Here is a 223,545-nt window from a genome sequence, read left to right on the forward strand (position 1 = left end):
GACGGTCGTCCGGCGCCGCTCAGACGGGCCCGAGACATCTGAGCTTCAGAGGCGGCGCAGCTGCACGGGCTGACCATCGTTGGGAAACGGCAGTGAGTGGTAGTTCATCGGCACCTGGTAGTCGGCGTCGACGCTCCACTCGAATCGCTGCAGCAGGTGGTGCAGGACGCCGGACACCTCGCCGCCGGCGAAGAACAGGCCGAGACACTTGTGCACGCCGCCGCCGAACGGCTGCCACGCGTAGCGGTGCGACTTGTGCTCGAGGCGGGGTTCGGCGAACCGGTCGGGATCGAAGGTCTGCGGATCGGTCCAGTACTGCTCCATGTGGTGGCTGAAGTGCGGCGCGACGATCGCGTAGTGATCAGCGGGGATCCGCACCCCGAGCACCTCGGTCTCCTTGACGGTGCGGCGCGCCAGCACAGGCACCGGGGCGACGAGTCGCAGGCTCTCCTTCATCACGAGGTCGAAGGACGTCAGCTCGTCCAGCTCGCCCAGGGTGGGGGAGTCGCCGAGATGTGCGGACTCCTCGCGCAGCCGCTGCTGCCACTGCGGATGCTGGCCCAGGTACTGCATCATCGTCGACAACGTGATGGTCGAGGTGTCGTGCGCGGCCATCATCAAGAAGACCATGTGATTGATGACGTCGTCGTCGCTGAACCGCTCTCCCTCGTCGGTCTCGATGTGGCACAGGATCGAGAAGAGGTCGTCGGTCTGCTCGGCCCGCCGACTCGGCAGGTACTGGCGCAGGAAGTCGTCGAGGACCCTGCGCCCCTTGACGCCGCGACTCCATCGGGTGAAGGGCACGTCGGTGCGCACGATGCCGGTGGCTGCCTGCAGGCAGTCGATGAACGCACGGTTGATGCGGTCCATGTCCGCGGCCGACGTGTGCTCGGCGCCGCCCATGAACGTCTGGGCGGCGATGTCGAGGGTCAGCTGCTTGAGCGCCGGGTAGGCACGGAAGTCCGCTGACTCCTCCCAGGCGTCGATGCCGTGCCGGATCGTCGTCTGCATGCCTGCGGTGTAGCCCTCGAGCCGATCGCGGGTGAACGCCTGCTGCATGATCCGGCGGTGCAGGTGGTGCTCTGCGAAGTCCAGGAACATCAGACCGCGACCGAAGAACGGGCCGGCCGCCTCGACCCATCCGTCGCCACTGGCGAAGGCCTTGTCCCGGTTGACCAGGGCAGCCTCGCAGGCGTCCGGTCCGAGCAGCACCGCCCACGGCTTGCCGAGGAAGCCGATCTTGGACACCGGGCCGTGCTGGGCCCACTGGCGCTCGAACAGCGACTGGGGATCGCGGGCGTACGCCAAGGTGCTTCCGACCACCGGAAGGCCGGTACCGCCGGGCAGCTCCTGAGGTGTCATGACCAGAATCTTGTATCTGAAAGGGCGCTCTGTCAAGATCTTGTCATGACCGCCGAGGAGAGCCCGACCGCACGGGCCTATCGCGGAGTTGCCGCGGCCGACCGCCAGGCTCAGCGTCGCGCCAAGCTCCTCGACGCAACGCTCGACCTGTGGGGCGACCCGGCCCGTCCGCGCGTCACGATGACGGCGGTGTGCCAGCGCGCCGGTCTGACCGAGCGCTACTTCTACGAGTCCTTCACCCACCTCGACGATGCGCTGTTCGCCGTCCTGGAGCAGATCGCCGTCGAGATCGAGCACACCACGGTGGAGGCGTTGCACGCTGCAGGCGGAGACCCCACCGACCGGGTCGAGGCCTCGATCACAGCCTTCGTGCAGATCCTCACCGAGGACCCGCGCAAGGGACGGGCTGCCATCGTCGAGTCGGCGCACGTCGAGACCACTAGAGAGCCACGGGCCCTGCTGCTGCGACGGTTCGCCGAGCTGTCCGCCAGCGAGGCCAGGCGGCTCTACGGTGCACGATCGTGGGGTGAGGCCGAGGGAGTCCTGGTGGCGACGATGTTCGTGGGGGGCGTCGCACAGCTGGTGACGTCCTGGCTCGATGGCAGTCTGTCGGCGACTCCCGAGGAGATCGTCGAGGCCGCCGCACGGAACTTCACCCTGACGGCTCACCCGAGGACAGGGCAGTCCGACGTCAGGTCAGGTGACTGATCCGCACGTCCTCGTAGGCGAAGCGGTTGGGGAAGGGGAGCGGGGCTCGGGGCCTCGAGGTGCGGGTGACCGGGCCGGGATTGCTCGCGACCGTGTGGCAGTCGCGCTCGCACCAGTTGTTGCGTCGCACCAGACGGTCGTTGACGAACGACCCGAGGTACTGACCGCTGAGGTCGGCCACGTCGTTGTCGCCCCAGGCGCAGTGGCCGATCCAGTACCCGTCCAGGTCGAACAGGTAGGGGTCGTTCCACGTGCGCCGAAACGCGATCGTCTCACCGGCCATGTCGTACACGTACACGCTCATTGCCTCGCCTCCAGGGACGACGGTACGTAGTGTTGCTGAGCGTTCAGTGAATTTGGCGTCGGTGGCGACAAAGATAGTTCGAAATGACCACGCGCCCAGGATGGCTCTGCGCAGGGCCATTTCGCGGCGATCCCTGAAAATGTCTGCGGATCGGGCTTCGTGGGCCGTAGTCTCAGCAGGCGGGTCGTGCGAAATCTGCTTAACCTCGACACGCAACGGCCGCGGTGCCTGAGCGATCGTCCATCGGTGTGCACTCTGAATCTCGGGCGTTCACACCAACCCCTCACTGAAACGAGAACCCCCTCATCATGCCAAGAATCACTCCCTGGCGCCGGCTTCTTGCCGCGCCACTCACGTTTGCCCTGATCGCGGGTGGGGTCATGGCGGGCGCAGCGCCGGCCGTCGCAGCCTTCGACCCGGACGCAGGTCCGTTCGTCACGGCCACGCCGGACACGATCACGCCCGAGGCCCTCGCTGACACCGGCGTGCGCATCCAGGGCCAGACGTTCAACACCGGGGGCCCGCTCCAGAACCAGATCGTCACCGTCACCGCGCCGAGCGGCCTGACGGAGACGCGCAACCAGCGCACAACCGACGGCACCTTCGACATCACCTTCATCCCCACCGGCCCGACCGAGGTGGGCACCTACAGCGTCCGCAGCGCCGGGTTCGCTGGGCAGCCGAGCCTGTCCGTCGCGAACACGACCTTCCAGGTCACCGCGGTGCCCGAGGAGCCCGAGGCCCCGCCGGCCAGCGTCATGGTCGACCCCACGGTCATCTCGCCCGATGCTTTCCTCGAGGACGGCGTGCGGGCGACCGGGCGCACGTTCGACAACGGCGGGCCGATCAACCGGTCCGACCTTGAGTTGACGTCCCCGAGCGGTGCGACGGCGGACTACTTCGACCTCACGGGTGACGGCACCTTCAGCGTCACCATCAGGCCCAAGGACGACGTGCTCACCACGCCCCTAGAGACGGGCACCTGGACGCTGACCGCGACCAGCCTGCTGCGTCCGGAGTTCACCGCCACGACGACCTTCGAGGTGGCTGGCGATGAGAGTCCCCCACCGGCGTCCATCAGCGTGACCCCGAGGACCATCACCGGAGTCGACTTCGCTGCTGACGGCGTCCAGGCCTCCGGTCGCACCTTCGACTCCGGCTCTGAGGTCGGTATCGAGCGCTCCGATCTGGTCCTCACCGCCCCGAGCGGTGCGACGGCCGAGTACTTCGACCTGACCAGCGACGGCACCTTCAACGTCAACATCCAGCCCAAGGGCGACGTGGCCAGCAATCCGGTGGAGACCGGTACCTACACGCTGCAGGCCACGAGTCCTCAGGACCCGTCGTTCACGGCGTCGACCACCTTCCAGGTGATCGCTCCAGCCGCTCCGCCGGTCGACCGCGACCCCGAGGCGAATGCGACTCCTGAGTCGTTGACGCAGTCAGAGTTCCTGGCCGGCGGCGTGAACCTGACCGGGTTCACCGAGGACACCCCCGGTCCGCGGACGCGTCAGCGAATTCAGGTCACGACACCTGGCGGTGACGTGATCGAGTGTGCTGACTTCACTGGCGACGGCACGTACGACATCCAGGTGTACCCGTCGGACGCCCCCGATGAGGGCCCCGACGGTCAGCGGGTCTGCGATCTGTCGACCGGTGGCCTGGCCCTGCCGGGATCACCGGTCACGCCGGCCGATCTGATGCCGGTGCCGGTCGGTACCTACGAGGTCGTGTCGTTCGGCTTCATCCGCGAGGATGCGCGAGCCACGACCTCGTTCGAGGTCGTTGCTGACCCGGTGACCCCGGTGCCCCCGGGTGAGGACGACAACGATGACGATCAGGGCAATGACGATCAGGGTGATGTTGACCAGAACGTGGGTGGATCCAACGGCAACGGCGACAACGTCGCTGACAATGCCGGCAACGGAATCCTGCCCGACGCGGGCGGTGCTTCGCTGCTGATGCTGCTGGCCGGTCTCGCGCTGCTGGGCGCCGGCGGTGTGGTCGTCGCGGCCCGTCGCACGGCCCACGGGCGGCACCTCGGCTGATCCTGGCCGACAGCTCAACGCGCCGCCCTCTCGCCATGCGGGAGGGCGGCGCGCTGGCGTGCTGTCAGATCGTGGGCTCGACCCAGAAGTCGAGCGCGAGGTCCTCCTCGCGGCCGCCCTCGTTGAGATACACCGAGAAGTCGGTGACGCCCTCCGCCGCGAGGACCTCGTCGTCGATCAGGAACTGACCGGTGTACGTCGAGCTCGGCTGGGTGACAATGGCGTGGGCGGCGTCGGCCATGATCTGCGGCGTGCGGGAGTTCTGGGCCATGTCGCCGCCCAGAACGTTGCGCACCGCAGCAGTGTCGATGGCGGTGCGCGGCCACAGCGAGTTGGCGGCGATGCCGTACTCGCGCAGCTCCTCGCTCAGCCCCAGCGTCACCAGGCTCATCGCGTACTTGGCGATCGTGTAGGCGACGCCGGTGGTGCCGAACCACTTGGGATCCAAGGAGATGGGCGGTGACAGCGTGAGGATGTGGGCGTTGTCGGACAGCTTGAGGTGCTCGATGCACGCCTGAGACAACAGGAACGAGCCACGTCCGTTGATGTCGTTCATCAGGTCGTACTTCTTCATGGAGATGTCCTCGGTGCGGGACAGGTCGATGGCTGACGCGTTGTTGACGACGATGTCGATGCCGCCGAACTCGGCCGCGGTGCGGGCGACCGCCTCGGTCACGAAGTCATCGTCGCGGATGTCGCCGACCAGCGGCAGCGCGTGGCCGCCGGCAGCCTCGATGGCCGCAGCAGCGGTGTGGATGGTGCCGGGCAGGGCGGGGTGCGGCTCGGCGGTCTTGGCCAGCAGCGCGACGTTCGCACCGTCGGCAGCGGCGCGCGTCGCGATGGCCTCGCCGATCCCACGACTGCCGCCGGACATGATGATGGACTTTCCTGCAAGGGTCATGTCCTGACCTTAGGCACTGGCTGGGGCGGTCGCTACGCTCTGGACGTGACCCATGACGTGCAGATCGAGTCCACTGGCCACGTGCTCACCATCACGTGGACGGCACCGGACCGGCTCAACAGCCTGACCGAGCCCATGATCGCGGCGGCCGCCGAGGCGATCGAGACGGTCGGTGACGACGTGCGATGCATCGTCATCACGGGCACTGGTCGTGCCTTCGGGGCAGGCGCCGCGCTGGGTGATGACTTTGACGGGGGCGACACCCTCGCCGCCATCAACAGGCTGGTGCGGGCCATCACCGGTGCCACGGTGCCGGTCGTGGCCGGCGTCAACGGCCTTGCTGCGGGGGCCAGCGTCTCGGTGGCCCTGGCCGCCGACCTCGCGGTGGTCACGCGGTCGTCGTACTTCCTGCTCGCCTTCGTCAACATCGGGTTGATGCCGGACGGCGGCGCCACCGAGCTGGTCGCTGCCTCGATCGGGCGGGCCCGCGCCATGTCCATGGCCATGCTCGGCGAGCGTCTGACGGCCGGCGACGCCCTCGCCGCCGGTCTGGTGAGTCTCGTGGTCGACGACGACGCCTTCGACACCGAGCTGGCCCGGGTCGTCGATCGTGTCGCCACCGGCCCCACCGTGGCGCTCGGCCTGATGAAGCAGGCGATCAACGCCACCACCATCCGAACGATCGGCGAGGCGCTGGATCGCGAGACCGCAGGGCAGACCGCGCTGTTCGACACCCACGACTCCACCGAGGGTGGTGACGCGTTCACCCAGAAGCGCGCTGCGAAGTTCGAGGGCCGATGAGCGACATCGACGTCATCGAGCGGGTGCTGACGGCTCGGCGGTCGTGTCGCGGGTTCGGTGACGAGCAGGTCTCGCGCGCCGACATCGAGCGCCTCCTCTCCGCCGCGCAGCACACCGCCTCGTGGTGCAACACCCAGCCGTGGCAGGTCGTCGTCACCTCCGGCGAGGCCACCACCCGGCTCGCCGACGCCTTCATGTCCAGCGACGAGGGCTATGGCTCGGACATCGAGTTCCCCACCGACTACCGCGGCGAGTACGCGGACCGTCGGCGCGAGGTCGGCTGGCAGCTGTACGACGCCGTCGGCGTCACCAAGGGTGACCGGGAGGCCTCGGCACGTCAGGGAATGCGGAACTTCGAGTTCTTCGGCGCCCCGCACCTGGCCGTGATCCACGCGCCGGCCGAGCTCGGCACCTACGGGGTCCTCGACTGCGGTCTCTACGTCGACAGCTTTCTGCTGGCGGCCCAGGCCATGGGCCTGGGCACCTGTGCGCAGGCGGCCGTCGCCGGCCGTTCGCCTTTCCTGCACGAGTGGTTCGGCATCGCCGATGATCGTCTGATCGTGTGCGGCATCGCCTTCGGGCATCCCGACGCCGCCCACCCGTCGGCCCAGTTCATGTCGCGGCGAGCACCGATCACCGATGCCGTCAGCTTCGTGGATTGACGAGCCGCACGGCGTTCAGCCCACGTCCCCAGGCAGTTTCGCGCTGCGACACGCCGGGTGAGCAGCGTCGGGAAAAGAAACTTCCGAATCGACCCATCCACACTCCTCAGGGCGGCGAATGGCTGACGTGACCACAGAGACGGCAACACCTCAGACCGCAGGCCATGCGCCTCGCTGGGCCGGTGCGTTGTCCGGAATCTTGGCTGCGTCACTCGGATTGGCGCTCGGAACGCTGCTGGCCAAGCTCCTGACCGGTGTACCGACCCCCATCAACACGGTCGGCAATCGCGCGATCGACTTCGCGCCGCCGTTCCTCAAGGATTTCGCGATCGAGCAGTTCGGCACCGCCGACAAGGCGGTGCTCATCGGTGGCGTGGTCGCCACCCTGGCGATCGTGGCCCTGGTCGTCGGTGCCATCGGCGTCACAAAGCCCAAGGTTGCCCAGGTCGCCATGATCGTCCTCGGCGTTGTGGCCTTCGCTGCGGCACTGTTCGACCGCACGGCATCGGCGAACATCGTCATCACCGTGCTGCCCACCCTGCTGACCGGTGTCGTCGCGTTCGCCGCGATCACCTTCCTGCTGCGACGCATGGGAACGCTGAAGGGTGAGCCGGGTTCCACCGGAGGCTTCGAGCGTCGGGCGTTCCTCATCGGAGCCTTCGGCATCGCTGCCGTCGCCGCGATCGGCGGTGGCCTCACCCGCGTGTTCGGTGGAGCTGCTGCCCGTGAGTCGCGAGCCGCCATCACCCTGCCGGCCGCCGCGCAGACCGCCGACGCCATTCCGGCCGGCGCCCAGATCGACCTGAAGGGCATCAGCCCGTACATCACGCCCAACAAGGACTTCTACCGCATCGACACCGCGCTGAGCGTTCCCGATGTGCCCACCGACGGCTACGTCCTGCGCATCCATGGCATGGTCGACCGCGAGCTGAACCTGACCTACCAGGACCTGCTCGACATGCCGTTGGAGGAGCACCGTGTGACCCTCACCTGCGTGTCCAACGAGGTCGGCGGCCCGTACGTCGGCAACGCCACCTGGCTCGGCATCCGCACCAGCACGCTGCTGGAGATGGCCGGCGTGCAGTCCGGCGCCGACGCGGTCCTGTCCACCTCGGCCGACGGCTGGGACACAGGTACACCGCTCGAGGCCCTCACCGACGACCGCAGCTCGCTGGTGGCCGTCGGGATGAACGGTGAGCCGCTCCCACTCATCCACGGCTTCCCGGTGCGCATGGTGGTCCCCGGCCTGTACGGCTACGTGTCGGCCACCAAGTGGCTCGTCGACATCGAGGTCAGCCGGTTCCAGGACTTCACCGCCTACTGGACCTCGCGTGACTACACGGCCGAGGCGCCGATCAAGTTCTCCTCGCGCATCGACGTCCCCGCCTCGTTCGAGGCCCTCCCGATCGACAACGCCCGGGTGGGCGGCGTCGCCTGGGCCCAGACCGTCGGCATCGCCAAGGTCGAGGTCAAGATCGACGACGGTGGCTGGAACGAGGCCGAGCTCGGCGCCTCGGATACCGACGAGACCTGGCGCCAGTGGAGCTGGACGTGGGACGAAGCCACTGAAGGCCGCCACAACATCACCGTCCGCGCCACCACCAAGGACGGCGAGACACAGACTTCCGATCGGGCACCCATTCGCCCGAACGGGACGACCGGCTGGCACAGCGTCCAGTTCCGCGTCGAATGAGCACGATCCGCACGACTCAGCGCGAATCCCAACACAAGGAGAACCCCATGCGTACGACCACGAAGAGCTTCGCCGTCGCGGCGGTTGCCTCGCTGTCCCTGTTCACCGCTGCCTGCGGCTCGGACGACTCGACCGAGGCGCCGGCCGATGAAGCCACCTCCGCTGCTCCCGAAGAGGACACGGCCGACCCGGCCGCCGACCTCGTCGGACCCGGCTGCGCCGACTACGCCGAGGCCGTCCCGGACGGCGCCGGCTCGGTCTCGGGCATGTCCCAGGACCCGGTCGCCACGGCTGCCAGCAACAACCCGTTGCTGACGACCCTGACGGCTTCGGTCTCCGGTCAGCTCAACCCTGACGTCGACCTGGTCGACACCCTCAACGGTGGCGAGTTCACCGTGTTCGCGCCGGTCGACGACGCGTTCGCCAAGCTGCCCGAGGACACCGTCGCCACGCTCGGTACCCCCGAGGGCGCAGAGACGCTGTCCAGCGTCCTGACCTACCACGTCATCCCCGGCCAGATCGCTCCGGCCGACATCGATGGCACCTTCGAGACCGTCAACGGCGCTGACCTCACGGTCAGCGGTTCCGGCGACGAGATCGAGGTTGGCGACGGACAGGCTTCGGTCATCTGCGGCGGCGTCCAGACCGCCAACGCGACGGTGTACCTGATCGACAACGTGCTGATGCCGCCTGCGTGATCTTCACGCAGACATCACTCGTGCAGTGATCTGACCAGAGCCGGTCACCTCCTCGGAGGTGGCCGGCTCTTGGTCTGTCCGGGCCCGCCCACCTGATCGGCTAGCCTCGCCGGGTGGGAGCGATTCATCTGGTGCGGCACGGACAGGCCTCGTGGGGCAGCAACGACTACGACCAGCTGTCCGAGCTGGGGTACCAGCAGGGTGCAGCACTCGGCTCGTCCTGGGAGGCGGGCCAGTTCCGCCCCACCTCCTCGGTCTGCGGGTCCATGAAGCGGCATGCGCAGACCGCGGTCGCGGTGCTGGATGCGATCGATGGCGACCTCTACGACATCGACCCCGGGTGGAACGAGTACGACCATCTCGGCCTCGCGAACGTGCGCGATGCCGACGCGCGTCCCGTCGATGCCCGAGAGTTCCAGGCCACGCTCGATGCCCGGCTCGCCGAGTGGGTCGCGGGGACCATCGTTGGGCCGGAACCCTTCGCCGCCTTCAGGTCCCGAGTGCTGGACGCCCTCGACGCCGCGACCGAGCAGGCCGGATCGGGTCAGTCGGTGGCCGTGTTCACCTCCGGCGGGCCCATCGGCCTGGTGGCCTCGCACCTGCTCGCCGGTGACGACTCATTGTTCATCGCGATGAACCGGGTCGTCATCAATGCCAGCATCACCACGGTCATCGTGGGTCGCGGGGGTCGCCGCCTGCTCGCCTTCAACGAGCACACGCACGTCCCCACCGACATGCAGAGTTTTCGCTAGCGGTTTGGCTAGCGCCGGATCTCCCGCAGCGCTTCTGGCCCGAGCCCCGAGATGCTCGGGTACCCGTCGATCGACATCACCAGGTCGATCTCGGCGTGCAAACACCGCAGCACGTGCTCGATGCCCGCTTGCCCGCCGACGGCCAGGCCGTAGGCGTACGGGCGGCCGATGGCTACGGCACTGGCTCCCAACGCCATCGCGGTGACGACGTCGGGGCCGCTGCGGACGCCGGAGTCGAAGATGACGGGTGCGCCGTCAGCGGCCTCGACGACCTCGGGCAGGCACTGGAGGGCGGGGAGGCCGCCATTGGCCTGTCGGCCTCCGTGCGTCGAGCAGTAGATCCCGTTGACGCCGTGGTCGAGGGCGCGCCGCGTGTCCTCGGCCGAGCAGATGCCCTTGAGCAGCAGGGGCAGCTTCGTCAGGGACCGCAACCAGTCCAGGTCGTCCCACGACAGCCGCTTGTTGCCGAAGATCGTCGCCCAGTGGCCGGTTGCCGCAGCCGGGTCGTCCTCGGGGGAGCGGTCGAGCGCGGCTCGGAACACCGGATCGCTGAAGTAGTTGGCCAGACACAGTCCCTGCAGCTGGGGAAAGCTCGCGATCGTCAGGTCGCGGGGTCGCCACCCCAGGTTGAGGGTGTCGAGCGTGATGACGATGGCCTCGAAGCCAGCAGCCTCGGCGCGACGGACGAGGCTCTCGGTCAGCTCGCGGTCGTTCGGTGGATACAGCTGGAACCATCCGGGTGAGCCGTCGAGCGCGTTCGCGACGTCCTCCATCGGGTCCTGCGAGAGGGTCGACGCGATCATGGGGACCTGCAGGGAACGTGCCGCGGCTGCGGTGGTGAGATCGCCGTGCCCGGCCTCCTCGCAGATGCCCAGGACGCCGACCGGCGCGAGCATCACGGGTGTGTCGTAGGTGCGCCCGAACAGCTCGATGCCGAGATCGGGATCAGCGACCCCGGCCAGCATCTGGGGCATGAGGCCCCAGCGCTCGAACGCCTCGACATTGGCCCGTTGCGTGCGTTCGTTGCCCGCGCCGCCGGAGACGTACGACCAGATCGCCTCGGGCATCTGCGCCTGGGCCTGCCGTTCCAGCTCGGCGAACTCCATGGGCAGGTCGGGAACAGTGCCACCGAGCCCGTCGAGGTAGATTCCCAGCTGCCAGTCACCGTGGTGTCCCATGCGTCGATCCTCACACGGAAGCTCGGCACGGTTCGGATACCGGTAGTATCTGAATCATGAAGATCTCCTCCGGTTCGCGTGTCCTGGTCACCGGCGCCGCCTCGGGTCTCGGGCTGGCGCTCGTCGAACAGCTGGCAGGCCGCGGAGCCCGTGTGCTGGCCACCGACGTGCACGCCGACGCTCCGACCGACCTCGCCGCACTGGCTGGCGTCGCCTACCTGACGCTCGACGTCACCGATGACACGCACTGGGCGCGTGCTCGTGACTGGGTCGTCGAGGAGTGGGATGGTCTGGACTTCCTGTTCAACAACGCCGGAGTCGCGGCCGGTGGACGCATCGAGCTGACCGAGATGGACCAGTGGCAGTGGATCGTCGACATCAACCTGCTCGGCGTCGCCCGCGGCTGCCGCACGTTCGTGCCGATGCTCAAGGAGCAGGGCACCGGGCACATCGTGAACACGTCGTCGGCCGCCGGGCTGGTCCACCCGCCCCGGATGAGCGAGTACAACGCAGTCAAGGCCGCCGTCGTCGCTCTGAGCGAGACGCTGCTCCACGAGCTCAAGCCCTTCGGCGTGCAGGTCTCGGTCATCTGCCCGACCTTCTTCAAGACCAATCTCACCGCCTCGATGCGTGGCAAGGACGAGTCCGCCCAGGCCTCGGCCGCCAAGATGATCGACGGCTCGAGCCGCACGGCCGGGGACATCGCCGCGGTGGCCCTCGCGCAGGTCGAGAAGGGGACGCACATCATCCTCACCGACCGTGAAGGACGGATCGGCTACTTCGCCAAACGCTTCCTCCGTCCGGTCTACTACGGCCAGATGGCCAAGGCCGCCGTCCGGATGGGCCGGAAGGACTGACATGTCGGCTCGACGCAACGTCCTGATCACCGGGGCCAGCTCCGGGCTGGGGGCCGGCATGGCCCGCATCCTCGCGGCGAAGGGCCATCACCTCGCGCTGGCGGCACGCCGGGTGGACCGCCTCGAAGCCCTGCGCGACGAGCTGCTCGCGGCCCATCCCGACATCGAGATCTCGGTGCACGCCCTCGACGTCACCGACCACACCCAGGTGTTCGCGGTGTTCAAGGACGCCATCGGCGAGCTGGGCGGTCTCGACCGGGTCATCGTGAATGCCGGACTCGACCACGGCGGTCGGATCGGCACGGGTCGGTTCGAGGCCAATCGCGAGACCGCGATGACCAACTTCGTGGCGGCACTGGCGCAGTGCGAGGCCGCGATGGAGCACTTCTACGAGCGCAGCGCCGGCCACCTGGTGCTGATCTCGTCGATGGCCGCGATGCGCGGCATGCCGTCGGCAATGGCGACCTACGGAGCGACCAAGGCTGCGTTGGCCCATCTCGGCGAGAGCATCCGCGCGGACCTGATCGGCCGCCCCGGCCACGACATCGCGGTCACCACCCTGTACCCGGGCTACATCGCCTCGGAGATGAACGACGGGCCGCGCGAGGATGCCCGGTTGATGGTCGACACCGAGACCGGGTGCCGCGCCCTGGTCAAGGCCATCGAGCGCGAGGTCGTCGAGGCGGCGATCCCGAGCTGGCCGTGGGCGCCCATCGGGAAGGTCCTGAAGCACGCGCCGCTGGGCGTGGTTCGTCGCCTGGTGTGAGAAGCCCTAGGCTGGCCATCACAGCCGCGAGCCCTCGGAGGGACCTTGTCGAACATCCCGGACGCGCGCCCCACGGCTCCGCAGACCATCACCACGGCAGTCCTGCTGATGCGCATCGGTGCGGCGCTCAGCGCCGCGTCTGTCGTGCTCACCCTGGTGACGTTCGGGGCGTTCAAGGACGACATCGCCGCGCAGCTGAACGCCAGCAACAACACGGTGACGCAGGCCGAGATCGACACCGCCGTCGCCGTCGGGATCAGCTTCGTGCTGTTCATCGGCGTGGTCAGCGTGGTCCTGTGGCTGTGGATGGCGTGGAAGAACGCCCAGGGCCGGTCCTGGGCGCGCGCCGTGGCCTCCGTGCTCGGAGGCTTCAACGTGGTCTTCACGTTCTTCGGCTTCGTCGGGGGCCAGTACATGGGCCTGGTCCTGGTGCTGCAGACCGCAACCCTCGCGATCGCCATCGGCGCCCTGTTCCTGCTGTGGCGCCCCGCATCGACGACCTTCTACGAAGCCGTCGACGCGCACCGCACGACGGTGGTCTCGAGTTGATGGTTCCCCAGGTTACGTAGGAATGCCATCACCGCGCAGGGCAAATTTTCCTACGTACGTGATGGGAAACCCACATAACCTGGGGAACCATCACCTAGCCGAGCAGGTCGCGCAGGAGGTCGCCGACGTGGTCGGCCTCGACGAGGAAGCCGTCGTGGCCATGCGGTGAGGGGACCACGTGCAGCGGACCGGCGGTGGGGATCAGGTCGGCGAGCTCTTCTTGCTGGTACAGCGGATACAGCCGATCGGAGTCGATGCCGGCCACGGTCGTGTGGGCGGTGACGCGTCCGAGGGCGGCCTCGAGGCCCCCGCGACCCCGTCCGACGTCGTGGGAGTCCATCGCCGAGGTCAGCACGATGTAGGAGTTGGCATCGAAGCGGGACACGAGCTTGGCGCCGTGGTGCTGCAGGTAGGAGTCGACCGCCCAGCGTCCGTCGTCCTGGACGCGGCGTCCGAATCGCTGCGACAGCTCGGCCTCGCTGCGGTAGGCGATGTGCGCCACGCGACGGGCCAGATCCAGCCCGGTGAGGGGCCCGACGTCCTGATCGTAGTAGTGCCCGCCGGTGTAGTGAGGATCGCCGGCGATGGCCGCGACCTGGGTTCGCGACAGCGCAATCTGCTCGCCGGAGGCGTACGCCGAGGTCGCCAGCAGGAGCAGGCGCTCCACGCGGGCAGGGTGCTCGACGGCCCATTCCAGGGCACGCATGCCGCCGGCCGATCCACCGACCACCGCATGGAGTCGATCGATGCCCAGGCCGTCGAGCAGGGCTGCCTCTGCAGCGACCTGATCGCGCACGGTCAGAGCCGGGAAGTCGCCACCCCACGGGGTGCCGCCACCCTCTGAACCGGTCGGGCGTGGGCTGGCTGGTCCGGTCGATCCCTGGCAACCGCCCAGGATGTTCGGGGCGATCACGAAGAAGCGATCGGTGTCCATCGGGGCTCCGGGCCCGACCATCGGGTCCCACCAGCCCGGCGACGGGTGGCCGGGGCCGGTCGGTCCGGCCACGTGGCTGTCACCGGTCAGGGCGTGCAGGACGAGAACGGCGTTGCTGCCGCCGTCCGGCGTCGTGCGCAGCTCCCCCCAGGTCTCGTAAGCGATCTGGACGTCCGGAACCACGCTGCCGGACTCCAGGGCGACGTCCCCGACGTCGGCGAACTGCCGATGACCCGCGTGATCCCCCGTCCGCCACGCGCCGGTGACGAGCGAGGGATCCACTCGGGCAGTCGTGGTCACTTGGCCGCGCGCAGTCCCGCGTCGAGGTCGGCGAGGATGTCGTCGATGCCCTCGATACCGACGGCAAGGCGCACGAGTCCGGGCGTCACGCCGGCTGCGGCCTGCTCCTCAGGAGTGCCCTGGGAGTGGGTCGTGGACGCGGGGTGGATCGCGAGGCTGCGCACGTCTCCGATGTTGGCCACGTGGCTGAACAGGTCGAGAGCTTCGATGAACGCGCGGCCGGCCTCGATCCCGCCGGGAAGCTCGAACGTCAGCACGGCTCCCGATCCCTTCGGGACGTACTTGTCGGCCAGCTGCTTGTACGGGTTGCCGTCGAGGCTGGCCCAGGTGACCTTCGTGACGTCCTCGCGAGCCTCGAGCCACTCGGCGACGGCGCGAGTGTTCTCGACGTGACGCTCCATGCGCAGGCTGAGGGTCTCCAGCCCCTGCGCGATGAGGAAGGCATTGAAGGGGGCAGCGGCCGGCCCCATGTTGCGCAGGTACTGCACGCGCAGCTTGGCGATGTACGCCGCCGGTCCGAGCGCGTCGGCGAAGACCAGACCGTGATAGCTGGCGTCGGGCTGGGTGAAGCCGGGGAACTTGTCACCGTGCGCGGCGTAGTCAAAGGTTCCGCCGTCCACGACGACGCCGGCGATGCTGGTGCCGTGTCCCCCGATGTACTTGGTGGCCGAGTGCACCACGGTGTCGACGCCATGCTTCAGCGGATTGAGCAGGAAGGGAGTCGCGACGGTGTTGTCGACGATGAACGGGACGCCGACCTCCTTGGCGACCGCGGAGATGGTCTCGAGGTCGAGGACATCGCCCTTCGGGTTGCCGATGGTCTCGCCAAAGAACGCCTTGGTGTTCTCCTGGGCCGCGTCGCGCCAGGCGGCGGCGTCGTTGGGTTCGTCCACGAAGGTCACGGTGATGCCGAGCTTGGGGAAGGTGTGGCGCAGCAGGGCGTCGGTGCCGCCGTAGAGGCTGGCCGAGGCCACGATGTGGTCGCCGGCCTCGGCGACATTGGTCAGCGCACCCGTCGTGGCGGCCTGGCCGGAGGCGACGAGCAGGGCGCCCACGCCGCCCTCGAGCGCGGCGATGCGCTGCTCCACGGCGTCCTGCGTCGGGTTCATGATGCGCGTGTAGATGTTGCCGGGCTCGGCCAGGCTGAACAGGTCGGCAGCGTGCTGGGTGTCGCGGAACTGGTACGACGTCGTCTGATAGATCGGCAAAGCCCGGGCGCCCGTGGCGGGGTCCGGCGTCTGGCCGGCGTGGATCTGCTTGGTCTCGAAGGTCCAGTTGTCGCTCATGCGTGGCTCCCGGGTGAGGTGGATCGTCTGCGACGAGCCTGCCACCGTCTCACCGGATGACAAGTGCGTCTCATCATGTGGTCTTCGAGACGCGGTCTGAGGTCAGGAGGTCGGTGCGGTTCGGGCGTGCACGATGACGGTCGTCTCGAACTCGGTGCCGTTCCAGTCCCCGCACGTCATGAGCACCAGCCCGCTGGGGCCCGTGGTCTTGTAGACGTCGGCGGCGACGCTCGCGAAGTCGTCCACGGGGATCACGTCAGTCTGCACGACATCGAAGGCGCGCGATCCCTTCGTGCCCGAGACGATGATCTCGTCACCCTCGCCGATGTCGACCAGCCGGTCGAAGACGCCGTCGTCGTCGGAGGCGGTGTGACCCACGATGACGGCGTTGCCCTGGGCGCCCGGTTGTGACCCGTCGCGCCACCAGCCGGTCTCGTCGAGGGCGGTTGGCACCTCCTGCGCGTTGTTCGGCAGCGTGCCGACCGACGCGACAGGAGCATCGATGCGCAGTGACGCGATCTCGAGTCGGTCGGGAACGCCCACGGCTCCCGAGACCATCGCACGCGAGGACTCCGGGGCCGGGCTGGGCGCCGCGGTGGCGGCAGCAACTTCTGGCTGCGCCTCGTCGGACCGCAGAGTGACGAACACCGCCGCGGCCACGAGGGCCGCGGCGGCGATCGCTGCGAGGAGCTTCTTGTTCACTACCGGTCAGGCAGCGCGGTGCTGACGCAGCGCCAGCAGACCCGTGCCGATCAGGGCGGCAAGAGCGAGCACGCCGGTGGCGCCGGCGGTCGAGTCGTCACCTGCGCCGGCGGCCGGGGCCACCGTCGGGTGTGCGGTGTTACCAGCAGCCGGGGTGCAGTCCTGGTCGACATCGACGTAGCCTGCCTGGATCAGCTCGCCGTTCAGGTCCTCACCGTCGTTGGCGGTGAAGAAGACCCGGTCGCGCTCGGAGTCCACGGTGCGGGTCTCGCCGGCGGCGAGCGCGAACTCGTCGTCGGACTCGAAGTTCTCGTTGTCGCTGAAGATGCCGATGAAGACCGCGTTCTCGGTGGTGTTGGTGAACTCGACCGTCTTGCAGACGCTCTGCGTCTCGATGACCTCGGGGAAGCAGTCCTCGGACACGACGACCGGGAAGGTGGTCTGTGCGCCCTCGGGGAAGGCGAACCCCGCATTGGGGTTGACGCCGAAGGTCGTCTCGAAACCGCGGTTGTAGAAGTCCGCGAGATTGAGGGTTCCGGTCTGCTCGATGCTCGATCCGGAGTTGCCGAAGCCGACGCCGTAGTTGACGTTCTCGACGTCGGGCAGCGCCACGGTGCACGGGGTGGGGAAGGTGATCTGCGGGGCGGGGATCTCGGTCGGCGCGATGACGGTCACGGTGATCTCGTCGGACAGGTCGTCCTCCTGGCCATCCTCGAAAGCGTTGATTCCGAACGTGAAGGTGTCACCCACTTCCGCGTCATCGGGGACGTTGACAGTGACCGGCGCGCCGGGAAGGACGCCTTCCCAGTTGTCGACGGTTCCGGTGGCAGTACCGGTCGCCTCGACCTCGACCACACCGGCCGGGTCGGCGTCGGACGAGACGGTCCAGTCGATCTCGAGGCTCTGGCCAGCGAAGACCTCCTGGTCGTCGACGCTCCCGTCGATGGTGAACGAGTCGACCGTGGCGGCGCTCGCCGGGGAGGCGATGAAGAACACCGCCAGCAGGGCAAGAATGGGCAGCAGAACGATCCGGCGCACGAAGTGGTCCTCACGGTGATTGCGACAGCCGGGAGGACCGTCGACGCTGGAGGAAAAGTAGCACCCCGTGCGGGACCGCGTCCAAGGTTTGTGACAAGGGGGCCTGAGATGTCCGACGTCGAAGCCGTTCAGCTCATGGAGAAGGGCTGTGCGGTCGACTCGAGGACCGACAGCCACAGGTCGCCGTCGGGGGAGACGCTGTGCGATCCGGCCGTCACGATCGGGATGGGTACGTTGACGAAGCGGTGCCGGCGGCGGCCGACCACCATGTCGGTGCGCCCGGACATCGCCGCGTGCACCGCGATCTGCGCGAGCCGCGCGCAGTAGACCGAGTCGACCGGGTCGGCAGGCACCGAGCGGATCGCGTACCCGGGATTGAACGCGCGCATCGTCAGGGGCCGGCTGCCGGAGGCGAAATCTGCTGCGATGACGTCGCGCAGGTGGGTTGCGATGTCGCCCAGCACCCGGTTGCCGCTGGCGTCGGTGTCGGTGGTGTCGGCCAGCAGGCCCTGCCCGGCGCCCTCGGCCAGCACGATCACGGCGCTGCCCTTCTGCGCCACGCACCGTTTCAGTGCGGCCAGCAGTCCGTTCTCGCCGTCGAGGGAGAACTCGACCTCCGGAATCAGCACGAAGTCGGCGTCGTGATTGGCCAGGGCGGCGTAGCAGGCGATGAAGCCGGCGTGGCGGCCCATGACCTCGACGATGCCCACTCCGCCGATCGCCGCCTCGACCTCGACCCGCGCGGACTTGATGGACTGGGCTGCACGACCGAACGCCGTCGTGAACCCGAAGCTCTGCCCGATGTGCGGGATGTCGTTGTCGATGGTCTTGGGCACGCCGACGATCGCGATCCGTTCGTCACGGCGATCGATCTCGCCGACCAGGCGGTGGGCGCCGCGCATCGACCCGTCGCCGCCGATGACGAACAAGATGTCCACGTGGAGCTCGACGAGGCGGTCCACGATCACGGTGGGGTCCTGCGCTCCGCGTGACGATCCGAGGATCGTGCCGCCGCGCTCGTTGATGCGCGCGACCGACTCGGCGGTGAGCACCATCGGCTCGAGTCCTGAGTCGGGGACCAGGCCGGCGTAACCGTTGCGGAACCCCAGCACGTCGCGCACGCCGTAGTGCGTGTGCAGCTCGAGCACCAGACCGCGGATCACGTCGTTGAGGCCCGGGCACAGGCCGCCGCACGTGACGATTCCGACGCGGGTCGTCGCCGGGTCGAAGAACAACTCGGGCCTGGGCCCGCCAGTCTCGAACGTCGGGAGCTGCTCCAGCGGGACGCCGCGTGAAGCGATCAGCTCGAGGGTGTCGTCGTAGAGGATGCGATCGGCCGCACCGACGTAGTACTCGTTGGTCGCGCGGCCCTGCACGTAGGGGGCGAGCGGCGAGGGCAGCGTGGCCTCTCCGAGTGTCCTGACCTGGAGATCCGCGAGGGTGACCACGCGATCAGCCTAGGCGACGGGAAACACCAGACAGGTCGAGGTGGCCGTGGCCAGAAGCCGGCCCGACTCGTCCTTGATGTCGGCCTCGACGAAGGCGGCCCTGCTGCCCGGCTTGGTGACTCGTCCCTCGGCGACGACGCGGCCCGTGTCGGCCGTGATGCCCCGCAGGAAGCTGACGTTGAGGTCGAGTGACGTGTAGGCCACTCCAGCCGGCAGCGTGGTCTGCACCGCGCACCCGCACACCGAGTCCAGGAGGGTCGCGAAGAAGCCGCCGTGCACCGACCCGATCGGGTTGTAGTGCGACTCGTCGGGGACGGCCGACATCACGACGCGGCCGGCCTCGACGCTGACGACCTGCATGCCGATGTGGCTGGCGATCGGGGCCCCGGGCAGCGTGCCGTCGGCCATGGCCTGGAGGAACTCGAGGCCCGACATGGTCAGGGCCCGGGCTGCGGTGCCGTCGGGGTCGGTCCAGGTCACCGTGCGGCTGCGCTCGTTCGACATGACCACGACCCTAGACTCCAGTCATGAAGCTTGACATCACCGTTCGCGGATCGGCTGAACAGCGCTACCCGGCCGAGCGCGCGCTCGTGTCCATGGCGGTCGCTGTCGAGGACACCGACAAGGAACAGGTCTTCCGCGACGCCGTGGAGGTGCAGGAACCACTCGCGGCCCAGCTGCAGTCGCTGCACGACCGCAGCTCAATCACCGGGTGGTCGTGCGACCAGGTGCGCGTCTTCAGTCATCGCCCGTATGCGCCCGACGGCACGCGGCAGGCCCTGCAGCACGTGGCGCGGCTCGAGGTGCGCGCCGAGTTCGTCGACTTCGAACGCCTCAGCGGGTTCCTCGACCACTGGTCGGGCCGCGACGGAGTCGAGATCTCGCAGGTCAGCTGGGACGTCACGGCCAAGAATCGCCGTTCGTACGAGGCCGAGGTGCGCAAGAGCGCCGTCGACGACGCCGTGCAGAAGGCGCAGGTCTATGCCAACGCCGTGCGCAAGGGCAAGGTCACCCCGTTGCAGTTCGCCGACCCCGGCATGCTCGGTGGTGTCGAAGGAGCGCCCGAGCCCGCCCGCTTGATGCTGGCCCGTGATTCGGGGGGCGGTGGTCCTCAGCTGGATGTGACGCCGTCGGAGATCGTCATCGGGGTCGATGTCGACGCGCGCTTCGTCGCCGACTGACTCAGTTCCCAGCGGGCTCGCGAGCCTTCGCATACCGGCGGTATGATGGCGATATGTGGATCTCCGCCCTGATCGATCGAGTGGCCGCCCTGGTGGGAATCGGTCGTGGTCCTGCAGCCGGTGCGTCTGCGTCCGACGGGCCGCTGCCGCGCGGTTACCGAGGTCCCATGCGGGTCGCCTACGACAGTGCGGTCGTGCACGAGGCCACCAGCTGGAAGTCGCGGATCCTGCAGCGCACCGTGCGGTTGGTGTTCCAGCCGGTCCTGCGATTCGCGCCGGTCAGCGACCGCACGATCAATCTCATCCAGAGGGCCGATGCCCGCTCGGCCGCGCGCGGTCAGCACTCGCGGCACACCGAACCGGTGCGCTTCGAGCTCGGCGGGGTCACGGTCGAGTCGTTGACCCATCGGTACGGTCCCGACAGCGACATGACGATCCTGTACCTGCACGGCGGCGGCTTCTTCTCCTGCGGCATCGAGTCGCACCGCCGTGTGTGCGAGCGCCTCGCCCGCAAGACCGGCGCGACCGTGATCTCGGTCGAGTACGTCCAGCTGCCGCACGGCTCGGTGGCGGACTCGGTCGCCGATGCCGCCACGGCGTACGCGGCCCTGCTCGACATCAGCGCGCACCCCGACAAGATCGTCGTGGCCGGTGATTCCGCCGGCGGATACCTGACCATGAAGATCGCCGAGATCGCCACTCGCCGGGGGCTGCAGCCGCCGGCCGCCCTGCTCGGGTTCTCGCCGCTGCTCAGTCTGGACCCGGACCGCCTCGACAAGGACATCAAGCGTGTCGTTCGTCCACGGGACGCCTACCTGCCCCTGGGCAAGATCGCCAAGATCCGCTCGCGCTGGATGCCCGAGGGCGCCCGCATCGAGGGTGAGGTCTCGCCCCTCGACGCCGTCGACCTGATCGACTCGCCCACCTTCCTCGTCGCCGCCGAGGACGAGATCCTGCGCCCGGAGGTCGAGGCCATGGCCTTGGCACTGACGGCCCGCGGTGTCGAGGTCGAGACGCACCTGTGGCGCGGCCAGATCCACGCATTCCCGGTGCTGGCCAAGGTGCTGCCCGAGAGCGATCTCGCGCTGCAGCTGGCTGCGGACTTCGCCCGCCGCGCCGTCGGTGAGCTGGACAGCGTGCCGACCGTCGACCGCGACGCCCACGTCAAGGTCATCAGCGGCGAGGTGCCCGAGGACGTGGCGGGGTAGCCGCACACCACCGCTCCGAGGTCGGCCGCCTGACACACTGGCGCGATGAGCGAAACTTTCCGCGCCCTGGTCGTCGAGGACTCCGAGTCCGGGCAGACCGCCTCCTTCCGCGACCTGACCACCGGCGACCTGCCCGATCTTCCGGTGCTGGTCGAGGTCGAGTACTCCTCGCTGAACTACAAGGACGGCCTGAACGTCGCAAGCAAGCAGAAGATGGCGCGCACCACTCCACTGATCGCGGGCGCAGACCTGGCCGGGACCGTCGTCGAGAGCAGCGACCCCGCGTGGGCAGCCGGCGACCGCGTGGTGGTCAACGGCTGGGGCATGTCCGAGACGCAGTCCGGCGGCTACACCCGCTACCAGCGCGTCGATCCGTCGTGGCTGGTGCGCGTGCCCGATGCCTTCACGACCCAGCAGGCCATGGCCATCGGCACCGCGGGCTACACCTCGGCCCTGTGCCTTGACGCCCTCGACAAGTGGGGCCTGGCGGCGGGTTCGGACGTGCTGGTCACCGGCGCTGCGGGCGGCGTCGGCTCGATCGCGGTGGCGCTGGCCGCTGCGGCCGGGCACACCGTGATCGCCGCGACTGGTCGTCCCGAGACGCACGAGTACCTCGCCGCGCTGGGCGCCTCGTCGTTCGTCGAGCGCAGCGAGCTGCAGGGTGAGGGACGGCCCCTGGGCAAGGAGCGCTGGGACGCCGGGATCGACTCGGTCGGTGGCTCCACTCTGGTCAACGTGCTGGCCCAGACCCGACACGGCGGAGCGGTCGCGGCCTGTGGTCTCGTCGAGTCGCCCGGCATGCCGAACGCCACCGTGCTGCCGCACATCCTGCGCGGCATCGGCCTGCTCGGCGTCGACTCGGTCAATGCGCCGCAGGCGTTGCGCGAGGCCGCCTGGCAGCGGCTCGCCCGCGACCTGCAGACCGCGACGCTTGACTCCCTGTCAGTCGTCGAGCCGCTCTCGGAGGTCCCGCGCCTGGCCGCCGAGATCCTCGAGGGCACGGTCCGTGGTCGCATCGTCATTGACGTGAATGGCTAGTCATTGACGTGAATGGCTAGTCATTGACGTGAATGGCTAGTCATTGACGTGAGTCGCTAGTCATCACCGGTCGACGTCGACGACTCCGAAGTCCTGATCCAGCTCGACGGTGACGTCCTCGCCGTTCGGCAGGTCGATCTCGACCTCGTAGACGTGGTCGTCATCGGAGTCCGCGCCGGTGGCTTCGGTGACCGTTCCCTCGCCGACCTCGGCCAGGGCTGCGGCTGAGGCGTCCTCGAGCTCCTGGCCGGTCAGGGGGGTGTCGTCGGAGTCGTCATCGGAGTCGGAGTCGCCCGACGGGGTGTCGCTGGTGGACGGGGAGCTGCTGGACGACGACGTGCCGCCGACCTCGACGGGGTCGATGGTGTCGTTGTCGTCGTCGCTGCCACACGCGGAGAGGGTGAGGGCGGCGGCGAGGGCGACGGCGGCGAGGGTGCGGGGGGTGCGCATGGTGTGCTCCTGGATCGTGGGGGTCGTGCTCGATGACCTCATTCCATCGGGCCGGCATGAGGTGGGCGTGAGCCGATAATGAGGGGACTCTCACGTGGGAATCGTGCTCGAACTCGATACAATCAGGGTTGACTGTTTGTTCGTTCCGGTGCATGCTGTGCGGGTGACGATCCAGCCCGAGGTGCGCGAGCGCGTGCCCCAGACCGAGCGGACGCGAGCCATGCGTCGGCGGCTGCTCGAGGCGACCGTCGAGTCGCTGGTCGAGCTGGGCTGGTCCGGCACCACCACCACGGTGGTCAGCCAGCGCGCCGGCGTCAGCCGGGGAGCGCAGCTGCACCACTTCCCGACCAAGCAGGACCTCGTGGTGGCAGCGGTCGAGCACCTCAGTGAGCGTCGTCGCGATGGCATGGAGTCGATCGACCTGCCGACCCAGCGCCGCACCCGTGCGATCCTCGAGGTGCTGAGCGGCCAGTTCACCTCCCCGGTGTTCTTCGCGGCGCTCGAGCTGTGGGTCGCCGCCCGCACCGACGACGAGCTCCGCGCCGCCGTCGCCCCGCTGGAGCGTCGCCTCGGTCGCGAGACCCACGCATTCGCCGTGGAGCTGCTCGGCATCGACGAGACGATCGCTCAGAATCGGCAGCTCGTGCAGGCCACCCTCGACCTCCTGCGCGGCCTCGGCCTCGCTCACTCGCTCAGCGACGACACGGCCCGAAGCGCTGCGATCCTCGACGCCTGGGCGATCACCCTCGACCGCGAGCTGGAGCTGTGATGTCTGTCCTCGAGGAAGTACTGGCCGACCTGGGCGCGGAGAGCGAACAGCTCGACGGCTGGGTGTCCGAACTGCCGGATGGGGGCCCGACCGACGAGGGTTGGCGCACCGTCACGACGCCCGAGGGCTGGACGGTCGCCCACCAGGTCGCGCACCTGCACTGGACCGACAGCGCCTCGATCGCCGCCATCGCGGGCGGTACCGACTTCGAGACGATGCTCGCGACCGCCTCGACCGACCCCACCGGGTTCGTCGATGCCGAGGCCGAGCGGCTCGCGCAGACCCCGCCCGCCGAGCTGCTCACCGCCTGGCGCCGGGGTCGAGCCGACCTGGCCGAGGTGCTGCGTGAGGTTCCCGATGGTGTCAAGATCGCCTGGTTCGGCCCGCCCATGAGTCCCACCTCCATGGCGACGGCCCGGTTCATGGAGACCTGGGCGCACAGCCAGGACGTCGCCGAGGCGCTCGGTGTCGATGTGCCGCGCACCGATCGCGTGCGTCACGTGTGCCACCTCGGTGTCCGCACGCGGGGCTTCGCCTACCTGATGCGCGGGCTCGACGTGCCCGACGCAGAGATCCGCGTCGAGCTCGACTCGCCCGGCGGCGAGACCTGGACCTGGGGACCCGAGGACGCCCCCGACCGCGTCACCGGCGACGGGTGGGACTTCGCCCTGCTGGCCGCCCGTCGCCGTCACCGCGACGACGTCGACGTGCGCGCCTTCGGCGCCGCCGCCGACGAGTGGCTCGACCTCGCCCAGACCTTCGCCGGCCTGCCCGGCAACGACCCACTGCGCCTGGATGATCGGCCTGCCGGTCGGGGGCGGCGGAGCGACCGATGAGCGACGCGACCGGACCCGTGCGCATCGGCAACTGCTCGGGGTACTACGGCGACCGCCTGTCGGCGATGCGCGAGATGCTCGAGGCCACATCGCCGACCGGTGAGGGCCTGGACTACCTGACCGGCGACTACCTCGCTGAGCTGACCATGCTCATCCTCGGGCGGGATCGCCTGAAGGACGAGTCCCTCGGATACGCCAAGACGTATCTGCGCCAGATGGCCGACTGCATGGCGTTGGCCCACGAACGCGGGGTCAGGATCGTCACGAATGCCGGCGGACTGAACCCTGCCGGTCTCGCCTCCGCGCTGCGTGAGATCGCCGCCGACCAAGGCGTCGACGTCGCCATCGCGCACGTGGAGGGCGACGACGTCCGCGAGTCCGGCGACTTCACCGACGCCCTCACGGCCAACGCCTACCTGGGTGCCTTCGGCATCGCGGCCGCGCTCCAGGGGGGCGCCGACATCGTCGTCACCGGCCGCGTCACCGACGCCTCAGTCGTCGTCGGCCCGGCGATCGCGCACTTCGGCTGGAGCCGGGACGACCTGGATGCCCTCGCCGGCGCCGTCGTCGCGGGTCACGTGATCGAGTGCGGCACCCAGGCCACGGGTGGCAACTTCGCCGGTTTCGCAGCGTTGAAGACCTCTGGGCTCGACGTCGAGCGGCCGCTAGGCTTCCCGATCGCCGAGATCGCGGCCGATGGCACCACGGTGGTCACGAAGAATGCCGGGCACGGAGGGGCCGTCACCGTCGACACCGTCACCGCCCAGCTGCTCTACGAGATCCAGGGCCCCACGTATCTCAACCCCGACGTCTCGACCCACCTCGACACCATCGAGCTGAGCACCGACGGCCCCGACCGTGTGCGCATCAGCGGGGTGCGCGGATCGGCCCCGCCGGCCACCACCAAGGTGTGTCTCAATGCGCTCGGTGGCTTCCGCAACAGCGTCGAGTTCCTGCTCACCGGGCTCGACATCGAGGCCAAGGCCACCTGGGTCCGCGCACAGATGGACTCGGCACTGTCGGCACTGCCGCCCGCCGAGATCGTGTGGCGCCTCGACCGCTGCGACGTAGCCGACCCGCCGACCCAGGCGCAGGCCACCGCCTACCTGCACTGCCACGTGCGCAGCGACCAGCCCGATCCGGTCGGTCGGGCCTTCAGCGATGCCGCCGTGCAGATCGCCCTCGCGTCCTACCCCGGCTTCACGGTCTCGCGCCCGCCGGCAGCCGGCACCCCCTTCGGTGTCTACCGCGCCGCCTACCTGCCGCAGGTCGACGTCCCCCACGTCGTCGTGCACCACGACGGCCGCCGCGAGGACATCGCCCCTCCCTCGGTCACCGAACCCCCCGCGAATGGCGCAGATCCGGGCTCGCCGAGGCCCAGATCGACCCGATCCTCGCCACTCGCGGAGACGTCTGCGCCACTCGGAACGGTCGCGTACGCGCGGTCGGGGGACAAGGGCGGCAATGCCAACGTCGGAGTGTGGATCCCGGCCGGACATCCCGGGCGCGCGGACGCCGCGGCCTGGCTGCTGGACCTTCTGGACGTCGACACCGTGCGCACCCTGCTGCCCGAGGCGGCCGCTCTCGACATCGACGTCCACCCGCTGCCGAACCTCGCGGGCCTCAACATCGTGGTCCACGGACTGCTGGGCGAGGGAGTCGCATCGTCGACCCGACTCGATCCGCAGGCCAAGGCGCTCGGCGAGTGGCTGCGCGCCCGATTCGTACCGATTCCCGAGGAGCTCATGCCATGACCACCATGTGGGACACCCCCGAACGCACGGCGTTGCGCGACTCGGTGCACGCGTTCACGCGGGACCGCATCGTGCCGCACCTGCCGACCTGGGAGGACGACGGCGAGCTCCCCCGGGAGCTTCATGTCGACACCGCGAAGGCCGGGTACCTGGCCATCGGCTTCGACGAGGCCGTCGGTGGGGTCGGCGGCGACGTGATCGACACCTGCACCGTCACCGAGGCGATGCTCGCGGCAGGTGGATCCACCGGACTGCAGGCCAGCCTGTTCACGCACGCCATCTCGACGCCGCACATCATCGACTCGGGAAACACTGACCTGATCGATCGCTACGTCCGGCCCACCTTGGCCGGTGAGATGATCGGCTCGCTCGGCATCACCGAGCCCGGCGGCGGCTCCGACGTGGCCAATCTGCGCACCCGTGCGGTGCGCGATGGCGACCACTACGTCGTCAATGGTTCCAAGACCTTCATCACCTCGGGGGTGCGCGCCGACTTCGTGACCACCGCCGTGCGGACGGGCGATGCGGGACATGGCGGCATCAGCCTGCTGGTGATCGACAAGGACACTCCTGGCTTCACCGTCAGCCAGAAGCTGCGCAAGATGGGCTGGCACTGCTCGGACACTGCCGAGCTCGCCTTCGACGATGTGCGTGTCCCGGTCGAGAACCTCGTCGGTGAGGAGAACGGCGGCTTCTACCTGGTGATGCAGCAGTTCGTGGGCGAAAGACTCGGTCTGGCCGTGCAGTCCTACGGCACCGCCCAGCGCGCCCTCGACCTCGCCGTCGCGTACGCCCGCGAGCGCGAGACCTTCGGTCGTCCCCTGATCACTCGCCAGGTCATCCGGCACAAGCTGGTCGAGATGCACACCCGAACCGCTGCGGCCCGCGAGCTGACCCGCCGGGCGATCGAGCGTTCCCTCGACACCCCCAAGACCGATCCGTCGCTGATCCTCGACGCCGTCGTGGCCAAGAACGAGTCGGTCGCCTGTGTGGAGTGGGTCGTCAGCGAGGCCGTCCAGATCTTCGGCGGCATGGGATACATGCGCGAGTCCGAGATCGACCGGCACTACCGCGACGCCCGCATCCTGGGCATCGGCGGTGGCGCCACCGAGGTCATGAAGGACCTCGCGGCGAAGCTGTTGGGGTACTGAGATGCAGGCAAAGAACCATGGTGACGACCGGTGAGAGGGATGTCATGACCACCATCGATACAACCAGTGATACGTACACGACGAACCGAGAGGCGATGCTCGAGCGCGTCGCGGATCTTGCCGCCGAGCACGCCACGGCGCTGGCCGGCGGCGGTGAGCGCTACGTCGAGCGGCACCACGCACGCGGCAAGCTGACCGCGCGCGAACGCATCGAGCTGCTGATCGACCCCGACGCGTCGTTCCTCGAGCTGTCGAGCCTTGCCGCGTGGGGCACCGACTTCGCCGTCGGCGCCTCGATCATCACCGGCATCGGCGTGGTCGAGGGCGTCGAGTGCATGATCGTGGCCAACGACCCCACCGTGAAGGGCGGGTCGTCGAACCCCAGCACCCTGCGCAAGAGCCAGCGCGCCGCGCAGATCGCCGCCGAGAGCGGGCTGCCCACGATCAACCTGGTGGAGTCCGGCGGTGCTGACCTGCCGACGCAGAAGGACATCTTCATCCCCGGCGGCGGGATGTTCCGCTCCATCACCCGCGCCAGCGCGGACCGCCGACCCACCGTGGCGCTGGTGTTCGGCAACTCCACGGCCGGCGGCGCCTACGTCCCGGGCATGAGCGACTACGTCGTCATGGTCAAGGAGGGCGCCAAGGTGTTCCTCGGTGGCCCGCCCCTGGTCAAGATGGCGACCGGAGAGGAGTCCGACGACGAGTCCCTCGGCGGTGCCGAGATGCATGCCCGCACCTCAGGGCTGGCCGACTACCTGGCGGTGGACGAGCGCGACGCGATCCGACTGGGCCGCCAGATCGTCAGGCGACTGAACTGGCGCAAGACCGGCGCTCTTCCGGTGGCCGTCTACGCCGAGCCGCAGCACGACGTCGAGGAGCTGCTCGGCATCGTCCCGACCGACCTGAAGATCCCGTTCGATCCGCGCGACGTCATCGCGCGGCTGGTCGACGACAGCCAGTTCGACGAGTTCAAGCCGCTCTACGGATCGAGCCTCGTCACCGGCTTCGCCCAGCTGCACGGATATCCGATCGGCATCCTCGCCAACGCCCAAGGCGTCCTGTTCAGCGAGGAGGCGCAGAAGGCCGCGCAGTTCATCCAGCTGGCCAACCAGATCGACACGCCGCTGTTGTTCCTGCACAACACGACCGGCTACATGGTCGGCGCGGAGTACGAGCAGGGCGGCATCATCAAGCACGGCGCCCAGATGATCAACGCAGTCTCCAACTCGACGGTGCCGCACCTCTCGATCGTCATCGGCGCCTCGTACGGGGCCGGCCACTACGGCATGAGTGGTCGCGCCTACGACCCGCGCTTCATGTTCAGCTGGCCGAACGCGAAGTCGGCCGTGATGGGTCCGGCGCAGCTGGCCGGCGTCATCTCGATCGTGGCCCGCGCCGCCGCAGAGTCCAAGGGGCAGCCGTACGACGAGGACGGCGACACCGCGATGCGCGCCATGACCGAGCAGCAGATCGAGTCCGAGTCCTTGGCGTACTTCACGTCCGGGATGCTCTACGACGATGGCGTCATCGACCCGCGCGACACCCGGTCCATCCTGGGCATCTGCCTGTCCGCCATCCACACCCGACCGGTCGAGGGTGCCGAGGGGTACGGGGTGTTCAGACTTTGAGCCGCGCGGCGCGCGTCTCGTTCCTCGACGCCCAGCAGTTCGTTCCTCACCGCTGCCGTGCTTCGCACGGGCGCCTGCCGTCGCTCGCTTCGCTCGCTCGGCCCATGCTCACTTTCGAAGGAGGGTCTCGATGATCACGTCAGTGCTGGTGGCCAATCGCGGGGAGATCGCGCGGCGGGTGTTTCGCACGTGCCGGGACCTGGGTCTGTCGACCGTCGCGGTCCACTCCGACGCCGATGCCGACGCGCCGTTCGTGCGCGAGGCCGACCGTGCCGTACGACTCGCCGGCAACTCACCCGCCGACACCTACCTGCGCGGCGATCTGGTGATCGCCGCAGCGCAGAGGGCCGGCGCCGACGCGATCCACCCCGGCTACGGCTTCCTGTCCGAGAACGCCGGCTTCGCCCGACAGGTCATCGACGCGGGTCTGACGTGGATCGGGCCGAACCCCGACACGATCGACCAGATGGGCAGCAAGATCCGTGCCAAGGAGCTGATGGTGGCCGCAGGCGTGCCGATCCTGAGCGTCGACCCGACCTCGGCGAACCTGAGCGCCATTTTCGAGAAGTTTGGCCCTCTGCTGGTCAAGGCGTCCGCAGGAGGCGGCGGCCGTGGCATGCGCGTCGTCACCGATCCCGCCGATCTCGCCGCCGAGATGACCGCGGCCAGTGCCGAGGCTCGCTCCACCTTCGGCGACGAGACCGTGTTCGTCGAGCCGTACCTGCCGGGCGCCCGACACGTCGAGGTGCAGGTCATGGCCGACTCCCACGGCACCGTGTGGGTGGTCGGTGACCGTGACTGCTCGATCCAGCGCCGCCACCAGAAGGTGGTGGAGGAGGCGCCCGCGCCGAACCTTGCCGACGCCACGCGCACCGCGCTGCACGACGCGGCCCGGGCCGCCGCCATCGCGGTCGGATACCTGGGCGCCGGCACGGTGGAGTTCCTCGTCGATGATGATCGGTTTTTCTTCCTGGAGATGAACACCCGCCTGCAGGTCGAGCACCCCGTCACCGAGGAGGTGTTCGGCGTCGACCTGGTGGCCGCGCAGATCGCGGTCGCCGAGGGTGAGGAGCTCGGAGCGGAGCCGACCGGACCACGCGGCCACGCCGTCGAGGTGCGGCTCTACGCCGAGGATCCCGCCGACGACTGGGCTCCACAGACCGGCACGCTGCGGACCTTCGACGTGCCGCTGACCGCTGGCATCCGGGTCGACTCCGCCGTCGAGACCGGGTCGACCGTCGGGATCCACTACGACGCGATGGTGGCCAAGATCATCGCCCACGGCTCGGATCGTCGAGACGCGATCCGCCGGTTGTCAGCCGCGCTGCGCCGCTCCCGCATCCATGGCCTCACCGTCAACCGCGACCTGCTGCTGGCGATCCTGGCCGACGACGACTTCGTCGCCGAACGGCTCAGCACCGCTCTGCTGGACCAGCGTCTGGCCGAGTGGACAGCCCCAGCGGTCGACGATCGAGCCCTGCGCAAGGCGGCCCTCGCGGCAGCGCTCGCCGAGGCCGAGACCGCATCGACGCAGGCTCGGGTCCTGAGGCGGATCCCGCCGGCCTTCCGCAACGTGCCGAGCCAGCCGCGCGTGCGGACCTACGAGCCGCAGATCGCGGTCGAGTACTCCGGTGTCGGAGGACGACTGGTCCAGTCGCAGGTCGAGCGGCTCGCCACGGTCTCGACGTCGCCGAACCTCGTGGTGCTCGACGACGACGGGGTGATCGAACGCTTCGACGTCACTGTCGGGCACGCATCTGATTCGCCCGGGTCCGGCGCTGCCGTGGACGTCGACGGACCCGACGGGTCGTTCTCGTTCGTGCCGGTGCCAGATTTCGTCGACCCGGCCGATGTCGTGGCCGAGGGCTCGCTGCTCGCGCCGATGCCGGCCGCGGTGGTCGATGTCGCGGTCACCGAGGGCCAGACGGTCAGCAAGGGCGACGTCATCGTCGTGCTCGAGGCCATGAAGATGCAGCACACCATCACCGCGCCGACCGATGGAGTCGTCGCCCAGCTGGACGTCACTTCGGGCGCCCAGGTCGAATCGGGGGCGGTTCTTGCCGTCATCGACTCCGCAATCATCGAATGGGAAGAGGATCAGTCATGACCGACACCACCGTTGCCTTCACCGAGACGCGGGAGCGCCAGGAGCTGCGCAAGGCCGTCGCCGCGCTCGGCGCCAAGTACGGCCGCGACTACTTCGAGAAGGCCGCCGCCGAGGGCCGCAAGACCACCGAGCTGTGGGCCGAGGCCGGCAAGCTCGGCTACCTCGGCGTGGCCGTCCCCGAGGAGTTCGGCGGCGGTGGTGGCGACATCGGCGACCTCGCCGCAGTCTGTGAGGAGCTCGCAGCCGCCGGCAGCCCGCTGCTGCTGATGGTGGTCTCACCGGCGATCGTCGGCACGATCATCGCGCAGTACGGCACCGACGCGCAGAAGAAGTCGCTGCTGCCCGGCCTCGCCGACGGCACGTCGACCTTCGCCTTCTCCATCACCGAGCCGGACGCCGGGTCGAACTCGCACAAGATCACCACGACGGCCGCACGCGATGGCGACGACTGGGTGCTCAACGGCACCAAGTACTACATCTCGGGCGTCGACGAGGCCAGCCACGTGCTGGTGGTCTCGCGCACTGCCGATCAGAAGACCGGCAACCTCAAGCCGGCCCTGTTCCTGGTGCCCACGGACTCCGAGGGCTTCACCTACAACGAGATCGACATGGGCATCGTGTCCCCGGAGAAGCAGTTCACGCTGTTCTTCGACGACGTGCGCGTGCCCGCCGACGCCCTCATCGGCAGCGAGGACGCCGGCATCGAGCAGCTGTTCGCCGGTCTCAACCCCGAACGCATCATGGGCGCTTCGTTCGCGCTCGGCACGGCCCGTCTCGCGCTGGCCAAGGCTGCTGAGTACGCCAAGGAGCGGCAGGTCTGGAAGACCCCGATCGGCGCCCACCAGGCCATCGCGCACCCGCTGGCGCAGAGCTACATCGAGATCGAGATGGCTCGCCTGATGACCCAGAAGGCGGCCGCGCTATACGCCGCCGGCGACGTGATGGCTGCCGCCGAGGCGGCCAACATGGCCAAGTATGCCGCTGGCGAGGCCGTCTGCACCGCCGTCGACCGCGCCATCCAGACGCACGGCGGCAACGGCCTGGCCAACGAGTACGGTCTGGTCCAGATGCTGGCGGGCTCGCGCCTGTCGCGGATCGCTCCGGTGAGCCGCGAGATGGTGCTCAACTTCGTGGCCCAGTACTCGCTGGGTCTGCCCAAGTCTTATTGATAGCCGGCCCGCGCTCGTTCCTCGCGCTCACTCTGCGGCTCGCAGAGCTCACCGCAGACCGTCTGGCGGCCTCCGGCCGCCCATGGTCACCACCTGAACCCGAGAGGTCCCGCATGATTGAGTTGGTCCGTTTTTCCGTCGCCGACGGCGTCGGCACCATCACGCTGGACAGCGAGCGCAATCGCAATGCGCTGAGCAGGCAGCTGGTCACCGAGCTGACCGATCACCTGTCCGCGGCCGAGGACGATGAGGCGGTGCGGGTCGTGCTGATCAGGTCTGCGGGTCGGGTCTTCTGCTCCGGCGCCGATCTCGCCGAGGCGGCCGAGGGAGGCATGGAGACGGGAGCGAAGGCGCTGATCGACCTGCAGCGTCAGATCGCCGCCGCAGCGACCCCGGTGGTCGTCGAGCTGGGCGGGCCGGTGCGCGCCGGTGGGCTGGGCATCGTCGGTGCTGCCGACATCGTGGTGGCGGCGCAGTCGGTGACCTTTGCGCTCACCGAGGTGCGACTGGCACTGGCTCCCGCCGTGATCAGCGCGAGCCTCATCCCGCGGTTCTCCTCACGTGCTGCCGCCGACCTGTTCCTCACCGGTCGCACCTTCGACGCCTCCGAGGCGGCCGCCGCCGGCCTCATCACCCGGGTCGTGCCCGACGATGATCTCCAGACCGAGATCGACGCGGTGCTGGCCGACCTCGCGCTGGGACATCCGCAGGGACTGCGCGAGACCAAGCGGCTGCTCAACCACGATCTCGTGGCACGCATCGACGCCCTCGGGGACACCCTCGCTGCCCAGTCGGCCGAGCTCTTCGGCAGTGACGAGGCCCGGACCGCGATGCGCGCATTCCTCGAACGCCGCAAGGGCTGACCCGCTGGCGGAGCCGCGGTCAGCGCAGGCGAAGGGTCCGGCTGGTGGGGGCGCTGTGCTCGGCGCCGGGGTACTGGATCCGAACCCGCGCCACCAGCGGGTGACCGTCTGCGGCGGACGAGCCCAGCACGGTGATCTGGGTGCGGCCGTCGGTCAGCGGCAACGCCGTGCGGAAGTGCTCGGTGCTGACCGTGACCTCGCCGACCGCAGGCAGGCCTGTCGTCCGGTCGATGACGGCGATGTCGATGGTGGCCTGATCGTCGGCGACCGTGACGTCGGCATTGATGCCGACCCGCGCCGTGAGGGTCAGGTCGATGGTCGGAGCGCTGGTGTGGTCGTCGACGTGAAGTGCCGTGGCCCCAGCGGCAGCGACCGATCCGTACCAGCCCTCGCTGAAGTCGCCGTCGACGGCGTCGCGGGCGCCCACGCGGTAGGTGCCCGGCGGGAGGTCGGCGATGACGAACTCTCCGCGTCGGCCGGTGAGCGTCTCGGCCACGACGGTGTCGGTCTCGTCGATCACGCTCACGGTCATGCCGCGCAGACCCCGCAGGCGGGTGCTCCTGACACGTCCGCCGAGCGCGACCATCCGTTCGGCGTCCGCGTCGGCCGCAGGATTCGCCTGCACCTCTTCGGGCGCTTCGGCGGCGTCGCCGAGCTGGTCCCCGGGGCCCACCGGAGGGGGCGACATCGTGACACCTCGCCCGCGGCGGCGGCGCTGGCGCGGGCTGACGGTGGGCTCGGGGGCGGCCGTCGACTCGGGCTCGGCCACCGTGACCGGGGGCTCGCCCTGGCGGCCCAGGATCCTCCGGCGTCGCCGTTGCTTGGTGGGGCGGCGCGTCGAGACGGGCTCGCGTGCCCCGCCCTGGGGTGTCCCGCCCTCGGGCGTCCGGTCCTCGACGAAGGTCGCAGCCGTGGGGATGCCGGGGCCCGCGATGGGCACGCGTGGGGGTCCGCCGCGATCGCGGTCGGGCCCCGACCTGGAGGGGCGATAGATGACCGGGCTCATCTCAGGGTCACCTCCTGCCTCGAGCGAATGGTGATGCCCGGTCGACGAGACGGGACATCCTGATCAGATGACGGTATCGCCCCGCGGGGTTCGCCGCCCGGACCGGTGGAGAAATCGGTGTTCTGCGGCTCCCGAACCGCCGGGCATGTCGAGCCGTTGCGCACCCAGCACCTACACTGGTCCTTCCCCGAGCCGGTGCCTCACAGGCCCCTCACAGCGCGGCCTCGGGACGAAGGAGCACGGTGGTTTCGTCAGATGTCGAGCAGGCGGAGATCGCCGCTGAGCAGGCCTATGTCGACACGGTGCACGAGCGCCTCGAGGCCTCCGCGCAGGTGGCCCGTTCGTTGGTCACCGAAGGCATGTCGCGTGGCACCATCGGCAACGAGGGTGCCCTCGTCGAGCGCGACGCCATGGTGTTCCAGGCAACTCGTCGCCTGACGGCGCTGAACGCGGCCCACGACGGGCTGGTGTTCGGACGCCTGACGATGATCGACGGCGACTCGCGCTACATCGGACGCATCGGTGTGCGCGACGCGGAGCGCGAGATCCTGCTGGTCGACTGGCGCGCCCCGGCTGCCTCCCTGTTCTACCGGGCCACCGCCCAGGAGCCCGTCGGTGTGGTGCGACGTCGGGTGCTGCGATGCCGCGGAACCCAGGTGATCGGTGTCGAGGACGATCTGCTCGACGCCGACCACGCGCCCGAAGGGCTGGCGGTGATCGGTGAGGGTGCGCTGCTGGCCAGCCTCAGCCGGGCACGCGACGAGACGATGCACTCGGTCGTCGCCACGATCCAGAAGGAGCAGGACGAGGCCATCCGTGCCCCGATCCGCGGGGTGACCACGATCGGTGGTGGCCCGGGAACCGGCAAGACCGTCGTGGCCCTGCATCGTGCGGCGTTCCTGCTGTACTCGGACCGCCGCCGCTTCGAGTCCGGCGGGGTCCTCGTGCTCGGGCCGTCGGGCGTCTTCATGGACTACATCGAGCGGGTCCTGCCCAGCCTGGGCGAGACCAGCGTGACGCTGCGGTCCGTCGGAGCGCTGGTCGACGGAGTCCGGTCGGGGCACCACGACGAACCGGTCGCCGCCACCGCCAAGGGCTCGGCCCGCATGATCAAGCTGATGTCGCGCGCCGCCACGTCCGGCCCGCCCGGCGCGCCCACCCGATTCCGCTACTTCTACAACGACGACGTCCTCGAGCTCGACGAGGCGGCGCTCGAGCGCCTGCGTCGCCAGCTGCTGTCCGGCGGCACCCGCAACCGGGTCTACAGCCGCGTGCCGTCGGCCGTGGCCAGTGCCCTGTGGTCCCAGGCGGCCGGCGAGCGTGCCCTGGAGAAGGGTGAGGAGGCGTTCGCCGACCGGCTGGGGTCGGACGACCGGTTCGTCGACTTCGTCGAGCAGTGGTGGCCGATCGTCGACGCCGTCGAGGTGTGGCGTCAGCTGCCCCAGGTCCTGGAGCGGTTCGGCGGTGGTTTCAGCGCCGAGGAGAAGGCGGCTCTCGTCGCGTCGTGGGCCAGCGGTGAGGTGAGCATCGAGGACGTCCCGCTCATCGACGAGCTGCGGTACCTGATCGGCGAGGCCCCCACCGACGACGACGAGCGCGACGACGACCCCAAGCAGCTGATGAGCTTCGAGCGTCGGGAGCGTGAGGATCGTGACGGGCGGCAGCGCTCCAGCACGAGCATCGACGACGACGGGTACGCCCACGTGCTGGTCGACGAGGCCCAGGATCTTTCTCCGATGCAGTGGCGCATGGTCGGGCGCCGTGGTCGGTGGGCCAGCTGGACCATCGTGGGGGACCCGGCTCAGTCCTCGTGGCCGTACCCGGCCGAGGCCGCCTCGGCGCGAACCGCTGCGCTGGAGGGCAAGCCCGAGCACGTGTTCCGGCTCTCGACCAACTACCGCAACTCCGCCGAGATCTACGACCTCGCGGCGCGGGTCGCGCACCACGCCATCCCCGGTGCCGACCTGGCCGACGCGGTTCGGCGCTCCGGGTCGGAGCCTGAGCACCACGTCGTGGCGGCCGAGCAGGTCACGACGACGGTCATCGACGAGGTCGAGGCGATGCTGGGCGTCGTCGACGGGAGCATCGCCGTCGTGACGCCCCGGTCGCACCGGGGTGCGGTGGTCGACGCGCTCGCGGGCGTCGACCAGCGCGTGCGGGTGCTGGACGGGCTCGACACCAAGGGTCTGGAGTTCGACGCCGTGGTGGTCGTGGAGCCCGACACGATCGTTGCCGAGTCCGAGGCCGGGTGGCGCACCCTGTACGTCGTGCTGACCCGCGCCACGCAGCGTCTGAGCACGATCGGCGCGACCGACCGCTGGCGGCAGGCTCTGGAACCCGTCACGTGATCAAGCTGCTGGCCAAGGTGCTCGCGCTGGTCGTCCTGTCCCTCGCGGTGGCAGCGCCGGTCGCTGCGGTGACCTTCCTCGACAGCGAGCGGATCGTCCCGATCGGTGCTCACAGCACCACGGTGTCGCCGACGCTCGACGGGTTCGTGGAGTTCGACGCAGGACCCCTCGTGCCGCGGGTGCGCCTGCCGCTCGACGCGCCTGCCGGCATCGGCGTGCAGATTCGGGTCGGCGAGTCCGAGATCACCAACTTGGAGCAGCTCATCGCCCGTGACGCGGTGATCGCCAGCCAGCCCCAGGGCGAGATCGCCGCGCTGAGAGGTGCGATCGTCGACATGGCACGCGATGCGGCTCTGCGGGGACTCGGGGTCGCGCTGATCGTCGCGATCACGACGACGCTCGCCTGGCGAGCCGTCGGACCACGACGTCGCCGAGAGATCCGGCTGTCGGCGCGCCGGCCCGGTCTGACGCGCACCGCGACGGCTCTGGGTGTCGCGGTGGCCGTGGTCGGCGCCGTGTTCCTGGTGTCCCTGCCGGAGCGTCCGCGTCCCGACGACACCACCTGGGCCGGTGTGCGTGAGGTCTTTCCCGAGCTGCCGGACGGGGAGCTGCTCGGTGATCTGCAGGTCGCCGAGGGCGCATCGACCTCCGGCGGCCGTGCGCTGGTCGAAGGCGCGCTCACGACGTACCGGGAGTCGCTGGAGTTCTACGGCCAGCTGGCCGAGGCCGCGACCGAGATCGAGGTGCGTCAGCCCGAGGAGGGCCAGACGACCGCCCTGGTCGTCACCGACCGGCACGACAACATTGGCATGGATCCCGTGGCGCGTGCGGTGGCGGACCGGGCCGGCGCCTCCCTCCTGATCGATCTGGGCGACGACACGTCCACCGGCGGCGCCTGGGAGGAGTTCAGCCTCAACTCCCTGGCTCGTGAGTTCGAGGGATTCGACGTGGTGGCCGTGGCCGGCAACCACGACGCGGGCCCCTCGGTGGTGCAGCAGATGGACGACCTCGGGTTCACGGTGCTCGACGGCGAGGCCGAGACGGTCGGCGGCATCGACTTCATCGGCGCCAACGATCCGCGCAGCTCGGGGCTGACGGCCGGGTACAGCGGCGACGAACCGGACAACATCGCGACCATCAGGTCCCAAGATGATGCGTTGACCGCAGCAGCGTGCACCGGGGACCCCTCATCGGTCGCCGTCGTGCATAGCCACGCGTCGGCGCGAGATCTGACCGAGTCCGGATGCGTCGACCTGGTCCTGTCCGGTCACCTGCACCGGCAGGTGGGGCCCGAGGAGGTCGTGTCCCCCGAGGGCGCCGTGACGACGCGGTTGACCACCGCCTCGACGGGCGGGGCCGTCTACGCCTTCGCGCTCGGCAGCAAGCTGCGACGCGAGGCGCAGGTGACGATCGTGACCTTCGAGGACGGGCGCCCGGTGGGCCTGCAGCCGGTCAGCTTCATGCCTGGCGGCACCATCGAGGTCGCCGACTTCACGCCCGTGACGCTCGGTGATCGGGCGCGTCCCGATGCGGCCCGCATCGATCAAGAATGAGTCGGGCGTAGACCTCGGCGCAGCGCACCACGTCCTCGATGGCGACCGACTCGTCGATCGAGTGGGCCTGGCCGATCTCGCCGGGGCCGTACTGCAGCGTGGGGATGTCGGCGGCCGCGTACTGGCGCAGGTCGGAGCCGTACGGGGCCCCGGCCATGACCGTCGCGCCGGTTCCGGTGGCGGCCACGATGCCGCTGACCTGGTCGCCGAATGCGTCGCCGTCGGGCAAGTGCCCGGCCAGGAAGCGCCCGCCCGGCCAGGTGACGGTGGGCGGGTGGTCACGCAGCCACGGATGAGTGGCTGCCGCCCGGCCGACGGCCGCCTCGAAGGACGACTGGGCGTCGTCGAAGGACTCGCCGGGCATGACGCCGTACCGCCCCTCGGCGAACAACCGATCGGGCACGGTGCTGGCCCAGTCCCCGGCCTGGACGATGCCGACGCTGAGCGGCCACGGATCGGCGTCGAACGGGGCGGGTGGCTTGGCGTTGCGGCGGGCGCTGAAGTCCAGCAGGGCGCGGTGGACGTGGTCGAAGGCCAGGATCGCGCTGTGTCCGCGCTGTGGCATCGAGCCGTGGGTGGACTGACCGCCGACCTCGATCCGGAAGGTCAGGGAGCCGGAGTTGGCCGTGACGATGCGGCCACCGGTGGGTTCGGCGATGATGCACGCGTCGCCGGTGTGCCCGCGCAGCAGGGTCGCGAAGGAGCCGATGCCGCCGTCCTCCTCGCCGATCACGGTGTGCACGGCGAACGGCCGGGCCAGCTCGTGGTCGGCGACAGCGCGGGCCGCTGCGACGATCGCGGCCACCCCACCCTTCATGTCGCAGGCGCCCCGGCCGTACCAGCGGTCGTCCTGCTCGCGCACGTGCCAGGGATCGGAGTTGGTCCAGTCCTCGGGCTCCCCGGGAGGCACGACGTCGAGGTGCCCGTTGAGCACCAGGGCCGGCCGGCCGGGCCCGGAGACGCCGACGCAGCCCCAGGCCTCCTCGCGGTCGACCTCCTCACCGGGAAAGTCCGGTCGGGCGCGCAGCTCGTCGAGGTCGAGGCGCCAGTGATCGACCTCGAGCCCGACGCCCGCGAGGGTCGCCGCGGCCCATCGCTGGACCCACACCTCGGAGTCGGATCCGCCGGTGCTGGGGATGCTGACAAGCTGCGCGAGGTCGCGGCGGATCAGGTCGACGTCGATGTCCATGCGGCCAGTCTGGCAGCGGACTCGTGGTAGTCCATCACCCCGGTCGCCACCGCGATGACGAGGTCGTACGCGGCGTCGAACTCGGCCTCCACCCGCATCGAGTTGCGCTCGAGAAAGATGACCGTGGCGATCCACCCGAGCCTCTTGTTCCCGTCTATCAGGGGGTGGTTCCGCACCAGCGATTCGAGGAGGACCGCAGCCTTCTCGGTGAGCTCGGGGTAGGCATCATCGCCGAAGAGACTGGTGAGGGGCCGGTGCGCCGCAGAGTCGAGCAGGCCGAGATCGCGAACCGGCAGGAGGTGGTACTTCTCGGCAATCGTCAACAGGTCCTGAAGCGTCAGGTAGTCGATCATTCGGCGAGTCGGTCGAGCAACGGGCCATACCGTTGGACGACGTCGGCCGTCATGCGGCGAACCTCGTCGCGACGGACGTCAGCCTGAGCCTGCTCGACAATAGCGCGGGCAGCCGCCTCATTCTTGCTGATGCCTTGTGCCTGGGCCAAGATCACCAGGGCAGCATCCTGCTCGTCGGTCAGCCGCAGTGTCATGCTCATGTCTCCATGGTATCGCGGTGATACCACGCGGACAAGAGCGTCGTGACCCTGCGCTACGCTCCTGCCATGGTCGGCCGCTTCAGCACTCGCTCGTCACGATGAACCGGCCAACCGATCAGATCGCTGATCTGCTCACCCGACCCGCCTTCGCCCTGATCCGCGTCGGCGACGGTGACACCGTCACCCTGCTGGGCGGCGAGCGCCACGACGTGGAGAACCTGGCCGACATCGCGCTGTCGGACCGCGCCGACGGCCCCGGTTGGGACAGCCTCGTGCTGGTGCCGTTCGCGCAGGCACGTGAGCGGGGATTCCGGGCCCATCAGGACGGCACCCCGTTGTCGGTGATCACCGCCGAGATGTGCGTCGAGATCCCGTTGACCGACGTGCTGGACCACCTGCCCGAGGCGCCCGTCGAGTTCATCGACCGCGGCGGCTTCGAGACCTCCGACGCCGAGTACGCGGCCGTCGCCCGCCAGATCATCGATGAGGAGATCGGCACTGGCGAGGGAGCCAACCTCGTCATCGGCCGCACCTACCGGGCTCGGGTCGCCGACTGGGACCACGACAAGGCGCTGACGGTGTTCCGCCGCCTGCTGGAGCGCGAGCGTGGCGCCTTCTGGACCTTCTGCATCTTCACCGGTGACCGTTATCTCATCGGCGCCAGCCCGGAGCGCCACGTCAGCGTCGAGGCCGGCCAGGTGCGGATGAACCCCATCAGCGGCACCTTCCGCGTGCGCGGTCTCGAGACCCACGCGGCCCGCAAGGAGGCGTTGCTGGAGTTCCTCGCCGACGAGAAGGAGATCTACGAGCTCTTCATGGTCGTGGACGAAGAGCTCAAGATGATGTGTGACATCTGCCACGAGGGCGGCATGGTGCTGGGGCCGTACCTCAAGCCGATGACCCACCTGGTGCACACCGAGTACCTGCTGGCCGGCCGCACCGATCGCGACGTGCGGGCCGTGCTGCGCGACTCGATGTTCGCTGCCACCGTCACCGGTAGCCCGGTCGAGAACGCCTGCCGGCTGATCGAGCAGTACGAACCGGTGGGCCGCGGCTACTACGCCTCGATCGCGGCGCTGATCGGCCGCGACGGCCACGGGGCTCCCAAGGTCGATGCGCCCATCCTGATCCGCACCGCCGACATCGATCTCGACGGCAATATCGCGGTCACCGCCGGAGCGACCCTGGTGCGCGACTCCGACGCCGCGTACGAGACCGCCGAGACGTGGGCCAAGGCCAGCGGCATCCTCAGCGCCTTCGGACTGGTGGAGGGTGCCACCGTCCCGCCCGAGGGCTTCGACGCCGTGACCCGCGAGGACGAGGTGCTGATCGCCCTGGCGGAGCGCAACCGACGTCTCAGCCAGTTCTGGCTCAGCGACCAGTCCGGCGCTGCGCCGGTGCCGTCCCTGGTCGGCCAGCGCGCCGTGATCCTCGACGGCGAGGACGACTTCGTCAACATGCTGTCCCACGTGCTCGGGGTGCTGGGGATGAGCACCGACGTGGTGCGCCACGCCGCGTACGTCCCGGGCTCGCTCGAGGGCTATGACCTCGTGGTGGTGGGGCCGGGCCCCGGAGATCCTCGCGACGTCGACGACCCGAAGATGGCCGTCATGCACCAGGCGGTGCGCTCGCTGCTCGACACGGGGCAACCGTTCCTCGCGGTGTGCCTGGGTCACCAGACGCTGTGCCTGCAGCTGGGGCTCGACGTCGTGTTCAAGGACATCGTCTTCCAGGGCACGCAGAGCACCCTGCCGGTGCTCGATCGCACCGAGACGGTGGGCTTCTACAACACCTTCGTGGCCCGCGAGCCCGTCGCTGGGCTGCCGGACGGTGTGACGGTGCAGACCGATCCCGACACGGGCGACGTCCACCTCATCGCCGGCCCGCACTACCGCGGCGTGCAGTTCCACGCCGAGTCGATCCTGACGCGCGGCGGCTTCGGCATCCTGCGCGACCTGGTCACCGACCTCGTCGGCTAGTAGGCCCGCTGACGAGTCACGGAGAACGCGTGACGAGTCACGTAGGCCCGCCGACGAGTCACGGAGAACGCGTGACGAGTCAGTTCTTGAGCTGGCTGAGCGCCGACGGCTCGTGGGCCGCCTTGGCGCCGGTCTTCTCGCTCTCGACGACGAACTTGGGCCCGTCCTCCGACGCCTTCCACTGACGACCGTCGAGCTGGAAGTCCTTGGTCTTTCGCTCGACGATCCTTCCCTGGGTACGGCCCTGCGGCGAGTCCCAGCTGACGCGATCTCCGACCTTCATGTCTCCATCGTGCGACGAGAGGGGCGCTTGCGCACCTCGTCGCTCGGGGAGAAGGTGAGACATGGACTCGGCGATCTTCTGGCGTCGCACCGACCTGCCCGGGCTGGAGCGACTCGAGCTGCGCACGTCGGCCGACGGGGTGAGCGCGCAGTCGACAGTCGTGTGCGTCGAGGACGGCGGGTTCTGCCTCGAGCACCAGTGGCTGCTGGATGCCGACTGGAGCGTCCAGACGGTGGAGGTCCTCAAGCGAGGACCCGCCGGCGAGCAGCGCCTCGCGCTGCGGCGGACCCACCGCGGCTGGCTGGTGGACGGCGAGCCGCGCCCCGACCTCGACGGTGCCGAGGAGCCGGACCTGTCGGTCACGCCGCTGTGCAACACGTTCGCCATCCGGCGGCTCGATCCGTCCGCCGGCTCGGCGCTGACGCTCGACACCTGCCACCTCGACGCCGTCACCATGACCGTCGTGCGGTCCCGCCAGCGCTACGAACGGTTGGGCCCGCAGCGCGTCCGATATGTCGACCTCGGCACGGCTGCCGGCTTCGAGGCCGTCATCGATGTCGACGGCGACGACATCGTGGTCGAGTACGAGCACCTGTTCAGCCGGATCGACCCCGCATGAGATCGAGCTGCTGATCGGACCGGCGTCAGGGCTGCGGTTGACGAGCCGCTCGCGGACGCAGACGCGTGATCGCCACCCCGGCCAGGCACAGGGCACCACCCACGTAGGCCAGCGCGGCGGGGACCTCATCGAGCACGATCCACGAGATCGCGATGGTGATCACCGGCACCAGGTAGGTCGACGATGCGACCTGACCGGTGCTGAGCCGCTTGATGGCATACGCCCAGGTGGTGAATCCGATGGCCGTGGGAAACACGCCGAGGTAGACCAGCCAGACGATGTCGTCACCGGGAGCGTCGCCCAGCTCGCGCCACAGCGTGGGAGCGAACGGCAGGCACACGACCGCGCCCACCACGCACCCCAGCCACACCGCCGTCGAGGAGCTCAGCACGCTCAGCGTCGGCTTCTGCGCCACGGCCCCGACCGCGTAGCAGATCGCCGCGACCAGGCACAGGATCACTCCGGTCGTGCTCGCGGACTCCACTGCCGAGGAGTCGGACCGGGACGCGACCGCGATCAGCGCCACCCCCGCGAAGGCGACCGTCATGCCGATCACGAGGGGTCGGGGAAATCCTTCCCGGAACAGCACACCGGCCAGCACCGCGATCCCGATCGGCCCGATGTTGACGATCAGCGCGGTCGTCCCGGCGTCGAGATCGCGCTCGGCGGCGTTCAACGCGATGTTGTAGAGGCCGAACCAGGTGACGCCGTAGAGCACGACCAGGCCGAGCGTGCGTCCGTGCGGCATCGTGGACAGGCGCGGCCGGGCCACCAGGAGCAGCGCCACCGCGCCCACCTGCAGCCGGCCCAGGGTCAAGGCGCCCGGCGAGAAGCTGTCCGAGGCCGCGCGGATCCCGACGAACGCTGTCGCCCACAACGTCACCGTGACCAGCAGTGCTGGGACGGACAGATCTCGATCCTTCACCCATGGAATCTAGTGCGTCGGTGCCGCCGCAGGCGCGCGAGTTTCGGACGCACACGCCGAACATCCCGCCAACCTCGGGAAGGAGGTGCGGCGGGATGCTCGAGTCGGGGGGCGAGCGCGGGGCGTCAGCCGGCGTTGAGGTCCGAGCCGAGCTCGACGTCCACGTTCTGGGACTCGTTGTCGCGCAGCAAGGTGACCTCGACGCTCTCGCCGGGCTGGTACGCCCGGATCGAGGCGACCAGGGCGTCGGAGCTGGCGACGGGGTTTCCGTTGACGGCCGTGATGATGTCGCCCTCCTGCAGGCCCGCCTCGGCACCGGCGCTGCCCTCGGAGACCGCGTTGATCTCGGCCCCGATCCCGGTGATCTCGTCACCGGAGACGGCGGGACGGACCGTCACGCCGATCTGCGCGTGCTCGACCTCGTCGCCCGCGAGGATCTGCTGGCTGATGTTCTTGGCGAGGTCGACCGGGATCGCGAAGCCGAGGCCGATCGAGCCGCTCTGGCCGCCGCCACTGCTGCCCGCACGGATCGCCGAGTTGATGCCGATCACGTTGCCGTCGAGGTCGACCAGCGGTCCACCGGAGTTGCCGGGGTTGATCGCGGCGTCGGTCTGCACGGCCGGGAACACGGTCGGAGTCTGCGCGCCGGTGCCGTCCGAGGAGGTCACGGGCCGGTTCAGTGCCGACACGATGCCGGTCGTCACGGTGCTCTCCAGGCCAAAGGGCGAACCGATGGCCACGACGTCCTGGCCGACCTTGAGGTCGGCCGAGGAGCCGAGAGTCGCCGGCTGCAGGCCGGACTGGTTCTGCGCCTTGATGACCGCGACGTCGGTGACCGGGTCACGACCGACGATCTCAGCCTCGACATTGGTGCCGTCGCTGAACGCGACCGTCACGGTGCCGCCGTCGGCGGCCGGTGCGACGACGTGGTTGTTGGTCAGGATCTCGCCATCGCTGCTGATGATGATGCCGGTGCCCGAGCCGCTCTCCGAGCTGCCCTTGACGTTGACCTGGACGACCGACGGCAGCACCTTGGACGCGACCTGCTCGACCGCGCTGGCCGGCAGGTTGGTCTGGGTGGCCTGGTTGCCGCTGTCCAGCGAGCTGATGGGGGCCGATCCGTTGCCACCGCCGTTCTGGCCCTGCAGGTAGGAACCGCCGTAGCCGGCGGCACCCGCGAGGGCCGCGATGGCGACCGCGGCGATGAGGGTGCGCCCACGGCGCGGCCGTCGTGCGCTGGAGGTTGCTCCACCGTCACCGGATCCGCCGGTCCCGGACCCGGCAATTCCGGACCCAGCGGTGCCGAACGCGGCGGCACCGGTTGCTGTGTCGGACGGGACGAAGGGATCGGAGGGCGCCGAGCCCGAGGGCTGGCCGTACTCGCTGGCCGAGGCCGCAGCAGCTCCGGTCGACGCGGTGCCGAGATTCGTCGTCGGCTCGCGATCCCACTGCGACGTGTGCTCGGTGGGCTGTTCCGTCGTGGGTCGACCGGTGTCGATCTGCTCGGTCACGTCGTGATCGCGCAGCGGAGCCTCGTTGGTCGCCTCGGCGTACTCGTGGCCGGTCGGGTAGCTCGTGGCCGCAGGAGCGGGAGGCTGCTCCGAGCCCGACGGGCCAGCATCGGCCTCAGTCGGGCGCGCGTCCGACGACTCGTGGGCGTCATCGCGCTGGTCACGGGGCGTGTAGGGGCGATCGGCGAACGGATCGTTCGAATCAGTCATGACCCCAGTCTCTCGTGAATCGCTGAGCGCGCGCTGAGAGGTGGATGTGACGGACGGAAGAAAGGACCGGGCGGATCAGGTCGGCTCGGCCGAGGCTGCAGGCAGGGACAGCGTGAAGGTGGACCCCTCGCCGATGGCCGACTCGACGTCTGCGCGTCCTCCGTGACGCTCGGCGGCGCGCTTCACGATCGACAGCCCCAGACCCGATCCGGGCAGGGTTCGGGCCTCCTGGGACCGGTAGAACCGATCGAAGATGTGCGGCAGGTCGCCCGGGTCGATGCCCGGCCCCTCATCGGACACCGAGATCACGCCACCGGACAGGGCGACCTGGACCCTGCCTCCCGGTGGGCTCCACTTCACCGCGTTGTCGAGCAGGTTGGTGATGCCACGCTCGAGCAGCTGAGGTTCACCGACGACCATCCACGACTCGGCGGCGACCTCGACGACGACCTCGGACGTGCGCAGCCGGACCCGGGACACCGCGAGGTCCAGGACGTCGGCGAGGTCGAGCGGCTCGGGGTCGCGACGCACCGGCTCATCGCGGGCCAGCTCGACCAGATCGCCCACCAGGTTGGTCAGCTCCTCGACCTGGGCGCGGACGTCGCCCATGATCTCCCGGTGCTCGCTCTCGCTGAGGGAGCGCTGGCCCTGGGCCGTGGCCTGCCCCATCAGCTCGATGTTGGTGCGCAGGCTGGTCAGCGGGGTGCGCAGCTCATGACCGGCGTCCGCGATCAGCTGACGCTCACGGGTCTGGGCTGCATCGAGGGCCGCGAGCATCGCGTTGAACGACGTGCTCAGTCGGGCGAGCTCGTCGGTGCCGGAGACCGTGATCGGGGTCAGGTCGACGGTGCGGGCGACCCGTTCGGTGGCGGCGGTGAGCCGCCGCACGGGACGCAGCCCGTTGGCCGCGACGGCCCACCCGGCGAGTCCGGCTATCGCGACGCCCGCGGCGCTGGTCAGGAGCAGGATGATCTGGAGGCGGTCGAGGGCGGCCTCGATCGATTCCATCGACTGCGCGATGACCAGGGCTTCGCCCGGCCCCGACCGCACGGCCACGACCCGGTAGGGGGTGCCCTGCAGCGACGCGGTGCGCACCGACTCGCTCTTCTGGCCGAGGGCGACCTGGCGCTCGGGCAACCCGATGAACTGGACCGGGAAGTTGCTGATGGCCGGCGTGCCCAGCAGCACGCCGCGGCCGGTGCGCAGCACGATCACCTTGATGTCGGTCAGGGCGAGGGCAGCGGGGTCGACTCCACCGGCGAACAGAGTGCCGAGGTCGGCGGTGACGCCTGCCTCGGACCGACTCAGCATCGATTCGTCGAGGGAGCTCTCGAACTCAGACCGCACGGTCACGAAAATCGTGGCGCTGACCAGGGTGAGGGTGAGGGCCACGGCGGCCGTGGTCAGCACCGCGACGCGGATCGCCAGCGACATGCGGTTGGTGAAGCGCCGCAGGCCGCGCAGGACGAGGTCGCGGGCGCGCTGATAGGTGCGGGTCATCACGCCACTGATCCCCGAACGGGTCATCCCACCGGTCACGGGGGTGTTTCGCGCAGCACGTACCCGACGCCGCGCACCGTGTGGATCAGCCGGGTCTCACCCTCCGCCTCGAGCTTGCGTCGCACGTACCCGACGTAGACCTCCAGCGAGTTCGCGGTCGTGGGGAAGTCGAATCCCCAGACCTCCTCGAGGATGAACGTGCGCTCCAGCACCCGTTTGGGTCGCTGCATGAACAGCTCGAGCAGGGCGAACTCGGTGCGGGTCAGGGACAACGATCGCGCACCGCGCACGACGTCACGGGTGACCGGGTCGAGCGTGAGATCGGCGAACGACAGCGGCTCGTCGTCCTCGTCACCCGTGGGCACGAGGGCCGAGCGACGCAGCAGTGATCGCAGGCGGGCGAGCAGCTCCTCGAGCGCGAACGGCTTGGTCAGGTAGTCGTCGGCGCCAGCATCGAGACCATCGACGCGGTCCGAGACGGCGTCGCGGGCCGTGAGCACGATGATGGGCACGTCGTTGCCTGCCGTGCGCAGCGCGCGCGTGGCCTCGAGACCATCGAGCCGGGGCATCATCACGTCCATCACGATGGCGTCGGGCGTGACCTGGGGGACCATCGCCAACGCCTCTGCGCCGTCGGAGGCCAGATCGACCGTGTAGCCGTTGAACTCCAGAGAACGGCGCAGCGAGTCACGCACTGCTCGATCGTCGTCGACCACGAGGATTCGCATGGATGACAGTGTGCCGGTGATGTCTGAGGGATTGCTGAACCACCGCCCCGCCCGGGGTGTCGCCGTGCGGCGGTACGGCTGGTGCCGTCAGGCGTCGAGGGCGGATCGCGCCGCCGCAGCGGCACGCTCGCCGTAGCTGCCGCCGAACAGGACGGCGTGCACGAGCAACGGATGGAGCTGGTGCAGTCCGACACGTTCGCGCCACCCGTCGCTCAGCGGCGTGTGCTCGTCGTAGGCCTCCATGGCGCGTTGCAGGTGCGGCACCCCGAAGAGCGCGAGCAAGGCGAGGTCGGTCTCGCGATGCCCTCCGTGGGCCGCGGGATCGATCAGCCAGACCTGGGAGTCCGAACCCCACACGACGTTCCCGGACCACAGGTCTCCGTGCAGCCGCGCCGGCGGCTCGGACGGGCCGGCCAGGTCGGGAATGCGCTGCATGCAGCTGTCGATGATCTTGGCCTGGCTGGGCGTCAGTGCGCCACGGTCGACGGCTGCCCGCACGTAGGGCATGACCCGGCGGGACGCATAGAACTCCGGCCAGGTGGGCATCGGGCGATTCGGCAGGGGGGCCAGTCCGATGTATCCGTCCGTGGGGGCACCGAACTGTGGTGCGCCGGCGCGATGCGTGTCGGCCAGAGCGCGACCGAACTGCTCAGCGGCCTCAGGGGTGGGGCGGGTGGGCTCGATCCACTCCAGGATCAGGCAGTCGTCGGCGTCGGCCAGCACCTGGGGGATCCGGACGCCGTCAGCCTCGGCCAACCACCGCAGGCTCTCGGCCTCACGGGTGAAGAACCGCTCGGGAGCCTGGGGGCGGGTCTTGATCACGGCGCCGCGGCCGTCGGTGAGGCGCAGCCGGGTGACGGTGCAGATGTCGCCGCCAGCGACGGGGGTCGTGGACACGACGCCGACACCGAGCAGAGCTTCAGCCCGAGCGGCTGTTCCTGCCATGCGTGCCATGGGACCGAACGTACCGGTTCGTGGCGAGCCCGCGAAAAGCGTGCCGGCCGAACGAGCGTCAGCGGTGGCGTGCGGCGATCAGGTCGGGCAGCGCGGCAACCAGGCCGTCCGTGGTGCGTTCGATCATGGCGAGGACCTGCAGGAACCCGTCGGGCCCGCCGTGCCACGGGTCGGGGACCTCGAGGTCGGTGCCGTCGGCCCCACCGTTGGTCAGCTCGGGATCGAACTCGCGGAACATGCGGACCTGGTCCTGCTGGGCCACGGTGGGCGCGAGGGCGACCATGTCGGCGTGATTGCTGGCATCCATGGCCAGCAGCAGATCGTGCTCGGCGAACCAGTCGGCGGTGAAGGTGCGCGCCCGATGCCTCGACGGATCGTATCTGGCGTCACGCAGCGCCACGGCGGAGCGTGGATCCATCGGCTCGCCGCGATGCCAGCCGCCGGTACCGGCCGAGGCCACCTCGACGTTCGCGGAGAGCCCGGCCCGCTCGAGCCGGTCCTCCAGGATCACGTGAGCGGTCGGGGAGCGACAGATGTTGCCCAGGCAGACCAGGGCGACCTTGAACGGCTCGCTCATCGGCGGTCGCCGCCGACCACGGCGTTGACGATCGACTGGCTGATCGAGATCACGATCGAGGCCACGACGGCCCAGCCGAAGCTCGCGATCTCGAAGTCGAGACCGAAGAAGCCTGTCACCGCCTCGGTCAGCAGCAGCAGGAGCGCGTTGATCACCAGCAGGGCCAGCCCGAGCGTGAGGATGATGAACGGGATGGACAGCGTCTTGACGACGGGCGCCACGAAGCTGTTGATGATCGTGAAGACCAGACCGACAGCCAGGACGCCGAGCACCCGGTCCAGCGTGCTGGCGCTCGCGTCACCGATCTCCATGTTGGTGCCCAGCAGCCAGGCAGCGAAGGCGAGGGCCACGCTGCTGACCGCCCAGGTCGAGATAAAACGTTCCATCCGACCATTGTCCCCACGGTCCACCGGCCATCTAGGTCAGGGTGGCCGGGTCAGGGTGGGGGAAGCAGGTCGGGCTCGACGGTGCGCGCCGTCTGGGCCGTCACGATCCCGGCCAGCACCGCCAGCACCCCGACCACCTGCACCACGGTCAACGACTCGGCGAACCAGCCCCAGCCCAGCACGGTCGCGATCACCGGTTCGAGCATCGCGACCATCGTCACGACGGTCGCCGGGAGATGGCGCAGCGCCAGCAGCATCAGGAAGAACGGTGCGACCGTGCCCAGCACGACGACCACCGACACCGCCACCCATGGCGCGATCGCGAACGCGTCGAGACGGCCGAGCATGCTCGTCGTCCCTCCCAGCGACGGCGTCGTCCACACCGGTTGGACCATGTTCATGACCAGGGTGGCCACCAGGAACGCCCACACGATCACGTGGAGGGGATCTGCGTTCTCGCTCTGGTGCTCGCCGAGCAGGAAGTACGTCGCGAAGCAGACCGCTGCGGCCAGACCCATCGCGACGCCGAGCGCGTCTAGGGTCACGCCGTTCCAGACCTGGCCCACGACGGCCAGACCGCCGAGGGCCAGTGCAACGGCGACCCACATGCGCGGATGGACGCGCTCGTGTCGCACGAAACGCACCCAGAGCACGATCAGCACGGGGGCGAGATACTCCAGCAGCAGGGCGATCCCGAGTGGGAGCCGGGTGATGGCGATGTTGTACGTCAGCTGGAGCCCGGCGACTCCGACCAGACCCAGCGCGATGACGAGCAGCAGGGCTCGTCCCCGAGGCGGGCGCAGGGCCGAGGGTCGCAGAACCAGGGCGGCGAGGGCGAAGACCGAGGCCGCCGCGGTGATGCGCAACGTCGTGAACGTCTCGACGTCGATGTCGGCTCCGATCGCGACGCGGGAGACGCCGCCATTCAGCCCGAACAGGGCTGCTCCGGTGATGACCATCAGATAACCCAGACGCGGGATGCGAACGCGTACCTGCAGATCTGTCACCGGCTCATCGTCCCATCCGCAGATTCTGCCTCCGCCTCGTATGCTCACTGGCGTGACGACTCCGCGCGCTCGCCGCGCCCTCGACGGTCTCGGGGTGTTCTCGCCCCCGAAGCCGGCCTCGGTCGACGCGCTCGGCCTGGCGGCCAACGAGAACCCCTTCCCGCCGTTACCCGGCGTGGCCGAACGGGCCGCTGCTGCGCTGGGTCGCAGCAACCGCTACCCCGACGCGAACGCCATGGCCCTGCGCGAGTCGCTCGGGGTCCACCTGGGGATCCAGTCGCTCGCGGTGGAGCGGATTCGGGTGGGGGCGGGGTCGGGAGCCCTGCTGTCCTCGATCCTGCAGGCCTATGTCGAGGCCGGCGACGAGGTCGTGTTCGCGTGGCGGTCCTTCGAGGGGTATCCGATCGCGACGGCCCTCGCCGGTGGCACCGTCGTGAGCGTTCCGCTGCGCCGCAACGGCCGTCACGACCTCGACGCAATGGCTGATGCCCTCACCGACCGCACCAAGGTCGTGCTCGTCTGCACCCCGAACAACCCCACAGGGCCGGTGGTCACGGCCGCCGAGCTCGAGGACTTCCTGGACCGTGTGCCGACACGCGTGCTCGTGGTGCTCGACGAGGCCTATGTCGAATTCGTGCGCGACCCCTCGGCCGCACGAGGACTGGAGGCCATGGCCGGACGCCCCAACGTGGTCGTGCTGCGGACCTTCTCCAAGGCCTACGGCCTGGCCGGCCTGCGGATCGGTTACGCGATCGCACCTGAGGAGGTGGCGGACGCGATCGCCACGACCACGCAGCCGTTCGCGGTCAGTGACGTCGCGCAGGCCGCTGCCCTCGCCTCGCTGCAGGCTCGTGACGAGCTGCTCGGGCGCGTCGCGAGCGTGGTGGCCGAACGCGAGGCGATGCGCGACTCGTTGCTGGAACAGGGCTGGCCGATCCCGGAGGCGCAGGGAAACTTCTTGTGGCTCCCTCTGGGACGCGGGTCGGCGGACTTCGCGACCGCCTGCGCTCCGGTGATGGTGCGCGCCTTCGCCGGCGAAGGTGTTCGCGTGACGGTGGGTGATCCGGGTGTCAACGCCCGGGTGCTCGACGCCGTGGATCGCTGGAGTCGCCCCCGGCGCTGAGCGCGCGCGTGTGATTGGAGTCAGCGCAGCCGAACGGGTACGATCGTCGCAGGTGTGATGCCCGTCACGCCCATGTGGGACACCCGGATCCGCCACCCTTGGAATCGGTCCCGCATCCTTTGACTCCGGTTGCGGCGATCCCGCGAACCGGTGGATGAAAGAGGGACTGCATGCGTGCATCCGTTGACCACCCCGACGCTCCGATGATCCAGCTGCTGACGCCTCGCGGTGAGCGCGTCTCGCACCCCGACTACGCCTTCGATGGCGACCGGACGGCGATCGAGGCCTTGTATCGCGATCTCGTCCTGGCCCGTCGCATCGACACCGAGGCCTTCGCCCTGCAGCGGCACGGCGAGCTGGGCCTGTGGCCGCCGGCCCTGGGGCAGGAGGCTGCGCAGATCGGCTCCTCGCGCGCGCTGCGACCCCAGGACTTCGCGTTCCCCACGTACCGCGATCACGGTGTTGCCTACTGCCGCGGCGTGCCGCCGATCGATCTGCTCGGCGTGTTCCGGGGCACCGACCTCGGTGGCTGGGATCCGGCCGATCACGGCATCGCACTCCCGCAGATCATCATCGGTGCCCAGACCCTGCATGCGACGGGCTACGCGATGGGGCTGACCCTCGACCACTCCGTGGGAACTGGCGACCCGGAGCGCGACTCCGCCACCATCGCCTACTTCGGTGACGGTGCCACCAGCCAGGGCGACGTCAACGAGGCGCTCGACTGGGCCGCCGTCTACCACGCGCCTGTCGTGTTCTTCTGCGAGAACAACCAGTACGCCATCTCCGAGCCGCTCGAGCGACAGACCGTCGTGCCCATCGCGCGCCGCGCCGACGGATTCGGTCTGCCGGGCGTGCGGGTCGACGGCAACGACGTGCTCGCCGTGCACGCGGCCACCTCGGCCGCCCTGCAGCGTGCACGCACCGGGGAGGGCCCCACCCTGATCGAGGCCGTCACCTACCGCATGGGTCCGCACACCACGTCCGACGACCCCACCCGGTATCGCGACGGCGCCGAGACCGAGCAGTGGAAGGCCAAGGACCCGCTCGACCGGGTCCGGCTGCTGCTGGTCGCCGAGGGCACCGCCGAGTCGTTCTTCGACGATCTCGACGCCGAGGCTGAAGCTCTCGGTGCAGCCCTGCGCAAGGAGTGCGCAGCGCTGCCCGAGCCCGATCTCGCCCGCCTGTTCGAGAACGTGCACGCCGAGATGACCGACGAGCTGCGCGAGCAGCAGGCCGCCTACGTCGCCTGGCGGGACGCCTACGAGGGGAGTGACGCATGAGCCCCCAGAAGATGAGCATGGGCAAGGCGATCAACTCGGGTCTGCGTGCCTCCATGGACAAGAATCCCAAGGTCCTGGTGATGGGTGAGGACGTCGGCAGGCTCGGGGGCGTCTTCCGGGTCACCGACGGGCTGCAGAAGGATTTCGGCGAGGGGCGGGTGCTCGACACCCCGCTGGCCGAGTCCGGCATCGTCGGCACCGCTGTGGGCCTGACCTATCGGGGATTTTGGCCCGTCGTCGAGATCCAGTTCGACGGCTTCGTCTATCCGGCCTACGACCAGATCGTCAGCCAGGTCGCCCGCCTGCACTTCCGCAGCAGCGGTGCGGTGAAGATGCCGATGGTCATCCGCATCCCGTTCGGCGGTGGCATCGGTGCGGTCGAGCACCACTCGGACAGCCCGGAGGCGCAGTTCGCGCTGACCGCCGGGCTCAAGGTGGTGTCCTGCTCGAACCCGCACGACGCGTACTGGATGATCCAGCAGGCCATCGAGTCCGACGACCCGGTCGTGTTCATGGAGCCCAAGCGCCGGTACTGGGAGACCGGCGAGGTCGACCTGGAGTCCACGTCGATGCCGTTGCTGGCCTCGCAGGTCGTGCGCCCCGGCGCCGACGCCACGCTCATCGCCTACGGACCCATGGTCGAGACGTGCCGCCAGGCCGCCGAGGCCGCCCTCGCGGACGGACTCGACCTGGAGGTCATCGACCTCCGGACGCTGTCGCCGTTGGATCTCGCGCCGGTGTTCGAGTCGGTGCGGCGCACCGGCCACGCGGTCGTGGTGCACGAGGCGCAGCGCACCCTGGGCCTGGGCGCCGAGCTCGCCGCGCGCATCACCGAGGAGTGCTTCCACTCCCTCGAGGCGCCGGTGCAGCGCGTCACCGGATACGACATGCCCTACCCCCCGAGTCGGGTCGAGGACGACTTCCTGCCCGGCCTCGACCGCATCATCGACGCGGTCGAGCACGCCCGTTCGATCGGAGCCGTCTGATGCCGCACTACAAGCTCCCCGACGTGGGTGAGGGCCTCACCGAGGCCGAGATCGTGCAGTGGAAGGTCGCGATCGGCGACGTCGTGAAGGTCAACGACGTGCTGGTCGACATCGAGACCGCCAAGTCGGTCGTCGAGCTGCCCAGCCCGTTCGCCGGCGAGGTCACCGAGCTGCTGGTCGGCGAGGGCGACACCGTCACCGTCGGCACGCCCATCGTGGGGATCGGCACGGCCACGTCCTCGACCGAACCCGAGGACAGTCCCGATGCAGGAGCAGAGCAGAAGAAGGCTCCCGAGCGTCAGGCCATGCTGGTTGGCTACGGGCCGAGCAGCGAGGTGCCCACCCGTCGGCGTCGGCGCTCGTCGACCCCGGCCGTTCCGGCCGCTGACGTCGCGCCGGAACCGGCTCCGGAGGCACCGCTGGCTGCCGAGCCGCAGCAGGACCGCAAGGTGCTGGCTCGTCCGCCGGTGCGCATGCTTGCCAAGAACCTCGGTGTCGACCTGGCCGCCGTGCCGTGCGCGGGCGAGATCGTCACCCGCGCCGAGGTGGAGGCGTTTGCTCGCGAGGGTGTGCCTGCACCGCAGACTTCGGTGCCGGCGGCCGTCCCCGACGCGTCGGGCGACGTGCGGGTCCCGATCAAGGGAGTGCGCAAGATGACGGCCCAGGCCATGGTGGCCTCGGCGTTCACCGCGCCGCACGTCACCGAGTGGGTCACGATCGACGTCTCGGAGACCGTGCGCCTGGTCGAGCGACTGCGCGCTGACCGGGCCTTCGCCGACCTGAAGGTCTCGCCCACCGTCGTCATCGCCAAGGCGGTCTGCCTGGCCATGCGTCGCACGCCCGAGCTCAACTCGGCCTGGGACGAGGCGGCCCAGGAGATCGTGCTCAAGGGGTCGATCAACCTCGGCATCGCCGCAGCCACCGCTCGCGGTCTGGTCGTCCCCAACATCCGGAGCGCCGAGTCCCTGTCGATGCCACAGCTGGCAGCAGCCCTGACCGACCTCACCGACACCGCCCGGGCGGGCCGCACACAACCCGAGCAGATGTCCGGCGGCACGTTCACGATCACCAACGTGGGTGTGTTCGGTGTCGATGGGGGGACCCCGATCCTGAACCCCGGCGAGGCCGGCATCCTGTGTGTCGGCGCGATCAGTCGCCGGCCGTGGGTCGCCGAGGACGACACGATCGTGCCGCGGTGGGTCACCACGCTCGCACTGAGCTTCGACCACCGCCTGGTCGACGGTCAGCAGGGTTCAGCATTCCTCGCCGACGTGGCGCGGATCCTGTCCGACCCGGCAGCCGCGCTGTCGTTCTGATCCATGGACCCGGCGCTCGCGCCACCGTGCTGCTACGGGGGCGGGGGCGTCGGTTTCAGGCTCGTGAGACCGCGGGTGGACCGAAAGGTGATCACGGCCGAGGAGATCAGCAGCAGACCGCTGGCATGGAAGATCGCTCCCACCCCGCCCGTGATGCCACCGAGTCCTCCTGCCGCCACGGGAATGACGACCTGCCCGATGCGATTGCCGGCGAGACGGACCGACAGCGCGGCCGCGCGGTTGCGTTGATCGGCCACGAGGGTCACCCACGACATGGTCAAGGGCTGCCCGAGGCCCCAGAAGAAGCCCATGACGAGCATGGCCGACGTCAACACGGCCACGTGGGTGGCGAAGGGCAGCAGCAGCATGGGCAGACCTGACACGAACGTGGCCGAGACGAGCAGCCAGCGCTTGGGAAATCTGCGGAGCAGGGCGGGCATCGTGGCTCGGGAGATGACCGAGGTGACCGTGCGGGCGGTCAGGAGCAGGGTGACCGTGCCCACGCTCAGTCCCATCTCCTGGCCGAGCACCGGCAGGTAGGCCATCAGCAGGTCCATGCCCGTGAGCACCGTGAGGCTGGAGTACATGGCCGGCTTCATGCCGCGCGTACCCACGATCGCCCGGGTCGACTGCTGACCGTCGGCCGCGTCGGCTCGACTCACCCGCACCCGGCTGACCGGCGTGAACAGGAAGGCCAGGGGAAAGCTCAGGAGCGCGATGCCAGCCATGACGATCAGTGCGGGAGTCGTGGCCACCGGTCCGTCGGCCGCACCTTGATTGGTGGCGGTCGCGACGACACCGGCGATCGGAAAGCCGATCAGCTGACCGACCGAGACGCCCAGCGTCAGCTGACCGAAACGGCCGTCGACCTTCTCGGGCGGAGACCACATGGGGATCAGGCTCTGGCACGCGACCGTGTGCAACATCTGCCCCAGGCCGAGTACGGCGCTCGCGACGGCGAGCAGGGCCAGGTTCGGGCTGACCGCTGCGATCGCGACGGCCACGACCGTGAGCCCGAGGCCGAGGCGGACCGCCAGGACTCCGCGGCCCCGGTCCACCGCGCGGCCGATCTGCAGGGCCACGACGAGCGGCAGCACAGCGAATGCCGCCGTGATGAGGCCGACCGCCACGGCATCGCCGCCGAGCGCCAGGGCACGGTAGGAGATCAGGGTGCGGACACCGCTCAGCACGGCATGGGCCAGCATCGTGGCGAGCACCAGGCTCACGAACCACGGTGGGCGCCTCAGGCGAGGTCGGGTGCGACTCACGACGTCAGGAGGCAGACACGCCCGTTGCACGGGCATCGGGATCCGCCGTGCCGGTGGCGCTCAGCTCCTGGTCCGTCTGGCGCAGCTCCCACGCGTGCATCACGTGGGCCCGCATCGCCTCGCGAGCAGCCTCGCCGTCGCGGCGCTCGATGGCATCGAGGATCACGGTGTGCCCCTGGCTGAGGTCGGTGCTGAACTCGTTGACGCTCCACAGCGTGACCGAGGGCTTGAAGCGGGACCAGAGCGACCGGATGCTCTCGACCATGACGGTGGAGGTGCAGGCGAAGATGGAGAAGTGCAGCTCCTTGTTGAGCAAGGACAACGTCGCTGGATCCTCCCCGGCGGCGGTGGCCTCCTCCAGGCGCTCGTTGGCCTCGAGGATGCGCTGGCGGTCCTCGTCCGTCATCCGCTCGACGGCAATGGCGCACGCGAGGCCCTCCAGCTCGGCTCGCATGCGGTACAGATCGTGAGCCATCTCGGGGGTGAAGTCGCGCACGGTGGCGCCGCGGTGACTGGTGTACTCGATCGTCCCGTCGGCGGCGAGGATGCGCAGGGCCTCGCGGACCGGGGTGGGGCTGACGCCGTACCGCTTGGCGATCGCGGTCTGTCGCAGCTGGTCGCCGGCGTTGATGACTCCCTGATCCAGGTCGGCCTTGAGTCGTTCGAGCACGTAGGTGGTCCGGCTCTTGGGCAGCGCGTCCATCTCACTCATGCAATGGCCTCTTCTGGAGTTGGTCCGACAGGACAGATCCGCGCGCTCAGGATACACCACACTACTTTCGATAATCACGATACAAGATTCTATAGAATCTATTGACGCCTTCCGGATCCCATGATTGTGTGTGTCGTGCGTCACGGCCATCCGGCCTGAGTGACGCAGGCTCATCCGGCAGATCTTCAGGAGGACGACGTGACCCAGGCTCTGAATCGGTCGTCGAGGAGCGCGTCCGGCGCCGTCAGTCGGTACGCGGATCTCGATGACGACCGGCGCCTGCAGCTGTCGCATCTCGTCGTGGATGCCCTCGCCCTTGCCGCAGCCGGATCGGCCAATGCCGATGCGCAGCCCGTGCTCGACGGTCTCGCCGCCGTGGCGCCCGGGCAGGTGCCCGTGCCGTGGACGGCGCACCACCTGGCCCCGCCTCAGGCGGCCGCTGCGCTGTCGACCCTGATCCACGCCTGGGACTTCGACGACACCCACGACGAGGCCGTCGTTCACACCGCGACCGTGGTGGTGCCGGCCGTGCTCGCCGCGGCGCAGACGGCCGAGGTCTCGGGTGAGCGGGTGCTGGACGGTCTCGCGACCGGGGTGCACCTGTTCTCCCGGCTGGCGCGGCTCGTGGGCCCCCGCGTGGGCGTCATCCGGACCACCGGCCTCGGCGCGATCGCTGCCGCTGCCGCCGCCGGTGTGGTCTGGGGTCTCGAGGACGCCGAGCTGGACAGCGCGATGGCGCTGTGCCTGGGAGCAACCATGGCGCCGTCGAGCCGCCAGGCGGTGGTGGACGGATCGGTGGCCAAGAGGTTGCAGCCCGGGCTCGCAGCAGCGCACGGCATGACGGCCGCGAGCATGGCGCGCCACGGAGTGGCCGGGCCTGCGGGATGGCTCGACGGCACGTTCGGGATCCTTCCGGGCAGCGACCTGACCCTTCACGACCTGTTCGCCGCGCCGCACGAGGTCGACTTCGTGGCCCTCAAACCGTATCCGGCCTGCCGCTACACCCATGCTGCCCTGGCCGCGGCCGAAGAACTGCGGGCCCGCCACCCGGACCCGACATCGCTGAAGGCCGTGACAGCGCATCTGCCTGCCGGCGACGCCTACGCCCTCGTGGCGCGGTCCTGGAAGGACCGGGGCGCGCCACTCGTGGACGCCCAGTTCTCGCTGCCGTGGCAGCTGGCCGCCCTCTGGATCACCGGTCGATACGATCTCGCGACCCTGCGCGACGATCTCGGTCGCGCCGACATCGCCGAGATGGCTGCGCGAATCGTCGTTCACCAGGACCTGCCGGAGAGCACAGTGATGTCGGGCGCTCGCGTCGAGATCGAGACGGTCGAAGGCAACCTGGACGCGGCCGACGCGGCGATGCCAGGAGCTGGCGCGAACCGGCTGACTCGCAGTGCGCTGGATCGCAAGGTCGTGAGCTGTGTCGAGCTGGCCGGCGTCTCGGACCCGCGCGTGTCGAGCGACCGGCTCTGGCACTTCGTCGATCACCTGCCCGACCTCGCACCCGCAGACCTGGCCGAGACACTCCGCAGCGCCACCTCCCGATAACTCCCTGAGCCCACCCCACCCCCGTCGAACGCACGAATGAAGGAGCCTCTCTCCATGGATTTTGACCTCAACCCCGAACAGACCGCCCTGGTCGACTCGGTCTCCAAGCTCGCCGAGCGCGAGTTCGGTGCACGTGCCTACCAGCGCACCGAGTTCGCGTGGGACTCGCTGAAGACCCTGGCCGAGCACGACCTGACCGGCCTGACGCTCCCCGTCGAGGTGGGTGGTCAGGGCGCATCGCTGCTGGACGCCGTGCTGGTGATGATGGCGATCACCAAGGTGTGCCCGCACAGCGCCGATGCGTTCCAGGCGAGCAACTTCGGGGCGATCCGTCAGGTGGCCAAGTTCGGCTCCGACCACGTGAAGGAGGAGGTGCTGCCGTTGTTCCTCAACGGCGACGCCCTGGTGACGGCCGGTATGAGTGAGCCGGATGCCGGGAGTGCCCTGACGGACCTGCGCACCAGTGCTCGCATCGAGGGTGACGAGGTCGTCATCGACGGTCAGAAGTGCTGGAACTCCCACGGCCCCGACGCCACTCACTCCGTGGTCTGGTGCCGGTTCGGACCGAGCTCACGCGACATCGGCGCGGTCCTCGTGCCCTTCGACGCTCCCGGTGTCACGCGTGGCAAGCGCGAGCTGCACATGAGCGGCGAGTCGCACTGCCAGCTGTTCTTCGACGGCGCCCGAGTGCCCAGGGAGTACGTGCTGGCCGAGAAGGACGCCTTGAAGAACATGCTCTCGATCTTCGGGGTCGAGCGGATGGGCAATGCGTCGCGCGCCCTCGCCCTCGCCGAGTTCGCCTACGAGCAAGCAGTCGAGCACGCGAAGGTGCGCCAGGCCTTCGGCAAGGACCTGTGCGAGTTCCAGGGACTGCAGTGGAAGTTCGCCGACATGCGGGTGAAGCTGGACGCGTCCCGGCTGCTGATCCTGCGAGCGGTCGCCAACGCCGACGCGAACACGCCGGACTCGACCGAGGCAGCCATCGCCAAGGTGCACGCCAACCAGACGGCCTTCGACGTCGCCAACGAGGCCATGCAGATCTTCGGAGCATCGGGTTACAGCCAGGAGTTCCCGTTGGAGTACATCGTGCGTCGCACCCGAGGCTGGATGATCGCAGGCGGGTCGGCGGAGATCTTGAAGAACACCATCGCGGGCGCGATCTTCGGGCGCCGCTTCGACCAGCGTGCGGGGGCCTCGAAGTGACGACAAGCACCGACACCACCGCCGCCATGACCGGTTCGGACGCTCAGGGGGTCACCGACGCCCTGGTCGACTGGGTCGTCGCCAGTCAGTACAGGCCGCTCCCACCGGAGGTGCAGCACCACGTGCGTCGACTCCTGGTCGACTACATGGCCGCCGTGGTTCCCGGGTCCACGACCGACGTCGCTCGCGCCGTGGCCGGCCACGTTGCCAGCACCTACGGCACCACAGGGAACACCGCCACGGCCATCGGTCTGGGGCAGACGTCGGCCCCCGGTGCCGCACTGCTGAACGGCACGAGCGCGCACTCCCTGGAGGTCGACGACGGGTACACGCCGGGCAGCGTGCACCCCAGCAGCGTGTGCTTCCCGGCCGTGCTGGCTGCAGCCGAGGTCCGAGGCAGCGACACCGAGACCACCCTGGTGGCGCTCGCGGTCGCGCTGGAGACCGTCTCGCGCCTGGCCGCTGCCGGACATCCGACGACCTGGCGTAACCACTTCCACAACACGCCACTGGCCGGCGTGGTCGGCGCCGCCTGCGGCGTGGCCGTGCTGCATCGCCTCGATGCCGATCGGCTGCATGACGCCCTCGGCGTCGCGGCCTCTCACGCCGGTGGATTGTTCGCCTTCCTCGGCAAGAACGCCGAGGTCAAGCGGGTCCACCCGGGCAAGGCAGCACGCGACGCCATCGCCAGCGTGGAGCTCGCGGCGGCCGGCGTGACCGGCCCGCGATCGATCCTGGAGACGCCGCACGGCTACATCGACGCCTTCGCGGCCGACGGGTTCTCGACCGAGACCTTGCTGGACGGGCTGGGCGAACGCTGGGTGGTGCTGGACTCCTACGTCAAGCCCTACCCGTCCTGCCGTCACCTGCACGGCCCGATCGACGCCGTGCTGGCGTTGCGCGCCGAGCACGGCATCGCTGCCGACGACGTGGCCCGTGTCGACGTGGCGACGTACACCGTGGCGTCACATCACGCGAGCACCCTCGTCGACTCCCTGCTCGACGCCCAGATGAGCATCCCGTTCGCCGTGGCCACCGCACTGACGCACGACGAGGTCGGCCTGACCGAGTTCGGGCCCGCTGTCCGTTCCGACGAAAAGATTCGTGACCTGGTCAACCGGGTCCACGTCGTCGCCGACGAGCAGGCCGACGCCGACTACCCGGTGCTGCGGACAGCGGTCGTGACCGTCACCCTGACCGACGGTCGTGAGGTCGTCGAGCGGATCCCGGTTCCCTACGGAGAGCCGGGCAACCCGGTCACGGACGAGGAGATGAACGCCAAGTTCGTGCGACTGGCCGCACCCGTCGTCGGCGGCGGTGCGGCAGGCCGTCTGGCCGCACAGCTGTGGGCGTTCGAGTCGTTGGACGTCGTCGCGCGCGTCGACCAGGCCTGCCGGGGTGACGCATGACCCAGACGACGAACCACATAGGTTCTGCACTCGGCGCGCATCGGCCCGGCGTCGGCGAGGCACTGCTCTCGCCGCGTTCCGTCGCGATCATCGGTGCATCGGACGACCCGGCCAAGACCACGGCACGTCCGCTGCGCTTCCTGCGCGCGGCCGGGTTCGCCGGCGCGGTCTACCCCATCAACCCTCGGCGCGAGACCGTGCTGGGCGAGCGTGCCTGGGCGAACGTCGCCGCGCTGCCCGAGGTGCCCGACCACGTGTTCATCGTGGCTGACACGGCGCGCGTCGTCGATGCCGTTCGCGAGTGCGGAGAGGCCGGGGTCCCCCTCGTCACGGTCCTGTCCGGGGGATTCGGTGAGAGCGGTCCCGAGGGCGAAGGACGACTCGTCGAGCTCCTCGAAGTGGCTCGTCGTCATGGCATCCGCATCGTGGGCCCGAACAGCATCGGCGTGGTCAACCCCCGCAACGCCATGATGCTGACGGCCAACGCCGCCTTCGCGGAGGCCGACGTGCCGGTCGGACGGTCCTTCGTGGCCTCGCAGTCCGGCAGCGTCATCGGTGCCCTGATGACCCGCGCCAAGGCCCGCGGTCTGGGCTTCGCCGGTTTCGTCTCGGTTGGCTCGGGTGTCGACCTCACGTTGGGGGAGATCTGCGAGGCCACCTTGGACGATCCTGAGATCGGGTCCTACACCCTGTTCATGGAGTCGATGGACGACGCAGGTCCGCTCGCCCAGTTCGCGGCAGCCGCAGCGGAGCGCAACAAGCCGGTCACCGTGTACAAGCTGGGCCGGAGCGAGGCTGCCGCTGCGCTGACCGTGTCGCACACCGGCGCGCTCGCCGGTGAGGACGACGAGGCCGATGCCTTCTTCCGCGCCTGTGGTTTCGCCCGCGTCGACAACTTCGAGGCGCTGATCGAGGCTGACGCCCTGCAGCGCCGGTTGGGGCCACCTGCGGTGCCCCCGGCCGACCGGATCGCCGTGATCACCTCCACCGGTGGTGGGGCGGCCATCGTGGTCGACCAGCTCGAGACCCGCGGCGTGCGGGTGGCCCGTCCCAGCGAGGCTGTCTTCGGGCGGCTCGGGGAGCTGGGCCTGAACGTCGCCGAGAGCCTGATCATCGATCTCACGCTGGCCGGTACCCGACACGATCTGGTGCTGGGTGCCCTGGACGTGCTGCGTTCCAGCGGGGAGTTCGACCTGGTGCTCTTCGTGATCGGATCATCGGCCCGGTTGAACCCCGAGCTGGCGGTCCGAGCGATCGCCGAGGCGCCCAGTGGTGACGTCCCGGTGGTCGCCTGGGCCCTGCCCGACGCCCTGGACTCCTTGCGCCTGCTCGATGCTGCGGGCGTGCCCTCGTTCCGCACCGCCGAGGCGTGCGCCGAGGCGATCGCAGCAACGTTGGCGCGCCGCCCGATCGATCCGGCCGTGCTCGACTCGCGAATCGGCGAGGAAGTGGCCTCGGCTGGACGCACCCTCGACGAGGTGGCCTCTGCGGAGATCCTGCGAGGCCTCGGGGTCCAGTTCCCGGCGGCGACGACGTGCGACGTCGCGGGAGTCAGTCATGATCCGCCGCAGTACCCGGTCGTGGTCAAGGCGATCTCCGAGGAGCTGCCGCACAAGTCCGAAGCCGGAGCGGTCCAGCTCGGTATCCACGAGGACAGCCAGCTCGCCGATGCCATCAGCACCATCGTGCAGAACGTCTCGACCTACGCCCCGGACGTCACGGTCGAGCGGTTTCTCGTCCAGCAGATGGTCGTCGACTCCGTGGTGGAGGCGCTGGTCGGCTATCGGGTGAGTCCCTCGGTGGGGCCGGTCGTGGTCCTGGCCGCAGGGGGGATCTACACCGAGCTCTACGGTGACTCGTCGCTGCGGCTGGCACCGGTCACCCGCGCGACCGCGACCGAGATGGTGCAGGAGGTCACCGGTATGCGAGTGGCCGAGGGCATGCGCGGTGGACCCGTCGGGGATGTCGAGGCGCTGATCGACACGATCGTCACGATGTCGCAGCTGGCCGTCCGGCGACCGGACGTGCTCGAAGCAGAGATCAACCCCCTGGCCGTGCGCCCGCGCGGTCACGGTGTGGTGGCGCTGGACGCTCTGGTGCAGGTCGCGATCACCCCCCACGACGGCGCATCGACGTCGTCGTCCGAAGCACGAACCGAGAACACAACCGAGGTATCCCCATGGACGTGAAGATCAACAACTTGTCGCTCACCTACGGCGAGTTCGTGGCGGTCAAGAATCTGAGCCTGACCATCGAGCAGGGGGAGTCGTTGGTGCTGCTCGGCCAGTCCGGCTGTGGCAAGACGAGCACGATGCGATGCGTGGCAGGCCTGGAGGATCCGTCCGAAGGTTCGATCTCCATCGGCGACACCACCGTGTTCGACGCCGATGCCACGATCAACCTGGCGCCGAACAAGCGTCAGGTCGGCCTGGTGTTCCAGTCCTACGCGGTGTGGCCGCACATGACCGTCCTGGAGAATGTCTCCTTTCCGTTGCGGATGAAGAAGCGCCCCAAGAAGGAGGTGCGCACCAAGGCCCTGGAGACCCTGGACATGGTGGGACTGGCCCACCTCGCCGACAAGGGTGCGAGCCTGCTGTCCGGTGGGCAGATGCAGCGGGTGGCGCTCGCTCGAAGCCTGGCCATGGAACCCAACGTCATGCTGCTGGACGAACCCCTGTCGAACCTGGATGCCCGTCTGCGCGAGGACCTGCGGGTCGAGCTGCGCAGGTTGCAGCTGGAACTGGGGCTGACCTCGATCTACGTGACCCACGACCAGGGTGAGGCGCTGGCGCTGGCTGATCGCATCGCGATCATGCAGAACGGCCGGATCTCCCAGCTGTCGAATCCCCTGGAGACGTATCGCAACCCGGCATCGGCGTCCATCGCGGAGTTCCTCGGTGTCTCGAACATCTTCGCGGTCAGGCCGGGCGCATCGGGGTCCACCCGACTCACGCTGGCTGACCACGCGGTCGACGTCGCGGTGGCCGACCATGCACTCCCGCACACAGCAGACGATCTCAGCGTCTGCATCCGACCCGAGCACGTGCGGGTGAAGCGGCTCGCGCTGGGTGAGTCCGGCGCGGTCTCTGCAGCCAACGAGTGGCTCGGCACGGTTCAGGTCAGTGTGTTCCAGGGATCGTTCGCGCGGTGCAGCATCGCGCTCGATGCCGGTCCGGTCCTGGAGGTGCAGACCCAGGAGGTCGACGCCACGACCCTCCGCCAGCACGATCGTGTGCTCGTGCACGTCGACCCGCGCGACGTGCAGGTGCTGCCGCGGGAAGTCACCGAACCGGTGTCTGACGCCCAGGCGCCGACCAAGATCGGCGCGACGGATCGGGCGCACCGTGACCCGAGCGGACCGGCCGAGCCGGCCGGTGCACGTCGCGCCGACCCCGTGGCCGTGCCGGCCTCGAAGGAGGCCTGAGCGACATGGCGGTGATGGTCGAGCCTCCTCGTACCCCGAACTCTGCTGGGCCGCAGGAACCGAAGCCGAAACGGTCGAAGCCCACCCGCAGCCTGCGCCGACGGTGGCTGCCCAGCGGGTTGATGCTCGTGGTGCTGATCGTGCTGATCGTGATCCCCGCTGCCCTCGTGGTGCTGGCTGCGGTCAGCTCCGACGTCCCCCGGCCGGGCAACATCAACTTCGACCTCACCATCGAGAACTTCGGCATCTTCGGCGATCCGCAGACCCGCACGGCGTTCTTGAACTCGCTGATCATCGGTGTCGTGGCGACCCTCCTCGCCTGCACGATCGGTGCATCGTTGGCCTTCCTGGCGGCGCGCAGCGACATCCCGGTGCCGAAGTTCGTCTACCTGATCGGCCTGATGCCGATGTTCCTCCCGTCCTACGTGGGAGCGCTGGCGTGGTCGATCCTCGGTAGTCCCAACGCCGGTCTGCTGAACATCGCGCAGGACGATCTGGGCACGAACCTGCCGCTGAACCTGTACTCCATCCCGGGCCTGATCTTCGTCTTCGCGGTCTACTACTCGCCCTACACCTTCCTGCTCGTGCACGGGGCGATGTCGATGATGAGCCCGGATCTGGAGGAGGCGGCCCAGGTGCACGGCGCGGGCTCTCGCCGCATGCTCCGCCTCATCTCGTTCCCGCTGGCCACTCCGGCGCTGATCGGCTCGGCGATCTTGACCTTCACGCTGATCTTCGAGAACTTCCCGGTCGCGCAGGTGCTCGGCACCCCCGGCGGAGTCGACACCCTGCCCACCTTGATCTTCCGGCTGCTGAACACCACGCCGACCCGCGGCAACGAGAGCGCCGCGATCGCCGTGGTCCTGGTCGCGGTGGTGCTGCTGGCCACGTGGCTGCAGCAGCGTGCCCTGGCCAAGCGGGCCTTCACCACCATCACCGGCAAGGGGGTGCGGCAGAAGAAGGTGGCACTGGGGAAGGCGCGGATCCCGGTGCTTCTCGCCGTCCTGGCCTTCTTCACGATCTCCATCGTGCTGCCCGTGACCGCTCTCGTGGTGGTGTCGGGGCAGGCAAGTCCCTACCTGACGTCGCTGTCCCAGCTCACCCAGCCGGGCGGCCTGGACTTCGGCTCCTTCGGTGACGTGCTCGCCTCGGGAAGCTTCCGCGAGGCCGCCGCGAACAGCGTCCTGGTCAGTGTGATCGCCGCTTCGTTGGGCACGGCCCTGGCCTTCCTGTGTGGATACCTCGTGTATCGCACCAAGGTGTCCGGTCGATCCCTGGTGGAGGGCGTGTCCATGGTGCCGCTGGCCATCCCGGCCGTGGTGCTGGGCATGGGTCTGCTGTGGACCTGGCTGATCATGCCGATTCCGCTCTACGGCACCCTGGCGGTCCTCGTCGTGGCATTCCTGGCCGTGCAGTCGCCGCAGGGGTTCCGTGGTGTGGCGTCGTCGATCCAGGCCATGGATCGTGACCTCGAGGACTCCGCCGTGATGCTGGGGGCCAACCGCACCCGGGCCGTCACTACCGTGACGATTCCCCTGATGAAGGTCGGGCTGCTCTCGACCTTCCTGCTCCTGCTGATGCTCAGCATGCGTGAGCTGACGGTCCCGTTGTTCCTGTACACCTCCGACACCGAGATCCTCTCCATCGCGATCTACGACGCGTTCGAGAACGGCGGTGCGCTGCGAGAGGCGGCGGCGATGAGCGTCATCTACACCGCCTTCATGTTCGTGCTCGCCTACATCCCCCGCCGGTTGGCACGGCAGTGACGCAGGGCTTCCGCCCTGCGCCATCCCCCCCCCAAAGAAGGAGCTGTACCTGATGAATCGTCAACGCCGAGCCGCCATGGCGGCTGCAGTCACAGCAGGATCGATGTTTCTCGCTGCATGTGGAGGTGGTGCAGCATCCAGCGACGACAGCGCCGCGTCGATCACTGAGGAGATGCTGGCCATGCCGCAGATCGACGACTCCGACGGACTTGTCATCGACGGTGAGGAGGTGGCCGACGCCGAGCTGCTCGAGGCTGCCCGCAACGACACCGCGGTCTGGTTCACCGGATCCGGTTCGCAGAGCGCCGAGCTGACCGCCGCTCGGTTCGAGGAGGAGACCGGTGTCGAGATGGAGATGACACGGTTGCCGTCGGGCAAGCTCAACGAGCGTGTGCTCAGCGAGTCGGGCGCGGGACGGTTGTCGGCAGGAGTCGTGACCATCACCGACCCCGTGCTGGCCGAGGGCTTCGCCGACGGCGGCGTCTACGTGCCGTACACCGATGCCCCCACCTACGACACGCTCGCCGGTATGGAGAACGTGGTGTGGGACGACGGCGCCTACTTCACGGCGTACTACTCGGCCTACGCCTTCGCCTACAACGACCAGGCCGTGGAGGAGGCCGACGCACCGCAGACCTGGGAGGACCTGCTTGACCCCCAGTGGAAGGGCAAGATGGGAATCGTCAACGCGGGAGCCGGGGGCACCGTGCAGGGCCTGGCGGCCTTCCAGGAAGAAGTTCTGGGCGACTCCTACTGGGGCGGTCTGGCCGCGCAGGACCCTCGGATCTTCGACACGACATCAGTGCAGCTGGAGGCCCTTGCGCGAGGTGAGATCGAGGTGGTGACCGCGGGCTTCAACAGCACCTATGGATCCGAGCTGGGTGGAGCGCCCATCACCTTGGTGGTGCCCGAGAAGGGCATCTCGGGAACGTTCAACATGCAGGGGCTCACCACGACCGGAGCCGATAGTCCGGCGGCGAAGCTGTTCATGAACTGGACCTGGTCGCAGTCCGGACAGGAGTTCGCTGCCGCCCAGGGATTCGTCGGGGCCAGGACCGACATCGACCAGGCTGCGACGGGCCCGTACCAGCTGCCGAAGGCCAGCGACGAGTCGTTCGTGGTCTACACCCCTGAGGAAGCTGCCGAGGAGGGCGAGGACGTCGTCCGCCGCTGGAACGCGGAGTTCGGCTTCAGCGGGTAGACCCTGCCACCACGACGACGTGCCCGGCTCACACGAGCCGGGCACGTCGTCGTGACGCAGCGCGTTCAGTCCTGGTTGAGCAGGATCAGGGAGAACTTGCGGGCCACGCAGGCAGGCCGGTCGGACCCGTCGAGCTCGACGATGAAGTCGATGGGGACCAGGACGTCCGCGTCGCGGGGCTGGATCGTGTCGATCGTGGCGCGCAACCGCACCCGCGACCCCACCGGAACCGGGGTGGGGAACCGCACCCGGTCCAGGCCGTAGTTGAGACGGGCCGACCCCAGCTCGAACTGGTACAGGTCGGCCGCGAGCGAGGAGATCAGCGACAACGTCAGGTATCCGTGGGCGATGGTCCGCCCGTAGGGCCCTGTCGCGGCCCGCGCGGGGTCAACGTGGATCCACTGATGATCACCGGTCGCGCCGGCGAAGGAGTCGAATCTCTTCTGCTCGATGGTCAACCAGGGCCCCGGCCCGAGCTCGATGCCCTGGGCCGCCTCGAGGTCGGCGAGGGTGGAAACGACGAGTGGTCGCGTCGTCGCGCTCATGAGACGGCAACCCGCTCCACGACCGCTGCCAGGCCCTGCCCCCCACCGATGCACAAGGTGGCCAGACCGTACCGCTGCTCGCGTCGGCCGAGCTCGCGCACCAGGTTTCCGATCAGACGGGTGCCGGTGGCGCCGACCGGGTGTCCCAGCGAGATGCCCGAACCGTGCACGTTGACGCGTTGCATGTCCTCGGCGTCGAACTTCCATTCCCGGACCACCGCTAGGGCCTGGGCGGCGAAGGCCTCGTTGAGCTCGATGAGATCCATGTCCGACAGCTGCAGGCGGGCGCGTTCGAGAGCGAGCGCCGCCGCCGGCACCGGGCCGATGCCCATCGTGGCTGGTGGCACGCCGGAGACGGCCCACGACACGAGCCTGGCCAAGGGGCGAAGACCTAGCTGCTCGGCGCGTTCTGGGGAGGTCACGATGCACAGGGCCGCAGCGTCGTTCTGACCGCTGGAGTTGCCGGCCGTGACGGTGGCGGTGTCGTCCTGGCGGCCCATGATCGGCCGCAGCCGTGCCAACGACTCCAGGGTGGTCTCGCGACGAGGGTGCTCGTCGGTGTCGACGATGACGTCGGGTCCACGCCGGGTCGTGACCGTGACGGGGACGATCTCGTCGCCGAAGACGCCAGCGTCCTGTGCTGCGACCGCCCGCCGATGCGACTCCACGGCCAGCAGATCCTGGTCCTCGCGGGAGATGCGGTACTCGCGGCGCAGGTTCTCTGCCGTCTCGATCATCCCACCGGGAACGGGATAGTCCGGGCCGCCCGCAGTCGTCCGAGCCCGGGCGAGGGCATCGTGCATGGTCATGCCGGTTCGCCCTGCACCCCAGCGTGCGTCGGTGGTGTAGAAGGGCACGTTGCTCATCGACTCGGCCCCGCCAGCCACCACGAGCGACGCGGCGCCGGTCTGGACCATCATGGCGGCGTTGAGCACCGCCTGCAGGCCCGAGCCGCAGCGCCGATCCAGCTGCTGGCCGGGCACCTCGACGGGCAGTCCTGCCGTCAGGGACACCACCCGGCCGATGGCCGGCGCCTCGCTGTTCGGGTTGCAGTGGCCGAGGATGACGTCATCGACCGCACTCCCGACAAGGCCCGTGCGGGTCATGAGCTCTCGCAGCACCGTGACACCCAGGTCGACGGCCGTCTGCGAGGCCAGCGAACCGCCGTACCCGCCGATCGGGGTGCGGAGTGGTTCGCAGATCACGGCGTCGGGCATGAGTTCTCCTGGGATGTCGGGTCGGGTCAGGCGGTGAAGGTGAGTCGGGCATGCACGACGGGCTCGGCGGAGTCCGTCGACGTGGTTCGCACCTCGACGCCGCGAGCCTCCTCGTCGAGGACCAGGGCTGCGGCCTCGCCGCAGAAGAGGGGAGACGACCCTCGGTGCTCGATGGCACGGGGCGCGCCCCACCCACTGCGCCGGGCGACGTCGGCCAGAGCAGTGGCCAGGAGGGGACCGTGCACGACCAGACCGGGATAGCCCTCCACAGCCGTGGCGTAGGGCCAGTCGAGGTGGATGCGGTGCGGATTGGCCGTCAGGGCGCTGTAGCGCGCCAGCAGAGCGGGGTCGGTGGTCAAGGTCCACGAAGAGGTGGCGTCCGTCGGGGCAGTGAGCAGGTGCTGCTGCGGCTCGACCACCGTGACGGGCGGGGGTGCCCCGGGCGCCGGCCGACCGATGTAGACCAGGTTCTTGGTCTCCTCGAGCAGGAGATCACCTGAGGTGTCGTGCACCTGGATCGACAGGTCGATCGTCACGAGGCGCCCGCGGCGACCGTTCCGCTCGCGAGGGGTTCCGGCCGTGGTCGTGACGTCGACGGTGGACCCGATCGGGAGCGGGCCGATCGCGCTGATCTGCCCGCCGCCGAACATGCGGCGAGGCAGATCGATCTGGGGAATCAGACCGTGCCCGCGACGCTCGTGCCCGTCTCGTCCCAGGATGGCCGGATCCGGCCAGCGGGCCAGGGCGACCCAGTGCCAGGAGATCGGTAGCGGCGCACCGTCACGCAGGTCGACGTCATCGGCGCCGAGCAGCTGGGCCAGCGCGGCCACGGCCACGGGCTCGACGACCAGCCGGGTGGTCTCAGAGCGTGCGGGCTCGGTTGGAGCGCTCACATGAACCGGCCGCCGGTCACCTCGGCCACGGTGCCGGTCATGTAGGAGGAGAGGTCGGACGCGTAGAACAGCGCCACGTTCGCCACCTCGCCGACCTCACCCACGCGCTGCATCGGGATCTCGGCCATCTTGGCGTCCCAGGCCTTCTGCGGCATCGCCTCGGTCATGGCGGACCGGATGAGGCCCGGCTGGATCGCGTTGACCCGCACGCCGTGGTGGGCCATCTCCTTGGCTGCGGCCTTGGTCAGGCCGATGATCCCGGCCTTGGCTGCGGAGTAGTTGGTCTGCCCGACCATGCCGACCTTGCCGGACAACGAGCTGATGTTCACGACGGCACCGCTGCCGTGCTGGCGCATGTGCGCCGCAGCCAACCGGGTGCCGTTCCACGTGCCCTTGAGGTGCACGTCGACCACGAGATCGAAGTCGTCCTCGGTCATCGTCCGCATCGTGGCATCACGGGTGATCCCCGCATTGTTGACGAAGACGTCGAGCGAGCCGAAGGTCGAGATGGCCGCATCGATCAGGGTCTGGACCTCGTCGGCGGACGTGACGTCGCATCGCACGCCGATCGCGACCTCGTCGCCGCCGAGGTCGGACGCGCTGGCCCGGGCGCTGGCTGCATCCAGGTCTCCGAGCACGACACGGGCCCCGTGCTCGACGTACGTGCGGGCGATCGACAGTCCGATGCCTTGGGCACCTCCGGTGATCACCGCGACGCGGCCCTCCAGCAGCTGGTTCATCGGCGCTTCCTCTCAGGTGGTGTGACGGGGTCGGTGGGCAGGTTCGTGGCCGCCAGGACGCGTCGGGCGCGCTCGACCACGGGTCGGTCGACGAACTGGCCGTCGAGGACGGCGACCGCGGACCCGCTTGCTGCGTCGAGAACGCGGCGGGCCCAGGCGATGGTCGTCTCGTCGGGCGACAGCACCGCGCTGGCCAGCGACAGCTGGCGTGGGTGGATGCACAGCTTGCCGCCGAACCCCAGACGTGAGGCGTGCTCGACGTCGGCTCGCAGGGCCTCTTCGGAGCCGATGTCGACCGTGACGCCATCGACCGGTGGTGCCAGGTGGGCCGCAGCCGACGCGAGGACCAACGCGCTCCGGGTGCTGTGCAGGGCGTCGCGATGATCCGGGTCGACCCCCAGCTCGGCGGAGAGGTCGAGGTGGCCCAGTGCCAGGCGTGTGACGAGGGGTGTCGCGGCCAGGGAGGGCGCTGCCAGCACCCCGGCGGCGGTCTCGATGAGTGCGATGACCGTGCACGGGGCCAGCGCGATGATGGATTCAGGGGTGGTCGTCCTGGCCAGCATCACCGGGCAGCCGTGACGGCGCACGAGGTCACGATCGGCCGGGTGGTCCGGGGTGTCGGCAGCATTGATGCGCACCGCTGCGACCCCACCGCCTGTCAGGTAGGCGTCGACTGCCGATCTGGCACCGACCCGAGCAGCGGGGGCCACGGCATCCTCGAGGTCGATGATCATCAGATCGGCACCGCTGGCCGCGGCCTTGTCGAAGCGGTCGGGCCGGTCACCGGGCACGAACAGGAAGGTTCGTCCGCGGGCTGCCGCAGCGATCGGATCGTCGATCACGCAGCATCCACCGGGGAGGTCGAGGAGACCACACCCTGATCGTGGAGTCGACCGAGCTGCAGGGAGGTGAGCCCCAAGGTCTCGGTCAGCACCTGCTCGGTGTCAGCCCCGACCACGGGGGCAGCGAGCGGCTCGGCCGAGGGGTACGACCATCGCAAGGGAGTTCCGGTGGCGAGCATGGCGCCGATCCCCTGCTGATCGATCTCGCCGGCGACGGAGGTCGCGTCGGTGCGCGCGTCCTCGGCGGCCTGCCGCATGGTGCGGTACGGCGACCACAGCACGCGGGCGCGGTCCAGGTCTTCGCGCAGCTGCGACAGAGGTCGGGCGCCGAACCAGGGACGGAGGATCGATGCGATGGTCTCGCGCAGCTCGTAGCGCGCAGATTCGTTCCGGAGGTCCGTGCCCAGGGCCTTCTCCAGGGCGGCGAAGACCGCATTGGTGCCCGTGACGTCGCACAGCGCACGCCACTGCCCTTCGGTCAGTGCGATGATCATGATGCGTTGGTGGTCTGACGTGGCGAAGTCGGTGCCGAAGCTTCCGAAGACGTGATTGCCGTGGGGCCGGCGACTGCCGTCCTGCTCGGCCTCGGCGAGCCACCCGAGGGAACCCACGGTGGACAGGGCGACGTCGGACAGGGCGAGATCGATGCTCGCACCTTCGCCGGTGTGGGTGCGGCGGCTGACGGCAGCCAGCAGGCCCACGGCGGCGGTCGAGCCGGCGAGCAGATCCCACGCGGGCAGGACGTGGTTCACCGGGACGGCGGAGTCTGGGGGACCGGTCATGTCGGGAACACCGACGGCTGCGTTGACGGTGTAGTCGACGGCTGGTCTGCCGTCGGGGAAGCCCAGTAGATGCATGCTGATCGCATCGGGTCGGCGTGCGGCGAGATGGTCGTGGGTGACGCGGTGACGGCCGACGACGTTGTCGACGAAGATGCCGGCCCCGTCCCCGGGTTGAGTGCCCAGCTCGACGAGCAGCTCGTGTCCTTCGGGGGTGCGGTAGTCGATGGCGACAGACCGCTTGCCCTTGTTCAGGTTGGCCCAGTACAGGCTCGCGCCGCTGTCGGCCAGCGGCCAGCGCAGGTGATCGCTACCACCGCCGGGCAGGTCGACGCGGATGACCTCCGCTCCGAGCTGGGCGAGGGTCAGGCCGCACGAGGGCCCGGCCACGAAGGTCGCGCACTCGACGACGGTCAGGTGGTCCAGGGGCAGGGAATGGGTCACGTGAAGCGGGGTTCCCTTCGCTCGGTGAAGGCGGCACGGCCTTCTGTGGCGTCTCGACCGTGGCCGGCCAGCGACACGGCGACTCGTTCTGCTGCCAGGAAGTCGGCCAGGTCGGAGGCGTACGTCCGGGTGATGAGTGACTTGGTCACGGCATTGGACTCCCGTGGGCCCGAGGCCAGGCGCTGCGCTGCCTGGCAGGCATGCTCCGTCGCTGTGCCGGAGCCGACCAGCTGGCTCACGAGCCCGAGTTCATGGGCGGTCGACGCGGGGAGGGGGTCGCCGAGCAGCAGGTGCTGCGCTGCCCGATGGTGCCCGAGCAGGCGAGGCAGGTGAAAGGCCGTGCCGGCGTCTGCTGCCAGCCCACGTGCAGCGAAGGGGGCGGAGAAATAGGCATCGTCGGCCGCAACCACCAGGTCGCACGACAGCACGAGCCCCCAGGCGGCGCCGATGGCATACCCTTCCACGGCTGCGATCACGATCAGGTCCGAGCGGGTGATCTGATGGATCAGGTCGTGGATGCGACTCAGTCGTGCGGCCGGGCCGAACACCCCGTCCGATGTCGTGGGCATGGTGCCGACGTCGCCGCCGGAGGAGAAGTAGGCGTCGCCGCCGGTGAGGACGACCGCAGCGTCGCCGCGGTGCTCGGCGTCCGCGATCCCCGCTTCGAGCCGCTCGATCACCTCGTGGCTCAACGCGTTGCGTCGGTGCGGGCGCTGCAGCTCGAGCAGGGTGCACCCGGGGCGAACGGTGGTGAGAACGACCTCCTCATCCGCTGACTCCATAGACTATATAATCTAGAACCGCGAAAGCTCTGTCAACCCCCGGTGCACGGGGCAGGTGAGGCTAGAGCTGCTCGCCGGCCTCGACCCGCGCAGTGATGGTGTTGCCGGGCGGGGCGAGCGGGCACTGCCACTGATCGTCATAGCGACAGCTGGGGTGATAGGCGAAGTTGAGATCGAGCACGAGCGACTCCGCAGTCCCCCCCAACCAGGCACCCTTCGCGGTGTCGAGGAGGTAGCGACCACCCCCGTACGACGACTCGCCGCTGGTGCCGTCCTTGACCGGCACGAAGACGCCGCCGCCGTACTGGGCGAGCCACCACACGTCGAGCGTTCCGCCGATCGGCAGGGCGACCGTCCCGATGCGCCGCAGGTCCACGGTCCCGTCCGATCCGGCCGGGGCGCCCCGTTCCTCCGGGGTGGCTGGATCGATCCGAAGATCGAATCGCAGCGACGGGTCGTAGGGCCAATGGGTCAGCTCGAGATCGGATCGAGCCGCGACGGGGCTCTCTGGATGCCTGACGAACAGCTCGGTGCGCCCGTTGACCCACAGACGATGACCCTCGGCGGGATCGGGCGTGGCCCGCACCCGCGCGTACAGATCCGCCACACGGGTGCGCCAGTCGACGAGTGACAGCTGATGATTCACCGCCCCACGGTGCCACGGGCCAGCAGGTGATGCCGATCCTGTCGGGCACGGCAGGTCGCCTAGCCTGATCGGGTGACTTCTGCCAACGCCGTCCCGGGGCGGGCCTATGCCGTGTGGGGTGTGGCTCTCGCGGTGTACCTGCTGGCGGTGTTCCACCGCTCGTCGCTCGCGGTGGCTGGGCTGGTGGCGACCGACCGGTTCGACATCTCGGCGGCGCAGCTGGCGACCTTCACGACCCTGCAGCTGCTGGTGTATGCGGGGATGCAGATCCCCGTGGGTCTCCTGGTGGACCGCTTCGGGCCGCGCGGGGTGCTGATCGCCGGAGCGCTCACCCTCACGCTGGCCCAGACCGCGTTCGCGCTGGTCGACTCCTACCCGCTGGCACTGGTGGCGCGGGTCTTCGTGGGAATCGGCGACGCCATGACCTTCATCTGCGTCCTCAGACTGGTCAACTCCTGGTTCCCGGTGCGGCGAATCCCCGTGATCACCCAGCTGACCGGCGTGACCGGCCAGCTGGGGGCGGTGCTGGCTGCAGTGCCCATGACGATCGCCCTGCGCGAGCTCGGCTGGACCCCGGCCTACCTGCTGACCGCCTCGCTCGGCCTGGTGGTGACGGTCGGGCTGGTGCTCGTGGTGCGCGACGCACCCGCAGCCCGCACCATCCGCGGGGACGCGATGTCGTTGACCCGCATCCGCACGAGCCTCGGCGACTCGTGGCGACAGCCCGGCACCCGGCTCGGGTTCTGGATGCACTTCACCTCGCAGTTCAGTGCCACGACACTGGGCCTGCTCTGGGGCTACCCGTTCTTCGTGCGCGGCGAGGGGCTCTCGCCGGCCGCGGCGGGCACCCTGCTCAGCGTCATGGCACTCGCGCTGATGGGGGCCGGCCCCCTGCTGGGTCGGGTCGTGTCGCAGTATCCGTGGCACCGATCCAGCATGGTGATCAGCATCGTCTTGGCGATCGTCACGATGTGGAGCGTCGTGCTCCTGTGGCCCGGCAACGCGCCGCTTCCGGTGCTGGTGCTGCTGGTCGTCGTGGTGGGCATCGGTGGACCGGCCTCCATGATCGGTTTCGACCTGGCCCGCACGTCCAACCCGGTGCACCGGTTGGCCAGTGCGACCGCGATCGTCAACCAGGCCGGGTTCATCGCGAGCCTGCTGCTGGTGATCACGATCGGGCTCATCCTGGATTGGCGCACTCCCGGCGACAGCGCGGCCTACACGCCCTCGAGCTTCCGGTGGGCGATGTCGGCGCAGTACGTGCTCTGGGCCGTCGGCCTGACCCAGCTGTGGCGGTACCGCCGCCGGACTCGAGCCGCTCTGCTGGCCGAGAATCCCGACGCCCGCGCGGCGATGCGCCGACTGGGCTGAGCGTCGGTCAGACCGCGAAGGTGATCCCGGCGGCGGACTCGCTGGCGGCCCACAGGTTCTCAGCGAGCGCCGGGTCCACCGCCTGGCGTGAGGCAGATGCGGGACCCGGTGAGCCGCGCGAGCCGCCGAGCCCCTGCGGTCCGATGTACTCGCCGCCGCTCAGCGAGGGATCGGTCGCGGCCAGCACCAGGGGCGTCGCTCCGGCCGACGCCGACTGGGCGACGACCCGTGTCAGCTGGTGGATCGCGATCCCTGCCATCGGGTTGCGGCTCAGGCCCGAACCGGTGCGGGTGAGGTTGGTCGAGGCGATCCCGGGGTGCGCGCCCACGCTGACCACGTCGAGGCCGGCAGCCGTGACCCGCCGGTGCAGCTCCATCGCGAAGGACAGGTTCGCCAGCTTGGACTCGGCGTAGGAGGTCCAGCGAAAGTACCGGCGCGGCGAGCCCTGTGGCGTCAGCGACCTCAGGTCAATGCCGCCTGCCTGCAGGTGCGCCAGCGAGCTTACCGACACGATCCGGGCCTGGCCGGCGACGAGCGCGGGCCACAGACCAGCGGTCCAGGCGAAGTGCCCGAGGTGGTTGGTGCCGATCTGTAGCTCGAAGCCGTCGACGGTGGTGCGCCGCGGCGTGGCCATGATGCCGGCGTTGTTGACCAGGATGTCGATGCGATCGTGCTGCTCGACGACCTCGCGGGCGGCGCGCTTGGCGTCGGCGAGATCGGCCAGATCGAGCGAGACCACCTGGACGTCGGCTCCCGGCGCCTCCGCGATGATCCGGGCGACGGACTCCTCGGCCTTGGACGGGTTGCGTGCCGTGAGCAGCAGGCGCGCACCGTGGCGAGCCAGTTCGATCGACGTCGCCACGCCGAGTCCACCCGTTGCGCCAGTCACGACGGCCAGCCGTCCGGTCAGGTCGGGAACGTTCGCTGTGCTCCAGGTCATCGATGCCTCACGGAGTCACGGCCATGGCGTCGAGCACGGCGTGCGCCAGCGACTCGTCCCCGTCGATCTCGATGGTGAGGTCGTGGCGGGTCCGGCGCCCGGCGGCGAGCACCGTGAACGTCTCGGTGTCCATCCGCAGCGTGGTGACCGGGCCGGTTGCTTCTGACGGCTGGGCCGTGTCGAGCCGGTGGGCGCGACCGTCCTCGCCGACCACGACCGCCAGATCGACCGGGACCGGGCCCGTCACGTCCCAGCGGACGACGGTGCCGGCCGGAGGCCTGACCTGCTTGCCGAGCACGTAGGGCATCGCGAACGAGAACGTCATGGCCACGACCTGGGCTGCCGTGCCGTCGAACCCGCCGGGACGACCGAGCGCGCGCCGGATGTCCTGCTCGTGCACCCAGATGTCGACGCAGCGGTTGCGCAGCAGGGTGTCCCACGTCCAGTCGATGCCACCGGGTGTGACCGGGGCCGGGGTGTCGGGGTCGTCCGGCAGGTCCTCGAGCTGCTCGCTGCGCCGTGCGACGGCATGCCGGATCTCCGCGGACAGCTCGGCCAGGGTGAGACCGCGTCGTTCGGCCACACCGGCCTCGGTGTAGGTCGACGGCAGGCCTCCGGCGTCTGCGGCACCGGTGTCGGGGGTGTCTCGGATGCCGATCGACTCCAGGTGCGCGGTGTGGGCGACGACGTCCTGCACGGTCCAGCCGGGACAGTCGGTCGGGGTGCTGGCGTCGGCGGCGCCGAGGCCGTCGACGAGCTCGAGGACGGCGTCGACGGACTCGCGCCAGCCGGCGACGTAGGTGGACAGCATGCTCATGCGGGGCCTGACTCCTGGTCGGTCGAGGTGCGGGTGCGGCGGCAGTGGAAGGTCCAGATGCCCAGAGCGACCGCGGCGATCAGCCCGGTCGTCGCGATCGCCTGACCCCGCTCGCCCCGAGAGGCGAATCCGTCCACGACCGCGTAGGCGTAGCTCGCGCTGTCCGTGCGGTCGTCGGCTGGTGCGCAGGCGATCGCGAGCCCGTCCTGGCCCTCGGGCAGCAGGTTGATCAGCTGCCACCGACGTCCGTCGGTGTCGACCGCGATGTCGATGGCGGCCTCTTCGATCTCGATCGGTTCGCCGTCCTCGGGAGTGGCGGTGCAGGTGATGTCGAGGGTCGGCTGGTCGATGTCGGTGAAGACCGCGAGGCTCGAGCCGGCGGCATCCACCCGCTCGTCGGTGATGGTCACCGGTGTCGCCTCGCGAACGGTGTCCCAGGCCCCCGCTGCCACGACGGTGGCCAGCACCCAGCCGCCCAGCACCACGAGCACCGCCGCCAGATAGCCGAACGGGCTCGTCACCTTCACGGAGCAACTGTCCCACACGGCTGAGCGTCCGAGCCGACATCGAGGCGCGTGGAACTTGACTCGACGAGGTTGAATCACCACATGACTCTTGAACAGCGAACTCTCGGAACCGGTGACCACGCACTGAAGGTCTCAGCCCTCGGGCTGGGCTGCATGGGCATGTCGGAGTTCTACGGCACCGGCGACGAGGCGACGGCGATCGCCACGATCCATCGGGCGCTGGAGCTCGGCGTGACCTTCCTCGACACCGCCGACATGTACGGACCCTTCACCAACGAGCAGCTCGTGGGGAAGGCGCTGCAGGGGCGCCGCGACGGCGTCGTGCTGGCGACCAAGTTCGGCAACGAGCGACTGCCCGACGGCACCCGCCTGGGTGTCAACGGACGCCCCGAGTACGTGCACGCCGCGTGCGACGCCTCGCTGCAGCGACTCGGCGTCGACCACATCGACCTGTACTACCAGCACCGTGTGGACCAGAACGTGCCGATCGAGGAGACCGTCGGCGCGATGGCCGAGCTGGTCGAGGCTGGCAAGGTGACCCACCTGGGACTGTCCGAGGCCGCGCCAGACACGATCCGCCGGGCCCACGCGGTGCACCCCATCACGGCCCTGCAGACCGAGTACTCCCTGTTCACCCGCGATCTCGAGGTCGAGATCGTGCCCACCATCCGCGAGCTCGGCATCGGCCTGGTGCCCTACTCGCCGCTGGGTCGGGGACTGCTGACCGGTGCCATCACCTCCGAGTCGTCCTTGACCGAGGGTGATGCGCGCACCACGCCGTACTTCCCCCGGTTCCAGGGTGAGGCGCTCGACGCCAACCTCGTGCTGGTCGGCCGGATCCGCGAGATTGCGGACCAGCACGGCTGCACACCCGGTCAGCTGGCCCTGGCGTGGGTGCTGGCGCAGGGCGACGACGTCGTTCCGATCCCCGGCACCAAGCGGGTGGCGTACCTGGAGGAGAACGTGGCCGCGGCCGACGTGACGCTCACCGAGCAGGATCTGCAGGCGCTCGCCGAGGCCGTTCCTGCCGACGCGGTCAGGGGCGACCGCTACGGCGACTTCTCCTCGATCGACCGCTGAGAACGAGCGAGCCCCCGCAACCACACGGTTGCGGGGGCTTCGTCTGTTCGCCGATCGACTGCGCTCAGAACGCGGCTTCGTCCAGCTCCATGATCGATCCGTCGATGTTCTCGGCGATGGCTCGCTCGCCGGCCAGCATCGGCATCATCTGCCGGGTGAAGAACGAGGCCGCCGCGATCTTGCCCTCGTAGAAGGCCTGGTCGGCAGTCGAGACCTCGCCGCCGAGCTTGTCCAGCGCCACCTCGGCGCCGCGCAGCAGGAGCCACGCCACGACGACGTCGCCGAGCACGTAGACCAGGCGGGTCGTGTTGAGGCCCACCTTGTAGATGTTCGTGATGTCGCCGTTCTCGTCGGCGGGGTTGGCCGACATCAGATCGGCGAAGATCGCACCGATGATGGCCTGGGCGTCCCCCAGGCCCTGGGCCAGCAGCTCACGCTCGACCTTGAGGCGACCGTTGCCCGCATCGCTGGCGGCGAACTGCTCGATCTCCTGGGCGAGGTAGCCCAGCGCCTGCCCCTTGTCCTTGACGATCTTGCGGAAGAACAGGTCCTGGCCCTGGATGGCCGTCGTGCCCTCGTAGAGGGTGTCGATCTTGGCGTCGCGGACGTACTGCTCGATCGGGTAGTCCTGCAGGAAGCCCGACCCGCCGAAGGTCTGCAGCGTCTCGGTGCCGAGCACGACCCAGGACCGCTCTGAGCCGTACCCCTTGACCAGCGGCAGCAGCAGGTCGTTGATCGCCTCCGACAAGGTGGCGTCCTCCCCGCTGACCCCCTTCATGATGATGTCGTCCTGCCACGTGGTGGTGTACATCGCCAGGCTGCGCAGGCCCTCGGCGAACGCCTTCTGCGTCAGCAGCGAGCGGCGGACGTCGGGGTGGTGGGTGATGGTGACGCGCGGCGCGGTCTTGTCCGAGGCCTGCGTCAGGTCGGCGCCCTGCACGCGCTCCTTGGCGTACTCCAACGCGTTGAGGTAGCCGGTCGACAGGGTCGCGATGGCCTTGGCGCCCACCATCATGCGCGCGTTCTCGATGACGCGGAACATCTGGTTGATGCCGTCGTGCACCTCGCCGAGGAGCCAGCCGCGGGCCGGCTGTCCCTCGCCGGTGGAGGAGTCGCCGAAGGTGACCTCGCAGGTGCTGGAGACCTTGAGGCCCATCTTCTTCTCCACGTTGGTGACGTAGGCGCCGTTGCGCTCGCCGGTCAGCTCGCCGGTCTCGTGGTCGAAGTGGTGCTTGGGCACCAGGAAGAGGCTGAGCCCCTTGGTGCCGGGGCCACCGACGCCCTCGACGCCCTGCGGCCGGGCGAGGACGAGGTGCATGATGTTGTCGGCCATGTCGTGCTCGGCCGACGTGATGAAGCGCTTGACGCCCTCGATGTTCCAGGTGCCGTCCTCGTTGGGGAAGGCCTTGGTGCGGCCGGCGCCGACGTCGGACCCGGCGTCGGGCTCGGTCAGCACCATCGTGGCGCTCCAGTGACGGTCGATCATGTGCTGGGCGATCTGTCGGTCGCGCTCGTTGCCGTTCTCGAACACGATGCGGGCGAAGCCGGGGCCGGTGGCGAACATCCAGATGGCGGGGTTGGCGCCGAGGACGAACTCGGCCGATCCCCACACCAGGGATGCGGGTGCGCGCTGGCCACCGAGCTCTTCGGGCAGCTGGAGGCGCCACCACTCCGCGTTCATCCACGCGTCGTAGCTCTTCTTGAACTCAGGCGGCATCGTCACCGAGTGCTGGGCGGGGTCGTAGACCGGCGGGTTGCGGTCGGCGTCCTCGAAGGAGGCACCGAGGTCCTCGCGCGCCAGGCGCTCGATCTCGGACAGGATGCTGCGCGCGGTGTCGGCGTCGATCTCCTCGAACGGGCCCTTGCCCAGGATCTCGCCGCGGCCGAACAGCTCGAAGAAGTTGAACTCGACGTCACGCAGGTTGCTCTTGAAGTGGCTCATGCCAGGATCCTTCACGCAGAACGGGAATCAGGAACCGACCACTACTGGTCAGTAACTTAAGTATCCGCCCGGCTCGGGACAAAGACAAGCCAATTCGCCCGCAGGTGGTGTGGTTCGTGCCACGCGCGCGGCCAGGCCGGGGGAGCTCAGGCAGAGGGGTCAGGGCAGAAGGGACAGTGCCTGCTCGAAGTCCACGAGCGAGTCCAGGGCGATGTCGGCGCCGGCCGCGAGCAGGTCTGCGGTGCTGGTGCCGCCCGTGGCCACGCCGACCCCGATGATCCCTGCGGTGCGCGCGGCCACCATGTCGTGCGGGTGATCGCCGACGTACATCGTGGCGCCCTCGGCGCGCAGGACGTCGGCCTTGGCCTCGCACCAGTGCCCGCCGAAGACGCCGCCGGCGGCGAGGTCGAGGTGATCGACGTGCAGCTGGACGTTCGAGGTGTTCTTGGCCGAGATGATCAGGGAGCGGCCGCGTCGATTGACTGCGTCGATCGCTGCGCGGGCGCCCGGAAGTGCCTCGATCCGGGACACCGCGGTGTGGGGATAGATCTCGCGATAGCGCTGCGCCCACCGGTCGACCTGATCCTTCGGCATCCAGTGTGCGAGCTCGTGCTCGAGCGGGGGGCCGAGACGCGACGTGGCCAGGTCGATGTCGATCGCGTGCCCGGACTGCTCACTGATCGCCCGCATCGTGGCGGCGACGCCCGGCCGGGAGTCGATCAGGGTCATGTCCAGGTCGAAGCCGATGACGATCACGCGATCCACGCTAGCCGTGCCGGTGGGGTGGGGCGTCCGGACATGAGAACACCGGCCATCTCGGGGGGATGATGGCCGGTGTTGGTCTCAGTCTACGCAGACGATCAAGCCTGGCGTGTGGGAATCTGACGAAGTCCGTCGGTGAGGACCAGGCGGGTCGACTTCGCGACGCCAATCACGGTGATGGCTGCTACTGCGGTGCCGATGATGATCATGGGTGCCTCCTTCGGGCTGGGTGACGTGAGATAAGTGTCTGCTCTTCGAACTGTCAAGGACAAGCCAACATAAGTACACGCAATGTGTAGATTTGCTACATGGATGTACGCCGCCTCGGGCTTCTCAGGGAATTGTCGGAGCGGGGCACCGTCGGTGCGGTCGCCGATGCGATGCACATCACCCCGTCGGCGGTGTCCCAGCAGCTGAAAGTGTTGGAGTCCGAGGCCGGATACACGCTGATCGAGCCGGCGGGGCGAGGTGTGGCGCTGACCGTCGCGGGCCGTGCGCTGGCCCAGATGGCCACCGAGATGTCCGTGGCCATCTCCCGGGCCGAGGGTCAGTGGCGCGAGTACATGGAACGGCCCGGCGGCGAGGTGCGCGTCGCCACGTTCCAGACCGGGGGAGAGATGTTGCTGCCCGGGCTCTTCACCCGGATGGCCACAGTGCCCGAGGTCGAGCTGGTGATCTCCGACCTGATCGGCCAGCTCGTGGACTTCACCCAGCTGGTTCCCGATCACGACGTGGTGATCGCCGACTCGCCCACCACCTCGTCGTCGTGGATCGACCGCAACCTGCGCGTGGTGCCCCTGATGACCGAGCCGTTGGACGTCGCCCTGCCCGAGGACCATCCTCTGACGCGCAGGGCCAGCCTGTCGCCGAAGGACGTCGTGGGCGAGACGTGGATCGGCGTTCCGTCGGACGACCCGTTCGACCAGGTGCTGAGCCAGGTCGTCGCTGCGACCGGCGAGACGGTGCGGGTGACGCAACGCATCGCCGACAACGGGATCGTCGAGGCCCTCGTGGCCGCTGGGCACGGCATCGCGATCCTGCCGCGCTTCACGACTCGTGGTCGCGGCAACGGGTTGGTGACGCGGCCACTGGTCGGTATCCGAGCGCGCCGGGAGATCTCGGCACTGCTGCGGCCCGATCGCTTCGAGCGACCGTCCGTGCGCCTGGTGATCCAGGCGCTGCGCGACGAGGCCCGGGCTGTCGCCGACTCGCACCACTCGGTCTAGCCTCCGCAGGTCAGCACCATCACGGCGACATCGGGTCCGTCGTCGCCGATGGCATCGCGCAACCAGCCCGGGCGCACAGTTCCGATCGTGCGCCAACCCGTGCTCAGGTACAGCGCCATGGCACCCGGATGGACCGGCAGCACCTCGAGGCAGGGGTGCTGGTGGTTGCGCCGGGCATCGTCGACGACAGCGTGCAGCAGGCGCCTCCCGATGCCGAGACCGCGTGCCTCCCGCGCCACGAACAGTGCACCGACCCAGGTCAGGTCCGCGACCTTGCAACCGTGGGCCCGCGCGCAGGCGAGGTTGAGCTGCTCGTCCGCCCCCATCGCTCGGGCCTGATCGGTGCGGCAGGCATGCCCGACCGGCCGGCCGTGCAGCTCGGCGGTCCAGGCGCTCGACGCGTCGTGGGCGTGCAGGAACTCCTCGACCGGGAAGGGCAGGGGATCACGGAACGGATAACGCGTCTCGGCCTGCTGCGCCATCAGTGCGTCGGCCAGTGGTGGAAGATCCAGCACCACGCGCGGACGGATGGTCACGGCGTCAGCGACCGATTCGGGAGTCACCTGAAGCGCGCGGCGAACTCGCGGAACTGCGGATTCGCCATCGACTCGGCCTGGGCGCGGGCCTCGAAGGCCAGGCTCTCGGCGGCATCCGCGGTCGAGGCGAGACGAACGGACCTCTTGATGTCGGCCATCAGCTGGGGCTCGCGGGTCGACCAGGTCGTGGCGAGCTCGGTGGCACGCTGGAGGGTGTCGCCCGCGATCTCCTGGGCGATTCCGAGGCGCAGCGCATCATCGGCGTCGATGACCTCGCCGGCGAACAACGCGGCGGCCGTGTTCGCCGCGCCGATGCGCTGAGTCAGCATCCAGGTGCAACCACCCCCGGGGTGCAGGCCGATCTGGCTGAACGTCGGTCCGAATCCCGCTCGCGGTCCGGCCACGATCACGTCGCAGGCCAGAGCGATGTTCAGTCCGGCGCCCACGGCAGCTCCGTGCACGGCTGCCACGGTGGGGATCGTCAGCTCGCGCAGGCCGAGGAAGGTGGCGTAGACCCGCATCAGGTGATCACGCAGGTCATCGACGGGTCGGTCGAGATCTCCGAACAGGCCGACCAGGTCCGCGCCGGCGCAGAATGCCTTGCCAGCGCCGGTCACGACCAGGGCGCGCGCATCGGCGTCCGCGGCAACCGTCTCGATGGCGGCCTGCAGCTCGTCCAGCAGCGGCCAGCTCAGGGCGTTGCGGCGCTCCGCGTCATCGAGGGTGATGGTGCGGACAGTTCCGTCAGACGTCAGGTGCACGAGGGGCATGGTCTGAATCTAGGGGGTGGGTTCGATCAGAACGCCGCGCGTGCCACGGCAGCCATCTGGGCGTAGCCGCGGTCATTGGGGTGGAAGCGGTCCTGGGCGAGGCGTCCGCGCCAGTCGCGCAGGTGCGGGATACGGAAGTCCGCTGCGACGATGCCGCGGTCGCCGGCGCGATCGAGCACGCGATTGTAGGCAGCGGTGGCTCGTTGCAGGCCGGGCTGGCGAGCCACGACCGTGCCCTCGGGCAACGCGTCGAGGAGCAGGCGGGCCGAGTCCGCCAGCGACCCGACCCAGCGGGGGCTCATCAGGTCGTTGTTGCCGGTCACCACCGTGACGAGGGCGATGTCGCGCTGCTGCCGCAGGGTCTCGAGCACCGACACCTGGCGGTGCAGCACCTCGAGCACCCGGGCGCCCTTGAACGACAGGTTCACGACTGCTGCATCGTGCAGGCGAGGTGTCGGGTCCGCGGCGATGCGGCCGACCCAGCCCCGATCGGGGGCTGAGGCACCGATGCCCTGCGAGAGCGAGTCGCCGAGCACGACCCACAGGGGCCGGCCCGACGCGAAGGCGCGGCGGTTGCTGTCACTCCACCAGGCTGCGTACGGCGAGGTCTGGGCGAGCGTGGCGCCCAGGCCCGGCATGATGCGAGCCAGCTTGGAGACGAAGGCGCCGTGTGGGCGCCCGCTGGTGCAGGAGTACCCGGAGAGATCGAGACGACGCCCCGCATCGTGGGGGTCGGTCACCAGCTCGGTCATGAGAGAAGGGTGTCAGCACCAGCCGCCGGCGGGCGACCTGGGCCGACCCGATGTCGGGCACGTCACGCTGCGTCAGGACGATGCTGTGAGGTCCAGCGTCATGAAGGTGCTCCACGGGTCGTCGGTGTAGGCGCCGAACGCACCGCACTCGACGAAGCCGTGGCGGGCGTAGAGCGCTCGGGCCGGGGCGAACGCATCCGTGCCCCGCTCGAGCGTCTTGGCCGACCCGGTCTCGAGGCTGAGGCGGACGTACCCGCGACGCCGGGCCTCGCCGACCAGGTGCTGGAGAATCGCGGAGCCAGCGCCGCGGCCCCGAAACGCGTCGGCCACCCGCATCGACTTGATCTCGCCCCACCTCGTGTCCAGCTGCGCGAGCGCCCCGCAGCCGACCAGGGCCTCGCCGTCCCATGCCGACCAGAAGGTCACGTCGGCCGCTCTCAGACCGTCGAGGTCCAGGGCGTGCATGCTCTCGGCCGGTGAGTACTGCGCGAAGTCGGTGAGGTGGTGCTCGAGCAGGGCGACGACCGAGGGGTGCGTCAGATCGTCGGTGCGAAGGACCAGATCCATGGGTCCATCATGGGCGGCGCGCCAGCCAGACACAGTTTCGGTGCTGGGGAGGAGATCAGAGCCGATGACGGGAATCGAACCCGCATATCTTGCTTGGGAAGCAAGCGCTCTACCACTGAGCTACATCGGCGATGACGCCACTGTACCGAACCGGCCTCGGGGTCAGCTCTGATACTTCGGCGGGTCCTGGGCGCGCTGGCGGCCCAGCTCGCCGCCGATGCGGCCACCGTAGGGGCGCCCGTGATCGGCGTGCTCGTCGCGGACGTACGTCAGGCGCCACGGGCCGATCTCGACGCGCGAGCCCGTGCGCAGGCGTTGCCGGTCCAGCTCCTGACCGTTGACGTAGGTGTGCGTCGAAGTGCCGCGAGCGACGAGCTCGTACTCATCCTCGGCGGTGCGTTCCACGACGGCCTGGAGGGCATCGACTCCCTGCAGGTGGAGGTCGGCGTCGTCGGCGCTGCCGAGCACGGTCTCTCCGGGGAGGAGCGAGAAGTACATGACCTGACGGGCCATCGCCGGCACCCGCGTGTCCGACAGGTACAGCCGGGGGTGTCCGCCGCCGTAGGGATCGTGGGTCTCGGTGACGCGCCGTCGAGCCCACGGGGCCCTCGGCAGGTGCAGGGGCACAGGGGTCGTCGGCGGGATGCCGACTCCATCGCCCCGGCCAGCCACGACGACCGCCTTCAGGGCTGCGGCCGCTCGCCACCGCACCACCTCGAGGAACTTCGACCGGGTGGCGAGCCGGTGCCAGAAGCGTGGTCGCACGGAGCCGAGGCGCATCAGGGCGCCGTCGTCGTCGGCGATGGTCAGCACGAGTCCGCGGTCGGCGATCATCTTCGCCATCGCCACGAGATCGCCGCCGGACCGGCCGCCGGCCAGGACCGACAGGTCGGGGCTCTGCACGAGGACGTTCGAACCGTCCGACCGCATGGTGCCTGCGGCGTGATCGCCGTCCGGCGTGTCGACCTCGAACTGGAGGTCGACCTGCACGGTGGGCACGTCAGTCCTGTCGCTTCTCGGCACCGCTGAACTCGTCGTCGCTGGTGACGACGCGGATCGTGCCGTTGAACTTCCAGGTGGCGCGGGCGGCGTGGGGGCCCGTGTCCCGCGGGACCTCGACCTCCATGTCGACCAGCTGGTAGCTGACCGCAGCGCCGCGACCGGTGAGGTACTCCCACATCTCGCGGCCGAGATCGGTCCAGTCGGTGGCGGGCTTGGGTCCGGTGCCGGATCCGGTGACGTTGCGGGCGGGGGTGGACTCGGTGCTCATCGCAGACTCCTTTGTTCGGAATTCCACTGTGGCACCGCTCACTCGTTTCGGCAGGTCCAGAACGTGCGGAATGTCAGTCTCGGCGGGACATCTACCCGCTGACGCGGATCGCGAGCTTGCCGCGCACGTGGCCCTCCTGGCTGCGGGCGAAGGCATCGGCGACGTTCTCCAGCGCGAAGACCTCCTCGACCTCGATGCGCAGGTGACCGTCATCGACCAGCACGGCGAGGCGCTCGAGGTCGGCGGGGTCGGGGCGCACCCAGCGCCAGCGGCCTCCGGACTCCTGCACCTCCGGATCGGTGATCGAGGCGTGTCGGCCGCCATCGGCGAGCACGGCGGTGGTCTGCTCGAGCAGACCACCGACGAAGTCGGCGACAGCGTCGACTCCCTGCGGAGCGAGGGCACGTACCGCGTCGACCAGGCCGTCGCCGTACTCGACCGGCTCGGCGCCGAGGTCACGCAGACGATCGTGCTGACCGGCCGAGGCCGTGGCGATCACCCGGGCGCCGGCGGCGCGGGCGATCTGGATCGCGAACGAGCCGACGCCGCCTCCGCCGCCGTGGATCAGCAGGACCGAGGATGCCGTGAGGTCGAGTCCGTCGACGGTCTGCAGGGCGGTGAGGCCGGCCAGTGGGATGGACGCCGCCTCTTCCCAGGACAGGTCGGCGGGCTTGCGTCCGAGCGTGCGCACGGGCGCAGTGACCTTCTCGGCGAAGGTGCCGCCGTGCACGTAGTCCTTGCGGACGTAGCCCATCACCTCGTCGCCGACCGACCACTCAGGGGTGTCGGGGCCGACGGCCGACACGACGCCTGCGACGTCCCAGCCCGGCACCACGGGGAATCGGGCGTCCATCATGGCGTCGAGGCCGCCGGACATCAGCTTCCAGTCGACGGGGTTGACGCTCGCCGCACGAACATCGACGAGCACCTCGCTCGGACCGACCTTGGGGTCGGGCTGCTCGGTGAGGGAGAGGACGGAGTTGTCGCCGTACTGGTCATAGGTCATGGCACGCATGCAGGTCTCAACAGATCGCGGCCCTGAGTGATTCCATGACGGGTGCACGCGGGCATGCGTTAGTTTCGTCTCGTGCTTCTCTCCGACCGCGACATCCTGGCCGAGATCGACGCTGGCCGCATCGGCCTCGACCCGCTCGCGAGGGAGATGATCCAGCCGTCGAGCATCGACGTGCGGCTCGACAAGTTCTTCCGCATCTTCGACAACCACAAGTACCCGCACATCGATCCGGCCGCCGACCAGAGCGACCTGACGCGTCCCGTCGAGGTCAGTGATGACGAGGCCTTCGTGCTGCACCCCGGCGAGTTCGTGCTCGGCTCCACCTACGAGCAGGTCACGCTTCCCGACGACATCGCCGCCCGGCTCGAGGGCAAGTCCTCGCTGGGCCGCCTCGGCCTGATGACACATTCCACGGCCGGCTTCATCGACCCCGGTTTCAGTGGTCACGTCACGCTCGAGCTGGCCAACGTCGCCACGCTCCCGATCAAGCTCTACCCGGGCATGAAGATCGGTCAGATCTGCTACTTCCGCATGACGTCGCCGGCCGACAACCCCTACGGCTCGGCGAAGTACGGCTCGCGCTACCAGGGCCAGCGTGGCCCCACGGCCTCGCGCTCGCACGCCAACTTCCACCAGACGAAGATCTGAGCAGGTTCGCTCCAGCACTGAGGTTCTGACCTCGACACGCCGGCGTGTTGCCGTCGAGAGGTCAGTCTCAGCGAGCTCGGGGCGTCGCGACGGCGACGAATGCGGCGATGGAGTCTGCGGCGTCGGCGAGATTGTCGACCTCGGTGCGACCGCTGGCCCTGCGGGGCTTGAGGGAGTGGTCGCCGTCCAGCGCCCAGTGCACCTCGATCGAGTCCGGCAGGCCGTATCCGGGCACGTCGGCGACTGCGCCGAACGGGTCGCGCTCGCCCTGGACGATCAGCATGGGCGTGCGCAGCGTCAGCAAGTGGTCGGTCCGTAGGCGATCGGGCCGCTTAGGCGGGTGGAACGGATAGCCCAGCGCGACCACGCCGGCCGCTCCGGCGTCGTCCGCGATCATGCTGGCTACCCGCCCACCGAACGACTTGCCGCCCACCACGACCGGACCACCGACGCCGGTGACGGCCGTGCGGTACTCCTCGAGCACCGCCTCGGCGCGCGGCTGTCCGCCGCGCTTCCCGGTGGTGCGTCGCTGCGCCATGTAGGCGAACTCGAACCGCGCCACCCGCACGCCGCGTTCGACCAGAAGACCCGCCACGGAGTTCATCCACGGTGAGTCCATCGCCGCGCCGGCGCCGTGCGCCAGCAGCAGCGTCACGTCAGCGTCGTCGGGTCCGTCGAGCAGCAGGTCCACGACACCAGTGTGCCGATAACGTGTCCTCGTGCTTCCCCTCGATGTCTCGCCAGAGGTCGCGGCGGCGCTCGCCGACGGCCGTCCCGTCGTCGCGCTCGAGTCGACGATCATCTCCCACGGCCTGCCGCGCCCCGACAACCTGGCCGCTGCGCAGCGCTTCGAGCGGATCCTCGCTGACGCCGGGGTCGTCGCCGCGACGGTCGCGGTGCTCGATGGGCGACTCAAGGCTGGGCTCACCCCCGACGAGCTCACCCGCATCGCCACCGAGGACATCGCCAAGCTGAGCGTCCGCGACCTGCCCATCGCGCTCGGTCGTGGCGCCAGCGGGGCGACCACGGTCGCAGCCACGTCGGCCATCGCCGACCTCGCCGGCGTCCGGGTCTTCGCCACCGGAGGCCTCGGCGGGGTCCACCGCAAGGCGTCCGAGTCGTTCGACGAGTCGGCCGACCTGTCGGTGCTGGCAGACGTACCGATCACCGTCGTGTCGGCCGGGGTGAAGTCGATCCTCGACATCGGGGCCACGCTCGAACGTCTCGAGACCCTCAGTGTTCCTGTGCTCGGCTACGGCACGGAGACCTTCCCGAGCTTCTGGCTCACCGACTCCGGCCACGACCTCGACTGGCGTGTCGACGGTCCCGACGAGGTCGCCGCCGTGATGTCCGCGCGCGACGCCCTCGGCCAGCGAGCCGGCATCGTCGTGGCCAACCCCCTGCCGCTCGATCAGCAGCTCGACCCCGCGGTGCACGATCGCGCGCTCACCGACGCACTGCGCATGGCCGACGAGCAGGGCCTGGTCGGCAAGGAGGTCACGCCGTTCCTGCTGCAGACCATCGTCGACCTCACCGGCGGCGACAGTCTCGCGGTCAACCTGCTGATCGCCGAAAACAACATCCGGGTGGCGGCGGCCATCGCCACGTCCTGGAGTGGGAGATGATCCTCATCATCGGTGATGTCGTCGACGACATCGGCGTACGACCGCTCGGTCGCATCAATCCGGCCAGCGACACCGAGTCCGAGATCCGCATGACGTGCGGCGGATCGGCGGCCAATGTGGCCGCCTGGTTGGGCCACCTCGGCATGGGCGTGCGGTTCGTGGGACGCGCCGGCACCGACGGGGTGCAGCGGCACGTCGACGCGCTCACTGCGCACGGCGTCGACGCGCGCATCAGCGGCGACCCCGACCTGCCCACCGCGACCATCGTGCTGACCCTGGACGACGCCGCCGACCGCACCATGTTCGTGGATCGCGCCGCCAACTCGACCCTCGCCGAGTCGCATCTCCTCGACGCCTGGGACGACGTCGCGTGGCTGCACCTGACCGGCTACTCGTTCTTCGACGACGCGACCCGGCCAGTGGCGGTCGCAGCGATGGCCGAGGCGCGTCGCCGGGGCGTGGGGGTCAGCATCGACCCCAGCTCGCTCGGTTTCCTGGAGACGACGGGCCGCGAGGTCGCCACGCAGTGGTTCGCCGCTGCTGATCTGGTGTTCCCCAACGAGGACGAGCAGCGGTTCTTGTCCCTCGATCTCGCCGGGGTCGTCGAGACTCGCGGCGCCGAGGGGGCACGGTTCGGCAGTGCGACGGTCCGGGCCGACCCCGCCGACGTCATCGACACGACGGGAGCCGGTGACGCCTTCTGCGCCGGCTTCCTCAGCGTCTGGACGCGGAACCAGGACCCCCGGGAGTCACTGGCCGAAGGAGCGGCAACAGCCGCGAGGTGCGTGGCCCGTCGAGGAGCCCGCCCAGCCCGGAGGGGCCGGTGAGCCAACTTTTGTAGCGGTAGGCAGGCCAAACCAGGGGCGATCTCAACCGGCTGTTGCAAGTAGCGCTCGGTCGAGTGCTTGTGCTGGAGTCTGCCAGTTCAGGGTCTGACGGGGTCGGGTGTTGAGGCGCAGGGCGATCGCATCGCACTCGGCCTGCGTGACGTGGCGTAGGTCGGAGCCCTTGGGCCAGTACTGACGCAGCAGCCCGTTGGTGTTCTCGTTCGACCCGCGTTGCCAGGGCGAGTGTGGGTCGCAGAAGAACACCGGGAGGCCGGTCTCGATGCTGAACTCGGCGTGCTGGGCCATCTCGCGGCCCTGGTCCCACGTTAGCGATTTGCGCAGCTCCAACGGCAGCCGGCTGATCAAGGCGGTGAGCTGCTCGCGGGTGTCAGTGGCGGTGTGGTTGGTGTTTAACGGTGCCAACAACACGAACCGTGAGTGGCGTTCGACCAAGGTGATGATCGCGCCCTTGCCGACCGCGCCCAGGATCAGATCGCCCTCCCAGTGGCCATGGACAGCACGGTCTTCGGCATCTGCTGGTCGCTGCGAGATCGGCATCATTCCCTTGAGCTTTCCGCGTCTTTCCACCGTCCCGTGGGGTTTGCGGCGGGTTCGGCCCGTGCGCAGATGCGCGGCCAGCTCACGTCGCAACTCTCCGCGCGTCTGGACGAACAACGACTGGTAGATCGTCTCGTGACTCACCCACATAGCCTGATCGTCAGGGAACAGTTTGGGCAACATCGCCGCGATCTGCTGCGGCGACCAGTCCGCTTCCAGCAACCCGGTCACGACCGCTGCCAGGGCCCCGACCACCCTGCAGGGCTTGGGCCGACGTCCACGAACGAGCGCGAACTGCTGCGCACGGTCAGCGCGATACCGGCGAGGCCTACCCATCAAGGCCACCCCACGACGCGCAGAACGCTTCCCGCCACCGCGCCGGACCTCACGCGAAACAGTGGCCGGCGAGCGCCCCAACACCACGGCGATCTGCGCCTGAGTCAGACCAGCATCCAGCCCACGCTCGATCGCCACCCGCTCAGACTCGAGCAAACGAGAACCAGGCATCTTCCACCTCCGGTAGTTACAAAGATCTTGCAACTACCGGTTGAGACCGCCAGGGCTGAAGCATGCGTACCGCTACAAAAGTTGGGGCTTCTACCCCCGGGGCTCTACCCGTCGAGCTCTTCGAGCCAGGGGAGATCTGCGCCGGCTCTTGAGACGGTGATGGCGGCGGCCTGGGCGGCGTAGGTGCCGAGGTCGAACAGCTCGGTCACGTCGAGCTCGGCTGCGGCCGGCCAGTCGTAGGCGGCGCTCCAGGCCAGCATCGCGGCCATGAACGTGTCGCCAGCGCCGATGGTGTCGACGACGGTGACCGTGGGTGCCTCGATGACCGCCAGCTCGCCGTGGTGGGCGATGAGTGCCCCGCCGGCGCCCTGGGTGATCGCCACCAGTGCGCCCTCGGATGCGAGGCGGCGGGCGAGGTCGGGGGGCGAGACGTCGGGGAACAGGACGGCTGCGTCCTCGTCGCTCATCTTGACGATGCGGGCGTACGGGGCGAACCGGGCGAACACGGCCTGCCAGACCGACGGGTCCGCGACGACCGACGAGCGGATGTTGGGGTCGAACGACACAGGGATTCCAAGCACGTCGGCCGTCACCACGAGCTCGGCGACCTGCGCAGCGCCCGGCTCGATGAGGGTGCCGAGGGAGCCGACGTGGACGGCGTCGAAGTCGCTGGGATCGGGAAGTGTCTGCGGCGCCCACGTGAGGTCGAAGGTGTAGCTGGCGGCGCCGTCGTGATCCAGGCGGGCGACCGCCGTCGACGTGCGGTGCACGGTGGGATCGGGGCCGGCGTGGCTGACCTTGGACGCCTCGAGCCCCTCGGCCAGCAGGTGCCCGTTCTCGTCATCGGCGAACTGGCAGGCCAGGTGGGACTGCACGCCGAGCCGTGCCAGGCCGCGCGCCACGTTGTACGGAGAGCCGCCTGCGTGCGACTCCGCGCTGCCGTCGTCGCGCTGCACGATGTCGACCAGGGCCTCACCGACCACGAGCACCGTCATCTGGGCGAACCTCCGAGTGCGACAGTCGCGGTGGGGGACAGGGGTAGATCGGGAAGGGTCAGGGCGTTGACGCCATGGTAGGCGTCGGGACGACCGCGCCACGTGCGATCCGACGCGCCAAGAGTCGGTGACAGCTCGTGCCGCCACGATCCGTCGGCATCGATGAGATGGGCGTCGATCTCGGACCACCACCGGTCGGCGAGCCCGGAGTACAGGGCGTCGCCGGTCACCCGCGCCAGGGAATCGGCCGCCTGCGCGGCCTCCGCGACGACCCAGTGGAACCGCTCGGCCACGACCACCGCGCCGTTCCAGTCCGTCGTGTACGGCAGCAGCGCGGTGTCGGGGTCGAGGACGTCGTCGACCGCACGAGCGAACAGGTGCTGGGCCGCTTCAAGGCGCCACGGCGTCGGCGTGTCCGCGGCAGCGTCGACCTGGAGCACGAGACGGGCCCACTCGAAGGCGTGCCCGGGGGTGGCGCCGAACGGGCGGAACGGGTCGTCGGGCCGGTCCCGGTTGAGGTCGAGCACCGGGTTCCAGTCGCGGTCGTAGTGCTCGGGGATGCGCCACTGATGAGCGCGTGCCGTCAGGCCGATGATCTGGCCGCAGATCGCGGAAGCCCGCTCGAGCCAGACCGGGTCGCCGGTGACGTCGGCGGTGAACAGGTAGGCCTCGACGGTGTGCATGTTGGAGTTGGCGCCGCGGTAGTCATCGACCGACGACCAGTCGCGGGAGAGCTCCTCCACACACCGCCCGGCCTCGTCGTCCCAGAAGTGTGTGGCGTGGACCTGCTGTGCCTCCTCGAACAGCTCGGCGGCTCCGGTGATGTCGGCCGAGGCCGCGGAGGCTCCGGCCAGCAGCACGAACGCGTGGCCGTAGCACCGCTTGGCCCCACCCGATCCGTCCAGGTCCGGGGCCGATCCATCGGGCGCCAGCGCGTCGAACCAGCCGCCGTGCTCGTCGTCGTGCAGGGCCGTCCGGAGCGCCGCGATCCCGTGCGCCGCCAGGTCGGCGGAGCCGGGGATGTCGAGGAGCGCGGCGATCGAGAAGACGTAGGTCATGCGCGCGTTGATCCACAGGTCGAGCCCGTGGGTCGTGTCGTCGCGGCCCGAGTCGTCGAGCCAGCCGAAGCCCACGTCGCGGCGCGAGCGGGCTGCGAGGTCGATCAGCTGGCGTCGTCGATCGTGCCGCCACTCGGGCGATCCGGGGAGGGGGTCTGTCGCGGTCACGTCGCCACGGTATCGACTCCGGTGTCAGGGTCGGGTCAGGGACTGATGCGGGGTTGTCCCTGATGTGCGCACGGGCCCGCTGCCGCCACGCTGTCGGCATGATCCATGCACAGAACCTCACCAAGACCTTCGCCGGAACGACCGCGGTCGCCGGCATCGACTTCGTCGTCGAGCCCGGCCGCGTCACCGGCTTCCTCGGACCCAACGGTGCGGGCAAGTCGACGACCATGCGCATGCTCCTCGGCCTGGACGCCCCGACCAGTGGGGTGGTGACCGTGAACGGTCGCAGCTATGCCGACTCGCCGGCGCCGCTGCGCGAGATCGGCGCCCTGCTCGACGCGCACGCCATTCACCCGGGCCGTCCGGCGAGGGACCACTTGCGGTGGCTCGCCGCCAGCAACGGCATCGCGGCATCGCGGGTGGGTGAGGTGCTGCAGGCCGTCGGGCTCGAATCGGTCGCTCGTCACCGGGCCGGTACCTTCTCGCTCGGCATGGGCCAGCGGCTGGGCATCGCGGCGGCGTTGCTCGGCGACCCCTCGGTCGTCGTGCTCGACGAGCCGGTCAACGGCCTCGATCCCGAGGGCATCCGATGGGTCCGACAACTCGCTCGACGTCTGGCCGACGAGGGGCGCACGGTGTTCGTGTCGAGCCACCTGATGTCGGAGATGGCCCTGATGGCCGACCACCTGATCGTGATCGGGCGTGGCCGGATCCTCGCGGACTGCTCGATGAACGACTTCATGACCGCGCACGCCTCGTCGTACGTGCGGGTCGCCGCACCGGATCTCGCAGCAGTCGCGTCCGCGCTGGCTGGCCCCGACGTCGAGATCGTCCCCGACGGGCATCGCCTGCGCGTCATGGGCCTCGATGCAGCCGGTGTCGGCGACCGCGTGGGCCGTGCGGGACTCACGGTGCACGAGCTGACGCGGGTGCAGTCCTCCCTCGAGGACGCCTTCATGACCCTGACCGCCGACACCGTCGAGTACCGCACGCTCACCGAAGGAGCTGTCGCATGAACGCCACTGACACGGCGCCCCGCACCGGTTTCACCCAGGCGCTCCATGCGGAGTGGATCAAGCTGGTCACGGTGCGATCCACGCGGTGGATCATGATCGCCACCTTCGTGCTGGGCGCGGGTCTGACCATCGTGATCTGCTGGTCCCAGGCCGAGACGCTCGCGTCGCCGGACGCGCAGGAGTCGCCCGGATCGTTCATCACCTGGGGCATGATGATCGCCCAGATCACCACCGTGGTCCTCGCGGCAGTCGTCGTGACCAATGAGTACGGCACCGGGATGATCCGGTCGACGCTCACCGCCGTGCCGTCGCGCGGTCGGGTGCTGGCCGCCAAGGCCGTCCTGCTCGCGGGGCTGATGTTCGTGCTCGGCACCACGACCGCGTTGGTCGGCTACCTGGGTGCCAACCCGTTCCTCGAGAACGAAGGGATCGGGCTGCGTCTGGAGGGAGGGGTCGCCCGCTCGATGTATGGCAACGGGTTGCTCCTGGCCGGCATCGCTCTGTGCACCATGGCGGTGGGCTTCATCCTTCGCAACACGGCGGCGACGATCTCGGTCGTGCTGGCCGTGATGCTGGTCCTGGGCAACATGGCCAACCTGATCCCCGGCACGTTCGGCGAGTGGGTGGTCAAGCTGCTGCCGGGCAACGCCGGGTCGTCGATCGCGTCGCCGGTGCCGTTCAACCCGAACCTGCTCGATCCCTGGACCGGGTTCGCGGTGTTCGTCGCGGAGGCCGCAGCGCTGGTGGTGCTCGCCTACGTGCTGCTGCGTCGCCGGGACGCCTGACCCGCCAGCGAGCGGGGCCAGCAGGTTGGGGAGGTGGGGTCAGGGTGCGTCGCCGACACTGGTGGCATGTTCTCCCTCGGCCGCCGCGCGACCGCCGCCGTCACGATGGTGGTGGTCGTGATCCTCGGCGTCTCGCTGGCGCCGACGATCGAGGCGCGGCTCGGCGGAGGGATCGGCTTCGATCGGCCGGTCGATGCGAGCGCGGAGCCGCTCGCGCTGCCCCCGCAGGTGCAGACAACGGGCCCGCACGAGTTCTTGCGCGAGGTCGACGGCGAGCCGGTGCGCTACGACCCGTGCGCCCCGATCCACGTGGTCGTCAACCCGCGGACCGCCATCGAAGGTGCCGACGAGATGCTGCAGCAGGCGCTCGACTCGGTGACGGCGGCCACGGGCCTGACATTCGTCCAGGACGGTGTCACCGACGAGGCTCCCTCCGATCAGCGCGGATCCGTGCCGGGTTCGCAGGATCCGGTGCTGATCGCGTGGAGCGATCCCGACGAGGTCGAGGCTCTCGAAGGTTCGGTGGCCGGCATCGGCGGCAGCGTCTCGACGCGCGGCAGCCCGTGGTTCGACACCGGAGCCGTGACGCTCGACGGCCCCCAGCTCGCCGACGTGCTGCGTCGGCCGGGCGGATGGGTCTCCGCGCGTGGCGTGGTGCTGCACGAGCTGGGGCACCTGGTCGGCCTCGGCCACGTCGATGCCGAGGACGAGCTCATGGCGCCGCGAGGTCGTCCGGGCATCGACGACTGGGGTCCGGGGGATCGGGAGGGTCTCGCCGCTCTGGGCGGCGACGCCTGCCGGGAGTACTGAGCCCGATCAGCGGTGGCCGTCGACGTAGAACCACTGCCCGTCCTCGCGAACGAAGCTGCTCACCTCGTGCTGGGAGCCGGCGCCGCCAGGGCCCTTGCGGAATGCCTCGAACTCGACCGTGCCCGACGTGTCGAACGGCGTGCCGGCCGTCGTGGCCACGATGTCGAGGCGGTACCAGCGGATCGTCTCGTCGAGCTCGAGGTCCTTCGGGCGGGTGGTCGGGTGCCACGTGGCCAGCAGGTAGGCAGGGTCACCGGTCGCGAAGGCGCTGTAGCGCGACCGCATGAGCTGCTCAGCCGTCCGAGCCCTCGCCACGCCGGCGTGCAGCGGCCCGCAGCAGACGTCGTAGGTCAGGCCGCTGAGGCAGGGGCAGCGCGTGGCCTCGTTCACGTGGGAAGGTCCAGGGTGCGTCCGAGGATGTTCTCGGCGGCCCGGTGTCCGGACCGGAAGGCCGCAGTCACCGTGGCCGGGTCCTCGGCCCACGTGGTCTCCCCGGCCAGGTGGAGCACCCCGCCGATGGGTTCGGCGAGACGGTCGTGGTCCTCGGGCGTGGAGCCGAGCGTCATGTAGGCGTACGAACCGTGGGTCCAGGGATCGTCCTGCCAGTGGGTGATCCGCACCTCGACGGGATCGGTGACCCGATCACCGTAGATCCCACGCAGCGACTCCAGCACCGAGGCGACCACCTGCTCGTCGGTCCAGCCGCGGATCGCCTCGGCGCAGGGGCCGGCGGCGAAGGTCAGCAACGTGGGTTGATCGTGCAGACGGGTGAGGTCGTACCAGGAGTGCCACCACAGGCCGGCCGGCCCTTGCCGGCGCACGGCATAGACGTCCTCGTCCCAGAAGGCGGCGTCGAAGCGCAGGAACACCTTCTCGAAGGCGTTCATCTCCAATCCGTCCAGGGCCCGCGCGTGAGACGGGGGAAGGGGAGGGTCGAGCTCGAGCGCGCCCGACTTCAGGAGGCCGACCGGCACGGTCACGACCGCCCGATCGGCGGTGAGCTCGCCCCGGCTCGTCACGACCTCGACGCCATGTTCGCTCCACCGGACACGACTGACGACGTGCTCGAGTCGCACGTCCAGGCCCTCGGCCAGTCGAGCGGGCAGCGCGTCGAACCCCTCGGGCAAGACCACCTCGTCACCGTCGACCGCATCGTCGTCGAGTCCGTGCGCGTCCAGCAGATCGGCACTGACCCCGTACTGCTCCTCGGCACGGTGACGGAGGAACTCGCGCACCCGCTCGGTGCGGTCCTCGTTCCAGCCCAGCGTGCTGAGCGCCACCTCGATCGCCTCGCCGAACGAGCTGCCTGGGAAAGAGCCCTCGACGGCACCGGCGAGCGCCTCATCTGCCGCGCGCACGTCAGCGCCGAACGCCGCAGCGTCGTCGTCGCCGAGCCGCCGACCAGCGGGGTCGTAGTACGCGATGGCACGCCCGTCCGGCTGATAGCTGCCGACCGTGAACTCCACCGTGGGCATCGACCAGCCCCGCACCAGGTCGGCGAGGGGGTTGTCGGTGATGCCGTGGATCCACGACGCGCCCAGGTCCGTCAACCACCCGGACCCACGATCGGTGTGCACCCGGCCACCCACGCGATCGCGTGCCTCGAGGGTGATCACGGTCTGGCCCGCATCGGCCAGCAGCCGAGCCGCCGTGAGCCCCGACACGCCGGCACCCACCACGAGGGTGTCGACGTGCGTCATGACCCGTTCCCGTCTGCTCGGCCCCGCTACCCGTCCGACTTCTTGTTCTCGGGGTCCGGCACCACGTCGGTGGCCGAAGAGCTCAGATCCTTGCCGCTGGGATTCGCCTCCGTCAACGGCGCGACATCGGCATCGACCGGATCGGGATCGGAACCGTCCTCGATCGAGACGACCTCGCCGGTCACCTCGGTCGAGGTCTCGTCGGTCTCGGCGGCCCGCTTCTCCTCCTCGCGAGCGTCACCGTCGACCGGCTCGTCCTCGTCCGGGACGCCGGTGACCTCCTCGGCCGGTGACCCTTCGGGCTCTGACGTGGCCGGAACCTCCGGCTCGTCGTCGGACTCCTCGGGCACCGACTCGACCTCGGGATTCTCCGAGTCGCCCGGCTCCGGATCGGTCGTGGACGCCGTCTCCGCTGGCGCGTCGTCGGTCTGCACCGGGCCGACGTTCGCCCAGGCGGCCTTCTCCTTCTCGGACGCCTCGCGGTCATCGGCGTCGTCGCTCGAGGCGAGGCTCGTCTCGGAGGCCTGCTTCTCCTCCTCGCGAGCGTCACCGTCGACCGGCTCGTCCTCGTCCGGAACGTCGCTGACCTCCTCGGCCGGAGACCCTTCGGGCTCCGACGTGGCCGGAACCTCCGGCTCGTCATCGGACTCCTCGGGCACCGACTCGGCCTCGGGATTCTCCGAGTCGCCCGGCTCCGGATCGGTCGTAGATGCCGTCTCCGCTGGCGCGTCGTCGGTGTTCACCGCGCCGACATTGGCCCAGGCAGCATCCTCCTTGTCCGACGCCTCGCGCTCGTCGGTCTCGGCCTGGCCAGGCTCGCTGGTCGCCTCCGGCTCGGGAGCCTTGGTCGCCTCCGGCTCTGAACTCTTGGTCGCCTCCGGCTCGGTGGTCAGCGGGTCAGCCGCACCCTTGGCGTCGACCTCGACGTCGTGCTCGACCGCTGCCTCGGCATCCGTGGGCGTCTCGCTCGAGATCTCGTCACCCTCGGTGTGCGCCTCGGCGGCGGCGCCGACATCGGCGGTCTCGGTGACCGACTCGGGGTTCGCCTCGTCGGCCGCATCGGGCTCCGCCTCGGTGCTGGATGAGGCCGAGTCCGCCTCGGTGCTGGATGAGGCCGAGTCCGCCTCGGTGGCAGCCCCCGCAGTCGCCGTCTCGGCCTCCGACCCCACAGCGGCCGTGTCCGCAGCAGTCGGCTTGCGCTTGATCGAGGCCAGCAACATCTGCGCGACGTCGAGCACCTCGACCTCCTCGCGAGCCTCGCCCTCGCTCTGCTTGAGCGTCAGACCGTCGGACAGCATGACCCGGCAGAACGGGCAGCCCACGGCGATCTGATCGGCGCCCGTGGCGATGGCCTCCTCGGCGCGGTTCACGTTGATGCGCGACCCGAGGTTCTCCTCCATCCACATGCGGGCGCCGCCGGCGCCACAGCAGAACGACTTCTCCGAGTTGCGCGGCATCTCGGTGAACTCCGCACCCGGAATGACCTGCAACAGCTCGCGCGGGGGCTCATAGACCTGGTTGTGACGACCCAGGAAGCAGGGGTCGTGGTACGTGATCTTCTTGCTCTCCTCCGTCGACGGCGCAACCGGCTTGAGCTTGCCCTCGCGCACCAGACGGTTCAGCAGCTGCGTGTGGTGCACGACCTCCAACTCGACACCGAACTCGGCGTACTCATTCTTCAACGTGTTGAAGCAGTGCGCACAGGTCGACACGACCTTCTTGACCTTCGTCTCCTTGAAGACCTCGGCGTTCTCCATCGCCAGCTGCATGAACACGATCTCGTTGCCCGCACGACGGGCCGGATCGCCGGTGCAGGTCTCGCCATCGCCCAGCACCGCGAACGAGACGCCCGCCGTGTCGAGCAGCTCGGCCACGGCCTGTGTCGTCTTCTTGGCGCGATCCTCGAACGCGCCGGCACAACCGACCCAGAACAGCCAGTCGACCTCGTCGAGCGACTCCACGTCCACGCCGACCTGCTTGACCTCGAAATCCAGCCCCTTGGCCCAGTCCATGCGGCTCTTGGGATCCATGCCCCACGGGTTTCCCTTGCGCTCCAGACCCTTGAAGATGTTGTTCAGCTCGGTGGGGAAGTTGCTCTCCACCAGCACCTGGAAGCGGCGCATGTCCTCGATGTGGTCGACGTGCTCGATGTCGACCGGGCACTGCTGGACGCAGGCACCACAGTTGGTGCACGACCACAGGACGTCGGGGTCGATGACGCCGTACGCGGCCTCGTCACCGATCAACGGGCGCTCCAGCTCCTTGACCTGCTCCTCGGTCCGGTCCGCCTCCGGGATCGCCGACAGCTCGGCCTTGGCATAGGCATGCTCCCGCAGGCCCATGACCAACAGCTTGGGCGACAGCGGCTTCTCGGTGTTCCAGGCGGGACACTGGCTCTGGCAGCGGCCACACTCGGTGCAGGTGGTGAAGTCCAGGATGCCCTTCCAGGAGAAGTCCTCGACCTTGCCGACGCCAAGCTTCTCGAAGTCCTCCTCCTCGAGGTCCTCCAGCGCGTCCATGTCGAGGGCCTTGCCGTTGATCCGGATCGGCTCGAGGCCACCGAGGGCCGTGCTGCCGTCCGCCTGACGCTTGAACCAGATGTTCGGCCACGCGGTGAACCGGTGCCAGGCGATGCCCATGGTCAGGGTGCGGGCGATCACGATCAACCAGATCATCGCGGACACGATCTTGATCGCAGCGATCACGTAGATGATGTTCTCGAGCGTCCCGATCGACGCCTCGCCGGTGGGGAACAGGTTCCCGACGTACTGCGCGATCGGGAAGTGGAAGCCGTTGGCGTACTTCTCGGCGTCCTCGCCGCCGCGTGCCTGGTACAGGTTGTACTCGGCGCCGCGGATGAACAAGATGGCCGAGCTCTCCAGCAGCACCATGAACTCGACGAAGTAGGCCTGGCTGAAGCTCGAGCCGAAGAAGCGGCTCTTGCGGCCGAGGCGGCGCGGGTGGATGACCTGTCGATAGACGATCAGCGGGAGGATCGCGAGCGTTCCGAGCAGACCAAGGCCCTCGGCGATCCACTCGTACAAGAAGAAGTGGCCGATGAGGGGCCAGACGAACTCGGCGTCGAACAGCTGGAAGAACGCCTGTGCGACCGATGTGCTGAGGATGATGAACGCCGCGTACACGAACCAGTGGAGCGCCCCGATCCACGGACGCTGCAGCATGCGCGTGTGGCCGACGGTCTCGATGAGCATGTTGACCGTGCGCTTCATCGGCTGGTCCGTGCGACCCACCGTCGGCTGACCGGTGCGCAGCACCGCAAGCATCGAGCGGACCGCGAGGATGGTCAGGGGGACGGCAACAACGGTGAACAGCAGCGAGATGACGATCGCGGCGACCTGCATGGAGGCCTCTTTTCGGGTGCAGAGCGGACCTTGACAGTAGGGGTGACACTAATCGCTCGGGGGTGCTGCCGTCGGGTTAGGGGACCCAAAGCGGTCAGACCGTGATGCGAGACACCGTCGCGGCGGCGGTCGGGTCGAGAACCTGACAGGCTGGGCAGGTGGATCCAGTCATCGTGGTCGGAGCCGGCATCGCTGGCGTGGCCTGTGCCCGAACGCTCGCGGACGCCGGACTTCCCGTGGTGGTGCTCGACCGTGGCCGTCGGGTCGGTGGCCGGATGGCCACGCGACGTCTCGGGGACCGCCCGGTCGACCTCGGGGCGTCGTACTTCACCCTCTCTGATGACGGTGGGTCAGCCTCCGACGACCGATTCGGCGCCGTGGTCGAGCGCTGGCAGGACGCGGGTCTCGCCCGCCCCTGGACCGACTCCTTCCACGTGCTCGCCCCCGACGCCGAGCCGTCGGTGAAGACCGGGCCGATGCGCTGGGGCACGCCCGGCGGTCTGCGCACCCTGGTCGAGGAGCTCGCCACGGGACTCGACGTGCGCCACCAGACGGTGCAGCGAGTGGCGCCCTCGGGATCGCGACTCATCGTCGATCGCGCGCACGCCTCAGCGGTCGTGCTGGCCATGCCCGACACCCAGGCGCTGCGCCTGCTCGCCGACGACGCCCCCGAGGTCGACGCCCTCGATCGCGGCAGCGACCCGGTGCTCGCCCTGGCGGCGACCTACGCCGACCGGGAGTGGGCGCGCACGATCGACCCCGGGTTCGACGGTGCCTTCGTCAACGAGGACCCCGTGCTCGACTTCGTCGCCGACGACGGCCGTCGTCGCGGGGACGGTGCCCCGGTGCTGGTCGCGCACTCCACTTCCGAGTTCGCCGCCCAGCACCTGGAGGTGCCGGAGGCAGCCCGCCCCGAGATGGTCGAGGCGCTCGCCCGGGTGCTGTCGCTCGAGGACGCGCCTCGTCGGACCCACGTGCATCGGTGGTCGCTCGCCAAGCCGGCCGAGCATGCGCGCGACGCACCCTTCCTGCTCAGCGATCGGATGATCGGTGCCTGCGGTGACGGCTGGGGTCCGCAGCCGAAGGTCGAGGGTGCGTGGCTCTCCGGGACGGCGCTGGGCCGCGAGCTGGTTGGTCGGTTGACGTAGAACGCCTGGGGATCCGGCTTCGCCGGGCTGGGGACGTGAGCGGGGCGTGACTCTCTGGGGGAGGTGCGGCTGTCCGCATGGTGGATCCCGTGAGTCGCTGGGTCCTCAGCACTCCCAGCGGGCTCGTGTGTCACAGGGGCCGGTGGCGTGGCGTCCCTACAAGCCCCGGGATGGGACGCAGAGTCACCGCTCCCTCACCTCTCGGAGCCGTTGGTGCTGGCGGCCTCGCGCTTGGTCTGCTGGAACACCCGGATCGCCTCGTAGCGCTCGGCGGATCGAGCCTTGCGCTTGTCCGCCTCGGCCTCACGATTCTTGGGCGGAGCGGTGGTGACGAGCCCGTCGATCAGGGCGCGCGTGCTCCGGGCGATCTCCTCGACGGCGGCGTCGAAGGTCGCCTGATTCGCCTGGCTCGGTTTGGTGGTTCCTGCGATCTTGCGGACGAACTGCAGGGCGGCGTCGTGGCACTCTGCGTCGGTCGCGGCGGGCTCGAAGTTGTTCAGCGGGACGATGTTGCGGCACATGTCGCGACGCTACGACGATTCAGCGGCCGGCGGAAGCCTCATCGCGCACCGGCACCAGGGCGATCGCGGCGAGCGGGAACACGGCAACCAGGGCGAAGGCCCAGCCATAGCCGAGTCCGGTGATCAAGGCGCCCACGACCGGCGGGACGATCGCCGACACCAGGTACTGACCGGTGTTCTGGATGCCCATCGCACGCCCGGACCAGAACGGACCGCCGATCTCGGCCACCGCGGTGAATGCCAGGCCGTTGGGGGCGACGGTCACCACGGTGGCGAGGACGATCAGGGCGATCGCGACCGGCGTGGCCTCGGTCGCGCCGAGCAGCAGCATGGTCGCGGCGGCGATGATCGCGACCTGGCGCAACGGCACCAGCCGACTGCCCGCGCGGTCCGACCACGCCCCGACGCCGATGCGGCCCGCGGCTCCGAGCAGCTGGGTGACCGCCACGAGGATGCTGGCCCAGTGCGTCGTCCAGTCCTTGGTGTCGATCAGCCAGACCAGCATGTAGGTCCAGACCGTGAACTGCGGCACCACCAGCATCATCGAGACCAGGTGGATGCGAGCGAGCCGCCGATCTCCGCGATACGGGCTGGCCAGGTGTTGCTGCGACTCGGCAGCGGCACGGTCCGGGCGAGGAGGGTCGACGATCAGGACGGCGCAGAGGGCGGTGCCGACGGCGCAGGCGCCGGCGATCACGAGCAGCGTCGTGGTGAGGCCGCGTGCGGCGACGAGGTTGGGCACCAGCACGGCGGCCAGTCCGACACCCAGCGGCAGTCCGGTCTGCCGGATGCCCATGGCGAAGCCGCGCCGGTGCGGCGGGAACCAGCCGACCACGATGCGACCGCTGGCCGAGTTCGTGCTGCCACCGGCCGCTCCTCCGATGAGCAGGAACGCGGCCAGGGCGACCAAGGAGTCCGACCACGCCGCGGCGAGGGCCGCGAGAGTCACGAGACCCAGGCCGGTGACCATCGAGAACCGCTCGCCCAGCCGGTCGACGACGATGCCCCATGCGAACAGCGTCAGCGTGATGCCGAGCAGGGGGGCCGAGGCGACGAAGCCGGCCTGCACGAGGCTCAGCCCCCGCTCACGCACCAGGTAGGGAATCAGGAACGGGGCGGCGTTGACGAACAACGTGCCGGCGATCTGTCCGGTCATCGACACCGCGAGCATCAACCACCGGTTCGGCGCCGGGGTGGTGGGAGCCTGGTCGGACATGGTGGATTCACCGTACTGATCGCCGGCCGGTCAGCCCGGGGGCGGTGACGCTGTCGGCCGTCGGACTTCCCGGACAGGGCCACCGCTTCGGTGCTCGGAACGGGTTCGCTCTAGAGGTACTTCTTCATCCCGACGTGACTGGCGTCGTAGCCGAGACGCTCGTAGAAGGCATGGGCGCGGGTGCGCGCCCGGTTGGACGTCAGCTGGATGCGCGCCGCTCCGCGTGCTCGGGCGGCGTCCTCGATGTGCGTCATCAGGGCTGCGCCGATTCCCTCGCCGCGACGAGCCGCTGCGGTGCGGACCGCCTCGACCTGGCAGTACAGGCCGCCGTCGGACGCGAGCATGCGCATCCACGTCACCTGCGCCGTGCACACGACAGTCCTGGAGAGCGCGGGGTCATCGACCTCACCGACCAGCATCTGTTGGTTCGGATCGGCGGTGATCTCGGCGAGTGCGGCCCGCTGGTTCTCGGTGACGTGATCGGGCTCGTCGAAGTAGTGCTGCGAGTCCTCGACGGTCAGCGCCAGGATCGCCTTGAGATCTGACGGACCTGCCTCGCGGACCCGGAGGGTCACGCTGGGAGTGCGCCGAGGTGGGCCAGGGCCTCGCGGACGAGCGCGCCGCGGCCGCCCTCCATGTTGTCGAGGATCTCGCGCCGCATCAGCTCGTCGGGGGTCAACCAGCTGAGCTCGAGCGCGTCCTGGCGCGGAGCGCAGTCACCGGTGACCGGCACGACGTAGGTCAGCGCGACCGCGTGCTGTCGCGGATCGTGCAAGGGCGAGACGCCAGGCAGCGGGAAGTACTCGCCCACCGTGAACGGGACGGTGCTGACGGGGAGCTGCGGGAACGCGGTGGGTCCGAGATCCTTCTCGAGGTTGCGCATCAGCGCCTCGCGCACCGACTCGCCGTGCATGACCCGGCCCGAGACGAGCGTGTGCGTCATCTCGCCGGTCGCCGATCCGCGCAGCAGCACGCCGACGGACTCGACCAGGCCCAAGGAGTCGACGCGCACGGGCACGGCTTCGACGTAAAGGATCGGCACGCGCGAACGCGTCTCCTCCAGGGCGATGTCGGAGAGCCAGCCGGGATTCGGGTCAGGGGTGCGCACGGACATGCAGCCATCATGGCTCACGCCCACACGTCAGCCCCATAGGCTCGGGTGCGTGAGTGACCCCGAAGACCTCGACCCGCAGCTGGTCGAGCTGGCCCACCAGGTGCTCGACCTCGCTCGCACCGGTGACACCGAGTCGTTGGCCGAGCTGGTCGACCGGTCCGTGCCGGCGGACCTGACCGGACCCGACGGCAACACCCTGCTGATGCTCGCGGCCTACAACGGACACGCCGCGACCGTGCAGGCCCTGATCGATCGGGGGGCCGACGTGGACCGCCTCAACGACCGCGGCCAGTCGCCCCTGGCCGGCGCGATCTTCAAGGGCGAGGACGCCGTGGTGGCCGTCCTGCTGGCCGGTGGAGCCGACCCCGACCACGGTTCCCCGTCAGCTCGGGACACCGCAGCGATGTTCGAACGGAACGATCTGCTGCCTCGGTGACCTGCGGGCTGACCGCGTGTCCCGTTGACTGAGGACATGACGCGAAGCCTGGTGACCGGAGCGACTGGCTACGTGGGTGGGCGGCTCGTGCCCGAGCTGCTCGCCGCCGGGCACGACGTGCGCGTCATGGTTCGCGACCCGCGCAAGGCCCAGGCGCGCGACTGGGCTGATGACGTCGAGATCGTCCGGGCTGACGCGGCGCACGCCGACGAGGTGCGACTAGCCCTCCAGGGTGTGGACGTCGCCTTCTTCCTGCTGCACTCCATCGGCGCCGGTGAGGACTTCGTCGCGACCGAGCGCGCTATCGCCGAGACCTTCGCCGCCGAGGCGGAGGCGGCAGGTGTCCAGCGCATCGTCTACCTCGGCGGCATGGATCCCGAGGCCGAAGAGCTCTCCGAGCACCTGCGATCGCGCCACGAGGTCGGCACGGTCCTGCTCGCGTCCAACGTGCCGACCGTCGTGCTGCAAGCCGGCGTCGTCATCGGATCGGGTTCTGCGTCGTTCGAGATGCTGCGCTACCTGACCGAGCGTCTGCCGGTGATGATCACTCCGAAGTGGGTGCACACCGAGGTCCAGCCGATCGCGGTGCGCGACGTCCTGCGCTACCTGGTGGGCTGCGCCGACCTGCCCGCTGACGTCAACCGCGCCTTCGACATCGGCGGCCCCGACGTGCTGACCTACTTCGAGATGATGCAGCGGTACGCCGCCGTCGCGGGCCTGCCCAAGCGTCGCGTCCTGCCGGTCCCGGTGCTGTCGCCGGGGCTGTCCAGTCACTGGGTCGGGCTCATCACGCCCGTCCCCGCCTCGTTGGCCAGGCCCCTGGTGGAGTCGCTGAAGAACACCGTGGTGGCCACCGACGACGACATCTTGGGCTTCGTGCCGGACCCGCCGGAGGGCCTGATCGGATTCGACCGGTCGGTCGAGCTGGCGCTGACCAAGATCCAGAATCTCGACGTCCCCACCCGGTGGACGTCGGCCTCCACCGTCGGAGCGCCGTCGGAGGGACTGCCGACCGATCCCGATTGGGCTGGCGGCTCGCTCTACAAGGACGAGCGCACCCGCGAGGTCGACGCCTCGCCGGCGAATCTCTGGACGGTCATCGAGGGCATCGGCGGTCCGAACGGCTGGTACTCCTGGGCGCTGGCGTGGTGGGTGCGTGGCATCCTCGACCGCTTCCTCGGCGGCCCCGGCCTGCGCCGCGGACGCCGCAACGCCCGGAACCTCGTGATCGGCGACGTCCTCGACTTCTGGCGCGTCGAGGAGACCGACGACGCCACCCTGCTGCGCCTGCGGGCGGAGATGAAGCTGCCCGGCCTGGCGTGGTTGGAGCTGCAGGTCGGCTCGACTGAGGGCGGCACCACGACGTTCCACCACCGCGCGCTGTTCGCGCCCCGAGGCCTGCTCGGCCACCTGTACTGGTGGTCGATCCTGCCGTTCCACGGCATCATCTTCGGGTCGATGCAGAAGAACATCTCGAAGGCGGCCGAAGCGCTCGAGGAGAAGCCGGGCTAGAGTCGTGCCACACGACAGGGGAGCGCCACGCAGAGGGCGCTGAGAGTGCGGATCCGCCGCAGACCCTTGAACCTGCACCGGTTAGTACCGGCGAAGGGAGTCACGATGAGTTCTGCAACCACTTCACGAACCGCCCGCGACGCGATGAGCTATCGCACCATCGACCTGGTCACGATCGCCACGCTGGCGGTCGCGCTCGGTGTCACCTTCTGGGCCTGGGGCAAGGCCTACGCGGGCCTGTCCGGGCTCGCGGTCTTCTCCTACCCGCCCTCGGTCGGCCTGCTCGGCGGGCCGTGGCTGATGGCCGGCATCGTCGGGGGCCTGATCATTCGACGTCCAGGCGCGGCGCTGGCGACCGAGATCGCAGCCGCTGCGGTGTCCGGGCTGGTGCCCGGTGGCACCGAGTGGGGCATGAGCGTGCTGGTCTCCGGCTTCTGGCAGGGGCTCGGCGCCGAGCTGATCCTCGCGGTGTTCCTGTACCGACGCTTCTCGCTGCCCGTCGCGGCGATCGCGGGCGCCGCGGCCGGCGCCATCGAGTCGGTCTACGAGTGGTTCGCCTACTACGAGGGCGTCTTCTCCGCCTCGGACCGTCTGGCCCATCTCGGCTTCTTCGCGCTCTCCGGAGCCGTGATCGCCGGTGGCGGAGGCTGGTTGCTGACCCGGGCGCTGGCGAGGGCCGGGGTGCTCGATGCCTTCGGTCCCGGGCGAGACGTGCACGAACGGTCAGCGGTCTGAGCGAGTCTGGCACTGCCCGGATGGGCGAGTCCGGCACCGTCCGGCTCGAGGGATTCACCTGGCGGCCGCTCGGTCGTCGGGCACCGGTGATCACCGGGCTCGACCTACGGGTCGAACCCGGTGAGCGGGTGCTGCTTGCCGGCCCCAGTGGGGCCGGCAAGTCGACGGTGCTGCACGCGCTGGTGGGCGCGCTGGGCTCGACGCTGCCCGGCGATCTCGAGGGCACGGTGCGGGTGGGCGGCCGAGCGGGACTGGTGCCGCAGACTCCCGGCGACGCCGTGGTGGCCGAACGCATCGGGCGTGATGTGGCCTTCGGGCCGGAGAACCTCGGTCTGGGGCGTGATGACATCTGGCGACGAGTCGATGCCGCCCTCGAGGCGGTCGGTCTTCGACAGGGCCGCGACCACCCCACGTCGGCGCTGTCGGGCGGCGAGCTGCAGCGGCTCGCCCTGGCCGGTGTGCTGGCGATGCGACCCGACGTGGTGCTGCTGGACGAACCGACCTCGATGCTCGATGCCGAGCACGCGTCGTCGGTCCGTGACGCAGTGGCGCGCACGGTCGCCGACCGTGACGCGACCCTCATCGTGGTCGAGCACCGCCTCGAGCCGTGGCTCGACCTCGTCGATCGAGTGGTCGTCCTCAGCAGCGACGGCACGGTGATCGCCGATGCCGACCCGCAGCGATTCGTGCGCGAGCATCGTGAATCCTTGGGACGTGCCGGTGTCTGGATGCCGGGTCTTGACGCGCCGATGCCGGTGACGATCGACCCCGCGCAGGTGGCACCGCACCGCAGGGTCGAGGCGATCACCTGGAGCGACCTGACCGTCGACCTGCGATCACGCTCGATGCGCGGCGCGACCACCACCCGTGCGCTCGACCGCGTCGATGCGCGGCTCGATCCGGGACGACTCACTGCCCTGACCGGTCCCAGCGGTGCGGGCAAGTCCACCCTCCTGGCCGCATTCGGCGGCTTGGTGAAGCCGGTCTCCGGTGTCGTCACCGGGCCGGAACCAGCACTGCTCGATCGTCGGACGCGAGCCCTCGCTGCCGATGTCGGCTGGGTTCCGCAGGTGCCGGAGCACGGGTTCGTCGCGACGACCGTGCGAGCCGAGGTGGAGGCGACGCCGGGCCGCCTGGGCCGCGCGGTCGACACCGAGGCGCTGCTCGACCTGCTCGGTCTGACACACGTCGCCGGATCGCACCCCTATCGGTTGTCCGGGGGAGAGCAACGACGCTTGTCGTTGGCCACGGCCATCGCGCATCGACCGGGCCTGGTGCTGCTCGACGAGCCGACCGTCGGCCAGGACCGGCTGACGTGGGCGGCCGTCGCAGGTCTGGCGACCGCTGCTGCCGCGGGGGGCGCCATCGTCGCGACGTCGACCCACGATGTCGACTTGATTGCCCTGGCCCACGACCAGGTCGAGCTTCTCGCGGGGGTCAGAACTGGACGGGGAGGGGCATGAGGAGCCAGCTCGCTCGGCTCAATCCGTTGGCCCTGCTGTGGGTGGGATTCGCGTCGCTGCTCGGGTCGTTCGCGATCCGCGACCTTCCGTCGGCGGTTGCGGGGGCTGCGGCCTACGCGATCGCCGGCGTCCTGCTCCTGCCGAGCTGGCGGTATCCGTTGGCCTGCCTCGCTCTGTGCGGGATCTCCTCCGCGCTGGTGGCCTACTCGGCATGGCGCCTCGGCAACGCCGACTACGCCCCGGTCGCCGCACTGCGCATCCTGGTCCTCGCCTGGCCGGGCGCTGTCATCATCGCGTTCATCGATCCGTCGCGGCTGGGCGACTACCTGGCCCAGCGGCTGCGGGTCCCGGGCCGGTTCGTCGCCTCCTTCGTGGCGGTGGTGCAGCGGATGACCGACTTCCAGTCGGCGCACCAGCAGATCTCGCGGGTCCGGCGCGTGCGCGCGTTGGGGCCCACGGGCCTGACCGGGCCGGTGCGCCACGCCGGCTCGATGACCTTCGCGATGCTCGCGTCGGCGCTGCGCGGCGCCGGAACCATGTCGATCGCGATGGACTCACGTGGCTTCGCCGATGCGTCGCAGCGCACCTGGGCCGAGCCCGCGCCCTGGTCGCGAGCCGACACCGTCGCGATCGTCATCGCCACGGCACTCGCTGCCGTCCCTTCGGTCGCCCGCCTGGTCACGTAGACCCGCTGACGAGTCACGTAGACCCACTGACGAGTCACAGGGATGACTCGCCGCCCGGTCTGTGTGACTCGTCGCTGGTTCTACGTGACTCGTCAGCGGACTTGGGGATGGCGCGTGACCGCCGTCACCGGTTAGAGTGCGAACTAAGCAAGCGCTTAGTCCACACTTACCGGAGGTACCTCATGGCCCGCGTGTTCGACAGCCTCGACGACTTCATCGCAGCAGCCGGCGAAGAGCTCGGCACCAGTGACTGGGTCACCGTGACCCAGGAGCAGATCAACACCTTCGCCGACGCGACCGGTGACCACCAGTGGATTCACGTCGACCCCGAGCGTGCGGCCGACGGTCCCTTCGGCACGACGATCGCGCACGGCTACCTGACGCTGTCCCTGCTGCCGGTGTTCAGCGCCCAGATCTACGACGTCAAGGGCCTCGCGATGGGCGTCAACTACGGAGCCAACAAGGTCCGTTTCCCCAACCCCGTGCCGGTCGACTCGCGCCTGCGCGCCACCGCCACGCTCAAGGAGGCTGCCGAGATCCCCATCGGCACCCAGGCCGTCATCACGTTCGTCGTCGAGCGCGAAGGCGCCGAGAAGCCGGCCCTGATCGCCGAGGTCGTCTACGTGATGGCCGGCGACAAGCCGAAGGACGCCTGACATGGACTTTGCTCACGACGCCAAGACCCAGGACCTCATCGAACGCATGGAAGCGTTCATGGACGAGGTCGTCTATCCGGCCGAGCCCGCGGCCAAGGAGCAGATCGAGGCTGCCCAGACCAACGACACGTGGAGCTTCCCGGCGGTCGTCGACGACCTGCGAACCGAGGCCCGCAAGCGCGATCTGTGGAACTTCGCCCTGCCCGGAGCGCCGGAGGAGGGCGGCCTGACCAACCTGCAGTACGCCCCGCTGGCCGAGATCACCGGTCGCAGCATCCAGATCGCACCGGCGGCGCTGAACTGCTCCGCGCCGGACACGGGCAACATGGAGGTGCTGCACATGTTCGGCACCGACGAGCAGAAGCAGCAGTGGCTCCGTCCCCTGCTCGACGCCGAGATCCGCTCCGCCTTCGCGATGACCGAGCCCGACGTCGCCTCCTCGGACGCCACCAACGTCGAGCTGTCGATCGTGCGCGACGGTGACGAGTACGTCATCAACGGTCGCAAGTGGTGGATCACCGGTGCGATGAATCCGGACTGCAAGGTCTTCATCGTCATGGGCAAGACCGACCCGTCGGCCGCACGGCACCGCCAGCAGTCGATGATCCTCGTCGAGCGCGACACCCCCGGCCTCGAGATCCTGCGCGGGATGCAGGTGTTCGGCTACCGCGACCGTGATCACGGCGGCCACGCTGAGATGCGTTTCACCGATGTGCGCGTCCCGGCCGCCAACCTGATCGCCGGCGAGGGCGAAGGCTTCGCGATCGCGCAGGCCCGACTCGGGCCCGGCCGCATCCACCACTGCATGCGCTCGATCGGCCTGGCCGAACGTGCGATCGAGCTGATGTGCCAGCGGGCCTCCGAGCGCGTGGCGTTCGGCAAGTCGCTGGCCGAGCAGGGCGTCGTGCGCGACTGGATCGCTGAGTCGCGCCTGCGGGTCGAGCAGCTGCGTCTGCTCTGCATGAAGGCCGCCTGGTTGATGGACACCCACGGCAACAAGGCCGCGCACACCGAGATCCAGATGATCAAGATCGCAACCCCCAAGACCGTCGAGTGGATCATCGACAAGGCGATCCAGACCCACGGGGCCGGTGGCCTCAGCCAGGACTTCCCGCTCGCCGAGATGTTCGCGGGCATTCGCACCCTGCGGTTCGCCGACGGCCCCGACGAGGTGCACAAGAACGCGCTGGCCAAGTCCGAGCTCAAGAAGCACCTGCGCTGAAGGAGGTAGGGAGATGAGAATTACCGGCATCTCAGCCGTGGTGACCGGCGCGGCGGGCGGCATCGGGGCCGCCGTGGCTCAGCGCCTGCTGGAGCACGGCGCCGCGCAGGTCGTCCTCACCGACCTCGACGAGGGCCGCCTGTCCGCGACCGCTGAGCTGCTCGGCGAGCACGCGGTCGCCGTCGATGCCGACGTGACCACCGACGACGGCATCGAGAAGGTGCTGTCCGCTGCTGGTGGCACCCCCGATCTCTTCGTCGCCAATGCGGGCATCTTCCGTGGCTTCGGCCTCGATGCCACCGACGACGACTGGTCGGCGATCCTCGAGGTCAACGTGATGGCGCACGTGCGCGCCGCGCGGATCCTCGTCCCGCGCTGGCTCGACGCGGACGGTGGGTGCTTCGCCGTCACGGCCTCGGCTGCGGGCCTGCTGACCCAGCTGGGGTCGCCCACCTACGCGACCAGCAAGCACGCGGCCGTCGGATTCGCCGAGTGGCTGGCCGCCACGTACGGGGATCGGGGCATCCAGGTCGCCGCGCTGTGCCCCATGGGCGTGCGCACCCCCATGACCGAGAACGGCGACCTCGCCGAGGACGAGGGTGCGGTGGCGCACGGGTCGGTGTCCACGGCCGGCGACATGATGGACCCGCTCGACGTCGCAGACTCGCTGCTCGAGGCGATCGAGTCGGGTCGCTTCCTCGCCCTCCCGCACGAGCAGGTGGGCACGATGTACGCCCACAAGGCCGCCGACCCAGATCGCTGGCTGACCGGCATGCAGCGTTACCGTCGGTCACTCGAGGGTTGATCGGTACACGCTGGCGCTAGGGTGATCGCACGGAGTCCTGGGTCACACCACGCGGGGGAGCGGGCATGCAGGTCGAGGTCGAGCACGCGAAGCTGGTGCTGGCGATGCGCCGACTCGACGACCTGGCCACGCGGATCGAGAGCGAGTCGAACCGTGCCAGCGGCTCGGGTGGCTGTGCGGTGACGTCCACGGTCCGACAACGAGCTCGTCCCATGAACGGCGCTGCCGTCAGCGTGCGGTGACGGCTTCGCGCATGACCTGGGCCATGGCGGCGTAACCGGCGTCGTTGGGGTGGAAGTGATCCTGCGCCACGCGGCCCTTCCAGCTCCGCAGGCGAGGATCGCGGAACTCCGCGGTCACCAGGTGGCTCGCGCCGGTGACCTGCCGGTTGAAGTCGGTCGAACCACGGCGCCCGCCCGGCATGGTGGCCACGACGGTTCCGCTGGGCAGACGCTCGATCAGGGCTGCGAGATCGCGAGGGAGCGTGCTGCGCGCCCGCCGGTTGAGCAGGTCGTTGCTGCCGATCATCACGGTGACCAGATCGGGTGCGACGCCGAGAGATTCGAGGGCCGGCACCTGACGCTCCAGCAGGTCGGTGACCAGGCCGCCCGAGACGGACAGGTTGACGAGCCGGTGCTCCGGCAGGTCTGCGGCGACACCGGTGGTCCAGCCGCGGTCGAAGGCGCTGGCTCCGATGCCCTGGGTCATCGAGTCGCCGAGCGCGACCCACAGCGGGCCATCGGCGGTGAGTGCGCGTCGGTTGTGGTCCTTCCACGCCCGGGCGTAGGGCTCGACCTGGGCCTGCACCTGGCGTACGCCACGTAGAAACAGTCCGGCCGTGGAGATGAACGGACCCGGTGACCGACCGCTGAGATTGGAGTACTCGAAGGTCGTCTCGTCCACGGGTTCAGTCAACCAGCCGCACCCACGCCGTGCCGTTCTGCAGCGCGGACTAGCCTGAACCGGTGACCGACACCGTCTCCACGCGCCCCACGTGGCTGCTGCTCGTGCTGATCGGCACGGTGGGCGTGTGTGCCCTCTACGCGGTCGACGTCATCGCCGCGGTCAGTGGCGGTCAGCGAGCCGGGCTGCGCGTCGCCGCCCTGGTCGGGGCCGTGCTGGTGGCTGGTGCCACCTATCAACGGTGGGGTTCGGTGCCCGCCCGCACTCCCGCCCATCACGCGATGGCTGCGGCCGGCCTGCTCGGCGGCGCACTCATCGCCTCGTCGAGCTTCTCGGCGGCAGCCGGCGTGTTCGGCAATGCCGTCACTGGCGCCTTGGGCTGCGTCGCCATGCTGGTGGCGCTGGTCGCTGCCCGCGTCACTGTTTCTGAGACGAAGGACCTTCGATGATCGAGCTGCTCACCCCCACCCAGGTCGACGAGATGCGTCCGGCCGGACGTTTCGTCGCCGATGTCCTGACGAAGGTGTCGGCCGCCGCTGACGTGGGCGTCGACCTGATGGATCTCGACGCCCTCGCGCACGAGATGATCCGCGAGCGCGGCGCGGAGTCCTGCTACATCGACTACGCCCCCAGCTTCGGCAACGGCCCGTTCGGCAAGGTCATCTGCACGTCGGTCAACGACGCGGTGCTGCACGGCCTGCCGCACCCCTACAAGCTGCGCGACGGGGACCTGCTGACCCTCGACTTCGCGGTCTCGGTCGACGGCTGGGTGTGCGATTCGGCGGTGACGCTGGCGGTCGGCACCCCGCGCGAGGAGGATCTTCGGCTGGTAGAGCATGCCCAGGAGGCGCTCGACGCCGCGATCGCCGTGGCCCGGCCGGGCAACAAGGTCGGCGACATCAGTGCGGCCATCGGTGCGGTGGGCCGTTCGCACGGACTCAGCATCAACACCCAGTTCGGCGGCCATGGTGTGGGTCGCACCATGCACGGTGATCCGCACATCGCCAACGACGGCAAGGCGGGTCGGGGGTTCCCGCTCAAGCCGGGCCTGGTCATCGCGATCGAGCCGTGGTTCCTGCACACCACCGACGAGATCGTCATGGACGACGACGGCTGGACCATTCGCAGTGCGGACGGCTCGCGCGGCGCGCACGTCGAGCACACGCTGGCGATCACCGATGGTGACCCCATCGTGATGACAGACCGGTCCCACCTCGCCGGCTAGGGCCGATAGCGCTGGTTGCGTTGCCACCCGGTGGTGCCGGGTGCGCGGAACTCGATGATTCCGTCGTCGGCCTGGCGGAGGTGCCAGCGCTGGTGGTGAACGGTGCGATGGTGATGCGCGCAGAGCAGCACGCCGTCGGACAAATTGGTGGTGCCGCCGTCGGCCCAGGGCTGGCGCCAGTGGTGGGCTTCGGCCCATTCCGGTGGCCTGTCGCAGCCAGGGAAGGCGCAGCCGCGGTCTCGTTCGGCCAGGGCGATGCGTTGGGCCGGGGTGAACAGCCGCTTCTCGCGACCGAGGTCCAGCGGCAACGACGTGCCGCTGAAGACGGCCGGGATGAGGCCAGCTCGACAGGCGGTGAGTCGGGCCTCGGCCGCCGAGATGCGGGTGCCCGAGGACAGGGTGGCGGCGCTGAGTCCGGTGACGAGGGTGGCCAGATCGAGGCGAACCACGAGGGTGGGGCCGGTGCCCATCAGGTTGGCCGGGGTGAGGCGGCCCAGTGCTTCGGCGAACGCACGGCCGAGCCGTTGCGGGCTGGCGGCTTCGGTGGGCGTGTGGTGATCGCGGAGGTGCTCGCGTCGGGGAGCGGCCATCGCCTCGAGGGTGGCTTGTAACGCGTCGGCCTCACCTTCGGGGACGGTGAAGTCTCCCGAACGGGTGCCGTTGTGGTTGTCCCACATGCGGAAGGCGGCGCTGTTCCAGGCGCGCTTCTCACGGTCCTCGAGCCGCTCGTTCTCGTCGGCGTCGACGTCGGCGGGCTCCCTGAACACGTCGGTGACCCGGTCGGCCCGCCGTTGCAGGTCCTTGGCCGTGAGGGTCTTGGAGTCCGCGATGAGCTGAGCCTCGCACTGGTCCTTGATCTCTGCGGAGACGTCGAGGTCGCGGGTCGCGTCGGCGATGGTGCGGGCCTGACGCTCGGTGACCTCACCATCGGCCATCGCCTGCTCGACGCGACGCGCGCCCTGCAGGGCACGCCCCATGCGCACGGCTCGATCGCCCGCAGCGCGGTCTCCGCCGAACTCCTTGGCCAGCAATGCGCCCGTCGACGACGCCCCGGATCGCTTGGCCAGACCGGATTCGTCCAGCGCGCGGGTGGCCGTCGACTGGTGGGCCTTGATCCGGGACTCGACGCGCATCAGCCGGGTCGCCAGATCCTTGACCATCTCGTCGTCGAGACCGTCCCACGCGCCGATCGGCATTCCATCGAGCGCACGCTCCAGCAGTTGCACACCCACACCCAACGGGTGCGGTAGAGCCACCGGCTGCGCTGTCATGAGTCCCCCAACGGTTCGAACGTATGTTCGAGTATAGTTGACAGGCGTGACCCGGTCAAGAGGTTCGCACCGCCTATGTGGACATTTCTATCCAGCTTCATCCATCGCGGCGCGATGTGAGACTAGCTGTGCCTAGGGTGAAGTCTGTGAGCCCGTCGTTTGCTGTGATCGATGTCGAGACCACGGGCTTGGTCCCGGAGCGAAGTGACCGCGTCGTCGAGATCGGAGTCGTCCTGACCGATCCTCTCGGCCGCATCGAGTGGGAGTGGTCGAGCCTGATCAACCCCAGGCGCGACATCGGACCGACGCGCATCCATGGGATTGCGGCGCGCGACGTGCTGGCCGCTCCTGAGTTCAGCGACATCGCCGATCCCTTGCTCGACGCGCTGCGTGGCCGCGTCGTCGTCGCGCACAACGCGTCGTTCGACATGAGGTTCTTGCACGCCGAGCTCGATCGGTCGGGGTACGGGCTACCTGCGCGACCCGAGGCGTTGTGCTCGATGAAGTGGGCGGGCCGCTACATCGGGGCGGCCAAGCTGGCGCACTGCTGCGAGGCGGTCGGCATCGAGCTGTTGGATGCGCACTCCGCCCTCGGTGACGCCCGGGCGACGGCAGGACTTGTCGCGTGGCTCACCCGACAAGGTGCCCGGGACCCGGAGTGGATGGACGACACGCACCGGTCGCTCGTTCGGATGGCCCACCTCCCGGATGCCGGGGCAGGCGCCACGTGCGGCTGGTCGAACGGCTGCCAGCGAACAGCCGGCCGAGCACGCCTGGCTCGACACGATCCTCGCCAACGCCTGGATATCGGGCGCTTCCGATGTAGAAGCGTCTTATCTCCTCACTCTCGATGCCGCACTGCTCGACCACAGCATCTCGATCAGTGAGGGCCAGCAACTGATCGAGGCCGCCAAGGTGATCGGCCTGGCCCCAGCGCGCATCGAAGGCCTGCACCGAGACCACCTGGATTTCCTTGCCGAGGAGGCGTGGTCCGACGGAGTGCTCACCGACGATGAACGATCAGACCTCGATCGGGTCGCCCACGCACTGCGTCTCTCCACCGACGATGTCGCGGATGCCCTCGGCCGAGCCGAAGCGGGACACCGTCATGGCGATCACGTCTCTGCTGCGGAAGCGTTTCTGCGTCTGGGGGATCGCGTGGTCTTCACCGGTGAGATGGTGCGTCCGCGTGCTGACTGGGTTGAACGAATCGTCGCGGCCGGCCTGGCCTCGGGCGGCGTCACCAAGTCCACCCGGGTGCTGGTGACCTCCGACCCCGACTCCATGAGCGGCAAGGCTGCCAAGGCTCGGTCCTACGGAGTCCCTGTCGTGGACGAGGCGGCCTTCGATCGGATCTTCTCCGACTACCTCGGCCGGTGACCTGACGTGGTGCGATCAAATCCGCCCCGGTAGACCCCGCGGGCCGCTACTATCACCTCGACCGGTGGAGTGGCCATCGTCCGCACTGCACGATGGGACCGACATGACGGCATTGTCTCGCCGCTTCACGAGCCTGGCTCTGGCGGTCTCCGTCGGCGCGGCGAGCGTCGGCCTCGCAGCCCCGACCCAAGCGGCCCCGACCCAAGCGGTGCCCGGTGACGACGTCACGATCACGACGACCGCCGACGACGTCACGTACTCCGACGCCGACCTCGCCGACGAGTCGACCGACACGGTCCGTGGCACTCTGCGGGTCGCGTTCGTCGAGAGGCGCACCACCACGGGGTCTACCGACGTCCAGCTCGTCTTCGCCATCGTCACCGCACGGGGCGACACGGTGCCGATCGAGCTGGCCGAGGATCTGCCGACCGATGCCGCCAATGGCGCCATCGAGGCCGAGGTCGTCGACGACAGCTCTGCCGCCCCGCAGGTTGCCGAAGCCGTGGTGGAGATCCCGCCCGATGACCAGGAGCCTGCATCCGCGGGACGCGAGCACCGGGCCTTTGTCGCGACCGTGGCCAAGACCGGCTCCTTCTCCACGGGGGCAACCATCCGGTCGACGTACGATGACTCGGTCCTGCGCGAGTGGGTCACGGAGTCTGGCGGTGCCATCACGGACTTTCGGGTGGCCGAGGTCAGGTCGCTGCCCCCGGCCTCGACGACTCAGTCGGTTGCCTCGCTCTGCGCGATGGACGACCCCGACATCACCTGGCAGGCCGCAGAACGACTCTTCCCCGACGTGTCCTTCGGCGGCGACTCCGGCAACCACCTGATCGTGCTCAACTCGCCAGCATGCAACGCCCAGGCGTGGGTCGGCATCGGAGTGGGGACAGTTGGTACCTCGATCGACAGCGGCGGGTGGCTCAGTGTGCTGGCCGACCCGGCGGTCGAGAAGGCGACTGGGGTGCACGAGCTGGGACACAACTTCGGTCTGCTGCACGCCAATGCGAAGGCATGCGCGCAGCGCTGCGGTTCGCAGGAGTACCACGACGTGTACTCGGTGATGGGCTTCGCCGTCGAAGGCACCGACCCGCCGGCGCTCGACGCGATCTTCCGCGACGCCCTGGGCATCACCGGCGACGACGAGGTGACCGTCCTGACCGAGAGCGAGCCCGTCGAGAGACGGCTCGCGGCCCGCGGCTCGGCGTCCGGCACTCGCGCCATCAAGGTGATCGACCCGCTGGTCGACGAGCCGTTCTGGATCGAGTACCGCGACGGCACGGTGCGCGACACCGGATCGGCCTACGCGGGCTCGAGCCCGTTCGCGATCGACAGCTTCCGGTTCCAGCCGGGCGTGACCATCACGCAGCCAGGCCCCGACGGATCGCTCGACCTGGTGGCCCATCCGCGCGGCACGGTCTCGAACGGCGCCCTGGCGCCGGGCGACGTCTGGACGTCGCCCTCGGGGGCGGTGGTCGTCACGGCGGGGGCGGTCGACGCCACCGGACGCGCCACGTCGGCTCGCATCGACATCGACTCGGCCCGGCTCGGCTTCAGCACCGAGGGGGTCAGCGCGGTGGCCCGGGTGGGCGCCGTGGCAACCGTCGATCCCAGCACGGAACCGGCCGGCGAGACCTACACCTGGCGAGTGGACGACCAACCCGTCGCGACCGGCGACTCCTACGTCCCGGTGGCCGCTGATCGCGGACGCGCACTGACCCTCGTGGTCCAGCGGCCCTCCGGCGGGCAGTCCACGTCGACACCGGTCGTGGTGGGCTCTGGCCGATTCGTCGCGGCTCCCACTCCGAAGCTCTCCGGCACGGCCCGCGTCGCGGCCAGGCTGACCGCCACCCCCGGAACCTGGTCGCCGAGCGCCACGTTCAGCTACCAGTGGTACGCCAACGGCGCCGCGATCTCCGGTGCCCGCTCCAGCACCTACACGATCGCCAGCGCCCACAAGGGCAAGCGGATCCAGGTCAAGGTCACCGGCAACCGGTCCGGCTACACAGCGGCGTCGAGGACCTCGGCATCGTCGTCGACGGTCGCTGGCAACACGTTCAGCGCCCCCACGCCGAGCATCCGCGGCACCCGCAAGGTCGGCAGCACCCTCACGGCGATCCACGGCACGTGGTCGCCGACGCCGACCACCTATCGCTACCAGTGGTACGTCGGCTCCACGGCCATCTCCGGCCAGAAGGGCAAGACCTACCGGCCCGGGGCGAGTCGCGCGGGCAAGAAGATCCGCGTCAAGATCGTCGGGGTCCGCAGCGGGTACGTCAGCCTGGCGAAGTACTCGCCCTACACCGCCGCGCTCAAGCGGTAGGCGAGCCGATCGGGGGCACCCGATCGCCCCACGGAGTCGCAGCCTCCACCTGTGCGCACAACGCGAACAGCAGGTCGTCGCGGCCCTGGTGGGCGGCAAGCATGACGCCGACCGGCAGCGGAAGCTCATCGCCGGTCCAGTGCAGTGGCAGTGACGCGGCCGGTTGGCCGCTCATGTTGTACAGGCCCGTGTACGGCGTGAAGAGCAGCTCGCGGCGGTGGTCCTCGACCGGGTCGCCAGACTCGTTGAACCACGAGGTGGGCTGTGGGGGCAGGCCGAGCGTCGGCGTGAGCATCGCGTCGAAGTCTTCGAGCCCGGTGACCACGGATCGGGTCGCCTGTTCCAGGTAGGACAGCGCCCGCGACAGGTCGACCGCCGACGACTCCAGGCCGCGGTGGCGCCAGTACCGCGTGTTCGGCCGCAGGAGCGCCTCGGCCTCCGCAGGCAGCTGCGCGGACGCCACCCCGCTGGGCCAGATGACGTTGAACTGGGTCTCGAGCTCGCGCGGGAACGGATTCGCGAGGTCGACGATCTCGTGACCCAGCGACTCCAGCAGTCGGCTGGCTGCCTCCCAGGCCGCGACGGCGTCGGCCGACGGCTCGACCCCGGGCAGGTGGGTGCCCGACCAGCGAGCGATCCGCAGCCGGCCCGGATCGCGTCCGACCCACGACGTGAACGGCTGGGCCGGGGCCGGCAGGTGTCGCACGTCGCCGGGCATCGGCACGGCCATCGCATCGAGCAGCGCAGCGGAGTCACGCACGGTGCGAGACAACGGTCCGTTGATCGCCAGACCGCTCCAGTCGTTGCCGTCGGGACCCCAGCTGACCCGACCTCGCGTCGGCTTGAACCCGAAGATCCCGCACGCGCTGGCCGGGATGCGAATGGACCCGCCGCCGTCGCTGCCCGGAGCCAGCGGCAGCAGCCGGGCCGCCACCGCCGCTGCCGCTCCACCACTGGAACCGCCCGCCGTGCGCGAGGTGTCCCACGGGGTGCGGGCCGGGCCGATGAGGTCGTTGTCGGTGTACGACGACAGGCCGAACTCGGGAGTGTTGGTCTTGCCGAGGCTCACGAAGCCGGCCCGCTCGACCAGCGTGACGACGTGGGCGTCGGTCTCGGGCACCTGATCTCGCAGCAGCGCCGACCCCATCGTGGTGGTGACTCCGGCGGTGGCCGTGAGGTCCTTGAACGCCGTGGGAACCCCGAGGAACGGTGCCGTGTCGCCCCCGGCTAGCCGCGCGTCGGCTTCGGCGGCACGCCGCAGCGCCCGCTCGTGCGTGACCGCGATGAACGCGCCCAGGCCGCCTGCGTGGGCGTCGATCCGATCGAGGTGGTGCTGCACGAGCTCGACCGAGGTGACCTCGCCCGCACGCAGGGCAGCAGCCTGCGCGTGTGCGTCGAGATCGTGCAGCTGGGTCACGGGGTCGCCGTCCTCAGGAGGCCCAGGACCAGCTGGCGGCGACCGATTCGGCGATCTTCTGCTGATCGGCGGCCGACACGTCCTTGCTGAAGCTGAAGGTGACGACGAATCCGTCCTCTCCGCGCGTCGCGGCGTACTGCCACGTGCGGTACTCGTTGCCGTTGAGGTTGAACAGCGACGTGACAGTCACGGCGGGCTCGCCGTCCAGCTCGATCGGCTCGCCGACCTTGATCTCCTTGGCGTCCGCGCCCTCCAGGCCGGCCTTCGCTGCTGCGGCCCGATCGTCCAGGTTGTCGATCGATGCCAGCTGGTTCTCGGCCACGACGTTGACGTTGTCGGCGAACCCGTCGGAGTCGCCGACGTCGGCGGCGAAGACGAGAGCCTGGGGAGCCAGGTTGCCGGGCGGGGTCTCCCAGCCCTCAGGTGCGTTGAAGGTGAACGCGTCGTCGCTGTACTCCTCGCCCGCGGCCGGCTCGGTCGTCAGGGCGGCGGTCTCGCCACCGCCGGTGGACTCGGAGGACTCCGAGGAGCTGGGCGATTCGGAGGGTGAGGAGTCGTCGTCACCACCGCAGGCGGAGAGGACGAGGACGGGCGCGATCAGGGCGGCGGCGAGGCGCGGGCGGTTCATGGCTGGAGCCTAGTGGGTCGCACTGTCACCTACGGAGTGCCCGGCGGTCACCCACTAGAGTGCTGCGCGTGGCCACCCCCAAGGTCCTCCTCTTCTACGCGTTCGCCGATCTGCCCGACCCCGAGGCCGTCCGGTTGTGGCAGCACACCCTGTGCGCCTCGCTCGGACTCCGGGGCCGCATCATCGTCTCGCCCCAAGGCATCAACGGCACCCTCGGCGGCGACGTCATCGCGATGAAGCAGTACATCCGCGGCACCAAGGAGTACGAGCCATTTCGCGGCACCGACTTCAAGTGGAGCGAGGGTCGCGCAATGCCCGACGGCACCACAGCCGACTTCCCACGTCTGAGCGTCAAGGTGCGCTCAGAGCTGGTCACCTTCGGCACACCCGGTGCCGTCAAGGTCGCCGATGGCCGCGTGGAGGGCGGCGGCACCCACCTCGACCCTGCCGCGTTGCACGAGCTGGTGGAGCGCGAGGACATCGTGTTCTTCGACGGTCGCAACCGCATCGAGTCAGCGGTCGGCCGATTCAGTGGTGCGGTCGTGCCGCCGGTGGACACGACCCGCGAGTTCGTCGAGCTCCTCGACAGCGGTGCCTACGACCACCTCAAGGATCGTCCGGTCGTCACCTACTGCACTGGTGGCATCCGTTGCGAGATCCTCACACCGCTGATGCGGGAGCGCGGATTCACTGATCTGTACCAGCTCGACGGTGGCATCGCGACGTACGGCGAGGCCTTCGGGGACGACGGCCTGTGGGAGGGCTCGTTGTACGTCTTCGACGACCGCATGACGATGGACTTCTCCGATCACGCAGCCGTCATCGGGAGCTGCGACACCTGCGGGTCGGCGACGAGCGACGTCGTGGACTGCTCGGACGTCGCCTGCGTGCAGCAGTTCGTGCGGTGCGCTGCCTGCGCCGCGACAGGTTCAGCCTGTTCGCGTCACGGTGCCAGCTGAGGTGTGGGCCTACGCGGCCCAGGTCCAGGAATCCATCACCGACGCGATGGTCTTGTTGCGATCGCCTTCGGTCACCGTCGGCGAGAAGCTGAAGGTGATGACGTACGCCGTCTCGTCGTGCGACACCGAGATCTCCTCAGAACGCATCGACACGTCGGTCACGTCCTGCAGATAGCTGACGCGTAGTCCCTGCTCGCCGTCGACCTCGTACTCGCCGACCTCGGTGACGTCGGTGGGCGGGGGAGTGCCGCGTCCGCCGGTGCTGAGCGACTCGATGCGCTCGGCGGACAGCTGGTCGGGTGCCATCTGCACCAGGGTGAGGTCCTCCACCACGTTCACGCTGGTGGGGATGTCGTCGGGTGCCTGGTTCGACACGGCGAACAAGGTGTCCTCGCCGACGCCGCCGGTCTGGGTCCAGCCGATCGGCAGCGTCACGGCGAAGATGTCCGATCCGACCAAGGTGCCCACGTCGGGGGAGGCGGCCGCGTTGCTCGGGTTGTCCGCCGGTTCCTGTGTCACCACAGGGTCGCCGTCGCCGCCAGCGCTACAGGCCGTCAGCGCGAGGGCGGCCACGAGGGCGACCGCGGTCGTGCGCAGGACGGAGAGCATCTGGACAGCCTAGTGGACTGGCCCTGACCGGCCCCGGGACGAGGGAGGGACCGTCGTCCCGGGGTCGGTATCGGATGTCCGGCGCGCGGAGGGAGCCCGCCCGGACCGTGCCGCGGCCCCGGCGTCGTGCCCGGTTGGCCTGGCAGGTCAGACGCTAGCCCGGTTCGCCCCTGCGTGGGGGCGAGCCGACCGAAGGTCGGTCGTCCGTCTGAAGAATTGATGCGGCTCGTGGTCAGGAGCCGGACGGCGCCGCCGCAGCGACCACGACCACTGCACTGGCCACGGCCCAGGCGGAGGCCAGCAGGGGGGTGAGGATCCCGGCCGCGGCGAGACCGATGCCGACCACGGCCAGGGCGCCGGCGGCGCGCAGCCCCCGGCGCGCTCTCGAATCGATCGACCGGGCCAGGCGAAGCCCGTCGACCGCGTGTCCCACGGCATCGTCCGGGGCGCCGATACCGGCGGCACCGGTGGCGCGCTGGCCGATGTGCAGATCGGACCCAGCGGCGTCGGGTCCGATGACCGCCACGAGGTTCCCTGCTGATCTCAGATGCGCGACGACCGAGGTGGTGTCGGCGCCTTCGCGCGTCAGACGCGCCTCGGCGAGCCCGCACTCGGCGGCCAGGTGGTGCGCCCGTGCAGCGGTGTCGTCGCTGACGAACACGGGTTCCACTCCGAGCTGCCGCAGGGCCACCACCTGCTCGGCTGCGTCGTCGCGGAGCTGCTCGGCGACGACCAGAGAACCGAGCCCGCGACCGTCGACCTCGACGGCCAGCACCGTCCAGAGGTCGTCGTCGGCCGGGATGCGCAACCAGTCGGGCTCACCCACCCGGACCGGATGTCGATCGACCGTTCCGCGGATGCCGGCTGCCTCGTTCTGGACGTCGGTGAGTCGTCCCCGGCCCTGGGCGATGCGGGCGACAGCGCGGCTGACTCGGTCCTCTCGGGCCTGCGACAGCGCACCGGCGAACCACCGCAGGTTGCGTTCGTGGTCGGGCTCGATCGGGCGCACCGACACCACACGCATGTCGCCGGTCGTGAGGGTTCCGTGCGGAGCGAGCACCAGGGTGTCGATCCTCGAGGCGAGAGCCGGTGTCGAGCCGCCGAGCGTGAGCTTGAGCCGCACGGCACGACGTCGCCCGAGCAGCAGGGCGCTGGGTGCGCACAGACGAGTGGCCCCTGGCGCGGCGGCGACGAGGACCGACAATCCTGTCGCCACGGCGCCGGGCACGTCGTCGATCACGAGCCAGACCCCGAAGGCAGTGATGCCGGCGAGGAGCGCCAGCGCCGGCCACCACAGGGGCACGTCGGTGACGGCGCAGCTACGACGTTCAGCTTCTCCGGCGGCCAGCAGGAGCAGAGCGGTGACGGCAGCGGGCGTGAACGGGGCGTCGGTGGGAGGCCCCACCGTGGCAACCACCGACCACGCGACGACAGCGGCGAGCGTGATCACCGACCAGAGGGTGAGGAGCTTGGTGGCGGGCGCTCGGGTGCAGCTCCACGCGGCCGCCGCAGCCAGCGCAAGGACCACGCCGAGCGCGATCAGCTCCCACTGCGGCACACGCCAGTCCGGCTGGATGGTCGTGATCGCGAGCCCCGCAGTGAGCGCCGACGCGGCGCCGACCCGCACAGCGGGCAGGGTGATGGGAGGACCAGACACGACGTCGGTCACGACGACTCTCCGGCGCGGTATCGCTCGAAGTCGCTCTGATCCCCGGTCTTCCACAAGGGCACGCTGGCCTTGAGCAGCATCGTCAGCTGCACGACCGTCTCGGGATCTCGCAGGTCCTCGCCGAACAGCTCGTTGATGCGTTTCCAGCGGTAGCGCACCGTCTGGGGGTGCACGCCGAGCTGGGCGGCGATGGCCGGCGCGCTGTCGCGGGTCTCCAACCAGACCAGCAGGGTCTCGGAGAGGATCTCTCGGGAGTTGGGTGTCTCGGACAGCAGCGGCTTCAACATGTCCTGACACATGCGGCGTCTCAGCGCGGGCTCGGCGTGCAGCCACAGCAGGGTGCGGTGCTCGAGGCAGTCGATGACGGGTTGGTCCTCGATCACGCCCTGATCGCACAGGGAGAGCGCGCGCTTGGTCCATCGGATGGCGTCGGCGACCTCCTCTGGCCACACTTCCCAGCTCATGGCGCTTCGGGCCAGCTGCGAGGAATGGATCACGTGTCGCAGCAGGTCGTCGACGTGGTCGGGGGTGCAGACGGCAAGCACCGGGTCGTGCTGGTCGGCGATGAGGGCGTGCTGATGGAACTGGCTGAGATCGAGGTCCGCGTCTGGGTCGGGGTGCACCATGATCACGACGACGCGCTCCGGCAACGGCCAGGCCGCCTCGAGGGCGTTGGTGCGCAGCTCCGAGCGGGGCCGCCGCTCCACCAGAGAGGTGAGCAGTCGGTCCCGAGCCACGTCGACATCTCGATCCAGGGCGCCACGTCCGGTCGTGAACCCGATCGACACCTGTTCGTTGAGGTGGTCGATGTAGGCGAAGAGCGCGTCGCCCAGCCCGCCGAGCGTGGCGGCACTGAGATCGTTCTCGTCGGCGAAGGAACGCAGCTGGTCCCAGGCGGCCCGGGTGGCGAGCCGCAGCGAGGACCGCATGGCGCTCAGGTCGCGGCCGTCCACGGCCTCGCCGTAACCCATGCGGCGGAACAGGTCGTCGACCCGGGGGGCCTTGCGGGGTCCTTGCTCGACCATGGTGAGGAACTGGTTCAGGGCAGCGGTCACTGCCATCGTCATGAGCTTGTGGCGTCGTCCGTCGGTGGGGCCGGCGTAGCGGTCGACGCCGTGCTCGATCTGGCGGACCATGCGCTCGGCCAGGACAGGTATCTGGGGTCGAAACTGGCTGGCGACGGTTGCGGGCGCGCCGGACAGAGAGTCTCGCAGCTCGGTCATGGCCTCGACGAGCCTGTCGGGCCTGTGTGATCGTTCATCGGCACCCTCCGCCACGTGTGACCTGCCTCACCTTAGTCGGATCGGGCTCCGTTGTGGTGCACGGCCAGCTCGGACTTCGGCTGGACTGAGGCGACGCCGAAGGATGTGGGCGCGACCACGGTGGAGACAACCACACATCTGCAGGGGTTGCGCCGGTGAATGCACCGATCCGGTCGTGGCTCGGACGGACGTACGAACTTGCCCGGTGCGACCGTTCAGGTGTCGTCGAGGCCTGAGAGCAGGTCCGAGAGCTTGATGTCGAGAACCAGCGCGACCGACCAGAGGGTATCGAATCGAGGATTGGCGGGGCCGGGTCGACCGGACGCGTCTCGGGTGTTGTTGCGGTTGTTCTCCAGGTTCTGCACCTGGTTGCGGCTCAGTCCGCTGCGGTGCGCCAGCTCTTCCTGGGTGAAGCCGAGCGATTCGCGGCGTTCGCGGACGCGCTGACCAAGCACGGCGGAGGCATCCCGGATCCTGCGTCGGGGCATGCCTGAGCTCATGCATCTGAGCGTCACGGTTGGGCCCAATGCAGTCAGCCCAACAAGTTGGGCTTTGTGTATAGATGGGGCCTGCTCGTCCGTGTGGTCAGGCTAGGCGAAGCCTCGGACACGACGCGGGCCCGGACGCCAATGGCGTCCGGGCCCGCGCGATCGGGTGCTGAGAGGTCAGCCGAGGCGGCCGTTGCTCACCGTCAGATCGATCGTGTTGCCATCACCAGGGACGATCGAGTTGATGATGCCGGTGGTGAGCCCGCAGTTTTCGAACTCGCCGATCGAGAAGGTACCTTCGAGAGGTCCGCCACCCACGATGCTGAATGATGCGTCGTCGGGCGTCTTGGCCGGGACGATCACCGGTTCAGCGGTTTGGCAATTGTCGCCTGTGAACGTCGGAAGGCCGAGGATCTTGGTGTTGGTCAGCTTGATCGTGTAGGTCGCCGTGGCATCGACGAACGCCCGGGTCCCGTCGTTGCTCAAGATGCCGGTGACGGGTGCGGTCTCGATGAACTCCACGTCCGACGAGGCGGGCAGGAAGCCGTAGGCCTTGAAAGAGATCGACGTCTTCGGGATGTCGAGGCTTCCGGTGAGTGCGCCTCCGTTCGACTCCACGGTGGTCTCCAACGTGGTGGGGCCGATGTCGATCGTGGCGTCCGGACCAGCGACGTAGCTCGTTCCGACGGCGTCGTAGGTGACGTCGAGCGGTGCGGCCTGGGCCGCTGCGGGGAGGAGGGCGAGGGTGGTGGCGGCGCCGGTGACGGCGAGCACGCGCAGGGACTTCTTCACGGGATTCTCCTGGTTTTCTGGATGTTCTGGGGTCGGGGTGGCAGGGTGTGTGGGAGCGGGGGTGCGGAGTACGTCAATTACTCCGCACCCCCGCGCAGGCTCACCTGGATGGGTGAGTCGTGATCACCGTCAGTTCGCAATGGTGACCGTGTCGATGTCAGCCAACTGGTAGGTGCCGTCGAACGTGGCGGGGTTGCCGTTGCCGATGGCGCCGAAGCAGCCGGAGACGTTGGAGACCGTCAGGCCGCCGCCGCTGACCGCCAGCTGCTGGTTGTTCTCGTTGAACGAACCGGGCACGCTGCCGGTGACATCGAATTCGCAGAGACCGTCAGGGTTCTCGACGTGAGCACTGACGTTGCCGATGCTGCCCGGCGTGACGCCGCCGACGTTGTTGCTGACGATGTTGATATCCCACACCGAGGTTTGGGTGACCTCAAGTGGGATGTCGAACGGGCCCAAGCAGGTGTTGAACTCCGTTGCGGTGATCTCGCCGGCCTTGCTGGCGGTGGCACCGGGGGTGATGGTGCCGTCTGCGGTGCCGTCCGCACAGGTGAGGTCGGCGGCCGGCACGCTGAATTCGATGTCCGGATCGGTGCCGACGGTGGTGGCGCTGTAGGACGCCGGCGCGCCGGTGCTGCTGCCACCGACCGAGACAGTCCACGGCGGACCGGCATAAGCAGCCGTGCCGATCGAGACCAGCGCGACCGCACCGATGATGGCGAGGGACTTGCGTGGGACCTTCATGAGATTCTCCCTTGTGTCCGTGGCCGGGCCTGTCCCGACCGCTGATCCATTCCTAACCCCAACATGTGACCTGTGACACGATGCACATTATGGTGTGCCCGGGTTTCGGATGGACGTACGAACTTCGCTTGCTCTCGACCAATGGGATCCGAGGAACGAGAGCGTCTAGCCTCAGTTTGTGATCGTCACTGGAGCCACGTCGGCCAGCTGGAAGGTGGCCTCGAAGGTCATTGGGTTGCCGTTGCCAAACGCGCCGAAACAGCCTGACACGTTGGAGATGGTGAGACCGCCGCCATCCACGTGCAGCTGCTGGGTGTTTTCGTCGAATGTGGCGGGCACTGAGCCGGTGATGTCGAACTCGCACAGGCCGTCCGGGTTCTCCACATGGGCGGTGATGTTGCCGATGCTGGCGGGGGTCGCGCCGCCGACGTTGTCGCCGGTGATGTTGATGTCCCACACGGACGTCTGTCGGATGGGTAGTTCAATCCCGAATGGCCCGAAACAGTCAGTGAAGGTGCTGCCTGCGATGCGGCCAATCGCAGCGGCGGTGGAGCCCGGGGCGATAGATCCGAGCGTCGTGCCGGCTTCGCAGGTGAAATCAGCCTTGGGGACGGTGACAGCTATGTCCGGCCCGTCGCCGATCGTGCTCGCGGTGTAGTCGGCTGGTCCGCCGGCGCTGCTGCCGCCAACTGAGACGGTCCATGGCGGCCCGGCGTAGGCGGCGCTGCCGATGAGCACCAGTGCCGCCGCACTGGCCATGGAAAGGGATTGACGTCGGAGTTTCATGAGGGATTGTCCTTTGGATTCTGGTCGGGCTTGTGCCGGCCACTCGAGTGTTCTTGATCAGGCCGCGCGGCTCGCACGCGTGATGCAGATCATGGTGTGAGCAGGCAGCTGCAGTTCGAGGCAACATCGGCTGTCTGCGCTCAATTGGCCACGAGCACGCGTGGGATGTCGTTGAGCTGCAACGTCATGGTCAACGTGTGAGGGTTGCCGTTGCCCATCATCCCGAAGCAGCCGCTGACGTTGCTGACTTGGGTTCCGCCGCCGTCGAGGTGGATCTGCTGCGACCCCATGTCGAGCGTCCCGGACACTGAACCCGTGACGTCGAATGTGCAGAGGCCATCAGGATTCTCCATCGTGTAATTGATATTGCCGACTGACACGGGAACGAACACGCCAGAGGTGTCGTCGACGATGTTGATGTCCCACACGGCCGTCTGTTCGAAATCCCAGGGAATGTCGAACGGGCCCAGGCAGGTGTTCAACGACACGCCGGTGATCTCGCCGATCTTGCTGGCGGTGGCACCGGGGGTAAAGCTCCCCTCAGCGATGCCGTCCTCACAAGTGAGGTTGGCAGCGGGGACCGACCATTCGATGTCGGGTTGGTCACCCGTCACTGGGTCGATCTCGACCGTGGACGAGGTGAAGCTGGCGGGATCGCCGGTGCTGTTGTTGCCGATGACCACGGTCCACGGCGGCCCGGCGTATGCCACACCGCCGGTCGCGACCAGCACAGCGGCTCCAGCCAGTACGAGGAATGTGCGCGAGAGTTTCATGTGATGCTCCGTTCGTCACAGCGAGCTGTTCTCGCCTCTGGAAGAGGCCTATCGGAATGTGACACGGAGTTGGGCACACTGCACCTCAAACCCCTCAACCTCAGACGGACGTCCGACCTGGGGCATTGGTGTCGCCGGCGCTCTAGGCCGGGCGTCTGAGTGGTGGCACCCTGCTGTCATGGTTCGACAACGGTGGACGCGCGCGCTAGCAGTGCTGGTGCTGGGTGCAGGGCTGATGACGATGCCGACGGCGAGTGCGGAGCAGACGCCCGACCCCGACTTCCCAAATCTGCCGCTGCGATCAACCTCTGAGATTCGCCCCGGAGTTCCGACACTGGCTTCGTCCCGCGTGACCAACCTCGCTTACGTCGGTCCGTCCAAGCAATGGGTCCGACTGGCAGACGTCAAGGTCACCGCCGACGTCGTCCTGTTGCTCCTGCCGTTCCAGGAGACGCAGTGCCGCCGGCTCTATGGCCAAGAGGCGCAACGCTGCGACCTCGTCGAGGGGGTGCCCCAGCAGTACGTGGTGAGCGCACGTGCTTACCCCAACAATTTCGTCGGTGACGACCCGGCCTCTCCGCCAGCAGCCCGTGATGATCTGCGGCGTTTCGGCGCGGAGTTCACGTCGTTCCCGGCTCAGCGGGTGCGTCTTCTCGCATTCGGATCCGTTCCTGCGGAGGCCACCATTCACCTTGACCTTGCCACGGATGCGAACGGCCTTCCGTTCGGCCTGCAGTTGGATGCCGCCCAGTATCGGTATTCACAGACCAATAACCCGTTCACGGACACAGTCGGAAGCGGGAACCTCGACCTCAGGCTCTCTGACGTTACTGTCGACGGAGTCGAGGTTGACGTGGGTGATTCCTGCCGTACCGAGGCGCCCATCGCACTGCGTGGCAAGGGATATACCGGGTCAGCGGGCATGGTGCCCGAAGGCTCCTACAACCCGTCCCTCGGCGGCTACCTGCAGGGGACGATCACGGTGGGCAAGTTCCAGGGCTGTGGCTCGTCCGAGGATCTCTCACCATTGATCAACTCGGTGGCGGGGGACACTACCTTGCAGGTAGGCATCACCCAGAATCTGGTCGGGGCTCGCTGCTTCTCGGACCGCGTGAACCTGCCGGTCGAGGAGAGTAGTTGCTTGCCTGTAGGCGACATCGAGTTCCCAGACGGTGAGGGGCTTCCTCCGTTCGTACCGGGGCCGTTCCCTCCGCCCCCTCTCGACTAGACAACTTCGTACGTCCGTCTGACCTCGCCCGTTGATGGGGTCGGATCGGCCCATCGCGGCGGTGACTCGTGTCACGGTCGTCTCCTGTGTGCCGTGCTCCCCGCCGGCGCGCTCCACGTTCGACATGTGAGAAGAGGACGATGAACATCACACCCAGACTGAGATCAGCAGTACGACGCTCGTCCAGCGTCGTAGCCGCTGCGGCGCTGCTGGTCGGCGGAGTCACCGCCGTGGCCGGCGCATCAATCAACAGTGCGCCAGTCGCGCCCGAGCGGGCCGGGACGGTCTACAGCTTCGGCGGCAACCAGCCCAGCGGTTCGTTCCCCCCGCAGGCGACGAATGTCACTGTGGCAGGCCACGAGAATCTGGTCGATGAGCCCGCGGCGCTGGCCGGCGAGGACGTTGTCGGGGTCTGGGCCACTGGCCAGTGGGTGGCTGCGCTCACGACAGACGGGGAGTACATCACATACGGCACGGATCGCAGCGCAGCCATCCGGGCGGATTTCCCGACCGACCTGGGGGTCGCTCGATCGATCGCGCTGTTCGGCAACGACAACGGGCTTGCCGTGACGGAGGATGGCCGCCTCGTGGCGTTCGGTCCGGGAACGAACAATGTCGTCAGCTCTGCTCCTGACCTCGACGATGTCACCAAGGTCGCGCTTTCTAGCGATCTCGGCATCGCGCTGCGCGAGAACGGCACCGTCGCGGTCTGGGGACTGCCGCAGGGCAACGCCGACCGCCTCGAGCTCGATGGCGCGAGCGACGTCGTCGACATCGCCGCTAGCAGCCGGTCTCTCGCGGTGCTGCACGGCAACGGCACGGTCGAGGCCGAAGGTGCCATCAACAGGGAGATCCCGGCCGAGGAGCAGGGATCCATCGAGGCCATCTGGGGCACAGAGAACGATGACAACCTCTACTACCGCACATCCGACGATGTGTTGCGCCAGACGTACCTCGGATTCGTCGCTCAGGTCGCGCCCGGCGAGACCGTGGTCGACGTCGACGGCGAGGGCACCAAGCTCAGTGACGCTGGTCGGCTCTACCAAGGTTCGAATCTTCTCGAAGACGGTACGTTCCTCCCGTATCGAGAGATAACCCCGCCGTCGATTGCAGACCGGCAGATCTCGGGCTTCGCCACCGGTGGAGGAGGCGCGGATGTGAACCTCGTCATCCTCACCGACGAGCCGGTGGAGACCGGCGCGTCGGTGGTGACTGATCCGGTGTTGTCGGGTGATCCGGTGGTGAATCGGACGTTGACGTTGACTCCGGCGGAGTTCTCGGCTGAGCCTGAGGGTGAGGTGGTGACGCGGTTCTTCCGTCAGGCTACGACTGAGGGTGCTGAGCCGGTGTTGATTCCTGATTCGTTCGTGAATGGTCTGGAGCTGACGGTGCCGTTCAACGCGGCGGATCAGTTGATCTTCGCGACGCAGACGGCGACGGTCGATGGTGATGAGCTGGTGGCGACGTCGGAGTCGGTGGGTCCGGTCGAGGCTGAGGTCTCGTCGCCGGATGTTGCTTTCGCGAAGCCGGCGATTGAGGGTGACCCGCAGGTGGGTTCGGAGTTGTCGGTCAGCAAGGCGGCGACGTTCTTCCCGCCGGATGCTGAGCTGACGATCACGAATCAGTGGTTTGCCGATGGTGAGGCGATCGAGGGTGCGACGGGTGAGACGTTCACGGTGACCAACGATGAGATCGGTGCGAGCATCACGTTGAAGCAGCTTGCGTCGACGCCGTCGGGTCTGCAGAGTGATGTGCCGTCCGGCGCGTCGAACGCGATCGGCCCCATCGAGACGCCTCCGGCGTCGGTGGTGACTGATCCGGTGTTGTCGGGTGATCCGGTGGTGAATCGGACGTTGACGTTGACGCCTGCGGAGTTCTCGGCTGAGCCTGAGGGTGAGGTGGTGACGCGGTTCTTCCGTCAGGCCACGACTGAGGGTGCTGAGCCGGTGCTGATTCCTGATTCGTTCGTGAATGGTCTGGAGGTGACGGTGCCGTTCAATGCGGCGGGTCAGTTGATCTTCGCGACGCAGACGGCGACGGTCGATGGTGATGAGCTGGTGGCGACGTCGGAGTCGGTGGGTCCGGTCGAGGCTGAGGTCTCGTCGCCGGATGTTGCTTTCGCGAAGCCGGCGATTGAGGGTGACCCGCAGGTGGGTTCGGAGTTGTCGGTCAGCAAGGCGGCGACGTTCTTCCCGCCGGGTGCTGAGCTGACGATCACGAATCAGTGGTTTGCCGATGGTGAGGCTATCGAGGGTGCGACGGGTGAGGCGTTCACGGTGACCAACGATGAGATCGGTGCGAGCATCACGTTGAAGCAGCTTGCGTCGACGCCGTCGGGTCTGCAGAGCGATGTGCCGTCCGGCGCATCGAACGCGATCGGCCCCATCGAGGCCCCGCCGCTGGAGGCCGTGACGCCGCCCAGCATCTCGGGCACGCCGAAGGTCGGGGAGACGCTGACCGGTACGCCGGCGACGTTCAACGACACGCGCGACGTGGTGACAGTCACGAACCAGTGGCTGGCCGATGGTGAGGCGATCGAGGGTGCCACCGGTTCCGAGCTGGTGCTGGCGGAGGCGCAGCTGGACGCGGACATCACGTTCCGTTCCACGGCCACCCGTGAGGGCAGCGAGCCCGCGTCGTCGGATTCCGAGCCTGTCGGTCCGGTGCTCCGCGCCGACATCAACATCGCGGTCGAGGCTCAGCCGAGCATCGACGGCACGGCCAAGGTGGGGGAGACGCTCACCGGCACGCCGGCGACGTTCAGCGGCGACACCGAGGGTGATCCGACCAACCAGTGGTTGGCCAATGGTGTGGCGATCGACGGGGAGACCGGGCTGGCGCTCGAGCTCACCGACGACCAGGCCGGCCAGGTCATCACCTTCCGGTCGACCCAGGCCGGTGCCGGCGGTCCGCTCAGCTCCACCTCGGGGCCGACGGATGCGGTGCAGGCGTTGCTCGAGGTGGGCGACGTGCCGACCATCACTGGAACGGCGCAGGTGGGCCAGACGCTCACCGGCACCCCGGGTACGTTCACCGGCGATCCGGACGACGTCACCAACCAGTGGTTGGCCGACGGCGAGGCGATCGACGACGAGACCGGCAACACGCTGGTCCTCACCGAGGATCAGCTGGAGAAGGTCATCACGTTCGCGTCCACCGCCACCCGCGAGGGTGACGAGCCGCTCACCTCCACCTCCGAGGCCACGAACGCCGTTGTTGCGGCGGACGACGGTGACGGAGATGGTGACGGCGACGGCGACGGCGACGGCGGTGGAAACGGCGACGGTGACGGCGAGACGCCAGGTCCTCCTGCGGAAGACCTGGAAGGTGTCATCGACGTCCTGAACCCCAACCCGGTGCAGCCGGGGGAGACCCTGACGGTCGAGGTCGGTGACGACTACGCGGACCAAGAGGTCACGGCGTGGTTGTTCTCCAACCCTCGCAACCTGGGTACGTTCACGGTGGCCAGCAACGGCCAGATCCGCGTCGCGCTTCCGCGGGACGTGGAGCCCGGGGAGTACATGTTCGCCGTCTACGACAGCGACGGCGAGCTGATCGGGTTCGACACCATCGTGGTGGCGGGCTCGGGCTCGGGCGTGGACGGTGGCTCCGGCGGATTCGGTGGAGCTGTGGGCGGCGTGCTGCCTGACACCGGCTCCCCGGCCTCGATGAGTCTGTGGATGCTGGGCCTGGCGATGATCCTCGCCGGTGGCGCGCTGCTGGCCCCGGCCACGATTCCGCGGTTGGTCAGCCGCATCCGTCGGACGTCGATGCAGCTGAAGGGAGCTCCCCGGCACCTGATGCACTGACGTAGGACGTCAGCGGCGCGGACCCCGGTCGGGGGTCCGCGCCGCTTCGTCGTTGTCGGTCATCTCGCTGATGGCGAGATTGTTGTTGACGATGGTGGCGTTGCGGCTCGTCTGCAGGCCGATCCCAGCCAGATGGCGGTGATGGGCGCTCCTCGACCAGGCCGCAACAGCCGCTACCGCGGCCCGTAGATCAGAACGCGCGGGGGCTCAGGCAGTCAGCTGCCGCGCCCGGGTTCGATCGCTCGCCGAGGAATGTTGCAGTACTCATACTTCCCGATTTGTCTGGGTACTGCTACATTCGTCCGTGCAGTCGTATGTACATCTGTATATACGTGTGGATGTCGAGAGGAGCATCGTGGCGATCCGAAACACAGCCGAGCTTGGCGCTCTCGTGAAGAGTCGTCGGGTCGCCTCCGGCGTCACCCAGGGCGTACTGGCTGCGCGAGCTGGAGTCAGTCGTGGGTTCATCGTGCGGCTCGAACAAGGTGTTCCCACTCTGGAAGTTGGTCGGGCGCTCGCAGTGCTGCATGCACTCGACCTCGCCATCGTGACCTCGGGCGAGCGGGGGAACACGTCGTCGGACCCGACATCGACCCTGGACGCCGTCTTCGAGAACCTGGGCGGTGGTGGCAATCACTGAGCACCTGCGTGTCTACATCGATGGGCGCTTCGCAGGCGATCTGGTGCAGAACGGTCAGGGGCGCGTGTCCTTCACCTACGACGACGCCTATGAGGCTTCGGGAGACCCCACGCCCTTGTCGTTCGTGATCGGGCTGAATGCCGAGCACAAGGCCAGTCATGTGCGGAACTGGTTCGACGGGCTCCTGCCCGACAACGGCAACGTGCGCGACGAGTGGGCGGTGAGGTATCGCGTGTCCGCCCGCAACCCGCTGGCCTTGTTGCGCCACGTCGGGCGTGACGCCGCGGGCGCCATCCAGGTGGTCCCTGCCGGCGAGAGTGCAGACGATGAGGTCGCCCGAACGGGCGACGTCCAATGGCTCAGCGATGCCGACCTCGAAGAGCTTCTTGACGGGCTCCGCAATCAGCGCGGCGACTGGGGTCGAGAGTTCCGGGCAGGACGCTGGAGCCTGGCCGGAGCGCAGAACAAGGTCGCCCTGCACCAGGGCGCCGGTCAGAGGAAGGGTCACGGCTTCGGCATCCCGTTGGACTCGACCCCCACGACCCACATCCTGAAGGCGTCCATCGGCGGCTACCGCCTGCACGACATCAATGAATACGCCTGCCAGCGCGCCGCGAGACTCCTGAACATCCCGGCCGCCACGACCACCCTCCTCGCGGTCGGCGACCAACGAGCACTGGTGTCCACGCGTTACGACCGCCTGGCCACGTCGGACGGGGTCTTGCGCCGCATTCACCAGGAGGACCTGTGCCAGGCCCTCGGAGTAGCACCGACCTTGAAGTACCAGAGTGAGGGCGGCCCGGGGCTCGCCGGAATCAAACGGGTCCTGGACCGCATCGGCACGGTGCGTGGACGACAGCTCGCGTGCATCACCTTCTTCGACTACCTGTGCTTCAACGTGATCATCGGGGCGACCGACAATCACGCCAAGAACTTCTCCATCCTGCACGCCGGTGACCAGTCGCGTCTCGCTCCCGCCTACGACCTTGCCTCCGGCCTGCCGTATCTGACCGAACCGATCGAGTCGAGCGGCCTGCGTACCGAGCCGCCCCGCAGCGCGCTGAAGATCGGGACCACGTACGACTTGTCGGCCATCGGCGAGTCCGACCTTGCCCGGTGTGCCCGCACGCTGGGCCTCAACCCGCACGAAGGTGTCGAGCGATACCGCGATCTGGCGGCGCGGGCCCCCGGAGCGTTCGAGGACATCGCCGCGACCTTCGACGGCGTGGAGCACGCAACCTTCGTGCGCGACCTGGCGGGTCAGGTCTCAGCGCACGTGAACGGTCGCTGGCGCAATGGCGCGCTGATTCCGCCGTAGGGCACCGGCGTCCGTGATATCTGAGTGGGTCGGGGTCACGCCCTCCCCGGGTCAGGCGGCGGCGGAACGCCAACCGGGGACCTTGGCGCGCAGGGCGATCACTAGCTCGAGGCGCTGGACCGGGTCGTCAAGCACACCTTCGTAGATGGACCGGCAGGTCTTGAGCCGGCTGTGCACGGTCTGGGTCGGCAGCTGCAGTTCTCGGGCCAACTGGTTGGCCGGCAGTCCACGCTCCAGCCAGTCCAGGAGGGTGCCGCCCAGCTTGGCGCGACGCGACTCGCCCATGGCCTCCAGCGGGCCGAGGTGCTTGGTGGCCAACAGGTCGACCAGCACCGGGTTGGCGTCGACGAGCAGCAGGGCGAGCAGGTCCGAGCATGGCACGACAGAACGCGAATCGATCACGGTCCGGCCGCTGAGCAGCCGGGCCGCGCACCGGGTCAGGCCGATCGCCTCGTTGAGTGCGCCGAGGCGCACCTTGGGACCCATCACCACCTGAGCGTTCTTGCTGGCCACGGCCGCCTCGTCGCACCACGAGGCCGGCACGGCCGCCTCGGTGTCGGAGCCGCGACGCAGCACGTCGGGGTGGTTCAGCAGTGCGGCAGGCAGGGGACCGCCGATCGCGATGACGGGCACGTACGCGTCGTCGGCGAGCCCGACCGAACGGGCCAGATAGTTCAGCGACGACTCGTCCGTGTGATCGAACAAGGCGTCGATCAGGTGATCGCGGCAGGCGCTGAGGCTCATCTGCTGCGTCTTGTGTGCCCGCTCCATGCCTCGGGCCGCGTGTTGGAGCAACAGGTCGAGGTACGCCATCAATGATTGGCGAAGCTGGACGAGCGACTCGCCCACCAGAGCGACTCCCAAGGCGTCTCGAAGGCCGCGCTGCGTGGCCTGTCGCGCCTTCTGGAAGTGCTGGATCAACGCCGGCAGCTCCTCACCCAGGCGTGCCTGCCGTTCGCCGATCCGCTCGAACCACGGGGCCACCTGCCGGGCGGCGCCGCGCGGGTCGCCGTCGTGCTGAAGGAAGGCCTGCACCGCCTCGTGCAGGGCGCTGACCAGCAGCTGGTCGCTGACGTCGTCCGACGTACCGGCGACGGCCAGCTCCACTCGGTCGCGCAGCAGCGCCAGGCTCTCGGCGGGCACCGTCCACCGGGCGTGGGCCACCCGGCCAGGAATTGGTCGTTCATCGAGTCCGACGACACTCATGGGCTCTCCCTCCATCCGCACCAGGAGGCGCGGTTCAGATGTGTCGGTGAGGGGGCGACACGATGATTCAGCCACGCTGACTCTCACGAAACAACGGTGACCGCTGCCTAAAGAGGCACTCGACCCAAAACTTGTGAGGGCCATCACAACCAAAGATTACGAAATGATTACTTTTGTCTCAGGTGAGCGCTCTGGTGTGGCCTACGCCACGTGCGGCCGCATACGTTCAGCGCGGCGCCGACCAACCGAGGGGGCGGTCGGCGCCCCTGTCATCAGCACGAGGTCAGCAACGCGAGGAGTCATCATGGGCGGAACCGTCGAGGTCACCGGTCTGAGCAAGACCTACGGCAGCCAGAACATCTGGCACGACCTCACGATCGCCCTCCCCCCGGGCGAGATCACCGCCATGATGGGGCCCTCGGGCACGGGAAAGTCGGTGTTCCTCAAGTCGTTGATGGGCATCGTCGAACCCGAGGAGGGCGAGGTGCTGATCAACGGCGTCGACATGGTCAGCGCCAAGGAGTCGCACCGCCTCGAGATGCGCAAGAGCTTCGGCGTGCTGTTCCAGGACGGCGCCCTGTTCGGCTCGATGAACGTCTACGACAACGTCGCCTTCCCCCTGCGTGAGCACACCCGCAAGAACGAGACCGAGATCCGTGACGTGGTCATGGAGAAGCTGGAGATGGTCGGCCTGGTCGGCCAGGAGCACAAGGTGCCTGGCGAGATCTCCGGCGGCATGAAGAAGCGCGCCGGCCTGGCCCGTTCGCTGGTCACCGACCCCGAGATCATCCTCATCGACGAGCCCGACTCCGGTCTCGATCCCGTGCGCACCTCGAATCTCGCCCAGCTGCTGGTCGACGTCAACGTGCTCACCGACGCCACCATGCTGGTCGTCACGCACAACATCGAGCTCGCACGGACCCTGCCGGACAACCTCGGCATGCTGTACCGCCGCGAGCTGGTGATGTTCGGTCCCCGTGAGGAGTTCCTGCTCACCGACCACCCCGTGGTCTCGCAGTTCATGAGCGGCGACCCCGAGGGCCCCATCGGGATGAGCGAGGAGGTCGACCACCGCCGCGTCGGCCCCCGTGACCTCTCGCCCGACGGGCCGTATCCCAGCGACACGGCGGTGCTGTCCCACCACGCCCGTGCGATCGAGGTGCTTCCGCGCCAGCTGGTGCCGCGCGACGGTCAGCCGCGTGCAGCGGCCGAGCGGCACCGCGAGCGGGTCTCCAGCGGAGCCGCCCAGCTCTACGTCGCCGACGACGACGAGCGTGAGCGAGCACGCGCCAATCCCGTCCGTGATCCACTCACCCGATCGCTTCGATCGATCGGCAACGTCTTCGCCTTCGCGCTCGACACCATCCGCGCGACCTTCCGACGCCCGTTCGCGGGGCAGGAGGCGCTCGAGCAGTTCTGGTTCGTGGTCAGCGTCTCGTGGGTGCCGGCCATCCTGGTGGCCATCCCGTTCGGTGCGGTCATCGCCCTTCAGCTGGGCACCCTGACGGTGCAGGTCGGCGCGCAGTCCTTCACGGGAGCCGCGAGCGTGCTCGCCGTCGTCCAGCAGGCCGCGCCCATCGTGACCAGCCTCGTCGTGGCCGGGGCAGGAGGTGCGGCGATCTGTGCCGATCTCGGAGCCCGCACCATCCGCGACGAGACCGACGCCATGAAGGTCATCGGTGTCTCGCCGATCCAGCGTCTCGTGGTGCCGCGGGTGCTCGCGTGCATCGGCGCCGCCGTGCTGCTGAACGGCCTGGTGTCGGTGGTCGGCGTGGTCGGTGGCTACGTCTTCAACGTCATGGTGCAGGGCGGTACGCCCGGTGCCTATCTGGCCAGCTTCACCGCGCTCGCCCAGCTGTCGGATCTGTGGGTCGGCGAGCTCAAGGCCGTCATCTTCGGCTTCGTCGCCGGAGTCATCGCCTGCCACCGCGGCCTCAACACCGCACCCGGTCCCAAGGGCGTCGGCGACTCGGTCAACCAGTCGGTCGTCATCACGTTCCTGCTGCTGTTCTTCGTCAACTTCGTCATCACGACGCTGTACCTGCAGCTCGTCCCGGGCAAGGGGGCCTGACCCATGACCACTCACGCCACACCGCCCAAGCGCCGCGCCACCCCGGCGTCCAAGACCTCGCCCCACAAGACCCAACCTGAGCCCACGATGTCGGCGCGGCAGCGCGCCCTGGCTCGTCGCGCGGCCGAGAAGCCGGTCAACTCGTTGGCCGAGCTCGGTGCGGAGATCCGCTTCTACGGAGTCGTGCTCGCCTGGATCCCGCAGACGCTGCGCCGCTATCCGCGCGACATCGTGCGCCTCCTGTCCGAGGTCAGCTTCGGCACCGGTGCCCTGGCCGTCATCGGCGGCACCATCGGCGTCATGGTCGGCATGACCCTGTTCGTCGGCAGCGTCGTGGGCCTGCAGGGCTACGCCGCACTCGACCAGATCGGCACGTCGACCCTCAACGGCTTCATCTCCGCGTACTTCAACACCCGTGAGATCGCGCCCCTGGTCGCGGCGCTGGCTCTGTCGGCCACGGTCGGGTCGGGCTTCACCGCCCAGCTCGGGGCGATGCGCATCAACGAGGAGGTCGACGCGCTGACGGTGATGGCGGTTCCGGCCGTGCCCTACCTGGTCACGACCCGTGTCATCGCAGGCTTCATCGCGATCATCCCGCTGTACGTCATCGGCCTGCTCAGCTCCTATCTGGGCGCTCGGCTGGTCACGACCGTGATCCACGGCCAGTCCGCGGGCACCTACGACCACTACTTCAACCTGTTCCTGCCACCCATCGACATCCTCCTGAGCTTCCTGAAGGTGCTGATCTTCGCGGTGCTGATCATCCTCATCCACTGCCGTCTCGGCTTCGTGGCCAGCGGCGGACCCGCCGGGGTCGGCCGTGCCGTCGGTGCAGCGGTGCGCCGCAGCATCGTCACGGTCGCGGTGCTCGACCTCGTGCTGTCGCTGGCCCTGTGGGGCGCCACGACCACCGTAAGGATCGCCGGATGAACGCCCCCCGACGCGGTCTCGACGCGCTGCTGGGTGTCGTCTACATCGTGCTCGTCGCGGCCTTCGTGCTGGTCGCGGTGCTCGTGTACCAACGCACCTTCGTGGCCAGCACGGACATCGAGCTCAGCACTGGCAAGCTCGGCAACGCCCTGCAGACCGGATCGGACGTCAAGCTGCGCGGTGTGCCGGTCGGCGTGGTCACGAAGATCGATCCGGCCCCCGACGGTGCAACGCTCACCCTGGCGCTCGATCCCGAGACGACGGACTCGCTGCCGCAGGACACCACGGCGCGCCTGCTGCCCAAGACGCTGTTCGGCGAGCGCTACGTCTCGCTGGTCACGCCCGTCGCCGGCGAGATCGGACTCTCCGACGGCGATCAGATCGTCCAGGACGACAGCGACGAGGCGGTCGAGCTGGAGCAGCTGTTCGACGAGCTGCTGCCCCTGCTGCAGTCGATCCAGCCCGAGAAGCTGTCGGCGAGCCTTGGCGAGCTCGCCACCGCGCTGCGTGGCCGCGGCGACGACATCGGCGACACGCTGGCCACCACCGCCGACTACCTGGAGAAGCTCAACCCGCAGGTGCCCGACATCGCCGAGGATCTCGAGCGGCTCGGCAACGTCGCCGACGTCTACGACTCGGCAGCCCCCGACCTGCTCGATGCCCTCGACACGCTGACGGTCTCGTCCGGCACGCTGGTCGACAAGCGCAGTCGCCTCACCGAGGTGTACGCGCGGGTCATCAGCTCGGCCGACACCACCACCGGATTCGTGTCGGACAACCGCCAGACCATCGAGGTGCTGGCCGACGAGAGCCGCGATGCGCTCGCCGCGGTGCGGCCCTACGCCAACCAGTTCCCCTGCCTGTTCAGGGCGGCCCGCGACTTCATCCCCCGCATGGACTCGCTGCTCGGCAAGGGCACGAACGAGCCCGGTCTGCACGTGCAGCTGAACGTCGTGGAGGCGCGGGGCAAGTACCTGCCCGGTCGTGACGCCCCCGAGTTCAGCCGCGGAGGCTCGCCGCGCTGCCCCTACGTCGAGGGGCGCACGGGCACCCAGCCAGCGTCGGCCAGTGCGTCCGCGGCAGTGCCGGAGACCATTGAGCCGCCACCGTCGCGAGAAGTTCGCCGACAGATCAACGGCGGTACACCGGACCTCGGTGCCGCCAACTCCCCGGGCGAGAACCAGCTGATCGCCGAGCTGGTCGCCCCCACCCAGGGCCTCGCGCCCGCCGAGTATCCCGCCTGGAGCAGTCTCGTGGTCGGTCCCAGCCTGCGCGGAACGGAAGTGAGTCTGCAATGAAGGCCACGATCGCCAAGAGCGTGGTGTTCCTGGTCGTCACGGTGCTCGCCACCACCGTGCTGGCCTCGACCATCCGCAATGACTCCGGATCCGGCGAGGGCGCCACCTACCGGGCCATGTTCGCCGATGCCACGAGCGTGAACGTCGGCGACGACGTGCGCGTCTCCGGCGTCAAAGTCGGTTCGATCTCGGACGTGAGTCTCGCCGACAACCGGCTGGCCCGGATCACCTTCTCGGTGCGCAAGGGTGTGAGCCTGAGTCGGGGCACGACCGCCGAGCTGCGGTTCCGCAACCTGGTCGGACAGCGGTACATCTCACTCGAGCCGCCCACCCAGCCCGGCCCAGATCTGCCGGCCGGGCACGAGTTCACCACCGACGAGACGCGCCCGGCGCTGGATCTGACGGCTCTGTTCAACGGCTTCCAACCCCTGCTGCAGCTGCTCTCGCCCAAGGACGTCAACAACCTCAACGCCCAGATCATCGCGGTGTTCCAGGGCGAGGGAGCCACGGTCGAGAGCCTGCTGTCCAGCACGGCGAGCCTGACCTCGACCCTGGCCGACAAGGACCAGGTCATCGGGGAGCTGATCACCAACCTCAGCTCGGTGCTCGACACGGTCAACCAGCGCTCGGACCAGCTCGACACGACCCTGATCACGCTCGACGCGTTGGTCACCGGACTCGCCGAGGACCGCGAGGTCATCGGCGACACCCTCGACGGGCTCGGATCGCTCACCGTGAGCGTCTCGGAGCTGCTCGAGGACGGTCGGGCTCCGCTGAAGGACTCGATCAACGGTCTCGGTGAGCTGTCGGGCAATCTGTCCGACGCCGACGACGTGCTCGATGAGTTCTTCGCCAAGCTGCCCGTCAAGTTCGATCGGATCGGCCGCACGGCATCGTACGGATCCTGGTTCAACTTCTATGCCTGCTCCATCGAAGGCCGCATCCCCAGGCCCGAGGGCTACCGGGGCGCCGTCGGCATCCAGACGAACGTCGAGAGGTGCCGCTGACATGGCCCGTTTTCCCACCGCGTTCACCGAGCGCAACACCGTGCTGATCGCCGTCGTCGGCCTCCTCACCCTGACCCTCATCGGGTACGGCACCTTCAATGCTGCTGCGCTGCCGATCGTCGGCGGAGGCTCGAGTCACACCGCGCAGTTCGCCGAGGCCGGCGGTCTCAAGCCCGGCAACGAGGTGCGGGTGGCCGGCGTCAAGGTCGGCGAGATCACCGACATCGAGCTTGAAGGCGCCACGGTCAACGTGAACTTCCGCGTCAAGGACGTCGAGCTGGGCGACCAGACCGGTGCCGCGGTCAAGGTCAAGACGCTGCTCGGGCAGAAGTTCTTGTCGCTGGACCCGCTGGGGCGTCAACCGCTCGACGGGCCGATCCCGATGGCCCGCACCACGACTCCCTATGACGTCAACGAGGCGTTCTCGGCCCTCTCGGACAACATCGAGCAGATCGACACCGGCCAGCTCGAGGAGGGCATCGACGCGATCAGCGACGCCTTCACCGACACCCCCGAGTCGGTGCAGGAGGTCGTGAACGGCCTCACGTCGCTGTCACGCACCATCTCCAGCCGCGACGACGAGCTCGCCGGCCTGCTGGAGGCGTCCTCGGACGTGTCACGGACGCTGGCGGACCGCAACGAGGAGATCTCCGGGATCATCAACCAGGGCAGCTCGTTGCTCGGCGAGCTGGAGAGTCGCCGCGACACCGTCAAGGCCCTGCTGCAGGGAACCGCCCGGCTCGGAACCCAGCTGACGGGCCTGGTGCGCGACAACGAGGACACCCTGCGTCCGGCGCTGGAGCGCCTCGACGAGGTCAGCGCCATCCTGCAGCGCAATCAGGACAACCTCGATCAGGCGCTGGCCAAGATCGGCCCGTACTACCGCAACATCTCCTCGGCGCTGGGCAACGGCCGCTGGGTCGACGCCTACATCTGCGGTCTGTTCGACGAGAACCAGCGTCCCGAGCTCGACGAGGGCGCTCAACGTACCTGTGACCCCAACGGAGGCAGCTGATGAAGCGCACGTCGATCGTCGCGATCGCGGCTCTGGTCCTGGTGGGAGCGGGCGGCGCCGCCTATGCCGTCGTGGAAGGTCAGGGCACCGAGTTCGACGCCCAGTTCGAGTCGACGATCGGTCTGTATCCCGGCTCGGACGTGCAGATCCTCGGCGTCCCGGTCGGCACCGTCACCGCTGTCGAGCCCGAAGGCGGCACGGTTCGCGTCTCGATGCGGCTCGAGCGCGGCCAGGAGGTCGGCGCCGACACCGATGCGGTGATCGTGGCGCCCACCCTCGTCAGCGACCGATTCGTGCAGCTGACCGAGCCCGACACGGGCGGCCCCGTCCTGGCCGACGGTGCCGAGCTGACCGAGGACCAGACGGCCGTGCCGGTCGAGATCGATCAGCTCTACAACAGCCTCACCGACCTCGGCCGCACCCTCGGGCCCGATGGCGTCAACGACGAGGGCTCGCTGTCGCGGCTGCTCGACGTCGCCGCCGACAACCTGGGCGGTCAGGGCGAGGGGCTGAACACCATGATCACCGAGTTCAGCAAGGCCACCGGCACGTTGTCCGACACCGACGAGGACCTGTTCGCAACGCTGGCGAACTTCGATGAGTTCAACACCATGCTGGTGGAGAACGACGACGCCGTGGCGAACGTGAACCGTCAGTTCGCGGCGGTCACCGACTACCTGGCCGACGACCGCGAAGACCTGGCCGCCGCCATCGGCAACCTCGGGTCTGCTCTCGGCATCGTCGACGACTTCATCGGCGACAACCGCGAGAACCTGCAGACGAGCGTCGAGAACCTGATCGGTCCCACCCAGGTGCTGGTCAAGCAGCGCGACTCCCTGGAGGAGTCGGTGCGACTGATCCCGTTGGTGCTGCAGAACTTCTTGCGCGCCTACAACCCGGCCACCCAGACGTTGGACGGCCGCGGCAACCTCAACGAGCTGACGGTGTACGCCGAGGACGGCCTGTCGGGCTCGACGTCCGAGACGCCGCCGCCGGTGCTGCTGCCGGGGATCGGCCAGCCGGATGCCAGCCAGCCCGATACCGACGGAGGCCAGCGGTGAACGGCCTGCAGCGAGTCGCCGCCGGAGTGTCCGCGCTGGTGTCCACGGCGCTGATCGGTGGCTGCGGAGTGCTCAGCGGCGGCGTGTACGACGCCCCGCTGCCCGGTGGCGCCGACGTCGGTTCCGATCCGTTGCGCATCACCGCCGAGTTCGACGACGTGCTCGATCTGGTGCCGCAGTCGAGCGTCAAGGTCGACAACGTGGCAGTCGGGCGCGTCGACAACATCCGTCTCGACACCGATGGGCAGACCGCGCTGGTCGACATCCTGGTCCGCGACGACATCTCGTTGCCCGCCGGCACCACGGCACGACTGCAGCAGACCGCGTTGCTGGGTGAGAAGTACGTGGCCCTGGTGCGTCCCGAGGTCGCCCAGGCGGGCGCGCCGATCGCCGACGGAACCCGGTTGCAGCTCGACGAGACCTCGCAGGCCGCGCAGGTCGAGCAGGTGCTCGGTGCCCTGTCCCTGGTGCTCAACGGCGGCGGCATCGGGCAGTTCCAGGAGATCTCGCGCGAGCTGCAGAAGATCTCGACCGGCCGCCCTGAGGAGATCAAGGCATTCCTCAACGAGATGGACACCTTCGTCTCCGGACTCGATGACCGCAAGGAGGCCATCACGGGCGCCATCGACGGGCTGGCCCGGCTGTCCGAGACCCTGGACGCCGACAAGGACAAGATCACCTCGGCTCTCGATGGGCTGAGCCCGGGCATGCAGGTCATCGTGGACCAGCGCGAACAGTTGGTCGCCATGTTGAGCTCGCTGGACCGGCTGTCCGACGTCACCGTCGACACCCTCGACGCTGCGCAGGACGACATCGTGGCCGACTTCGAGCTGCTGGCCCCCATCCTGGACCGGCTCGCGGCGTCGGGTCAGGCTCTGCCGGAGTCGCTGGAGATCCTGCTGACGTACCCGTTCCCGGACTCGGTGCTGGGCGCGATCAAGGGCGACTACATGAACGTGTTCATCGAGACCAACTTCCGCACGCTGCCGCCGGACTGTGGTGCGATCGGCTGCTTCTGGCCGCAGGTGACCACCAACGAGCCGGTCGGTGGCTCGGGCGAAGGTGCTGCGCGCACCCCCACGGCCGACGAGGACGTGCCACCGTCGTTGCTGCCGCCGACCACGGCACCGTCGCCTGGCCTGCCCGGTCCCACGGTGACCGTGCCGACGCCTGGTGCGGGAGTGCCGCCCACCCTGGCCCCCTCTGCTCCCAGCAGTCCGGAGCCCGAGGCACCACAGAGCTCTGCGCCGCCCAGTACGCCGCCCCCGAACGACGAGCAGGAGGGTGACAGCTGATGCTCACCGCACGCACCAAGATCCAGGTCATCCTGTTCGCCATCGTCGGCCTGCTGGCCACCACCTACCTCGGTGCCACGTATGTCGGCATCAATCCGTTCAGCTCGGGCTATCGGGTCTCGGTCGAGCTGCCCGAGGCGGGCGGCACGTTCGAGAACGGCGAGGTCACGTACCGCGGTGTGCCCGTCGGTCGGATCGGGGAGCTCGAGGTCACCCCCGAGGGCAGCAGGCTGATGGTCGACATCGACGCCGATGCCGCGCCGATCCCCAGCAGCGCCCGGGCGCACGTGGCCAACCGGTCGGCGATCGGCGAGCAGTACCTCGATCTGCGCGCCGAGACCACCGGCGGACCGATGCTCGGCGACGGCGACGAGCTCGTCACCGCCGAATCGCCCGTGCCGCCACCGATCGAGGACGTCCTGCGTGTCGGTCGCGACTTCGCGGCCTCGGTTCCCGAGGACTCGCTGACCGTCGTGATCGATGAGTTCTACAACCTCTCGCGCGGCGTCGGCGACGACCTCGGTCGTCTCGTCGACACCTCCAAGGACTTCGTCGAGACCGCCGACGAGAATTTTCTCGTCACGTCGTCGCTGATCGAGAACTCCAAGACGGTGCTCGCCACGCAGGAGGAGGCCGGTGACAGCATCCGCGGCTTCAGCGAGGACCTCAACACCATCGCGTCGACGCTCGAGTCCTCCGACGGCGACCTGCGCCAGTTGATCGAGAACTCGCCGGCCGCGGCCCGTGAGCTCGACCGGTTGTTCGGTGAGGTCGGGCGTCCTCTCGGCGTGCTGATGGGCAATCTCGTCTCGACCGCCCAGGTGTTCGGCGTCAACTCCGCCGGCGTCGAGGACGCACTGATCCGGGTGCCGGAGGCCCTCAGCGTGGGGTGGACGGTCGCGGGCTCGCGGGGCATCGACCTCGGCCTCGTCACCTCGTTCTTCGATCCGCTGCCGTGCACGGCCGGATACGGCGGAACGCAGCGCCGTGCCGGCCTGGACACCAGCGAGGGCCGCCCGTTCAACACCGCGGCCGGGTGCACTGCAGACCCGGTGTCGGGCTCCAACGTGCGGGGACCGCAGTCGCTGCCCGGGCGCACGTCTGATGCGCCGCCGGCCGCCGCGCGGGTCGGAGTTGCCGACTCGCTGTCCGATCTCATGGGAGGCTCACGATGACCATCACTCAGATATCTGACACTGAGACATCAGGAGGGCGCGTGGACGAGACGGCCCCGACCGACACCGACAGCACGGCAGCGGACGCTGGTGACGGGTCCGCGGACTCTGGCAGCTGGAAGAGTCGCATCAGGCGCCCCGGCCCTCCGATCATCCTGCTGCTCGTCGCGACGCTGATTGCCGCTTCCGGGCTGGTCGCGTGGTGGCAGACCGCAGGTGACGACCAGCTGGTGCGGGCCGAGCAGCGCGACACGGTGCTCCTGCAGGCCAGGCAGGGTGTCGAGATCATGAACACGCTGGACTACCGCGACGTCGCAGGCGGCATCGCGCAGTGGCAGGACGTCACCACGGGCACGTTGCGCGACCAGCTGACCGCTGTCGACGAGGCCGAGCAGCAGCTGCTGGCCGATCAGCAGAAGATCTCGACCGGTGATGTCGTCGACGCTGCCGTGGTCGAGCTCGAGGACGATCGGGCCAGTGTCATCGCCTCGGTCGAGATCACCGTGGCCGACGCCGATCCCGAGGTGGAGGCCACGGTCAAGCGCAATCGGTTCGCCGCCGACCTGATCATGGCCGACGGCCGATGGCTGATCGAGGACCTGCGCCAGGTGGCGGTGAGCCTCGGATGAAGAACGTGACCGCGAAGCAGCTCCTGCGCATGTGGCTGCCCCTGCTCGCTGCGGCCCTGCTGGTGGCGGTGGGTGCCGTGGGCTGGGTCAAGACGGTCGACCTGCGCTCGTCGGACTCCGCCGACAACATGGCCGTGGTCGATGCGACCGCCACGGCTCAGGTGCAGTCGGAGGTGAGCCAGGCGCTCACCCAGGTCCTGACCTACAGCTACGAAGACCCCGAGGCCACCGAGGCCGCGGCGGATGCGTTGCTGGCCGGCGACGCCCGCACCGAGTACGACACCTTGTTCGCCGAGCTGCAGCGACGTGCCCCTGACCAGGAGCTCGTGCTGTCCGCGCAGGTGCAGGTCGCCGCGGTCGAGGAGCTGAGTGGCGACGAGGCCCGGCTGCTGGTGTTCCTCGACCAGTCGAGCCAGCGCGCCGCCGACGACGAGGCCAGCGTGTCCGCCGCGCAGCTGTCGGTCGGAGCCGAACGCATCGACGGCGCCTGGAAGATCACCGGCCTGACCCCTTTGTGAGACCCGCCTGCTTCGGGTGACCGTGGCAGCGTGCAGGGGGCGGGAATAGTTCTGCTGAGGACGTAGTTGATACGGTAAGACTCAAGTCAGTTGATCTGACTTCATCAACTTCGTTTCACTCATTCATCAGCAGGAGGAATCACCATGGCACGTGCGGTCGGAATCGATCTCGGCACGACCAACTCGGTCGTCGCAGTCCTGGAGGGCGGAGAGCCCACCGTCATCGCCAACGCCGAAGGAGCGCGCACCACGCCTTCGGTCGTCGCCTTCGCCAAGGACGGCGAAGTCCTGTCCGGCGAGGTCGCCAAGCGCCAGGGCGTCACCAACGTCGACCGCACCATCCGGTCGGTCAAGCGCCACATGGGCACCGACTGGACCACGTCGGTGGACGACAAGTCGTTCAACCCCCAGCAGATCTCGGCTTTCATCCTGCAGAAGCTGAAGCGTGACGCCGAGGCGTACCTGGGTGAGCCCGTCACCGACGCGGTCATCACCGTGCCGGCGTACTTCAACGACCACCAGCGCCAGGCCACCAAGGAGGCCGGCGAGATCGCAGGCCTCAACGTCAGCCGCATCGTCAACGAGCCGACCGCGGCAGCACTGGCCTACGGCCTGGACAAGGGCGACGACCAGACGATCCTCGTGTTCGACCTCGGCGGCGGAACGTTCGACGTGTCGCTGCTGGAGATCGGCGAAGGTGTCATCGAGGTCAAGGCCACCAGCGGCGACAACCACCTCGGTGGCGACGACTGGGACGAGAAGGTCGTCGAGTGGCTCGTCACCCGCTTCAAGAGCTCGACCGGAGTCGACCTGACCAAGGACAAGATGGCGATGCCCCGCATCCGCGAGGCCGCCGAGCGCGCCAAGATCGAGCTGTCCAGCTCCTCGAGCACCTCGATCAATCTGCCGTACATCACGGTGCAGGACGGCAACCCGGTCTTCCTCGACGAGACGCTGACCCGCTCGGAGTTCGAGAAGATCACCGCCGATCTGCTCGAGCGCACCAAGGCGCCGTTCAAGAACGTCATCAAGGACGCGGGCGTCGACGTCAGCGCCATCGACCACGTCGTCATGGTGGGCGGTTCGACCCGCATGCCGGCCGTCACCGAGGTCGTCAAGCAGCTCTCCGGTGGCCGCGAGCCCAACAAGGGGGTCAACCCCGACGAGGTCGTGGCCGTGGGCGCCAGCCTGCAGGCCGGTGTCCTCAAGGGTGAGGTCAAGGACGTGCTGCTGCTCGACGTGACCCCGCTGAGCCTGGGCATCGAGACCAAGGGCGGCGTCATGACCAAGCTGATCGAGCGCAACACCACGATCCCGACCAAGAAGTCCGAGGTCTTCACCACGGCCGACGACAACCAGCCGTCCGTGGCGATCCAGGTCTACCAGGGCGAGCGCGAGATGGCCTCGGGCAACCAGCTGCTGGCCACCTTCGAGCTCACCGGGCTGCCCCCGGCGCCGCGCGGAGTGCCGCAGATCGAGGTGACGTTCGACATCGACGCCAACGGCATCGTGAACGTGTCGGCCAAGGACCGCGGCACCGGCAAGGAGCAGTCGATGACGATCACCGGCGGCTCGGCGCTGTCCAAGGACGACATCGACAAGATGGTCAAGGACGCCGAGGAGTACGCCGACGAGGACCGCAAGCGTCGCGAGTCGGTCGAGACCCGCAACCAGGCCGAGACGCTCGCGCACTCGACCGAGAAGTTCCTGTCCGAGAACGGCGACAAGGTCGACGACGCCACCAAGGCGGAGGTCCAGACCGATCTCGATGCGCTGAACGAGGTGCTCAAGGGAGAGGACGCCGACGCCGTGCAGGCAGCGGTGACCAAGCTGGGCGAGTCCAGCTCGAAGATGGGCGAGGCGATGTACGCCGCGGCCGCAGCCGAGCAGGCCGATTCTGCGGATGCCCAGTCCGGGGATGCGCAGGGCGACGAGAACGGTGCAGGTGACGACGAGGACGTCGTCGAGGCCGAGATCGTCGACGACGAGCCCAAGGACGAGGACTCCTCCAAGTGAGCGAGTCCACTCCGGACGCGACTCCCGAGGACGCTGTCGCGCCCGAGGACGTGCCCGAGCCGGCGGGGGAGACCTCGCCGGACGGGGACGCCCCGGCCGAGTCCACCGAACCCACGCTGGAGCAGCAGCTGGCCGAGCGCACGCTCGATCTGCAGCGCACGCAGGCGGAGTACGTGAACTACAAGCGTCGGGTCGACCGCGATCGTGAGCTGGTGCGCGCGCAGGGCGAGGCTGCCGTGCTCAGCTCGTTGCTGACGGTGCTCGACGACATCGGTCGGGCCCGCGAGCACGGGCAGCTCGAGGGTGGTTTCAAGTCCGTGGCCGACGCGCTGACGGCCGCAGTGGCCAAGCACAAGCTGGAGGCCTTCGGGACCAAGGGCGACCCGTTCGATCCGTCGATGCACGAAGGGGTGTTCCACGCCGGAGAGTCCGCCGACGTCGAGGTCACCTCGGTCGACACCGTGATCGGCACCGGCTACCGCATCGGCGACCGCGTGCTGCGCGCCGCCACCGTGGGAGTTGTCGACCCGGCTGCGCCTGCCGTGGAGGACGAGCCAGCGGTGTCGGGCGAGGCAGAGACCGACACCGACCAGTGAATCATCGGTTCTGAGTGAGAGGAGGGGTGTGAATGTCCAGCAGTGACTGGGCGTCCAAGGACTTCTACAAGACCTTGGGTGTCGCGAAGGATGCGTCGGCCGCCGACGTCAAGAAGGCGTACCGCAAGCTCGCACGCGACAACCACCCCGACTCCCACCCGGGCAACAAGGCCGCCGAGGAGCGTTTCAAGGAGGTCTCCGAGGCCTACTCGGTGCTCTCCTCGGCGGACAAGCGCAAGGAGTACGACGAGCAGCGCACACTGTTCGGGCAGTTCAGGGGCGGCAACCCGCCGCCCGGTGGTGGGCAGGACTTGGGCGACCTGTTCGGTGGCATGTTCGGCGGCGGTCGGTCGCGCAGTCGGACCCGCCAGCCGCGCGGTCGTCGCGGCGACGACCTCGAGACCGAGGCCACCATCGACTTCGACCAGGCCGTCAACGGTGTCACCCTCCCGCTGCGTCTGACCAGCGACCAGGCCTGCGTCACCTGCCACGGCACCGGGGCCAAGCCGGGCACGGTGCCCGTCGTGTGCTCCAAGTGCCAGGGCAGCGGCATGCAGACCGGCGCCGCCGGTGGCGTCTTCGCGATGACCGAGCCGTGCGACGTGTGTCGCGGTCGTGGTCTCAAGGTCGAGCACCCGTGCGCGACCTGTCGTGGTTCGGGTCGATCCCCGTCGAGTCGCACCCTGCAGATCAAGGTGCCGGCGGGCGTCAAGGACGGTCAGCGCATCCGGCTCAAGGGCAAGGGTGACCCTGGTGTCGGCGGTGGGCCTGCCGGCGACCTGTTCGTGGTCGTGCACGTCGGATCGCACCGATTGTTCGGCCGCAAGGGCGACCACCTCACCATCACGGTCCCGGTCGCCTACGACGAGGCGGTGCTCGGTGCCGAGATCGCAGTTCCGACGCTCGAGGGACCTCCCGTGCGCATCCGTGTGGCTCCCGGGACCCCCACGGGCCGGGTGTTGCGGGCCCGCGGCAAGGGCGGCGCGCGTCGCGACGGAGCTCGCGGCGACCTGTTGATCACCCTCGAGGTCCAGGTACCCGCCGACCTCACCGACGAGCAACGTGCTGCGGTCGAGGCCCTGCGTGCCGCGCGTGGCGACGCCGATCCGCGTGGTGGACTGATCGCCAACGAGGCGGTGAGCTGACATGACGGATCCTGGTTTCGTGCCGCCCGGCCCCGAGGTCAAGGTGTTCGTCATCAGCGTGGCCGCCGAGCTCTCGGGGTTGCATCCGCAGACGCTGCGCACCTATGACCGCCTGGGCCTCGTGCAGGCGGGGCGCACCGGCGGCGGCGGCCGTCGCTACTCGCTGCGCGACGTCGAGCTGCTGCGCACCGTCGCCCGGCTGACCGCCGAGGGACTCGGGCTCGAAGGGGTCAAGCGCGTCATCGACCTGGAAAACCAGGTCTCCGCCCTGCAGGCCAAGATCGCCGAGCTCCAGGCCGACCTCGCCACAGCCCACACGGTCCAGAACCTCCCAGTCCCCCTAGCCACCCAGCAACTAACCGTCTGGACCAGGCGCCCCGGCCGGTAGGCCCCAACTTTTGTAGCGGTACGCAGGCATCGGAGGCTCCGATACCTGCGTACCGCTACAAAAGTTGGGGCTCTGCTGCCCGGATTCGACAATTTGCTCCCTCTTGTCAACTGCTTGACATTTCGCTATCGTTTGTCGAAATCGTGACGCAGTGCACTCAGGAGGACGTCGTGAGCAGCTCCCCAGCCGATCAGACCGGCACCATCCCGGACGGTTCCACCGAGATGTGGACGGACAAGAAGCGCTACCTGTGGCTGATCGGCCTCGTGGTCCCGTCGCTGGCCTTCGTCGGATATGGCGGCTGGCGACTCACCGACGTGGGCGCGTTCTTCTGGATGGGTCCCATCGTGGTGCTCGTGATCGTGCCGGCCATCGATCTGTTCGCCGGCCTCGACCGCTCCAATCCGCCGGACGACATGATCGAGTCCCTCGAGAACGACCGGTACTACCGCTGGGTCACCTATGCCTTCCTGCCGCTGCAGTACGTCGCGTTCCTGGCCGCGATGTACCTGATCGTCCAGGGCGACCCCTTCGGTGGTGGCGACCTGTCGCTGCTCGACAAGATCGGCTTGTCCGCGACCATCGGCTTCATCGGTGGCATCGGCATCAACACGGCCCACGAGCTGGGGCACAAGCGCGAGGTCAATGAGCGCTGGCTCTCCAAGATCGCGCTGGCGCAGACGTTCTACGGGCACTTCTACATCGAGCACAACCGCGGTCACCACGTGCGCGTCGCCACTCCCGAGGACCCGGCGTCCTCGCGCTTCGGCGAGAACTTCTACCAGTTCTGGCCGCGCACGGTCGGTGGTTCGGTCAAGAGTGCCTGGGGTGTGGAGAAGAAGCGCTACGCCCGCAAGAAGACGCACCCGTTCCACGTCGGCAACGACGTGCTCAACGCCTGGGCCATGTCGGCGGTGCTGTTCGGCGCCGTCATCATCTGGTTGGGCATCGGCGCGGTGCCGTTCCTCGTCCTGCAGGCCATCCTCGGCTTCTCGCTGCTGGAGATCGTCAACTACATGGAGCACTACGGGATGAAGCGCCAGCTGGTCGGCCCGGAGGGCAAGCAGCGGTTCGAGCGGGTCACCCCGGAGCACTCATGGAACTCCAACAACATCGCCACCAACGTGCTGCTGTACCACCTGCAGCGCCACAGCGACCACCACGCGAACCCCACCCGCCGGTACCAGACGCTGCGCGACTTCAAGGAGAGCCCGGTGCTGCCCACCGGCTACGCCGGCATGATCGTGATCGCGTTGCTCCCGCCGGTGTGGCGTCGGGTCATGGACCGTCGCGTCGTCGAGCACTACGACGGGGACATGACGCTGGCCAACGTGATGCCACGCAAGCGCGAGAAGGTGCTGGCCCGCTACTCCGCCACCTCGCAGGAGACCGTGGTGGCCCGCGAGGACACCATCGTCGACGTCAACGCCGACGAGGTGCTGGCGGCGCGCTGTCCCGGGTGCGGACACACGTACGAGGTCGCGGCGGGCAACGAGCTCGAAGGATTCGCGGCGGGCACGTCCTGGGCCGACATCCCCGACGACTGGTGCTGCCCCGACTGTGGCGTGCGTGAGAAGGTCGACTTCGTGCCGATCGACAAGGTGGAGGCTTGATGCGCATTATCGCGGACCATGACACGTGTGAGGGGCTCGGCATGTGCGAGGCCATGGCGCCGGACTTCTTCGAGGTCGGCGACGACGACCTGGTGCAGGTGCTGAACTCCGAGCCCGCCGAGTCCGATCGCGGCGACGTCGAGGCCGCGACGCTCGCGTGCCCGGTGATGGCGCTCAAGCTCGAGGGCTGAGGTGCGACTGGTCGTCGTGGGCGCCTCCCTGGCCGGGCTTCGCGCCGTCGAGGCTGCTCGGCGGGCCGGCCACACCGGCGAGATCGTCCTGGTCGGCGCCGAGGAGCACCTGCCGTACGACCGGCCACCGCTGTCGAAGGCGTACCTCGACGCGGACTCAGACGGTGAAGCTACGGTGTTTCGCGACGAGGCGTCCTTCCGTGACGAGCTCGACGTCGATGTGCGCCTCGGCGTCGCCGCCACCGGCCTCGACATCGAGGGCCGCACGCTCCACCTGGGCGAGGACTCACTGGACTACGACGCGCTGGTGATCGCGACCGGTGCCTCGCCGCGGCCGTTTCCCGGTGCTGACGAGCTCGTCGGCGTGGCTGCGCTGCGGTCGCTGGACGACGCGCGCACGATCCGGACGGCGCTGGACCAGCAGCAGCGGATCGTGGTGATCGGTGCCGGACTGATCGGATCGGAGGTCGCGGCGGCGGCGCGCAAGCGTGACCTGCCCATCACGGTGGTGGAGGCCGCCGATCTTCCCCTGACCCGCAGCATCGGGCCGGACGCCGGGCTGGCGTGCGCCGAGCTGCACCGGGCCATGGGGGTGGACCTGCGCCTCGGCACCGGCGTCGACGCGCTGGAGTCCGAGGACGGGCGTGTCACCGGTGTGCGCCTGAGTGACGGCCAGGTGCTGCCGGCCGACCTGGTGGTCGCGGCCACCGGCGTCCTGCCGAGCACCGCCTGGCTCGCCGGCAGCGGGGTGACGCTGCACGAGCGCGACGGCGGCATCGTGACCGATGCTGCGCTCAAGGCAGCGGACGGGGTGTGGGCTGCCGGCGACGTGCTGCACACGAGACTCGAGAACTGGACTGCTGCGGCGTCGCAGGGTGCCGCGGCAGCCAAGCACGCGATCGGCGAAGACCCGACCGACTGGGACGACGTCGCCTTCTTCTGGTCCGACTGGTACGACCGACGCATCCAGATGCTCGGCACGGCCGACGCCGACGAGGTGCGCGTGATCCATCCGGGCGACACCGGTGACGACGTCGCGCGCGGCTTCCTTGCCCTGTATCGCCGCGGTGATCACGTGGTGGGCGCGTTGTCGATCGACCGCCCCCGCGACATCATGAAGTTCCGTCGCCGCATCGCCGATGCGGGTGCGTGGGACGAGGCGGTGGCCTTCGCGGTTGAACGGGTCGGGCTAGCCTCATGACTGTGGCCGCACCCTTGCAGATCGGTTCCCCCGACATCTCGGTGATGCGGCGGCGACTGCTGGACACCGCGCTGCAGATGACGGCCGCCCGCGGGTGGGGATCGATCACGATGGGCCGCCTGGCGAGCGAGGCGCGTGTCAGTCGCCAGACGGTCTACAACGAGATCGGCACCAAGCCCGCGCTGGCCGAGGCCATGGTCCTCGACGAGCTGTCGCGCTTCCTGGCCGTCGTCGATCGGGCGTTTGACGACCACTCCGACGACGTGATCCACGCCCTGCGCGCCGCGGTGCACGACGTGCTGACGATGGCGCAGGGCAATCCGTTGCTGCAGGCGGTCGCCTCAGCCACCCACGGAGCCGAGACCGACCTGCTGCCCCTGCTGACCACCCACGCCGGACCCCTGCTGGAGATCGTCACCGACGTGGTCCAGACACGCGTCGCCGCCCACGACACCGGCCTCGACGACGACCGCCTCGCGACCATCGTCGACGTCATCGTCCGCTACGTCCTCAGCCACGTCATGCAGGACCCGGTCGACCCCGACCAAACGGCCGACGGCCTAGCCTGGATCGCCCAGCAAGTCCTCCGCCGCTGACCAGAACCCCCAACTTTTGTAGCGGTACGCAGGTATCCGAGCCGGGTTTACCTGTCTTTCGCTACAAAAGTTGGGCCTTAGGGCCGCTCGTCCAGGGGGGTCATGGGGGGCATGAGGTGGGTGAGCTCGGCGGACATGTGGGTCCAGCGGCTCGCCGCTCGCATGCGGTCGCCCTCCGCAGTGCGCTGGCCGTCGCCCCACAGGCGGGGCCAGCCGCGGGCGAACGTGAGGGTGCCCGCTGCGGCGAGCAGTGCTGTGCCGATGCTGCGGCGTCGCCAGGCTGGTGCCACGTACAGCTGGTCGCCGAAACCAGAGGATGGCACCCAGCTGAAGGCGCCGATCTGGTCGGCGCTGGTGACGCTGGTCTCCTGGAGCTCTGCAGCGTTCAGCAGGGTTCCGGGCTCCACGTCGTGACCGCTGAAGGCGATCAGTGTCGCGGTCGCGGGCGTGGCCTTCACGTCGTGCAGCTCGCCGAACCACAGCGGCGGTGCCTTGGGTGCTGCGTGGGCCGTGACCTCCAGCCGCCTCACCCGCCGGTCGGCGTCAGGGCGGGCGAAGACCACGGCATCATCACCGAGGTAGGCGAGCGCCTCGGCCTCGGGCAGGTCCAGGACCTCTGCGTCGTCATGACGATCGGACTGGGCGATCGCGACCCACGCCACCGAGCCATCGGCGGCGCGGGCGCGACAGCGCCAGATCGGGAAGGCGACCGGTGCGGGATCAGCCACGATCGGCGGCGCCGACACGACGGCGAGACCGCAGGGTCAGCCAGCCGCCACCGGTCAGCAGCAGGGCGCCGTAGCCCAGCAGGGAGAGGTCAGGCCCGCCGGTGTTCGGCAGAGCCGAGCTCACCGCAGCGGCCTCGCGCGGCTCGTCAACCTCCTCGGCCACCGGAGCGATGACCTCGTCGGCCTCGACCTGCACCGTGACGGTGGCCGTGTCCGAGCCGTTCTGCGTGGTCAGCGTGTAGGCGAAGGTGTCCGTGCCGCTGAAGTCGGCGTCGGGGGTGTAGCGGGCCACGCCGTCGTCGTCGATCGTGACGGTGCCGTTCGAGGCGTCGTCATCGATCTCGACGCCGGTGATCGGCGTGATCGACGGGTCGTCGTTGGCCAGCAGGTCGATATCGACTGCTTCGCCCTCGTCGGTGGTGGCGGAGTCGTCGACCGCCACGGGCGGGGTGCCCTCGTTGTCGAAGATGACGTCGGCCGTGGCGAAGATATCGCCGCACGTCTCGGACTCCTCGCCGGTCTCGCAGGGGCTGAGGACTGCCGTGTCGGCTGAGGCTTCCAGACCCTCGACGGCACCCGTCTGGACGATCGTCGCCGTCTCGCCCGGCTCGAGGAAGTAGGTCTGGATGTCATTTTCGTCGCCGTCGCTGATGTCGACCGATCGGGCCTGGCTGCCGGGGAAGGGGAATCCGGAGTCACTGTCCCCGGGGCAGACGGATTCTGCGTCCGGGTTGTCGGCGCCCTCGTCGAAGAAGCGAGGCTCGGTCGTGCAGGTGATGACTTCGGTGCCGCCCTCGCCGCCGGTGAAGGTGATCTCGAAGGTCGAGCCGATTGTGCCGCCCTCGGGCACGAACGAGCCGTCGGCGACCTGGACGCCGACGCGGAACTTCCGGTACCCGAAGTCGGTCACGATCTCCCCGCCTGCTGCGCGCTGCTCGGCCGCCATCCGCTCGGCCCGGGCATCGCCCGCGGGAGCCTCGATCGACTCCTCGGCGGTCGCCTCGTCCTCGGCTGCGGCGTCTTCCGGAGCAGCCGACGGGTCGGTCGGCTCGGCGACTTCGTCGGTCACCTCGGTGTCGGCCGGGTCCTCGGCCGGCGCGTCGACCGCTGGAGCCTCGGTGGCGGGGGTTTGCTCCTCAGGAGCCTGGGTGGTGTCGATCGGATCGGCGACGGTGGCGTCGTCGGCCATCGCGGGTGACCCGGCGAGCACGGTGGCGAGGGCGGCAGCCCCGGTGATGGCGATCGAGGTGATCGACGAGCGCAGGGGACGGTGCTGCAACGACATGGAGTTCTCCCGAACAGGACAAAGGCCTCACACAGCGTGCGGCATGCTGATCATGTCGGTGCCGGCCCCCGGTGGCAAGCGATATGACGTAGTCCGTTGGGATCATTTTTGGTCGGGCCAAGCCCCAACTTTTGTAGCGGTACGCAGGTATCCGGGCCGGTTTTACCTGTCTTTCGCTACAAAAGTTGGGGCCTCTACTTCTTCTGGCGGCGGCTGCCGGCGTGCCAGTCCTCCTGCGCGCCGGCGGTGCCTTCCTCGACGCCGAAGGAGCGCAGCTGGGGCTTCTCGCGCAGGCTGCGCTTGAGCTCGGCGAACCCCGGGAACGTGGCCAGCCCGACGACGTGGTCCCACAGCTGGGCGGCCTCTTCGTCGTTGGGCAGGCGGCTGATCACGGGGCCGAAGAAGGCGGCACCCTCGGGCGGTGCAATGTGCAGGATCGGGGTGCCGACATCCTTGCCAGTGAGCTTCAACGCCTCGTCGGTCTCGGTCTGGATCTGGGCGTCGCGCGAGTCGTCGTCGAGGTGCGCGGTCAGCGCTTCGGGCAGGCCGGCCTCGGTCAGGGCAGCGGTGACCAGGGGCCCGATGTCCCCGGCATCGTATTCCTGCGGCTCGACGTCGAAGATTCGCCGGCCGAGAGCGGGATACAGGCGAGCGACGGCGTCGGGGCCGTGGTCGTCACGCACGTGGGCCAGGACGCGCAGCATCCGAAGTCCCGCGGTGTGACCGACCTCGTACTCGGGAGGAAAGTGCGCGTCGTAGTCGATGTGCGAGTTCAGCAGGCGCAGGGAGATGAAACGCCACTCCACGGTGTAGTCACGCTGAGCCTGCACCGTGCGGACCCACGTGCTGGTCATCCAGGCGAACGGGCAGACCGGATCGAACCAGAACCGGACGTCAGGAGAGGAAGTCATGTGCTCCAGTGTGCCGGTGAGCCGCGTGACCGGCAGTCCGTGCAGAGCCAGAGTTTATGTTGCCGACGCGTGATGACCGTCCAGGTGTGTCACGATCGGATGACGAGATCCAGTGTTCGGCATCCAGCCGCGACAGCTCGAGAATGTACGCCGGGGAGCGGTCAGATGACCACAAACGTCCAGCTTGCAGGCACCGGGGACCGACACGAGCCTTCGTCCTACGTCAGCCACTTCACCGATCTGGTGCGCGAGGTGCGGGGAGCCGGTCTGCTGGAGCGCCGTCACGGCTACTACTGGGCACAGATCGGGGTTCACGTCGCGGCGTTCTTCGCGATCTGGGTGGGGTTCTTCCTGCTCGGCAACTCGTGGTTCCAGCTGATCCTCGCCGCAGCGCTCGGCGTGATCGTGACGCAGTTCGGCTTCCTCGGCCATGACGCGGCGCACCGACAGATGTTCACGTCGGGAGCCTGGAACTCCTGGACCGCACGCATCCTGGCCGGTGGATTCGCCGGGCTGAGCTTCGCGTGGTGGCGGGCCAAGCACAACGCCCACCACAAGGCGCCGAACCTGGAGGGGTACGACCCCGACATCGGCGCCGGTGCGATCGCCTTCACGCCGGGCATCATCGCCGACCGCACCACCGGTTTCGCCGGGTGGTTCTCCAAGCGCCAGGGGTGGCTGTTCTTCCCGCTGCTGACGCTCGAGGGCCTCAACCTGCACGCCGAGAGCATTCGCGCGGCCCGGGACAAGACATCCAAGCAGCCGTGGCGGCGCACCGAGCTGGCCCTCGTCGTGACCCGGCTGACCGTCTACGTCGCGATCTTGCTGGCCTTCCTGCCGTTGGGCAAGGCGGCCGCGTTCTTCGCGCTCCAGATGGCGGTGTTCGGGTTCTGCCTCGGGGCCTCCTTCGCGCCTGCCCACAAGGGGATGCCGATCGTGCCGCCGGAGATGAAGCTGGACTTCCTGCGCCGCCAGGTGATGGTCTCGCGCAACGTGAAGGGCAACCCGGTCGTCGACTGGGCGATGGGTGGACTCAACTACCAGATCGAGCACCACCTGTTCCCGAGCATGCCGCGCTGCAACCTGCGCAAGGCCCAGCCGCTGGTCCGTGCGCACTGCGAGGCCAACGGCGTCGACTACATGGAGGTGGGCCTGTTCCACTCCTACGCGATCGTCGTGGACTACCTCAACAATGTGGGCATCCGCGCGCGCGACCCGTTCGACTGTCCGCTCGCCGCGCAGCTGCGCGGCTGACCGCTACAGGTTGATCGTGATGTCGGCGTCCTTCTTGAGCTCGTCGACGAGCGCCTGAGCCGCGGAGTTCTCGTTCTCCTGCTGGACCTGCTGCTCGAGCTGCGGCCGCGCATCCTCAAATGACGGCACCTCAGGCGCCTCGGCGCCTTCCTCGGCGCCCTCGGCGGCAGCCCTCTGCTGCTCGACCACGTCGTCGTAGACGGTGCGCAGGTCCTCCTCAGACGGCTTGCTGTCACCGGCTTCCTCGGCGGTGAGGCGGTCGAGCTTGACCTGTCGCTCGAGCTGGGAGTCGATCTCCGCCTCGTCCAGTCCCTGTGCGGTCAAGGTCTCGACCAGCTCGTCGGGCGAGCTCAGGCCGTTCTGCTCGGCCAGGGCGGCCAGGGTCGAGTCGAGGTCCTCCTGGCTGACCTCGTAGCCTCGCGCGTCGGCCTCGTTCAGCAGCAGCTGGGTGTCCACGAGTGCGTCGGCGGTCCGCTTCTTCAGTGCATCCTGGTCGACCGGCTCACCGCCGGCCTGGGCCTGGGCGGCAGCGCTGGTGAACTGCGCCTCGTAGGTGATGGCGAACTCTTCCTTGGTGATCTCGGTGTCGTCGACGACCGCCACGACGTCCGGCACGCCGTCGAGGTCGGGCTCGGAGGAGGCGGGCGAGTCCGAGGCGGAGTCGCTGGGCGACTCCTCGGAGCCGCCACAGGCCCCCAGGACTCCGGCTGACAGCAGTGCAGTGGCAGCGACAGCCACGATTCGCTTGCGAAGACTCATGGCGACGACGCTAGCAATGCGAGGAAAGCGGGCCGGGGGCGAAGGTGGGCATCCCATCCGTCCCGGTTCCGGCTCGACGAGGTTTTGTGGCGGGCGAGGATGGGTAATTGTGCATGAGAGGGAGAAGAGATGATCAGGGTATGAGGGAGCACGACGTCCGGGGATCTGTGGCGGCCTCGGTCGGCTCGTTGCGCGATCCCGCGACGCAGACCGACCTGCTGCAGCTGCTCAAGGCGGTGGCCGCGTCCGTGGGCGCCTGGTGGATCGCCGACGACCTGCTGGGATTCGAACAACCCTTCCTGGCCGCGTGGACCGCACTGCTGGCCGTGCACGCGACGATCTATCGCAGCTTCGTGCAGGGGGCGCAGTCGGTGCTGGCGACCGTGCTGGGGATGGTCGTGGCGGTGGCAGCCGCCGAGCTGTTGGGTGCGAACCCGCTGTCCCTGGCCATCGCCTTGGTGGTCACCTTGCTGTTCGCGCGGGTGCGGACGCTGCGCACCGAGGGTCTGACGGCGGCCACCACGTCGCTGTTCATCATCACGACCAACTACAACCAACAAGAGGCGATCCTGCTGGATCGTTTCGGTGACCTGGTGGTGGGGGTCGTCGTGGGAGTCCTGGTCAACCTCATGGTCTTCGCTCCCCTGGCTGCACGCAGTGCCGAGCAGCAGGTCGATCGGGTCGATCGGAAACTGGGTGGGCTGATGCGCCAGATGGCCACCGAGATAGGCGAGGGCCCGACGTCGGAGCAGGCGGGGGACTGGGTCGAGAAGACGCGAGAGATCGACCGGGATCTGAACCGCGCGCGGCGAGTGATCGACCACGCCCAGGAGAGCCAGTGGTGGAATCCGCGCCGCTCGAGAGTGCAGGAGTCCCCGACGCCTGCGAGTGATCGCGACCTGCTCATCCGGCTCGAGGAGGGAGTGGCTCAGGTCCGGGCGATGGCCCGCGTCGTGCGCGAGTCGACCTTGGCGGCGGAGGACTGGGCTCCAGAGTTCCGGGACCCGTGGCTGCGCCTGCTCGCCGACCTGGCTGAGCGGGTTGCTGATCCCGATCAGGAGGTCGCGTCGCTTCGCCAGCAGGTCAATGATCTGGCGCGGGACCTGTCCAGCGCAGATCTGCCCGGGCTCTACTGGCCGATGTACGGCGCCCTGATCTCCTCCACCCGCATCGTCATCGACGTCGTGGACGACGTCGCCTCGGGCCGCCCGGTTCGAGTCTGAGGACAGGCCAGGAAGTCCGGGACGGCTCAGGGGCAACCCCGATGGCCTTCGGGCGGTCTGCCGCCGAGGATCGAAGCATGAGATCACCGAACCGCGCTGCCGCGCTCGCCATGGTGCTCGCCGGGGCGTCGGCTGTGGTGTCGATGTGGTGGCTGTGCGGCGGGACCCTCGGGCTCGACGCGCTGGGTGGCGGCCTCGAACGGCTGGCGCGCGAACGCTCGGTGACGGCGCTTGCGGCCTTGAGCATGGTGGTGGTTGCCAAGCTGGTCGCCGTCGTTCTGGCCTGGTCGATGACGCGGTCGCGCGTCTCCCCGACGCTGGTGCGTCTCGCCACCTGGGGCGGTGCGGCGCTCGCCGGCTACGGACTGCTGCTGACCGCCGGGAGTGCCGTGGGTCTGGTGCTGGACGGTGACGGGGCCGACCGGACCGCTCTGTGGTGGCACGCCCTGCTGTGGGACCCGTGGTTCGCGATGTGGGGCCTGGCCCTGATGGTGGCGGGCCGATCAGCTGCACGCTCGCCCTCGACGATTCAGGACGACTCGCACAGGTCCGCTGACTACGTCGGCGACTGAGCTTCGGGTCGCGCTGCGCGCTCATCGCCGCTGGACGGCACCGTGTGTGTCATCGACGTGTGGACGGTCGTGGGCCACATCCGTTCGATCTCGGCGTTGAGCTCGGCCCCGAGGAGGACGGCGATGGAGGAGACGTAGAGCCACAGCACCACCGCGATCGGCACGCCGAGCTGGCTGAACACGGCGTCGCCGCCGATCGTCAGGGCCAGGTAGGCCCGCAGGCCCGCGGCGGCCAGCAGCCACAGGATCATCGCGAGAAGTGCCCCTGGGAGGTCGCGTCGCCACGGAGTCCGCCACGGCACGCCGACGTGGTAGAGCGTCGTGATGCCGGCGATCGCGAGCGCGGCCAGGACGGGCCAGTACAGCGCCCCCAGCACGTCCAGCGTCACGGAGGCGACGGCGTCGGGTGCCAGCCACTCGACGATCCGCGGGCCGAGGACCAGCAGCGGGAGGAGCGCGATCGCGCCCAGCAGTGCGGCTGTGGTCAACCCGACCGCGAGCAGTCGACGTTTCCAGCTCGGTCGGGACTTCTCGATGTCGTACGCGATGGTGATCGTCTCCAGTGCCCGGGCCGTGGCCCGGGATCCCGTCCACAGGCTCAGCAGGGCACCGACGGAGATCACGTCGGCGCGTCCGTCGGAGAGTACGGTCGACGCCAACCGTTCGTACGAGGCGTAGGTCTGATCGGAGAGGAATCCCCGCGGCAGGTCGAAGACGATCCGGTTCAGCTCTTGCGCGCCCGCCGGCCCCAGCGCGTCGGCGACGAAGCCGAGCGAACCCAGGATGACCAGGATCAGCGCGGGCAGCGAGATCAGCGTGAACAGGGCGATCTCGGCGGCCAGCCCGGGCACCCGGTCCTCGACCGTGTCTCGCCAGGTGCGCTGGGTCAGCACCCAGCCTCGCTGCAGAGGATGGGGGAGGCGGTCGTACGTGTCCCGTGCCTTGTCGTCGGCCCAGCCACGAGATCGCGCGGCGAGTGCGGCAATTCGTCCGTGCCGATCCGCGGGTGACTGGGGGGACTCGTCCGGGGTGCCTGACATTGACTCCATCGTACGAGGGCGTGAGCACGAGATGTGTTCGGAACGGATCGTGAAGACATGGATCGGATGATGGGTGGCGTCGCGAGGAACGCTTGACCCCGACGCGGCGTCGTAGTTTCTGCTGGGGGCATGGATCGCTCGGTGCTCGTCTACCTCACCTCCTACGGCTTTTCCTCCTTCGGCAACTCGGTGGCGGCGGTGGTGCTGCCGCTGGTCGTGCTGATGACCACCGGAAGCGCGCTCGACGCCGGGATCGTGGCGGCCGCGACGGCCGGGCCGGCGGTGCTGGCCGGGCTGCTGATGGGAGGTCTCATCGACCGCTACAACCGCAGGACGATGTCGATCGTCACCGATCTCGTCTCGACGGTCGCCATCGCGGCCCTGCCGATCGTCGACCTGATCACCGGACTGTCCCTCGGTTGGTTCGTCCTGTTCGGCATCCTGTCCTCCTTCGGCGACGTCCCCGGGCTCACCGCTCGCGAGACACTCGTGCCAGATGTCCAGAAGCGCAGCGGCCTCAGCTTCGAGCGGATCGTCGGGCTCCGTGAAGGCGTCTCGGCGGTCACGATGATGGTCGGACCGGCCGTGGCTGCCTCCCTCGTCGTCCTGCTCGAGGGCGCCGGAGCCCTGTGGATCACCGCGGGTCTCTCGCTGGTCGCTGCCGTGACCACCCTGCTGATGCCGCGCGACATTGGCCGGCGTGCCCCCGCCGAGGCCGACCACTCGCCGCGGCGGGCTCTCGCGGACATGTCCACGGGAATGGTCTGGCTGCTCAGGCGGAGCCCGTTGATCCTGTCGGTCACCGCGGTCAACCTGGTGCTGGTGACCGTCCTGGTGGCCCTGCAGGGACTGATCCTCCCGGTGCACTTCACCCTGCTCGGCCAGGAGGACAGGCTCGGGCTGGTGCTCAGCTCCCTCGCCGCCGGGATGCTCGTCGGGGCCGGGACCTACGCGATGCTCTCCTCGCGGCTGAACCGTCGCGCCTGGTTCACGCTCTCGCTCGCCGGGACCCTGCTGGGCATCGGCACGATTGGCGCTCTTCCGCAGGTGATGTGGATCTTCGCCGGCGCGGCCACGCTGGGCCTGTTCGCGGGCGTCCTCGGCGCGCTGCTCGGCGTCGTGATGATCGAGGCCGTCCCGGACGACCTGCGTGGGAGGGTGATGAGCGCCCAGAACGCCCTAATCACGGCGACTCCCGCGGTGGGCATCCTGGGTGCGGGGGTTCTCGTGGAGGAGGTGTCCCTGACCGCAGCCGGGGGGATCGCCGCCGCCGTGTGGTTCGCTGCTGTCGTGGGGGCGCTGCTCCTACCTCCCCTCCGCCGACTCGACTCCACCGCCTGAGGAACACCATGCGCAGTCACGACGTCGCCGAGCTCGCTGGAGTCAGCGTGCGGACCCTTCGGCACTATCACCAGATCGGCATCCTGCCCGAGCCGTTCCGCCAGGCCAACGGCTACCGCAGCTACGACCTCGCCACCATCGCCAGGCTTCTGCGCATCCGCCAGCTCACCGAGCTCGGTGTCCCGCTGGACCGCGTGGAGGTTCTGCTCGAGACCACCCCGGACGAGGGCATCCTCGATGAGATCGACAGCCGGCTCACCGCCGCGATCGAGCGACTGCAGGGGCAGCGCCGCCAGATCGCGCGCCTGCGCGAGACGGGCGAGAGAGCCGACCTCCCCGAGGGTCTGGCGGAGATCCTCTCCCTCGGACCGCCGAGCGGGACGGTGGGCGTGCTCGCCGAGCTGGATCAGGACACCCTGCTGCTGGTGGCTCGCGTCCTCGGCCCGGACACCCTGAACCGGCAGGCGCTCGACGACCTCGCCGGCGTCCTGCAGTCGATGACCGACGACGCCGACCTCGGGGCCGCGGGAGCGGAGTTCGACCAGCTCCCTGTCGACGCCACGTCCGCCGACATCGGGCGGGCCGCGCAGCGACTGGCCACCGCGCTCGCCCCGATCGTGGTGCGGCTCCAGGACTCTCCAGCCGGCCGGGCAATCTCCCGCACGTCCGCCCGGCGGTGGCCGGACCCGTCCCAGGACAGTCGGCTCAACCCGGCCCAGGCGCGCGCGATGACTCAGCTGACCGAGCTGCTGGACCGTGACGAGCCCGGGTGATGCCCGTGCACCCCGACGTGGTGCGAGCGACCCAACGCCACACCGATCCCTGATGCTGCGCGGTCAGTCGTCGGGGAGGGCGGCGAAGGCCCGCTTGGTGTCTCGGTACCAGCCCATCGACTTCTTGGGGTGCCGCCAGCGGCTCTTCATGGCGTCGCGGGCCTCCTGATGGGTCGAGTCTGCGGCCTTCGCCGCTTCCTCGAGGTGGCGGTCCTGGGCCTTGATGATGTCGTCGGCGCTCTCGCCGTGGTGCTCGAGGTCGCAGGGCCCTCCGAGGGCCTGGCAGGTCATGGTCTTCATGGTCGTCTCCTCCTGATGTGGTCTCCTGATGTGCTGACGATCGAAACGGTGAAGGTGTGACTGGGTCAGCTGCGCGGCCGACCGCCGTGTCGGCGCACGACCTGCGCGAGCACGTCGGGCGCTGCGCGGAAGGTGATGGCGTGCACGAGGCCGTCGTCGAGGGTGAAGTCGAAGACGACCCTGGCCGCGCCGAGGTGGAACCAGGCCGTGCCGGGCCGGTCGCCGATGAAGACCGGGAGCGCGGCCGCGGCGCTGCCGTTGAAGAACGTCGCCACCTCGTCGCGGCCCTGGATCTGTCGCGGTGTGCCAACCAGGACTGCGGCATCGTCCGCGGTCACGGCGGCGTCGGGTGCGAGCAGTCGCAGCAACGTGTCGAAGTCGCCGTTCTTGGCTGCGGCCATGAAGGCGTCGACCACTTCCCAGTCGGCTGGACGGCCCTCGGGATGGGGCTGGGCGACCTTGGCCCGTGCCCGCGAGGCGAGCTTGCGTGCGGCCGAAGGTGTGGTGTCCAGGAGCGACGCGATCGTCGGGAACTCGAAGCCGAAGCTGTCGTGGAGGACGAAGGCGACCCGCTCACGCGGGGAGAGCCGGTCGAGCACGACGTGCAGGGCGAGGCCGACGGTGTCGGCAAGCGCGACGTCCTCGGCCGGATCATTGACGGTCTCTCCGAGCTCGACGTCGTCCACGGGTACGGGAGTGCGTGAACGCAGCCGGTCGAGGCACAGTCGGGTGGTCACCGTCGTCAGCCAGGCCGGGAGGTTGTCGATCTCGGCGTCCGTCCGGTGCAGCCGCAGCCACGCCTGCTGCACGATGTCCTGAGCCTCGGCGTGATCGCCGAGCACCCGGCTGGCGATCCCCACCAAGCGCGGTCGTTCAGCCTCGAACATGTCCGTCTGGTCCACGGCCTTCACCCTTCCACCTCTGTTGGTCACCCTGCTGACGCGCGAAACGGGCTGGGTGTGACCGCTCGGCGTGGGCGAGTCGGCGTTCGATCGTCATGCCAGTCCTGAGCGATCGATGGTCCGGACGTTCTGGCCCGTGGTCCAGCCGACCGTCAGACGCGACTGCCGGCGTACCCCAGAACGGCCGCGAGCCCCAGCGCGCTGCGCGGCTCGTAGGGCGTTCGCCACAGTCCGCCGTGGACGGCGGCGTACGCCTCGTCCTGCCAGGGATGGTGGTGCACCGGGGTGCCGACGGTCAGGTCGTGCACGAGCAGAGCGGCCATCAGGACGTTGGCGGTGCCGGGCTCGAAGACCTCCACCCCGAACCGGTGGGCCCCTGCGAACGCTGCGGCCAGCGCGCGGCTCTTGACCACGGACTTGGTGCGGGTCGACGGCGCGACGTGGAACGACACCGTCTGCCCGTCGCGTCGGGCAGAGGTTGCGCGCCAGCGCTGGATCCGCTTGGCCAGGGCGTAGTTCGGGCCCTGCACGGGCACGAGTGCATCGCCGATCCCGGGGTCGGCGTCGGGTGAGTAGGCGCGATGCAGCAGGCGGCCGCGCGTCGTCCAGCTCAGCGGCCGGCCGAGGGTCTTGGCCGTCGCCGAACGCTGTGCCCAGGCCGTGTTGGAGTGCTCGACCGCCTCGCGCGGGACCACGAACACGTCGGTGGGTGTGGCGAGGAAGGCGAGCGCGGTGTCCGGACGAGCCATCGTGAGGCGCCGACCCAGCACGTCGGCTGCCACCGAGACCAGCACGTGCGAGCCGCCATCGGCATACAGGTAGTTGCCCAGGGTCAACCGGCCGTCGAGCGATCCCAGCCAGTCAGCCACCGCAGGAACGTCGGCGACCAGATCAACCCCCGCAGAGCCGGCGATCCCTGTCGAGGCGACGTCGGTGTCTCGCTCAACCGGGACGAGCAGCCGACCAGCCCCCTTCTCGGCGGTCTCGACGATCCGCTCCCACACGGACGGGACAGGCAGGTCGACGGCGGCCACCGTCGCGCCCCACCTCAACAGGGCGGTGAGTGGTCCCATCTCGGCGCCGGCGCCGAGCACGGCCACCGTCTGACCGGGCAGCGCCAGCCACTCGGGATGCGCGGCGACCTCCAGCACCGCCTCCACGGCCGACGGTTCCAGCACGCCCTCGCGCGCCCACTGCTCGAGCTGGTCGCGCAGAGCGGCACCACTCAGGCGGCTGCCCCGGTACGGCAGGGTGAACTCCGTGTCGGGCTCGCGCTGGCCGCGAATCTCGATGGTCTCGAGGTTCGTGGAGCTCTCCATCTCGAGCACCGAGTCGAGCGGAAGATCCTCCCCGTCCTGGGTGATCACCCGCATGCGCGCGTGCACCGAGTCGAGGCCCGCGTCCGCGATCGCTCGCCACGCTTCCGGTTCGGGGAGCCCTGCCTCGACGAGTCGGCGCATGTGCAGCAGGTAGCGGCTGCGCCAGGCAGTCTCCTGCTCCGCGGCTCGACCGCCGACGGGATCGACGGCGCGCAAGGCGTCGGCCACGATGGCGCGACCCGTGGACGTGGTGCTGCGATTGCCGTCGGGCTGGGCGGGGAAAGCGATGCCGGGCGTCATGGCCCCATCATGGTCCACGCGGGTACCGCAACGGTGCGACTACCGTCGGGGTGGGTAGTTGCCCATCCTCACTCCCAGGAGACGAATTGATCCTCATCACCGTCAAGACCAAGGTCAAGCCGGGCACCGCCGAGGAGTACCTCGCGGCGAACCGCCCCTTCCTCGAGGCAACGCGTCGGGAGCCGGGCAACAAGTGGTTCGAGCAGTACCGCAGCGTCGACGAACCTGACACGATTCTCACCTCGGAGGCGTTCGACGACGCAGCGGCAGGCGAGGCGCACGTCAACTCCGAGCACTTCCAGGAGTTCCTGGCCAATCCGGCGACCAAGCCGTTCGTCGCCGAGACGCCCGACATCATCTACGTCGACGTCCCGGACCAGGACGGTTGGGGCAGGATGGCCGAGTTCTGAGCCGTCGCGGTTCGGGTCAGCGGTGCTGCTGGACGATGTTGAGCACGTTGCCGTCCGGAGCGCGGACGAAGAAGCGCCGCACGCCCCACTCCTCGGTGTTCAGCGGGTGCACGATCTCGAAACCGCGCCGCACCGCCTCGCCGTGGGCGGCGTCGACGTCGTCAACCGTGACGGAGAGCACCGGGTCCTCGGGGGCGGTGGCGTCGGGGGTCATCAGCTGGACGCTGGTTCCGGTCTCCGGTGAGGTGTAGCGCGCGACCCAGCCCAGGTTGAACTCTTCGTCGGCCAGCCCGAGGTAGTCGGTGTAGAAGCTCTTGGCTGCCGGGAGGTCAGGCACGTGAAGGTCGGCGATGATCCGGGTGACACGCATGCGTTGCTCCTCACAAGGGTGAGCAGCAACGATACCGATGGCAGTCAATGTACGGAGGCGCACCGGATGCAGGTGCGTGCCGTGGGTCTGGCCCGGAGCCTGCCGTCACCGATCGGCGCACCGCACTGCTCGCACGTCCCATACGTGCCGGAGTCGAGTCGCGCCACGGCGGCGTCGATCTCCGCGAGGTGCAGCTGCGCCTGCCGGACGAGGGCCCCGATCTGCGAGCGCTCGAAGGCGATCGTCGCGCCCTCGGGATCGTGCTCGTCATCAGCGTTGGTGTCGCGGGAGGCCTCCACCACCGAGGCGTGATCGTTCGTCAGGTTCGCCAGGCGTCCAAGCGTCTCCTGCTGATCGACCTCGAGCTGAGCGCGCACGTGTTCCACGACCCCATCGTGACGCACCGCGCACGGACAGCTGCTCAGTCACCGCGTCCCCTCCGTGCTGGAGCGATACGATCACGACGTCCGATCCACGATCACTGCGAGGGATCCCCATCATGGCGCGCATGACTTCGCAGACGGTCGTGCTGCACCGTCACGAGCTGTCCTACATCGACAGCGGCTCCGGTCCGGTCGTGCTGTTCATCCACGGCATCCTCGGGTCGCAGCAGCAGTGGTCCCACCTGGTCGACGCGATGGACGACGACCACCGCGTGATCGCGCCCGATCTCTTCGGGCACGGCGAGTCGGCCAAGCCGCTGGGGGACTACTCGCTCAGCGCGCACGCCGCGGCCATGCGCGACCTGCTCGACCACCTCGGGGTCGACCGGGTCACGCTGGTGGGGCACTCCCTCGGCGGTGGCATCGCGATGCAGTTCTTCTACCTCTTCCCCGAGCGGGTCGAGCGACTCGTCCTGGTCTCCAGCGGTGGCCTCGGGCGCGAGGTGAACCTGATCCTGCGGTCGGCGACCCTGCCCGGCGCGGCCCAGGTGCTCAGCGTCGTCGCGTCCGCCCCCGTTCTCTCGCGGGTCGAGGCGCTGGGGCGCGGCGCCTCGAAGCTGGGTTGGAAGCCGGGCGCCGACGTCAACGCGATCTGGCAGGGCTTCAGCTCCCTGGGCGATCGCGAGAGCCGGGTCGCCTTCCTCGCCACCACCCGCGCCGTCATCGACATCGGCGGGCAGAGCATCAGCGCCCACGACCACCTCGGGGACGCGCTGCCGATCCCGGCCATGATCGTGTGGGGCACGAAGGACCGGATGATCCCCGTCGAGCACGCGCGCAGCGTGGAGCGCGAGCTCCCCGACTGCCGGGTCGAGCTGTTCGAGGGGGCCGGACACTTTCCGCACCTCGACGATCCGGAACGCTTTGCACGCGTGCTGCGTGAGTTCATCGCCACCGACGCCTGACCACCCGAGGGCCTCGAGCGGTCGGAACGACTCAGCTCTCGTCGGCCGCCTGGTCGAGCGCGCAAGCGATGACGGCCGTCAGGTCGAGCCCGTAGGTCGGGCCGTCGCCGACCGCATAGGCCTGCACCCGCCCCGCGCCACGCTCGAGGAGGCGGGCCGCTCCGACGGTGTTGCCGCGTGCGGCGTGGGTCAGGCCGACGCACACCTGCGCAAGTCCCTGCCACAGGTCACGCTCGGCTGGTGGGGCGTCCTTCCAGCGAGCCTCCAGGACCTCGTGAGCAGCGAAGGGCCTGCCCTCGTCCAGCAGCCTGCGAGCCACGTCCACCGTCTCCAGCGCCGGGAGCGGTTCCTCAGAAACGGGCTCGACACCCACGGCCCCGTAAGGGAGAGGACGACCGAGGGCGTCGCGAGGCCGGCTCTGTCTGGGCCGCCCAACGTCGTCGCGGTCTCGGCCACCGGTCACGTCGAGCGCCGACCCGCCGCGAAGTACGCCAACGGGCCCACGGGCTGGACGAAGGACGCGAGCACCCAGATCACCTTGGGGCCCCGAACCGTGGTCGCAGGCCGTCGAGCGAGATCTCGCAACGCCGCGATGGTGACGATCGCCTCGGCCGCGCCCGCAGCGAACACCGCTCGCTGCTGACCGGTCGTCAGGTCTGACCACTTCCTGGTTGCCATGACTCGACGCTACCCCGTCGGGCAGACACGCAGCGTCGAGTACGAGGACAGCGCAGCTGGTCGCACCGTAGGCTGGGCATCACCACCTGACACGGGGTGCCCTGCGGGGCTGAGATCACACCCGTCGAACCTGATCTAGCTAGAACTAGCGAAGGGATGTCGCGCATGACGCGTACGCCTACCGACCTGCTGAACACCACCGGCGACCTGTTGTCCCAGGTCCGGACCCACGGGCCGTTGGTCCAGTGCCTGACCAACACGGTGACCACGAATCTCGTCGCCAACGCAGTGCTCGCGGTGGGAGCGAGCCCCGCGATGGTCGACATTCCCGGCGAGGCCGGTGTCCTGGCGCAGGCCGCTGGGGCGGTGCTGATCAACCTGGGTACGCCCTCGGGCGAGCAGCGCGAGGCGATGGTCGAAGCGGCCCGCGCTGCCTCGGCCTCAGGCACCCCCTGGGTGCTCGACCCGGTGGGTGTCGGGTTGCTGCCGATCCGCACCGCGCTCGCTCAGCAGCTGCTGGAGCTGCGTCCGACGGTGGTGCGCGGGAACTCCTCGGAGATCCGCACCCTGGCGGGATCCGGTTCCGGTGCACGCGGTGTGGACGCGGTCGACGAGGTTGAGGCGGCCCGCGACGCAGCGGTCGAGATCGCCCGCTCGTCGGGCGCGGTCGTCGCGGTGTCGGGCGAGGTGGATCTGATCACCGACGGAGCCACGGTGGTGCGGGTCGCGAACGGCACCGAGCTGTTCACCACGATCACCGGCGCCGGGTGCGCGTTGGGCGCGGTCACGGCAGCGTTCGTCGCGGTCGGCGAGAACCCGCTGCTGGCCACCATCGCGGCGTGCACCGCCTACGAGATCGCCGGGGAGCTGGCCGCAGCCCGGGTCGAGGGGCCGGGCTCGTTCGTGGTGGCGTTGCTGGACACGCTCAGCGTGATCGACGCCGACACGGTGACGAGCCACGGACGGGTGTCGTAGATGGACCTGTCCATCTACCTGGTGACCGATGCTGCGCAGGTCGAACGTGGTGGCCGTGACTTGGTGGATGTCGTCGTCGAAGCCGTCGCGGGCGGGGTGACGGCTGTGCAGGTGCGCGAGAAGCACGCTGATGTCCACGACGTGGTGCGCCTCGTCGAAGCCCTGTCCCGGCGACTGCCCGCGCACGTCGCCCTGTTCGTCAACGACCGGGTCGACGTGTTCCTGGCCGCCCGTGCCCGGGGCGCACGGGTCACCGGCGTGCACGTGGGCCAGCAGGACCTGCCCGTCGAGGAGGTGCGCGCCCTGGTCGGGCCTGATGCGGTGATCGGGTTGACCGCGAACACTCCAGAAGATCTGGCTGCGGCCGAGACGAGCCCGGCCGGGGTCGGGTACGTCGGCATCGGCATCGTGCGCCAGACCGGTTCGAAGTTCGACGCCCCTCCCACGTTGGGCGTCAAGGGTGTCGCCGCCCTCGCCCGCAGCTGCGCGCTGCCAGCGGTCGCGATCGGCGGGATCGTCCCCGACGACCTGCGCGCCCTCCGCTCCGGTGGACTTGCGGGCGCAGCGGTCGTTTCCTGGGTCTGCGCTTCACCCGACCCGCGCACCGCCGCCGCCGAGCTGGCCCGGGCCTGGGCCGGGGAGCCGCGGCCGATGACCCAGATCCCCCGGGTGCTGAGCATCGCCGGCACCGACCCCACGGGAGGTGCGGGGATCCAGGCTGATCTGAAGAGCATCGCTGCGAGTGGCGGCTACGGGATGGCGGTCGTCACCACGCTCGTCGCGCAGAACACCACCGGCGTCCGCAGCATCCACACCCCACCGCTCGACTTCCTGATCGAGCAGCTCCGGGCGGTCAGCGACGACGTGACCATCGACGCCGTCAAGCTCGGGATGCTGTTCGACGCCTCGATCATCGCCGCGGTGGGGGACTGGCTGGGGGCGAACCGACCTCCGGTCGTGGTGCTCGACCCGGTCATGGTCGCCTCCAGCGGTGACCGGCTCCTCTCCGAGGACGCCGAGTCCGCCCTGCGGGAGCTTCTCCGCAGCGCAGATCTCGTCACCCCCAACATTCCCGAGCTCGCAGCACTGCTGGGTGAGGATCCTGCTCTCACCTGGGATCACGCACTCCGACAGGCGCGTGACCTCGCGGCACGACACGACGTGCAGGTGCTGATGAAGGGTGGACACCTCGACGACGCCGAGTCCTCCGACGCCCTCGTCACCCCCGGCGGCGACGTGGACGTGTTCACCGCGGCCCGCATCGACACGCCGCACACGCACGGCACGGGCTGCTCACTGTCCTCCGCGATCGCCACGCTCCAGCCCCGCATCGGCGACTGGGCCGAGTCGGTCCAGCAGGCGAAGACCTGGCTCACCGAGAGCATCGCTGCGGCCGACCAGCTCCACGTCGGCCACGGCAACGGCCCCGTCTCACACTTCGCCGGGTTGTGGAGGCGCGGAGGAGTCCCCGCGATCACCGCCGAGCAGATCGCTGGCGACTGGTGGGACGGTGTCGCGGACACAAGAGCCGCGATCGATGACCTCGAGTTCGTCCGCGGCCTCAGCGACGGCACGCTCGAGCAGGAGTCGTTCGCCTGGTACCTCGCGCAGGATGCCCTCTACCTGAGGGAGTACTCACGGGTCCTCGCCGAGGCGAGCAAGCTCGCACCGACCCCTGCCGAGCAGGCGTTCTGGGCCTCCAGTGCCCACGGCGCCATCGCCACCGAGCTCGAGCTGCACGCGAGCTGGCTGCCGACCGGCGCCGTGTTCGACGCCGAACCGAGCGCCACGACCACCGCGTACGTCGACCACCTGCTGGCGATCGCCGCGCGCGGTGGCTACGCCGTGCTGATCGCAGCGGTGCTGCCCTGCTTCTGGATCTACGTCGACGTGGGCACCCGTCTCGCGCCCCACGCGACATCGGACCACCCGTACGCGGCCTGGCTGCGCACCTACGCCGATCCGGAGTTCTGTGCCCTCAACGATCAGGCCATCGAGATCGTCACCCGCCACGCCGCCGCGACCGACCCCACCACACGAGAGCGCATGCGACGAGCGTTCGTGACCTCCAGCCGGCACGAGCTGCAGTTCTTCGCCGCGCCGATGCTGCGGTGAGCTCGGTCAGCGCGGCGGTGTGCGGCCCTGGTTGCGACGGTCCTTGACCTGTTGGACCGCGCGCTTGATGCGTGCCTGGTTCTGCGGCTTGCGAGCCTCGTCGAACACCATCTTGGCCACTCCAAAAGCACCGGCTTTTCTCATCATTCCCATGGCTGAAAACTAGCGCAGGAGACCTATCCCTGCTGGGGGAGGACGCCGGGCGTCCGAGGTTCGCGCAGGACCTTCTCCATGGCCTTGCCCTTCGCGAGCTCGTCGACGAGCTTGTCGAGGTAGCGGATCTTCTGCATCAAAGGATCCTGGACATCCTCGACCCGGACACCGCACACGCTGCCCGTGATCAGGGCCACCTGAGGGTTCAGATCTGCTGCGGCGAAGAAGTCCTCGAACGTGGTGCCGGCCTCGAGGTGCTGGGTCAGCTGGGACTCGTCGAAGCCGGTGAGCCACTCGATGACCTCATGCAGCTCGGCACGGGTGCGCCCCTTGCGCTCCAGCTTGGCGACGTAGAGCGGGTGGACCGACGCGACGCTCGTGGTGAAGATCCGGTGCATGCGGCGATGCTAGCGCTGGCCGGCGGACCTCAGGGCGCGAACGATGCCGCCTCGGCCGAGTCGATGTACTCGTCCAGGCGAGTGATCTGGCCGTCGACGACCGTGATGACGGCGCACGCGTGCAGCGCCACCTCCTCGCCGGTCGAGACCCGCGTGCCGCGCAGCACGTGCTGCTGCACCGCTCCGCCCTCGAACGCGGTGACACGGCGCTCGGTGTAGCGACGGTCAGACACCCACCGGGCCATGCCCTCGAGGAGGCGGCCGTTCTGCTCGACGCTGGTCTCCTTGTCGTCGTGGTTGTGCCAGATGACGGCGCCGGGCGCGTAGATGTTGGCCAGGTCGGTCGCGTCGCCGGCCTCGGCAGCGGCGATGATGCGATCGAGCAGGGCGATGTTGGGGTGGGTCATGAGGTCTCTCCTGGGGTGGGGTCGGGTAGATCGCGGAACAGGGCTTCCTGCACCACGTGACAGACGGAGTCGCCGTGCAGGTCGAAGACCGCGGCCTCGATGAGGGCGCGGCCGGATCCGGCCATGGGGGTGGTGTGCTCGAAGAGCAGCCACTCGTCGGCGCGGGTGTCTCCGCGGAACCACATCGTGTGGTCCAGCGAGACTGCGTCCCACCGGCTGGCGAGACTGCGTTCGTGACCGCTGATGTGGCCGTGTGGTGTGACGGCGGTCGACATCAGCATCAGGTCGCTGGCGTACGCCAGGGCGGCCCGATGCACCAGTGGATCGTCGCCGAGCGCGTGCGTCGAGCGCATCCAGACGCCGTTCCGCGGCGAGGCCGAGTGCGGCACCGTGCCGGGGACGTCGGGGGCCAGACGCACCTCGATGGCGGCGAAGTCGGCCCAGAACTCGCCGAGACCGCCATCGGCCTCGGCCACCTCGGCGAGCGTGGGGCAGTCTTCGGGCCGCGGCGTGCTCGGGGCGGGTCTGCTGTGCGCGAGACCGGGTGAGTCGGCGGCGTGCGAGACGATCGTGCGGCACAGCAGCCGGTCGCCCTGGCGGGCGCTGACCTCCCGTGTCGAGATGGTGCGGCCGTCGCGCAGCCGCTCCACCGCGAACGTCACCGGCTGGCCGGGCAGCCCACCGCGCAGGAAGGTGGTGTGTGTCGAGTGCACCGTCTTGCCCTCCACGCTCGAGCCTGCCGCGATGATCGACTGACCGACCAGCTGACCCCCGAAAAGCTGGGGCAGCCGCAACCCGTCGGTGCGCCCGGTCCAGACGTCGTCCTCGGTCCGATCGAGGACGAACAGCTCGGCCAGACCGGTCGTGGCCTGCGTCATGACGTTCTCCTCAGACATCGGCGCGCGAGCGCTTGGGTGGCATCGGGAAGAAGCCGCTCGTGCTCGCGACGTAGACGTCGTAGGCCTCGCCGCGGCTGCGCCGCATGCCACGTTCGAGCACGGCCTTGCCGCTGAAGCTGAGCAACAGCTTGGTCATGATGATCGGCGAGACGATCGCGACGACGCCCCACGGAGCGCCGAGCGCGAGCAGGAACAGACCCACCCACACGACGGAGTCGCCGAAGTAGTTGGGGTGACGGGTCCAGCCCCACAGGCCGCGGTCCATGATCTTTCCGGCGTTCGACGGATCGGACTTGAACCGGGCCAGCTGCCAGTCGCCGACAGCCTCGAAGAACAGACCGATCGCCCACAGGACGATGCCGATGGACCCGATCACGCCGATCGAGCGCTCCTGGTACATCGCGAACTGCACCGGAAGCGACACCACGACGATCAGGGCGCCCTGCATGCCGTAGATCCGGCGGACCAGGAAGACGATCAGCGAGCCGGACTTCCGCTGGCGCATCATCGAGGTGTAGCGACGGTCCTCGCCGTGGCCCCGATTGCGGTTGCCGATGTAGAGCCCGAGCCGCAGGCCCCAGATGGCGGTGAGCAGCAGCACGACGAGCCGCCGGGTGTCGTTGCCGTCGCCGCCGATCGACATCAGGTACGACACGATCGCTGCGAGCACGAAGCCCGGACCCCAGAAGATGTCGATGATCGACTGGTTCTTGAGTCGGATGGCGGCCGCCATGATGAGGCCGACGAAGATCACCACAGCGAGGGTCACGGCGAGCAGGTTGAGGGCGAGGTCGCCCCAGGGGATGGCGTTCATCAGGTTCTCTCTGCTGGTGGTGTCAGGTCTGCGGCGAAGTCCAGGAAGGCCTCGTGCGCGTGGTCGTACGTGTGGGAGGTGCCGGACCGGCTGAGGGTCAGCAGGTCGTCGAGAGCGGCGGGCGTCAGCGCGTCGGGCAGTCGGACCGTGGCGTGCTGGACGGAGTCGGCGACCCGAAGTCCCGTGCCTGCGGCCACGATGACCTGCCCGTTGACGTTCGAGGTCGGATCGGCCAGGGCCGTCACGACGGGCGCGACGAGCGCGGCATCCATGGTCGCGGTGTGGCGGGGGTCCATCCCGCCGGCGGTCATCTGGGTCGTGGCGTAGGGCAGCAGCACATTGGTGAGAACTCCTCGGCGCGCGCCCTCGACCGCGGCGGTGCGGCCCAGCGCGATGACGGCGCCCTTGCTCGCGGCATAGGCCGACACGGTCGGCTCGCCGTGCAGGCCGGCGGTCGACGCAACCATGATGATGCGTCCGTGGCCGGCCTCGCGCATCACCCGCATGGCGGCCGAGGTCACCATCGCGGTGCCGATGACGTTGGTGGTCATGACCTGGGCGAAGTTCTCCGCGGTGGTCTTGTGGAACATCTGCGGGTTGTTGATCGCGGCGCTGGTCACCACGATGTCGAGGCGGCCGTAGGTGTCCAGCGCGGTCTGGACCAGGGTCTCGCCGGTGGACGGATCGGCCGCGTCGCCGTGATCGGCCACCGCTCGCCCGCCGGCCGCGACGATCTCGTCGACGACGTGATCGGCGGCGCTGCGGCCGTCCTCGTGCGGGACCCGATTGCGGTTGTTGACCACCACGGCGGCGCCGGCCGCAGCCAGGTCGAGCGCGAAGGCACGCCCCAGTCCCTTGCCGCCGCCGGTGACGATCGCGACCTGGCCGGCGAGAGTCTGGTGGGGGCGTCCGGTCACGAGGAGATCCGCTCGACCAGCACGGCCACCCCGAGTCCGGCCGCACCGCTGACGGCCGCCACGCCGTAGCGGCCATCGCGACGTTCCAGCTCCTCGATGCAGCTGCCGACGAGGATCGCGCCGGTCGCGCCAAAGGCGTGGCCCATCGCCATGGTGCCGCCGTTGGGGTTCATCCGCTCCGGCCCGGCGTCGAGATCGCGGCGGAATCGCAGACAGAGGGCAGAGAACGCCTCGGCGAACTCGAACACGTCGATGTCGGACGGCTGCAGGCCGGCGCGGGCGATGACCTTCTCCACCGCGCTCTGGCCCGCGGTCAGCATGACGACGGGGTTGACCGACGTCGAGGCCGCGCCGAGGATCCGGGCTCGGGGGGCGAGTCCGGATCGCTCGGCGGCCTCGGCGGTGCCGAGGAGCAGGAGAGCCGATGCATCGGCCATGGCCGGCGAGGTGCCGACGGTGTGCAGGTGGTCGATGTGGTCGACACCGCCGTAGGCGTTGAGGGCGATGGCGTCCTGGCCTCCCTCGCCCATCTCGGCGAACGCGGGATCCATCGCCGCCAGGCCCTCCAGCGTCGTGTCGGGACGTACCAGCTCGTCGTGGTCGAGGCCGGCACCACCGTCCTTGCCCGGGACGGCGACGAGTGAACGTCCAAACACCTGGTCGGTGCGCGCCTTCGCTGCCTTGAGCTGGGTCTCGAGGCCGTAGGCGTCGAGCTGCTCGCGGGTGAATCCGTCGAGGGTGGCGTTGAGGTCGGCGGCGATGCCCATGTGCACCGACCCGATCGCGCGGATCGTCTCGGGGTCTCCCCACAGCGGCCCGCGGTCGGTGAACATGGGCACGCGCGAGACGCTCTCGACACCACCGGCCACGGCCAGGTCGAGGTCGCCGGCGCGCATGCGACCCGCCACCTGGCCGACCGCGTCGACGCCAGAGGCACAGAATCGGTTGAGGGTGCCGCCGGGAACGCTGTCGCCCCAGCCCGCCATCAGGGCGGCGGTGCGGGCGATGTTGGAGCCCTGCTCGTCGACCTGTCCGGCACAGCCGAGGATCACGTCGTCGATGGTCTCGACGTCCAGATCGTTGCGCTCGACCAGCGCGTTCTGCAGGTGGACCACGAGGTCGACGGGGGAGTGCGCGGCGAGCGATCCGCGCTTCGACGCCTTGCCCCGCGGGGTGCGGACGTAGTCGAGGACGAAGGCGTCCGGGCGGTCTTGCGACATGGTTCCCCAATCATCGGGAGGAGTCATCTGGTGGAGATACTCTGTTAGTTGTAGTACGTTTGGTGTGACCTACGCAACCCCATCCCCGCGACCCGACCCGACGACGAGGAGAGCGACATGAGCGAGAACATCTGGGTGCTCGGCGGCTACCAGAGCGACTTCGCCCGCAATCTGACCCGCGAGGGCAAGGATTTCGCGGACCTGACGTCCGAGGTCGTCGACCAGACCCTCGAGGCCGCCGGCATCGGCGGTCACGACATCGGCGTGGTGCACGTGGGCAACGCGTTCGGCCAGCTGTTCACCGGCCAGGGCCAGCTCGGTGCCATGCCGGCAACCGTGCGCCCCGACCTGTGGGGCACGCCGTCGTCGCGCCACGAGGCCGCCTGCGCCTCCGGCTCCATCGCCGTCCTCGGTGCGATGGCCGATCTCGGCGCGGGCCACTACGACAGCGCGCTCGTGGTGGGCGTCGAGCTGGAGAAGACCGTCAGCGGCGACCAGGCGGCCGGCCACCTCGGCGCCGCCGCGTGGATCGGGCACGAGGGCCAGGACGCCACCTTCATGTGGCCGCACATGTTCAGCGAGATCGCCGAGGAGTACGACGAGCGCTACGGCATCGACGAGGTGCACCTGCGCGCGATCGCGCAGATCAACTTCAAGAACGCCCGCAACAACCCCAACGCGCAGACCCGCGGCTGGGACGTGCCGGACCTCGTGGCCGGGCTCGGCCGCGACGACGAGACCAACGCGGTCGTCGACGGTCGCATCCGCCGCTTCGACTGCAGCCAGGTCACCGACGGCGGCGCCGGCGTCGTGCTGGTCAACGACACCTTTCTGCGCAACCACCCCGACGCCGTCGCCACCCCCCTGGGCCGCGTACTCGGCTGGGGCCACCGCACCGTGGGGCTCGGGCTGCAGCAGAAGCTGGACCACGACCGTGACAACCCCTACGTGCTGCCGCACCTGCGCGACGCCGTCAACGATGCGTTCGGCCGCGCCGGCGTCACGCTCGAGGCGCTCGACGGACTGGAGACGCACGACTGCTTCACGCCGAGCGAGTACGTGGCGATCGACCACATCGGGCTCACCGGCCCGGGGGAGTCGTGGAAGGCCATCGAGAACGGTGAGATCGAGATGGGCGGCACGCTGCCCATCAATCCCAGCGGCGGCCTGATCGGCGGCGGCCACCCGGTCGGCGCCAGCGGCATCCGCATGCTGCTCGACGCCGCCAAGCAGGTGAGCGGCACCGCCGGCGACTACCAGGTCGAGGGCGCCAAGACCTTCGGCACGCTCAACTTCGGCGGCAGCACCGCCACCACCGTCAGCCTCGTCGTCGGCGCCACCCCCAGCTGATCAGCTCCGCCTCAGACACCATCCCGACCCCGCAGATTAAGGAACCCACATGGACGTCGACGTCGTCGGTCGCCTGCTCTCCACCCTCCCGGAGGACGACGACCACCCGTACCGCACGGGCCCCTGGCAGCCGCAGACCACCGAGTGGAAGGCCGACGACCTCCAGGTCGTCGAGGGTGAGATCCCCACCGACCTCGACGGCGTCTACCTGCGCAACACCGAGAACCCGGTGCACCCGTCGCTGAAGAACTACCACCCGTTCGACGGCGACGGCATGATCCACGTGGTCGGTTTCCGCGACGGCAAGGCGTTCTACCGCAACCGCTTCATCCGCACCGACGGCCTGATGGCCGAGCAGGAGGCCGGGCACGCGCTGTGGGCAGGTCTCGCCGAGCGCCCCTCCAGCGCCCTGCGCGACAAGGGCTGGGGAGCGCGCACCCGCATGAAGGACGCCTCCAGCACCGACGTGCTGGTGCACCGCGGCATGGCGCTGAGCACGTTCTACCAGTGCGGCGACATGTACCGGATCGACCCGATGTCGGCCGAGACCCGCGGCAAGGAGGACTGGAACGGCAAGTTCCCGTTCGAGTGGGGCGTGTCGGCACACCCCAAGGTCGACGACCGCACCGGCGAGATGCTGTTCTTCAACTACAGCAAGGAGGCGCCGTACATGCACTACGGCGTCGTCGACGAGAACAACGACCTGAGCCACTACATCGACGTGCCGCTGCCCGGCCCGCGCCTCCCGCACGACATGGCGTTCACCGAGAACTATGCGATCGTCAACGACTGCCCGCTGTTCTGGGATCCCGAGGCGCTCAAGGCCGACGCCCACATGGCGCGCTTCCACCCCGACATGCCCATGCGCCTCGGCGTCATCCCGCGCAAGGGAAAGACCGAGGACATTCGCTGGTTCGACGCCGAGGCCACCTACGTCCTGCACTGGGTCAACGCCTACGAGGAGGGCGACGAGATCGTCCTCGACGGCTTCTTCCAGGGCGATCCGGAGCCGGCCGACAACGGCATGGGCAACGCCTGGGAGCGCGCGTTCCGGTTCCTCGCGCTCGACCGCATGCAGTCGCGACTGCACCGCTGGCGCCTCAACCTCAAGACCGGCGAGGTCAGGGAGCAGCAGCTCAGCGACTCGATCACCGAGTTCGGCATGATGAACGGCGCCTACGCCGGCGGCGAGTACCGCTACGCGTACGCCGCCACCGGCAAGCCCTCGTGGTTCCTGTTCGACGGCTTGGTCAAGCACGACCTCAAGCTCGGCACGGAGGAGCGCTACTCCTTCGGCGACGGCGTCTACGGCAGCGAGTCGGCCATGGCGCCGCGGATCGGCAGCACCGCCGAGGACGACGGCTACCTGATCACGATCACCACCGACATGAACGATGACGCGTCCTACGCCGTGGTGTTCGACGCGGCGCGGGTCGGTGACGGGCCGGTGTGCAAGCTCAAGCTGCCCGAGCGCGTCTCCAGCGGAACCCACTCCACGTGGGCCGCCGGTGAGGAGCTGCGTCGCTGGCAGACCGCCGACACGGCTGCCGAAGCGGTGGGGCTGTAGTCATCGACGCCTCCGGGGCCATCGACGACGTCGCCGTGGAGCTGCAGACGCAGCCCACGGCGCTCGAGCCCGGCTCGGCCAATGCGGTCGGCCGGATGCTCGGGCTGCTCGGCGACGAGTGGACCCTGCTGATCGTGCAGCAGGCGCTGCAGGGTGTGGGCCGGTTCGGCGAGCTGATGAAGGCGATGCCGATCTCCAACTCGGTGCTGACCAGCCGGCTCAACCTGCTGGTCCGCGAGGGCCTGCTGCGGCGCCACATCTACCAGTCCAACCCGCTGCGCGCGGAGTACCTAGTGACCGATCGCAGCCGCGCGCTGTGGCCGTTCATGCTCTCGATCTGGGAGTGGGAGCGACGCTGGGTTGACGACCACGCCGACCAGCTGCCGGTCATGCATCACGAGGCGTGTGGCCGCGACTTCAGCCCGCTGCTCACCTGCGGCTCGTGCGCCAAGGCGGTCGAGGCCAAGGACGTCGCCGCCGGATGGGGTCCCAGCGGCACGTGGGAGCGGTCCGTGCCCGAGTCCGCCACGCGCCGACGCTCGGACAACGCGGGCGCGCGCTCGAGTGCGGGGCTGTTCCCCGAGACCATGATGGTGTTCGGCAACCGCTGGTCGTCGGCACTGCTGGGTGCGGCTTTCCGGGGCGTCACCCGCTTCTCGGACTTCGAGGCCCACCTCGGTGCGCCGCCCACCGTGGTCGCCGAGCGGCTCAGGGCGTTCTGCGCGCACGACATCCTCGCCGCGACCGCCCACGAGCAGCGGCCCGACTGGGTCGAGTACCGCCTCACCGAGAAGGGCCGGGCGTTCTACCCGGTCATCGCGGCCTCGCTGCAGTGGGCCGACGACTGGTTCCGCGCGCCCGAGGGCCCCGCGCTGGTGCAGCACCACCGCTCCTGTGGCGACCGTTTCGACGCCACCTTCCGCTGCGACCAGTGCCACGAGGCGCTGGCCGGCCACGAGATCACGATCGTCGATCGCGACACCCACCCATCCCGAGAGGACGACCGATGAGCCACCAGAGCCTCGCGGACGTGATCCGCACCAACGCCAGGAAGTTCGCCGATTCGCCGGCCATCGTCGGCGAGGGTCGCCCCACCACGTACGCCGAGCTGGGGGAGCGGTCTGACGCGATCGCCAGCGGGCTGGTGGCCGCGGGTCTCGGGGTCGGCGACCGCGTGGCCTACCTGGCGCGCAACGCCACCGAGTACTGGGAGCTGTTCTTCGCGGCGGCCAAGGCCGGCCTCGTGGTCGTGCCGCTGAACTTCCGGTTGTCGGCCGACGAGATTGCCTGGATTCTCGGCGACGCCGATCCGGCCGCGATCCTCGTCGAGGAGCACCTCACCAGCCACGTGCCGGCCGACTGGGCGGGCCTCAAGCTGGTCTTCGCCCAGGGTCAGGAGCCGCTGGTGACCTCGGGCTGGCAGGCGCTCGAGGAGTGGATCGGCGAGCAGGACGGCGTCGACCCACACCGCGAGCAGAGCGGCGATGCGCTCGCCTCGATGATGTACTCGTCGGGCACCACGGGTCGCCCCAAGGGCGTCACGACCACGGTCGGCGGGTTCCTGTGGGCGGTCGAGGCGTTCGGCGCCCTGTTCGATCCCACGCCCGAGTCGGTCAGCCTGGTGCCGACGCCGTACTACCACATCGCCGCCGGGGGCTGGTCGCTCATCGCGCTGGCCGCGGGCGGCCGCATCGTGCAGTTCACCGAGGTCACGCCGCAGAACATGCTCGGCCTTCTGGTGGGTCACAAGGCCACCCACGTGATCATGGTGCCGACGGTGATGCAGTTGTTCATCACGAGCCCCGAGGCGTCGCAGGCCGATTACTCCAGCGTCGAGCACGTGGTCTACGGCGGTTCGCCGATCTCCGAGACGGTCATGGTCGGCGCGCAGGAGACCTTCGGCGCGCAGCTGTCGCAGAGCTATGGCCTGACCGAGACGGTCGGCGTCACCACGTTCCTGCGGCCCGAGGACCACGTGGTCGGGCCCGACAGCAAGCTGCGCTCGGCCGGTCGTGCCGTGCCCGGGCTGGAGGTCAAGGTCTTCGACCCCGAGAGCGGCGAGGAGATGCCCACCGGCGAGGTCGGCGAGATCGTCACCCGCGGCCCGGGCGTCACCACGGCGTACTGGCGCAACCCCGAGGCCACGGCGGCCGCGTTCTGGCCCGACGGCTGGTTCCGCACCGGCGATGCCGGCTACATGGACGCCGAGGGCTACGTCTTCCTCAAGGACCGCATCAAGGACCTGCTGATGAGCGGCGGCGAGAACATCTACCCCGCCGAGGTCGAGAACGCGATCATGGCGCACCCCGCCGTGCAGGAGGTCGCCGTCATCGGCGTGCCGTCCGAGCGCTGGGGCGAGACGCCGCTGGCGGTGGTGGTGCCCAAGCCGGGCCAGACCATCGACGGCGACGAGCTCATCGCCTTCACCCGCGAGCGGCTGGCGCACTACAAGTGCCCCACCGCCGTGCAGGTGATCGAACAGCTGCCCCGGAACCCGTCCGGGAAGGTCCTCAAGCGCGAGCTGCGTGCTCCGCACTGGGCCACACACGACAGGAGCATCGGATGAGCAATCCCACCGTCACCCATGGAACGTTCCCCATCATTCGCCAGGTCATCATCGGCGCCGGCGACATGGAGACCGCCAGCAAGGAGATGCGCGAGGCGTTCGGCCTGGCCAAGGGCTTCGCCGACCCGCTGCTCGAGGGCATCGGCATGGACGACGAGACGTTCCGTGTCGGCCCCGAGGCCCACCTCGAGCTGGTCGGTGCGCTCACACCGGAGGCCCCCATCGCGAAGTGGTGCGAAAAGGTCGGCGGCGGTGGCGGCTACGGCCTGGCCATCCAGGTGCCAGCGCTCGGCCCATTCCTGGAGCGAGCCGAGTCGATCGGTGCCCGCACCATCGAGGACATCGTCGTCTACGAGCGCCGCATCGTGCAGCTGCACCCCAGCGACCTGGGCATCCTCGTCGAGCTCGACGAGATCCCCCAGGCCGACCAGTGGTTCTGGGACGACATCGAGGCCGAGAAGTCCGAGAACCCGGTCATCGACGACGTCCTCGCCGTCGAGATCAGCCACCCGAATCCTGAGGCCATCGCCCAGAAGTGGTCGACCCTGTTCGACGCCCCGGTCGAGACCGTCGACGGAGTGCTGCAGATCCCGCTCGGCGCACGGACCGTGCGGTTCGTGCAGGGCGACACCAAGATGATGACCGGCTGCGACGTGCAAGTGGCGGATGGCGTGGAGCCTGACAGCCGCGAGTTCACCGTCAGCGGCGTGAGCTTCACACTCATTTGATCGGACGGCGGCGGTAGGTCGCCTGGTTGCGTCCTACCGCCCACTTAGTCGCGGCGTGTGGACAGGGTGCATGAATGCAGGACGCCGCTGGTGCCTGACGCCGGGTGCCATCGGCCGGGTGGGCCAGCGTGGCTGACCCCAGTCACCTCTTTGCCCGATGCAATTGTCATAACTATTGCGTGAGACCTGGAACTGTCGGTCGTCCCGGGTAATGTCGATTACATGGCCTACTGCACCGCACCGTCACGTGGGCACCGCACCGCAAGCGGAGCCGCCGCCTGTCCAGTCCACGGGCGCGGTGGGGGTTACGGCTACGGGTACTCGGCTCCACGACCCTCGACTTCCTGGGCCGACTACAGACCCGCTCGCAGCAGTTCGTCCTCGTCCAGCGGCGGCCGCAGCACTGGTAGTCGTTCCGCTCGCCCCAGTTGGTCGCCGGCCTCTTCGCCTGTTTCGTACACGACTGGAGAGGTGCGCGACCTCACGCCTGTTCGTGGAGCCGTCCTGGCTCGCGTCCAAGCCACCGACGTGTTCTTGTGTCACGCCTGGGCTGACCGCCAGGATGACGCGAAGAATCTCTACGACCTGCTCTTCGGCAACGATGTGTCTGTCTGGTTCAGCGAGGTCAGCTTGAAGCTCGGTACCGACATGCGGGCAGCCATCGACAAGGGGCTCGTCAGCTCCCGCATCGGCATCGTGCTGGTGACGCCCGCAATGCTTGAGCGTCTACGCACTGACCGAAGTGTCGCGGGGGCCGAACTCAGCGCCCTTCTGCGACGAAACCTCCTCGTGCCGGTCCTGCACAACGTCACCTTCGAAGAACTCGACCAGGTCAGTCCCTTGCTCGCCTCACGCGGAGGGCTTAGCACGGCAGAAGACTCCCTTACGGACATCGCAGTGAAGATCACCGAGCTCGTGAGCGAGGAGTCGGAAGAAGACAGCAAGGTATCGAACTAGGCGCGTCATGACGGTGGTCGCGCGGCAGCCTCGACCATCACGGCGTCCACTTCCTGACGGCCCACGTCGCCGGTGTCTGAACGACGCTGACGCCGTTTGCGCCTAGGTTGACGCGCCCGGCCCCAATCGGCAGTTGCCTTGGCAACCCGCTGCTGTCGAGCCCTCTCTGCTGGCCGTGAATCAATCGCTACCAGGCGGCAACGAGCGAGATCACGAAGAGTTTGTTGTCGCTGACACAGCCGGGAAGGTCAGTGGCACCTCGCCATGCTTGGCTTCGGAACTGTATTTGAGCCAGAGGCGGCCGCATCTTCAGCTGACCTCCATCCGATCGCCGTCGCTCGCCAATCGAGTACCGACTCGACAGCTGTGCGAGAGTGCTCGACTGACGCGCCGCCGTAGGGCCGCGCGTGGTTAAGGAGAGAGCGGTTCGGAGCCTTGGCCACGCCTCTACACGACGGTTCCTAACGGCCGGTGTCTTACGGTCCGCCGCGGTCCGGGTGCTCAACGTTGCCTTCTCCGGCACCGGGTCGGGGCAATGTCTGCACATCTGTCGCCGCGAGACAGTACGGTTCATCCGACCAGGCCGGGTTGTACGTCCCTCGCGTCTGACGCTGCTCGTGACCGGAGTTCCTATGACGTTGACGCTCAAGACTGTCGGTGTCGACGACCCAGTTCTCGATGACGTCATCGCGCTAGGGGACACGTACAAGCGGACGCTGGGATTTCTTCCCTGGGGCGGCTTCATTGCTGCCGCCGCACGAGGCGGCATCTTGGCTGCCGTGACCGAGGACGAGCGCGTCGCGGGTTACTGCCTGTACGACCTACCTGGCAACTATGTGCGTGTAACCCACGTGTGTGTGCACGCCGACTTCCGGGGCCAGGACGTGGCCCGCACTCTCGTCCGGGCTGTCTCGGACACGCACCAGGCCCGCTACGGCATGAAGTTGAAGTGCCGTGCTGACTGGCCCGCCGACAAGATGTGGCCGCACCTAGGCTTCATCCAGAGAGCCCAGGTGCCCGGCCGAAGCAAAGAGGGCCACCTACTGACGATTTGGTGGCGGGGCCACGGCCATGCAGATCTGTTCTCACTGCTGCTCGAAGACAACAACGGCTTGCGTGTCGCCGTCGACGCGAACGTTTACTGCGACCTGCATTCCGCAAGGAGGCGAGGAGGAGCTCAACACTCAGTGGCGCTCGCACCGCTAGTCGCTGATCAGCAGATCAAGGTTGTCGTGTGCGGATGCGTACTCGGTGAGTTGTACGCGACAACCGACCCTCAACTGAGGCAGCGTTACCTCACGGCCTTGGACCACCACGAGATTGTGCGAACTGCCGACGCCGACGCCGACGCCATACGAGATGAGCTTCTCAGCACGCTCGATGACCGAGAACTCGAGCGAGACTCCAGTCTTCGCGCGGACGCCCAGTTCATCGCCGAGTCGATTCGGGCAGACGTCGAGGTGATCATCAGCCGCGACGAGAACGCCGTGATCCAGTTCGCAGACTACGTGCACGACACATACGACACGGCCGTGGTCAACCCATCAGAGATCCGGAGCGTTCTGGACGCCACCGAGTCGCCGCAGGACTACCTTCCCGACCAGTTACGCCATACCGGTTACACCACCACCTGGCCTCAACCACACCAGTGGCGATGGGACACCATGCAGGTGTTCCTCGACCGATCCGGCAGCGAAACGAAGAGCGCTTTCACCGAACTGCTGCGCACCACGGCATCCACCGCAGGCCGCGGCTGCGAACGTCACCTGGTCTCTGACGCGGCCAAACAACCACGCGCAGCGTGGAGTACCCGTGTCGATGGGGCAGTCCTTCGCACACCCTTGCTTCGAGTCGCTCCAGGAACTCTCGGCCCCACGGTCGCCAAACTGCTGGTGTTCCATCTACGGCAGGTTGCGGTCGACACCCGCTGCTCAACGATTCGCGTCGACGACCTCCACTGCCCGCGTGACGTTGCTGCCGTGCTCGAAACCGACGGCTTCATCATGGACGACACGGGATGGACCGCTCAGGTTGTCGCTGAATGTGGAAGTTGGGACGAGGTAGGCGACAGCGGGGACCTGCCGCTCGCCACCGCCGACGTTGCAGAAGCCGAGAGAGTGCGATGGCCGGTCCGGCTTCTCGGCGCGGGCATCCCGAACTACCTGATACCCATTCGCGGCACTCGCGCCTCCGATCTGCTCGGCTACCCAGTCACCCTCGACGCCCGCCCCGACTTCCTTGGGTTGTCGCGCGAGCACGTCTATTACAAGGCTGCCGGCGGCGCTCAACTCATGACTCCGGGGCGGATCCTTTGGTTCGCAAGCGTCAACCCCCAAGAGATCATCGGGTGCTCCCGGCTAGTGGAAACGGTCACCGGCGCACCCAACAACCTGCACCGCCGCTTCGCAAGGTTCGGTGTTTACAACGCGGCCGACGTCCGCGGTGCAGCAAGTCGCAGCGGTCTCGTGCAGGTGCTCCGGTTCGCCGACACCGAACTCTTCACGCGGCCGGTCACCCTGGATCATGTCCAGCGGCTCGCTGCGGCACACTCGAAACGTCCGAAGCTCGTACTAGTCTCAGCGCAACGGATCGACGATGAGCTGTTCGCGATGATCTACCGAAAGGGCACAGGACGTTGACCACCTTTGCACGTGTGGAAACGCTTCTGGGGCCTAACATGCACGAGCGCTGCTTGGTCTTGTCCATCAAGCCCAAGTACGTCAACAGGATCCTTGCTGGCACCAAGACTGTGGAGCTCCGCCGCACCGCACCTGATCTCGAACCTGGTGCGCCCGTCCTTCTGTACTCGTCATCACCAGTCAAGGCCGCAGTCGGATACGCCACCCTCCAACGTATCGACACCCTCAGCCCCAGCGGTCTCTGGGCAGAGGTGGCCGCAAATGCCGGGGTGACAAGAGCGGAGTACCGCGACTACTTCCGAGGTGCCGACCGTGCACACGGTCTACAGCTGTTGAACGTCGTCCAGGCGTCAACGGTGGTCCCGTTGGAACGGATGCGACTCCTAGGCGTTGAGCCGCCCCAGAGTTGGCGCTACCTAGGCTCTGACGTGGCGGACACGTTTCTCGATCTCATGCGCGCCGGCTGATCACAACCCAGCACGGCTTATGCCCCCTGCGTAGCGCTGACTGCTCGATCGAACAGCCCCCGGGGTCCCTTCGTCAGGTGGATAGGAATCATCTGAGGCTGTACAAGAAGACCTAGATGGGGTTCCGGTGTGCGACGCGCGAAGGACCTGATTCGGGCCGGTCGCGATGCCCGGAAGTAGCGGCCGTCCCCTAGCGGATCGAGCGCGAGCGCGAAGTCGCCGTCCATCTCGTCTACGGTCGCAATCCACCCTGCAGCGGGATCTCCCGACAAGAAGAAATCAGTTGCTGTCGAACGTGTTGAACGGATCCCCAGCCGCGCTTGAACCTGCTCGACCAACTTCGACTCAGCGCTCGAGTCGACGGAGCCCACATGCTCCCAGCCCACGCCGGCGTCTGACTGGCTCGGTGAGAGGGGCGCGTCGGGGTCTCGGTTTACCCAAACAAGGAGTTTCATGGTCGGCAATCTAACTTACGCACGGCAGATCTGACCGGGATAGGGGGAGTTGCAGGGTGAGTCGGCAATTCTCCCGAGATTCTGAACGGTCGTGTCATTCCACCGCGACTGGACTATCCGAGCACCGTAAAGGGCACATGGCAGACGGAGATGTGGTTCGGTTCCGCCTGAGAGTCTGCGCTGCCGGGTTGTTGGCTACTCACTACATTCGCGAGACTTGCTGATAGATCTCCGTCCCCGGCCAGCACGTATCGATCTGGGGTTGTGGAGTTCCTGTCCGGAACGTATAGGAACCGCGGTCGGTCGCGCAGAGACTCGGTGAACGCACGGCGCTGTCCTTGCCGTTCTTCGTCGCGCGCCTGGCGCAGTTGCTCGAGACGCTCACGCAGGCGCGCGCGTATCGCATCCGGCACCGGTCCGTCGAGGAGGAACACGCTTGGAAGCGTGGCCGACCCGCAGTCGCGGAACTGCTTCCAGAACGCTTGCCATCGCCAGTGGCTCGCGGGAACGGTCTTGAGAGTTGCATGCTTCTGACCCACGGCTGGCGCGACGTGCGACAGGAGAGCGCTGGCCGTGCAGACCACAGTCCAAGCACCGAACCAACGATGAGCCGCCCGCTTGTACGCGAGATCCGCTCGGCGTTCGATGCCGAGCCACGAAGATGACGCCAGATCGCCAGTCCATGGCGGCACCGGGAATGTGTAGTACACCGGCGCGACTGACGAGACGTACTTGAGCAGCTGCGCGATATCGATGGTCACAACATGTGAACCGTCTGCTTGAAGTTCTGGGACCTTGGCCTCCAGGAGCAGGGCCTTTCCGGGCAGAGTGCCCAGGTCCTCAACTCGGATGTCCTCGCCCGTGGTTGGCCACCAAAGGCCGCCGAGCGGGAAGCGATGCGCCACATACATGCTCGCCCAATGCTCAAAAGTCTTCTCTGGTATTGACCTAACCACCGGGACTCCAATCAATGCGTATCGCCTGTCAAGTCATTCTTGCCCGACTTGGAACTCCAGCGCTCCCAAACCTCAGTGGGCTGCTTTGAGATCTCCGATGATGGGACTCAGCCGCCGTCGCGTTCACTCAAGGTCTCCAGCTCACGGTAGCCACCACCCAAGGTGGGGACTCCGAGACCTTGAGAAGCGACTCAAAGACGGTCGCGTGGTTCCTGAAAGCGGTGCTTGGGGCTACTTAAGGGCAGCGACGGTCGCGGACGACGCCGCTGCTGCTGGGCAATCGTTCAAGGTGGGGCCTTACGGCCCTGATGGCAGTCACCAGTCGATCCTGGTGCGCAAGCCGGACGAGGAAAGGGTGTTCACTGACGTGGGTATCGCTGACTTGACATCGAGTCAGTACGGTTCGTGAGCCTCGGTGCACTCAGGATCGTTCCACGTGTTGAGGACCTCGGAGACGTGGACCCACTCCCATTCGGCTCCTCGCCACCCGGTTACCGGGTCCCAGTGGAGGGTGAGCGCGGGTAGCCACCGTGGCGTTATCCAGAGGTGGGTGATCTCGGGGTCCAGCTGGGGCGGCGGGAGCTGGTCAACGCCGTCGGGTGTTGCGTTCCGGAGCCACTCGAAGACGGGGTCGTTTTCGCTGTCGACTGTCAGGACGGCATGCCGCTCGGGGCCACCAAACTCCTTCAGCTTCTTGGACACGTCCGCGTACCCGGGGCGGGCGAGGACGGCGCAGGCTGCGGCTACGACGCGGCGGCCGTCGGCGACGGGTCGCCCTCCACCGGACCCGACCGTGAACCGGACCTCACCGGGCGCGAACCTGTCGGACGGCGCGATGAACTCGTACTGCTCAGTTCTGCTTGGTACCAGGTCGCGCTTGGCGGGGTCTTCGAGGTCACGCAACGTGTTCTCGAGCCATGTTAGGTCATTGACTCTTGCCTTGGACGTCAGCGAAACCCAGTAGCCGTACTGGAGGCCGACGAACTGCTTGCGCCGACCGAACTTCTCCAGCGCATTGGCGAGTTGATTCTCCGCCTTGTTCGGGTCGGACACGATCTCGAGCGGAACACCACCAGCGCGGTGAATGACAGCGTCGGGGAGGCTCTTGCCACGACGGTCGTCGTAGGAGCAGACACGTACGCCGAGGGTCTTCTCGACGATGAACCGGGCGATGGTCTCGTCGCCGTTCTCTCCATGGTTTCCGACTGCGCGTGGCGACACCGAGTTCTCCGTTCGTCTCTGTCTGCAATGCAGACACTCACGGCTATGGTGCCTGGTTCGAGCAGGTTCCCGGTCGAACTCATCTGTCGCGTGAGTGCGGATCGACCTGAGTCATACCACCGCGTTCCGGGTCGCCGAGATGAGCAGCCATCCCGACGCCTGAGTTACATCCCCGCGGAGAGTTCCGCTGCGGCAGACTCTGTCTATGGCCGACACGAAAATGACGAAGAGTTCGGGCGAGCACTGGGTGTGCTCGGTGCTATCGCAGCATGGCTGGGGTGCCGCGCTCACCCGTGACGGGCTCGAACGGACTGACATTCTTGCCGTGCACACAGCCGCCCGCGGCCGTCCGATGATTGAGGTGCAAGTCAAATCTCTCAACGACGTCGGGCTGAGTTCGAGTTGGCCACTTGGGACGAAGTCACAGAGCCCTTCTCAATCGGACCGTGAATGGTTTGTACTTGTCCTGCTTGGCAGGGTGCCGGGAGACCGCCCACGGTCCTTCGTCGTACCACACGATCACGTGGCCGCCGCGGCCTGGATTCGGCACATGGACTGGCTCACAGAGCCGGGAGTCGCTGCTGGCAAGAGGAACGTGGGGCCTGATCGATCTCGTGTCGAAGTTGCCGCGTTCGAGCGGTACGAAGACCGTTGGGATCTTCTCCTCGGATCGGCAAGTACTGCGCCGATCCTGCTCCCCCCTGACTTCTGGGAACTCGCCCAAGATCCCAGAGTTGGCCTGCCACCGGGACACCCCTGGCGTACCAATCTTCCCGCTGCATGGGACTGATCGGCAGTCGCGCGTCGTGCCCGCGTCAATCCACCGCAAGCGATCGTAGCGTCTTCGTATCGACGGCAGGCGACGGCAGATTCATGGCAGTGCACTACTGATTGTTAGCGTCCTAGTCGCTCGCGCGTGCACGTGAGAACACGGATGCGGCCGGCTCTACTGACGAGACCGAAGAACAACCCCAATAGTCACGAAATGTTGCTGCCAGCCCCAGCCGTCATTAGACCCCTCACGTGACTCAGGGCCGCAGGTTTGCGATGAGCCCCGGACGCAAGCGCTGCGGGCAACCAATCCGGCCCTTTAGAGACACCTAAGTCAGGGGCGAATTGCTCCAACGCGCCCGCCCTAACTGTGACGATGCGACATGCGTCGAGGGAATCCAACAGGCTCCGACCCGCGACAGCCTCGTGCCCTTTGAAGGCGAGCTCCCCGAACTCCTTCAGAGGAGCCCACGGACTGTCAGCAGCTCGCGTCAACTCTCGAAACTCCTGTTGGATCTGTTTGTCCCAGAGTGCCTTCGGATCCTCTAAAAGCTTCTTCTCCAGCAGTCCCCTGACTGCTTCCACAACCGTGCTCACAGAAACCTGGTCCCGCGGTTGCCTAAAAGAAGCGGTTGCGATCTGGTACGTGACGGCGAGGGATTCCCAGTCAGCTCCGAGCGCAAGGACGAGTTTCCGCAAAGTGCCCTCATTGTTGAGCACATCGAGGTCCGGGCTCACAACTACCGGGACGGCCACAGCTTGAAGAGATCGCGCGAGCTTGAAAAGGTTCTGCTTCCCGTTTGACGGCACAAACAGCACATCTGACGTTCTTGGCCACCGGTTTGGCTCAACCTCATTGAGAGCATCAAGCGAAGCCTGGTAGAAACGGCAGTCCTGATCGCCTTCCGCGAGTACTACAACACGGTGGAACAGGCCATCGAGGATATTGCTGTATCGGAGGACCGGATCGCTCCAAACGTCGCGGAGTTCGTCGACCTCAAGCTGGTGCACCGTGGTCGAGGATCCCACGCGGTTCAGACGTACGACCGAGAGGTCGGTTTCAGAACTCAGAAGACCGGCGAGAATATTACGGTCGTGAGTCGCCACAAAGACCTGTGTCCCGATGTCACTTGCGGTCTCGCCAATCAACTCTCCGATTGCCCGAGCCTGTGGAGGGTGAAGGTAGGCCTCCGGCTCGTCGATAAGCAGAACTGGGTATGTGCTCGTCATGAGGGTCATGAGCATGCTGACGACTCTCTGCATGCCGTCCCCTTGTTCACTAAGAAGGGGCAGAAGGCTTAAGGCCTCCGTGTAGGCCTGTTTGTCTCCAAGAAGCGTGGGCTCTGGGACGTGGGTTGCACCGAGCCGTAAGACTCTGTTGCTTCCTGTGTTGTCAACGGTGATTGGCTGACCGAAAATTCTCACCATTGCGTCATTCAATTTCGCGCGGCGATCGGGATGGTCCTCCAGAACGTGCAGCGGGTGGGACGGAGCTTCGAGCGCCGAACTTCGCATGGCCACACCTTGGTGTTGTTCATGTTGAACTTGCAACGAAAAGTGCTGGCCCCACGGCTGATGAGCAGCTGGCCATTGAGAGACCATGTCGTCAGTCAAACCAGAGCTTCGGCCAGTCCAAGTGGTCCGCCCCTCCACGAAGTGAGCAGGTCGATTCAAATCAAGCCAGGCACGCAGGGCTTGCGGAGCGCCTTCATGCGCAGTCTCGACCTCGCGAATGAGACGAAATCCCCCAGGAAAGCCGTACGTGGGCTCGGGATTCGTCATCAGCCAGGAGACTTGGCGCAAGAATGTTGACTTCCCGCAGTTGTTCCCGCCCACAACCGCAGTCACACCGTTAGCCGGCGGTTTGACGACGACGTCGTTCTGGATCGAAATCTGGTCTACGCGGTAGGCGAAGAGGTCTGCCCGGGACGATTCGATCTCAGCCACGGCACCAAGGTACTCATGCGGGGGGCACCTCAGAGGCAACCGCACGCCTCACCCGTTAAGGAGCTTTGAAACTGGCCGTCCGGGTTGGACGCAGCGCGTTTGTTCGATGGCCTGCGAGCGCTTCATTCCACCGCATTCCGGCTGCCCGTCTGAACTCGGTCGTAGGGAGGGCGGTTCAGCGCAGACGGCCCGTATCTACGCGGCCGCTTCAGGGAGCGATCAGTGTCTTCCAGCAACGATCTCAATCGATCGAACGCTCACATGTCCGGGAAGGTGACTGGGATCGAGCTTGCCGGCAAACTCGGCCGACCTGGAGTGCCAAACGTTCAGGTTAAACTCGAGCGCCCCATCAGGAATCGGAGTGGGCGACCACTGGTGCCGCTCATAGACCACCAATCCATCGACCTTCCATCGGATGCGCTCAGGCTGCCAGTCGATCTCGTAGAGATGGAATTCGTCTGCGGCGTCAAAGCCAAGGGAGATTTCAGTAGGAGTTCCGCGATACCCGTACTCGAGTTTGGAGCCCTCAGGACCGGGGTTGTAGAAGACATTCACGAGCATTGTCGAGGTATCCCGACCAAGGAACTCGATGTCGATCTCTTGGCGTGGTCCGTTCCGATGCAGAAACAGCCCGGTGATAAGACCTGCTCCCTTCGCCGGTCGCAGTTCAGCTGAGAAAGTGCCGTAGCGGTAGCTGACGTGACTGGCTACGGCAGCGGCCGTGAAATCGCGAACGATGGCCGGCTCCCGCCGGATCGTAAGATCGAGCCCGTCGACACCTGTGACGACGTTGTCTGACGAGAACAGTGCAAGGTTGCTCGGGAAAGTGTCGTTCCGCAGTCGCCAGACGCTCGGATGGAGTTCTTCGCCCAAACTCCACTTGACCGATGCCGACGGACCTAACGGATCGCTGCGAGGTGTAACCCTTACGCCAGACCATGAATCCGGTACCCGAGAGAGGATCCACGGGGAGACATCGGACTTGAGGTCGCGGGAGGGCGGCAGGTCATCAGGTGTGTGGCCATCGAAGGACACCTCCCGCTGACCGACGTCGCCTTCAGTCGGATACCTGAACGCCGGGTACTCGATACTGAGGAACTCACTCAGCGCGTTCCACTTGTCCTCAACCTCAGGCCTGAGGTTGAGGACGCGACTGCTTGGCAGTCGATCGGTAGCGTCGGGGCTCGTCAGCACGAAGAGCGCCCGAGGACTTGCTTGCGCGATGACACAAGCTGCATCCATGTCGAGTGGCGCGACGTTGACGTACGCGTTGAACATCCTTCGTCGGTCACCACGTCGCAGCGCGGTTACCTCGTCAGCTGGCATTGCATCGGCGTCGCTCAAACAGGTGTATCCAACCATCGAGAGAGCCGTTGCCAATGAAGTGAGTCCTGATCCTGGCTTCCCGACTCCGATCACAGGCCCCGGCAGTTTCCGAGACGGAGGAAGTGCGGCCTTCCCATCGTTGATGATTCCGACTTGCGAGAGCACCGGCAGGACCGAGTACGAGTTCGATGACGGCTCATCAATTCGTTGCTCGATGAGCGGTCGACCAGACGTGTAGGTCCTAGTTGTTTCGAACTGCAGGTTCAGCCAAAGGTCGATGGGCCCGAAAGCCGGCAAACGGTCCAGCAACTCCTGAGCAGCAGTGCGCGTAAGCACGTACGCGGCCGCTTCCCACACGCCAGGCTTGGTCCTGCGAACCGGTTGATTAAACCTCTGAGTCATGGAGGCGTCCACGTTCTTGTAAGCCAAGAACAGCAGGTCGAACCCGAACCCATCTTCTGACTCGAACAGGTAGTCCCACGTGGCCCGTAACCGCCGCGCGAAGCCCCGGGTCATCACGACATCGTCTTCGAGGATCAACGCCGCAGCATCACTACCCGTCGCCATTCGTCGCCAAGCTTCGATGTGTGACAGGGCGACCGCGACTTCTTGGTTCGTCATCTCGATGATGTGCGCGCGACTCTGGTCGTCGATCGCCAGGAGAGGGTTTGGATCGACGGTCAACTGATCCGCCAGCGTGAAGGCCGGACGCAGAACCGCCGGGTCCAGCGGACCAGACATGTAACGAGCGTCAACCGCCGAGATGCGTCGGACGAAGGCGGTCAGTCGTTGGCCGTCCCCGCCGTAAAAGCGATCAAGTTCGCGCCGAAGCCGACGCCAACGGTCGGGTTTCCGGTCCAAGTTGATGACGTAGATCCTGCTGAGTGATCTGGCGGCTTTCTCCCCCGAGAAGGTCGTCACCTGTCGCTGCGGGTCAAGCAGGCGCGTACGGACTCGAACACGGTGGGCGAACCGGTCCTTGAACTCCGCGAAGGTGATTGTGTTCATGTGAGCTTCACCCAGTTGCGCCAGTTTCGATCGTCTGCGCGATATTCAAGCGGCCACACGCTGCGAGCTACGGAACCCCAGTTGCGGAGCAGTCCGAAGTCTCGACCGAGCGCTTGTGCGTTTAGGTGCAGTGTCTGCTCGACTAGGCAGGCCGAAAGGTTACCCGGTCCGGTCAGCGACTGAACATCACTCGAGGTATCGCGGAACAGCAGCACCTGGTCGGTCGCGCGACTGAGCGCTAGCACGATCAGCGGGTGGGCGGCCGGACCGACGATCGGGTTGTTGTTGACGTAGAAGATGCGACCCGGGTCCAGTCCTAGGGGGGCGACTTCGAACGGATCGAGCATTGAGTCGCTGGCGATGTCGTAGCAGAGCGGCTGCAGCCATAGCCGGGGTCGCGGTGGAGGAATCGCAGACACATCGCCGACGAGTTGGTCGTCTGCATCGACGTAGATCCCTCCGAGCACGGCTATGAAACAGAGTCGAAAGTAGTCGGCTCTCATCGCCGGGTGCCCGCATGAAAGGAACGCGGACAGGTGTCGCGGTGTCAGGTGAATCGCTATGAAGTCCGCCGCTGAATCGTCGCCGAAAATCACGCGCTCAAATCCTGCCGCTTCAACTGGGCCCCAGGAATCGATGCACTCCTGAACATCTGCAGGTACCCCAGTCAAATCATCCCAGAACTGCAGGAACGCGCGTGAGATCGGCTCTGGGTAGGCTGAGCCAGGCAAGCCATCGGATGGGTCATTACCGGCTTCAGTCGCGATCAGCAACCGGATGAACTCGGACCGAAGCGCGTCGTCCGTGGCGGCATCCTCAGATGGGGCGCTCGTCGCCTGTAGGTCGTCGGTCATCCCTGTCGCTCCTATATTCGTCGGGCCGGGCAGCGAGAGGCTCGGTGTACGCTCCTCGCCACCACGGGAGGGTCGCACAGATGTCGCCTTGCCGGGCCGAGGACAGAAATTGTCGGTCGCGAAAGCTTTCCAACCTGGCCGGACAGATCCCCGAGATCAGATTTCGATCGCGCTGCTCACCTGGCTCGGACCCAGCCGGCGACTGGATTGAAGTCCTAGGACGCGGAGATCTCCGCGGTCAGCTAAGACATGATGGACAACTACTGTTTCTGCGTCATACGACCGCGAACGACCGCGCTAGGCAGGCCCGCCAATCGACACCGAATCAAGTTCTCGCTGCCATCGATATCGGTCGCCGACCTAGCGGTGCACACCGGGCAAGTCACAATCACGGTCGAGACGTTGTTGGCGTCACATCATTCGACGTAGCGTTCAAGGATGCTGATTGGTGCCTACGGGCGTTTCTGGGATGCCGACAAGGTTGATTGGTCGAAGGCCTCACTGCTGGGCAAACGAGGGAAGTCGCGGAAGACCATGAATGTCGTCGACTTCGGCGCAGCACGAGGCGTCTATGTTCTCTACGACGATCTCGGGATCTACTACGCCGGTCTATGTCGAGGGCGAAATGGCCTTGGCGGACGTTTGAAGGACCACTTGAAAGACCATCACCGCGATAAGTGGACGAGGTTCTCGTGGTTCTCCTTTGATTCTCCAGACTTTGAAAGTGACCCTGATGGTCGAGGCATCTACTCGGTGGCTCTTTGGGAAGGTATCGAGGGTGCCGGAGCCAACGACGTGGTCGAGGACCTGGAGGCGCTCCTGATCGCCGCTATGAGACCTTTCGCCAATAAGCGCAATCCAAAGTTCGGGGACGCTGAGGAGTGGGAGCAGGTGGCCGAAAAGTCCTCCGACGTGCAGCTCTTCGATGACATCAAGCACCTCCTGTCGCCGTGATTAGCCCTCAACCTGCGCGAGCGGACAATTGGTCCCGGCGTGCCAGCGACAACGAGTCTTCACCGGTTGAGAATGCCGGCTGAGTGCACCTTCTAGCTGCCAGACTCTGGGATCTCCCCGACGCGGTCAAGCGGTTTGCGACGTGGGCTCAGCGGTGGACGGTACCTCTCCTGAGTACTCGCGCTCCCGACAGTTCTTCAGGATCTACGGGCTCTTGACGGAGGCGATTCCATACATCGACACGTCGGCGTCGAGGATGTGCGGCGCTGGGGTCGGCTAGTAGTAGTCGCTGACAGGCACGTCGCCCGCCGATCGGCGGACGACTCGTAGATGGCCGGCGATGATGACCATCGGCCGATGACTATTCGCTTGGCAGCCGTCCTGAGGCTTTTAGAACGTCGGATGCGCGAGTCAAGAGAAGCGCGAGCGCAACTCTGTCTTCAGCAGCTTCCCGCTGGCGTTCAGCGGCAGCGCGTCAACGAACGCGACTCCCACTGGGCACTTGTAGTGGGCCATTTGCTCGCGCGCGTAGGCGATCAGATCGGCCTCGGTGACCTCGACGCTAGGCGCCTTGACGACCACCGCATAAGGCGACTCGCCCCATCTTTCGGAAGGGACACCGATGACGGCGGCCTGGGCGACGGCGGGGTGCTCGGTGAGGACGCTCTCGATCTCGGCGGGGTACACGTTCTCGCCGCCGGACACGATCATGTCCTTGATGCGGTCGTGCAGGTACAGATAGCCGTCGGCGTCCAGGGAGCCGCCGTCGCCGGTGCGCAGCCAGCCGTCGTCGGTGATCGTGCTGGCACTGGCCTCCTCGTTGCGCCAGTAGCGGCGCATCACGTGCGAGCCGCCGATCCAGACCTCGCCGCGCTCGCCGACCGGTGTGTCCTCCAGCGTCGCCGGGTCGACGATGCGCACCGGGATGCCGCCCATCGGCCGGCCCACCGACATCAGCCGGTGCTCGGTCTCGGGTGTGGGGTGGTGGTCCTCGGGCGTCAGCATCGTGACGCCGCCGGTCGACTCGGTCAGGCCGTAGCTCTGCAGGAACTTGCAGCCCATCAGCTCGGTCGCCTCGCGCAGCACCGACTTGGGCATGGGGGCCGCGCCGTAGACCATGTACTTCAGCGCCGACCAGTCGCCGGCCTTCGCTTCGGGCGTCGCGATGAGGAACTGGATCACCGTCGGCACCGCGACCGCGTGGGTGACGCGGTCCTCCTGCAGGATCTGCGCCAGCTCGGCCGGCGTCGTCGGGTTGCGCAGCAGCAGCGCCGCGCCGTTGACGTTCGCCACCAGTGCCAGGCCAAGGCCCGTCACGTGGAAGAACGGCACCGGCGCCAGCGCCACCGCCGATGTGTCCAACTCGAGCTCGTAGTGCATCGGGGCGATGGCCTTGCCGAGGTTGGCGCCGGTCAGCTCGATGCCCTTGGGGCGCCCGGTCGTGCCGGACGTGTAGAACATCAGCGCCGTGTCGTCGGTGTCGCGCGCGAAGCCGGGGTCCTCGTCGCTGACGCCGGCCAGCCACTCGTCCCACGACGTGCTGTCGGCGCCCTCGTCGACGGTCACCACCGTGTGCACGGTCGGCATCGCCTTCGCGGCTGCGGCCAACCGTTCCTCGCCGCGCCCCAGCACCACGACCGCCGGCTCGCTGTTGCCCAGGATGTACTCGATCTCGGGCACCGCGAGGCGGAAGTTCAGGGCCGTGGGGATCGCGCCCATCTTCGATGCGCCGTACATGACCGCGAGGAACGACGGCGCGTTCTCGCCGATGTAGGCCACCCGGTCGCCGGGCTGCACTCCGTCGCGCACCAGCGCTTGACCGACCTGGCTGGCCTGGCTGTCGAGCTCGGCGAACGTCGTGACCCGCTCAGGCTGGATGATCGCCGGCAGGTCGGGCGTCGCCGCTGCACGTTGGCGCGTCACGTCCTCGAGCCGCTGCACCTGCGTGCCGTCGGGGAACAGGGCGTAGTCCGGATCGGTGTAGGTCGACGGCACCGGGACCTCCACCTGGCCCTGCTGCTTGACATTGGCCTGCTCGCTCATGAGTCCATCCTGAAGGGTGCGAAGACGGGGGGTTCGAAGATTCCGGCCGGTGCGTCGACCACGGCCTCGATGGCCCGCAGCGCGGGCCCCGCGGTCACGTACTGACCGGCTGTGGTGCGGCTGCCCGGCTCATTGGGCTCGACCATGTTGAGGGTCACGATCATCTCGGGCTTGCCGCGAAAGTGGATGGTCCACTCGTCGCGACCCGCGTACTCGGGCCGGTCGGGCTCCATGGTCCAGATGATGGCGAGGGTGAGGAACGGCTTGCCGTCCACCATCGCGTGCCAGCGCCACTCGGTGCTGGCGACCGTGCCCTCGGCGATGTGGCCGGCGGCGACCTCGAGGTCGCGGGTGGCCGGACGCACCACGTGGTCGGGCTTGACCTCGTCGTACGTCACGCCCATGCGCTCGCACATGAACGCGATGGTCTCCAGGTACAGCGACGCGTAGAGCGTGGGGAGCGGGCCCGAGCCGTCCAGCTCGGCCGGATCGGAGCCCATGCCCATCACGGTGAAGGCGAAGTCGGGGTCGGGCATCTTGCGGGCGTCGAGGACCTCGTCGATCGTGATGGAGTCCAGCTCCATGCTGGCGCCGGTGAGGCCCAGGGCGAGTCGCTCGCCGATGATGCCGGGGCTCACGCCGATTCCGAACAGCGTGCTGTTGCCCTCGTGGCAGGCATCGAGGAACATCTGCTCACGCTCGGAGCCGTGGGCGCGGGGGAAGTGCTGACCGGCCGTGGTGATGACGTTGATGCCGGCGCGCAGCAGGGTGAGGAGGTCCTGGTCGTGCTTCTCGTACGGCACCTGCAGGCGCGGCGCGTGCATGACGACCTGCGGCCTGGTGGCGATCAGGTCGTCGAGATCGCGGGTGGCGATGACGCCGGTGGTGTCGCGGCGGGCGATGTCGCCGGCGTCGCGGCCCACCTTCTTGTCGCCGTAGACGTACAGGCCCACCAGCTCGAGGCCGGGACGGTCGATGACGCCGCGCAGGATGGTCTTGCCCACCGCGCCGGTCGCCCACTGGGCGACCCGGATGGGGGCGCTCATGCCTTGGTGGTCAGGTCGGACAGGAACAGCAGCTTGCCGAGGCCGGTCTCGTAGCGGACCGGGTCGAGGGCCATCCGCGCCCGCGACTCGAACGCCATGCGGTCGGTGTCGCAGGTCCACTCGCCGCGCTCCATGGCGCGCAGGCCTGCTTTCGCGATGTCGCGGGGGTCCTCCTTCTTGCCGTCGACGTGCTCGGCCATGCGGGTGTCGACCGAGCCGACGATCAGCGACGTGCAGGTGATGTGGTCGGGGCCGAGTTCGGCGCGGGTGATGCCGCCGAGGTAGAGGGCGGCGGCCTTGCTGGGGGAGTAGCCACCCATGAAGGCGGTGGGTGCGATCGCCGCGACCGACAGCACGTTGACGATGCTGCCGCCCCCGTTACCGGCGATGACCGGGGCGAAGGCGCGGGTGGTGGCCAGCGGGGCGAAGTAGTTGACCTCCATCTCGCGGCGGGCCGCGTCGGGGTCGTCGCACTTCACCAGGCGGTCGTTGGCGTGCAGGCCGGCGTTGTTGATCAGCACGGTGGCGTCGGTGCAGCGCGCGGCAGCCGCGGCGATGTCCTCGGCGCTGGTGACCTCGAGCTGCACGATCTCGGCACCGGTCTCGCGCAGCTCGTCGGTGACGTCGGCGACGTCGCGCACGCCGGCATAGACCTTGGTGGCCCCGCGGCTCAGCGCCTCGCGCACGAAGCCCAGCCCGATGCCGCGATTGGCGCCCGTGACGACGACGACGGACCCCTCGACGCGGGCCCCCTTCAGCTGACTCATGGCTGTGCTCCTGTCGTGATGCGCTGGCGTGCGAGCGTTGACGACTCGCTCTGTTTACTGTAGTAATGTGTATCACACTGTTAACTGAAGTGTCACGAAGTGGAGCGCACATGGCAATGGCACGAGGACTGCATCCGGCCGACAAGGTCGCCGACTACACGTCGAAGGGCTGGTGGACCGACGAGACCGTCGACCAGCTGTTCGCCCACCAGGTCGCGACCCGCGGTGACGAGCTCGCCGTCGTCGATCCGGCCAACCGCGAGGCGCTGACCGGCACGGCCCCGCGCCGGCTGACGTGGAACGACGTCGACGCCGAGTCGATCGCGCTGGCGGATCGCCTGCTCGACCTCGGCCTGCGCCGCGGCGACGTGCTCGGCGTGCAGATCCCCAACACCATCGAGCTGGTCGAGGTGTACGTCGCCGCCTGGATGGTCGGCATCGTCATCTCGCCGCTGCCCATGCAGTACCGCGAGCGCGAGATCGTCGGCATGGCCAACCAGGCCGAGTTCGCAGCGTTCGTCACGGTGCCGCGGTTCGGCGGTCGCTCGCCGGTGGCCGAGGTGGCCGAGGCCCGCGAGCAGATGCCGTCGCTGCAGCACGTCATCGCGTTCGGGCCCGACGAGGAGGTCGCGGGCGGCATGCCCGGCGGCGTGCTGCACCTGGCGCCGACCGCGGCGTCGACCGAGCAGCGCGAGCGCGTCGCCGCCCAGATGGCCGCCGACCCCAACGACCCCAACGACTGCCTCACCATCTGCTGGACGTCGGGCACCGAGAGCGAGCCCAAGGGTGTGCCGCGCTGCCACTACGACTGGATCGCGGTCAGCTGGGCCACCGTCGAGCTGCCCGACATCACCGCCGACGACGTGCTGCTCAACCCGTTCCCCATGGTCAACATGGCCGGCATCAACGGCATGTTCCTGCCGTGGCTGCGCTCCGGCGCCGTGCTGGTGCAGCACCACCCGTTCGACCTGCCGACCTTCCTGCGCCAGATCGCCGAGGAGAAGGTCACCTACACCGTCGCGCCGCCTGCGCTGCTGTGGACGCTGCTGCACAACGAGGATCTGCTGGCCATGACCGACCTGACCAGCCTCACCCGGCTCGGCTCCGGCTCGGTGCCGCTGCAGCCGGTGATGGTGCGCGGCTGGCAGGAGAAGTTCGGTATCGGGGTCATCAACTTCTTCGGATCCAACGAGGGCATCGGTCTTCTGTCGAGCCCCGAGGACTTCCCCGATCCCGACGAGCGCGCTCAGTTCTTTCCTCGCTACGGCACGCCCGGCGTCACGTGGTCGGGCCGGATCTCCGAATGGATGAAGGTGCGTCTGGTCGACGTGATCACCGGCGAGGACATCACCGAGGCCGGTCGCAGCGGCGAGCTGCGGATCGCCGGGCCGTCGGTGTTCGCGGGCTATCTCAACGGCGAGCAGCGGCCCAGCCCGTTCGACGAACAGGGGTACCTCAAGACCGGCGACCTGTTCGAGATCGCGGGCGATCAGAACCAGTTCCTGCACTACCTCGACCGTGCCAAGGACCTGATCATCCGTGGCGGCATGAACATCGCCCCGGTCGAGCTCGAGGGCCTGGTCGGCGACCATCCCGATGTCGTCGACGTGGCCGTCATCGGTGATCCCGACGAGATGCTCGGGGAGCGCATCGCCGCGGTCGTGACGCTGGCCCCCGGTGCGACGCTGACGCTCGAGGAGCTGGTCGAGTTCCTGCGCGCCAAGAAGATCGCCTCGTTCAAGCTGCCCGAACGGCTGGAGGTGCGTGACGAGATGCCGCGCAATCCAGTCGGCAAGATCCTCAAGCGCGAGTTGCGGCTCGCCCCGACAGAAGGACAGAACGCATGAGCATGACCGACACGGAGAAGCTGGACCTCGCCCACGAGATGTTCGCGGCCTGGGACGCGCTCGACTGGGACAGGGTCGTGGAGATGTTCGCCGACGACGGCGTGCTGCACAGCGTCATGCAGGAGCCGGTGGTCGGACGCGACGCGATCGCCGAGCGGATGGCGATCCTGGGATCGAAGGCCGAGCGCCTCACGTTGCACGTCAAGGCGCTGGGCGTCATCGACGGTCGCGTGTTCGCCGAACGCGTCGACGACTTCGACTTCGACGGCCACCACGGCGAGGTGCCGGTCGTCGGTATCTTGCGCATGGACGGCGGCAAGGTCACCGAGTGGCTCGAGTACTACGACCGGCCCACCCTCCTCGCGGGCATGGGCGTCACTCCAGACGCCGACTTCGGGCACTGAGCGTCTTGCCCGCCCGGCGGCGGTGAGCCTGCGAGCCATCAGAGTGCTTGATGCGACGCAGACTCGCCGCCCAACCGCGCGATAGACCGCTAAGTCACCGCCCTCCACGGGGGCGCGCCGCTCAGAAGTCGGGTTCGGTGGACCAGGGGTAGGACGGGGGCGCGTCGTCGGGGAGGCGGCCGGGAAATTGTGGCGCGCGCTTCTCGAGGAACGACGTGATGCCCTCGACGACGTCGGGGCTGCTGCCCAGCTCGAAGTTGAGGCGCGAGTCGACGCGATGGGCGTCCATGGGGTGGGTCGACGCGCCGAACTGCCACAGCATCTGGCGGATCATGCCCACGGCGACCGGCGAGGTGTTCTCGGCGATCTCGCGAGCCAGCGCGTAGGCGGCCGGCAACAAGTCGTCGGGGGCGTGGACGCTGCGCACGAGACCGGCTTCCTTCGCCTCGACCGCGGACACCATGCGGCCGGTGTACATCCACTCGGCCGCCGTGCTGATACCGACCTTGCGCGGCAGGAACCAGGTGGAGCACGCCTCGGGCACGATGCCGCGCTTGGCGAACACGAACCCGAAGCGGGCGGACTCCGAGGCCAGGACCATGTCCATGGGCAGCAGCATGGTCGCGCCCAGGCCGGCGGCCACGCCGTTGACCGCGCCGATGATCGGCTTGGTGGAGCGGTAGGCGGCCAGTGCGATGAGTCCGCCGGTGTCGCGATAGTCCTCGACGTCGTCGCCCCAGCCCCGGTCCTGCGCGTCGAGGGCGTTGGAACCTCCGGAGACGTCGGCGCCGGCGCAGTAGGCGCGACCGCGGCCGGTCACCACGACCACCCGCACGTCGGGATCGGCGTCGGTGGCGGTGAAGACGTCGATCAGCTCGTGCACCATCTCGGTGGTGATCGCGTTCATCTGCTCGGGCCGGTTCAGCTCGACCGTCGCGATGTGGTCGGAAACGGTGCAGACGAGGAACTCGTAGTCGTAGGCCATGGCGCTCACACTGCCGACATCGTCAGGCCGGCGAACCGCCGGGCCGCAGTCCGGTACTCGGTGTCGAGGCGGTCGACCACGTCGGCGACTGGTTCGATCGCGTGAATGGTCTGCAGGCCCTGGCCGGCCGCCCAGATGTCCTTCCAGCGCTTGTTGCCTCCGCCGGTCGAGTCGTAGTTGCGCGCGGCGGGCGCGGCCAGCTCGTCAGGATCCATGCCGTTGGCGATCAGGCTGGGGCGCAACCACGACGCGTCGGTGCCGGTGACGCCTGAGCTGACGATCAGGTCCTCGGTGCCCTGGTCGACCACCATCTGCTTGTAGGCCTCGGGGGCGAGGCTCTCGGTGGTCGGCAGGAACCGCGTGCCCATGTAGACGAGGTCGGCGCCCGCCGCGATGGCACCGGCCACGCCGTAGCCGTCGCTGATGCCACCGCCGATCGTGATGATGCCGTCGAAGAACTCGCGCACCGCCGACACGAAGGCGAATGGGGACAGGTGTCCGGTGTGGCCGCCGGCTCCGGTGGACACGCACGCCAGGCCGTCGACGCCGAGCGCAGCCGCCTTGCGGGCCAGCTTGAGGTTCACCACGTCGGCGATCACGATGCCGCCGTAGCCCTTGACCACCTCCATGACCGGCGCGGGCGAGCCGAGCGCGGTGATCACGATCGGCGGCTGGTGCTGCGCGACGATCTCGAGGTCGTCGGCCAGGCGGGTGTTGGTGCTGTGGGTGACCAGGTTGACGGCCCACGGCGCGACCACGGCCGAGGGGTCCTCGGCGCGAGTCGAGGCGAGTCGGTCGGTGATGGTGCCCATCCAGGTGTCCAGCTCGTCGGCCGTGCGGCAGTTGGGGGCCGGGAAGGCGCCGATGACGCCGGAGGTGCACGCGGCGATCACCAGGTCGGGTCCGGAGATCAGGAACATCGGGGCCGCCACGACGGGCAGGCGCAGCTGGGAGGGGACGGTGGGTGTGGTCATGGCTGCTCTCTGGTGGTGGGAACGCGAGCGGCGAGCCCGGTGAACTGGGGAGCGCGGCGCTCCATGAAGCTGGAGACGCCCTCGGCGAGATCGGGTGCGGACAGGAAGTCGTCGATCACCTCGTCGACGGCCTCGACCGACTGGGCGAAGGAGCGTTCGCGGGTGGTCCACAGCTGGTGCTTGATGAGGGCCATCGAGGTGGGGGAGCACCGGGTCGCGATGTCGGTGGCGATCTCGAGGGCGCGATCAAGCGGCGCGTCCGCGCACTCGGTCACGACCCCCAGACGCAACGCCTCGACGCCGTCGAAGGTGCGGCCGGTGAGCAGCAGCTCGTGTGCCGTGGCGGCCCCGGCGATCCGGTCCAGCAGCCACTCGCCGCCGTGCATGGCCGGCAGTCCGCGACGCGCGAATGCTGTGGAGAGTCGGGCGCCGGGGGCGGCGACGCGGATGTCGCACATCAACGCCTGCACCAGGCCGATGCCGGCGCAGGGCCCGTCGATGGCCGCGATCATCGGCTTGGGCACCAGGCTCGGGAACCACTCCGGCTGCTCGATGTCGTCCGCGAGCGGATTGGTGGTGCCGGTCTCGGTGTACGTGGTGAGTGCCGCGGTGTCGGCGCCGGGGCAGAACGCACCACCGGCACCGGTCAGCACGATGGCCCGGACCTCCGGATCGCCCGCGGCGTCCTCGATGGACGCGTAGTACGCCGCCTGCATGCCCACGGTCCAGGCGTTCTTGCGCTCGGGCCGGTTGAGCGTGATGACGGTGACGCCGCCCTCGCGGCGGACCAGGACCGGGTCGTCCTCACCCATGTGCGTGCACCGCCCGACCCTCGTGGCCGCCGTCCGGGCCAATTCGACAGCACCCTACTACAGTGACTTGCTATTTAGTAGTGTTGATGATGGAGGAGTAAGAATTCAACGCATACGGCCATTTACTGGGTCAATGGTGACTGTCGCTCTAGTAGTTTCGCTGGTACTCGCCTAGCCTGAGCGAACACCTGAGCACTCATGGAGGTCTCCTGCACATGCGCCTGTTTCCCGAGGTCGAGGCTGCGCGGTTCCGCCGTGACGGCTGGTGGAGTGGCCGCACCTGGACCGATCTGCTGGACGAGCACCGAGAGGGCCGCCCGGATCACGCGTCCTTGCTCGACCCGCCCAACCGTTCGACCTTCCTGGACGGTGAGCCGCGGCGCTGGACGTGGGCCGAGGTGGGCGACCAGGTCGACCGACTCTCACGCGTGCTGTTCGCGCACGGGGTGCGGCGCGATGTCGTGGTCGGCGTGCAGCTGCCCAACTGCGTGGAGCTGCCGGTGGCGCTGCTGGCGGTCGCCCGCCTGGGTGCGATCGTCACGCCGTTCCCTGTCCAGTACCGGCGCCACGAGCTCGCCGGGATGGGCGCGGCCGCCGCGCTCCAGGTCTTCGTCACCGCCCACCGGGCGATGGGGCGCGACATGGCCGCCGACGTCGCGGCGCTGACCGCGGATGTCCACTCCCTGCGCAGCGTGCTCGCGATCGGCCCGGGGTCGTCACCGGGAGTGGAGGCGATCGACGAGGCACTGGCCGCCGCCGACACCGACTCCGCCGAGCTGACCGCCTACCTCGAGGACCTCGTCCGCGACGCGAACGACTGCGTGACGCTGGTCTGGACATCGGGGACCGAGGGCGTGCCCAAGGGGGTGCCGCGCGCCTACGGCGACTGGGAAGTGCTGTCGCGGGCCTGTGCCCAGGCCCCTCGGCTGACCAGCGACGACGTGCTGCTCAACCCGTTCCCCATGGTCAACGGCGGCGGCCTCGCCGGCATGTTCCTGCCCTGGCTGACCCTCGGCACCACCCTGGCCCAGCACCAGCCGTTCGATCTCGACGTCTTCATCGGTCAGGTCGAGGACGAGCGGGTCACCTACACGTGCGCGCCGCCGATGGTGCTCGACACCCTCGTGGCCGACGAATCCACGTTCACGCGCCGGGACCTGTCGAGCTTGCGCGCCGTGGGCTCGGGGTCCGCCCCGCTGTCGGGCTGGATGATCAGCCGTTGGGAGCGCGACCACGGCATCGAGGTGCTCAACCTGTTCGGCTCCAACGAGGGAGGCGTGCTGTTCGGTGATCCCGAGACGGTACCCGAGCCGAACGACCGGGGTCGGTTCTTCCCGCGGTACGGAGTTCCCGGCATGCAGTACCGGACCGATGTCGCGCACGTCATGCAGGCGCGACTCGTCGACCTGGCCGACGGCAGCGAGATCACCGAGCCCGGTCGCCCCGGCGAGCTGAGGCTCAAGGGACCCACCATCTTCGCCGGGTACTGGAACCGCGGTCGGCACGGCTTCGACGACGACGGCTGGTTCTGCACGGGTGACGTCTTCGAGATCGGCACCGACAACCCCGACTTCCTGACGCACGTCGACCGGGCCAAGGACCTCATCATCCGCGGCGGCTTCAAGATCTCGGCCGCCGAGCTGGAGGGACTGGTCATCGCCGACGCCCTCGTCAGCGAGGTGGCCGCCGTGGCCATGCCCGACGACCGGCTCGGAGAGCGGGTGTGCCTGTTCGTGGTGGCCCGCGACCCGGCTGCTCCGCCGACCCTGGAGGGCGTGATCGATCGGCTGTCGGCCGCGGGGGTCGCGAAGTTCAAGTGGCCCGAGCGGCTCGAGCTCGTGGACGCGCTACCGCGCAACCCGATCGGCAAGATCCTCAAGCGCGAGCTGCGCACGCGCCTCGCCCCCGTCCCCGTCCCCCAGGAGATCTCATGACCGCCGTTCCCTGCATCCGCCAAGTCGTCCTGCTGGTGCCCGACCTCGAGCAGGCGCTGGCCGAGACCCGCGAGGCCTTCGGCTTCACCTCCGGCACCCGCGACCCCGAGTCGATGGCAGAGCTCGGGTTCGAGCACGAGGTCTGCTCGTTCGGCGACACGTTCCTCGAGCTGTGCGCCCCGCTGGCCGCCGATTCCGGCCCGGGTCGACTCGTCGATCGCAAGGGTGCGCTCGGCTACATGCTCGTGGTGCAGGTCGCGGACCTGCAGGCGGCCACCGACCGGGCTGCCGCACTGGAGATCGCTCCGCTGTTCGCCCAGGACTTCGAGGGCAACCGCATCTCGCAGTGGCACCCCAAGGCGCTCGGCACTCTCGCCGAGCTCGACCAGGTCGAGCCGCAGGACAGCTGGCACTTCGCGCCGCGGATCTTCGACGCGTCGTGCACGGAGGTCGCGCGCGACATCGTGGGGGCCGACCTCGCCGTTCCCGATCCCGAGGCGATGGCCCGCACCTGGTCCCAGGTGCTCGACGTCCCGCTGGCCGATCCCACGACGCTGCCGCTGCAGGACACCATCGTGCGGTTCGTTCGCTCCTCCGTGGAGTCGACCGGGCTGGTCGCCGTGGACGTCGCGGCCGCGGATCCTGCGCGGGTCGGTGACTCGGTGCGTCTTGGCGGGGTCGACTTCCGGTTCGTCGCATGAGCGAGTTCATCGGCTGTGACGTGACCGATGGGCTGGCCGTGATCACCATCGATCGGCCGCAGAAGCGCAACGCCCTCAGCTACGCGATGCTGGCGGCGATCCGAGAGCACGTGCTGGCAGCCGCCGATGATCCGGCGGTCGCGGCGATCGTGCTCACCGGCGTGCCAGGACAGTTCTGTGCCGGCACCGACCTGACCGAGCTGCACGACGTGGAACCGGGCACCAACGCCCAGGACCGCAGCCAGCACACCGACGGCCAGCACTGGTTCCTGCACGACTGCCCCAAGCCGGTCATCGCCGCGATCGACGGACCGGCCGCGGGTCTCGGGGTCGAGCTGGCCACGCAGTGTGACTTTCGGATCGCGTCGACCGGCGCCCGGTTCTCGTGGATCTTCGTGCAGCGCGGGCTGATCCCCGACACGGGTGCCGGTACGTGGTTGCTGCCGCAGCTGGTGGGCCTGCAGATGGCGAAACGACTGGTGTACTCCGGCGACTTCATCGACGCCGAACAGGCGCGGGAGATCGGGTTCGTGCTCGACGTCGTCGAGCCCGATGACCTGTTGGTCGCTGCCCGCTCGCTGGCGGCGAGCGTGTCGAGCGGCTCTCCGTTCGCCGTGGCTCACGCCAAGCGACTGATCAACGCCTCGTCGGCGAAGTCGCGCGACGAGCACCTCGTCGACCACGTCGCGGCGATGACCGAATGCCAGCTGTCCGACGACCATCGCGAAGGCGTTGCGGCATTCCTGGACAAGCGCCCCGCGGTGTTCACCGGACGGTGACGATGCTCGCCGGGAAGCGGGGCGGTTCGTCAGGAGCGGTCGGGGCCCGACTCGACGACGAAGGACACGGCAGTGGTGAAGGAGCCGCCGACGTTGACCGTCAGGACGCGGCGGGCGCCGTCGACCTGGAGAGGGCCCGCAGTCCCTGTGACCTGGCGCGTCGCGTCGAGCACCATGCGCACGCCGGTGGCGCCGACGGGGTGGCCCCCGGACAGCAGGCCGCCGCCGGGGTTGACCGGCAACCGACCTCCCGGCTCGATGGTGCCGTCGAGCACCGCCTCGCCGCCCTTGCCGCCGGCCACGAGGCCGAGGTGCTCGAGCGTCACGAGTCCGGTGATGCTGAAGCAGTCGTGCATCTCGACGACGTCGACGTCCTCGATGCTGGCGACGTCGGCGCGGCCCAGCGCATCGGAGACGGTGCCCCTCAGGTGGGGGAAGAGGTGCTCGGTGTCGCGCGACGCGGCCAGCTTGTCGGCCAGCAGCAGCGTGTCGGTGCGATGCCCGAAGCCTGTGATGCGGGCCAGCTGGTCCAGCTCGAGTCCTCGGGCGGCTGCCCACTCGGCGGCGTACGTCGGGCCGGCGACGACCACGGCGGCTGCGCCGTCGGTGATACGTCCGCAGTCGGTCTTGCGCAGCTGTCCCTCGACCGGCGGGTTGGCCGTGTCGTCCGTGGAGAAGGCGCCCTCGGCGAACGACCAGTCGCGGGTCTGGCCGAGCGGGTTGCCGGCGCCGTTGGAGAAGGCGATCTCGGCGAATCGCCCGAGGACGGCGTGGTCGAGGCCGTACCGCGCGTCGTACTCCTCGGCGATGTCGGCGAACAGGGCGGGCCACGCGTACTCGGCGTCGAGCGCCTCGCGACCGGCCCAGGCGGCGGCGCCGAGGTGGTCGGCGGCCTGCTTGGCCGACACGTTGCGCATCAGCTCGACGCCGACGACCAGCGCCACGTCGTAGCGACCGGAGGCGATGTCCGCGCCGGCGGCGACCAGTGCGGTGCTGCCTGAGGCGCAGGCGGCTTCGTGCCGGGTGGACGGGCGACCGACCAGGGCCGGCTCGGCCGCGGCGACCATGCCACCGAGCTGGGCCTGGCCGGCGAAGAGCTCGCCGGCCAGGTTGCCGACGTGCACGACCTCGATCTCCGACGGATCGACCTGGGCATCGGCGAACGTGGGAGGAAGCACCTCGCGGAACATGTCGATCAGGCCGAGACCCTCCGAGGCCCAGTTGCGGGCGAAGTCGGTCTGGGCGCCGCCGAGCACGTACAGGTCCTGCGTCATGATTGCCTCCAGGTCTAGACTGCCATTACTACATGGTCAACAGTGACCGGTCAAGGGTGTTGAGAGTGATGCGAACGCCTCAGCGCGACGGCGTCATCGAGCAGGACGGAGGAGTCGTGGCGGATGTAGATTCCGGTCCCGTGACGGCCTCGCCCCTCGGGCGGGCCCTGGTGTTGATGGGCGACATGTGGTCGCTGCGCATCGTCCTCGCGATCTTCTCGGGCAAGCGCCGGTTCCAGGATCTGCGCGAGCACCTCGCCATCTCCGATCCGGTCCTGTCGCGCCGGCTGCGGGGCCTGGTCGAGGACGGCATCTGCGTGACCCGGGAGTACCAGGGCAGGCCGTCGCGCCACGAGTACCTGCTCGCCGACGCGGGTCTGGATCTGTGGCGCGTCATGATCGCCATGTGGATCTGGGACCGCACCTGGGCGGGCTCGCAGCATCGTGACGCAGGATCGCGACTGCGGCACACGACCTGCGGCGCCCTGACCAGCCCGGTGTTCGGGTGTGCCCACTGCGGGGCGATCGGACTCAGCGCGCGTGACGTGCAGGGCTCGGTCGACGACAGGCTGCTCGTCGATGTCACGAGTCGCCGTTCGCGCCGCTCGCCGGCGATGTCGAGTCCCATCGACGCGGCCGGCGTTCTGGGCGATCGGTGGTCGACCCTGATCCTGTCCGATGCGTTCATGGGGAGCCGTCGGTTCGGCGACTTCCAGTCGCACCTCGAGGTCTCGCCGGTCACCCTCACCGATCGGCTGAACCTGTTCGTGGACACCCAGATGATGGCCCGCGAGTCCGTCAACGACGGCGCGCGTCGCCAGGAGTACCGCCTCACGCCGAAGGGGCTGGACTTCTTCTGCGTCACCACCATGATCAACGACTGGGCGGCCACCTGGATGGCGCCGGACGGACAGTCCGGGCTGCGCCTGGTGCACAGCTCGTGCGGCGCCGTGCTGGAGCCGCGGTTCACCTGCAACACCTGCAACCAGGAGCTGGAGCGCACCGAGCTGGAGATCGTGACCCACCCGGACCGTCGCGACGACGCAGCTCGCTAGAGCAGGCGCTCGGCTGAGGGTGCACGTCCGGACTTGACGGTCTCGATGGTCGATCCCCGCAGGGGTTCGTGGCACGCGCTGCAGGTCAGCCGGGAGGACAGGATCGATCCGCAGGGCACGTGCGTCATGACGAGCGCCGGGCCCTCGGGGGCGTGGAACCAGCGCTGACCCCACTCGATCATGAGCAGCGCCACCGGCAGGAACGCCTTGCCCTTGGGGGTGAGGCGGTACTCGTGTCGATCGGGGCGTCCGGCCGAGGGGACCTGGGTGAGCACGCCTAGCTCGCCGAACACGCGCAGCCGGTCGGCCACGACCGTGGGGGAGGCGGCCAGCTTGCGCTGGATGTCGCTGAAGCGGGTCATGCCCTGCAGCGCTGCTCCGATGATGGACATCGACCATCGATTGCCGATCAGCTCCATGGTCTCGTTGACCATTTCGTCGGGTCTTTTGTCCCCGCGGGAGCGCTGGCGCCGGCCGGTCGTGGGCATGGTGCGGTTCCATGCGCCACTCGGCCCGGCAGCGGCCGAGAGGTTCTCCCAGGTCGCCTCGCCGTCGCAGGCCGTGCAGGTGAACACCGGCTCGAAGAACTCCCCGCACTCGGTGTGCTGCATGCGCGGCAGCTCGACGCCGGCGACGTCGACCCAGCGCATCTCCCAGGACCACATGGCGATGAGGATCGGCCAGATCTGTCGCCCTCGTGTCGTCAGGAGGTAGTGGTGGCGCACCGGCTTGTCGCTGTACTGGGTCTTGGTGAGGACTCCTCCCTCGACCAGGGACGTGAGTCGCGAGGTGAGGGCCGATCCGGGGATGGGGCCGCGGTGCACCCAGTCGGTGTAGTGGATGGCCCCGCGCAGGGCCTGCCGGATGATCCACAGCGACCACTCATCGGCGAGCAGTCCGTACGACATGGCGATCGCGTTGGAGCCGCCGGGCTCGAGCGCTGTGGCGAGGTCGGTGCCGGCGGTGTCGTCGATCTTCGATTCGGCAGTCATGGCTTTCCAGTATCGACAGTGCGGCGTTTCGCGCAGGTCGGAGGTCGTGAAACACCACGCCATGAGGCGACGTGATGTCTTCTTTTGATTCGTTGACCCTGCTCGCCCGGATGGGGTATAACTTTAGCCACGTTGCTAACTATAGTGATGGGTGTCACGTTCAGCAAGCATCGTGACGACGAAGACAGAGAGGCACGAGGCATGCTCGAGATCTCCGACCTGGTGATGCGGTTCGGCGGTGTGACCGCGCTCGATCACGTGGGCTTCACCGTCCAGGACAACGAGATCTGCGGTCTGATCGGCCCGAACGGAGCCGGCAAGACGTCGCTGTTCAACGCGGTCACCCAGATCTACCAGCCCGAGGCGGGCTCGATCCGTTTCAACGGCAAGGACCTGCTGTCGCTGAGTCGGCACCGCATCGTGCGCCGCGGAATCGTCCGCACCTTCCAGAACCTGGCGCTCTTCCCGACGCTCTCGGTCCTTGAGAACACCATGGTCGGTGCGCACAGCGTCAGTACTCCCATGCTGCTGCCCTCCCTCATCGGATGGCCCGGCACGCGCGCCGCGCACCGGCGGGTGGAGTCGCAGGCGTGGGATCTGCTGGAACGACTCGACCTGCTCGATGTCGCCGCACTCCCCGCGACCGGTCTGCCGTTCGGCACCCTCAAGCGGGTCGAGCTGGCTCGCGCACTCATCAGTGAGCCCTCGCTGGTCCTGCTCGACGAGCCCGCCGGCGGACTGACCCACGCCGAGGTCAACGAGCTCGGCGAGCTGATCGTCGAGCTGAAGAAGGACTTCGGGTTCAGTGCCCTGCTGGTCGAGCACCACATGGGCCTGGTGATGGGCATCTGCGACCACGTGGTCGCCATGGACTTCGGTCGGACCATCGCCGATGGCACCGCCAGTGAGGTCCAGAAGGACCCGGCCGTCGAGGCCGCCTACCTGGGAAGGACAGCATGAGCACGCAGACTCCATTGCTCGAGGTGCGCGGCCTGCGCGCCGGTTACGGGCAGGTCAACGTCCTCGAGAACATCGACCTCACGGTCGGTCCGGGCGAGGTCGTGGTGGTGCTGGGCGCCAACGGCGCTGGCAAGACCACCTTGATGCGCGCCGTCTCGGGCCTCATCTCGTACACGGGTGAGATGCTCGTCGACGGCAACGTCGTTCGCAGCCCGCGCCCCGACCAGATGCTCGGGCACGGCGTGAGCCTGGTGCCCCAGGGGCGCGGCACCCTCACCGCGCTGAGCGTGCGCGACAACCTGCGGGTCGGAGCCACCGGGCTGGCCGACCGCAGTCAGGTCGACGTCGAGATTGATCGCTGGTTCACCACCTTCCCCCGCCTCGCCGAACGCAGCGAGCAGATCGCGGGAACGCTCTCGGGCGGCGAGCAGCAGATGCTGGCCATCGCCCGTGCGCTGATGAGTCGCCCCCGGCTGCTGCTGTGCGACGAGATCAGCCTCGGTCTCGCGCCGATCATCGTCTCGGACCTGTTCGACACGTTGCGCGATGTCAGCGCCGAGTCCGGCACGGCTCTGCTGCTCGTGGAGCAGAACGCCGAGCTGGCCCTCGCCATCGCCTCTCGGGTGTACCTGCTCGAGGTCGGTTCGGTGGCCGCCAGCGGTTCAGCTCAGTCGTTCCGCGAGAGCAACGACATTCGCAAAGCCTACTTGGGTTACTAGGACGGACATCGATGGACATCTTGCTGGCCCGACTGTTCTCGGGCATGACCGCCGGGTCGATCTACGTGCTGATCGCCCTGGCTCTCGTCGTGGTGTTTCGAAGCTCCACGACGATCAACTTCGCGCAGGGCGAGTTCGCCCTGTTCACCACCTACTTCGCGTGGTGGTTGACCGAGAAGGGCGTCGAGATCTGGGTGGCGCTGATCCCCACGGTCGCGCTCGGATTCATCATGGGAGCCCTCGCCGAGCGATTCCTGATCCGGCCGGTGCGCAAACGTGACGAGACGGCGATCCTGATCATCGGGCTAGGGTTGTTCACCGGACTGAACGGTCTGGACGGCTGGATCTGGGGATCCGACGACAAGGTCTTCCCGACCGTGTTCCCCGACGGCGACGGCGACTACGTCTCGGTGATGGGCGCGCGCCTGCACTACGACTCGATCCTGGTCTTCGCCTCGATGGTCGCTGTCGTCGCCGGGCTGTCGCTGCTGTTCAACAAGACGAGCATCGGACTGCAGATGCGGGCCGTGGCCACCAGCCCAGAGTCCGCAGCCCTGTGCGGCATCAAGGTGGGGCGCATCCTGACCCTCAGCTGGGGACTCTCAGCGGCCATCGGTTCGTTCGCGGGCGTCATCTTGATCCCGGTCGTGCCGCCCGGTCAGCTCAACCTCGCGAGCATGTTCCAGATCCTCATCTTCGCCGCCGCTGCGGCCCTCCTCGGCGGGCTGGACAGCATCAAGGGCGCTGTCGTGGGTGGTCTCGTCCTCGGCGTCGGGCTCTCGATGATCAACGGCTACGTGAGCTTCATCGAGGGCGGATTCTCCCTGACCACGGCCCTCATCCTCATTGTGATCGTCCTGACCGTCCGGCCCACCGGACTGTTCGGCACCCGACGACTGGAGCGCGTGTGAGCACCGACCTCGACCCCACCCCGTCCGCTGCGCAGGAGCCGGCCACGCCGGCGAGCACTCGTCGTGGACCCAAGGTGGTGGAGCGCGGATCGCGCGCTCACCTGGTGATGATCGGCGCCTCGGCGCTCGTCGCCCTGGCCGTCATCGTCTGGGGCGGCCAGCTGGGAACCTTCGAGCAGGGGCAGCTGACCCGCGTGGCGGTCTTCGCCATCGCGATCGCCGGGCTCAACGTGGCCACCGGCTACGTCGGCCTGCTGTCGGTCGGGCACTCCGCGTTCTTCGGCCTCGGCGCGTACACGACCGGCGTGCTGGTGGTCCGCTACGAGTGGAGCCCGCTCGCCACGATCCCGGCTGCGCTCCTGTTGTGCTTGGTGGTCGGCTTCCTCGTCGGGCTCCCTGCCCTGCGCATCCGCGGGCTGTACCTCGCGATGGTCACGCTCGCATTCGGTGTGGCCTTCCCGGAGATCATCGGTCAGTTCGAGGGCCTGACCGGCGGTTCGGAGGGCATGACGATCCGGCGCCAGCAGCTGCGGCCGCCGGAGTGGTCGGGATTCACCCTCGGCGAGCGCGCCGAGTGGCTGTACTGGCTCAGCGTCGTGATGCTGCTGCTCGTCATGCTCGTGATCCACAACCTCGTCAAGGGCCGGTACGGCATGGCCATGATCGCCGTGCGGGAGAACGAGATCGCCGCCTCGGCGTCCGGCGTGAACATCGCCGTCACGAAGACGGCCGCGTTCGGTGTCTCCGGTGCCATCACCGGCGTCGGTGGAAGCCTGTTCGCGATGTACATCGGCAGCCTGTTCGCGGAGGGCTCCTTCACGCTGCTCGCGGGCATCACGTTGCTGATCGGCCTCGTCATCGGCGGTGAGGCCACGCGCATGGGCCCGCTGGTGGGTGCGGCAGCCGTCGTCTTCCTGCCCTACTACACCTCCGAGCTCGGGTCCGGCCAAGGAGCAGCGGTGCTGTTCGCCATCGCCTTGATCGCGGTGATCTTCGTGGCGCCCGCCGGTGTCGTCGGCGGCATCACCAAGCTCGTGCGCCGGGTTGTCGTCCTGGTTCCGGCCCCCCGCGTTTCCGCGCAACGGGGCTCCGCCCCGCGGGACCCGGGACGCCGACCGAAGAAGGGAGCCACCGGCTGACCGTCGTCGGCGCACCACTCGGGAACGCGCATCCATCCGATACTCGAAACACCTGAAAGGCCCTGACATGAACACACGCTCCACCTCCCGCTTCTCGCGGGCTGCCCTCCCCCTGGGGATCGCCGCCGTGATGACCCTGTCCGCCTGTGGTGGCGGCTCCAGCTCCGGCGAATCGTCCGGCAGCGACACCGACACCTCGGCGTTCAGCATCAACCTGGACGACTGTGAAGATCCCGCATCGGCGACCGAGCCGATCACCGACACCTTCGACATCGGCTACAGCGCCCCGCTGTCCGGCCCTGTCGCGGGAGCCGTCGAGCTCGCCACCGCCGGGTACGACGCGCGCCTCGCCGCGGCCAACGAGGCCGGTGGCATCGACGGCGTCATGATCGAGGTCAACTACAAGGACGACGCCTTCGCGCCGGACAAGGCCAAGGCCAACGGCACCGAGTTCATCCAGAACGATGGTGTCGACGCCCTCGCGACGTTCGGCACCGGAGCGCTCAGCGCCATGGTCGACGACCAGAACGCCGCCTGCGTCCCGATGCTGTATCCGAGCTCGTCGACGGCTGACTTCGCCGACATCGAGGCGTTCCCGTGGACCACCACGATCCTCCCGCTGGCGACCAACGAGGCGAAGTTCCTCGTGAACCTGATCCAGGAGCGGTACCCCGACGGTGTGTCGGTCGGCGTCGCGGAGAACCCGACCGCCTCGGGCAAGGTGCAGGGCGACGCCTTCCAGGAGGTCGCCAAGGAGATGGACCTGCCCATCGATGCCGTCGTCTCCGACGGTGACCCCGTCGCAGCCGCGACCGAGCTGAAGGCCGAAGGCGTCGAGGTGGTCTACCACGGTGGCGTGACCGGAACCTGTGCCGCATTCGACTCGGCGCGTGGTCGCATCGGCTACGAGCCCGAGCTGGTGCTCAAGCCCAGCAACTGCGTCAACGCCGTCGAGTACATCGCAGCAGGCAACGCGGCCGACGGCATCGAGCTGGGCGCCTTTGGCAAGGACCCGAACGCCTCGGAGAATGAGGGCGACGAAGGTGTGGCCATGTACAAGGAGCAGATGGACGCGGCAGGCGTTCCTGCTGAGATCCAGGGCAACGCGGTCGCGGTGTCCGGCTGGACCCAGGCTGATCTCGTGGTCAACACCCTCGAGCAGGCTGCGGCGTCCGAGGAGGGCCTCACCCGCCTCGGGGTCATGATGGCCGCTCGCGATCAGGACTACGCCTCGCCCATGCTGATCAACGGCATCAAGTGGTACAGCACACCTGAGCTGTTGACCGGCATCGACGGCTTCAGGCCGATCAAGTGGGTCGCTGCCGACGAGGAGTTCGTCCCGGCGGGCGAGATCATCAGCATCCGCCCGTAGCGGACGTCAGTTGCAGGGCCCGGCACGACTTCGGTCGTGCCGGGCCTCTGTGCGTCGTCCCCTGGGCGGGAGCGCGACCCGGGAGCCGCATCGAGGTGGTGCAGGATGCTCGGACAACTGGCAGGGTCGAGGACGATGACCCATGACACGCCAACCGACCAGACCCCGCGGAGGTCGAGCGCGTCCCAGAAGGACGGCGCCGCTCGATGGCCGATGCTCGGTGTCGACCTGCACCACGGTGCGTGGGCCGCGATGGAATCGCACGCATGAGGATCCTGCCGTACGGGGACCGCGCGCTGCTGGTCGAGCTGGACGACGGCGAGCAGGCGCTGGCGCTGCTGGCCGCCCTGCGTGACGACCGACCGCCCGAGATCGCCGATCTCGTACCGGCGGCGCGGACGGTGCTGGTCGTGGCCGCCGAAGACGCCTCGATCTCGTCGCTGCGTCGCGTCCTGGAGGCGACCGTTCCTCAGCCGGTCGACCCCGCGGCCGCCGGCACCGAGGTGATCGAGGTGCCGGTGGTCTACGACGGCGCCGACCTCGACGAGGTCGCGGAGCACACCGGACTGTCTCGCGCCGAGATCGTCGCAGCCCACACCGGCCAGATCTGGCGAGTCGCGTTTGGTGGTTTCGCTCCCGGATTCGGATATCTCGTCGGTGAGGACGACCGCCTACGGGTGCCTCGCCGGGACACGTCGCGCACCTCCGTGCCGACAGGCGCGGTCGCCCTGGCCGACGAGTACACCGGCGTCTACCCGAGGGAGTCGCCCGGTGGCTGGCAGCTGATCGGGCGCACCGACCTGGCGATGTTCGACCTCGCCCGTGAGCCTGCCGCCCTGCTGCGACCGGACGTGCGCGTGCGCTTCGTCGAGGTGACGTCATGATGCGCTCACTGACCGTGCACGCCTCGGGACCGCTGGCGCTGGTGCAGGATCTCGGCCGGGCCGGACAGGCCGGCATCGGGGTGGGCCGGTCTGGCGCCGCAGACCGCACCGCTCTGCGCCAGGGCAACCGCGCCCTCGGCAACGACGAGAGCGCCGCCGGTGTCGAGGTCACCGGAGGCGGCCTCGACGTCGAGGTGGGTGACGAGCTGATCATGATGTGCGTGTCCGGCGCGCGGTGCGACGTGACGATCGACGGCGGCGCGGTCGGCTCCCACTCCGTCGTGTCGGCACCAGCCGGGTCTCGGGTCAGGCTCGGGCCGCCCACCGGCGGCCTGCGCGCGTACCTGTGCGTGCGGGGCGGGGTCGACGTGCCCGAGGTCATGGGGTCCCGTAGTCACGACGTGCTGTCCGGGCTCGGCCCGGACCCGCTCGCCGCAGGTGAGGTGCTGCCGGTCGGCGCGAGCCGGGGGGAGTTCCCGCAGGTGGACTACCTGGTCTGCCCCCGCTGGGACGATCCGGTGGTGCTGCGCGCCGTGCTCGGTCCTCGCCAGGGCTGGGTCACCGATCCGGACCTCTTGGTGGCCCAGCCGTGGCAGGCCACCCAGGACATCAACCGGGTGGGCATGCGACTGTCCGGCGCCACCTTCGAGCGCGCCCGCCCCGACCAGCTGCCCAGCGAGGGCATCTGGCGCGGCGCCATCCAGGTCTCGCCCAGCGGAGAACCCGTGCTGTTCCTCGCCGACCACCCGGTCACCGGCGGCTACCCAGTCGTCGCCGTCGTGATCGACGAGGACGTCGACCGCGCCGCGCAGGTGCAGCCCGGACAGTCCCTGACGTTCCGA

Annotated in this window: 217 protein-coding genes, 1 tRNA gene and 2 riboswitches (2 of these 220 only partly in view); of the genes, 115 read left to right on the forward strand and 103 right to left on the reverse strand. The window is 68.6% G+C overall.

Annotated features, from left to right (window positions below):
• On the forward strand, positions 1-42 hold the 3' portion of the coding sequence (locus tag ACHAA3_RS07665) for a phospholipase D family protein (protein WP_435708384.1). It extends 1,581 nt beyond the left edge of the window; 42 of the gene's 1,623 nt are visible here — the last part of the coding sequence; the start codon falls outside the window, past its left edge; the stop codon is at positions 40-42.
• Between the two features lie 3 nt (positions 43-45).
• Here the strand turns inward: ACHAA3_RS07665 and ACHAA3_RS07670 are convergent, their stop codons facing one another.
• On the reverse strand, positions 46-1,362 hold the full coding sequence (locus ACHAA3_RS07670; protein WP_435708385.1) for a cytochrome P450: 1,317 nt from the start codon (positions 1,360-1,362) through the stop codon (positions 46-48).
• A gap of 45 nt (positions 1,363-1,407) precedes the next feature.
• On the opposite strand from ACHAA3_RS07670, the gene ACHAA3_RS07675 reads away from it, so the two are divergent.
• Positions 1,408-2,070 carry a TetR/AcrR family transcriptional regulator gene (locus ACHAA3_RS07675; protein WP_435708386.1) on the forward strand — a complete coding sequence of 221 codons (663 nt, stop codon included), beginning with the start codon at positions 1,408-1,410 and terminating at the stop codon, positions 2,068-2,070.
• On the opposite strand, the gene ACHAA3_RS07680 is transcribed toward ACHAA3_RS07675, so the two are convergent.
• Complete coding sequence (locus tag ACHAA3_RS07680) at positions 2,054-2,374, reverse strand: hypothetical protein (protein WP_435708387.1); 321 nt, start codon at positions 2,372-2,374, stop codon at positions 2,054-2,056. The genes ACHAA3_RS07675 and ACHAA3_RS07680 overlap by 17 nt on opposite strands.
• Before the next feature lie 380 nt (positions 2,375-2,754).
• On the opposite strand from ACHAA3_RS07680, the gene ACHAA3_RS07685 reads away from it, so the two are divergent.
• Positions 2,755-4,422 carry a hypothetical protein gene (locus tag ACHAA3_RS07685; protein WP_435708388.1) on the forward strand — a complete coding sequence of 556 codons (1,668 nt, stop codon included), beginning with the start codon at positions 2,755-2,757 and terminating at the stop codon, positions 4,420-4,422.
• Between the two features lie 64 nt (positions 4,423-4,486).
• On the opposite strand, the gene ACHAA3_RS07690 is transcribed toward ACHAA3_RS07685, so the two are convergent.
• Positions 4,487-5,323: an SDR family oxidoreductase gene (locus ACHAA3_RS07690; RefSeq protein ID WP_435708389.1), complete on the reverse strand. Its 837-nt coding sequence runs from the start codon at positions 5,321-5,323 to the stop codon at positions 4,487-4,489.
• 45 nt (positions 5,324-5,368) lie between these two features.
• Here ACHAA3_RS07690 and ACHAA3_RS07695 point away from each other — a divergent pair, with 45 nt between their 5' ends.
• The 5 genes from ACHAA3_RS07695 to ACHAA3_RS07715 all read left to right on the forward strand — a co-directional run bounded on the left by ACHAA3_RS07695 (position 5,369) and on the right by ACHAA3_RS07715 (position 9,929).
• The gene (locus ACHAA3_RS07695; protein WP_435708390.1) at positions 5,369-6,124 is read left to right on the forward strand and encodes an enoyl-CoA hydratase-related protein; all 756 of its coding nucleotides are present in this window, start codon (positions 5,369-5,371) and stop codon (positions 6,122-6,124) included.
• Positions 6,121-6,786, forward strand: a complete 666-nt coding sequence (locus ACHAA3_RS07700) for a nitroreductase (protein WP_435708391.1) — start codon at positions 6,121-6,123, stop codon at positions 6,784-6,786. The genes ACHAA3_RS07695 and ACHAA3_RS07700 overlap by 4 nt, the downstream gene beginning before the upstream one ends.
• A gap of 118 nt (positions 6,787-6,904) precedes the next feature.
• Positions 6,905-8,479: a molybdopterin-dependent oxidoreductase gene (locus ACHAA3_RS07705; RefSeq protein ID WP_435708392.1), complete on the forward strand. Its 1,575-nt coding sequence runs from the start codon at positions 6,905-6,907 to the stop codon at positions 8,477-8,479.
• A 47-nt stretch (positions 8,480-8,526) separates the two neighbouring features.
• Entirely contained in the window at positions 8,527-9,177 is a 651-nt protein-coding gene (locus tag ACHAA3_RS07710; RefSeq protein WP_435708393.1) for a fasciclin domain-containing protein, read from the forward strand.
• A gap of 113 nt (positions 9,178-9,290) precedes the next feature.
• Positions 9,291-9,929 carry a histidine phosphatase family protein gene (locus ACHAA3_RS07715; protein WP_435708394.1) on the forward strand — a complete coding sequence of 213 codons (639 nt, stop codon included), beginning with the start codon at positions 9,291-9,293 and terminating at the stop codon, positions 9,927-9,929.
• A gap of 8 nt (positions 9,930-9,937) precedes the next feature.
• Here ACHAA3_RS07715 and ACHAA3_RS07720 read toward each other — a convergent pair whose 3' ends face one another.
• The gene (locus ACHAA3_RS07720) at positions 9,938-11,107 is read right to left on the reverse strand and encodes an alpha-hydroxy-acid oxidizing protein (RefSeq protein ID WP_435708395.1); all 1,170 of its coding nucleotides are present in this window, start codon (positions 11,105-11,107) and stop codon (positions 9,938-9,940) included.
• A gap of 56 nt (positions 11,108-11,163) precedes the next feature.
• Between ACHAA3_RS07720 and ACHAA3_RS07725 the strand changes: the two genes are divergently transcribed.
• From ACHAA3_RS07725 to ACHAA3_RS07735, 3 genes are read left to right on the forward strand one after another with little or no spacing between them, the layout of a single operon-like run.
• Positions 11,164-11,964 carry an SDR family NAD(P)-dependent oxidoreductase gene (locus ACHAA3_RS07725; protein WP_435708396.1) on the forward strand — a complete coding sequence of 267 codons (801 nt, stop codon included), beginning with the start codon at positions 11,164-11,166 and terminating at the stop codon, positions 11,962-11,964.
• A 1-nt stretch (position 11,965) separates the two neighbouring features.
• The gene (locus ACHAA3_RS07730; RefSeq protein WP_435708397.1) at positions 11,966-12,730 is read left to right on the forward strand and encodes an SDR family oxidoreductase; all 765 of its coding nucleotides are present in this window, start codon (positions 11,966-11,968) and stop codon (positions 12,728-12,730) included.
• Positions 12,731-12,775: 45 nt separating this feature from the next.
• On the forward strand, positions 12,776-13,279 hold the full coding sequence (locus ACHAA3_RS07735; protein ID WP_435708398.1) for a hypothetical protein: 504 nt from the start codon (positions 12,776-12,778) through the stop codon (positions 13,277-13,279).
• 94 nt (positions 13,280-13,373) lie between these two features.
• Here ACHAA3_RS07735 and metX read toward each other — a convergent pair whose 3' ends face one another.
• The 6 genes from metX to ACHAA3_RS07765 form a co-directional block, all read right to left on the reverse strand.
• Positions 13,374-14,495: a homoserine O-acetyltransferase MetX gene (metX, locus tag ACHAA3_RS07740; RefSeq protein ID WP_435708399.1), complete on the reverse strand. Its 1,122-nt coding sequence runs from the start codon at positions 14,493-14,495 to the stop codon at positions 13,374-13,376.
• Between the two features lie 14 nt (positions 14,496-14,509).
• Positions 14,510-15,799: a bifunctional o-acetylhomoserine/o-acetylserine sulfhydrylase gene (locus tag ACHAA3_RS07745; RefSeq protein ID WP_435708400.1), complete on the reverse strand. Its 1,290-nt coding sequence runs from the start codon at positions 15,797-15,799 to the stop codon at positions 14,510-14,512.
• Positions 15,800-15,901: 102 nt separating this feature from the next.
• The gene (locus tag ACHAA3_RS07750) at positions 15,902-16,501 is read right to left on the reverse strand and encodes a class F sortase (RefSeq protein WP_435708401.1); all 600 of its coding nucleotides are present in this window, start codon (positions 16,499-16,501) and stop codon (positions 15,902-15,904) included.
• 6 nt (positions 16,502-16,507) lie between these two features.
• A complete protein-coding gene (locus ACHAA3_RS07755) occupies positions 16,508-17,539 on the reverse strand; it encodes a hypothetical protein (protein WP_435708402.1) in 1,032 nt (343 codons plus the stop codon).
• Positions 17,540-17,667: 128 nt separating this feature from the next.
• Complete coding sequence (locus ACHAA3_RS07760) at positions 17,668-18,987, reverse strand: ATP-dependent 6-phosphofructokinase (RefSeq protein WP_435708403.1); 1,320 nt, start codon at positions 18,985-18,987, stop codon at positions 17,668-17,670.
• A 9-nt stretch (positions 18,988-18,996) separates the two neighbouring features.
• Positions 18,997-19,491: a PaaI family thioesterase gene (locus ACHAA3_RS07765; RefSeq protein WP_435708404.1), complete on the reverse strand. Its 495-nt coding sequence runs from the start codon at positions 19,489-19,491 to the stop codon at positions 18,997-18,999.
• A 23-nt stretch (positions 19,492-19,514) separates the two neighbouring features.
• Between ACHAA3_RS07765 and ACHAA3_RS07770 the strand changes: the two genes are divergently transcribed.
• The 3 genes from ACHAA3_RS07770 to ACHAA3_RS07780 are packed head-to-tail and all read left to right on the forward strand — an operon-like array spanning position 19,515 to position 22,414.
• Positions 19,515-20,168: an SIMPL domain-containing protein gene (locus ACHAA3_RS07770; RefSeq protein ID WP_435708405.1), complete on the forward strand. Its 654-nt coding sequence runs from the start codon at positions 19,515-19,517 to the stop codon at positions 20,166-20,168.
• A 53-nt stretch (positions 20,169-20,221) separates the two neighbouring features.
• Entirely contained in the window at positions 20,222-21,376 is a 1,155-nt protein-coding gene (locus tag ACHAA3_RS07775) for an alpha/beta hydrolase (RefSeq protein WP_435708406.1), read from the forward strand.
• Positions 21,377-21,421: 45 nt separating this feature from the next.
• The gene (locus tag ACHAA3_RS07780; protein ID WP_435708407.1) at positions 21,422-22,414 is read left to right on the forward strand and encodes an MDR family oxidoreductase; all 993 of its coding nucleotides are present in this window, start codon (positions 21,422-21,424) and stop codon (positions 22,412-22,414) included.
• A 63-nt stretch (positions 22,415-22,477) separates the two neighbouring features.
• Here the strand turns inward: ACHAA3_RS07780 and ACHAA3_RS07785 are convergent, their stop codons facing one another.
• Positions 22,478-22,864, reverse strand: a complete 387-nt coding sequence (locus ACHAA3_RS07785; RefSeq protein WP_435708408.1) for a PepSY domain-containing protein — start codon at positions 22,862-22,864, stop codon at positions 22,478-22,480.
• Between the two features lie 163 nt (positions 22,865-23,027).
• Here ACHAA3_RS07785 and ACHAA3_RS07790 point away from each other — a divergent pair, with 163 nt between their 5' ends.
• The 8 genes from ACHAA3_RS07790 (at position 23,028) to ACHAA3_RS07825 (ending at position 33,144) form a co-directional block, all read left to right on the forward strand.
• Positions 23,028-23,633: a TetR/AcrR family transcriptional regulator gene (locus tag ACHAA3_RS07790; protein WP_435708409.1), complete on the forward strand. Its 606-nt coding sequence runs from the start codon at positions 23,028-23,030 to the stop codon at positions 23,631-23,633.
• Positions 23,633-24,469, forward strand: coding sequence for a TIGR03084 family metal-binding protein (locus tag ACHAA3_RS07795; RefSeq protein WP_435708410.1), 837 nt, complete (start codon positions 23,633-23,635; stop codon positions 24,467-24,469). The genes ACHAA3_RS07790 and ACHAA3_RS07795 overlap by 1 nt, the downstream gene beginning before the upstream one ends.
• A complete protein-coding gene (locus tag ACHAA3_RS07800; RefSeq protein WP_435708411.1) occupies positions 24,466-26,223 on the forward strand; it encodes an acyclic terpene utilization AtuA family protein in 1,758 nt (585 codons plus the stop codon). The genes ACHAA3_RS07795 and ACHAA3_RS07800 overlap by 4 nt, the downstream gene beginning before the upstream one ends.
• On the forward strand, positions 26,220-27,374 hold the full coding sequence (locus ACHAA3_RS07805) for an acyl-CoA dehydrogenase family protein (protein ID WP_435708412.1): 1,155 nt from the start codon (positions 26,220-26,222) through the stop codon (positions 27,372-27,374). Before ACHAA3_RS07800 ends, ACHAA3_RS07805 begins: the two co-directional genes overlap by 4 nt.
• A gap of 44 nt (positions 27,375-27,418) precedes the next feature.
• Entirely contained in the window at positions 27,419-29,005 is a 1,587-nt protein-coding gene (locus tag ACHAA3_RS07810) for an acyl-CoA carboxylase subunit beta (protein WP_435708413.1), read from the forward strand.
• Between the two features lie 130 nt (positions 29,006-29,135).
• Positions 29,136-31,112: a biotin carboxylase N-terminal domain-containing protein gene (locus ACHAA3_RS07815; RefSeq protein ID WP_435708414.1), complete on the forward strand. Its 1,977-nt coding sequence runs from the start codon at positions 29,136-29,138 to the stop codon at positions 31,110-31,112.
• On the forward strand, positions 31,109-32,281 hold the full coding sequence (locus tag ACHAA3_RS07820) for an acyl-CoA dehydrogenase family protein (protein WP_435708415.1): 1,173 nt from the start codon (positions 31,109-31,111) through the stop codon (positions 32,279-32,281). The genes ACHAA3_RS07815 and ACHAA3_RS07820 overlap by 4 nt, the downstream gene beginning before the upstream one ends.
• 113 nt (positions 32,282-32,394) lie before the next feature.
• Positions 32,395-33,144, forward strand: a complete 750-nt coding sequence (locus tag ACHAA3_RS07825; protein ID WP_435708416.1) for an enoyl-CoA hydratase-related protein — start codon at positions 32,395-32,397, stop codon at positions 33,142-33,144.
• A 19-nt stretch (positions 33,145-33,163) separates the two neighbouring features.
• On the opposite strand, the gene ACHAA3_RS07830 is transcribed toward ACHAA3_RS07825, so the two are convergent.
• Positions 33,164-34,150, reverse strand: coding sequence for a carboxypeptidase-like regulatory domain-containing protein (locus ACHAA3_RS07830; RefSeq protein WP_435708417.1), 987 nt, complete (start codon positions 34,148-34,150; stop codon positions 33,164-33,166).
• A gap of 242 nt (positions 34,151-34,392) precedes the next feature.
• Between ACHAA3_RS07830 and ACHAA3_RS07835 the strand changes: the two genes are divergently transcribed.
• Together ACHAA3_RS07835 and ACHAA3_RS07840 are read left to right on the forward strand one after the other, a co-directional pair.
• Positions 34,393-36,498 carry a HelD family protein gene (locus ACHAA3_RS07835; RefSeq protein WP_435708418.1) on the forward strand — a complete coding sequence of 702 codons (2,106 nt, stop codon included), beginning with the start codon at positions 34,393-34,395 and terminating at the stop codon, positions 36,496-36,498.
• A complete protein-coding gene (locus ACHAA3_RS07840) occupies positions 36,495-38,051 on the forward strand; it encodes a metallophosphoesterase family protein (protein ID WP_435708419.1) in 1,557 nt (518 codons plus the stop codon). The genes ACHAA3_RS07835 and ACHAA3_RS07840 overlap by 4 nt, the downstream gene beginning before the upstream one ends.
• Here ACHAA3_RS07840 and ACHAA3_RS07845 read toward each other — a convergent pair.
• The 3 genes from ACHAA3_RS07845 to ACHAA3_RS07855 are packed head-to-tail and all read right to left on the reverse strand — an operon-like array spanning position 37,990 to position 39,793.
• A complete protein-coding gene (locus ACHAA3_RS07845) occupies positions 37,990-39,240 on the reverse strand; it encodes an ArgE/DapE family deacylase (protein ID WP_435708420.1) in 1,251 nt (416 codons plus the stop codon). The two genes, ACHAA3_RS07840 and ACHAA3_RS07845, sit on opposite strands and share 62 nt — an antisense overlap.
• On the reverse strand, positions 39,219-39,593 hold the full coding sequence (locus tag ACHAA3_RS07850; protein WP_435708422.1) for a type II toxin-antitoxin system death-on-curing family toxin: 375 nt from the start codon (positions 39,591-39,593) through the stop codon (positions 39,219-39,221). Before ACHAA3_RS07850 ends, ACHAA3_RS07845 begins: the two co-directional genes overlap by 22 nt.
• Positions 39,590-39,793: a CopG family transcriptional regulator gene (locus ACHAA3_RS07855; protein ID WP_435708423.1), complete on the reverse strand. Its 204-nt coding sequence runs from the start codon at positions 39,791-39,793 to the stop codon at positions 39,590-39,592. Before ACHAA3_RS07855 ends, ACHAA3_RS07850 begins: the two co-directional genes overlap by 4 nt.
• A gap of 98 nt (positions 39,794-39,891) precedes the next feature.
• On the opposite strand from ACHAA3_RS07855, the gene ACHAA3_RS07860 reads away from it, so the two are divergent.
• A complete protein-coding gene (locus ACHAA3_RS07860) occupies positions 39,892-41,772 on the forward strand; it encodes an anthranilate synthase family protein (protein WP_435708424.1) in 1,881 nt (626 codons plus the stop codon).
• 79 nt (positions 41,773-41,851) lie between these two features.
• On the opposite strand, the gene ACHAA3_RS07865 is transcribed toward ACHAA3_RS07860, so the two are convergent.
• Complete coding sequence (locus tag ACHAA3_RS07865; RefSeq protein ID WP_435708425.1) at positions 41,852-42,055, reverse strand: DUF2945 domain-containing protein; 204 nt, start codon at positions 42,053-42,055, stop codon at positions 41,852-41,854.
• A gap of 61 nt (positions 42,056-42,116) precedes the next feature.
• Here ACHAA3_RS07865 and ACHAA3_RS07870 point away from each other — a divergent pair, with 61 nt between their 5' ends.
• Positions 42,117-42,674: a putative glycolipid-binding domain-containing protein gene (locus ACHAA3_RS07870; protein ID WP_435708426.1), complete on the forward strand. Its 558-nt coding sequence runs from the start codon at positions 42,117-42,119 to the stop codon at positions 42,672-42,674.
• Between the two features lie 25 nt (positions 42,675-42,699).
• Here ACHAA3_RS07870 and ACHAA3_RS07875 read toward each other — a convergent pair whose 3' ends face one another.
• The 8 genes from ACHAA3_RS07875 to ACHAA3_RS07910 all read right to left on the reverse strand — a co-directional run bounded on the left by ACHAA3_RS07875 (position 42,700) and on the right by ACHAA3_RS07910 (position 50,472).
• Complete coding sequence (locus tag ACHAA3_RS07875) at positions 42,700-43,599, reverse strand: DMT family transporter (RefSeq protein WP_435708427.1); 900 nt, start codon at positions 43,597-43,599, stop codon at positions 42,700-42,702.
• A 125-nt stretch (positions 43,600-43,724) separates the two neighbouring features.
• Positions 43,725-45,320 (reverse strand): S1C family serine protease, encoded by a 1,596-nt coding sequence (locus ACHAA3_RS07880; protein ID WP_435708428.1) that lies wholly within the window; start codon positions 45,318-45,320, stop codon positions 43,725-43,727.
• Between the two features lie 75 nt (positions 45,321-45,395).
• On the reverse strand, positions 45,396-46,820 hold the full coding sequence (locus ACHAA3_RS07885) for a sensor histidine kinase (protein ID WP_435708429.1): 1,425 nt from the start codon (positions 46,818-46,820) through the stop codon (positions 45,396-45,398).
• Between the two features lie 35 nt (positions 46,821-46,855).
• On the reverse strand, positions 46,856-47,548 hold the full coding sequence (locus ACHAA3_RS07890) for a response regulator transcription factor (RefSeq protein WP_435708430.1): 693 nt from the start codon (positions 47,546-47,548) through the stop codon (positions 46,856-46,858).
• An 87-nt stretch (positions 47,549-47,635) separates the two neighbouring features.
• Positions 47,636-48,502: a fructosamine kinase family protein gene (locus ACHAA3_RS07895; protein WP_435708431.1), complete on the reverse strand. Its 867-nt coding sequence runs from the start codon at positions 48,500-48,502 to the stop codon at positions 47,636-47,638.
• A 58-nt stretch (positions 48,503-48,560) separates the two neighbouring features.
• Entirely contained in the window at positions 48,561-49,079 is a 519-nt protein-coding gene (locus ACHAA3_RS07900; RefSeq protein ID WP_435708432.1) for a low molecular weight protein-tyrosine-phosphatase, read from the reverse strand.
• Positions 49,076-49,465, reverse strand: a complete 390-nt coding sequence (locus ACHAA3_RS07905; protein ID WP_435708433.1) for a phage holin family protein — start codon at positions 49,463-49,465, stop codon at positions 49,076-49,078. The genes ACHAA3_RS07900 and ACHAA3_RS07905 overlap by 4 nt, the downstream gene beginning before the upstream one ends.
• A gap of 50 nt (positions 49,466-49,515) precedes the next feature.
• Positions 49,516-50,472 carry an EamA family transporter gene (locus ACHAA3_RS07910; RefSeq protein WP_435708434.1) on the reverse strand — a complete coding sequence of 319 codons (957 nt, stop codon included), beginning with the start codon at positions 50,470-50,472 and terminating at the stop codon, positions 49,516-49,518.
• A gap of 52 nt (positions 50,473-50,524) precedes the next feature.
• Here ACHAA3_RS07910 and ACHAA3_RS07915 point away from each other — a divergent pair, with 52 nt between their 5' ends.
• The 4 genes from ACHAA3_RS07915 (at position 50,525) to ACHAA3_RS07930 (ending at position 55,180) form a co-directional block, all read left to right on the forward strand.
• Positions 50,525-51,595, forward strand: a complete 1,071-nt coding sequence (locus tag ACHAA3_RS07915) for a histidinol-phosphate transaminase (RefSeq protein WP_435708435.1) — start codon at positions 50,525-50,527, stop codon at positions 51,593-51,595.
• A gap of 170 nt (positions 51,596-51,765) precedes the next feature.
• Positions 51,766-52,878: a pyruvate dehydrogenase (acetyl-transferring) E1 component subunit alpha gene (pdhA, locus tag ACHAA3_RS07920; RefSeq protein WP_435708436.1), complete on the forward strand. Its 1,113-nt coding sequence runs from the start codon at positions 51,766-51,768 to the stop codon at positions 52,876-52,878.
• Entirely contained in the window at positions 52,875-53,864 is a 990-nt protein-coding gene (locus ACHAA3_RS07925; RefSeq protein WP_435708437.1) for an alpha-ketoacid dehydrogenase subunit beta, read from the forward strand. The genes pdhA and ACHAA3_RS07925 overlap by 4 nt, the downstream gene beginning before the upstream one ends.
• A complete protein-coding gene (locus ACHAA3_RS07930; RefSeq protein ID WP_435708438.1) occupies positions 53,864-55,180 on the forward strand; it encodes a dihydrolipoamide acetyltransferase family protein in 1,317 nt (438 codons plus the stop codon). Before ACHAA3_RS07925 ends, ACHAA3_RS07930 begins: the two co-directional genes overlap by 1 nt.
• A 32-nt stretch (positions 55,181-55,212) precedes the next feature.
• Here the strand turns inward: ACHAA3_RS07930 and ACHAA3_RS07935 are convergent, their stop codons facing one another.
• Positions 55,213-56,448, reverse strand: coding sequence for an MFS transporter (locus ACHAA3_RS07935; protein ID WP_435708439.1), 1,236 nt, complete (start codon positions 56,446-56,448; stop codon positions 55,213-55,215).
• 4 nt (positions 56,449-56,452) lie between these two features.
• Positions 56,453-57,160 carry a GntR family transcriptional regulator gene (locus ACHAA3_RS07940; protein WP_435708440.1) on the reverse strand — a complete coding sequence of 236 codons (708 nt, stop codon included), beginning with the start codon at positions 57,158-57,160 and terminating at the stop codon, positions 56,453-56,455.
• Between the two features lie 198 nt (positions 57,161-57,358).
• Between ACHAA3_RS07940 and ACHAA3_RS07945 the strand changes: the two genes are divergently transcribed.
• Genes ACHAA3_RS07945 through ACHAA3_RS07975 form a run of 7 tightly spaced genes read left to right on the forward strand, consistent with a single transcriptional unit; the run spans position 57,359 to position 67,717 of the window.
• Complete coding sequence (locus ACHAA3_RS07945; protein WP_435708441.1) at positions 57,359-58,714, forward strand: MmgE/PrpD family protein; 1,356 nt, start codon at positions 57,359-57,361, stop codon at positions 58,712-58,714.
• Between the two features lie 54 nt (positions 58,715-58,768).
• Complete coding sequence (locus ACHAA3_RS07950) at positions 58,769-59,917, forward strand: acyl-CoA dehydrogenase family protein (protein WP_435708442.1); 1,149 nt, start codon at positions 58,769-58,771, stop codon at positions 59,915-59,917.
• Positions 59,914-61,326, forward strand: coding sequence for an MmgE/PrpD family protein (locus ACHAA3_RS07955; RefSeq protein ID WP_435708443.1), 1,413 nt, complete (start codon positions 59,914-59,916; stop codon positions 61,324-61,326). Before ACHAA3_RS07950 ends, ACHAA3_RS07955 begins: the two co-directional genes overlap by 4 nt.
• Complete coding sequence (locus tag ACHAA3_RS07960; RefSeq protein WP_435708444.1) at positions 61,323-63,515, forward strand: acetate--CoA ligase family protein; 2,193 nt, start codon at positions 61,323-61,325, stop codon at positions 63,513-63,515. Before ACHAA3_RS07955 ends, ACHAA3_RS07960 begins: the two co-directional genes overlap by 4 nt.
• A complete protein-coding gene (locus ACHAA3_RS07965; protein WP_435708445.1) occupies positions 63,506-64,750 on the forward strand; it encodes an ABC transporter ATP-binding protein in 1,245 nt (414 codons plus the stop codon). The genes ACHAA3_RS07960 and ACHAA3_RS07965 overlap by 10 nt, the downstream gene beginning before the upstream one ends.
• A gap of 5 nt (positions 64,751-64,755) precedes the next feature.
• Positions 64,756-66,516 carry an ABC transporter permease gene (locus tag ACHAA3_RS07970; RefSeq protein ID WP_435708446.1) on the forward strand — a complete coding sequence of 587 codons (1,761 nt, stop codon included), beginning with the start codon at positions 64,756-64,758 and terminating at the stop codon, positions 66,514-66,516.
• A gap of 52 nt (positions 66,517-66,568) precedes the next feature.
• Positions 66,569-67,717: an ABC transporter substrate-binding protein gene (locus ACHAA3_RS07975; RefSeq protein ID WP_435708447.1), complete on the forward strand. Its 1,149-nt coding sequence runs from the start codon at positions 66,569-66,571 to the stop codon at positions 67,715-67,717.
• Between the two features lie 65 nt (positions 67,718-67,782).
• On the opposite strand, the gene ACHAA3_RS07980 is transcribed toward ACHAA3_RS07975, so the two are convergent.
• From ACHAA3_RS07980 to ACHAA3_RS08015, 8 genes are all read right to left on the reverse strand, one after another.
• Positions 67,783-68,262: a MaoC family dehydratase gene (locus ACHAA3_RS07980; RefSeq protein ID WP_435708448.1), complete on the reverse strand. Its 480-nt coding sequence runs from the start codon at positions 68,260-68,262 to the stop codon at positions 67,783-67,785.
• Entirely contained in the window at positions 68,259-69,479 is a 1,221-nt protein-coding gene (locus ACHAA3_RS07985) for an acetyl-CoA C-acetyltransferase (RefSeq protein ID WP_435708449.1), read from the reverse strand. The genes ACHAA3_RS07980 and ACHAA3_RS07985 overlap by 4 nt, the downstream gene beginning before the upstream one ends.
• Positions 69,480-69,505: 26 nt before the next feature.
• On the reverse strand, positions 69,506-70,372 hold the full coding sequence (locus tag ACHAA3_RS07990; RefSeq protein WP_435708450.1) for an FAS1-like dehydratase domain-containing protein: 867 nt from the start codon (positions 70,370-70,372) through the stop codon (positions 69,506-69,508).
• Positions 70,369-71,112, reverse strand: coding sequence for a 3-oxoacyl-ACP reductase FabG (gene fabG, locus ACHAA3_RS07995; protein WP_435708451.1), 744 nt, complete (start codon positions 71,110-71,112; stop codon positions 70,369-70,371). Before fabG ends, ACHAA3_RS07990 begins: the two co-directional genes overlap by 4 nt.
• The gene (locus ACHAA3_RS08000) at positions 71,109-71,954 is read right to left on the reverse strand and encodes an HpcH/HpaI aldolase/citrate lyase family protein (protein WP_435708452.1); all 846 of its coding nucleotides are present in this window, start codon (positions 71,952-71,954) and stop codon (positions 71,109-71,111) included. The genes fabG and ACHAA3_RS08000 overlap by 4 nt, the downstream gene beginning before the upstream one ends.
• The gene (locus ACHAA3_RS08005; RefSeq protein ID WP_435708453.1) at positions 71,951-73,177 is read right to left on the reverse strand and encodes a CoA transferase; all 1,227 of its coding nucleotides are present in this window, start codon (positions 73,175-73,177) and stop codon (positions 71,951-71,953) included. Before ACHAA3_RS08005 ends, ACHAA3_RS08000 begins: the two co-directional genes overlap by 4 nt.
• Complete coding sequence (locus ACHAA3_RS08010) at positions 73,174-73,959, reverse strand: enoyl-CoA hydratase/isomerase family protein (protein ID WP_435708454.1); 786 nt, start codon at positions 73,957-73,959, stop codon at positions 73,174-73,176. Before ACHAA3_RS08010 ends, ACHAA3_RS08005 begins: the two co-directional genes overlap by 4 nt.
• A 61-nt stretch (positions 73,960-74,020) precedes the next feature.
• A complete protein-coding gene (locus ACHAA3_RS08015; protein ID WP_435708455.1) occupies positions 74,021-74,605 on the reverse strand; it encodes a DUF1684 domain-containing protein in 585 nt (194 codons plus the stop codon).
• A gap of 72 nt (positions 74,606-74,677) precedes the next feature.
• Here ACHAA3_RS08015 and ACHAA3_RS08020 point away from each other — a divergent pair, with 72 nt between their 5' ends.
• Positions 74,678-75,976 carry an MFS transporter gene (locus ACHAA3_RS08020; protein WP_435708456.1) on the forward strand — a complete coding sequence of 433 codons (1,299 nt, stop codon included), beginning with the start codon at positions 74,678-74,680 and terminating at the stop codon, positions 75,974-75,976.
• A gap of 7 nt (positions 75,977-75,983) precedes the next feature.
• Here ACHAA3_RS08020 and ACHAA3_RS08025 read toward each other — a convergent pair whose 3' ends face one another.
• The 3 genes from ACHAA3_RS08025 to ACHAA3_RS08035 are packed head-to-tail and all read right to left on the reverse strand — an operon-like array spanning position 75,984 to position 78,260.
• Positions 75,984-76,916 (reverse strand): oxidoreductase, encoded by a 933-nt coding sequence (locus ACHAA3_RS08025; RefSeq protein ID WP_435708457.1) that lies wholly within the window; start codon positions 76,914-76,916, stop codon positions 75,984-75,986.
• Positions 76,917-76,923: 7 nt separating this feature from the next.
• Positions 76,924-77,733, reverse strand: a complete 810-nt coding sequence (locus ACHAA3_RS08030) for a maleylpyruvate isomerase family mycothiol-dependent enzyme (RefSeq protein ID WP_435708458.1) — start codon at positions 77,731-77,733, stop codon at positions 76,924-76,926.
• Complete coding sequence (locus tag ACHAA3_RS08035; RefSeq protein WP_435708459.1) at positions 77,730-78,260, reverse strand: hypothetical protein; 531 nt, start codon at positions 78,258-78,260, stop codon at positions 77,730-77,732. Before ACHAA3_RS08035 ends, ACHAA3_RS08030 begins: the two co-directional genes overlap by 4 nt.
• A gap of 81 nt (positions 78,261-78,341) precedes the next feature.
• On the opposite strand from ACHAA3_RS08035, the gene ACHAA3_RS08040 reads away from it, so the two are divergent.
• Entirely contained in the window at positions 78,342-79,340 is a 999-nt protein-coding gene (locus ACHAA3_RS08040; RefSeq protein ID WP_435708460.1) for an aldo/keto reductase, read from the forward strand.
• Positions 79,341-79,404: 64 nt separating this feature from the next.
• Here the strand turns inward: ACHAA3_RS08040 and ACHAA3_RS08045 are convergent, their stop codons facing one another.
• Positions 79,405-81,282 carry an acyl-CoA dehydrogenase gene (locus tag ACHAA3_RS08045; RefSeq protein WP_435708461.1) on the reverse strand — a complete coding sequence of 626 codons (1,878 nt, stop codon included), beginning with the start codon at positions 81,280-81,282 and terminating at the stop codon, positions 79,405-79,407.
• Between the two features lie 159 nt (positions 81,283-81,441).
• Entirely contained in the window at positions 81,442-82,038 is a 597-nt protein-coding gene (locus ACHAA3_RS08050) for an HAD family hydrolase (RefSeq protein WP_435708462.1), read from the reverse strand.
• A gap of 314 nt (positions 82,039-82,352) precedes the next feature.
• Here ACHAA3_RS08050 and ACHAA3_RS08055 point away from each other — a divergent pair, with 314 nt between their 5' ends.
• Entirely contained in the window at positions 82,353-83,270 is a 918-nt protein-coding gene (locus ACHAA3_RS08055) for a LysR family transcriptional regulator (protein ID WP_435708463.1), read from the forward strand.
• Here the strand turns inward: ACHAA3_RS08055 and ACHAA3_RS08060 are convergent.
• From ACHAA3_RS08060 to ACHAA3_RS08095, 8 genes are all read right to left on the reverse strand, one after another.
• Positions 83,267-83,806, reverse strand: a complete 540-nt coding sequence (locus ACHAA3_RS08060; protein ID WP_435708464.1) for an N-acetyltransferase family protein — start codon at positions 83,804-83,806, stop codon at positions 83,267-83,269. The genes ACHAA3_RS08055 and ACHAA3_RS08060 overlap by 4 nt on opposite strands.
• A 23-nt stretch (positions 83,807-83,829) precedes the next feature.
• Positions 83,830-84,576, reverse strand: coding sequence for an enoyl-CoA hydratase (locus tag ACHAA3_RS08065; protein ID WP_435708465.1), 747 nt, complete (start codon positions 84,574-84,576; stop codon positions 83,830-83,832).
• Between the two features lie 26 nt (positions 84,577-84,602).
• Entirely contained in the window at positions 84,603-85,328 is a 726-nt protein-coding gene (locus ACHAA3_RS08070) for an SGNH/GDSL hydrolase family protein (RefSeq protein WP_435708466.1), read from the reverse strand.
• Between the two features lie 72 nt (positions 85,329-85,400).
• Complete coding sequence (locus tag ACHAA3_RS08075; protein ID WP_435708467.1) at positions 85,401-85,895, reverse strand: GNAT family N-acetyltransferase; 495 nt, start codon at positions 85,893-85,895, stop codon at positions 85,401-85,403.
• A gap of 59 nt (positions 85,896-85,954) precedes the next feature.
• Positions 85,955-86,025 (reverse strand) — tRNA-Gly (locus ACHAA3_RS08080).
• Between the two features lie 32 nt (positions 86,026-86,057).
• Positions 86,058-86,894, reverse strand: a complete 837-nt coding sequence (locus ACHAA3_RS08085; RefSeq protein WP_435708468.1) for an FHA domain-containing protein — start codon at positions 86,892-86,894, stop codon at positions 86,058-86,060.
• A gap of 1 nt (position 86,895) precedes the next feature.
• The gene (locus ACHAA3_RS08090; protein ID WP_435708469.1) at positions 86,896-87,165 is read right to left on the reverse strand and encodes a hypothetical protein; all 270 of its coding nucleotides are present in this window, start codon (positions 87,163-87,165) and stop codon (positions 86,896-86,898) included.
• Positions 87,166-87,256: 91 nt separating this feature from the next.
• A complete protein-coding gene (locus tag ACHAA3_RS08095) occupies positions 87,257-88,171 on the reverse strand; it encodes an NADP-dependent oxidoreductase (RefSeq protein WP_435708470.1) in 915 nt (304 codons plus the stop codon).
• Positions 88,172-88,252: 81 nt separating this feature from the next.
• Here ACHAA3_RS08095 and dcd point away from each other — a divergent pair, with 81 nt between their 5' ends.
• Complete coding sequence (gene dcd, locus ACHAA3_RS08100; protein ID WP_435708471.1) at positions 88,253-88,828, forward strand: dCTP deaminase; 576 nt, start codon at positions 88,253-88,255, stop codon at positions 88,826-88,828.
• A 67-nt stretch (positions 88,829-88,895) separates the two neighbouring features.
• Here dcd and ACHAA3_RS08105 read toward each other — a convergent pair whose 3' ends face one another.
• Entirely contained in the window at positions 88,896-89,519 is a 624-nt protein-coding gene (locus ACHAA3_RS08105) for an alpha/beta family hydrolase (protein WP_435708472.1), read from the reverse strand.
• A gap of 28 nt (positions 89,520-89,547) precedes the next feature.
• Between ACHAA3_RS08105 and ACHAA3_RS08110 the strand changes: the two genes are divergently transcribed.
• Both ACHAA3_RS08110 and ACHAA3_RS08115 read left to right on the forward strand, forming a co-directional pair.
• Positions 89,548-90,453, forward strand: coding sequence for a pseudouridine-5'-phosphate glycosidase (locus tag ACHAA3_RS08110; protein WP_435708473.1), 906 nt, complete (start codon positions 89,548-89,550; stop codon positions 90,451-90,453).
• Entirely contained in the window at positions 90,450-91,280 is an 831-nt protein-coding gene (locus tag ACHAA3_RS08115) for a carbohydrate kinase family protein (RefSeq protein ID WP_435708474.1), read from the forward strand. The genes ACHAA3_RS08110 and ACHAA3_RS08115 overlap by 4 nt, the downstream gene beginning before the upstream one ends.
• Positions 91,281-91,322: 42 nt before the next feature.
• Here the strand turns inward: ACHAA3_RS08115 and ACHAA3_RS08120 are convergent, their stop codons facing one another.
• The 3 genes from ACHAA3_RS08120 to ACHAA3_RS08130 form a co-directional block, all read right to left on the reverse strand.
• On the reverse strand, positions 91,323-92,345 hold the full coding sequence (locus tag ACHAA3_RS08120) for an IS30 family transposase (protein ID WP_435708475.1): 1,023 nt from the start codon (positions 92,343-92,345) through the stop codon (positions 91,323-91,325).
• 104 nt (positions 92,346-92,449) lie between these two features.
• Positions 92,450-93,340: a carbohydrate kinase family protein gene (locus tag ACHAA3_RS08125; protein ID WP_435708476.1), complete on the reverse strand. Its 891-nt coding sequence runs from the start codon at positions 93,338-93,340 to the stop codon at positions 92,450-92,452.
• A complete protein-coding gene (locus ACHAA3_RS08130; protein ID WP_435708477.1) occupies positions 93,337-94,566 on the reverse strand; it encodes an AGE family epimerase/isomerase in 1,230 nt (409 codons plus the stop codon). The genes ACHAA3_RS08125 and ACHAA3_RS08130 overlap by 4 nt, the downstream gene beginning before the upstream one ends.
• A 98-nt stretch (positions 94,567-94,664) precedes the next feature.
• On the opposite strand from ACHAA3_RS08130, the gene ACHAA3_RS08135 reads away from it, so the two are divergent.
• From ACHAA3_RS08135 to ACHAA3_RS08145, 3 genes are all read left to right on the forward strand, one after another.
• Positions 94,665-95,582: an ABC transporter ATP-binding protein gene (locus tag ACHAA3_RS08135; protein WP_435708478.1), complete on the forward strand. Its 918-nt coding sequence runs from the start codon at positions 94,665-94,667 to the stop codon at positions 95,580-95,582.
• A complete protein-coding gene (locus ACHAA3_RS08140) occupies positions 95,579-96,367 on the forward strand; it encodes an ABC transporter permease (RefSeq protein ID WP_435708479.1) in 789 nt (262 codons plus the stop codon). The genes ACHAA3_RS08135 and ACHAA3_RS08140 overlap by 4 nt, the downstream gene beginning before the upstream one ends.
• A 66-nt stretch (positions 96,368-96,433) precedes the next feature.
• Entirely contained in the window at positions 96,434-97,177 is a 744-nt protein-coding gene (locus tag ACHAA3_RS08145; protein ID WP_435708480.1) for a hypothetical protein, read from the forward strand.
• 6 nt (positions 97,178-97,183) lie between these two features.
• Here ACHAA3_RS08145 and ACHAA3_RS08150 read toward each other — a convergent pair whose 3' ends face one another.
• Genes ACHAA3_RS08150 through ACHAA3_RS08160 form a run of 3 tightly spaced genes read right to left on the reverse strand, consistent with a single transcriptional unit; the run spans position 97,184 to position 102,239 of the window.
• Positions 97,184-97,567 carry a YchJ family protein gene (locus ACHAA3_RS08150; RefSeq protein ID WP_435708481.1) on the reverse strand — a complete coding sequence of 128 codons (384 nt, stop codon included), beginning with the start codon at positions 97,565-97,567 and terminating at the stop codon, positions 97,184-97,186.
• Entirely contained in the window at positions 97,564-98,877 is a 1,314-nt protein-coding gene (locus ACHAA3_RS08155; RefSeq protein WP_435708482.1) for a flavin monoamine oxidase family protein, read from the reverse strand. The genes ACHAA3_RS08150 and ACHAA3_RS08155 overlap by 4 nt, the downstream gene beginning before the upstream one ends.
• Positions 98,878-98,903: 26 nt before the next feature.
• Positions 98,904-102,239, reverse strand: coding sequence for a heterodisulfide reductase-related iron-sulfur binding cluster (locus tag ACHAA3_RS08160; RefSeq protein WP_435708483.1), 3,336 nt, complete (start codon positions 102,237-102,239; stop codon positions 98,904-98,906).
• Positions 102,240-102,397: 158 nt separating this feature from the next.
• On the opposite strand from ACHAA3_RS08160, the gene ACHAA3_RS08165 reads away from it, so the two are divergent.
• On the forward strand, positions 102,398-103,387 hold the full coding sequence (locus tag ACHAA3_RS08165; protein ID WP_435708484.1) for an NAD(P)/FAD-dependent oxidoreductase: 990 nt from the start codon (positions 102,398-102,400) through the stop codon (positions 103,385-103,387).
• A gap of 194 nt (positions 103,388-103,581) precedes the next feature.
• On the opposite strand, the gene ACHAA3_RS08170 is transcribed toward ACHAA3_RS08165, so the two are convergent.
• The 4 genes from ACHAA3_RS08170 to ACHAA3_RS08185 form a co-directional block, all read right to left on the reverse strand.
• Positions 103,582-103,908: a DUF2277 domain-containing protein gene (locus ACHAA3_RS08170; protein WP_435708485.1), complete on the reverse strand. Its 327-nt coding sequence runs from the start codon at positions 103,906-103,908 to the stop codon at positions 103,582-103,584.
• Positions 103,909-103,927: 19 nt separating this feature from the next.
• Complete coding sequence (locus ACHAA3_RS08175) at positions 103,928-105,124, reverse strand: MFS transporter (RefSeq protein ID WP_435708486.1); 1,197 nt, start codon at positions 105,122-105,124, stop codon at positions 103,928-103,930.
• A gap of 110 nt (positions 105,125-105,234) precedes the next feature.
• Positions 105,235-105,699, reverse strand: coding sequence for an N-acetyltransferase family protein (locus ACHAA3_RS08180; RefSeq protein WP_435708487.1), 465 nt, complete (start codon positions 105,697-105,699; stop codon positions 105,235-105,237).
• Positions 105,696-106,238 carry an NUDIX hydrolase family protein gene (locus tag ACHAA3_RS08185; RefSeq protein WP_435708488.1) on the reverse strand — a complete coding sequence of 181 codons (543 nt, stop codon included), beginning with the start codon at positions 106,236-106,238 and terminating at the stop codon, positions 105,696-105,698. Before ACHAA3_RS08185 ends, ACHAA3_RS08180 begins: the two co-directional genes overlap by 4 nt.
• A gap of 49 nt (positions 106,239-106,287) precedes the next feature.
• Here ACHAA3_RS08185 and ACHAA3_RS08190 point away from each other — a divergent pair, with 49 nt between their 5' ends.
• From ACHAA3_RS08190 to ACHAA3_RS08230, 9 genes are all read left to right on the forward strand, one after another.
• A complete protein-coding gene (locus ACHAA3_RS08190) occupies positions 106,288-106,674 on the forward strand; it encodes an ankyrin repeat domain-containing protein (protein WP_435708489.1) in 387 nt (128 codons plus the stop codon).
• A gap of 36 nt (positions 106,675-106,710) precedes the next feature.
• On the forward strand, positions 106,711-108,186 hold the full coding sequence (locus ACHAA3_RS08195; protein WP_435708490.1) for an SDR family oxidoreductase: 1,476 nt from the start codon (positions 106,711-106,713) through the stop codon (positions 108,184-108,186).
• Between the two features lie 6 nt (positions 108,187-108,192).
• A riboswitch (TPP riboswitch) is annotated at positions 108,193-108,302 on the forward strand.
• Positions 108,292-108,921, forward strand: a complete 630-nt coding sequence (locus tag ACHAA3_RS08200; RefSeq protein WP_435708491.1) for an ECF transporter S component — start codon at positions 108,292-108,294, stop codon at positions 108,919-108,921. It overlaps the preceding riboswitch by 11 nt.
• Before the next feature lie 20 nt (positions 108,922-108,941).
• Positions 108,942-110,384, forward strand: a complete 1,443-nt coding sequence (locus ACHAA3_RS08205) for an ABC transporter ATP-binding protein (protein ID WP_435708492.1) — start codon at positions 108,942-108,944, stop codon at positions 110,382-110,384.
• A complete protein-coding gene (locus tag ACHAA3_RS08210; RefSeq protein ID WP_435708493.1) occupies positions 110,381-111,070 on the forward strand; it encodes an energy-coupling factor transporter transmembrane component T family protein in 690 nt (229 codons plus the stop codon). The genes ACHAA3_RS08205 and ACHAA3_RS08210 overlap by 4 nt, the downstream gene beginning before the upstream one ends.
• A gap of 182 nt (positions 111,071-111,252) precedes the next feature.
• The gene (locus ACHAA3_RS08215) at positions 111,253-111,726 is read left to right on the forward strand and encodes a MaoC family dehydratase (protein ID WP_435708494.1); all 474 of its coding nucleotides are present in this window, start codon (positions 111,253-111,255) and stop codon (positions 111,724-111,726) included.
• A 1-nt stretch (position 111,727) separates the two neighbouring features.
• Positions 111,728-112,948, forward strand: a complete 1,221-nt coding sequence (locus tag ACHAA3_RS08220; protein ID WP_435708495.1) for an acyl-CoA dehydrogenase family protein — start codon at positions 111,728-111,730, stop codon at positions 112,946-112,948.
• Between the two features lie 13 nt (positions 112,949-112,961).
• On the forward strand, positions 112,962-113,753 hold the full coding sequence (locus ACHAA3_RS08225; RefSeq protein ID WP_435708496.1) for an SDR family oxidoreductase: 792 nt from the start codon (positions 112,962-112,964) through the stop codon (positions 113,751-113,753).
• Positions 113,754-113,818: 65 nt separating this feature from the next.
• Positions 113,819-113,995 carry a hypothetical protein gene (locus ACHAA3_RS08230; RefSeq protein WP_435708497.1) on the forward strand — a complete coding sequence of 59 codons (177 nt, stop codon included), beginning with the start codon at positions 113,819-113,821 and terminating at the stop codon, positions 113,993-113,995.
• Here the strand turns inward: ACHAA3_RS08230 and ACHAA3_RS08235 are convergent.
• Positions 113,982-114,656 carry an SGNH/GDSL hydrolase family protein gene (locus ACHAA3_RS08235; protein ID WP_435708498.1) on the reverse strand — a complete coding sequence of 225 codons (675 nt, stop codon included), beginning with the start codon at positions 114,654-114,656 and terminating at the stop codon, positions 113,982-113,984. The two genes, ACHAA3_RS08230 and ACHAA3_RS08235, sit on opposite strands and share 14 nt — an antisense overlap.
• 62 nt (positions 114,657-114,718) lie before the next feature.
• Here ACHAA3_RS08235 and ACHAA3_RS08240 point away from each other — a divergent pair, with 62 nt between their 5' ends.
• Both ACHAA3_RS08240 and map read left to right on the forward strand, forming a co-directional pair.
• Positions 114,719-115,105, forward strand: a complete 387-nt coding sequence (locus ACHAA3_RS08240) for a hypothetical protein (protein ID WP_435708499.1) — start codon at positions 114,719-114,721, stop codon at positions 115,103-115,105.
• Positions 115,102-115,881: a type I methionyl aminopeptidase gene (map, locus tag ACHAA3_RS08245; RefSeq protein ID WP_435708500.1), complete on the forward strand. Its 780-nt coding sequence runs from the start codon at positions 115,102-115,104 to the stop codon at positions 115,879-115,881. Before ACHAA3_RS08240 ends, map begins: the two co-directional genes overlap by 4 nt.
• Here map and ACHAA3_RS08250 read toward each other — a convergent pair.
• Entirely contained in the window at positions 115,878-117,107 is a 1,230-nt protein-coding gene (locus ACHAA3_RS08250) for a DUF222 domain-containing protein (protein WP_435708501.1), read from the reverse strand. The genes map and ACHAA3_RS08250 overlap by 4 nt on opposite strands.
• 191 nt (positions 117,108-117,298) lie before the next feature.
• Here ACHAA3_RS08250 and ACHAA3_RS08255 point away from each other — a divergent pair, with 191 nt between their 5' ends.
• The 3 genes from ACHAA3_RS08255 (at position 117,299) to ACHAA3_RS08265 (ending at position 120,855) form a co-directional block, all read left to right on the forward strand.
• A complete protein-coding gene (locus ACHAA3_RS08255) occupies positions 117,299-118,039 on the forward strand; it encodes a 3'-5' exonuclease (RefSeq protein WP_435708502.1) in 741 nt (246 codons plus the stop codon).
• A 28-nt stretch (positions 118,040-118,067) separates the two neighbouring features.
• Positions 118,068-118,532, forward strand: coding sequence for a hypothetical protein (locus ACHAA3_RS08260; RefSeq protein ID WP_435708503.1), 465 nt, complete (start codon positions 118,068-118,070; stop codon positions 118,530-118,532).
• Between the two features lie 103 nt (positions 118,533-118,635).
• A complete protein-coding gene (locus ACHAA3_RS08265) occupies positions 118,636-120,855 on the forward strand; it encodes a hypothetical protein (protein WP_435708504.1) in 2,220 nt (739 codons plus the stop codon).
• Here ACHAA3_RS08265 and ACHAA3_RS08270 read toward each other — a convergent pair.
• Positions 120,845-122,272, reverse strand: a complete 1,428-nt coding sequence (locus ACHAA3_RS08270) for an amidase (protein WP_435708505.1) — start codon at positions 122,270-122,272, stop codon at positions 120,845-120,847. The genes ACHAA3_RS08265 and ACHAA3_RS08270 overlap by 11 nt on opposite strands.
• Before the next feature lie 13 nt (positions 122,273-122,285).
• Positions 122,286-122,900 carry a hypothetical protein gene (locus ACHAA3_RS08275; protein ID WP_435708506.1) on the reverse strand — a complete coding sequence of 205 codons (615 nt, stop codon included), beginning with the start codon at positions 122,898-122,900 and terminating at the stop codon, positions 122,286-122,288.
• 68 nt (positions 122,901-122,968) lie between these two features.
• Here ACHAA3_RS08275 and ACHAA3_RS08280 point away from each other — a divergent pair, with 68 nt between their 5' ends.
• Positions 122,969-123,859: a rhodanese-related sulfurtransferase gene (locus ACHAA3_RS08280; RefSeq protein ID WP_435708507.1), complete on the forward strand. Its 891-nt coding sequence runs from the start codon at positions 122,969-122,971 to the stop codon at positions 123,857-123,859.
• 9 nt (positions 123,860-123,868) lie between these two features.
• On the opposite strand, the gene ACHAA3_RS08285 is transcribed toward ACHAA3_RS08280, so the two are convergent.
• The 8 genes from ACHAA3_RS08285 to ACHAA3_RS08320 form a co-directional block, all read right to left on the reverse strand.
• Positions 123,869-124,468 (reverse strand): hypothetical protein, encoded by a 600-nt coding sequence (locus ACHAA3_RS08285; RefSeq protein WP_435708508.1) that lies wholly within the window; start codon positions 124,466-124,468, stop codon positions 123,869-123,871.
• 232 nt (positions 124,469-124,700) lie between these two features.
• Positions 124,701-126,137 carry a hypothetical protein gene (locus ACHAA3_RS08290; protein ID WP_435708509.1) on the reverse strand — a complete coding sequence of 479 codons (1,437 nt, stop codon included), beginning with the start codon at positions 126,135-126,137 and terminating at the stop codon, positions 124,701-124,703.
• Complete coding sequence (locus tag ACHAA3_RS08295) at positions 126,134-127,360, reverse strand: helix-turn-helix domain-containing protein (RefSeq protein ID WP_435708510.1); 1,227 nt, start codon at positions 127,358-127,360, stop codon at positions 126,134-126,136. The genes ACHAA3_RS08290 and ACHAA3_RS08295 overlap by 4 nt, the downstream gene beginning before the upstream one ends.
• 254 nt (positions 127,361-127,614) lie before the next feature.
• Positions 127,615-127,899, reverse strand: coding sequence for a helix-turn-helix domain-containing protein (locus ACHAA3_RS08300; RefSeq protein WP_435708511.1), 285 nt, complete (start codon positions 127,897-127,899; stop codon positions 127,615-127,617).
• 165 nt (positions 127,900-128,064) lie between these two features.
• Entirely contained in the window at positions 128,065-128,679 is a 615-nt protein-coding gene (locus ACHAA3_RS08305) for a hypothetical protein (RefSeq protein ID WP_435708512.1), read from the reverse strand.
• Between the two features lie 129 nt (positions 128,680-128,808).
• A complete protein-coding gene (locus ACHAA3_RS08310) occupies positions 128,809-129,423 on the reverse strand; it encodes a hypothetical protein (protein ID WP_435708513.1) in 615 nt (204 codons plus the stop codon).
• 171 nt (positions 129,424-129,594) lie between these two features.
• Positions 129,595-130,209 (reverse strand): hypothetical protein, encoded by a 615-nt coding sequence (locus tag ACHAA3_RS08315; protein ID WP_435708514.1) that lies wholly within the window; start codon positions 130,207-130,209, stop codon positions 129,595-129,597.
• Positions 130,210-130,349: 140 nt separating this feature from the next.
• Positions 130,350-130,940, reverse strand: coding sequence for a hypothetical protein (locus ACHAA3_RS08320; protein ID WP_435708515.1), 591 nt, complete (start codon positions 130,938-130,940; stop codon positions 130,350-130,352).
• A 220-nt stretch (positions 130,941-131,160) separates the two neighbouring features.
• Here ACHAA3_RS08320 and ACHAA3_RS08325 point away from each other — a divergent pair, with 220 nt between their 5' ends.
• From ACHAA3_RS08325 to ACHAA3_RS08340, 4 genes are all read left to right on the forward strand, one after another.
• Positions 131,161-132,210, forward strand: a complete 1,050-nt coding sequence (locus ACHAA3_RS08325; protein ID WP_435708516.1) for a hypothetical protein — start codon at positions 131,161-131,163, stop codon at positions 132,208-132,210.
• A 140-nt stretch (positions 132,211-132,350) separates the two neighbouring features.
• The gene (locus tag ACHAA3_RS08330) at positions 132,351-136,019 is read left to right on the forward strand and encodes a hypothetical protein (RefSeq protein ID WP_435708517.1); all 3,669 of its coding nucleotides are present in this window, start codon (positions 132,351-132,353) and stop codon (positions 136,017-136,019) included.
• Positions 136,020-136,374: 355 nt separating this feature from the next.
• A complete protein-coding gene (locus ACHAA3_RS08335) occupies positions 136,375-136,659 on the forward strand; it encodes a helix-turn-helix domain-containing protein (RefSeq protein WP_435708518.1) in 285 nt (94 codons plus the stop codon).
• Entirely contained in the window at positions 136,646-137,977 is a 1,332-nt protein-coding gene (locus ACHAA3_RS08340; protein WP_435708519.1) for a HipA domain-containing protein, read from the forward strand. Before ACHAA3_RS08335 ends, ACHAA3_RS08340 begins: the two co-directional genes overlap by 14 nt.
• Positions 137,978-138,028: 51 nt before the next feature.
• On the opposite strand, the gene ACHAA3_RS08345 is transcribed toward ACHAA3_RS08340, so the two are convergent.
• A complete protein-coding gene (locus ACHAA3_RS08345) occupies positions 138,029-139,183 on the reverse strand; it encodes a helix-turn-helix domain-containing protein (RefSeq protein ID WP_435708520.1) in 1,155 nt (384 codons plus the stop codon).
• 304 nt (positions 139,184-139,487) lie between these two features.
• On the opposite strand from ACHAA3_RS08345, the gene ACHAA3_RS08350 reads away from it, so the two are divergent.
• The 18 genes from ACHAA3_RS08350 (at position 139,488) to ACHAA3_RS08435 (ending at position 157,928) form a co-directional block, all read left to right on the forward strand.
• Positions 139,488-141,254, forward strand: a complete 1,767-nt coding sequence (locus ACHAA3_RS08350; protein WP_435708521.1) for an ABC transporter permease — start codon at positions 139,488-139,490, stop codon at positions 141,252-141,254.
• An 87-nt stretch (positions 141,255-141,341) separates the two neighbouring features.
• On the forward strand, positions 141,342-142,184 hold the full coding sequence (locus ACHAA3_RS08355) for an MlaE family ABC transporter permease (protein WP_435708638.1): 843 nt from the start codon (positions 141,342-141,344) through the stop codon (positions 142,182-142,184).
• Entirely contained in the window at positions 142,181-143,482 is a 1,302-nt protein-coding gene (locus ACHAA3_RS08360) for an MCE family protein (RefSeq protein WP_435708522.1), read from the forward strand. The genes ACHAA3_RS08355 and ACHAA3_RS08360 overlap by 4 nt, the downstream gene beginning before the upstream one ends.
• A complete protein-coding gene (locus tag ACHAA3_RS08365; RefSeq protein ID WP_435708523.1) occupies positions 143,479-144,489 on the forward strand; it encodes an MCE family protein in 1,011 nt (336 codons plus the stop codon). Before ACHAA3_RS08360 ends, ACHAA3_RS08365 begins: the two co-directional genes overlap by 4 nt.
• A 1-nt stretch (position 144,490) precedes the next feature.
• A complete protein-coding gene (locus ACHAA3_RS08370) occupies positions 144,491-145,504 on the forward strand; it encodes an MCE family protein (RefSeq protein ID WP_435708524.1) in 1,014 nt (337 codons plus the stop codon).
• Positions 145,504-146,565 (forward strand): MCE family protein, encoded by a 1,062-nt coding sequence (locus ACHAA3_RS08375; protein ID WP_435708525.1) that lies wholly within the window; start codon positions 145,504-145,506, stop codon positions 146,563-146,565. Before ACHAA3_RS08370 ends, ACHAA3_RS08375 begins: the two co-directional genes overlap by 1 nt.
• Entirely contained in the window at positions 146,562-147,860 is a 1,299-nt protein-coding gene (locus ACHAA3_RS08380) for an MCE family protein (RefSeq protein ID WP_435708526.1), read from the forward strand. The genes ACHAA3_RS08375 and ACHAA3_RS08380 overlap by 4 nt, the downstream gene beginning before the upstream one ends.
• The gene (locus tag ACHAA3_RS08385) at positions 147,860-149,035 is read left to right on the forward strand and encodes an MlaD family protein (RefSeq protein ID WP_435708527.1); all 1,176 of its coding nucleotides are present in this window, start codon (positions 147,860-147,862) and stop codon (positions 149,033-149,035) included. Before ACHAA3_RS08380 ends, ACHAA3_RS08385 begins: the two co-directional genes overlap by 1 nt.
• Positions 149,036-149,076: 41 nt before the next feature.
• Positions 149,077-149,664, forward strand: a complete 588-nt coding sequence (locus ACHAA3_RS08390) for a hypothetical protein (protein WP_435708529.1) — start codon at positions 149,077-149,079, stop codon at positions 149,662-149,664.
• 5 nt (positions 149,665-149,669) lie between these two features.
• Positions 149,670-150,182 carry a hypothetical protein gene (locus tag ACHAA3_RS08395; RefSeq protein ID WP_435708530.1) on the forward strand — a complete coding sequence of 171 codons (513 nt, stop codon included), beginning with the start codon at positions 149,670-149,672 and terminating at the stop codon, positions 150,180-150,182.
• A 144-nt stretch (positions 150,183-150,326) separates the two neighbouring features.
• Entirely contained in the window at positions 150,327-152,198 is a 1,872-nt protein-coding gene (gene dnaK / locus ACHAA3_RS08400) for a molecular chaperone DnaK (protein ID WP_435708531.1), read from the forward strand.
• Positions 152,195-152,794, forward strand: a complete 600-nt coding sequence (gene grpE / locus ACHAA3_RS08405) for a nucleotide exchange factor GrpE (protein WP_435708532.1) — start codon at positions 152,195-152,197, stop codon at positions 152,792-152,794. Before dnaK ends, grpE begins: the two co-directional genes overlap by 4 nt.
• A gap of 32 nt (positions 152,795-152,826) precedes the next feature.
• On the forward strand, positions 152,827-153,939 hold the full coding sequence (gene dnaJ / locus ACHAA3_RS08410; RefSeq protein ID WP_435708533.1) for a molecular chaperone DnaJ: 1,113 nt from the start codon (positions 152,827-152,829) through the stop codon (positions 153,937-153,939).
• A gap of 1 nt (position 153,940) precedes the next feature.
• Positions 153,941-154,327, forward strand: a complete 387-nt coding sequence (locus tag ACHAA3_RS08415; RefSeq protein ID WP_435708534.1) for a heat shock protein transcriptional repressor HspR — start codon at positions 153,941-153,943, stop codon at positions 154,325-154,327.
• A 170-nt stretch (positions 154,328-154,497) separates the two neighbouring features.
• Complete coding sequence (locus ACHAA3_RS08420; RefSeq protein WP_435708535.1) at positions 154,498-155,940, forward strand: fatty acid desaturase; 1,443 nt, start codon at positions 154,498-154,500, stop codon at positions 155,938-155,940.
• On the forward strand, positions 155,940-156,131 hold the full coding sequence (locus ACHAA3_RS08425; protein ID WP_435708536.1) for a ferredoxin: 192 nt from the start codon (positions 155,940-155,942) through the stop codon (positions 156,129-156,131). Before ACHAA3_RS08420 ends, ACHAA3_RS08425 begins: the two co-directional genes overlap by 1 nt.
• Position 156,132: 1 nt before the next feature.
• Entirely contained in the window at positions 156,133-157,332 is a 1,200-nt protein-coding gene (locus ACHAA3_RS08430) for an NAD(P)/FAD-dependent oxidoreductase (protein ID WP_435708537.1), read from the forward strand.
• 2 nt (positions 157,333-157,334) lie between these two features.
• Positions 157,335-157,928 (forward strand): TetR family transcriptional regulator, encoded by a 594-nt coding sequence (locus ACHAA3_RS08435; protein WP_435708538.1) that lies wholly within the window; start codon positions 157,335-157,337, stop codon positions 157,926-157,928.
• Between the two features lie 77 nt (positions 157,929-158,005).
• On the opposite strand, the gene ACHAA3_RS08440 is transcribed toward ACHAA3_RS08435, so the two are convergent.
• From ACHAA3_RS08440 to ACHAA3_RS08450, 3 genes are all read right to left on the reverse strand, one after another.
• Positions 158,006-158,656: a hypothetical protein gene (locus ACHAA3_RS08440; protein WP_435708539.1), complete on the reverse strand. Its 651-nt coding sequence runs from the start codon at positions 158,654-158,656 to the stop codon at positions 158,006-158,008.
• On the reverse strand, positions 158,649-159,941 hold the full coding sequence (locus ACHAA3_RS08445; RefSeq protein WP_435708540.1) for an Ig-like domain-containing protein: 1,293 nt from the start codon (positions 159,939-159,941) through the stop codon (positions 158,649-158,651). Before ACHAA3_RS08445 ends, ACHAA3_RS08440 begins: the two co-directional genes overlap by 8 nt.
• Before the next feature lie 194 nt (positions 159,942-160,135).
• Entirely contained in the window at positions 160,136-160,852 is a 717-nt protein-coding gene (locus ACHAA3_RS08450; RefSeq protein ID WP_435708541.1) for a mycothiol-dependent nitroreductase Rv2466c family protein, read from the reverse strand.
• Between the two features lie 165 nt (positions 160,853-161,017).
• Between ACHAA3_RS08450 and ACHAA3_RS08455 the strand changes: the two genes are divergently transcribed.
• Complete coding sequence (locus ACHAA3_RS08455; protein WP_435708542.1) at positions 161,018-162,106, forward strand: fatty acid desaturase family protein; 1,089 nt, start codon at positions 161,018-161,020, stop codon at positions 162,104-162,106.
• A gap of 3 nt (positions 162,107-162,109) precedes the next feature.
• On the opposite strand, the gene ACHAA3_RS08460 is transcribed toward ACHAA3_RS08455, so the two are convergent.
• Positions 162,110-162,865: a SurA N-terminal domain-containing protein gene (locus ACHAA3_RS08460; protein ID WP_435708543.1), complete on the reverse strand. Its 756-nt coding sequence runs from the start codon at positions 162,863-162,865 to the stop codon at positions 162,110-162,112.
• A gap of 140 nt (positions 162,866-163,005) precedes the next feature.
• Between ACHAA3_RS08460 and ACHAA3_RS08465 the strand changes: the two genes are divergently transcribed.
• A complete protein-coding gene (locus tag ACHAA3_RS08465) occupies positions 163,006-164,088 on the forward strand; it encodes an FUSC family protein (RefSeq protein WP_435708544.1) in 1,083 nt (360 codons plus the stop codon).
• A 77-nt stretch (positions 164,089-164,165) separates the two neighbouring features.
• Positions 164,166-164,660 (forward strand): DUF3995 domain-containing protein, encoded by a 495-nt coding sequence (locus ACHAA3_RS08470; RefSeq protein WP_435708545.1) that lies wholly within the window; start codon positions 164,166-164,168, stop codon positions 164,658-164,660.
• Here ACHAA3_RS08470 and ACHAA3_RS08475 read toward each other — a convergent pair.
• A complete protein-coding gene (locus ACHAA3_RS08475) occupies positions 164,645-165,700 on the reverse strand; it encodes a YihY/virulence factor BrkB family protein (protein ID WP_435708546.1) in 1,056 nt (351 codons plus the stop codon). The genes ACHAA3_RS08470 and ACHAA3_RS08475 overlap by 16 nt on opposite strands.
• A gap of 129 nt (positions 165,701-165,829) precedes the next feature.
• On the opposite strand from ACHAA3_RS08475, the gene ACHAA3_RS08480 reads away from it, so the two are divergent.
• Both ACHAA3_RS08480 and ACHAA3_RS08485 read left to right on the forward strand, forming a co-directional pair.
• Positions 165,830-167,041: an MFS transporter gene (locus ACHAA3_RS08480; RefSeq protein ID WP_435708547.1), complete on the forward strand. Its 1,212-nt coding sequence runs from the start codon at positions 165,830-165,832 to the stop codon at positions 167,039-167,041.
• A gap of 8 nt (positions 167,042-167,049) precedes the next feature.
• Positions 167,050-167,814 carry a MerR family transcriptional regulator gene (locus tag ACHAA3_RS08485; RefSeq protein ID WP_435708548.1) on the forward strand — a complete coding sequence of 255 codons (765 nt, stop codon included), beginning with the start codon at positions 167,050-167,052 and terminating at the stop codon, positions 167,812-167,814.
• 63 nt (positions 167,815-167,877) lie between these two features.
• Here ACHAA3_RS08485 and ACHAA3_RS08490 read toward each other — a convergent pair whose 3' ends face one another.
• The 3 genes from ACHAA3_RS08490 to ACHAA3_RS08500 all read right to left on the reverse strand — a co-directional run bounded on the left by ACHAA3_RS08490 (position 167,878) and on the right by ACHAA3_RS08500 (position 170,635).
• On the reverse strand, positions 167,878-168,114 hold the full coding sequence (locus ACHAA3_RS08490) for a hypothetical protein (protein WP_435708549.1): 237 nt from the start codon (positions 168,112-168,114) through the stop codon (positions 167,878-167,880).
• A 65-nt stretch (positions 168,115-168,179) separates the two neighbouring features.
• Positions 168,180-169,016 carry a sigma-70 family RNA polymerase sigma factor gene (locus ACHAA3_RS08495; protein ID WP_435708550.1) on the reverse strand — a complete coding sequence of 279 codons (837 nt, stop codon included), beginning with the start codon at positions 169,014-169,016 and terminating at the stop codon, positions 168,180-168,182.
• A 152-nt stretch (positions 169,017-169,168) separates the two neighbouring features.
• Entirely contained in the window at positions 169,169-170,635 is a 1,467-nt protein-coding gene (locus ACHAA3_RS08500; RefSeq protein ID WP_435708551.1) for a hypothetical protein, read from the reverse strand.
• An 86-nt stretch (positions 170,636-170,721) separates the two neighbouring features.
• On the opposite strand from ACHAA3_RS08500, the gene ACHAA3_RS08505 reads away from it, so the two are divergent.
• Complete coding sequence (locus ACHAA3_RS08505; RefSeq protein WP_435708552.1) at positions 170,722-171,045, forward strand: putative quinol monooxygenase; 324 nt, start codon at positions 170,722-170,724, stop codon at positions 171,043-171,045.
• A gap of 16 nt (positions 171,046-171,061) precedes the next feature.
• On the opposite strand, the gene ACHAA3_RS08510 is transcribed toward ACHAA3_RS08505, so the two are convergent.
• Together ACHAA3_RS08510 and ACHAA3_RS08515 are read right to left on the reverse strand one after the other, a co-directional pair.
• On the reverse strand, positions 171,062-171,415 hold the full coding sequence (locus ACHAA3_RS08510) for a VOC family protein (RefSeq protein ID WP_435708553.1): 354 nt from the start codon (positions 171,413-171,415) through the stop codon (positions 171,062-171,064).
• A 44-nt stretch (positions 171,416-171,459) separates the two neighbouring features.
• A complete protein-coding gene (locus ACHAA3_RS08515; RefSeq protein ID WP_435708554.1) occupies positions 171,460-171,801 on the reverse strand; it encodes a TraR/DksA family transcriptional regulator in 342 nt (113 codons plus the stop codon).
• Positions 171,802-171,923: 122 nt separating this feature from the next.
• Between ACHAA3_RS08515 and ACHAA3_RS08520 the strand changes: the two genes are divergently transcribed.
• Positions 171,924-172,763: an alpha/beta fold hydrolase gene (locus ACHAA3_RS08520; protein WP_435708555.1), complete on the forward strand. Its 840-nt coding sequence runs from the start codon at positions 171,924-171,926 to the stop codon at positions 172,761-172,763.
• A gap of 31 nt (positions 172,764-172,794) precedes the next feature.
• On the opposite strand, the gene ACHAA3_RS08525 is transcribed toward ACHAA3_RS08520, so the two are convergent.
• Together ACHAA3_RS08525 and ACHAA3_RS08530 are read right to left on the reverse strand one after the other, a co-directional pair.
• Positions 172,795-173,082: a DUF309 domain-containing protein gene (locus ACHAA3_RS08525; protein WP_435708556.1), complete on the reverse strand. Its 288-nt coding sequence runs from the start codon at positions 173,080-173,082 to the stop codon at positions 172,795-172,797.
• 140 nt (positions 173,083-173,222) lie between these two features.
• Entirely contained in the window at positions 173,223-173,441 is a 219-nt protein-coding gene (locus ACHAA3_RS08530) for a PLD nuclease N-terminal domain-containing protein (protein WP_435708557.1), read from the reverse strand.
• 82 nt (positions 173,442-173,523) lie between these two features.
• Positions 173,524-173,615: riboswitch (TPP riboswitch) on the forward strand.
• Between ACHAA3_RS08530 and thiM the strand changes: the two genes are divergently transcribed.
• Together thiM and ACHAA3_RS08540 are read left to right on the forward strand one after the other, a co-directional pair.
• Positions 173,607-174,416 (forward strand): hydroxyethylthiazole kinase, encoded by an 810-nt coding sequence (thiM, locus tag ACHAA3_RS08535; protein ID WP_435708558.1) that lies wholly within the window; start codon positions 173,607-173,609, stop codon positions 174,414-174,416. (Overlaps the previous riboswitch by 9 nt.)
• A complete protein-coding gene (locus tag ACHAA3_RS08540) occupies positions 174,417-176,531 on the forward strand; it encodes a bifunctional hydroxymethylpyrimidine kinase/phosphomethylpyrimidine kinase (protein WP_435708559.1) in 2,115 nt (704 codons plus the stop codon).
• Between the two features lie 6 nt (positions 176,532-176,537).
• Here the strand turns inward: ACHAA3_RS08540 and ACHAA3_RS08545 are convergent, their stop codons facing one another.
• The 7 genes from ACHAA3_RS08545 to ACHAA3_RS08575 are packed head-to-tail and all read right to left on the reverse strand — an operon-like array spanning position 176,538 to position 181,339.
• A complete protein-coding gene (locus ACHAA3_RS08545; protein WP_435708560.1) occupies positions 176,538-176,684 on the reverse strand; it encodes a hypothetical protein in 147 nt (48 codons plus the stop codon).
• A 23-nt stretch (positions 176,685-176,707) separates the two neighbouring features.
• Positions 176,708-177,082, reverse strand: coding sequence for a DUF2200 domain-containing protein (locus ACHAA3_RS08550; RefSeq protein WP_435708561.1), 375 nt, complete (start codon positions 177,080-177,082; stop codon positions 176,708-176,710).
• A gap of 29 nt (positions 177,083-177,111) precedes the next feature.
• The gene (locus ACHAA3_RS08555; protein WP_435708562.1) at positions 177,112-177,489 is read right to left on the reverse strand and encodes a nuclear transport factor 2 family protein; all 378 of its coding nucleotides are present in this window, start codon (positions 177,487-177,489) and stop codon (positions 177,112-177,114) included.
• Positions 177,486-178,367 carry an acyl-CoA thioesterase gene (locus ACHAA3_RS08560; RefSeq protein ID WP_435708563.1) on the reverse strand — a complete coding sequence of 294 codons (882 nt, stop codon included), beginning with the start codon at positions 178,365-178,367 and terminating at the stop codon, positions 177,486-177,488. Before ACHAA3_RS08560 ends, ACHAA3_RS08555 begins: the two co-directional genes overlap by 4 nt.
• Before the next feature lie 10 nt (positions 178,368-178,377).
• A complete protein-coding gene (locus ACHAA3_RS08565) occupies positions 178,378-179,202 on the reverse strand; it encodes a DUF1295 domain-containing protein (RefSeq protein WP_435708564.1) in 825 nt (274 codons plus the stop codon).
• Entirely contained in the window at positions 179,202-180,119 is a 918-nt protein-coding gene (locus tag ACHAA3_RS08570) for an SDR family NAD(P)-dependent oxidoreductase (RefSeq protein WP_435708565.1), read from the reverse strand. The genes ACHAA3_RS08565 and ACHAA3_RS08570 overlap by 1 nt, the downstream gene beginning before the upstream one ends.
• A complete protein-coding gene (locus ACHAA3_RS08575; protein ID WP_435708566.1) occupies positions 180,116-181,339 on the reverse strand; it encodes an acetyl-CoA C-acyltransferase in 1,224 nt (407 codons plus the stop codon). Before ACHAA3_RS08575 ends, ACHAA3_RS08570 begins: the two co-directional genes overlap by 4 nt.
• Before the next feature lie 117 nt (positions 181,340-181,456).
• On the opposite strand from ACHAA3_RS08575, the gene ACHAA3_RS08580 reads away from it, so the two are divergent.
• The 8 genes from ACHAA3_RS08580 to ACHAA3_RS08615 all read left to right on the forward strand — a co-directional run bounded on the left by ACHAA3_RS08580 (position 181,457) and on the right by ACHAA3_RS08615 (position 191,613).
• Positions 181,457-182,689: an acetyl-CoA acetyltransferase gene (locus tag ACHAA3_RS08580; protein WP_435708567.1), complete on the forward strand. Its 1,233-nt coding sequence runs from the start codon at positions 181,457-181,459 to the stop codon at positions 182,687-182,689.
• 49 nt (positions 182,690-182,738) lie between these two features.
• The gene (locus ACHAA3_RS08585) at positions 182,739-184,256 is read left to right on the forward strand and encodes a carotenoid oxygenase family protein (RefSeq protein ID WP_435708568.1); all 1,518 of its coding nucleotides are present in this window, start codon (positions 182,739-182,741) and stop codon (positions 184,254-184,256) included.
• A gap of 35 nt (positions 184,257-184,291) precedes the next feature.
• Entirely contained in the window at positions 184,292-185,266 is a 975-nt protein-coding gene (locus tag ACHAA3_RS08590) for a winged helix-turn-helix transcriptional regulator (protein WP_435708569.1), read from the forward strand.
• Entirely contained in the window at positions 185,263-186,822 is a 1,560-nt protein-coding gene (locus ACHAA3_RS08595) for a long-chain-fatty-acid--CoA ligase (protein ID WP_435708570.1), read from the forward strand. Before ACHAA3_RS08590 ends, ACHAA3_RS08595 begins: the two co-directional genes overlap by 4 nt.
• Positions 186,819-187,550, forward strand: a complete 732-nt coding sequence (locus ACHAA3_RS08600; RefSeq protein WP_435708571.1) for a hypothetical protein — start codon at positions 186,819-186,821, stop codon at positions 187,548-187,550. The genes ACHAA3_RS08595 and ACHAA3_RS08600 overlap by 4 nt, the downstream gene beginning before the upstream one ends.
• A 471-nt stretch (positions 187,551-188,021) precedes the next feature.
• Positions 188,022-188,507: a toll/interleukin-1 receptor domain-containing protein gene (locus ACHAA3_RS08605; protein ID WP_435708572.1), complete on the forward strand. Its 486-nt coding sequence runs from the start codon at positions 188,022-188,024 to the stop codon at positions 188,505-188,507.
• Between the two features lie 632 nt (positions 188,508-189,139).
• Complete coding sequence (locus tag ACHAA3_RS08610; protein WP_435708573.1) at positions 189,140-191,146, forward strand: GNAT family N-acetyltransferase; 2,007 nt, start codon at positions 189,140-189,142, stop codon at positions 191,144-191,146.
• Positions 191,147-191,160: 14 nt separating this feature from the next.
• Positions 191,161-191,613 carry an ASCH domain-containing protein gene (locus ACHAA3_RS08615; RefSeq protein ID WP_435708574.1) on the forward strand — a complete coding sequence of 151 codons (453 nt, stop codon included), beginning with the start codon at positions 191,161-191,163 and terminating at the stop codon, positions 191,611-191,613.
• A gap of 568 nt (positions 191,614-192,181) precedes the next feature.
• On the opposite strand, the gene ACHAA3_RS08620 is transcribed toward ACHAA3_RS08615, so the two are convergent.
• The 5 genes from ACHAA3_RS08620 to ACHAA3_RS08640 form a co-directional block, all read right to left on the reverse strand.
• A complete protein-coding gene (locus ACHAA3_RS08620; protein WP_435708575.1) occupies positions 192,182-192,979 on the reverse strand; it encodes a hypothetical protein in 798 nt (265 codons plus the stop codon).
• Positions 192,980-193,417: 438 nt separating this feature from the next.
• Positions 193,418-194,077: a hypothetical protein gene (locus ACHAA3_RS08625; RefSeq protein ID WP_435708576.1), complete on the reverse strand. Its 660-nt coding sequence runs from the start codon at positions 194,075-194,077 to the stop codon at positions 193,418-193,420.
• A gap of 1,146 nt (positions 194,078-195,223) precedes the next feature.
• On the reverse strand, positions 195,224-196,963 hold the full coding sequence (locus ACHAA3_RS08630) for an ATP-dependent nuclease (RefSeq protein ID WP_435708577.1): 1,740 nt from the start codon (positions 196,961-196,963) through the stop codon (positions 195,224-195,226).
• Between the two features lie 219 nt (positions 196,964-197,182).
• A complete protein-coding gene (locus ACHAA3_RS08635) occupies positions 197,183-199,297 on the reverse strand; it encodes a family 16 glycosylhydrolase (RefSeq protein WP_435708578.1) in 2,115 nt (704 codons plus the stop codon).
• The gene (locus ACHAA3_RS08640) at positions 199,294-200,151 is read right to left on the reverse strand and encodes a glycosyltransferase family 32 protein (RefSeq protein WP_435708579.1); all 858 of its coding nucleotides are present in this window, start codon (positions 200,149-200,151) and stop codon (positions 199,294-199,296) included. Before ACHAA3_RS08640 ends, ACHAA3_RS08635 begins: the two co-directional genes overlap by 4 nt.
• A gap of 438 nt (positions 200,152-200,589) precedes the next feature.
• Here ACHAA3_RS08640 and ACHAA3_RS08645 point away from each other — a divergent pair, with 438 nt between their 5' ends.
• Positions 200,590-201,105, forward strand: a complete 516-nt coding sequence (locus ACHAA3_RS08645; RefSeq protein WP_435708580.1) for a GIY-YIG nuclease family protein — start codon at positions 200,590-200,592, stop codon at positions 201,103-201,105.
• A gap of 411 nt (positions 201,106-201,516) precedes the next feature.
• On the opposite strand, the gene ACHAA3_RS08650 is transcribed toward ACHAA3_RS08645, so the two are convergent.
• The 3 genes from ACHAA3_RS08650 to ACHAA3_RS08660 are packed head-to-tail and all read right to left on the reverse strand — an operon-like array spanning position 201,517 to position 204,961.
• Complete coding sequence (locus ACHAA3_RS08650; RefSeq protein WP_435708581.1) at positions 201,517-203,148, reverse strand: long-chain-fatty-acid--CoA ligase; 1,632 nt, start codon at positions 203,146-203,148, stop codon at positions 201,517-201,519.
• A complete protein-coding gene (locus ACHAA3_RS08655; RefSeq protein WP_435708582.1) occupies positions 203,145-204,194 on the reverse strand; it encodes an NAD(P)H-dependent amine dehydrogenase family protein in 1,050 nt (349 codons plus the stop codon). Before ACHAA3_RS08655 ends, ACHAA3_RS08650 begins: the two co-directional genes overlap by 4 nt.
• A complete protein-coding gene (locus ACHAA3_RS08660; RefSeq protein ID WP_435708583.1) occupies positions 204,191-204,961 on the reverse strand; it encodes an SDR family oxidoreductase in 771 nt (256 codons plus the stop codon). Before ACHAA3_RS08660 ends, ACHAA3_RS08655 begins: the two co-directional genes overlap by 4 nt.
• Before the next feature lie 110 nt (positions 204,962-205,071).
• Between ACHAA3_RS08660 and ACHAA3_RS08665 the strand changes: the two genes are divergently transcribed.
• Together ACHAA3_RS08665 and ACHAA3_RS08670 are read left to right on the forward strand one after the other, a co-directional pair.
• The gene (locus ACHAA3_RS08665; protein WP_435708584.1) at positions 205,072-206,808 is read left to right on the forward strand and encodes an AMP-binding protein; all 1,737 of its coding nucleotides are present in this window, start codon (positions 205,072-205,074) and stop codon (positions 206,806-206,808) included.
• Positions 206,805-207,212, forward strand: a complete 408-nt coding sequence (locus ACHAA3_RS08670) for a nuclear transport factor 2 family protein (protein ID WP_435708585.1) — start codon at positions 206,805-206,807, stop codon at positions 207,210-207,212. Before ACHAA3_RS08665 ends, ACHAA3_RS08670 begins: the two co-directional genes overlap by 4 nt.
• Positions 207,213-207,333: 121 nt before the next feature.
• On the opposite strand, the gene ACHAA3_RS08675 is transcribed toward ACHAA3_RS08670, so the two are convergent.
• The 3 genes from ACHAA3_RS08675 to ACHAA3_RS08685 are packed head-to-tail and all read right to left on the reverse strand — an operon-like array spanning position 207,334 to position 209,983.
• A complete protein-coding gene (locus ACHAA3_RS08675) occupies positions 207,334-208,197 on the reverse strand; it encodes an enoyl-CoA hydratase-related protein (protein WP_435708639.1) in 864 nt (287 codons plus the stop codon).
• A 5-nt stretch (positions 208,198-208,202) separates the two neighbouring features.
• Positions 208,203-209,171 carry an NAD(P)H-dependent flavin oxidoreductase gene (locus ACHAA3_RS08680; RefSeq protein WP_435708586.1) on the reverse strand — a complete coding sequence of 323 codons (969 nt, stop codon included), beginning with the start codon at positions 209,169-209,171 and terminating at the stop codon, positions 208,203-208,205.
• The gene (locus ACHAA3_RS08685) at positions 209,168-209,983 is read right to left on the reverse strand and encodes an enoyl-CoA hydratase-related protein (protein WP_435708587.1); all 816 of its coding nucleotides are present in this window, start codon (positions 209,981-209,983) and stop codon (positions 209,168-209,170) included. The genes ACHAA3_RS08680 and ACHAA3_RS08685 overlap by 4 nt, the downstream gene beginning before the upstream one ends.
• Before the next feature lie 215 nt (positions 209,984-210,198).
• On the opposite strand from ACHAA3_RS08685, the gene ACHAA3_RS08690 reads away from it, so the two are divergent.
• Genes ACHAA3_RS08690 through ACHAA3_RS08700 form a run of 3 tightly spaced genes read left to right on the forward strand, consistent with a single transcriptional unit; the run spans position 210,199 to position 213,397 of the window.
• The gene (locus ACHAA3_RS08690; protein WP_435708588.1) at positions 210,199-211,917 is read left to right on the forward strand and encodes a class I adenylate-forming enzyme family protein; all 1,719 of its coding nucleotides are present in this window, start codon (positions 210,199-210,201) and stop codon (positions 211,915-211,917) included.
• Entirely contained in the window at positions 211,914-212,618 is a 705-nt protein-coding gene (locus tag ACHAA3_RS08695) for a VOC family protein (RefSeq protein ID WP_435708589.1), read from the forward strand. Before ACHAA3_RS08690 ends, ACHAA3_RS08695 begins: the two co-directional genes overlap by 4 nt.
• Complete coding sequence (locus ACHAA3_RS08700) at positions 212,615-213,397, forward strand: enoyl-CoA hydratase/isomerase family protein (RefSeq protein WP_435708590.1); 783 nt, start codon at positions 212,615-212,617, stop codon at positions 213,395-213,397. Before ACHAA3_RS08695 ends, ACHAA3_RS08700 begins: the two co-directional genes overlap by 4 nt.
• A gap of 29 nt (positions 213,398-213,426) precedes the next feature.
• On the opposite strand, the gene ACHAA3_RS08705 is transcribed toward ACHAA3_RS08700, so the two are convergent.
• Positions 213,427-214,671: an acetyl-CoA acetyltransferase gene (locus tag ACHAA3_RS08705; RefSeq protein ID WP_435708591.1), complete on the reverse strand. Its 1,245-nt coding sequence runs from the start codon at positions 214,669-214,671 to the stop codon at positions 213,427-213,429.
• A 68-nt stretch (positions 214,672-214,739) separates the two neighbouring features.
• Between ACHAA3_RS08705 and ACHAA3_RS08710 the strand changes: the two genes are divergently transcribed.
• The gene (locus ACHAA3_RS08710) at positions 214,740-215,726 is read left to right on the forward strand and encodes a winged helix-turn-helix transcriptional regulator (protein ID WP_435708640.1); all 987 of its coding nucleotides are present in this window, start codon (positions 214,740-214,742) and stop codon (positions 215,724-215,726) included.
• Here the strand turns inward: ACHAA3_RS08710 and ACHAA3_RS08715 are convergent.
• The gene (locus ACHAA3_RS08715; RefSeq protein WP_435708592.1) at positions 215,723-216,718 is read right to left on the reverse strand and encodes a winged helix-turn-helix transcriptional regulator; all 996 of its coding nucleotides are present in this window, start codon (positions 216,716-216,718) and stop codon (positions 215,723-215,725) included. The genes ACHAA3_RS08710 and ACHAA3_RS08715 overlap by 4 nt on opposite strands.
• Before the next feature lie 201 nt (positions 216,719-216,919).
• On the opposite strand from ACHAA3_RS08715, the gene ACHAA3_RS08720 reads away from it, so the two are divergent.
• The 7 genes from ACHAA3_RS08720 to ACHAA3_RS08750 form a co-directional block, all read left to right on the forward strand.
• Positions 216,920-217,678, forward strand: coding sequence for an ABC transporter ATP-binding protein (locus tag ACHAA3_RS08720; RefSeq protein WP_435708593.1), 759 nt, complete (start codon positions 216,920-216,922; stop codon positions 217,676-217,678).
• Positions 217,675-218,397, forward strand: a complete 723-nt coding sequence (locus ACHAA3_RS08725; RefSeq protein WP_435708594.1) for an ABC transporter ATP-binding protein — start codon at positions 217,675-217,677, stop codon at positions 218,395-218,397. Before ACHAA3_RS08720 ends, ACHAA3_RS08725 begins: the two co-directional genes overlap by 4 nt.
• A gap of 11 nt (positions 218,398-218,408) precedes the next feature.
• Entirely contained in the window at positions 218,409-219,308 is a 900-nt protein-coding gene (locus ACHAA3_RS08730; protein WP_435708595.1) for a branched-chain amino acid ABC transporter permease, read from the forward strand.
• On the forward strand, positions 219,305-220,447 hold the full coding sequence (locus tag ACHAA3_RS08735; protein ID WP_435708596.1) for a branched-chain amino acid ABC transporter permease: 1,143 nt from the start codon (positions 219,305-219,307) through the stop codon (positions 220,445-220,447). The genes ACHAA3_RS08730 and ACHAA3_RS08735 overlap by 4 nt, the downstream gene beginning before the upstream one ends.
• 67 nt (positions 220,448-220,514) lie before the next feature.
• On the forward strand, positions 220,515-221,819 hold the full coding sequence (locus ACHAA3_RS08740; RefSeq protein WP_435708597.1) for an ABC transporter substrate-binding protein: 1,305 nt from the start codon (positions 220,515-220,517) through the stop codon (positions 221,817-221,819).
• A 266-nt stretch (positions 221,820-222,085) separates the two neighbouring features.
• Positions 222,086-222,703, forward strand: a complete 618-nt coding sequence (locus ACHAA3_RS08745; RefSeq protein ID WP_435708598.1) for a 5-oxoprolinase subunit B family protein — start codon at positions 222,086-222,088, stop codon at positions 222,701-222,703.
• Positions 222,700-223,545, forward strand: the 5' portion of a protein-coding gene (locus ACHAA3_RS08750) for a biotin-dependent carboxyltransferase family protein (RefSeq protein ID WP_435708599.1). The gene runs 18 nt beyond the window's last position; the window shows 846 of its 864 coding nt (coding positions 1-846); the start codon lies at positions 222,700-222,702; the stop codon falls past the right edge of the window. Before ACHAA3_RS08745 ends, ACHAA3_RS08750 begins: the two co-directional genes overlap by 4 nt.

Origin of the sequence: Aeromicrobium sp. CF3.5 (genome assembly GCF_051262695.1) — a bacterium.
Lineage (GTDB): Bacteria > Actinomycetota > Actinomycetes > Propionibacteriales > Nocardioidaceae > Aeromicrobium.

What these genes read in the sequence shown, in the direction of transcription:
- ACHAA3_RS08365 (WP_435708523.1), top strand. Translation starts at nt 143,479, where the DNA reads ATGAAGGCCACGATCGCCAAGAGCGTGGTGTTCCTGGTCGTCACGGTG.
- ACHAA3_RS08690 (WP_435708588.1), top strand. Translation starts at nt 210,199, where the DNA reads ATGCGCCTGTTTCCCGAGGTCGAGGCTGCGCGGTTCCGCCGTGACGGC.
- ACHAA3_RS08670 (WP_435708585.1), top strand. Translation starts at nt 206,805, where the DNA reads ATGAGCATGACCGACACGGAGAAGCTGGACCTCGCCCACGAGATGTTC.
- ACHAA3_RS07705 (WP_435708392.1), top strand. Translation starts at nt 6,905, where the DNA reads ATGGCTGACGTGACCACAGAGACGGCAACACCTCAGACCGCAGGCCAT.
- ACHAA3_RS08560 (WP_435708563.1), bottom strand. Translation starts at nt 178,367, where the DNA reads ATGACGCAGGCCACGACCGGTCTGGCCGAGCTGTTCGTCCTCGATCGG.
- ACHAA3_RS08225 (WP_435708496.1), top strand. Translation starts at nt 112,962, where the DNA reads ATGAGAATTACCGGCATCTCAGCCGTGGTGACCGGCGCGGCGGGCGGC.
- ACHAA3_RS08485 (WP_435708548.1), top strand. Translation starts at nt 167,050, where the DNA reads ATGCGCAGTCACGACGTCGCCGAGCTCGCTGGAGTCAGCGTGCGGACC.
- ACHAA3_RS07795 (WP_435708410.1), top strand. Translation starts at nt 23,633, where the DNA reads ATGTCTGTCCTCGAGGAAGTACTGGCCGACCTGGGCGCGGAGAGCGAA.
- ACHAA3_RS08265 (WP_435708504.1), top strand. Translation starts at nt 118,636, where the DNA reads ATGACGGCATTGTCTCGCCGCTTCACGAGCCTGGCTCTGGCGGTCTCC.
- ACHAA3_RS07885 (WP_435708429.1), bottom strand. Translation starts at nt 46,820, where the DNA reads ATGACCCGCACCTATCAGCGCGCCCGCGACCTCGTCCTGCGCGGCCTG.
- ACHAA3_RS07815 (WP_435708414.1), top strand. Translation starts at nt 29,136, where the DNA reads ATGATCACGTCAGTGCTGGTGGCCAATCGCGGGGAGATCGCGCGGCGG.
- ACHAA3_RS08215 (WP_435708494.1), top strand. Translation starts at nt 111,253, where the DNA reads ATGGCCCGCGTGTTCGACAGCCTCGACGACTTCATCGCAGCAGCCGGC.
- ACHAA3_RS07845 (WP_435708420.1), bottom strand. Translation starts at nt 39,240, where the DNA reads ATGGACATCGACGTCGACCTGATCCGCCGCGACCTCGCGCAGCTTGTC.
- ACHAA3_RS08715 (WP_435708592.1), bottom strand. Translation starts at nt 216,718, where the DNA reads ATGACTGCCGAATCGAAGATCGACGACACCGCCGGCACCGACCTCGCC.
- ACHAA3_RS08450 (WP_435708541.1), bottom strand. Translation starts at nt 160,852, where the DNA reads ATGACTTCCTCTCCTGACGTCCGGTTCTGGTTCGATCCGGTCTGCCCG.
- ACHAA3_RS07810 (WP_435708413.1), top strand. Translation starts at nt 27,419, where the DNA reads ATGACCACCATCGATACAACCAGTGATACGTACACGACGAACCGAGAG.
- ACHAA3_RS07675 (WP_435708386.1), top strand. Translation starts at nt 1,408, where the DNA reads ATGACCGCCGAGGAGAGCCCGACCGCACGGGCCTATCGCGGAGTTGCC.
- ACHAA3_RS08655 (WP_435708582.1), bottom strand. Translation starts at nt 204,194, where the DNA reads ATGAGCGCCCCCATCCGGGTCGCCCAGTGGGCGACCGGCGCGGTGGGC.
- ACHAA3_RS08075 (WP_435708467.1), bottom strand. Translation starts at nt 85,895, where the DNA reads ATGGATCTGGTCCTTCGCACCGACGATCTGACGCACCCCTCGGTCGTC.
- ACHAA3_RS08350 (WP_435708521.1), top strand. Translation starts at nt 139,488, where the DNA reads ATGGGCGGAACCGTCGAGGTCACCGGTCTGAGCAAGACCTACGGCAGC.
- ACHAA3_RS08325 (WP_435708516.1), top strand. Translation starts at nt 131,161, where the DNA reads ATGGTTCGACAACGGTGGACGCGCGCGCTAGCAGTGCTGGTGCTGGGT.
- ACHAA3_RS07870 (WP_435708426.1), top strand. Translation starts at nt 42,117, where the DNA reads ATGGACTCGGCGATCTTCTGGCGTCGCACCGACCTGCCCGGGCTGGAG.
- ACHAA3_RS08585 (WP_435708568.1), top strand. Translation starts at nt 182,739, where the DNA reads ATGGACGTCGACGTCGTCGGTCGCCTGCTCTCCACCCTCCCGGAGGAC.
- ACHAA3_RS08385 (WP_435708527.1), top strand. Translation starts at nt 147,860, where the DNA reads ATGCTCACCGCACGCACCAAGATCCAGGTCATCCTGTTCGCCATCGTC.
- ACHAA3_RS07785 (WP_435708408.1), bottom strand. Translation starts at nt 22,864, where the DNA reads ATGCGCACCCCCCGCACCCTCGCCGCCGTCGCCCTCGCCGCCGCCCTC.
- ACHAA3_RS08310 (WP_435708513.1), bottom strand. Translation starts at nt 129,423, where the DNA reads ATGAAGGTCCCACGCAAGTCCCTCGCCATCATCGGTGCGGTCGCGCTG.
- ACHAA3_RS08665 (WP_435708584.1), top strand. Translation starts at nt 205,072, where the DNA reads ATGGCAATGGCACGAGGACTGCATCCGGCCGACAAGGTCGCCGACTAC.
- ACHAA3_RS07970 (WP_435708446.1), top strand. Translation starts at nt 64,756, where the DNA reads ATGGCGGTGATGGTCGAGCCTCCTCGTACCCCGAACTCTGCTGGGCCG.
- ACHAA3_RS07820 (WP_435708415.1), top strand. Translation starts at nt 31,109, where the DNA reads ATGACCGACACCACCGTTGCCTTCACCGAGACGCGGGAGCGCCAGGAG.
- ACHAA3_RS08140 (WP_435708479.1), top strand. Translation starts at nt 95,579, where the DNA reads ATGAACGCCACTGACACGGCGCCCCGCACCGGTTTCACCCAGGCGCTC.
- ACHAA3_RS08010 (WP_435708454.1), bottom strand. Translation starts at nt 73,959, where the DNA reads ATGGAGTCAGCGGATGAGGAGGTCGTTCTCACCACCGTTCGCCCCGGG.
- ACHAA3_RS07980 (WP_435708448.1), bottom strand. Translation starts at nt 68,262, where the DNA reads ATGAGCGCGACGACGCGACCACTCGTCGTTTCCACCCTCGCCGACCTC.
- ACHAA3_RS08120 (WP_435708475.1), bottom strand. Translation starts at nt 92,345, where the DNA reads ATGCCTGGTTCTCGTTTGCTCGAGTCTGAGCGGGTGGCGATCGAGCGT.
- ACHAA3_RS08095 (WP_435708470.1), bottom strand. Translation starts at nt 88,171, where the DNA reads ATGACCTATGACCAGTACGGCGACAACTCCGTCCTCTCCCTCACCGAG.
- ACHAA3_RS08205 (WP_435708492.1), top strand. Translation starts at nt 108,942, where the DNA reads ATGGGCGAGTCCGGCACCGTCCGGCTCGAGGGATTCACCTGGCGGCCG.
- ACHAA3_RS08640 (WP_435708579.1), bottom strand. Translation starts at nt 200,151, where the DNA reads ATGACCGACGACCTACAGGCGACGAGCGCCCCATCTGAGGATGCCGCC.
- ACHAA3_RS07975 (WP_435708447.1), top strand. Translation starts at nt 66,569, where the DNA reads ATGAATCGTCAACGCCGAGCCGCCATGGCGGCTGCAGTCACAGCAGGA.
- ACHAA3_RS07830 (WP_435708417.1), bottom strand. Translation starts at nt 34,150, where the DNA reads ATGAGCCCGGTCATCTATCGCCCCTCCAGGTCGGGGCCCGACCGCGAT.
- ACHAA3_RS08070 (WP_435708466.1), bottom strand. Translation starts at nt 85,328, where the DNA reads ATGACCGAGCTGGTGACCGACCCCCACGATGCGGGGCGTCGTCTCGAT.
- ACHAA3_RS08675 (WP_435708639.1), bottom strand. Translation starts at nt 208,197, where the DNA reads ATGGCCTACGACTACGAGTTCCTCGTCTGCACCGTTTCCGACCACATC.
- ACHAA3_RS08345 (WP_435708520.1), bottom strand. Translation starts at nt 139,183, where the DNA reads ATGAGTGTCGTCGGACTCGATGAACGACCAATTCCTGGCCGGGTGGCC.
- ACHAA3_RS08710 (WP_435708640.1), top strand. Translation starts at nt 214,740, where the DNA reads ATGCGAACGCCTCAGCGCGACGGCGTCATCGAGCAGGACGGAGGAGTC.
- ACHAA3_RS08040 (WP_435708460.1), top strand. Translation starts at nt 78,342, where the DNA reads ATGACTCTTGAACAGCGAACTCTCGGAACCGGTGACCACGCACTGAAG.
- ACHAA3_RS07880 (WP_435708428.1), bottom strand. Translation starts at nt 45,320, where the DNA reads ATGACTGATTCGAACGATCCGTTCGCCGATCGCCCCTACACGCCCCGT.
- ACHAA3_RS08730 (WP_435708595.1), top strand. Translation starts at nt 218,409, where the DNA reads ATGGACATCTTGCTGGCCCGACTGTTCTCGGGCATGACCGCCGGGTCG.
- ACHAA3_RS08725 (WP_435708594.1), top strand. Translation starts at nt 217,675, where the DNA reads ATGAGCACGCAGACTCCATTGCTCGAGGTGCGCGGCCTGCGCGCCGGT.
- ACHAA3_RS08375 (WP_435708525.1), top strand. Translation starts at nt 145,504, where the DNA reads ATGAAGCGCACGTCGATCGTCGCGATCGCGGCTCTGGTCCTGGTGGGA.
- ACHAA3_RS08745 (WP_435708598.1), top strand. Translation starts at nt 222,086, where the DNA reads ATGAGGATCCTGCCGTACGGGGACCGCGCGCTGCTGGTCGAGCTGGAC.
- ACHAA3_RS08635 (WP_435708578.1), bottom strand. Translation starts at nt 199,297, where the DNA reads ATGAACACAATCACCTTCGCGGAGTTCAAGGACCGGTTCGCCCACCGT.
- ACHAA3_RS08545 (WP_435708560.1), bottom strand. Translation starts at nt 176,684, where the DNA reads ATGGGAATGATGAGAAAAGCCGGTGCTTTTGGAGTGGCCAAGATGGTG.
- ACHAA3_RS08575 (WP_435708566.1), bottom strand. Translation starts at nt 181,339, where the DNA reads ATGTCGCAAGACCGCCCGGACGCCTTCGTCCTCGACTACGTCCGCACC.
- ACHAA3_RS08065 (WP_435708465.1), bottom strand. Translation starts at nt 84,576, where the DNA reads ATGCCCCTCGTGCACCTGACGTCTGACGGAACTGTCCGCACCATCACC.
- ACHAA3_RS08650 (WP_435708581.1), bottom strand. Translation starts at nt 203,148, where the DNA reads ATGAGCGAGCAGGCCAATGTCAAGCAGCAGGGCCAGGTGGAGGTCCCG.
- ACHAA3_RS08360 (WP_435708522.1), top strand. Translation starts at nt 142,181, where the DNA reads ATGAACGCCCCCCGACGCGGTCTCGACGCGCTGCTGGGTGTCGTCTAC.
- ACHAA3_RS08275 (WP_435708506.1), bottom strand. Translation starts at nt 122,900, where the DNA reads ATGAACCGCCCGCGCCTCGCCGCCGCCCTGATCGCGCCCGTCCTCGTC.
- ACHAA3_RS07925 (WP_435708437.1), top strand. Translation starts at nt 52,875, where the DNA reads ATGAGCCCCCAGAAGATGAGCATGGGCAAGGCGATCAACTCGGGTCTG.
- ACHAA3_RS08510 (WP_435708553.1), bottom strand. Translation starts at nt 171,415, where the DNA reads ATGCGTGTCACCCGGATCATCGCCGACCTTCACGTGCCTGACCTCCCG.
- ACHAA3_RS08285 (WP_435708508.1), bottom strand. Translation starts at nt 124,468, where the DNA reads ATGCTCTCCGTCCTGCGCACGACCGCGGTCGCCCTCGTGGCCGCCCTC.
- fabG (WP_435708451.1), bottom strand. Translation starts at nt 71,112, where the DNA reads ATGAACCAGCTGCTGGAGGGCCGCGTCGCGGTGATCACCGGAGGTGCC.
- ACHAA3_RS07680 (WP_435708387.1), bottom strand. Translation starts at nt 2,374, where the DNA reads ATGAGCGTGTACGTGTACGACATGGCCGGTGAGACGATCGCGTTTCGG.
- ACHAA3_RS08610 (WP_435708573.1), top strand. Translation starts at nt 189,140, where the DNA reads ATGACGTTGACGCTCAAGACTGTCGGTGTCGACGACCCAGTTCTCGAT.
- ACHAA3_RS08090 (WP_435708469.1), bottom strand. Translation starts at nt 87,165, where the DNA reads ATGAGCACCGAGTCCACCCCCGCCCGCAACGTCACCGGATCCGGCACC.
- ACHAA3_RS08500 (WP_435708551.1), bottom strand. Translation starts at nt 170,635, where the DNA reads ATGACGCCCGGCATCGCTTTCCCCGCCCAGCCCGACGGCAATCGCAGC.
- ACHAA3_RS08370 (WP_435708524.1), top strand. Translation starts at nt 144,491, where the DNA reads ATGGCCCGTTTTCCCACCGCGTTCACCGAGCGCAACACCGTGCTGATC.
- ACHAA3_RS08045 (WP_435708461.1), bottom strand. Translation starts at nt 81,282, where the DNA reads ATGAGCCACTTCAAGAGCAACCTGCGTGACGTCGAGTTCAACTTCTTC.
- ACHAA3_RS07855 (WP_435708423.1), bottom strand. Translation starts at nt 39,793, where the DNA reads ATGAGCATGACACTGCGGCTGACCGACGAGCAGGATGCTGCCCTGGTG.
- ACHAA3_RS07930 (WP_435708438.1), top strand. Translation starts at nt 53,864, where the DNA reads ATGCCGCACTACAAGCTCCCCGACGTGGGTGAGGGCCTCACCGAGGCC.
- ACHAA3_RS08155 (WP_435708482.1), bottom strand. Translation starts at nt 98,877, where the DNA reads ATGACGCACGTCGACACCCTCGTGGTGGGTGCCGGCGTGTCGGGGCTC.
- ACHAA3_RS08025 (WP_435708457.1), bottom strand. Translation starts at nt 76,916, where the DNA reads ATGACCTGGAGCACAGCGAACGTTCCCGACCTGACCGGACGGCTGGCC.
- ACHAA3_RS08200 (WP_435708491.1), top strand. Translation starts at nt 108,292, where the DNA reads ATGAGTTCTGCAACCACTTCACGAACCGCCCGCGACGCGATGAGCTAT.
- ACHAA3_RS08135 (WP_435708478.1), top strand. Translation starts at nt 94,665, where the DNA reads ATGATCCATGCACAGAACCTCACCAAGACCTTCGCCGGAACGACCGCG.
- ACHAA3_RS08680 (WP_435708586.1), bottom strand. Translation starts at nt 209,171, where the DNA reads ATGACCACACCCACCGTCCCCTCCCAGCTGCGCCTGCCCGTCGTGGCG.
- ACHAA3_RS08520 (WP_435708555.1), top strand. Translation starts at nt 171,924, where the DNA reads ATGACTTCGCAGACGGTCGTGCTGCACCGTCACGAGCTGTCCTACATC.
- ACHAA3_RS08355 (WP_435708638.1), top strand. Translation starts at nt 141,342, where the DNA reads ATGTCGGCGCGGCAGCGCGCCCTGGCTCGTCGCGCGGCCGAGAAGCCG.
- ACHAA3_RS07700 (WP_435708391.1), top strand. Translation starts at nt 6,121, where the DNA reads ATGAGCGACATCGACGTCATCGAGCGGGTGCTGACGGCTCGGCGGTCG.
- ACHAA3_RS08295 (WP_435708510.1), bottom strand. Translation starts at nt 127,360, where the DNA reads ATGACCGAGCTGCGAGACTCTCTGTCCGGCGCGCCCGCAACCGTCGCC.
- ACHAA3_RS07905 (WP_435708433.1), bottom strand. Translation starts at nt 49,465, where the DNA reads ATGGAACGTTTTATCTCGACCTGGGCGGTCAGCAGCGTGGCCCTCGCC.
- ACHAA3_RS07725 (WP_435708396.1), top strand. Translation starts at nt 11,164, where the DNA reads ATGAAGATCTCCTCCGGTTCGCGTGTCCTGGTCACCGGCGCCGCCTCG.
- ACHAA3_RS08555 (WP_435708562.1), bottom strand. Translation starts at nt 177,489, where the DNA reads ATGACCCACCCCAACATCGCCCTGCTCGATCGCATCATCGCCGCTGCC.
- ACHAA3_RS08600 (WP_435708571.1), top strand. Translation starts at nt 186,819, where the DNA reads ATGAGCAATCCCACCGTCACCCATGGAACGTTCCCCATCATTCGCCAG.
- ACHAA3_RS08455 (WP_435708542.1), top strand. Translation starts at nt 161,018, where the DNA reads ATGACCACAAACGTCCAGCTTGCAGGCACCGGGGACCGACACGAGCCT.
- ACHAA3_RS08145 (WP_435708480.1), top strand. Translation starts at nt 96,434, where the DNA reads ATGTTCTCCCTCGGCCGCCGCGCGACCGCCGCCGTCACGATGGTGGTG.
- ACHAA3_RS08740 (WP_435708597.1), top strand. Translation starts at nt 220,515, where the DNA reads ATGAACACACGCTCCACCTCCCGCTTCTCGCGGGCTGCCCTCCCCCTG.
- ACHAA3_RS08055 (WP_435708463.1), top strand. Translation starts at nt 82,353, where the DNA reads ATGGATGTACGCCGCCTCGGGCTTCTCAGGGAATTGTCGGAGCGGGGC.
- ACHAA3_RS07670 (WP_435708385.1), bottom strand. Translation starts at nt 1,362, where the DNA reads ATGACACCTCAGGAGCTGCCCGGCGGTACCGGCCTTCCGGTGGTCGGA.
- ACHAA3_RS08030 (WP_435708458.1), bottom strand. Translation starts at nt 77,733, where the DNA reads ATGAGCATGCTGTCCACCTACGTCGCCGGCTGGCGCGAGTCCGTCGAC.
- map (WP_435708500.1), top strand. Translation starts at nt 115,102, where the DNA reads ATGATCGAGCTGCTCACCCCCACCCAGGTCGACGAGATGCGTCCGGCC.
- ACHAA3_RS07985 (WP_435708449.1), bottom strand. Translation starts at nt 69,479, where the DNA reads ATGCCCGACGCCGTGATCTGCGAACCACTCCGCACCCCGATCGGCGGG.
- ACHAA3_RS08300 (WP_435708511.1), bottom strand. Translation starts at nt 127,899, where the DNA reads ATGAGCTCAGGCATGCCCCGACGCAGGATCCGGGATGCCTCCGCCGTG.
- ACHAA3_RS07860 (WP_435708424.1), top strand. Translation starts at nt 39,892, where the DNA reads ATGAACCGGCCAACCGATCAGATCGCTGATCTGCTCACCCGACCCGCC.
- ACHAA3_RS08540 (WP_435708559.1), top strand. Translation starts at nt 174,417, where the DNA reads ATGGACCTGTCCATCTACCTGGTGACCGATGCTGCGCAGGTCGAACGT.
- ACHAA3_RS08315 (WP_435708514.1), bottom strand. Translation starts at nt 130,209, where the DNA reads ATGAAACTCCGACGTCAATCCCTTTCCATGGCCAGTGCGGCGGCACTG.
- ACHAA3_RS08220 (WP_435708495.1), top strand. Translation starts at nt 111,728, where the DNA reads ATGGACTTTGCTCACGACGCCAAGACCCAGGACCTCATCGAACGCATG.
- ACHAA3_RS07890 (WP_435708430.1), bottom strand. Translation starts at nt 47,548, where the DNA reads ATGCGAATCCTCGTGGTCGACGACGATCGAGCAGTGCGTGACTCGCTG.
- dnaK (WP_435708531.1), top strand. Translation starts at nt 150,327, where the DNA reads ATGGCACGTGCGGTCGGAATCGATCTCGGCACGACCAACTCGGTCGTC.
- ACHAA3_RS07690 (WP_435708389.1), bottom strand. Translation starts at nt 5,323, where the DNA reads ATGACCCTTGCAGGAAAGTCCATCATCATGTCCGGCGGCAGTCGTGGG.
- ACHAA3_RS08160 (WP_435708483.1), bottom strand. Translation starts at nt 102,239, where the DNA reads ATGCAGGTCGCCGCGATCGTCATCTCGCTGCTGTTCACCGTTGTTGCC.
- ACHAA3_RS08125 (WP_435708476.1), bottom strand. Translation starts at nt 93,340, where the DNA reads ATGACGGTGCTCGTGGTCGGTGAGGCCCTGGTCGACATCGTGCAGCGC.
- ACHAA3_RS07960 (WP_435708444.1), top strand. Translation starts at nt 61,323, where the DNA reads ATGACCCAGACGACGAACCACATAGGTTCTGCACTCGGCGCGCATCGG.
- ACHAA3_RS08330 (WP_435708517.1), top strand. Translation starts at nt 132,351, where the DNA reads ATGAACATCACACCCAGACTGAGATCAGCAGTACGACGCTCGTCCAGC.
- ACHAA3_RS08660 (WP_435708583.1), bottom strand. Translation starts at nt 204,961, where the DNA reads ATGAGTCAGCTGAAGGGGGCCCGCGTCGAGGGGTCCGTCGTCGTCGTC.
- ACHAA3_RS07685 (WP_435708388.1), top strand. Translation starts at nt 2,755, where the DNA reads ATGGCGGGCGCAGCGCCGGCCGTCGCAGCCTTCGACCCGGACGCAGGT.
- ACHAA3_RS08185 (WP_435708488.1), bottom strand. Translation starts at nt 106,238, where the DNA reads ATGTCCGTGCGCACCCCTGACCCGAATCCCGGCTGGCTCTCCGACATC.
- ACHAA3_RS08425 (WP_435708536.1), top strand. Translation starts at nt 155,940, where the DNA reads ATGCGCATTATCGCGGACCATGACACGTGTGAGGGGCTCGGCATGTGC.
- ACHAA3_RS08565 (WP_435708564.1), bottom strand. Translation starts at nt 179,202, where the DNA reads ATGAACGCCATCCCCTGGGGCGACCTCGCCCTCAACCTGCTCGCCGTG.
- ACHAA3_RS07730 (WP_435708397.1), top strand. Translation starts at nt 11,966, where the DNA reads ATGTCGGCTCGACGCAACGTCCTGATCACCGGGGCCAGCTCCGGGCTG.
- ACHAA3_RS07710 (WP_435708393.1), top strand. Translation starts at nt 8,527, where the DNA reads ATGCGTACGACCACGAAGAGCTTCGCCGTCGCGGCGGTTGCCTCGCTG.
- ACHAA3_RS07720 (WP_435708395.1), bottom strand. Translation starts at nt 11,107, where the DNA reads ATGGGACACCACGGTGACTGGCAGCTGGGAATCTACCTCGACGGGCTC.
- ACHAA3_RS07950 (WP_435708442.1), top strand. Translation starts at nt 58,769, where the DNA reads ATGGATTTTGACCTCAACCCCGAACAGACCGCCCTGGTCGACTCGGTC.
- ACHAA3_RS07900 (WP_435708432.1), bottom strand. Translation starts at nt 49,079, where the DNA reads ATGAGCGAGCCGTTCAAGGTCGCCCTGGTCTGCCTGGGCAACATCTGT.
- ACHAA3_RS08620 (WP_435708575.1), bottom strand. Translation starts at nt 192,979, where the DNA reads ATGTATGTGGCGCATCGCTTCCCGCTCGGCGGCCTTTGGTGGCCAACC.
- ACHAA3_RS07940 (WP_435708440.1), bottom strand. Translation starts at nt 57,160, where the DNA reads ATGAGTGAGATGGACGCGCTGCCCAAGAGCCGGACCACCTACGTGCTC.
- ACHAA3_RS08415 (WP_435708534.1), top strand. Translation starts at nt 153,941, where the DNA reads ATGACGGATCCTGGTTTCGTGCCGCCCGGCCCCGAGGTCAAGGTGTTC.
- dnaJ (WP_435708533.1), top strand. Translation starts at nt 152,827, where the DNA reads ATGTCCAGCAGTGACTGGGCGTCCAAGGACTTCTACAAGACCTTGGGT.
- ACHAA3_RS08490 (WP_435708549.1), bottom strand. Translation starts at nt 168,114, where the DNA reads ATGAAGACCATGACCTGCCAGGCCCTCGGAGGGCCCTGCGACCTCGAG.
- ACHAA3_RS08695 (WP_435708589.1), top strand. Translation starts at nt 211,914, where the DNA reads ATGACCGCCGTTCCCTGCATCCGCCAAGTCGTCCTGCTGGTGCCCGAC.
- ACHAA3_RS07850 (WP_435708422.1), bottom strand. Translation starts at nt 39,593, where the DNA reads ATGATCGACTACCTGACGCTTCAGGACCTGTTGACGATTGCCGAGAAG.
- ACHAA3_RS08175 (WP_435708486.1), bottom strand. Translation starts at nt 105,124, where the DNA reads ATGTCCGACCAGGCTCCCACCACCCCGGCGCCGAACCGGTGGTTGATG.
- ACHAA3_RS08460 (WP_435708543.1), bottom strand. Translation starts at nt 162,865, where the DNA reads ATGAGTCTTCGCAAGCGAATCGTGGCTGTCGCTGCCACTGCACTGCTG.
- ACHAA3_RS08230 (WP_435708497.1), top strand. Translation starts at nt 113,819, where the DNA reads ATGCAGGTCGAGGTCGAGCACGCGAAGCTGGTGCTGGCGATGCGCCGA.
- ACHAA3_RS08475 (WP_435708546.1), bottom strand. Translation starts at nt 165,700, where the DNA reads ATGTCAGGCACCCCGGACGAGTCCCCCCAGTCACCCGCGGATCGGCAC.
- ACHAA3_RS07895 (WP_435708431.1), bottom strand. Translation starts at nt 48,502, where the DNA reads ATGGCACGCATGGCAGGAACAGCCGCTCGGGCTGAAGCTCTGCTCGGT.
- ACHAA3_RS08195 (WP_435708490.1), top strand. Translation starts at nt 106,711, where the DNA reads ATGACGCGAAGCCTGGTGACCGGAGCGACTGGCTACGTGGGTGGGCGG.
- ACHAA3_RS08700 (WP_435708590.1), top strand. Translation starts at nt 212,615, where the DNA reads ATGAGCGAGTTCATCGGCTGTGACGTGACCGATGGGCTGGCCGTGATC.
- ACHAA3_RS07805 (WP_435708412.1), top strand. Translation starts at nt 26,220, where the DNA reads ATGACCACCATGTGGGACACCCCCGAACGCACGGCGTTGCGCGACTCG.
- ACHAA3_RS07765 (WP_435708404.1), bottom strand. Translation starts at nt 19,491, where the DNA reads ATGTCGAACGAGCGCAGCCGCACGGTGACCTGGACCGACCCCGACGGC.
- ACHAA3_RS08480 (WP_435708547.1), top strand. Translation starts at nt 165,830, where the DNA reads ATGGATCGCTCGGTGCTCGTCTACCTCACCTCCTACGGCTTTTCCTCC.
- ACHAA3_RS07965 (WP_435708445.1), top strand. Translation starts at nt 63,506, where the DNA reads ATGGACGTGAAGATCAACAACTTGTCGCTCACCTACGGCGAGTTCGTG.
- ACHAA3_RS08445 (WP_435708540.1), bottom strand. Translation starts at nt 159,941, where the DNA reads ATGTCGTTGCAGCACCGTCCCCTGCGCTCGTCGATCACCTCGATCGCC.
- ACHAA3_RS08115 (WP_435708474.1), top strand. Translation starts at nt 90,450, where the DNA reads ATGATCCTCATCATCGGTGATGTCGTCGACGACATCGGCGTACGACCG.
- ACHAA3_RS08550 (WP_435708561.1), bottom strand. Translation starts at nt 177,082, where the DNA reads ATGCACCGGATCTTCACCACGAGCGTCGCGTCGGTCCACCCGCTCTAC.
- ACHAA3_RS08720 (WP_435708593.1), top strand. Translation starts at nt 216,920, where the DNA reads ATGCTCGAGATCTCCGACCTGGTGATGCGGTTCGGCGGTGTGACCGCG.
- ACHAA3_RS08705 (WP_435708591.1), bottom strand. Translation starts at nt 214,671, where the DNA reads ATGACGCAGGACCTGTACGTGCTCGGCGGCGCCCAGACCGACTTCGCC.
- ACHAA3_RS07775 (WP_435708406.1), top strand. Translation starts at nt 20,222, where the DNA reads ATGTGGATCTCCGCCCTGATCGATCGAGTGGCCGCCCTGGTGGGAATC.
- ACHAA3_RS07825 (WP_435708416.1), top strand. Translation starts at nt 32,395, where the DNA reads ATGATTGAGTTGGTCCGTTTTTCCGTCGCCGACGGCGTCGGCACCATC.
- ACHAA3_RS07800 (WP_435708411.1), top strand. Translation starts at nt 24,466, where the DNA reads ATGAGCGACGCGACCGGACCCGTGCGCATCGGCAACTGCTCGGGGTAC.
- ACHAA3_RS08470 (WP_435708545.1), top strand. Translation starts at nt 164,166, where the DNA reads ATGAGATCACCGAACCGCGCTGCCGCGCTCGCCATGGTGCTCGCCGGG.
- ACHAA3_RS08210 (WP_435708493.1), top strand. Translation starts at nt 110,381, where the DNA reads ATGAGGAGCCAGCTCGCTCGGCTCAATCCGTTGGCCCTGCTGTGGGTG.
- ACHAA3_RS07745 (WP_435708400.1), bottom strand. Translation starts at nt 15,799, where the DNA reads ATGAGCGACAACTGGACCTTCGAGACCAAGCAGATCCACGCCGGCCAG.
- ACHAA3_RS08170 (WP_435708485.1), bottom strand. Translation starts at nt 103,908, where the DNA reads ATGTGCCGCAACATCGTCCCGCTGAACAACTTCGAGCCCGCCGCGACC.
- ACHAA3_RS08645 (WP_435708580.1), top strand. Translation starts at nt 200,590, where the DNA reads ATGCTGATTGGTGCCTACGGGCGTTTCTGGGATGCCGACAAGGTTGAT.
- ACHAA3_RS08595 (WP_435708570.1), top strand. Translation starts at nt 185,263, where the DNA reads ATGAGCCACCAGAGCCTCGCGGACGTGATCCGCACCAACGCCAGGAAG.
- ACHAA3_RS08580 (WP_435708567.1), top strand. Translation starts at nt 181,457, where the DNA reads ATGAGCGAGAACATCTGGGTGCTCGGCGGCTACCAGAGCGACTTCGCC.
- ACHAA3_RS07865 (WP_435708425.1), bottom strand. Translation starts at nt 42,055, where the DNA reads ATGAAGGTCGGAGATCGCGTCAGCTGGGACTCGCCGCAGGGCCGTACC.
- ACHAA3_RS08465 (WP_435708544.1), top strand. Translation starts at nt 163,006, where the DNA reads ATGAGGGAGCACGACGTCCGGGGATCTGTGGCGGCCTCGGTCGGCTCG.
- ACHAA3_RS08685 (WP_435708587.1), bottom strand. Translation starts at nt 209,983, where the DNA reads ATGGGTGAGGACGACCCGGTCCTGGTCCGCCGCGAGGGCGGCGTCACC.
- ACHAA3_RS07780 (WP_435708407.1), top strand. Translation starts at nt 21,422, where the DNA reads ATGAGCGAAACTTTCCGCGCCCTGGTCGTCGAGGACTCCGAGTCCGGG.
- ACHAA3_RS08530 (WP_435708557.1), bottom strand. Translation starts at nt 173,441, where the DNA reads ATGGCAACCAGGAAGTGGTCAGACCTGACGACCGGTCAGCAGCGAGCG.
- thiM (WP_435708558.1), top strand. Translation starts at nt 173,607, where the DNA reads ATGACGCGTACGCCTACCGACCTGCTGAACACCACCGGCGACCTGTTG.
- pdhA (WP_435708436.1), top strand. Translation starts at nt 51,766, where the DNA reads ATGCGTGCATCCGTTGACCACCCCGACGCTCCGATGATCCAGCTGCTG.
- ACHAA3_RS07770 (WP_435708405.1), top strand. Translation starts at nt 19,515, where the DNA reads ATGAAGCTTGACATCACCGTTCGCGGATCGGCTGAACAGCGCTACCCG.